This window comes from Sphingorhabdus sp. EL138 (assembly GCF_900258045.1).
GTDB lineage: Bacteria > Pseudomonadota > Alphaproteobacteria > Sphingomonadales > Sphingomonadaceae > Parasphingorhabdus.
Map to the genome: position 1 here is coordinate 516,349 of NZ_OGVD01000004.1, position 230,686 is coordinate 747,034.

General features: G+C 52.9%; 213 protein-coding genes, 3 tRNA genes and 2 pseudogenes (2 of these 218 running past the window's edge). 151 read left to right on the top strand and 67 right to left on the bottom strand.

Going from position 1 to position 230,686, the window contains the following annotated elements:
* The 4 genes from DK507_RS12370 to alaS all read left to right on the top strand — a co-directional run.
* Positions 1-1,586, top strand: partial view of a response regulator gene (locus tag DK507_RS12370; RefSeq protein WP_109357668.1) — the 3' portion only. The gene continues 781 nt to the left of window position 1, outside the view; only the last 1,586 of its 2,367 coding nucleotides appear in the window; its start codon lies beyond the left edge, outside the window; it ends in the stop codon at positions 1,584-1,586.
* A 152-nt stretch (positions 1,587-1,738) separates the two neighbouring features.
* On the top strand, positions 1,739-2,830 hold the full coding sequence (gene recA, locus DK507_RS12375) for a recombinase RecA (protein ID WP_109356670.1): 1,092 nt from the start codon (positions 1,739-1,741) through the stop codon (positions 2,828-2,830).
* A gap of 283 nt (positions 2,831-3,113) precedes the next feature.
* Positions 3,114-3,740 (top strand): glutathione S-transferase family protein, encoded by a 627-nt coding sequence (locus tag DK507_RS12380; protein WP_109356671.1) that lies wholly within the window; start codon positions 3,114-3,116, stop codon positions 3,738-3,740.
* 73 nt (positions 3,741-3,813) lie between these two features.
* Positions 3,814-6,462, top strand: coding sequence for an alanine--tRNA ligase (gene alaS / locus DK507_RS12385; protein WP_109356672.1), 2,649 nt, complete (start codon positions 3,814-3,816; stop codon positions 6,460-6,462).
* Here alaS and DK507_RS12390 read toward each other — a convergent pair.
* Positions 6,446-8,254, bottom strand: a complete 1,809-nt coding sequence (locus DK507_RS12390) for a cation:proton antiporter (RefSeq protein ID WP_109356673.1) — start codon at positions 8,252-8,254, stop codon at positions 6,446-6,448. The genes alaS and DK507_RS12390 overlap by 17 nt on opposite strands.
* Before the next feature lie 60 nt (positions 8,255-8,314).
* Here DK507_RS12390 and DK507_RS12395 point away from each other — a divergent pair, with 60 nt between their 5' ends.
* Positions 8,315-9,526 carry an FAD-dependent oxidoreductase gene (locus DK507_RS12395; RefSeq protein WP_109356674.1) on the top strand — a complete coding sequence of 404 codons (1,212 nt, stop codon included), beginning with the start codon at positions 8,315-8,317 and terminating at the stop codon, positions 9,524-9,526.
* On the opposite strand, the gene DK507_RS12400 is transcribed toward DK507_RS12395, so the two are convergent.
* A complete protein-coding gene (locus tag DK507_RS12400; RefSeq protein ID WP_109356675.1) occupies positions 9,527-10,747 on the bottom strand; it encodes an NADP-dependent isocitrate dehydrogenase in 1,221 nt (406 codons plus the stop codon).
* Between the two features lie 181 nt (positions 10,748-10,928).
* Here DK507_RS12400 and DK507_RS12405 point away from each other — a divergent pair, with 181 nt between their 5' ends.
* Positions 10,929-11,663, top strand: a complete 735-nt coding sequence (locus DK507_RS12405; RefSeq protein ID WP_109356676.1) for a phosphatidylserine decarboxylase — start codon at positions 10,929-10,931, stop codon at positions 11,661-11,663.
* Between the two features lie 35 nt (positions 11,664-11,698).
* On the top strand, positions 11,699-12,493 hold the full coding sequence (locus DK507_RS12410) for a phosphatidylcholine/phosphatidylserine synthase (protein WP_109356677.1): 795 nt from the start codon (positions 11,699-11,701) through the stop codon (positions 12,491-12,493).
* Here DK507_RS12410 and DK507_RS17865 read toward each other — a convergent pair.
* Complete coding sequence (locus DK507_RS17865; RefSeq protein WP_162559035.1) at positions 12,441-12,683, bottom strand: hypothetical protein; 243 nt, start codon at positions 12,681-12,683, stop codon at positions 12,441-12,443. The genes DK507_RS12410 and DK507_RS17865 overlap by 53 nt on opposite strands.
* 278 nt (positions 12,684-12,961) lie before the next feature.
* On the opposite strand from DK507_RS17865, the gene DK507_RS12415 reads away from it, so the two are divergent.
* From DK507_RS12415 to rpmE, 14 genes and pseudogenes are all read left to right on the top strand, one after another.
* Entirely contained in the window at positions 12,962-13,360 is a 399-nt protein-coding gene (locus DK507_RS12415) for an MAPEG family protein (protein ID WP_109356678.1), read from the top strand.
* Between the two features lie 11 nt (positions 13,361-13,371).
* Complete coding sequence (locus DK507_RS12420) at positions 13,372-15,078, top strand: amidohydrolase family protein (protein ID WP_216822389.1); 1,707 nt, start codon at positions 13,372-13,374, stop codon at positions 15,076-15,078.
* Positions 15,079-15,266: 188 nt separating this feature from the next.
* Positions 15,267-16,004, top strand: a pseudogene (gene rpsB / locus DK507_RS12425) (30S ribosomal protein S2); the annotation flags it as partial.
* Positions 16,005-16,426: 422 nt separating this feature from the next.
* The gene (gene tsf / locus DK507_RS12430; protein ID WP_109356680.1) at positions 16,427-17,350 is read left to right on the top strand and encodes a translation elongation factor Ts; all 924 of its coding nucleotides are present in this window, start codon (positions 16,427-16,429) and stop codon (positions 17,348-17,350) included.
* Between the two features lie 128 nt (positions 17,351-17,478).
* Positions 17,479-18,201, top strand: a complete 723-nt coding sequence (gene pyrH, locus DK507_RS12435; RefSeq protein WP_109356681.1) for a UMP kinase — start codon at positions 17,479-17,481, stop codon at positions 18,199-18,201.
* 19 nt (positions 18,202-18,220) lie between these two features.
* On the top strand, positions 18,221-18,778 hold the full coding sequence (gene frr, locus DK507_RS12440) for a ribosome recycling factor (RefSeq protein WP_109356682.1): 558 nt from the start codon (positions 18,221-18,223) through the stop codon (positions 18,776-18,778).
* A gap of 26 nt (positions 18,779-18,804) precedes the next feature.
* Complete coding sequence (locus DK507_RS12445) at positions 18,805-19,542, top strand: isoprenyl transferase (RefSeq protein WP_301950675.1); 738 nt, start codon at positions 18,805-18,807, stop codon at positions 19,540-19,542.
* 3 nt (positions 19,543-19,545) lie between these two features.
* A complete protein-coding gene (locus tag DK507_RS12450) occupies positions 19,546-20,352 on the top strand; it encodes a phosphatidate cytidylyltransferase (protein WP_109356684.1) in 807 nt (268 codons plus the stop codon).
* Entirely contained in the window at positions 20,349-21,521 is a 1,173-nt protein-coding gene (dxr, locus tag DK507_RS12455) for a 1-deoxy-D-xylulose-5-phosphate reductoisomerase (RefSeq protein WP_109356685.1), read from the top strand. The genes DK507_RS12450 and dxr overlap by 4 nt, the downstream gene beginning before the upstream one ends.
* Complete coding sequence (rseP, locus tag DK507_RS12460; protein WP_109356686.1) at positions 21,518-22,642, top strand: RIP metalloprotease RseP; 1,125 nt, start codon at positions 21,518-21,520, stop codon at positions 22,640-22,642. The genes dxr and rseP overlap by 4 nt, the downstream gene beginning before the upstream one ends.
* Positions 22,643-22,788: 146 nt before the next feature.
* Positions 22,789-25,509, top strand: coding sequence for an outer membrane protein assembly factor BamA (gene bamA, locus DK507_RS12465; RefSeq protein WP_109357670.1), 2,721 nt, complete (start codon positions 22,789-22,791; stop codon positions 25,507-25,509).
* Positions 25,509-26,150 (top strand): OmpH family outer membrane protein, encoded by a 642-nt coding sequence (locus tag DK507_RS12470; RefSeq protein WP_109356687.1) that lies wholly within the window; start codon positions 25,509-25,511, stop codon positions 26,148-26,150. Before bamA ends, DK507_RS12470 begins: the two co-directional genes overlap by 1 nt.
* Positions 26,151-26,158: 8 nt before the next feature.
* The gene (fabZ, locus tag DK507_RS12475) at positions 26,159-26,617 is read left to right on the top strand and encodes a 3-hydroxyacyl-ACP dehydratase FabZ (RefSeq protein ID WP_109356688.1); all 459 of its coding nucleotides are present in this window, start codon (positions 26,159-26,161) and stop codon (positions 26,615-26,617) included.
* Between the two features lie 120 nt (positions 26,618-26,737).
* The gene (gene rpmE, locus DK507_RS12480) at positions 26,738-26,968 is read left to right on the top strand and encodes a 50S ribosomal protein L31 (protein WP_108812696.1); all 231 of its coding nucleotides are present in this window, start codon (positions 26,738-26,740) and stop codon (positions 26,966-26,968) included.
* A 30-nt stretch (positions 26,969-26,998) separates the two neighbouring features.
* On the opposite strand, the gene DK507_RS12485 is transcribed toward rpmE, so the two are convergent.
* The 5 genes from DK507_RS12485 to DK507_RS12505 all read right to left on the bottom strand — a co-directional run bounded on the left by DK507_RS12485 (position 26,999) and on the right by DK507_RS12505 (position 31,270).
* Positions 26,999-27,868 (bottom strand): biotin-dependent carboxyltransferase family protein, encoded by an 870-nt coding sequence (locus tag DK507_RS12485; RefSeq protein ID WP_162559036.1) that lies wholly within the window; start codon positions 27,866-27,868, stop codon positions 26,999-27,001.
* Positions 27,869-27,942: 74 nt separating this feature from the next.
* Positions 27,943-28,623 carry an allophanate hydrolase subunit 1 gene (locus tag DK507_RS12490; RefSeq protein WP_162559037.1) on the bottom strand — a complete coding sequence of 227 codons (681 nt, stop codon included), beginning with the start codon at positions 28,621-28,623 and terminating at the stop codon, positions 27,943-27,945.
* Positions 28,620-29,378 carry a 5-oxoprolinase subunit PxpA gene (gene pxpA / locus DK507_RS12495; protein WP_162559038.1) on the bottom strand — a complete coding sequence of 253 codons (759 nt, stop codon included), beginning with the start codon at positions 29,376-29,378 and terminating at the stop codon, positions 28,620-28,622. The genes DK507_RS12490 and pxpA overlap by 4 nt, the downstream gene beginning before the upstream one ends.
* Positions 29,375-30,595: an Nramp family divalent metal transporter gene (locus DK507_RS12500; RefSeq protein WP_109356692.1), complete on the bottom strand. Its 1,221-nt coding sequence runs from the start codon at positions 30,593-30,595 to the stop codon at positions 29,375-29,377. Before DK507_RS12500 ends, pxpA begins: the two co-directional genes overlap by 4 nt.
* A 33-nt stretch (positions 30,596-30,628) precedes the next feature.
* Entirely contained in the window at positions 30,629-31,270 is a 642-nt protein-coding gene (locus DK507_RS12505; protein ID WP_109357671.1) for a 2OG-Fe(II) oxygenase, read from the bottom strand.
* A gap of 107 nt (positions 31,271-31,377) precedes the next feature.
* On the opposite strand from DK507_RS12505, the gene gspJ reads away from it, so the two are divergent.
* The 4 genes from gspJ to DK507_RS12525 all read left to right on the top strand — a co-directional run bounded on the left by gspJ (position 31,378) and on the right by DK507_RS12525 (position 34,352).
* Positions 31,378-32,004 carry a type II secretion system minor pseudopilin GspJ gene (gene gspJ / locus DK507_RS12510; RefSeq protein WP_162559039.1) on the top strand — a complete coding sequence of 209 codons (627 nt, stop codon included), beginning with the start codon at positions 31,378-31,380 and terminating at the stop codon, positions 32,002-32,004.
* Positions 32,001-32,990 (top strand): type II secretion system minor pseudopilin GspK, encoded by a 990-nt coding sequence (gene gspK, locus DK507_RS12515; RefSeq protein ID WP_109356694.1) that lies wholly within the window; start codon positions 32,001-32,003, stop codon positions 32,988-32,990. Before gspJ ends, gspK begins: the two co-directional genes overlap by 4 nt.
* A gap of 103 nt (positions 32,991-33,093) precedes the next feature.
* Positions 33,094-33,170: transfer RNA gene (locus tag DK507_RS12520), tRNA-His, on the top strand.
* Between the two features lie 132 nt (positions 33,171-33,302).
* Positions 33,303-34,352: a Glu/Leu/Phe/Val dehydrogenase gene (locus tag DK507_RS12525; RefSeq protein ID WP_109356695.1), complete on the top strand. Its 1,050-nt coding sequence runs from the start codon at positions 33,303-33,305 to the stop codon at positions 34,350-34,352.
* 52 nt (positions 34,353-34,404) lie between these two features.
* Here DK507_RS12525 and DK507_RS12530 read toward each other — a convergent pair whose 3' ends face one another.
* Positions 34,405-36,594 carry a bifunctional diguanylate cyclase/phosphodiesterase gene (locus DK507_RS12530; protein ID WP_109356696.1) on the bottom strand — a complete coding sequence of 730 codons (2,190 nt, stop codon included), beginning with the start codon at positions 36,592-36,594 and terminating at the stop codon, positions 34,405-34,407.
* Positions 36,595-36,841: 247 nt separating this feature from the next.
* Here DK507_RS12530 and ccmC point away from each other — a divergent pair, with 247 nt between their 5' ends.
* The 8 genes from ccmC (at position 36,842) to DK507_RS12570 (ending at position 43,758) form a co-directional block, all read left to right on the top strand.
* The gene (gene ccmC, locus DK507_RS12535) at positions 36,842-37,558 is read left to right on the top strand and encodes a heme ABC transporter permease CcmC (protein ID WP_109356697.1); all 717 of its coding nucleotides are present in this window, start codon (positions 36,842-36,844) and stop codon (positions 37,556-37,558) included.
* Complete coding sequence (locus DK507_RS12540) at positions 37,555-37,686, top strand: heme exporter protein CcmD (protein ID WP_109356698.1); 132 nt, start codon at positions 37,555-37,557, stop codon at positions 37,684-37,686. The genes ccmC and DK507_RS12540 overlap by 4 nt, the downstream gene beginning before the upstream one ends.
* Positions 37,683-38,132: a cytochrome c maturation protein CcmE gene (gene ccmE / locus DK507_RS12545; protein WP_109356699.1), complete on the top strand. Its 450-nt coding sequence runs from the start codon at positions 37,683-37,685 to the stop codon at positions 38,130-38,132. Before DK507_RS12540 ends, ccmE begins: the two co-directional genes overlap by 4 nt.
* The gene (locus DK507_RS12550; RefSeq protein ID WP_109356700.1) at positions 38,129-40,066 is read left to right on the top strand and encodes a heme lyase CcmF/NrfE family subunit; all 1,938 of its coding nucleotides are present in this window, start codon (positions 38,129-38,131) and stop codon (positions 40,064-40,066) included. The genes ccmE and DK507_RS12550 overlap by 4 nt, the downstream gene beginning before the upstream one ends.
* Complete coding sequence (locus tag DK507_RS12555) at positions 40,063-40,590, top strand: DsbE family thiol:disulfide interchange protein (RefSeq protein ID WP_109356701.1); 528 nt, start codon at positions 40,063-40,065, stop codon at positions 40,588-40,590. The genes DK507_RS12550 and DK507_RS12555 overlap by 4 nt, the downstream gene beginning before the upstream one ends.
* A complete protein-coding gene (locus tag DK507_RS12560; RefSeq protein WP_109356702.1) occupies positions 40,587-41,012 on the top strand; it encodes a cytochrome c-type biogenesis protein in 426 nt (141 codons plus the stop codon). Before DK507_RS12555 ends, DK507_RS12560 begins: the two co-directional genes overlap by 4 nt.
* The gene (locus DK507_RS12565; protein WP_109356703.1) at positions 41,012-41,665 is read left to right on the top strand and encodes a tetratricopeptide repeat protein; all 654 of its coding nucleotides are present in this window, start codon (positions 41,012-41,014) and stop codon (positions 41,663-41,665) included. Before DK507_RS12560 ends, DK507_RS12565 begins: the two co-directional genes overlap by 1 nt.
* A gap of 152 nt (positions 41,666-41,817) precedes the next feature.
* A complete protein-coding gene (locus DK507_RS12570; RefSeq protein WP_109356704.1) occupies positions 41,818-43,758 on the top strand; it encodes a potassium transporter Kup in 1,941 nt (646 codons plus the stop codon).
* A gap of 2 nt (positions 43,759-43,760) precedes the next feature.
* On the opposite strand, the gene DK507_RS12575 is transcribed toward DK507_RS12570, so the two are convergent.
* A complete protein-coding gene (locus DK507_RS12575; protein ID WP_109356705.1) occupies positions 43,761-44,381 on the bottom strand; it encodes a bifunctional 2-polyprenyl-6-hydroxyphenol methylase/3-demethylubiquinol 3-O-methyltransferase UbiG in 621 nt (206 codons plus the stop codon).
* 140 nt (positions 44,382-44,521) lie between these two features.
* On the opposite strand from DK507_RS12575, the gene rpiB reads away from it, so the two are divergent.
* From rpiB to DK507_RS12595, 4 genes are read left to right on the top strand one after another with little or no spacing between them, the layout of a single operon-like run.
* Positions 44,522-44,971 (top strand): ribose 5-phosphate isomerase B, encoded by a 450-nt coding sequence (gene rpiB, locus DK507_RS12580; RefSeq protein WP_109356706.1) that lies wholly within the window; start codon positions 44,522-44,524, stop codon positions 44,969-44,971.
* Complete coding sequence (gene glyA, locus DK507_RS12585) at positions 44,971-46,278, top strand: serine hydroxymethyltransferase (protein WP_109356707.1); 1,308 nt, start codon at positions 44,971-44,973, stop codon at positions 46,276-46,278. The genes rpiB and glyA overlap by 1 nt, the downstream gene beginning before the upstream one ends.
* A gap of 15 nt (positions 46,279-46,293) precedes the next feature.
* Positions 46,294-46,770: a transcriptional regulator NrdR gene (gene nrdR / locus DK507_RS12590; RefSeq protein WP_109356708.1), complete on the top strand. Its 477-nt coding sequence runs from the start codon at positions 46,294-46,296 to the stop codon at positions 46,768-46,770.
* Positions 46,767-47,498 (top strand): RNA methyltransferase, encoded by a 732-nt coding sequence (locus DK507_RS12595; RefSeq protein WP_109356709.1) that lies wholly within the window; start codon positions 46,767-46,769, stop codon positions 47,496-47,498. The genes nrdR and DK507_RS12595 overlap by 4 nt, the downstream gene beginning before the upstream one ends.
* Before the next feature lie 12 nt (positions 47,499-47,510).
* Here the strand turns inward: DK507_RS12595 and DK507_RS12600 are convergent, their stop codons facing one another.
* Complete coding sequence (locus DK507_RS12600) at positions 47,511-47,822, bottom strand: chorismate mutase (protein ID WP_109356710.1); 312 nt, start codon at positions 47,820-47,822, stop codon at positions 47,511-47,513.
* 219 nt (positions 47,823-48,041) lie between these two features.
* Between DK507_RS12600 and rpsD the strand changes: the two genes are divergently transcribed.
* The 8 genes from rpsD (at position 48,042) to aguB (ending at position 56,172) form a co-directional block, all read left to right on the top strand.
* A complete protein-coding gene (gene rpsD / locus DK507_RS12605; RefSeq protein ID WP_109356711.1) occupies positions 48,042-48,656 on the top strand; it encodes a 30S ribosomal protein S4 in 615 nt (204 codons plus the stop codon).
* Between the two features lie 147 nt (positions 48,657-48,803).
* Positions 48,804-50,483 (top strand): M28 family metallopeptidase, encoded by a 1,680-nt coding sequence (locus DK507_RS12610; RefSeq protein WP_109356712.1) that lies wholly within the window; start codon positions 48,804-48,806, stop codon positions 50,481-50,483.
* Positions 50,484-50,502: 19 nt separating this feature from the next.
* Positions 50,503-51,480 (top strand): agmatine deiminase family protein, encoded by a 978-nt coding sequence (locus DK507_RS12615; RefSeq protein ID WP_109356713.1) that lies wholly within the window; start codon positions 50,503-50,505, stop codon positions 51,478-51,480.
* 88 nt (positions 51,481-51,568) lie between these two features.
* Positions 51,569-53,089: an FMN-binding glutamate synthase family protein gene (locus DK507_RS12620; RefSeq protein ID WP_109356714.1), complete on the top strand. Its 1,521-nt coding sequence runs from the start codon at positions 51,569-51,571 to the stop codon at positions 53,087-53,089.
* Positions 53,090-53,164: 75 nt separating this feature from the next.
* Positions 53,165-54,025: a class I SAM-dependent methyltransferase gene (locus tag DK507_RS12625; RefSeq protein ID WP_109356715.1), complete on the top strand. Its 861-nt coding sequence runs from the start codon at positions 53,165-53,167 to the stop codon at positions 54,023-54,025.
* A 62-nt stretch (positions 54,026-54,087) separates the two neighbouring features.
* Positions 54,088-54,948 (top strand): class I SAM-dependent methyltransferase, encoded by an 861-nt coding sequence (locus DK507_RS12630; protein ID WP_254054374.1) that lies wholly within the window; start codon positions 54,088-54,090, stop codon positions 54,946-54,948.
* Between the two features lie 14 nt (positions 54,949-54,962).
* Positions 54,963-55,313, top strand: a complete 351-nt coding sequence (locus tag DK507_RS12635; RefSeq protein WP_109356717.1) for a DUF3147 family protein — start codon at positions 54,963-54,965, stop codon at positions 55,311-55,313.
* Between the two features lie 7 nt (positions 55,314-55,320).
* Positions 55,321-56,172: an N-carbamoylputrescine amidase gene (gene aguB, locus DK507_RS12640; protein WP_109356718.1), complete on the top strand. Its 852-nt coding sequence runs from the start codon at positions 55,321-55,323 to the stop codon at positions 56,170-56,172.
* Here the strand turns inward: aguB and DK507_RS12645 are convergent.
* Positions 56,145-56,648: a MarR family winged helix-turn-helix transcriptional regulator gene (locus tag DK507_RS12645; protein ID WP_254054375.1), complete on the bottom strand. Its 504-nt coding sequence runs from the start codon at positions 56,646-56,648 to the stop codon at positions 56,145-56,147. The two genes, aguB and DK507_RS12645, sit on opposite strands and share 28 nt — an antisense overlap.
* 71 nt (positions 56,649-56,719) lie before the next feature.
* Between DK507_RS12645 and DK507_RS12650 the strand changes: the two genes are divergently transcribed.
* On the top strand, positions 56,720-57,841 hold the full coding sequence (locus DK507_RS12650) for a dipeptidase (protein ID WP_109356719.1): 1,122 nt from the start codon (positions 56,720-56,722) through the stop codon (positions 57,839-57,841).
* On the opposite strand, the gene DK507_RS12655 is transcribed toward DK507_RS12650, so the two are convergent.
* Positions 57,822-58,484 carry a uracil-DNA glycosylase gene (locus DK507_RS12655; protein WP_109356720.1) on the bottom strand — a complete coding sequence of 221 codons (663 nt, stop codon included), beginning with the start codon at positions 58,482-58,484 and terminating at the stop codon, positions 57,822-57,824. The two genes, DK507_RS12650 and DK507_RS12655, sit on opposite strands and share 20 nt — an antisense overlap.
* 51 nt (positions 58,485-58,535) lie before the next feature.
* Positions 58,536-58,898: a DUF3597 domain-containing protein gene (locus tag DK507_RS12660; protein ID WP_109356721.1), complete on the bottom strand. Its 363-nt coding sequence runs from the start codon at positions 58,896-58,898 to the stop codon at positions 58,536-58,538.
* A 237-nt stretch (positions 58,899-59,135) separates the two neighbouring features.
* Between DK507_RS12660 and DK507_RS12665 the strand changes: the two genes are divergently transcribed.
* Both DK507_RS12665 and DK507_RS12670 read left to right on the top strand, forming a co-directional pair.
* The gene (locus tag DK507_RS12665) at positions 59,136-59,711 is read left to right on the top strand and encodes a DUF937 domain-containing protein (protein WP_109356722.1); all 576 of its coding nucleotides are present in this window, start codon (positions 59,136-59,138) and stop codon (positions 59,709-59,711) included.
* 21 nt (positions 59,712-59,732) lie between these two features.
* Positions 59,733-60,113, top strand: a complete 381-nt coding sequence (locus DK507_RS12670; protein ID WP_109356723.1) for a hypothetical protein — start codon at positions 59,733-59,735, stop codon at positions 60,111-60,113.
* Positions 60,114-60,136: 23 nt separating this feature from the next.
* Here DK507_RS12670 and DK507_RS12675 read toward each other — a convergent pair whose 3' ends face one another.
* Both DK507_RS12675 and DK507_RS12680 read right to left on the bottom strand, forming a co-directional pair.
* Complete coding sequence (locus DK507_RS12675; protein WP_109356724.1) at positions 60,137-60,595, bottom strand: NfeD family protein; 459 nt, start codon at positions 60,593-60,595, stop codon at positions 60,137-60,139.
* An 18-nt stretch (positions 60,596-60,613) separates the two neighbouring features.
* Positions 60,614-61,573: an SPFH domain-containing protein gene (locus DK507_RS12680; protein ID WP_109356725.1), complete on the bottom strand. Its 960-nt coding sequence runs from the start codon at positions 61,571-61,573 to the stop codon at positions 60,614-60,616.
* 101 nt (positions 61,574-61,674) lie between these two features.
* Here DK507_RS12680 and DK507_RS12685 point away from each other — a divergent pair, with 101 nt between their 5' ends.
* The 5 genes from DK507_RS12685 (at position 61,675) to DK507_RS12705 (ending at position 66,734) form a co-directional block, all read left to right on the top strand.
* On the top strand, positions 61,675-63,189 hold the full coding sequence (locus DK507_RS12685) for a M28 family peptidase (RefSeq protein ID WP_162559040.1): 1,515 nt from the start codon (positions 61,675-61,677) through the stop codon (positions 63,187-63,189).
* Positions 63,190-63,252: 63 nt separating this feature from the next.
* Complete coding sequence (guaB, locus tag DK507_RS12690; RefSeq protein ID WP_109356727.1) at positions 63,253-64,719, top strand: IMP dehydrogenase; 1,467 nt, start codon at positions 63,253-63,255, stop codon at positions 64,717-64,719.
* Positions 64,720-64,731: 12 nt separating this feature from the next.
* Positions 64,732-64,941: a hypothetical protein gene (locus tag DK507_RS12695; protein ID WP_109356728.1), complete on the top strand. Its 210-nt coding sequence runs from the start codon at positions 64,732-64,734 to the stop codon at positions 64,939-64,941.
* Complete coding sequence (locus DK507_RS12700) at positions 64,938-66,116, top strand: RsmB/NOP family class I SAM-dependent RNA methyltransferase (protein ID WP_109356729.1); 1,179 nt, start codon at positions 64,938-64,940, stop codon at positions 66,114-66,116. The genes DK507_RS12695 and DK507_RS12700 overlap by 4 nt, the downstream gene beginning before the upstream one ends.
* Before the next feature lie 84 nt (positions 66,117-66,200).
* Entirely contained in the window at positions 66,201-66,734 is a 534-nt protein-coding gene (locus tag DK507_RS12705; RefSeq protein WP_109357673.1) for a lipopolysaccharide assembly protein LapB, read from the top strand.
* Between the two features lie 6 nt (positions 66,735-66,740).
* Here DK507_RS12705 and DK507_RS12710 read toward each other — a convergent pair whose 3' ends face one another.
* Genes DK507_RS12710 through DK507_RS12720 form a run of 3 tightly spaced genes read right to left on the bottom strand, consistent with a single transcriptional unit; the run spans position 66,741 to position 69,152 of the window.
* On the bottom strand, positions 66,741-67,691 hold the full coding sequence (locus DK507_RS12710; protein ID WP_109356730.1) for a YdiY family protein: 951 nt from the start codon (positions 67,689-67,691) through the stop codon (positions 66,741-66,743).
* A gap of 31 nt (positions 67,692-67,722) precedes the next feature.
* Entirely contained in the window at positions 67,723-68,211 is a 489-nt protein-coding gene (locus tag DK507_RS12715) for an RNA pyrophosphohydrolase (RefSeq protein WP_109356731.1), read from the bottom strand.
* The gene (locus DK507_RS12720; RefSeq protein WP_109356732.1) at positions 68,208-69,152 is read right to left on the bottom strand and encodes an alpha/beta hydrolase; all 945 of its coding nucleotides are present in this window, start codon (positions 69,150-69,152) and stop codon (positions 68,208-68,210) included. Before DK507_RS12720 ends, DK507_RS12715 begins: the two co-directional genes overlap by 4 nt.
* 200 nt (positions 69,153-69,352) lie before the next feature.
* On the opposite strand from DK507_RS12720, the gene DK507_RS12725 reads away from it, so the two are divergent.
* The 7 genes from DK507_RS12725 (at position 69,353) to DK507_RS12755 (ending at position 78,408) form a co-directional block, all read left to right on the top strand.
* Positions 69,353-71,242 (top strand): 2-oxoacid:acceptor oxidoreductase subunit alpha, encoded by a 1,890-nt coding sequence (locus DK507_RS12725; protein WP_109356733.1) that lies wholly within the window; start codon positions 69,353-69,355, stop codon positions 71,240-71,242.
* Positions 71,239-72,267: a 2-oxoacid:ferredoxin oxidoreductase subunit beta gene (locus tag DK507_RS12730; protein WP_109356734.1), complete on the top strand. Its 1,029-nt coding sequence runs from the start codon at positions 71,239-71,241 to the stop codon at positions 72,265-72,267. The genes DK507_RS12725 and DK507_RS12730 overlap by 4 nt, the downstream gene beginning before the upstream one ends.
* A 208-nt stretch (positions 72,268-72,475) precedes the next feature.
* Positions 72,476-73,498 (top strand): metal-dependent hydrolase, encoded by a 1,023-nt coding sequence (locus tag DK507_RS12735; protein ID WP_109356735.1) that lies wholly within the window; start codon positions 72,476-72,478, stop codon positions 73,496-73,498.
* Positions 73,495-74,886, top strand: a complete 1,392-nt coding sequence (locus tag DK507_RS12740) for a deoxyribodipyrimidine photo-lyase (protein WP_109356736.1) — start codon at positions 73,495-73,497, stop codon at positions 74,884-74,886. Before DK507_RS12735 ends, DK507_RS12740 begins: the two co-directional genes overlap by 4 nt.
* 164 nt (positions 74,887-75,050) lie before the next feature.
* Entirely contained in the window at positions 75,051-75,833 is a 783-nt protein-coding gene (locus tag DK507_RS12745; RefSeq protein ID WP_109356737.1) for an SDR family oxidoreductase, read from the top strand.
* Between the two features lie 66 nt (positions 75,834-75,899).
* Positions 75,900-77,159, top strand: coding sequence for a cyclopropane-fatty-acyl-phospholipid synthase family protein (locus DK507_RS12750; protein ID WP_109356738.1), 1,260 nt, complete (start codon positions 75,900-75,902; stop codon positions 77,157-77,159).
* 16 nt (positions 77,160-77,175) lie between these two features.
* Entirely contained in the window at positions 77,176-78,408 is a 1,233-nt protein-coding gene (locus DK507_RS12755) for a serine hydrolase (RefSeq protein ID WP_254054376.1), read from the top strand.
* On the opposite strand, the gene DK507_RS12760 is transcribed toward DK507_RS12755, so the two are convergent.
* Both DK507_RS12760 and purF read right to left on the bottom strand, forming a co-directional pair.
* Positions 78,401-79,102 (bottom strand): SDR family NAD(P)-dependent oxidoreductase, encoded by a 702-nt coding sequence (locus DK507_RS12760; RefSeq protein ID WP_109356739.1) that lies wholly within the window; start codon positions 79,100-79,102, stop codon positions 78,401-78,403. The two genes, DK507_RS12755 and DK507_RS12760, sit on opposite strands and share 8 nt — an antisense overlap.
* A gap of 15 nt (positions 79,103-79,117) precedes the next feature.
* Positions 79,118-80,611 (bottom strand): amidophosphoribosyltransferase, encoded by a 1,494-nt coding sequence (gene purF / locus DK507_RS12765; RefSeq protein WP_109356740.1) that lies wholly within the window; start codon positions 80,609-80,611, stop codon positions 79,118-79,120.
* A gap of 196 nt (positions 80,612-80,807) precedes the next feature.
* Here purF and hisI point away from each other — a divergent pair, with 196 nt between their 5' ends.
* The 5 genes from hisI to DK507_RS12790 all read left to right on the top strand — a co-directional run bounded on the left by hisI (position 80,808) and on the right by DK507_RS12790 (position 84,491).
* Complete coding sequence (hisI, locus tag DK507_RS12770) at positions 80,808-81,182, top strand: phosphoribosyl-AMP cyclohydrolase (protein ID WP_109356741.1); 375 nt, start codon at positions 80,808-80,810, stop codon at positions 81,180-81,182.
* Positions 81,179-81,715 carry a hypothetical protein gene (locus DK507_RS12775; RefSeq protein WP_109356742.1) on the top strand — a complete coding sequence of 179 codons (537 nt, stop codon included), beginning with the start codon at positions 81,179-81,181 and terminating at the stop codon, positions 81,713-81,715. Before hisI ends, DK507_RS12775 begins: the two co-directional genes overlap by 4 nt.
* Positions 81,716-81,751: 36 nt before the next feature.
* Positions 81,752-82,189: a MerR family DNA-binding transcriptional regulator gene (locus DK507_RS12780; RefSeq protein ID WP_109356743.1), complete on the top strand. Its 438-nt coding sequence runs from the start codon at positions 81,752-81,754 to the stop codon at positions 82,187-82,189.
* Positions 82,190-82,244: 55 nt separating this feature from the next.
* The gene (locus tag DK507_RS12785) at positions 82,245-84,047 is read left to right on the top strand and encodes an acyl-CoA dehydrogenase C-terminal domain-containing protein (RefSeq protein WP_109356744.1); all 1,803 of its coding nucleotides are present in this window, start codon (positions 82,245-82,247) and stop codon (positions 84,045-84,047) included.
* Between the two features lie 165 nt (positions 84,048-84,212).
* Positions 84,213-84,491, top strand: a complete 279-nt coding sequence (locus DK507_RS12790) for a hypothetical protein (protein ID WP_109356745.1) — start codon at positions 84,213-84,215, stop codon at positions 84,489-84,491.
* A gap of 52 nt (positions 84,492-84,543) precedes the next feature.
* On the opposite strand, the gene DK507_RS12795 is transcribed toward DK507_RS12790, so the two are convergent.
* The 4 genes from DK507_RS12795 to DK507_RS12810 all read right to left on the bottom strand — a co-directional run bounded on the left by DK507_RS12795 (position 84,544) and on the right by DK507_RS12810 (position 88,917).
* Positions 84,544-85,257 (bottom strand): dienelactone hydrolase family protein, encoded by a 714-nt coding sequence (locus tag DK507_RS12795; protein ID WP_109356746.1) that lies wholly within the window; start codon positions 85,255-85,257, stop codon positions 84,544-84,546.
* Positions 85,254-86,174, bottom strand: coding sequence for a cysteine synthase A (gene cysK / locus DK507_RS12800; protein WP_109356747.1), 921 nt, complete (start codon positions 86,172-86,174; stop codon positions 85,254-85,256). Before cysK ends, DK507_RS12795 begins: the two co-directional genes overlap by 4 nt.
* A 22-nt stretch (positions 86,175-86,196) precedes the next feature.
* On the bottom strand, positions 86,197-87,408 hold the full coding sequence (locus tag DK507_RS12805; protein WP_254054377.1) for an MFS transporter: 1,212 nt from the start codon (positions 87,406-87,408) through the stop codon (positions 86,197-86,199).
* Between the two features lie 339 nt (positions 87,409-87,747).
* A complete protein-coding gene (locus DK507_RS12810) occupies positions 87,748-88,917 on the bottom strand; it encodes an aspartyl/asparaginyl beta-hydroxylase domain-containing protein (protein WP_254054378.1) in 1,170 nt (389 codons plus the stop codon).
* Positions 88,918-89,147: 230 nt separating this feature from the next.
* Here DK507_RS12810 and DK507_RS12815 point away from each other — a divergent pair, with 230 nt between their 5' ends.
* Positions 89,148-89,882, top strand: coding sequence for a L,D-transpeptidase family protein (locus DK507_RS12815; protein WP_254054379.1), 735 nt, complete (start codon positions 89,148-89,150; stop codon positions 89,880-89,882).
* A gap of 6 nt (positions 89,883-89,888) precedes the next feature.
* Here DK507_RS12815 and DK507_RS12820 read toward each other — a convergent pair whose 3' ends face one another.
* Positions 89,889-91,505, bottom strand: a complete 1,617-nt coding sequence (locus DK507_RS12820; RefSeq protein ID WP_109356749.1) for an FAD-dependent oxidoreductase — start codon at positions 91,503-91,505, stop codon at positions 89,889-89,891.
* Between the two features lie 194 nt (positions 91,506-91,699).
* Positions 91,700-92,857: a cupin domain-containing protein gene (locus tag DK507_RS12825; protein WP_109356750.1), complete on the bottom strand. Its 1,158-nt coding sequence runs from the start codon at positions 92,855-92,857 to the stop codon at positions 91,700-91,702.
* Positions 92,858-93,165: 308 nt separating this feature from the next.
* Here DK507_RS12825 and DK507_RS12835 point away from each other — a divergent pair, with 308 nt between their 5' ends.
* The 3 genes from DK507_RS12835 to DK507_RS12845 all read left to right on the top strand — a co-directional run bounded on the left by DK507_RS12835 (position 93,166) and on the right by DK507_RS12845 (position 97,026).
* A complete protein-coding gene (locus tag DK507_RS12835) occupies positions 93,166-95,571 on the top strand; it encodes an HAD family hydrolase (protein WP_109356752.1) in 2,406 nt (801 codons plus the stop codon).
* A gap of 26 nt (positions 95,572-95,597) precedes the next feature.
* Positions 95,598-96,389, top strand: coding sequence for a class I SAM-dependent methyltransferase (locus DK507_RS12840; protein WP_254054380.1), 792 nt, complete (start codon positions 95,598-95,600; stop codon positions 96,387-96,389).
* A gap of 88 nt (positions 96,390-96,477) precedes the next feature.
* Positions 96,478-97,026 (top strand): pseudouridine synthase, encoded by a 549-nt coding sequence (locus tag DK507_RS12845; protein WP_109356754.1) that lies wholly within the window; start codon positions 96,478-96,480, stop codon positions 97,024-97,026.
* A 34-nt stretch (positions 97,027-97,060) separates the two neighbouring features.
* Here DK507_RS12845 and DK507_RS12850 read toward each other — a convergent pair whose 3' ends face one another.
* From DK507_RS12850 to DK507_RS12860, 3 genes are all read right to left on the bottom strand, one after another.
* Complete coding sequence (locus tag DK507_RS12850) at positions 97,061-99,364, bottom strand: ATP-dependent helicase (protein ID WP_109357677.1); 2,304 nt, start codon at positions 99,362-99,364, stop codon at positions 97,061-97,063.
* A 266-nt stretch (positions 99,365-99,630) separates the two neighbouring features.
* Entirely contained in the window at positions 99,631-100,167 is a 537-nt protein-coding gene (gene rsmD, locus DK507_RS12855; protein ID WP_109356755.1) for a 16S rRNA (guanine(966)-N(2))-methyltransferase RsmD, read from the bottom strand.
* 13 nt (positions 100,168-100,180) lie between these two features.
* Complete coding sequence (locus DK507_RS12860) at positions 100,181-100,996, bottom strand: pseudouridine synthase (protein ID WP_254054381.1); 816 nt, start codon at positions 100,994-100,996, stop codon at positions 100,181-100,183.
* Positions 100,997-101,095: 99 nt separating this feature from the next.
* Between DK507_RS12860 and DK507_RS12865 the strand changes: the two genes are divergently transcribed.
* Positions 101,096-101,881 (top strand): thioredoxin family protein, encoded by a 786-nt coding sequence (locus DK507_RS12865; RefSeq protein WP_109356757.1) that lies wholly within the window; start codon positions 101,096-101,098, stop codon positions 101,879-101,881.
* 75 nt (positions 101,882-101,956) lie between these two features.
* On the top strand, positions 101,957-103,303 hold the full coding sequence (locus DK507_RS12870; RefSeq protein ID WP_109356758.1) for an MFS transporter: 1,347 nt from the start codon (positions 101,957-101,959) through the stop codon (positions 103,301-103,303).
* On the opposite strand, the gene DK507_RS12875 is transcribed toward DK507_RS12870, so the two are convergent.
* The 8 genes from DK507_RS12875 to purB all read right to left on the bottom strand — a co-directional run bounded on the left by DK507_RS12875 (position 103,300) and on the right by purB (position 110,649).
* Positions 103,300-104,622 carry a folylpolyglutamate synthase/dihydrofolate synthase family protein gene (locus tag DK507_RS12875; protein ID WP_109356759.1) on the bottom strand — a complete coding sequence of 441 codons (1,323 nt, stop codon included), beginning with the start codon at positions 104,620-104,622 and terminating at the stop codon, positions 103,300-103,302. The genes DK507_RS12870 and DK507_RS12875 overlap by 4 nt on opposite strands.
* A gap of 17 nt (positions 104,623-104,639) precedes the next feature.
* On the bottom strand, positions 104,640-105,494 hold the full coding sequence (gene accD, locus DK507_RS12880; RefSeq protein WP_109356760.1) for an acetyl-CoA carboxylase, carboxyltransferase subunit beta: 855 nt from the start codon (positions 105,492-105,494) through the stop codon (positions 104,640-104,642).
* 20 nt (positions 105,495-105,514) lie between these two features.
* Complete coding sequence (trpA, locus tag DK507_RS12885; protein WP_109356761.1) at positions 105,515-106,303, bottom strand: tryptophan synthase subunit alpha; 789 nt, start codon at positions 106,301-106,303, stop codon at positions 105,515-105,517.
* Entirely contained in the window at positions 106,300-107,541 is a 1,242-nt protein-coding gene (trpB, locus tag DK507_RS12890) for a tryptophan synthase subunit beta (RefSeq protein WP_109356762.1), read from the bottom strand. Before trpB ends, trpA begins: the two co-directional genes overlap by 4 nt.
* Positions 107,525-108,169, bottom strand: coding sequence for a phosphoribosylanthranilate isomerase (locus DK507_RS12895; RefSeq protein ID WP_109356763.1), 645 nt, complete (start codon positions 108,167-108,169; stop codon positions 107,525-107,527). The genes trpB and DK507_RS12895 overlap by 17 nt, the downstream gene beginning before the upstream one ends.
* A gap of 8 nt (positions 108,170-108,177) precedes the next feature.
* Positions 108,178-108,852: an orotidine-5'-phosphate decarboxylase gene (gene pyrF / locus DK507_RS12900; protein ID WP_109356764.1), complete on the bottom strand. Its 675-nt coding sequence runs from the start codon at positions 108,850-108,852 to the stop codon at positions 108,178-108,180.
* Complete coding sequence (locus tag DK507_RS12905) at positions 108,849-109,244, bottom strand: LapA family protein (RefSeq protein ID WP_109356765.1); 396 nt, start codon at positions 109,242-109,244, stop codon at positions 108,849-108,851. Before DK507_RS12905 ends, pyrF begins: the two co-directional genes overlap by 4 nt.
* 103 nt (positions 109,245-109,347) lie before the next feature.
* The gene (purB, locus tag DK507_RS12910) at positions 109,348-110,649 is read right to left on the bottom strand and encodes an adenylosuccinate lyase (RefSeq protein WP_109356766.1); all 1,302 of its coding nucleotides are present in this window, start codon (positions 110,647-110,649) and stop codon (positions 109,348-109,350) included.
* A gap of 119 nt (positions 110,650-110,768) precedes the next feature.
* Here purB and DK507_RS12915 point away from each other — a divergent pair, with 119 nt between their 5' ends.
* Entirely contained in the window at positions 110,769-111,869 is a 1,101-nt protein-coding gene (locus tag DK507_RS12915) for a 6-phosphofructokinase (RefSeq protein ID WP_109356767.1), read from the top strand.
* A 75-nt stretch (positions 111,870-111,944) separates the two neighbouring features.
* The gene (locus DK507_RS12920) at positions 111,945-114,107 is read left to right on the top strand and encodes an FAD-dependent oxidoreductase (RefSeq protein ID WP_109356768.1); all 2,163 of its coding nucleotides are present in this window, start codon (positions 111,945-111,947) and stop codon (positions 114,105-114,107) included.
* 8 nt (positions 114,108-114,115) lie between these two features.
* On the opposite strand, the gene radC is transcribed toward DK507_RS12920, so the two are convergent.
* The gene (gene radC, locus DK507_RS12925; RefSeq protein WP_109356769.1) at positions 114,116-114,832 is read right to left on the bottom strand and encodes a DNA repair protein RadC; all 717 of its coding nucleotides are present in this window, start codon (positions 114,830-114,832) and stop codon (positions 114,116-114,118) included.
* A gap of 159 nt (positions 114,833-114,991) precedes the next feature.
* Between radC and DK507_RS12930 the strand changes: the two genes are divergently transcribed.
* The 15 genes from DK507_RS12930 (at position 114,992) to DK507_RS13000 (ending at position 128,484) form a co-directional block, all read left to right on the top strand.
* Complete coding sequence (locus DK507_RS12930) at positions 114,992-118,177, top strand: YdbH domain-containing protein (protein WP_109356770.1); 3,186 nt, start codon at positions 114,992-114,994, stop codon at positions 118,175-118,177.
* 46 nt (positions 118,178-118,223) lie between these two features.
* Positions 118,224-118,421, top strand: a complete 198-nt coding sequence (locus DK507_RS12935; RefSeq protein WP_109357678.1) for a YnbE family lipoprotein — start codon at positions 118,224-118,226, stop codon at positions 118,419-118,421.
* Positions 118,421-118,816 (top strand): YdbL family protein, encoded by a 396-nt coding sequence (locus DK507_RS12940; RefSeq protein ID WP_109356771.1) that lies wholly within the window; start codon positions 118,421-118,423, stop codon positions 118,814-118,816. Before DK507_RS12935 ends, DK507_RS12940 begins: the two co-directional genes overlap by 1 nt.
* 237 nt (positions 118,817-119,053) lie before the next feature.
* Entirely contained in the window at positions 119,054-119,368 is a 315-nt protein-coding gene (locus tag DK507_RS12945) for an AtpZ/AtpI family protein (protein ID WP_254054382.1), read from the top strand.
* 36 nt (positions 119,369-119,404) lie between these two features.
* Complete coding sequence (locus DK507_RS12950) at positions 119,405-120,187, top strand: F0F1 ATP synthase subunit A (RefSeq protein WP_174209045.1); 783 nt, start codon at positions 119,405-119,407, stop codon at positions 120,185-120,187.
* A 52-nt stretch (positions 120,188-120,239) separates the two neighbouring features.
* Positions 120,240-120,467, top strand: a complete 228-nt coding sequence (locus DK507_RS12955) for a F0F1 ATP synthase subunit C (RefSeq protein ID WP_108809819.1) — start codon at positions 120,240-120,242, stop codon at positions 120,465-120,467.
* A gap of 72 nt (positions 120,468-120,539) precedes the next feature.
* Positions 120,540-121,034, top strand: a complete 495-nt coding sequence (locus tag DK507_RS12960; RefSeq protein WP_109356772.1) for an ATPase — start codon at positions 120,540-120,542, stop codon at positions 121,032-121,034.
* Positions 121,027-121,692: a F0F1 ATP synthase subunit B gene (locus tag DK507_RS12965; protein WP_109356773.1), complete on the top strand. Its 666-nt coding sequence runs from the start codon at positions 121,027-121,029 to the stop codon at positions 121,690-121,692. The genes DK507_RS12960 and DK507_RS12965 overlap by 8 nt, the downstream gene beginning before the upstream one ends.
* A gap of 65 nt (positions 121,693-121,757) precedes the next feature.
* Positions 121,758-123,674 carry an excinuclease ABC subunit UvrC gene (gene uvrC / locus DK507_RS12970; RefSeq protein ID WP_109356774.1) on the top strand — a complete coding sequence of 639 codons (1,917 nt, stop codon included), beginning with the start codon at positions 121,758-121,760 and terminating at the stop codon, positions 123,672-123,674.
* Entirely contained in the window at positions 123,667-124,401 is a 735-nt protein-coding gene (gene recO, locus DK507_RS12975) for a DNA repair protein RecO (RefSeq protein ID WP_109356775.1), read from the top strand. Before uvrC ends, recO begins: the two co-directional genes overlap by 8 nt.
* Before the next feature lie 47 nt (positions 124,402-124,448).
* Positions 124,449-125,498: a 3-isopropylmalate dehydrogenase gene (gene leuB, locus DK507_RS12980; RefSeq protein WP_109356776.1), complete on the top strand. Its 1,050-nt coding sequence runs from the start codon at positions 124,449-124,451 to the stop codon at positions 125,496-125,498.
* A 24-nt stretch (positions 125,499-125,522) separates the two neighbouring features.
* Entirely contained in the window at positions 125,523-126,731 is a 1,209-nt protein-coding gene (locus tag DK507_RS12985) for a PLP-dependent aspartate aminotransferase family protein (RefSeq protein ID WP_109356777.1), read from the top strand.
* An 18-nt stretch (positions 126,732-126,749) separates the two neighbouring features.
* Entirely contained in the window at positions 126,750-127,148 is a 399-nt protein-coding gene (apaG, locus tag DK507_RS12990; protein WP_109356778.1) for a Co2+/Mg2+ efflux protein ApaG, read from the top strand.
* Complete coding sequence (locus tag DK507_RS12995; protein ID WP_109356779.1) at positions 127,145-127,939, top strand: LysR family transcriptional regulator; 795 nt, start codon at positions 127,145-127,147, stop codon at positions 127,937-127,939. The genes apaG and DK507_RS12995 overlap by 4 nt, the downstream gene beginning before the upstream one ends.
* Positions 127,936-128,484: a GNAT family N-acetyltransferase gene (locus DK507_RS13000; protein ID WP_109356780.1), complete on the top strand. Its 549-nt coding sequence runs from the start codon at positions 127,936-127,938 to the stop codon at positions 128,482-128,484. The genes DK507_RS12995 and DK507_RS13000 overlap by 4 nt, the downstream gene beginning before the upstream one ends.
* On the opposite strand, the gene DK507_RS13005 is transcribed toward DK507_RS13000, so the two are convergent.
* The 3 genes from DK507_RS13005 to DK507_RS13015 all read right to left on the bottom strand — a co-directional run bounded on the left by DK507_RS13005 (position 128,481) and on the right by DK507_RS13015 (position 132,545).
* Positions 128,481-129,707 carry a serine hydrolase gene (locus DK507_RS13005; RefSeq protein WP_162559041.1) on the bottom strand — a complete coding sequence of 409 codons (1,227 nt, stop codon included), beginning with the start codon at positions 129,705-129,707 and terminating at the stop codon, positions 128,481-128,483. The two genes, DK507_RS13000 and DK507_RS13005, sit on opposite strands and share 4 nt — an antisense overlap.
* Positions 129,708-129,789: 82 nt before the next feature.
* The gene (parE, locus tag DK507_RS13010; protein WP_109356782.1) at positions 129,790-131,778 is read right to left on the bottom strand and encodes a DNA topoisomerase IV subunit B; all 1,989 of its coding nucleotides are present in this window, start codon (positions 131,776-131,778) and stop codon (positions 129,790-129,792) included.
* Between the two features lie 92 nt (positions 131,779-131,870).
* Entirely contained in the window at positions 131,871-132,545 is a 675-nt protein-coding gene (locus DK507_RS13015; protein ID WP_109356783.1) for a GcrA family cell cycle regulator, read from the bottom strand.
* Between the two features lie 126 nt (positions 132,546-132,671).
* Here DK507_RS13015 and DK507_RS13020 point away from each other — a divergent pair, with 126 nt between their 5' ends.
* Positions 132,672-133,529 (top strand): ABC transporter permease, encoded by an 858-nt coding sequence (locus DK507_RS13020; protein ID WP_109356784.1) that lies wholly within the window; start codon positions 132,672-132,674, stop codon positions 133,527-133,529.
* Between the two features lie 13 nt (positions 133,530-133,542).
* Here DK507_RS13020 and hspQ read toward each other — a convergent pair whose 3' ends face one another.
* Complete coding sequence (gene hspQ, locus DK507_RS13025) at positions 133,543-133,923, bottom strand: heat shock protein HspQ (protein ID WP_109356785.1); 381 nt, start codon at positions 133,921-133,923, stop codon at positions 133,543-133,545.
* Between the two features lie 151 nt (positions 133,924-134,074).
* Between hspQ and DK507_RS13030 the strand changes: the two genes are divergently transcribed.
* The 9 genes from DK507_RS13030 (at position 134,075) to DK507_RS13070 (ending at position 145,757) form a co-directional block, all read left to right on the top strand.
* Positions 134,075-134,164, top strand: a tRNA-Ser gene (locus DK507_RS13030).
* Positions 134,165-134,357: 193 nt separating this feature from the next.
* Entirely contained in the window at positions 134,358-136,145 is a 1,788-nt protein-coding gene (locus DK507_RS13035) for an HAD-IB family hydrolase (protein ID WP_109356786.1), read from the top strand.
* A gap of 9 nt (positions 136,146-136,154) precedes the next feature.
* A complete protein-coding gene (locus tag DK507_RS13040; protein WP_109356787.1) occupies positions 136,155-138,500 on the top strand; it encodes a glycerol-3-phosphate 1-O-acyltransferase in 2,346 nt (781 codons plus the stop codon).
* Positions 138,501-138,526: 26 nt separating this feature from the next.
* Entirely contained in the window at positions 138,527-140,065 is a 1,539-nt protein-coding gene (locus DK507_RS13045; RefSeq protein ID WP_109356788.1) for a wax ester/triacylglycerol synthase family O-acyltransferase, read from the top strand.
* A gap of 86 nt (positions 140,066-140,151) precedes the next feature.
* The gene (locus DK507_RS13050) at positions 140,152-141,630 is read left to right on the top strand and encodes a DUF3336 domain-containing protein (protein ID WP_109356789.1); all 1,479 of its coding nucleotides are present in this window, start codon (positions 140,152-140,154) and stop codon (positions 141,628-141,630) included.
* Positions 141,627-142,481 (top strand): alpha/beta hydrolase, encoded by an 855-nt coding sequence (locus DK507_RS13055; RefSeq protein ID WP_254054383.1) that lies wholly within the window; start codon positions 141,627-141,629, stop codon positions 142,479-142,481. The genes DK507_RS13050 and DK507_RS13055 overlap by 4 nt, the downstream gene beginning before the upstream one ends.
* Before the next feature lie 31 nt (positions 142,482-142,512).
* Entirely contained in the window at positions 142,513-143,442 is a 930-nt protein-coding gene (locus DK507_RS13060) for an alpha/beta fold hydrolase (RefSeq protein ID WP_109356790.1), read from the top strand.
* Between the two features lie 68 nt (positions 143,443-143,510).
* On the top strand, positions 143,511-144,512 hold the full coding sequence (locus tag DK507_RS13065) for an NAD(P)H-dependent glycerol-3-phosphate dehydrogenase (protein ID WP_109356791.1): 1,002 nt from the start codon (positions 143,511-143,513) through the stop codon (positions 144,510-144,512).
* A gap of 291 nt (positions 144,513-144,803) precedes the next feature.
* Entirely contained in the window at positions 144,804-145,757 is a 954-nt protein-coding gene (locus DK507_RS13070; RefSeq protein ID WP_162559042.1) for a crotonase/enoyl-CoA hydratase family protein, read from the top strand.
* Positions 145,758-145,765: 8 nt separating this feature from the next.
* Here the strand turns inward: DK507_RS13070 and DK507_RS13075 are convergent, their stop codons facing one another.
* Both DK507_RS13075 and DK507_RS13080 read right to left on the bottom strand, forming a co-directional pair.
* Positions 145,766-148,225: a hybrid sensor histidine kinase/response regulator gene (locus DK507_RS13075; RefSeq protein WP_162559043.1), complete on the bottom strand. Its 2,460-nt coding sequence runs from the start codon at positions 148,223-148,225 to the stop codon at positions 145,766-145,768.
* Positions 148,226-148,352: 127 nt separating this feature from the next.
* Entirely contained in the window at positions 148,353-150,509 is a 2,157-nt protein-coding gene (locus DK507_RS13080; RefSeq protein WP_109356794.1) for an EAL domain-containing protein, read from the bottom strand.
* Positions 150,510-150,964: 455 nt separating this feature from the next.
* Between DK507_RS13080 and DK507_RS13090 the strand changes: the two genes are divergently transcribed.
* The 6 genes from DK507_RS13090 (at position 150,965) to DK507_RS13115 (ending at position 159,882) form a co-directional block, all read left to right on the top strand.
* Positions 150,965-151,546: a hypothetical protein gene (locus DK507_RS13090; RefSeq protein WP_109356796.1), complete on the top strand. Its 582-nt coding sequence runs from the start codon at positions 150,965-150,967 to the stop codon at positions 151,544-151,546.
* A gap of 150 nt (positions 151,547-151,696) precedes the next feature.
* Positions 151,697-152,626: a thymidylate synthase gene (thyA, locus tag DK507_RS13095; RefSeq protein ID WP_109357682.1), complete on the top strand. Its 930-nt coding sequence runs from the start codon at positions 151,697-151,699 to the stop codon at positions 152,624-152,626.
* Between the two features lie 188 nt (positions 152,627-152,814).
* Positions 152,815-156,102, top strand: a complete 3,288-nt coding sequence (locus DK507_RS13100; protein WP_109356797.1) for an autotransporter outer membrane beta-barrel domain-containing protein — start codon at positions 152,815-152,817, stop codon at positions 156,100-156,102.
* A gap of 170 nt (positions 156,103-156,272) precedes the next feature.
* Positions 156,273-157,562, top strand: coding sequence for a 3-methyl-2-oxobutanoate dehydrogenase (2-methylpropanoyl-transferring) subunit alpha (locus DK507_RS13105; protein ID WP_109356798.1), 1,290 nt, complete (start codon positions 156,273-156,275; stop codon positions 157,560-157,562).
* Positions 157,563-157,570: 8 nt separating this feature from the next.
* A complete protein-coding gene (locus DK507_RS13110) occupies positions 157,571-158,584 on the top strand; it encodes an alpha-ketoacid dehydrogenase subunit beta (protein WP_109357683.1) in 1,014 nt (337 codons plus the stop codon).
* A complete protein-coding gene (locus DK507_RS13115; protein WP_109356799.1) occupies positions 158,581-159,882 on the top strand; it encodes a dihydrolipoamide acetyltransferase family protein in 1,302 nt (433 codons plus the stop codon). The genes DK507_RS13110 and DK507_RS13115 overlap by 4 nt, the downstream gene beginning before the upstream one ends.
* Before the next feature lie 242 nt (positions 159,883-160,124).
* On the opposite strand, the gene DK507_RS13120 is transcribed toward DK507_RS13115, so the two are convergent.
* From DK507_RS13120 to DK507_RS13135, 4 genes are all read right to left on the bottom strand, one after another.
* On the bottom strand, positions 160,125-165,167 hold the full coding sequence (locus DK507_RS13120) for a hypothetical protein (protein ID WP_254054384.1): 5,043 nt from the start codon (positions 165,165-165,167) through the stop codon (positions 160,125-160,127).
* A 117-nt stretch (positions 165,168-165,284) separates the two neighbouring features.
* Positions 165,285-166,385: a hypothetical protein gene (locus DK507_RS13125; protein WP_109356801.1), complete on the bottom strand. Its 1,101-nt coding sequence runs from the start codon at positions 166,383-166,385 to the stop codon at positions 165,285-165,287.
* A gap of 67 nt (positions 166,386-166,452) precedes the next feature.
* On the bottom strand, positions 166,453-166,941 hold the full coding sequence (locus DK507_RS13130; protein WP_109356802.1) for a hypothetical protein: 489 nt from the start codon (positions 166,939-166,941) through the stop codon (positions 166,453-166,455).
* Between the two features lie 10 nt (positions 166,942-166,951).
* Positions 166,952-167,971: a hypothetical protein gene (locus DK507_RS13135; protein ID WP_109356803.1), complete on the bottom strand. Its 1,020-nt coding sequence runs from the start codon at positions 167,969-167,971 to the stop codon at positions 166,952-166,954.
* 438 nt (positions 167,972-168,409) lie between these two features.
* Here DK507_RS13135 and DK507_RS13140 point away from each other — a divergent pair.
* Positions 168,410-168,486, top strand: a tRNA-Asp gene (locus tag DK507_RS13140).
* A gap of 27 nt (positions 168,487-168,513) precedes the next feature.
* Here DK507_RS13140 and DK507_RS13145 read toward each other — a convergent pair.
* From DK507_RS13145 to DK507_RS13160, 4 genes are all read right to left on the bottom strand, one after another.
* The gene (locus DK507_RS13145) at positions 168,514-168,765 is read right to left on the bottom strand and encodes a DUF2842 domain-containing protein (RefSeq protein ID WP_109356804.1); all 252 of its coding nucleotides are present in this window, start codon (positions 168,763-168,765) and stop codon (positions 168,514-168,516) included.
* The gene (locus tag DK507_RS13150; protein ID WP_162559044.1) at positions 168,762-169,346 is read right to left on the bottom strand and encodes a 5-formyltetrahydrofolate cyclo-ligase; all 585 of its coding nucleotides are present in this window, start codon (positions 169,344-169,346) and stop codon (positions 168,762-168,764) included. Before DK507_RS13150 ends, DK507_RS13145 begins: the two co-directional genes overlap by 4 nt.
* A gap of 211 nt (positions 169,347-169,557) precedes the next feature.
* Positions 169,558-169,923 carry a cell division protein ZapA gene (locus DK507_RS13155; protein ID WP_109356806.1) on the bottom strand — a complete coding sequence of 122 codons (366 nt, stop codon included), beginning with the start codon at positions 169,921-169,923 and terminating at the stop codon, positions 169,558-169,560.
* Position 169,924: 1 nt separating this feature from the next.
* Positions 169,925-170,116 (bottom strand): hypothetical protein, encoded by a 192-nt coding sequence (locus DK507_RS13160; RefSeq protein ID WP_109356807.1) that lies wholly within the window; start codon positions 170,114-170,116, stop codon positions 169,925-169,927.
* A 196-nt stretch (positions 170,117-170,312) separates the two neighbouring features.
* Between DK507_RS13160 and tkt the strand changes: the two genes are divergently transcribed.
* The 7 genes from tkt to thiE are packed head-to-tail and all read left to right on the top strand — an operon-like array spanning position 170,313 to position 177,280.
* Entirely contained in the window at positions 170,313-172,292 is a 1,980-nt protein-coding gene (gene tkt, locus DK507_RS13165; protein ID WP_109356808.1) for a transketolase, read from the top strand.
* A 37-nt stretch (positions 172,293-172,329) separates the two neighbouring features.
* A complete protein-coding gene (gap, locus tag DK507_RS13170) occupies positions 172,330-173,334 on the top strand; it encodes a type I glyceraldehyde-3-phosphate dehydrogenase (protein ID WP_109356809.1) in 1,005 nt (334 codons plus the stop codon).
* Positions 173,335-173,352: 18 nt separating this feature from the next.
* Positions 173,353-174,543: a phosphoglycerate kinase gene (pgk, locus tag DK507_RS13175; RefSeq protein WP_109356810.1), complete on the top strand. Its 1,191-nt coding sequence runs from the start codon at positions 173,353-173,355 to the stop codon at positions 174,541-174,543.
* Positions 174,540-175,043 (top strand): GNAT family N-acetyltransferase, encoded by a 504-nt coding sequence (locus DK507_RS13180; RefSeq protein WP_162559045.1) that lies wholly within the window; start codon positions 174,540-174,542, stop codon positions 175,041-175,043. The genes pgk and DK507_RS13180 overlap by 4 nt, the downstream gene beginning before the upstream one ends.
* A 15-nt stretch (positions 175,044-175,058) precedes the next feature.
* Positions 175,059-175,952: a fructose bisphosphate aldolase gene (locus DK507_RS13185; protein ID WP_109356811.1), complete on the top strand. Its 894-nt coding sequence runs from the start codon at positions 175,059-175,061 to the stop codon at positions 175,950-175,952.
* Positions 175,953-175,963: 11 nt separating this feature from the next.
* Positions 175,964-176,641 (top strand): O-methyltransferase, encoded by a 678-nt coding sequence (locus tag DK507_RS13190; RefSeq protein WP_109356812.1) that lies wholly within the window; start codon positions 175,964-175,966, stop codon positions 176,639-176,641.
* Positions 176,642-176,653: 12 nt separating this feature from the next.
* On the top strand, positions 176,654-177,280 hold the full coding sequence (gene thiE / locus DK507_RS13195; protein ID WP_109356813.1) for a thiamine phosphate synthase: 627 nt from the start codon (positions 176,654-176,656) through the stop codon (positions 177,278-177,280).
* 19 nt (positions 177,281-177,299) lie between these two features.
* On the opposite strand, the gene DK507_RS13200 is transcribed toward thiE, so the two are convergent.
* Entirely contained in the window at positions 177,300-177,545 is a 246-nt protein-coding gene (locus DK507_RS13200; RefSeq protein WP_109356814.1) for a hypothetical protein, read from the bottom strand.
* A gap of 125 nt (positions 177,546-177,670) precedes the next feature.
* Here DK507_RS13200 and DK507_RS13205 point away from each other — a divergent pair, with 125 nt between their 5' ends.
* From DK507_RS13205 to DK507_RS13320, 24 genes and pseudogenes are all read left to right on the top strand, one after another.
* Positions 177,671-177,868: a hypothetical protein gene (locus DK507_RS13205; protein ID WP_109356815.1), complete on the top strand. Its 198-nt coding sequence runs from the start codon at positions 177,671-177,673 to the stop codon at positions 177,866-177,868.
* A 108-nt stretch (positions 177,869-177,976) separates the two neighbouring features.
* Entirely contained in the window at positions 177,977-178,537 is a 561-nt protein-coding gene (efp, locus tag DK507_RS13210; RefSeq protein WP_109357685.1) for an elongation factor P, read from the top strand.
* A gap of 12 nt (positions 178,538-178,549) precedes the next feature.
* A complete protein-coding gene (locus DK507_RS13215) occupies positions 178,550-179,368 on the top strand; it encodes an inositol monophosphatase family protein (protein ID WP_109356816.1) in 819 nt (272 codons plus the stop codon).
* Positions 179,369-179,473: 105 nt separating this feature from the next.
* Entirely contained in the window at positions 179,474-179,848 is a 375-nt protein-coding gene (locus DK507_RS13220; RefSeq protein ID WP_109356817.1) for an NADH-quinone oxidoreductase subunit A, read from the top strand.
* 41 nt (positions 179,849-179,889) lie between these two features.
* Positions 179,890-180,405: an NADH-quinone oxidoreductase subunit B family protein gene (locus DK507_RS13225; RefSeq protein WP_108812719.1), complete on the top strand. Its 516-nt coding sequence runs from the start codon at positions 179,890-179,892 to the stop codon at positions 180,403-180,405.
* A 1-nt stretch (position 180,406) separates the two neighbouring features.
* Positions 180,407-181,012, top strand: a pseudogene (locus DK507_RS13230) (NADH-quinone oxidoreductase subunit C); the annotation flags it as partial.
* A 44-nt stretch (positions 181,013-181,056) separates the two neighbouring features.
* Positions 181,057-182,289 (top strand): NADH-quinone oxidoreductase subunit D, encoded by a 1,233-nt coding sequence (locus DK507_RS13235; RefSeq protein ID WP_109356819.1) that lies wholly within the window; start codon positions 181,057-181,059, stop codon positions 182,287-182,289.
* Complete coding sequence (locus tag DK507_RS13240; RefSeq protein ID WP_109356820.1) at positions 182,286-182,468, top strand: hypothetical protein; 183 nt, start codon at positions 182,286-182,288, stop codon at positions 182,466-182,468. The genes DK507_RS13235 and DK507_RS13240 overlap by 4 nt, the downstream gene beginning before the upstream one ends.
* The gene (locus DK507_RS13245; protein WP_109356821.1) at positions 182,461-182,712 is read left to right on the top strand and encodes a hypothetical protein; all 252 of its coding nucleotides are present in this window, start codon (positions 182,461-182,463) and stop codon (positions 182,710-182,712) included. The genes DK507_RS13240 and DK507_RS13245 overlap by 8 nt, the downstream gene beginning before the upstream one ends.
* Entirely contained in the window at positions 182,705-183,370 is a 666-nt protein-coding gene (locus DK507_RS13250) for an NAD(P)H-dependent oxidoreductase subunit E (RefSeq protein ID WP_109356822.1), read from the top strand. Before DK507_RS13245 ends, DK507_RS13250 begins: the two co-directional genes overlap by 8 nt.
* A 93-nt stretch (positions 183,371-183,463) precedes the next feature.
* Positions 183,464-184,774, top strand: coding sequence for an NADH-quinone oxidoreductase subunit NuoF (nuoF, locus tag DK507_RS13255; protein ID WP_109356823.1), 1,311 nt, complete (start codon positions 183,464-183,466; stop codon positions 184,772-184,774).
* Positions 184,771-185,478 (top strand): hypothetical protein, encoded by a 708-nt coding sequence (locus DK507_RS13260; protein WP_109356824.1) that lies wholly within the window; start codon positions 184,771-184,773, stop codon positions 185,476-185,478. Before nuoF ends, DK507_RS13260 begins: the two co-directional genes overlap by 4 nt.
* On the top strand, positions 185,478-187,490 hold the full coding sequence (gene nuoG, locus DK507_RS13265) for an NADH-quinone oxidoreductase subunit NuoG (protein WP_109356825.1): 2,013 nt from the start codon (positions 185,478-185,480) through the stop codon (positions 187,488-187,490). Before DK507_RS13260 ends, nuoG begins: the two co-directional genes overlap by 1 nt.
* Positions 187,487-188,539: an NADH-quinone oxidoreductase subunit NuoH gene (gene nuoH, locus DK507_RS13270; protein WP_109356826.1), complete on the top strand. Its 1,053-nt coding sequence runs from the start codon at positions 187,487-187,489 to the stop codon at positions 188,537-188,539. The genes nuoG and nuoH overlap by 4 nt, the downstream gene beginning before the upstream one ends.
* Positions 188,536-189,021 carry an NADH-quinone oxidoreductase subunit NuoI gene (nuoI, locus tag DK507_RS13275; protein ID WP_109356827.1) on the top strand — a complete coding sequence of 162 codons (486 nt, stop codon included), beginning with the start codon at positions 188,536-188,538 and terminating at the stop codon, positions 189,019-189,021. Before nuoH ends, nuoI begins: the two co-directional genes overlap by 4 nt.
* Before the next feature lie 38 nt (positions 189,022-189,059).
* Complete coding sequence (locus tag DK507_RS13280; RefSeq protein WP_109356828.1) at positions 189,060-189,674, top strand: NADH-quinone oxidoreductase subunit J; 615 nt, start codon at positions 189,060-189,062, stop codon at positions 189,672-189,674.
* Positions 189,671-189,976, top strand: a complete 306-nt coding sequence (gene nuoK / locus DK507_RS13285; RefSeq protein ID WP_108809875.1) for an NADH-quinone oxidoreductase subunit NuoK — start codon at positions 189,671-189,673, stop codon at positions 189,974-189,976. Before DK507_RS13280 ends, nuoK begins: the two co-directional genes overlap by 4 nt.
* Before the next feature lie 4 nt (positions 189,977-189,980).
* Positions 189,981-191,984, top strand: a complete 2,004-nt coding sequence (nuoL, locus tag DK507_RS13290; RefSeq protein WP_109356829.1) for an NADH-quinone oxidoreductase subunit L — start codon at positions 189,981-189,983, stop codon at positions 191,982-191,984.
* Positions 191,984-193,534, top strand: a complete 1,551-nt coding sequence (locus DK507_RS13295; protein WP_109356830.1) for an NADH-quinone oxidoreductase subunit M — start codon at positions 191,984-191,986, stop codon at positions 193,532-193,534. The genes nuoL and DK507_RS13295 overlap by 1 nt, the downstream gene beginning before the upstream one ends.
* On the top strand, positions 193,534-194,988 hold the full coding sequence (gene nuoN / locus DK507_RS13300; protein ID WP_109356831.1) for an NADH-quinone oxidoreductase subunit NuoN: 1,455 nt from the start codon (positions 193,534-193,536) through the stop codon (positions 194,986-194,988). Before DK507_RS13295 ends, nuoN begins: the two co-directional genes overlap by 1 nt.
* Positions 194,989-194,996: 8 nt before the next feature.
* Complete coding sequence (locus DK507_RS13305; RefSeq protein WP_301950676.1) at positions 194,997-195,701, top strand: biotin--[acetyl-CoA-carboxylase] ligase; 705 nt, start codon at positions 194,997-194,999, stop codon at positions 195,699-195,701.
* A 15-nt stretch (positions 195,702-195,716) separates the two neighbouring features.
* The gene (locus DK507_RS13310; RefSeq protein WP_109356833.1) at positions 195,717-196,496 is read left to right on the top strand and encodes a type III pantothenate kinase; all 780 of its coding nucleotides are present in this window, start codon (positions 195,717-195,719) and stop codon (positions 196,494-196,496) included.
* Positions 196,497-196,498: 2 nt separating this feature from the next.
* On the top strand, positions 196,499-198,136 hold the full coding sequence (locus tag DK507_RS13315; protein WP_109357686.1) for a ribonuclease J: 1,638 nt from the start codon (positions 196,499-196,501) through the stop codon (positions 198,134-198,136).
* A gap of 5 nt (positions 198,137-198,141) precedes the next feature.
* On the top strand, positions 198,142-198,426 hold the full coding sequence (locus DK507_RS13320; RefSeq protein ID WP_109356834.1) for a DUF1467 family protein: 285 nt from the start codon (positions 198,142-198,144) through the stop codon (positions 198,424-198,426).
* An 18-nt stretch (positions 198,427-198,444) separates the two neighbouring features.
* Here the strand turns inward: DK507_RS13320 and DK507_RS13325 are convergent, their stop codons facing one another.
* Positions 198,445-200,790 (bottom strand): hypothetical protein, encoded by a 2,346-nt coding sequence (locus DK507_RS13325; protein ID WP_162559046.1) that lies wholly within the window; start codon positions 200,788-200,790, stop codon positions 198,445-198,447.
* Positions 200,791-200,858: 68 nt separating this feature from the next.
* Here DK507_RS13325 and DK507_RS13330 point away from each other — a divergent pair, with 68 nt between their 5' ends.
* From DK507_RS13330 to DK507_RS13345, 4 genes are all read left to right on the top strand, one after another.
* Positions 200,859-201,167, top strand: a complete 309-nt coding sequence (locus tag DK507_RS13330; protein WP_109356836.1) for an Hpt domain-containing protein — start codon at positions 200,859-200,861, stop codon at positions 201,165-201,167.
* 105 nt (positions 201,168-201,272) lie between these two features.
* Positions 201,273-202,475, top strand: coding sequence for a hypothetical protein (locus tag DK507_RS13335; RefSeq protein WP_162559047.1), 1,203 nt, complete (start codon positions 201,273-201,275; stop codon positions 202,473-202,475).
* 72 nt (positions 202,476-202,547) lie between these two features.
* The gene (locus tag DK507_RS13340) at positions 202,548-203,582 is read left to right on the top strand and encodes a hypothetical protein (RefSeq protein ID WP_162559048.1); all 1,035 of its coding nucleotides are present in this window, start codon (positions 202,548-202,550) and stop codon (positions 203,580-203,582) included.
* Positions 203,582-204,982, top strand: coding sequence for a sensor histidine kinase KdpD (locus tag DK507_RS13345; protein ID WP_109356839.1), 1,401 nt, complete (start codon positions 203,582-203,584; stop codon positions 204,980-204,982). The genes DK507_RS13340 and DK507_RS13345 overlap by 1 nt, the downstream gene beginning before the upstream one ends.
* A gap of 49 nt (positions 204,983-205,031) precedes the next feature.
* Here DK507_RS13345 and DK507_RS13350 read toward each other — a convergent pair whose 3' ends face one another.
* Positions 205,032-206,318, bottom strand: a complete 1,287-nt coding sequence (locus DK507_RS13350) for a citrate synthase (RefSeq protein WP_109356840.1) — start codon at positions 206,316-206,318, stop codon at positions 205,032-205,034.
* A gap of 32 nt (positions 206,319-206,350) precedes the next feature.
* Positions 206,351-207,769, bottom strand: coding sequence for a glutamate--tRNA ligase (gene gltX, locus DK507_RS13355; RefSeq protein WP_109356841.1), 1,419 nt, complete (start codon positions 207,767-207,769; stop codon positions 206,351-206,353).
* Between the two features lie 31 nt (positions 207,770-207,800).
* Here gltX and DK507_RS13360 point away from each other — a divergent pair, with 31 nt between their 5' ends.
* Complete coding sequence (locus DK507_RS13360; protein ID WP_254054385.1) at positions 207,801-210,080, top strand: ComEC/Rec2 family competence protein; 2,280 nt, start codon at positions 207,801-207,803, stop codon at positions 210,078-210,080.
* Between the two features lie 18 nt (positions 210,081-210,098).
* On the opposite strand, the gene lexA is transcribed toward DK507_RS13360, so the two are convergent.
* The 7 genes from lexA to DK507_RS13395 form a co-directional block, all read right to left on the bottom strand.
* Positions 210,099-210,791: a transcriptional repressor LexA gene (gene lexA / locus DK507_RS13365; RefSeq protein WP_109356842.1), complete on the bottom strand. Its 693-nt coding sequence runs from the start codon at positions 210,789-210,791 to the stop codon at positions 210,099-210,101.
* A gap of 66 nt (positions 210,792-210,857) precedes the next feature.
* Positions 210,858-212,042 carry a gephyrin-like molybdotransferase Glp gene (glp, locus tag DK507_RS13370; protein ID WP_109356843.1) on the bottom strand — a complete coding sequence of 395 codons (1,185 nt, stop codon included), beginning with the start codon at positions 212,040-212,042 and terminating at the stop codon, positions 210,858-210,860.
* The gene (gene moaC / locus DK507_RS13375; protein ID WP_109356844.1) at positions 212,039-212,509 is read right to left on the bottom strand and encodes a cyclic pyranopterin monophosphate synthase MoaC; all 471 of its coding nucleotides are present in this window, start codon (positions 212,507-212,509) and stop codon (positions 212,039-212,041) included. The genes glp and moaC overlap by 4 nt, the downstream gene beginning before the upstream one ends.
* A 6-nt stretch (positions 212,510-212,515) precedes the next feature.
* Positions 212,516-213,316, bottom strand: a complete 801-nt coding sequence (gene trpC / locus DK507_RS13380) for an indole-3-glycerol phosphate synthase TrpC (protein ID WP_109356845.1) — start codon at positions 213,314-213,316, stop codon at positions 212,516-212,518.
* Positions 213,317-213,326: 10 nt separating this feature from the next.
* Entirely contained in the window at positions 213,327-214,316 is a 990-nt protein-coding gene (gene trpD, locus DK507_RS13385; protein ID WP_109356846.1) for an anthranilate phosphoribosyltransferase, read from the bottom strand.
* Positions 214,313-214,846, bottom strand: coding sequence for a YcxB family protein (locus DK507_RS13390; RefSeq protein ID WP_109356847.1), 534 nt, complete (start codon positions 214,844-214,846; stop codon positions 214,313-214,315). Before DK507_RS13390 ends, trpD begins: the two co-directional genes overlap by 4 nt.
* Positions 214,843-215,427: an aminodeoxychorismate/anthranilate synthase component II gene (locus tag DK507_RS13395; protein ID WP_109356848.1), complete on the bottom strand. Its 585-nt coding sequence runs from the start codon at positions 215,425-215,427 to the stop codon at positions 214,843-214,845. The genes DK507_RS13390 and DK507_RS13395 overlap by 4 nt, the downstream gene beginning before the upstream one ends.
* Positions 215,428-215,540: 113 nt before the next feature.
* Between DK507_RS13395 and DK507_RS13400 the strand changes: the two genes are divergently transcribed.
* The 4 genes from DK507_RS13400 (at position 215,541) to DK507_RS13415 (ending at position 220,291) form a co-directional block, all read left to right on the top strand.
* Positions 215,541-215,843 carry a polyhydroxyalkanoic acid system family protein gene (locus DK507_RS13400; protein WP_109356849.1) on the top strand — a complete coding sequence of 101 codons (303 nt, stop codon included), beginning with the start codon at positions 215,541-215,543 and terminating at the stop codon, positions 215,841-215,843.
* A gap of 227 nt (positions 215,844-216,070) precedes the next feature.
* Positions 216,071-218,221: a TonB-dependent siderophore receptor gene (locus tag DK507_RS13405; RefSeq protein ID WP_109356850.1), complete on the top strand. Its 2,151-nt coding sequence runs from the start codon at positions 216,071-216,073 to the stop codon at positions 218,219-218,221.
* A gap of 14 nt (positions 218,222-218,235) precedes the next feature.
* Positions 218,236-218,805 carry a hypothetical protein gene (locus DK507_RS13410; protein ID WP_216822390.1) on the top strand — a complete coding sequence of 190 codons (570 nt, stop codon included), beginning with the start codon at positions 218,236-218,238 and terminating at the stop codon, positions 218,803-218,805.
* Positions 218,806-218,812: 7 nt separating this feature from the next.
* Positions 218,813-220,291 carry a PepSY domain-containing protein gene (locus DK507_RS13415; protein ID WP_109356852.1) on the top strand — a complete coding sequence of 493 codons (1,479 nt, stop codon included), beginning with the start codon at positions 218,813-218,815 and terminating at the stop codon, positions 220,289-220,291.
* Between the two features lie 90 nt (positions 220,292-220,381).
* On the opposite strand, the gene trpE is transcribed toward DK507_RS13415, so the two are convergent.
* Both trpE and DK507_RS13425 read right to left on the bottom strand, forming a co-directional pair.
* Positions 220,382-221,899, bottom strand: coding sequence for an anthranilate synthase component I (gene trpE, locus DK507_RS13420; RefSeq protein WP_109356853.1), 1,518 nt, complete (start codon positions 221,897-221,899; stop codon positions 220,382-220,384).
* Positions 221,900-221,927: 28 nt separating this feature from the next.
* A complete protein-coding gene (locus DK507_RS13425; RefSeq protein ID WP_109356854.1) occupies positions 221,928-223,874 on the bottom strand; it encodes a peptidylprolyl isomerase in 1,947 nt (648 codons plus the stop codon).
* 191 nt (positions 223,875-224,065) lie between these two features.
* On the opposite strand from DK507_RS13425, the gene tpiA reads away from it, so the two are divergent.
* The 4 genes from tpiA (at position 224,066) to DK507_RS13445 (ending at position 227,900) form a co-directional block, all read left to right on the top strand.
* Complete coding sequence (tpiA, locus tag DK507_RS13430; protein ID WP_109356855.1) at positions 224,066-224,812, top strand: triose-phosphate isomerase; 747 nt, start codon at positions 224,066-224,068, stop codon at positions 224,810-224,812.
* 114 nt (positions 224,813-224,926) lie between these two features.
* Positions 224,927-225,322, top strand: coding sequence for a preprotein translocase subunit SecG (gene secG / locus DK507_RS13435; protein WP_109356856.1), 396 nt, complete (start codon positions 224,927-224,929; stop codon positions 225,320-225,322).
* A 154-nt stretch (positions 225,323-225,476) separates the two neighbouring features.
* On the top strand, positions 225,477-227,108 hold the full coding sequence (locus DK507_RS13440) for a CTP synthase (protein ID WP_109356857.1): 1,632 nt from the start codon (positions 225,477-225,479) through the stop codon (positions 227,106-227,108).
* Between the two features lie 105 nt (positions 227,109-227,213).
* Positions 227,214-227,900: a Crp/Fnr family transcriptional regulator gene (locus DK507_RS13445; protein WP_109356858.1), complete on the top strand. Its 687-nt coding sequence runs from the start codon at positions 227,214-227,216 to the stop codon at positions 227,898-227,900.
* Positions 227,901-228,071: 171 nt separating this feature from the next.
* Here the strand turns inward: DK507_RS13445 and DK507_RS13450 are convergent, their stop codons facing one another.
* Positions 228,072-228,551, bottom strand: coding sequence for an Hsp20 family protein (locus DK507_RS13450; RefSeq protein WP_109356859.1), 480 nt, complete (start codon positions 228,549-228,551; stop codon positions 228,072-228,074).
* A 478-nt stretch (positions 228,552-229,029) separates the two neighbouring features.
* On the opposite strand from DK507_RS13450, the gene DK507_RS13460 reads away from it, so the two are divergent.
* Together DK507_RS13460 and DK507_RS13465 are read left to right on the top strand one after the other, a co-directional pair.
* Positions 229,030-230,280, top strand: a complete 1,251-nt coding sequence (locus tag DK507_RS13460; RefSeq protein ID WP_109356861.1) for a lipoprotein-releasing ABC transporter permease subunit — start codon at positions 229,030-229,032, stop codon at positions 230,278-230,280.
* Positions 230,273-230,686, top strand: the 5' portion of a protein-coding gene (locus DK507_RS13465; RefSeq protein WP_109356862.1) for an ABC transporter ATP-binding protein. 270 nt of this gene lie beyond the right edge of the window; 414 of the gene's 684 nt are visible here — the first part of the coding sequence; it begins with the start codon at positions 230,273-230,275; the stop codon falls past the right edge of the window. The genes DK507_RS13460 and DK507_RS13465 overlap by 8 nt, the downstream gene beginning before the upstream one ends.

The window sequence follows — 230,686 nt, forward strand, 5'->3', positions numbered from 1 at the left end:
CGCTGATCCTGCTCATTGACGATGACGGCGGCGCAGTCGAGCGCGGTCAGGCACTGGAGCAAGTCGAATCGATGCTGTCCTTGCTCCCGCTAGGATTGGCTCTGACCGACCGTGATGGGCGTTTTTTGTTTTTCAACAATGCCTTTGGCAGAGTGGCTGGTGTCCAGGAGGGAGAGAAACCGCTCTATCCGGGGGATCTGATGATCCGGGATGACAAGTCGGCGGTGGCAGACGCGGTTCGGCGCTATGCCAGCGGTCCTTCCATGTCCGGTGATCTCGCGGTCCGGCTGCGCAATGGTGGGGAAGATCCGGTCGCTTTGGGCATGGCCGGGATTCGCGGGCTGGGTGATGCAGCAGTCCTGCTATCGATCAAGGATAATAGTGAAGAGACCAAATTGAAGAGTCAGGTAGCGCAGGCGACCAAGATGCAGGCGGTTGGTCAGCTGGCAGGCGGTGTGGCGCATGACTTCAATAATATCCTGACCGCGATTATTGGTCATTGTGATCTGATGCTGCTCCGCCACGCACCGGGCGATAGTGACTATGATGATATTCAGCAGGTCAAGAATAACAGCAATCGCGCCGCCGGTCTGACGCGGCAATTGCTCGCCTTTTCGCGGCAGCAGACATTGCGGCCTCAAATTCTGCAGTTGCCCGATGTGGTTGCTGACGTGTCCAATCTGTTGAAACGATTGCTGGACGACAGCATCGAACTGGAAGTGAAGCATGGCCGCAATCTTGGCCTGGTTCGCGCCGACCCGGGGCAGCTGGAACAGGTGATCATCAATCTCGGCGTTAATGCGCGCGATGCCATCAATGCCAGTGGTGCCAATGGCGGCAAGATATCGATCACGACACAAATGATCGCCCCGTCCGACGTCCGGGCAATGAAGCGCGATATCCTTCCGGTCGGTGACTATACGGCGCTTTTTGTTACGGATACGGGCAACGGTATTCCTCCAGCGGTGATCGGCAAGATTTTTGAACCGTTTTTTACAACCAAGGAAGTCGGTAAGGGCACCGGGCTCGGATTGTCCACCGTGTACGGGATCGTCAAACAGTCAGGCGGTTATATCTTTGCCGATTCCAAACCGGGCGAAGGTGCGACTTTCTCCATCTACTTCCCCGTACACCAGGTTTCTGACCAGGAAACATTGCCGTCGTCAGAGCCGCTGAAGGCCGTGGCGAAGAAAGAGCTATGGGGTAGCGGTCACATCCTGCTGGTTGAGGACGAAGATATGGTCCGTGCTGTCGCTGAACGGGCGTTGACCCGGCAAGGTTATACAGTTGTTACGGCCAGTGATGGAGAAGAGGGACTACAGCATATCGAAGCGCTGGGCGAGGGCGAGGAGATTTTCGATATGATCGTATCGGATGTGGTCATGCCAAACATGGATGGACCGGCCATGGCCAAAGAGGTGCGCACGCAATATCCCGATATGCCAATCCTGTTTATGTCGGGCTATGCCGAGGAGCAATTGCGCAAGTCCATTGATCTCGACAATGTTGCATTCCTGCCCAAGCCATTTTCCGTCGCCCAAATCGCCGAGGCCGTAGGAGAAGTTTTGGCCGAACATGCCAAATAGCATTTACTATTGCGCATAAGTGCTTAAAGAAATTGTGTTTTATACAATTTCAAAAAAATTCTGTTCCACTCTTGTTCTGGTAGAACAAATGCGGTACATCATATCCATCATTGATTGATAAGGTACAAGCATTTAGCGAAGGGGACAGGCAAATGGCCGGCAATTTAAAAGTCGTAGAATCGGATAATCAATTGAACTCATCAGACAGACAGAAGGCGCTTGACGCCGCGTTGGCGCAGATTGATCGCGCTTTTGGTAAAGGCTCGGCTATGAAGCTGGGTTCCCGCAAGGCGATGGAGGTCGAGTCGATCTCTACCGGTTCCTTGGGGCTGGATATCGCGCTTGGCATCGGGGGATTGCCAAAAGGTCGTGTAATCGAAATTTATGGTCCGGAAAGCTCTGGTAAAACTACTCTGGCGCTGCATGCTATTGCCGAAGCGCAAAAAGCCGGTGGTACCGCTGCTTTTGTTGATGCCGAGCATGCACTGGATCCTGTCTATGCCAATGCACTGGGCGTGAATATTGATGAGCTGATTGTTTCTCAGCCGGATACGGGTGAGCAGGCACTTGAAATCACCGATACGCTGGTGCGGTCCAATGCGATTGACGTACTGGTCGTGGACTCGGTTGCGGCGCTGGTCCCGCGGGCTGAAATTGAGGGCGAGATGGGTGATAGCCATGTTGGCCTCCAAGCTCGTTTGATGAGTCAGGCGCTACGCAAGCTGACCGGCTCAATCAATCGTTCCAAATGCATGGTGATCTTCATCAACCAGGTGCGCATGAAAATTGGTGTTATGTACGGTAACCCTGAAACGACATCTGGCGGTAATGCGCTGAAATTCTATGCGTCGGTTCGTCTTGACATTCGCCGCACCGGTCAGATCAAAGAACGCGATGAAATTGTCGGTAACTCGACGCGCGTCAAGGTGGTCAAGAACAAGGTGGCTCCGCCGTTCAAGCAGGTCGAGTTCGACATCATGTACGGGCAGGGTATTTCCAAGGTCGGTGAGATAATCGATCTCGGGGTCAAAGCCGGTGTGGTCGAAAAATCCGGGGCATGGTTCTCCTATGACTCAGTACGGATCGGCCAGGGGCGCGAAAATTCAAAGCGCTTCCTGCTGGAAAACCCGGAAATGATGGCCAAGCTGGAAAATCAAATTCGCGGCAATGAAGAAGAAATTGCCGATGAGATGATGACCGGGCCTGTCGGAGCCGATGGCGACGCTGAAGCCGAGACCGAATAAAATAGGTGCAGGGGCGGGCTAGGTCCGCCTCTACCCTTCTCTCCAAAATTCAAGTTTTGCCGGTCCGTTTTCCCCGAGACGGACCTTGGCATCCGGGCCGTCCTTCTGTCCCCCGATAGTCAGGACGGCCCTTTTCATTTGCTATCCAACAATTTCCTGTCAAAAGTTGGAAAAACCTGACGGGTTCATGTTTTTTGCGGTCTTCCTGGTGTGATTTGTGTGAACTTTGGGTGCAGTAGAGCACCGAGCTGGTAAATTTGCGATCACTTCAAAAGGGGAATTCATGACCATCATTGTCCATCATCTCGAAAACAGCCGGTCCCAACGCATCCTCTGGTTGCTGGAAGAATTGGCGCTTCCCTATGAAATCAAGCGCTATGAACGGCACCCAAAGACACAACGCGCACCGGACAGTTTGAAAGCCATCCATCCGCTGGGCAAATCACCGATGATCGAAGATGATGGTCAGGTGATTATCGAGACGGCCGCTATTGTCGAATATCTTGTCAGGAAAGCGGGTGGCACATTGGGGGCGCCGGAGGACAGGACCGGGGCGCAGCTTTACACCCAATATCTGCACTTTGCCGAAGGATCGATGATGCCGCCGCTATTCGGCACACTTGTTATTAACCGCCTAGGATTTCTGGGCTGGCCGGCAAAGAAACCGATAATGGGCATGGTAGAGGACTTGCTCTCATGGCTTGAGACCGAACTCGCATCGCGCCCTTACTTTGCGGGTAGTGAACTGACCGCGGCCGATGTGATGATGAGCTTTCCGCTGGAGGCGAGCCAGGCACGCGCTGGTCTGGATGACCGTTTCCCGAATTTGCAGGCATGGCTCAAACGCATTCATGAACGGCCGCAATATAAAACTGCGCTCGAAAAAGGCGGTCCTTATGCCTATGCGTGATCGTGCATCAGAATTTGCTGATCGATCGATTGACGGGATTGTAAACAGGCCGGGCCTCGCCTAAGTCGATTTCATGATTACCACCAACGATATAAGACGCTCTTTTCTGGAATATTTTGCGGCGCAGGGGCACGAAGTTGTTCCTTCGTCTCCGCTGATTCCGCACAATGACCCGACGTTGATGTTCATCAACGCCGGTATGGTGCCGTTCAAGAATATCTTCACGGGCGCTGAGAAGAGCAAATTCCCGACGGCGACATCAAGCCAGAAATGCGTTCGTGCCGGCGGCAAGCATAATGACCTTGATAATGTCGGCTACACTGCCCGCCACCATACGTTTTTTGAAATGCTCGGTAACTTCTCCTTTGGCGATTATTTCAAGGAACAGGCGATCCACAACGCTTGGGAATTAATTACCAAGACGTGGGGAATTTCCGCCGATCGACTAACGGTGACCGTCTATCATACTGATGACGAAGCCTTTGATTTGTGGCGTAAAATATCAAGACTACCGGAAGAACGGATCATCCGGATCGCGACCAATGATAACTTCTGGTCCATGGGTGACACTGGTCCCTGCGGTCCTTGCAGCGAGATATTTTACGATCATGGCGATCATATTTTGGGTGGCCCTCCCGGTAGCCCGGATGAGGACGGCGATCGCTTTGTGGAAATCTGGAATCTGGTGTTCATGCAATATGAACAGCATGTCGGTGGCGATCGTATCGATTTGCCAAAGCCATCAATTGATACCGGTATGGGGTTAGAGCGTGTTGCGGCCGTGATGCAGGGCACGCATGACAATTATGAAATTGACCTGTTCAAGGCACTGATTGCCCAATCCGGTTCTCTAACCGGTACCGAAACGACAGGGGATAACCAGGCCAGTCACCGCGTTATCGCTGATCATTTGCGCGCTTCATCTTTTCTGGTGGCAGATGGCGTGCTGCCGGCCAATGAAGGTCGCGGCTATGTACTGCGGCGGATCATGCGGCGGGCCATGCGCCATGCGCACTTGCTGGGTGCCCAGGACCCGCTGATGCATCGGATGGTCGGTGCGTTAACCGGTGAAATGGGCAATGCATTTCCAGAGCTGATCCGTGCGAAACCGCTTATCGAGGAGACCTTGTTGCGGGAAGAAACCAATTTCCGCCGGACGCTCGACAAGGGCCTCAAACTACTGGATGCCGAGATTGCCGATATGGGGGACGGCGATGTTTTGCCCGGCGCTACCGCTTTCAAACTCTACGACACATATGGTTTCCCCTATGATCTGACCGAGGACGCTTTGCGGGCCAAATCGTTGGGTGTCGACCGCGATGGTTTCGATGCTGCCATGGCAGAACAAAAGACCGCTGCCCGTGCCGCTTGGAAGGGATCTGGAGATCAGGCATCGGAGACCGTGTGGTTCAACATCGCTGAGCGCGACGGGAGCACGGAATTCACGGGCTATAGCGCGGAATCCGGTGATGGTGTTGTCATTGCGCTGGTCAAGGACGGCGAAGAAATTCAGTCTGCCAACACCGGTGATGAAGTCATGATGCTGACGAATCAGACACCGTTCTATGGTGAAAGCGGTGGTCAGATGGGTGACAGCGGTATGGTGTCTGGGCAGGACGGGTTCTCGGCCAGTGTTGCCGATACAAGCAAACCGCTTGGTCGCCTTCACGCACATCAGATGAAAATAGATAACGGAGCGGTTGCCGTCGGTGATACCGTCCATCTGGTGGTCGATTCAAAACGCCGGACGGAACTTCGCGCCAATCATAGCGCGACCCATTTGCTGCATAAGGCGCTGCGACACCATCTGGGCGATCATGTGACACAAAAGGGCAGTCTGGTGGCGCCAGACCGTCTGCGATTTGACTTCTCTCACCCCACTGCCTTGACCGATGCCGAAATCAAGGCTGTTGAAGCGGATGTGAATGCGCAGGTGAGGGGTAATAGCACGGTAGTGACCCGCTTGATGAGCCCGGACGATGCGGTTGCCGCTGGTGCGCTGGCCCTGTTTGGTGAGAAATATGGCGATGAAGTTCGCGTTCTTTCCATGGGTGTCGAAGATGATACCGACTATTCGGTTGAGCTTTGTGGCGGAACCCATGTCAATGCGCTGGGTGATATCGGTTTGATGGTGATCGTCTCTGAATCGGCAGTATCGAGCGGTGTTCGTCGCATCGAGGCATTGACCGGCGAAGCAGCCCGATTGTGGTTAGGCGAACGGGACAGCAAGCTGAAATTCATTGCCGCTGCCTTGAAAGCGTCTCCCGAGGAGGCGGCCGAGCGGGTGTCCGCGTTGGTGGAAGAGCGTAAGAAGCTCGACCGCGAGTTGACGGAAGCGAAAAAGGCTTTGGCACTGGCCGGAGATGGTGGCGGCTCCGCAAAGAACGAAGTGGAAGTCATTGGCGATGTTTCGTTTAGCGGCCAGGTGATAAATGGCCTAAACCCCAAAGAGCTTCGCGGCCTGATTGATGAAGAAAAAAAGAAAATGGGCAGCGGTATCAGCGCCCTGATCGCGGTCAACGATGGCCGCGCCACAGTGGCTGTCGGCGTCACGGATGATCTGACCGGCTCTCATAATGCAGTTGATCTGGTTCAGTCTGCTGTCGCAGCTGTCGGCGGAAAAGGTGGTGGTGGTCGCCCTGACATGGCGCAAGGCGGCGGACCTGAAGGGCCCAAAGCCGATGATGCTATTGCTGCGATAAAGGCTATTCTTGCGGGCTGAGTTTTGTCGCAGGAACGGCGCTATCGTCCAAAGCCGATGATTTAAGCTTTGGTCCAACTTCCAGATCACCGTCTTTTTGGATCTGGTGCCGAATCTGATCCCGTTTCTCATGGATGGACGCAATGACGGGGCCCATGGCGACGCCGTTTTCCACCAGTATCGCCTCTGATAATTGCAGTGACCCTTCCAGTGCCTCAGGTACCGCATTGGTGGCGCCGGCCTGATAAAGCTCGGCCGCGTGCTCTGTGTCCCGGGCGCGTACAATAATTGGCAAATTGGGAACCCATGCGCGAACCTTCTTCACAACCTGGACGGAGAGAACCGGTTCGTCCATCGTCAATACGAGCGCCTTAGCGTGCCCAAGCCGCAGCCGATCCAGCATTTCATTGCGCGCTACATTCCCAAAGATAATCGGATAACCGTCCCGCCGGGCGTCAGCCACTACATCAATATTCGACTCTATCGCCAGATAGTTCTGGTCATGTGCCCGCATCATGTCCGCCACCAAACGCCCAACTCTGCCAAAGCCAATGATTATCGTTTTCTCGGCATCGATGACCTGATCGTCGGTGGCTTCAATATTTTCGCCTCGCAGCTCAATGCGCCTGGCCATATCATGGCCAAACCTGGCCAATAGGGGCGTGATGGTAAGACCAATTGCTGTAACAATCTGCCAGAAGGCAGCGGTTTGTGGCTGAATAAGTTGTGCTTGGGTGGCGGCGGCAAGAACGATCAGGGTGGTTTCCGATGGACTGGACATCAATACGCCAGCCTCAGTGGCTGTGCCTGGCCGTGCACCGGCAAACCGCAGCAGACCGCCGGTTACGATTGCCTTGACCAGCACCACTCCGACAACAGCGGTAATAAGGCTGGCCCAGTTTTCGAGAATTACGCGAATGTCGATCTGCATCCCGACGGTGATCAGAAACACACCGAGCGCTAGCCCCTTAAAGGGAGCAGTGATAACCTCCACCTCTCCATGATATTCGGTCTCGGCGATAAGTAGCCCCGCCAAAAGCGCGCCCACTATCGGTGAGAGACCGGTCGCGGCCGTCGCAAGGCTGGCGAGGATGATGACCAACAGGCTGACGGATAAAAAGAGCTCAGGGCTTTTTGTCCGTGCCGCTTGAGCGAAAATCCGCGGGAGCAATAGTCGTCCGAGCACCAGCATTCCGATTATCACCGCACCGCCAATAATAAGGGTATTGACCAACTCTTCCCATGACGATCCGCTGGCATAGGAAGGAGCGAGGGCACCAAGCAGAAAAATGATGGGCACGATGGCAACATCTTCGAACAGGAGCATAGCCAGGGCAGCGCGACCAACCGGAGTTTTGGTGCCGGACATTGGCAACACGAGAGCCGTGGACGATAAGGCCAGAGCCAGGCCCAGGCCAAGTGCACCTGCGGGATTCTGTCCGATCAGATAAAGGACAAAGCCGATTATCAGGCCTGAAATGGTCAACTCTGCAGCGCCCACACCGAATACGAGTTGCCGCATGGACCAAAGCCGTTTGAATGAAAGTTCCAGGCCGATGGAAAATAGCAGCAGGATTATCCCGAACTCGGCAAAGGGCTCTATCGCCTCTCGATCATTGATGGTGACAAATTTGAGCCAGTCATATTGGCCTGACAGAGCGCCGAGTCCCGAAGGGCCAAGCAAGATTCCGACCAGAATGAAACCGATAATCGGCGTGATCCTGAAACGCGCGAAGGCGGGAATGACAAGCCCTGCCGCTCCCAATATGACTATAGCGTCAATAAATGCGGGATTGTCGAGTGGAGTGGACATGGCGCCATCTATACGCGAAAGATGGTATTTGTCAGCACTATCAATTGAGCAAATGCCATCATGAATGAAGCCAGCACTGATATATTGATCGTTGGTGGCGGTCCGGCGGGGATGATGGCGGGCTTGCTGTTCGCCAGGGCCGGTTTGACAGTGACAGTTCTAGAGAAGCATGCTGATTTCCTGAGAGATTTTCGCGGTGACACGGTACACCCTTCGACACTTGAACTGTTCCACCAATTGGGATTGCTCGATGAACTGCTGAAGATACCGCACAGCAGACTGGACAGTTTTTCTGTTCGGGTTGCTGGCAGGATCATGCGGATCGCTGATATGCAGCACCTTCCGGTTGCCGCGCCGTACATCGCGATGATGCCACAATGGGACTTGCTCAACTTTATTGCGACTCAGGCTTCCGTTTATCCGGGATTTGAACTTCGCATGAAAACCGAAGCCACCGACCTAGACTATGACAGTGAAGACCGGGTAAGCGGCGTGCTGACCTCTTCGGGCGAAATTCTGCGGTCGAAACTGGTGATTGCGGCTGATGGGCGACGCTCTGTTCTGCGCGAAAAAGCGGAGTTTCCAATAGAGAATATTGGAGCACCGATGGATGTATTTTGGTTCCGGGTCGACAAACCGCATGACTATGCTGGCGATCTGGCCGGAACCATCAGCGCTGGACGATTCATGGTAATGATTGACCGCGGTGAATATCTTCAATGCGCTTATCTGTTCGCAAAAGGAAAGGCTGATGCGGTACGTCAAGAAGGTATCGAGAAATTCCGAGCCAGCCTTAAGACCTTGGTACCCGATCTAGCCAACGCATTTGATCAGATTGAAGACTGGGCGCAGGTCAAGATATTGGAAGTTTCTCTTGATAGGCTGCTGAGGTGGCATAGACCTGGCTTGCTGGTCATTGGCGATGCAGCGCATGCTATGTCGCCTATTGGCGGTGTCGGAATTAATGTTGCTGTCCAAGACGCCGTCACGGCCGCAAATGTTCTTGCTGCACCCATGGCGCAAGGAAAGAATCCTGATATGTTATTGGAGCAGATCTATCGACGCCGGATAAAACCGGTCAAACGTATGCAGGCCGTTCAAAAACTTGCGCAAGACCGATTCATTGCCCCATTACTTGCGCGCAATGAAGCTATTGAAAAACCGTTTCTGCCGTTACGGATATTGAACCGTGTGCCTGTATTGCGACGGATTCCTGGCGCGGTCATTGGAATGGGACTGGGGCGAGAGGATATCCAGTCGCCGAAAGCCTGATTATTTCCAGTTTTGCATTTCCGTTTCGAGATTGGAGCGAACCGCTTCAAAGAATTGTTCGGTTGTCATCCAGCTCTGATCCGGACCGATGAGGATCGCCAAATCCTTTGTCATGCTGCCGCTCTCCACGGTCTGGATACAGACTTTCTCAAGCGTTTCGGCAAAGCGCGTGACTTCTGGCGTATCGTCGAACTTGCCACGATAAATAAGGCCGCGGGTCCATGCGAAGATGGAGGCGATAGGATTGGTAGAGGTCGCTTTGCCTTCCTGATGCTGGCGATAGTGGCGCGTAACCGTGCCATGGGCCGCTTCTGCTTCCACGGTATTGCCAGTTGGAGTCATCAACACTGACGTCATCAAACCAAGTGAACCAAAGCCCTGTGCAACCGTGTCGGACTGAACGTCACCATCATAATTTTTACAGGCCCAGACAAATTTGCCGCTCCATTTCATTGCGGCGGCGACCATGTCGTCGATCAGGCGATGTTCGTAGAGGATGTTCGCTTTTTCAAACTTATCCTTAAACTCGGTTTCGAACACTTCCTCGAACAGGTCTTTGAAGCGTCCGTCATAGGCTTTCATGATCGTGTTCTTGGTGGAGAGATAGACAGGCCAGTTGCGATTAAGGCCATAATTCATGGAAGCACGGGCAAAGTCGCGGATGGAATCATCCAGATTATACATAGCCATCGCAACGCCAGGAGATGGGAACTGGAACACTTCCTCATCGATCTTGGTGCCATCGTCACCGTCAAAAACCAGACGAAGCTTACCCGGGCCAGGGACTTTAAAGTCAGTTGCGCGATACTGGTCGCCAAAAGCGTGACGGCCAACCACGATTGGGTCAGTCCAGCCCGGTACGAGCCGGGGCACATTATCAATTACGATTGGCTCACGGAAAACAACACCGCCAAGAATATTACGGATGGTGCCATTTGGTGATTTCCACATCCGCTTGAGGTCGAATTCCTCGACCCGTGCTTCGTCTGGCGTGATGGTTGCACATTTTACGCCAACACCATGTTTGTTGATTGCATTGGCGGCATCAACCGTGATTTTGTCATTGGTATCATCGCGCACCTGTATGGCGAGATCATAATAATGCAGGTCAATGTCCAGATAAGGTTCGATCAGCTTTTCGCGAATCCATTGCCAGATGATCCGTGTCATCTCATCGCCATCAAGTTCGACGACCGGGTTTTTGACCTTAATTTTAGACATAGAAATTATTCTTTCCTGCAAGCAATGTTTATCGAAGCATTCGGTGGGAGGAATCCAAGATGACGATCTCTTAGCAAAGATCGCAATATGTTCAACCATCTGTTCAAAACTCTCGTCATTGATCCTGCAAAACTGCTGCAGGAGTATTGTCAGAGCAGGACACTGCTTCTAAGGAACATCCATGGCGATAGAAAAATATTCAAACAAAGGCCTTGGCGAAGCCAAATGGTCTTTTCCACCGGTCCACCCCGAAGGCCGCAAATTTGCGGTCATCTCGGCGGCCATTACTGCAGTCTTTGCTTTTTTCGCATGGGAAACGCTCGCATGGCCTATGGCCGGTGTTACCATCTGGGTGCTGGCCTTTTTCCGTGATCCGAAACGGGTCACGCCTCTGGATGATAAATATATTGTTGCACCGGCGGACGGGCTGGTCAATTTGATCATGCCGGTGGTACCACCGCTGGAATTACAGGGTGAGGGCGGTCTCGGGGACGAGGAACTGATCCGCGTCTCAATCTTCATGAGCGTTTTTGACGTGCACATCAATCGCACGCCCATTGAAGGTACTGTGAAACGGCAGGCCTATATATCAGGCAAGTTCCTGAACGCTGATCTTGATAAAGCTAGCGACGAAAACGAGCGCCAGCATTTCATGGTCGAACGCAATGATGGTCTGAAGGTTGGCTTTACCCAGATAGCTGGACTGGTCGCACGGCGGATCATGTCCTTCGTGAAAGAAGGCGATTTCGTTGCGGTCGGGCAGCGTATTGGCCTGATTCGTTTTGGTAGCCGCGTCGATGTTTACCTGCCCAAGGGCACAACACCCAATGTGGTTTTGGGACAGCGGACCATTGCCGGAGAAACGGTTATTGCTGAAATCGGGCAAGTGAAAGAAATTGAAGGCATTGGTCAATGACGACCAAGGCAACTGTTCAGGACCCGCTCTAGTTAATGGCAGATAATGAGCACACCAAACGACCGGAACGGGGTATATCGCTGCGAGCCTTTACACCGAACGCGGTGACTGCATTGGCGCTTTGCGTCGGTCTCAGCGGTGTGCGCTTTGCATTTCTGGAAAATTGGGTACTGGCTGCCGGCGCCGTTGTCCTGGCCGGCATATTGGACGGATTGGACGGGCGCATCGCCCGGTTATTGAATGCTCAAAGCCGTTTTGGTGCGGAACTCGATTCGCTTTCCGACGTGATTGCTTTTGGCGTAACGCCAGCGCTTGTCATGTTTTTCTGGTCACTGCAGCATATGCCGCAATTTGGCTGGGTGATATCCCTGACCATGGCCGTGGGTTGTGCGTTACGGCTGGCCCGGTTCAACGCCCATATTGATGACGAGGATCAGCCGCACAAGTCGGCCGGGTTTTTAACCGGCATTCCAGCTCCGGTCGCTGCCGGTCTCGCCATGCTGCCCTTATATCTCTGGGTGATTACTGATCAGGAGCTGTTTCGCCATTATTTTGTGGTCGGACCATGGATTGTGCTCATCGCCTTCCTCATGATCTCCAACACAGCCACATACAGTTGGTCCTCACTTCGGTTGCGTAAGAATATCCGTCTGGAGGCTCTTGCAGGCTTCGCTCTGCTCGGTGTCGCGCTTATTAACAATCCGTGGATAACATTAAGTGTGATCAGTATCGGCTATATCGTTCTGATTCCGTTCAGCATCCGTGGCTACGCAAAGGTCAAGCGGCAGCGCGCAAAGGAACTGTTCGAACAGTCCGGCGGCGCGGGCTAGTCCGGCAAGCCTTGTTCGCTGGCCCACGATTGCGCTGCGAGACAGCCAGCGCACCGACGTTCTTCTCACCAAGTTCCGCAACTATCACGGCCATTATCTTGTCCTGATAAGTATGAAACATCATCCCGATGGTCAGAACTGCGCCAATCAAGGCGAGGGCAAAAAAGGTGGCAATAGCGAATGTCAGCATGTCAAAATCCCGTATGTTCTTTCTATGAACCTTTAATGTTCTAAATATGTTCTCTTGTCAAATATTATCTGAAACGTGCTTGAAATACGCATCAAGTGGCGAAAAGGTTACATCCTGCTGCTGATGCGGAAGTCTCGGAGCCAGGGTAGCTCACGACCTTTCAAGTTGTACGATGGTCAGGCTTAGCCTGTTTTCAAAGGTCCGATCTTATCCAATTACATAATGGTCTTCCGTTTCATCCCCTCTATGATCGGCCGGTCGAAAGAGAGAGAGTGTGAATGCCGGTAGACCCTTATATCTATGTAGTTATCGTCAGCGCGCTCGCGCTGCTGGCTTACTATTTCACTCTGCTGATGGCTGGTTTGGCGCGGGGCAGGTTCAAAATTGAAGCGCCATCGCACAGCGGCCCTCCGGAATATGAACGCTATGTTCGTGCCCATCATAATACACTTGAGCATCTGGTTCTGTTCCTGCCCGGGTTGTGGCTCTTCGCTTACGCGGTCAACCCGGTCTGGGCTGCCGGGATTGGACTAGTCTGGCCCGTCATGCGCGTGGGCTATGCCTTGGGTTATCATAGGGCATCGGAAAAGCGGTTGCTGTGGATTTACCTCAGCATGCCGCCCATATACATTTTTGTTCTGGGCTCGCTTATCGGCGGCCTGATGCAGGCAATCTGAGGATGAGAGAGATGACTATGGAACATGATCTGGTGATCCGGGGAGGTACTATTGCCGATGGCAGTGGCGGCGCGCTTATTGAAGGTGACATAGCTGTTTCCGATGGTAAAATCTCTGCCATAGGAGAGGTAACCGGTAGTGGCCGCGAAGAAATTGATGCCACTGACCGGATTGTGACGCCGGGTTTTATCGATGTGCATACCCATTATGATGGCCAGTGCATCTGGGCGGAAGAATTAAGTCCTTCATCCTCGCACGGCGTAACAACCGCGGTAATGGGTAATTGCGGTGTCGGGTTCGCTCCTTGCCGAAAAGACGACCATGATCTGCTGATCAATGTCATGGAAGGGGTGGAGGATATACCCGGTGTCGTGATGGCGGATGGCTTGCCATGGAACTGGGAAACATTTCCGGAATATCTGGATACTGTGGCGAAGGGCAAACGCGATATTGATGTCGCCGCTTATCTGCCGCATTCGCCGCTCCGGGTTTATGCCATGGCCGAGCGCGGCGCTTCGCGAGAACCGGCCAATGACGACGATCTGGCGCTTATGCGCAAGCTGTCTAAGGAAGCAATTGAAGCCGGCGCGCTGGGTTTTGCCACTTCACGATTGTCGATACACAAAACGGCGGATGGCGGAAGTATTCCGACATTTGAAGCTGATGTTCAGGAGCTGGAAGCGATTTGTGGCGGAATGGCCGATGCCGGGGCAGGTACATTTCAGGTCGTGCTCGATGCCTTTGTTGGCTGGGACAAAGAGTATAAGGTGATCGAGCGGGTGGTCGAGGCGAGCGGCCGACCTGCCACCTTTACATTGGCCTCGGGGAATGATGGCCCGCCACGCTGGCGCAAGGTGCTCGACATGATCGATCAAACCAATGCCAGCGGCGGCAAAGCCACGGCGCAGATCATGCCCCGTCCGATTGGCTTGATCGCGGGCCTGGAACTGACGGTGCATCCGTTCGTGCTTTGCCCGAGTTGGTCCAAAATTGCCGACTTGTCTGTTGAGGAGCAGGTCGCTGCGATGCGCGATCCGGAGTTGCGGGAAGCCCTGATCACTGAAGACTTTGAAAAAGGCCACCCGTTTAACGAGCTCGCCCGGGACTGGAACTGGCTGTTCCCGCTGGACGATCCGCCAGATTATGCCCCGCCAAAGGAAATGAGCATGGCTGGGCAGGCAAAGGCGAAAGGCTGCTCGCCTCAGGAAATCGCCTATGACCGGCTGTTGGAAACCGAGGGCAAAGGGTTGTTTCTTGCTGCGCTGGGCAATTATGAGGATGCGACGCTCGATAGCGCGCATGAAATGCTCAGTCATCCGCATTGTATCCCAGGCCTTGGCGATGGCGGCGCGCATTATGGCGCAATCTGCGATGCGAGCTATTCAACCTTTTTGCTGACGCAATTTGTTCAAAATCCGGGAGATCTGCGTTTTGACCTTGCCGAGGCGGTACATATGCTGTCGCACAAAGCGGCCAAAGCGGTCGGGCTGCCGGAGCGTGGCTTGCTGAAGCCGGGGGCCAAGGCTGATATCAATGTCATCAACCTGGACGGCTTGAAACTACACCTGCCTGAAATCGTACGTGATCTGCCGGCGGGTGGTCAACGCCTTCATCAGCGCGCGACCGGTTATGATGCTACCATTGTTTCAGGGGAAGTGATCCGTCGATTTGATGAATCAACGGGCGCAAGGCCCGGACAGCTGATCAGGAACGCTTAACAGCGAAGATAGATCAATCTGTCCAGTCCTGCCGCGTTTCCGAAGTTTAGGCTTGCATTTCGCGCCGCATCGCTCTAACGGCACGCTCATTCCACATGGAAAGCGCTCATACCGGTGCTGATACCGGCCTTTCAGGTCGTTTGAGGTTCTCAGCTTTCCAGAGGCATAACCGGATAAGGAGAAATATTATGGCGGCCCCTGTCGTCACCCTACAGCAATTGATTGAAGCCGGATCGCATTTCGGCCACCAGACCCACCGCTGGAATCCAAAGATGAAACCGTACATCTTTGGAGCCCGTAACGGCGTCCACATTCTTGACCTTTCGCAGAGCGTTCCTTTGTTCGCTCGCGCGCTTGATTTCATTGCAAATGCAGTGTCTTCCGGCGGCAAGGTCCTTTTCGTTGGTACCAAGCGTCAGGCACAAGAGCCTATCGCAGAAGCAGCCCGTGCAAGCGGACAACATTTCGTCAACCATCGCTGGCTCGGCGGCATGCTGACCAACTGGAAAACCATTTCCAACTCGATCCGCCGGATGAAGACGCTCGAAGAGCAGCTTTCCGGTGACATGGCTGGCTTCACCAAGAAAGAAGCCCTGCAGATGACGCGTGAGCGCGACAAGCTGGAACTGTCTTTGGGCGGTATCCGCGACATGGGCGGTATTCCCGACGTGATGTTCGTGATTGACGCCAACAAGGAAGAGCTCGCGATTAAAGAAGCCAATGTTCTTGGTATTCCGGTTGTGGCGATCCTCGATTCTAACGTCGACCCCAGCAACATCGCTTTCCCGGTACCGGGCAATGATGACGCGGCGCGCGCCATTCGTCTTTACTGCGAATCCGTGGCTGCAGCTGCGACCAAAGGCGGCCAGGAAGCGGCTGTGGCATCTGGTAAGGATTTGGGCGCCGAAGTGGCTCCTCCGGTAGAAGCCATTGTTTCCAGCGAAGCCAATGCAAGTGCAATGGCCGCTGGTGAAGCGGCTGCAGTTGCAGAGATGGAAGCGGCACCGGCTGAAGCGCCTGCGGCTGAAGAAGCTCCTGCTGCAGCAGAAAAACCGGCAGAAGAAAAGCCTGCTGAAGAAGCAAAAGCTCCTGCCAAAAAACCAGCTGCCAAAAAGGCACCAGCCAAGAAAGCAGCTGCAAAAAAGGCACCAGCCAAGAAAGCGCCAGCTAAAAAAGCTGCCGCTAAAAAGGACGACGACAAGAAAGCCGACGAAAAGGCCTAAGCTTGAAGCGTCTTGGTGCGGTCATATATTGACCGCATAGGAAAATGGCGGGGCGGCATAGGTGCTGCCCCTTCATTTTATTAGAAGCATTACATTCTCACACACGAAATTGAGGAACTAGGAACATGGCTATTACAGCAGCAGCAGTGAAAGAACTGCGTGAGCGCACCGGCGCTGGCATGATGGATTGCAAAAAAGCATTGAACGAAACAAATGGTGACGTGGAAGCAGCGGTTGATTTGCTGCGCACCAAGGGCCTTGCTGCCGCTCAGAAGAAATCTAGCCGTACCGCGGCTGAAGGCCTTGTCGGCGTGGCCGTATCCGGTACCAAAGGCGTTGCTGTTGAAGTGAACAGTGAAACCGACTTTGTTGCCAAGAATGACCAGTTCCAAGCCTTTGTAACCGGCGTGACCGAAGTTGCATTGGGTCTGGGCAGCGATGATGTCGAAGCTCTGGCAGCAGCAGACTATCCTGCTGGCGGTACGGTTCAGGACACTCTGACCAACAATATCGCAACCATCGGTGAAAACCAGGCGATCCGCCGGATGAAAACCGTTGCGGTCAGCAGCGGTACCGTTGTGCCTTATGTCCATAATGCCGTGACGCCTACAATGGGCAAAATCGGCGTGCTGGTCGCGCTGGAAAGCACCGCCGGCGCTGACGTTCTGGAGCCGCTCGGTAAACAGATCGCCATGCATATTGCTGCGGCCTTCCCATTGGCGTTGAACGCTGATGGTCTGGATCAGGACATGCTGGAGCGCGAGCGCGCAATTGCCGCTGAAAAAGCCGCTGAATCCGGCAAGCCAGCGAATATCGTCGAGAAAATGGTCGACGGCGCGATGGCGAAATTTGCTAAAGAAAACGCGCTGCTCAGCCAGATTTTCGTCATGGACAATAAAACGCCAATCGCTCAGGTCGTCGAGCAAGCTGGCAAGGATGCTGGCGCTGAAATCAAGCTGATCGAATATGTTCGCTTCCAGCTTGGCGAAGGTATCGAGAAGAAAGAAGAAGATTTTGCAGCGGAAGTGGCTGCAACGCTCGGAAGCTAAACAACCAAATTTGCGTCCAAATATCAGTTGGACGCATTAACACTTGGCGCAATGGCGCGGACTATCTATGGTCTGCGCCATTGTCGTATTTGGTGCTGATACATGACAGTTAGCGGGATGGAGTTTGCATGAAAAGACCAGCGTTTAAGCGCATTTTGCTGAAGCTTTCTGGCGAGGCGTTGATGGGGTCCGGAGAATTCGGAATCGATCCGGAAACGGTGAATCGGATCGCGGCCGAAGTGAAGTCTGCGAAAGAAGCGGGTTATGAGTTATGTCTGGTCGTCGGCGGCGGGAACATATTCCGCGGACTGGCGGCAGCGGCTAAAGGTTTCGATAGGACCAGCGCGGACTATATGGGCATGCTGGCCACAGTAATGAATGCGCTTGCCGTGCAAAATGCGCTCGAACAAATGGGGTGTGACACACGGGTTTTGTCAGCCATTCCAATGGCAAGCGTTTGCGAGCCCTATATTCGCCGCAAAGCAGTCCGGCATCTCGAAAAAGGCCGAATCGTTATATTCGCGGCCGGCACCGGCAACCCGTATTTTACGACCGATACAGCCGCGGCCTTGCGCGCGGCGGAAATGGGCTGTGAAGCTCTGTTTAAAGGGACTAGCGTGGACGGTGTCTATGACGCTGATCCGAAAACCAATCCGGATGCGACGCGCTATGATGCGCTGAGCTTCGATCAGGTGCTGACCGATAATTTGAAGGTTATGGATGCCAGTGCTGTAGCGCTGTGCCGTGAAAATAATATTCCGATTGTTGTTTTTACCATCCGTGAGCAAGGCAATCTGGCGACTGTCCTTGGCGGTGGCGGTACGGCGACCATCGTCGGTGCAACAGAATAGATATTGGGAGAATTGAGCGATGGCACAATATGATAAAGGCAGCCTTGAAAAGCGGATGAGTGCTTCTCTTGAGGCTTTGAAGCATGATCTGAGCGGACTACGGACAGGGCGTGCCAACACGGCGTTGCTCGATAGCATAACGGTAGAAGTTTATGGCGCAAAGATGCCGCTCAACCAGGTGGCAACAGTGTCCGTGCCAGAGCCCCGCATGCTGTCTATTCAAGTCTGGGACAAGGGCAATATTCAGCCGGTGGAAAAAGCCGTACGGTCCGCGGGATTGGGTCTTAATCCTATGGTTGATGGTCCCAATATCCGGCTGCCCATTCCCGACCTGACCGAAGAGCGCCGTAAGGAGCTGGCCAAGATGACTGGTCAGTTTGCTGAAAAAGCACGGATTGCAATCCGCAATGTCCGGCGCGACGGCATGGATGACATCAAAGCCGATGAGAATAAGAAGGAAATCGGTGAAGATGACAAGAAACGGTTGGAGACAGAGGTTCAAAAACTGACCGACCAGATGATCGAAGAAGCAGACAAGCTGTCATCTGCCAAAGAACAGGAAATCCTCACGCAGTGAGGCTGGCGCCATCCAAGAAAGGATCGATCGATCCAGATACGCAGGGATCACACGTAGCTGACCTGACCTATGGCGCGCGTCACGTCGCGATCATTATGGACGGCAATGGTCGCTGGGCAAAAAAGAAACATTTGCCGCGGGCAATGGGCCATAAAAAGGGTGTCGAGACTGTTCGCAGCATTGTTCGGGTTGCAGGAGAAATGGGTATCGAGGCGCTGACCCTCTATGCTTTCTCTTCAGAAAACTGGAGCAGGCCAGCTGATGAAATCACTGATTTGATGGGTTTGCTCCGCCAATATATTCAGTCGGACATTGATGAATTTGACGAAAACGGCATTCGCCTGAAGGTCATTGGAAACTACAAGGCACTCGACAGTGATATTGTGCAATTGATCGACAATGCTCTGGAGCGGACGGCTGACAACAACAAGATGACGCTCGCCATTGCTTTGAACTACGGTGCACAGGACGAAATGCTGAGGGCGGTGCAGAATATTGCTGAGGCTGTGAAGCGTGGTGATGTAGAGCCAGATCAGATTAACATTAGCCATATGTCTGGAGCCCTGGATACCGCCGGACTGCCACCGCTTGATCTTTTGATCCGTACATCTGGCGAATTGCGTCTTTCCAATTTCCTGCTTTGGCAGGCGGCCTATTCCGAGCTCTATTTTACCGATGCCCTATGGCCAGACTTTGATAAAAGAGAGCTGCAGAGCGCTTTGAAATCATTTGGGGACCGGGAACGCCGTTTCGGCGGACGTTGAGTCATGAACGATCCCGCCAGTCCTGTAAAAAAGCCGCCGAATGAACTGTTGACCCGGATCATTGTCGGCGTTGCACTGGTGGCAGTAACGGTCGTTACGCTTGTAGTGGGCGACCATGAAATTGGCAGGCACGCTTTGTGGTTTTTGGTGATACTAATGTCACTGGGCATAATGTCTGAATGGGCTGAACTGACGGGGCGACTGGAGAATAAGCGCCTTGCCCTTTATGCCCTGTCAGTCCCACTTGCGATCATGTCATATCTGGCCGCCGGACCGTCGTTTCTTGCACTGGGACTATTACTCGGCGCGGCGATGTTCATCGCGGTTTTTGACCGCTCGATAAAATTGTCTCTGGGGATAATTTATGCTGGATTACCAGCGCTTTCCGTCCTGTATCTGCGAGGCACTGATAATGGGTTGCTTATTTTGTTCTGGACGCTGGCACTGGTCTGGGCGACGGATATCGGTGCCTATTTTTCAGGCCGTGCGATCGGCGGACCAAAGCTGGCACCGACCTATAGCCCAAACAAAACCTGGGCGGGATTGATCGGGGGCGTGATTGTGACAGCCTTGTTCAGTTTTGCCCTGCACGTTTACTTTCAACTGCCGTTCCGTCTGGTCCTGCTGAGCATTCCGCTGGCTGTGCTCGCTCAAATGGGCGACTTGTTTGAGAGCCAGATGAAACGGCAGGCAGGGGTCAAGGATAGCGGCACCATATTCCCCGGCCACGGCGGAGTCATGGACAGGCTGGATGGCCTGATTCCGGTCGCACCTGTTGTTGCGATCATCATATTATTTGGCGGCCAATGAACCACGCATCACCCAGAACTATTTCCATATTCGGGGCCACTGGTTCGGTAGGTACATCCACGCTCGACCTTGTTCGTCTGGAGCGTGACAAATATCGCATTCTTGCACTGACCGCGAATAGCAATGCTGAAGAACTGGCGAAGCTGGCCATTGAATTTGACGCTGAGATCGCCGTTATCGCTGATAGCAATCAATATGAAGCCCTCAAAAACCTGCTAACCGGCACAAAAACCGAAGTTGCCGCCGGGCCGGAACGGCTGGTTGACGCTGCCGCGCTGGGTGCTGACTGGACAATGGCTGCAATCGTTGGCTGTGCCGGTTTGCCGCCAACACTGGCGGCCTTGAAGTGCGGAAAGACAGTCGCGCTGGCTAATAAAGAGGCTCTGGTTTCCGCCGGCGCGCTGATGATGGCGCAGGCCAGGGCGGCCGGCGCAACGTTGCTACCGGTAGATTCAGAACATAATGCAATCTTCCAGTCCTTACAGGGCGGGCGCGTTGATCAGGTTCGCAAGATTACGCTGACGGCCAGCGGCGGACCCTTCCGAACATGGTCCAGAGAACAGATGGCGTCGGTCACACCAGAGCAGGCCGTGGCGCATCCCAATTGGGACATGGGTGCCAAGATATCTGTCGATAGTGCCACCATGATGAACAAGGGGCTTGAGCTGATTGAGGCCCATCATCTGTTTCCGGTTGGTTTGGAGAATATTGACATATTGGTCCATCCACAATCGGTTATTCATTCCATGGTGGAATATAAGGACCGGTCCACATTGGCGCAGTTGGGGTCGCCGGATATGCGCATTCCCATCGCCAGCGCGCTGGCCTGGCCAGAACGCATGACAACTGACTGTTTGCCGCTTGATCTGGCCAAAATCACTCGCTTGGACTTTGAAACGCCTGATCATGATCGCTTCCCGGCGATAAAGCTGTCGCGTGACGCCATAGAGGCTGGTGGTGCGGTTCCGGCCATATTGAATGCAGCCAACGAAATTGCGGTTGCAGCCTTCCTGAAGGAAGATGTTCAGTTTCTGGAAATCACTGAGATTGTATCGCGCATTATTGACAGCTATAGCCCGCCGGTACCCAATGATCTTGTGGATATTTTTGGGATTGATAGAGAAGTGCGGGAACGAACCGCAACCATGATTGAGGATGTTAGAGTTTGACTGAAAATCCAGGCATATTGCTGACTTTATTTGCTTTTTTGCTTACTATCGGTGTGCTCGTCTTCATCCATGAAATGGGGCACTATCTGGTTGGACGCTGGTGCGGTGTAAAGGCCGATACGTTCGCCATCGGTTTTGGCAAGGAACTGGTCGGCTGGAATGACAAGCGCGGCACCAGATGGAAAATCTGCGCATTGCCACTTGGCGGCTATGTCCAGTTTGCTGGAGATATGGATCCCGCCAGTACACCCGGCGACGATTGGCTGAAGTTGCCTCCGGAAGAACGCAATCAAACCTTTCAATCTAAATCCTTATGGCAAAGGGCTGCGATTGTTTTTGCAGGGCCAGCGATTAATTTCCTTTTCGCCATTTTGATTTTAGCGGGCTTCGCCCTGACTTTTGGAGAGAGCGTGACACCACCGGTGGTTGGAACGGTTGCAGAAAATTCGACCGCCGACGGTATCGGTTTGAAGGAAGGCGATAAAATCGTCTCTATTGATGGTGATTCTATTGGCCGTTTTACTGATTTATCGCGCGAAATTTCTATCATTCCTGATGAAACTGTGGAGATCGCCTTCGAGCGGGATGGTACGGTCATCGCAAAAGAAGCCAAAATCGGCGTGCGTATTGAGAAAGATCGGTTCGGAAATGAATACCGGATTGGCCTGCTGGGGATATCGCCGGGTAGCGTCGAACGACGGGATGTCCCGCTATGGGAGGCGCCTATTGTCGCAACGCGTCAGACCGGCGAGATTGTGGATCTCATCGTGACAACATTGGGACAGGTGATCAGCGGCCGAAGGTCGGTTACAGAATTAGGTGGACCGCTTAAAATTGCACAGGTTTCAGGTGAACAATTTGTTGCTGGGCTGAGCCAGTTCATATTCTTTGTAGCGTTAATCTCAATTAACTTAGGGTTCATCAACCTCCTGCCAATCCCCATGCTCGATGGTGGGCATTTGATGTTCTATGCCATAGAAGCGGTCCGGCGAAAGCCTGCTAATCCTATGGTTCAGGAATGGGCGTTTCGATCGGGTTTTGCACTGGTGGTAATGTTCATGTTGGTGGTGACGTTTAATGATTTGGCCTCTTTTGGATTATTCAGGGCAATCTCTGGTTAACAGCCTGTTGATTGACCATTGATTGATCGCTCCGGTTGGGGCAGGGGGTTTCGCAAAACTTGATGCATTTATGCACTGGTTAGTATTTTTGAGTTTTAGGCGTGAAAGCGAGTTTGTCTGTGAAGCATAAAAAACGGCTCCTGCCCATGTTGTTGAGTGGTACCATATTGGCAGGCATTTCGGTGCCAGCCTATGCACAGGAAGCGCCGGCGGTTGAGCCTGTCCTGCCTGTCGACAACACGATCAGATCTATCGTGGTAAATGGCTCTCAGCGGCTGGAATCAGGAACTGTCCTTTCTTACATGAAGCTGCGGGTTGGGCAGACCTACACGCAGGAAGCTGCCGACCAGGCCCTCAAGGACCTGTTCGAAACAGAATTGTTCAAGGATGTCAGCATCCGTAATAATGCCGGTGCGGTTGTTATCGAAGTTGTTGAAAATCCTGTGATCAACCGGATATTGCTGGAAGGCAATAAGCGGATCAAAGAGGACAAAATCCGTCCGGAAATCCGCTTGGCACCGCGACAGATTTTCACTCGTTCCAAAGTGCGCGCCGACGTGGCCCGGATCGTCGAGCTATACAAACGCAAGGGGCGGTTTGCGGCCAGTGTCGAGCCAAAAATGGTTCAACTTGACCAGAACCGTGTTGATATTGTTTTTGAAGTCAATGAAGGCCCGAAATCCAAGGTTCAGCAGATCAACATCATCGGAAATGAAGTGTTTTCGGATGGCAAGCTGCGCGGCGAAATGGCTACAAAACAGGCCCGTTTTTATCGTTTTTTCAGTTCGAGCGATACTTATGACCCGGACCGGTTAGCTTTTGACCAGCAGAAGTTACGTCAATTCTATTTGACCGAAGGCTATGCAGATTTTCGCGTGATTTCGGCTGTGGCGGAACTAACACCGGACAAAAAAGACTTCATCATCACCTATGTTGTGGAAGAGGGCGATCGCTACAAATTTGGCGACGTTACAGTTGAAAGCGAAATTCGAGATTTCACTTCAGAAACGTTGACCCCGCTTTTACCGATGAAAGAAGGCGACTTTTACAACGCGAAGCAAGTGGAGGACACAGTGGAAAGCCTGTCCGAGACTGCTGGTTTGTTTGGCTATGCCTTTGCCGATGTCCGCCCGGAATTTACGCGCGATAAAGAAACCCTGACCATGGGGATCAACTTTCAGGTTGCCGAGAGTGATCGTGTCTATGTCGAGCGTATTGATATCAATGGTAATACGCTGACCGTCGATAAAGTGGTACGGCGCGAATTCCGCTTGAATGAAGGCGATGCGTTTAACAGTTTTCAAGTCAAACGCTCGGCCAACCGGATCAAGTCTCTTGGCTTTTTCCAGGATGAACTGGAAATTGAACAGAAACAGGGCAGTGCACCCGACCGGATCATATTGGAAGCCAATGTAGAAGAACGAGCAACCGGTGAATTACAGCTGTCAGCCGGTTTCTCCAGTGTTGAGAACTTCATTCTTCAGGCCTCTGTCCGCCAACGTAACTTCCGCGGCAAAGGCCAGGAATTGCGTGCAAGTGTCAGCTATTCCAGCTTCTCTCAATCGATCGAATTCGGATTCACCGAACCATATCTGTTCGACCGGAATATTGCCGTTGGTGTCGATGTCTTCCGCCGTGATTTGAACAGCTTCAACTTTGTCGGCAATGACCGTGAGACGACATTTGAGCAGCTGACAACCGGTTTCCAGGTTCGTGCGGGCGTACCGATCACCGAATATCTATCTGCTTCACTACGCTACGGCCTGAGCTTTGATGACGTGACGCTGGACAGGGATTTGTTTTTCACTGACTCTAATAGTGATGGCGATCGTGGCAACAGCCCAGAAGATACCTGTGACCCTCTGGTTGCCGGCCGTTTTCTATGCGATGCGCTCGGTAAGCGTACCACCTCCTCAATCGGCGCGTCGCTGATCTATGATGATCGCGACAACCGGGTCCGCCCGACGCGCGGTCAAACTATCGTCGGCAGTCTCGATTTTGCCGGTTTGGGAGGCAGCGTCAAATATTTGAGGGGACGCCTTAATGCGGCGAAATATTGGCGTCCATTTGGTCAGTTCATTTTCTCGATAAGCGGCGAGGCCGGGTATATTCATCCGCTGGAAAATCGCGGCAGTGCCGCAGATGGCATTGATGATGTTCGATTGACCGACCGGTTCTTCCTAGGCGAACCGCAAATTCGTGGCTTTGGCATTCGTGGGGTTGGCCCTCGGGTTGTTCGGAACTTCACGCAGCCGGCGCTGGATGATGATGGCAATCCATTTAACCAGATCATCATCAACGAAAATCAACGCACGGATGACGCTATCGGCGGGCGGGCATACTATTTGGCGCGGGCTGAATTGGAGATTCCCCTTGGTTCTGGAGCCCGTGAGTTGGGTTTGAGGCCTTCGATCTTTGTTGATGCCGGTGCGGTGTTTAAGGTCACTACTCCGATTTTACAAAACCCTCAGTTTGTCGGAAGACTTCAGGAACGCGACGCGAATGGTGCTGGTGTAACAATCGGGCGTGTTGATGACGCCGGTATGCCGGTTCTCGATGAGAATGATGTGCAGATTCAGGATCCGGTCTTTGTTGATAATGCTCTGGGTTTCTTGAGAACAGATCCTAATGGCAACGCTATTATTACACCGCAAGCCACTGACGCCAACGGTAATCCATTTCCGGTCGCGACCACATTCACAGAAAGCTTCTTTGGCGATACTGCCAGTCCCCGTGTTTCCGTTGGCATAGGTGTCAACTGGAATTCCCCATTCGGTCCATTCAGGATTGATGTCGCCCGCGCTTTGCTGAAAGAGCCCGGCGATGATACTAAGCTATTTACTTTCAATGTAGGAACACAATTCTAATGACATTTTCAACTAAGACACTTTTGAAATCAGCGGCATTGGCCGTTGCAACCTTGTCTGTCCCAGCGGTTGTCGCCTCGCCGGCGGCTGCGCAATCCAGAACCAGCATCGGCGTCGCGAATTATGAAGCGGCAGTTGTTCGGTCACAAGCTTACCGGACGGCCGTGGAGCAGATGAAAACAACCTATAAGGCAGATATTGATGCGACCAACGCGCGTGCAACGGCTTTACAGACAGAACTGAAACCTCTGGTCGATGCCTACAACGCAGCGGTTCAGCAGCCAGGTGCTACAGCACAGACGGTGCAACCACAGGCACAGGCCTTGCAACAGAAGCGTCAATCCGGTCAGCAAGAACTTGCTCGCCTGCAACAGCGTGTCACATTGGCCACGGCTTATGTGGAAGAGCAGGTCGGCATGAAACTCAATGACGCGATCAAGGCGGCGATGAAAGCCAAAAATGTTGATCTTGTGCTGCAACCCCAAGCTGTTGTCGCACGTGAGCCTTATGTTGACATAACCGAATCCATCGTAGCGGAACTCAACAAGCTGGTTCCTTCCGCGACAATTACACCGCCAGCTGGATGGAAGCCTGGTCAGGCACAGCAGCCGGCCGCAACTGAACAACCTTCCGGTCGTTAATAACCGCTATGTCTGAATCGCTGGATTATGACGTAACAAAGGTGATGGCGGTGTTGCCGCACCGCTATCCCATGTTGCTGGTCGATCGTGTGGAAGAATTGGTCAAGGACGAGTCGATTCGTGCGGTGAAAGCCGTCACGATGAATGAAGGCTTCTTCCAGGGGCATTTCCCCGGACGACCGATCATGCCAGGCGTTATGATTGTCGAGGCTTTGGCCCAGGCTGCCGGCGTTTTGGCGATGGAAAGCTTTGGACTGGTTGGTTCTGGCAAGCTCGTTTATTTCATGGCCATTGACGGGGCAAAGTTCCGCAATCCCGTGGAGCCAGGCTGCTTGTTGTCGCTCAATGTTGAATTTGTGCAGAAACGTCCACGGGTCTGTAAATTTTCAGGGAAAGCGATGATTGGCGACAAATTGGCCGCTGAGGCCAGCTTTACAGCCATGATTGCTGATCCGCCCAGTTCATAATTGGCAGGATAGACGACAAAAGAATCTTGCACTTTGGAGCGGCGGCAGTTAATGCGCCGCTTCGCATTCTATTATACGCTTAGGGAACTGGTCGGAAACCAGCCCGCTTTGGAGCAAAAAATGAAAAAAGATACGCATCCCGACTATCACATGATCAAGGTCCAGATGACCGATGGCACTGTGTTTGAAACCCGCTCTACCTGGGGCAAAGAGGGCGAAACTTTGCAGCTTGATATTGATCCGACATCGCATCCAGCTTGGACTGGCGGCAACCAGCGCCTTATGGATGCTGGCGGTCAGGTTGCACGTTTCAACAAGCGTTTCGGCGGTTTGTCACTCAAGAAAAATTAAGCTGCGTTTGCAGAGGTTTAGGGCCTCTGCTCACCACAAGCTAACGGCACCAAGCCATGGCGTGAGAAGCGACAGCTTCTGGCGATAAATTTCCGCTGCCCGCAGACTTGAGATTTTTACGAATTGGATTTCCGAGCCTGGGCGCAGTTGCCCGATCAGGTGGCGATCGGCCCTTATCACTTGTGCTATTCGCGGATAGCCTCCGGTTGTTTGCGCATCTGGTCCGAGCAAAAAAGGTTCTCCGTCCGGTGGGCACTGGATTGTGCCTGGAAACACCGGTGCGCTTTGCATCTCTTCGTCATTCTCCATTTCGAGAATAATGCCATGCAAATTGAGCCCCATCCGATTAGCTCTTCGTCCGGCCTGAAACTTTTCTTCAAATAATTTACTTTGAGAATAGGAGGTTAAGGCCGAAATTTCGGGTCCTGTGGTCATCCGTATGATATATTTTCCGGACAGATTGGGGCGCAACCCAATGGGTGTTTCCGTATCCGTCGGATCAGGTTCAGAATTCCCTGTCCACTGGATTTCGTCACCGGCCTTCACGGCGCGACCATGAAAACCTCCCAATCCGGCACCGAGATAGGTGGATTGACCGCCCAAAAGAGACTGGGCGTCTATTTTTCCCGCAACAGCGAGATAGGATCGGCAACCTTGATCTGCCGGACCGATATGAATGTCGTCGCCGGGCTTCATATGGATCCGTTTGTGCAATGGCTGATCTTCGCCGTTGATGCGGAAAAATGAGGCGGCGCCTGTTAAAGCCATAGCACTATGTTTTTCGGCCACAAATTTGGCATCATCCAGAGTGATTTCGATCGCAATCGCGCCTGCAGCTTCGCCGACCAGATGATTGGCCAAGGCGAGGGACAGGTAATCTGCCGCTCCGGCTGCAGGCATACCTAAGTGCCTATGGCCGGAGAATGGGGAACCTTGCAAAGTCGTTTGCAAACCGGGTTTGACAACGGTGAGACTCATTCGCCCAGTTCTCTGGAATATTGTTCCTCGGCAATCTTTTCAAATTCGGCTTTATCAATCGATCGGAATGATACGACTTGATTGGCAGACAAGAGTGCGGGTTGGTTGTTCTCGGGACGAAAAAGGTGAACAGGTGTGCGGCCAATGATCGGCCAGCCACCAGGACTGCTGAAAGAATAGATACAGCTTTGGTCGCCAATGATACCGATCGAACCAGCCCCCACTTTCTGTCGGGGTTTTGGCAATCTGCCGATCTTGGCAATTTCCTCCTGGCATCGCAGATAAGCAAAACCGGGCATGAAACCGAGCATCGTCACAGTGAATGACAAATTGTTATGCCATGCAATCAATGTTGCAGGGGACATTCCCAATTTGTCGGCTATCCATTCCTGGTCGGGTGCGAATATTTTGTCGTAACAAACCGGAACTGTGATGGGCTCCATTTGCGGCACTGCAGCGGCCAGCGGTTGCAGCAGTTGTTCGCGAAGCAGGTCGGACGCTTTATCCGGTGTGATCTGAGCAGGGTCAAACTGTACGGCAACACTTTCTAGTCCGGGAACAATCTCCCGCCACATGGTTTGCTGCCTTAAGGCAGAGCTCGCGGCTTGAACGGCGTCGAGGTCGCCCAATTGGCAAAAAAGCGTGTCATCGCATATGTGAATGTCGACAATATTCACGCTTCCGGTGCCGCAATGGATATGCCTTCAAGCTCCAGTACGCGCCGCATTGCCTTTGCGGTTTCCAAGGCGCCGTCGCTGTCGGAATGAAGGCATAATGTTTCGGCAGGGATTATCTTTGATGCATTTCCGGCCGTCGTGATGGGTTGTCCTTTGACCAAAGCCAGTCCCTGTTTCACGCGCTCGGCATCATTGGCGATAATGGCTCCTTCTTCCGTGCGAGCAACGAGGCGAGAATGCTGCGTATATTGCCGGTCAATAAATGCCTCGGCAATAAAGCGAACGCCGTTTTTGACGGCTTTTTCATGTATTGCAGATTCTGCCATACTGACCAGCGCCAGTTTTTCCATGTGGGTGATCTCGACCAGGATGTCCGCTAGTATTTCATCGTCCTGCGCATCATTATAAAGTGCACCATGCGGTTTCAGATGCGTGATATCTGCCGCTACGTCTTTCGCTACAGCCTTGATTGCCTCTACCTGCTCCAGCAAACTGGCTTTCAATGTGGCAGGTTTAATAGTCATGCTCTGCCGACCGAAATTGGTTCGGTCGGGATAAGAGGGATGGGCACCAGCTGACACGCCTTTTTCTTTCGCGGCAACCAGCATGGCTCGCATCGTTTTTGCCGATCCGGCATGACCACCGCAGGCAATGTTGCAGCTGGAAACAACGTCCATAATGGCAATATCGCGCGCCATGGCTTCGACGCTGTCGTCCTCTCCCAGATCAGCATTGAGGTCGATTGAGAAAGTCATGGCCACCATCCCAAGGCCCGGGCGATGAGCCGGACGCCCAACATGGTCGTGACCACCAATATAATCGCTCCGGCAATATTGCCTTTCCAGCCATTAACGTGACCGCCCAGTAAGGCCCTGTCATTGGCCAGTTTGATAAGGAAAAACGCGATGATAGGGAGGAGCAATCCGTTGGCTATCTGCGCAACGAAGATGATCTCCACCGGTTTGTAGTTCAGCAATGCACCGAAAGTACCGGACAAGATGACAAGCAACGCGCCGATCCTGAACGGGATACGTGATGCACCAGTGCTGGATTTGCCAAAAATCTCCTGCACAATATATCCGGTAGCAAGTGGCGCCGTAATAGCGGAAGTCAATCCTGCGGCAAACAGTCCGGCACCTAGCGTAGCGCTGGCAAAACTGCCGAACAGCGGATTGAGCTGCTCAGCCATATCAACTGCGTTGGAAATCTCTTTGCCGCTTCCGAACAGGCTGGCCGCCGCTGTTGCCAATATTGTAATGGAAACAAGCCCGCCGAGACCGATGGAAAAAGCGCTGTCCGTCTGTGCTTCGGCTAGATCACCCTCCTGTTTCCAGCGTTCCCGTACACTCGCGGCATGGAGGAACAAATTATATGGGACGATTGTTGTGCCAATCAGCGCAATGGCTGTTAACAGCCCGCCTTGGGGAACGGAGGGAATGAAGCCGTTAAAAATTGCCACCATATCGGGGCGGGTGATCAGGAATGTCAGCAAGAAAGACAGGCACATGAACAGCACCATCGCTATCAATATCCGTTCTACCCAGCGCGGTTTGGAAAACAGGATGAGTGCCCCGGCAAGCAAGGCGATAGATCCAATTGCAAGGTTGCGGTTGTTAGAAAAGCTGCCGTTAAGCGCTTCGAGACCCAACAGTGCGCCAGATATATTGCCGGCCTCGTAAGCCGCATTGCCAAGAGCCAAGGCAGCGATAAGCAGCAAAGCCGCCAGCCACCGAAGGGGCGGTGAAGCGACCGTTTGCATCATTGCCTCCGCGAGACCCATACGAGAAACTAGCGCGACCCTAACGGCAATCGATTGTAAAATGATGGTGGTCACGGTGGCAAAGGCCAGCGCCCATATCAATGCAAAGCCGAAATTCGCGCCGGCCAGGGTGCAAGCGGTAACCGTACCAGGACCGATAAAGGCGGCGGAAACCAACATCCCCGGGCCAGGGCGATAACGGGTTATCTTCATGAAATATGCTGCAATCTAATCATTACTGATGACCTAATTCGCCCACGGCCAGGGCCGTTCCCTGAACCATTTTGTAATGACATATTTGGTGCCGCTACGCACTTTCATTCCGTGATGCAGGGTCAGATCATTGGCGCTGCCATCGGCGCCAATGTTGTTCCAGCACAATATGCTGCCAGTCTTTGGCACAAACTTCTTGTTCAGTTTGACGAAGCGCGTGGCCCCGCCGGCGCTCGGTTCATTCAAATAGATCATGAATGTCCAGGTGCGTTGTCCAGATTCAGCGCAGAATTTTTCGAAGTCCTGGCCATTGGGATCAAAATAGTCTGTATGGGCCTTGAATTCCTGTCCCTCCGCATAACGTTGTCCCTGCAACGGTTCACCAAAGGCAGGGTCAATATTGGCAAAGTTGCAGATTTTTTCATCCATTGCCGACACAAATGGGTCATCATGATCCAGATCGCAGGTCTCGCTGGTGCGAAAATAATCATCGCCGTTGGCATCGGCAATTGTTGACGGGCGGCGCTTTTCGTCAATGCGCTGGATAAGCTCCTCGCATTCGCTTCGACCGATAAAATTTTTCAGCATGCAAAGTTCAACGCTTTTGCTGGGATAGCGCTGTACCTTGCCCAACGCGACCAGATAGTCGGCAGAGGTGGTGTTTTGATCTGTCATCAAACGGTCCGAACTCATTCCTAATATGGTGCTCAGACTAAATGAAAATTCGCATGCTGCAACCGCTCTTTGCGGTCCGGCAGAATCGGGATATAGAAAAGCTAACCATGGCAGACACAAATCTCGATCACGGCGATAGTACTGGTGCAGAGCGCGGTTTCACGTTGGTGGAAATGATGGTGGCCCTGTTCATTTTTTCGCTGCTGTCTGTTGCCGGTGTCGTCCTTTTGCGCGGTGCAGTGAACAGTAATGAAGTTACCGACGCCAAGCTCAGCGACATGGCGCAGATGCAGCGGCTCGTATCGTTGATGGAGGCGGATTTGAGTCAGGCGCTCCCACGGCCGCATCGCAATGAAGAGGGGGATCGGGTTGCCGCCTTTGTGAGCGAAACCGGGTCGCAGGGCCGCAGGTTTTTATCCTTCTCCCGCGGCGGACAGAGCAATATCAACAATAAGCCGCGCTCCAATATGCAGCGTGTGTCCTATCAATTGAATGACGGCCGGCTGGAACGCCTGCAATATGAAACAACCGATGGCGGTGCAGTGAGCGAGCCTGCTGTCTTGCTGGATGGTATAAGCGCGCTTCAATTGCGTTTTCGCGACAAGAGAGGGCAGTGGGTTAGTCGTTGGCAGACGGAAAGGCTCAGCGATTTACCGCGCGCGGTCGAAATGCGATTTGATCAGAATGGGCGAAACTATCGTCATGTCTTTCTGATCGGGACCGGTTATTTATGAAGCCGGTTTACGTCGCCAAAAAAAGCGAACGCGGTGCCGCGCTGCTGACTGTTCTGCTTTTGGTTGCGGTCATTGCCGTACTGGCCGCCCATGGGATTGACCGGCTGGCGGGCGCGACCAAACTGGCGGCCAACGCGCGTGAGCTCAGTCAAGCCAAGGCCTATCTGATTGCGGCGGAATCCATCGGCATGCAATCGGCCGAACAAATCGTTAGCCTTTCACCCGGCCGGACGACCAACCTTGGCGGCTGGAACGGTCAGGAACGTAAGTTTCCGGTTCCTGGTGGATTGATCATCGCAGCGCTCACCGATGGCGGAAACTGTTTTAACATCAACAGTCTGGTGAGCCAGACTGACGCGGTGCTTTCGGCTCGACCGGAAGGACAAACGCAATTTGTCCGCTTGATGGAGTTACTGGAAATTCCGCAAGGGCAGGCGGCGGATATTGCAGAGTCTGTTACCGACTGGATTGATAGCGATACGGTTCCATTTCCGCGCGGTGCAGAGGATGAATATTATATCCAACTGGAAACACCCTATCGCACCGCTAATGCAATTATGGTTGATGTCAGCGAGCTGCGCACGGTAAAAGGCGTGACAAGTGATGTTTACGCTCGTCTGGCGCCCTGGCTCTGTGCGTTGCCGACGACTGACTTGTCGCCAATCAATATTAACACACTCCGCCCGGAACAGGCTGTCTTGCTGGCCATGCTGTCCAACAATCCTGATATTGTGCAAACCCGGCAGTTTCTTGGCCGGCGGCCGGAGACCGGTTATGGCAGTCTCAATGACTTTTGGGCAGAACCGTTGCCCGCGGGCTTCCTGGCGCCATCGCAGGTGCAGGGGCAAGTGAAATTGAAAACACGCTGGTTCAGGCTGGACATGGCTGTCGAAATGCAAAGCGCTCTGGTGGAGGAACGGGCTCTGGTCGATGCGGCCCGCCAGCCGGCGCGTCTGGTCCACCGTCAGCGGGGTGATGCACTATGATGATTGTTTCATGTCGTTTTGCTGCGCTAAATACTTGACGTCTGCCCCTATGCATCCCTATGCAGCCCGGCGCAGCAGCTAGTTTGCATGCATTGCGATTATGGCGATCGTAGCTCAGTTGGTTAGAGCGCCGGTTTGTGGTACCGGAGGTCGGGGGTTCGAGACCCCTCGGTCGCCCCATTTTCAAAATCACATATCCCATATATTCAAATGGTTAGGGGTTCCGAGGATATCTTGGGGTGACAAAAGTGTTTTGTAATATTATTACGTTTATACCAAATTATGTTGCTCATCAATTGAGGGGTTTTGCCAATGTCGGTAATGTGGGATTTGCCAGATTTTGACGGCCATGAAGCTGTCCATTTTTTTCACGATGTTGAAACTGGTCTCAGTGCGATTATTGCCCTTCATTCCACCCACTTGGGTCCCGGCGCTGGCGGCACACGCTTTTGGCATTATGAGAATCGCGAAACCGCTGTAACTGACGCTCTGCGCCTGTCGCGCGGGATGAGTTTCAAGAACGCGATGGCTGGACTGCCTCTTGGCGGCGGTAAAGCAGTCATATTAGCGGATCGCAATCGTACCAAATCGCCAGAAATGATGGCCGCTTTCGGGCGGATGATCGATTCTCTGAGTGGCCGTTACGTAACGGCGGAAGATGTTGGCATCAGTACCGCCGATATGGTCGAGGTTTCCAAGCAGACACAATATGTCTCTGGTCTGCCGGTGAGTGATCAAAGTGACGCTGGCGGAGATCCGGGACCGTTTACGGCTATGGGTGTTTACCTTGGTGTTAAGGCTGCGGTGAAGCACAAGTTGGGCCGCGACAGCATGGAAGATATCCATGTTGCGATTCAGGGGGTTGGCAGTGTCGGCGGGGGATTGGCGCGCTTGCTGGCCGAAGATGGTGCGCGGCTGAGCATTGCGGACATCAACAAGGATCATGCGGCCAGTTTAGCTGCGGAGATTGGTGCGACCGTCGTCGGTCTGAACGATGTGATGCGTCTTGAAGCAGATGTTTTCAGTCCCAATGCCTTGGGTGCAGTTCTAGACAAGGTCTCAATTGCCCAGCTTAACGTTCCAATCGTTGCTGGTGGTGCCAATAATCAGCTCGCGACACCGGAAGATGGACAGCGGATTTTTGATCGCGATATTCTTTTTGCACCCGATTACGTCATCAACTCCGGAGGCATCATCAGCGTTGGCCTTGAATATCTAGGCGATAGCGACGTTAATGAGGTCAATAGGCGGGTCGCCAAAATCCCTGCACGACTAACAGAAATCTGGAAAGAAAGCGCAACGAGTAAGCTGCCGTCAGCAGAAGTCGCCGACAATATGGCTCGGGCGCTTATAGGTCGTTAAGGCTTTTTTTACGAGGTTGATGCCTTTACAGCGACAGTAGGTAGCCTCGATCCTATACCGCGACTTGCATGAACTTGGGTTTGCTCGCCTGCTCTGACGCGCTTTGGGCGAGTGGATAATTGCCTGGTGGCAAAGCCGCCAGCGGCATTCCTGCTGCTGCAAGGTCATAGGGCGAGACCCGGTGACGGGTGCACAAGCCGCCCGCGCCATCGCTAACCAATGGTGTTTCAAACTCGGTCGCGACCGTTGCTTCTTTTACCCTTATGACGGTGCTGATAACCAATTGCCCGCCGCCTAGGTCAAGTACCAACTGGGTACCGATAGGAACGCCGAGCAAACCTTCAAACCGGGCACCGGTTTTGGAAAGATCGCGCATGACAACATCATATCTGTGATCTTCATGAATGGCGCCAATTCGGCGGAACACCGTGCGCCTGTCGGGCCGGTATAAGTCGGGACCATCGGGCTCAATTTTGAAAAGCCCGGTTCCCAGATTTTCCTCGATTTCTTCAAGCTTGAGAGCCTTGGAGTAGATCCAGCCTTGAATATAGCGAGCGCCCTTTGAGCATACGAGGTCAAACTGATCAAAAGCCTCGACACCTTCGACCGTGGTTTCCATGCCCAGCGCTTCGGACAGGCTGACAATGGCGGCAATGATCTTGGCGCTGTTCTTGTCCTTCTGGGTACAGGAATCGACGAAACTCTTGTCGACCTTGATTTTGTCAAATGGTGCCGATCGCAGATAGCTGAGCGATGAATAGCCAGTACCAAAATCGTCAAGCGCCAGCCGGACGCCCAGCTCCTTCAAAATTTTGAACGTATTGTCGATGGTTTCACTATCGCCCATGAACACGCTCTCGGTCAGTTCCAGTTCCAGACGTTCAGGCTCGAGCCCGCTGGATGCAAGGGCATTCATTACAATTTCCGGGAAGCCGCTATTGGCAAATTGAACAGCTGATACATTGACCGCAATGCGGACCGATTTGGGCCATTGCAGTGCATCTGTACAAGCTTTGCGCAGCGCCCATTCGCCCAGTTGATTGATAAGATTAAGTTCTTCCGCAATTGGAATGAAAACGCCTGGGCTAACTGCACCCCGCTCAGGATGGACCCAGCGCATCAACCCTTCGAATCCGACCACCATATGATCATCGGTGCGGACCACCGGTTGATAATGCAGTTCCAGTTGGTCATTATCGAGAGCATCGCGTAAGTCTTCAACCAGCAGCCGGCGTTCTTCCTCTTCATCCTTCAGATCTGCGGAGTAAAAGCGGAACTGGCCACGTCCTGAATTTTTCGCAGAATATAGCGCAAGATCCGAACTGCGGACCAGTTCGTCCTTTTCAACACCATCATAGGGGGCAACGGCGATCCCGATGGATGTACCGATAACTGCGCTTTTGTCTTCAATGGGATAGGGTTGCGAAACAATCTTCACTATCTTTTCAGCGATTTCACCGAGCTTCCCGCGATCATCCAGGTCCGGTAAAATGACCTGAAATTCATCACCGCCCAATCGTCCGATCTCACCGCGATCACCGATGATGGTACGCATCCTTTTGGCAACTTGCTTAAGCAACTCGTCACCGGCTGGATGACCCATTGTATCATTGACTTGTTTAAACCGGTCCAGATCAAGCATCATGATCGCGCAGCTGCGGTTGGCAGCCTTAAATGCGCCCAGGATTCCGGTGAGCTGAGTGTCCATGCGATGGCGATTGGCAAGGCCGGTCAGGGAGTCGAATTCTGCTAGCCGTGAATCTTCAAGCTTGCGCTGATACTCGACCGTAATATCCTTGGCGCTCCCGCGATATCCCTGAAACTCGCCTGAATCATCAAACTTTGGATGGGCTGATATCATCCACCAGGTTGGATGGTCGTCCTGACTCAATGTCGCTGGCACCCGCCGGACGACGAGGTCGCGAAGTTTGCTGCGCCTGCTGAGTTGGTAGTGAAGCGGACGATCTGATTTCTCATCTGGATTGTCCGGATCATTCTCGAAAAGCGCCGTTAAAGGCTGTGCCAATATCTCCTCAACCGGTTTGTTCAGGTTTTCCGCTGCTTTTTCGGAAAGATAGACAAAACGGCCCTCTGCATCGGTCGCCCACAGCCAGTTTATCCCTGCTTGTTCAAAGTCATCCAGGACTTCCAGGCGTCTGGAATGGTTTTTAGATGTAATGACGGATATTGATTCATCCGATGAACCATTGGAAAACGCCTTGAGTAAACCTTTGACTGCCATAGATATTCTTTAACCTCAGCCCCACTGATAAGTTAATTCCGGTTTTGAGGTTTCAGGTTTAATGGCACATGGTTACGATAGCGCTAACGGCAGTTATTTAACTTTTGTTTTCTGGATCATCAATTCGGAGGGAGTTGGTGGATCGCGAACTGACCAGAAAAACACTTGTCGCTTTGCTACAGTTCTGCCATCAAAAAATCAGATTCTACTGGTCGCACAGTAGCAAGAGGCAATGACCGTTTTTTAAATGCACGCTTACGCAAATCCTACCCGCTTTCTGTCGCTTGCCAGACCGCTGACGCTTTGGTTTTTGATCCTTGGCCTGGCATTGATTACTATTGGCTCAGCCTATGGCTTATTCTACGCTCCTGCCGACCGTTTGATGGGTGACAGCGTTCGTATTCTTTATATCCATGTTCCGACCGTGTGGCTGGCTATGGGCGGCTGGACTGCTATTGCGATCGCCAGTATTGTGCAAATCGCGTGGCGGCATCCACTGGCAGCAGTTGCAGCGCGTGCGGTGGCTGTTCCGGGTGCTTTGTTTACCGCCTTGGGGTTGATTACCGGATCAATCTGGGCGCGACCGACCTGGGGTACCTGGTGGGTCTGGGATGGCCGTGTGACATCAGTATTGGTGCTGTTTTTTCTGTATCTCGCCTATATTGCGCTGGCCTTTGCAAGTAGCGAAAAAGGCGGTGTATCACGGGTAACCGCAATTTTTGGTATCGTTGGCGCTATCAACATTCCCATAATCAACCGGTCGGTCGTCTGGTGGAACAGCCTGCATCAGCCAGCCAGTATTACCGTGGGAGGGTCTTCCATTGATAGTGCTTTTCTATGGCCACTACTTGTAAATGTTATTGGATTCAGCCTTTTGTTCGGGGCAATCGTATTGATGCGTATGCGCGGAATTTTGGCGGAAACCAAAGTCGAAGCGCGGCTGAAAAGGATGGCTGCAGAATGAACCACTGGCCTTTTGTAATCGCATCCTATGCGATAGTGCTGCTCGGCACGGCAATCGTCATTTGGGGCAGCTATGCAGCCATGCGCAGGGCAGAAGCAAAGGCGAAAAAATTGAGTAAACGTAAATGAAGGCAAAACATCAAAGACTTGCATTGGCGGTGCTTGCGCTGGTCGCTTTGGTCGGCGCGGGTCTGCTGGCGGCTTTCGCGCTTCAGGATCAGGCGAATTATTTTTATACGCCTTCAGATATCGTTCAAAAGCAACCTGAGGTGGGTCAGGCAATTCGTCTTGGCGGTATGGTTCAGAAAGGCTCCATCCAACGCGCCGATGATGGTGTAACCGTAACATTCACGGTTCACGACGGTGCTTCATTTCAGCCTGCAACCTATACTGGCATTACTCCAGATCTGTTTGTCGAAGGGTCCGGAGTCGTGGCGGACGGAAAGCTGACTGCCGATGGCTTATTTGTTGCCGATACATTGCTGGCCAAACATGATGAAAATTATATTCCACGAGAGCTGGAAGGCATTGATATGACAGGCAATATGACGAAAACGGATACGCTGGTCGAATGATTGCCGAGGCAGGTCTTATCGCGCTCTGGCTCGCCGCCAGCATGGCGTTTTTGCAATTTGCTTTGTGCACCATTGGCCTGGTGAAGGGGCAGGACGAGTTTTTTGCAGCAATCAGGCCCGTGGCCATCGCCCAGGGCGTGCTGGTTGCCCTGTCTTTTCTGCTGCTGGTCTGGCTGTTTGTGCGGTCCGACATGTCGGTGAAGCTCGTCGTCGCCAATAGCGTTGCGATCAAGCCGTTAATCTACAAGATTTCTGGCGCATGGGGTAATCACGAAGGATCGATGCTTCTCTGGGTCGCCATCATGGGACTTGCCGGCGCATGTATTGGTATTTTTGAACGCAATCTCAAAACAAAGACTTTGGTGACGACCTTGGGCGCGCAAGCGTTTATCAGCATTGGTTTTTATGCCTATCTGTTGATTGCTTCCAATCCGTTCGAACGGATATACCCGGTTCCGGCAGACGGGCAGGGGCTTAACCCGCTATTGCAAGACATTGGGCTCGCTCTGCATCCGCCGACGCTTTATATCGGTTATGTTGGTCTATCGATCGCGTTCTCTTTTGCTGTGGGAGCCATGATCACGCGAGATGTCGGGCCGGAATTTGCCAAGGCCATGCGGCCATGGGTGCTCGGCGCATGGGTATTCCTGACACTGGGCATTACAGCCGGCAGTTACTGGGCTTATTATGAGCTGGGCTGGGGCGGCTGGTGGTTCTGGGATCCGGTTGAAAACGCTTCGTTGATGCCTTGGCTCGCTGCCACAGCTTTGCTGCATTCGGTTACGGTATTGGCGACACGTGATGGTTTGCGCGCATGGACGCTGATGCTCGCAGTTGTCGCTTTCTCTATGTCGATGATCGGTACTTTCCTCGTACGTTCCGGTGTTCTTACCAGCGTTCACGCCTTTGCGGTTGATCCGGAACGTGGTAGCTTCATTCTCGCCCTGCTGGCCATTTATATTGGTGGAGCCATGGCTTTGTTTGCGCTGCGCGTTGGTACTGTCAAAGAAGGTTCCCAATTTGAACCCGTCAGCCGGGAGGGCGCTCTGGTGGCAAATAACCTTTTGCTATCGGCCATATTGGGCATTGTTTTTATCGGCACGCTCTATCCCCTGGTTGTTGAAGGATTTAGCGATGAGATGATCTCGGTCGGCCCGCCTTATTTTAATCTGGCAACAGGGCCACTGGCTCTCGTTCTGGTGGCGATAATGGCTGCCGGGCCGCTCCTGCGATGGCGTCGTGATCAGGCGAAAGCGTTGCTTAACCGGATTTCGATTCCAGTCTTTTTGACGGCAGCAGCGCTGTTTGCGCTGGTCATATTCACCTCATCAATGTCAGTTCTGCCCTTGCTAGGTCTCGCGTTGGCAGCAGGTATCGCCGTGGCGAGTTTTGCGCCGCTATGGAAACGTAACCTGCGCCGCACGCCGATGCATGTTTATGGCATGGTTCTGGCGCATTTTGGTGTGGCTGTTGCACTGGTCGGGATGGCGTCAGAAACCAGCTTCACTGAAGAAAAACTGGTGGCTGCGACGCCCGGTGACGAAATCATCGTCAACAACTGGAAGATCAAGTTCCAGGCTATTGAACCCGTGGCCGGTCCCAACTGGACTGCACTCGAAGCGCGCGTGACAGCGCAATATGAAGACGAAGCGATTCATGAGATCGCACCGCAAAACCGGATGTTTGCCTCTGCACAGATGCAGACTAGCGAGGCGGCTCTGCTGACCCGTTGGAACGGACAGCTTTATGTTGTTCTCGGTGACAGCGACGAGCAAGGGCGATGGCAGTTGCGTATCTGGTGGAAACCGTTTGTGACGCTAATCTGGTATGGCGGCGTGCTGATTGCTTTGGGCGGGTTGCTGGCGATGGTCGGCCGTTTGCGCCGCGCGGTCCGTCAGAAGCAGCAGAGAGCCTATGCTGAGGCCGTGATATGAACCGCTGGCTGCTCTGGATTCCGTTGGTGTTGTTCAGCCTGTTTTTTGCGATCGTCGCAGGCGGTTTAATGCGGCCCAAGGACAACATCATCGAATCGAAAATGATCGGTAAACCGATCCCGGAATTTGCGCTGCCTGCTGCGATTGCGCAGCGCCCGGCTTTGACCACTACTGATCTGGCTACCGGCAAACCGCAATTACTCAACATTTTCGCAAGCTGGTGTGTGCCCTGTATTGCAGAGGCACCGCAGCTGCTTGCGCTGGAGCAGGCAGGCGTATCGATCAACGGCATCGCCAGCCGCGATACGCCAGAGGATATCGCGAATTTCCTCAACCGATGGGGCAATCCTTATGTCCGGATTGGGACAGATGTGCGCAGCGCGGTGCAACTGGAACTCGGTTCATCGGGTGTTCCGGAGACATTCGTGATCGATGGCAATGGCGTGATTGTGCACCAGCATATCGGTGATATCCGCAAGGAAGATGTTCCGGAACTGCTTGAAATATTGGAGAAAGCGGGATGACCAGATTCCTTTGCCTGCTCGCCTTGCTGTTCACGGCACCTGTTATGGCTCAAAACGCGCTCCCGGCGTCCCCTTATGCCCATCGACAGCTGGATGACCCGGCACAGGAGGAAAAAGCGCGCTCGTTGATGGAAGAATTGCGCTGCCTGAAATGCCAGAGCCAGTCGATTGCGGACAGTGATGCCCCGATGGCGGGCGATATGCGCAGTCAGGTGAGAGAACGCATTGCTGCTGGTGCCACGCCAGAGGAGGTGCGCAGCTGGCTCATTGAGCGCTATGGTGATTGGGTAACCTACAATCCCCCGGTAAATGCGGTAACTTGGCCACTCTGGATTGCGCCAGGGGTATTATTGATACTTGCCATATGGCTCGCACGCGGGCTTTTTCGCCGGCGCAAAACTGATCAGAAGGATGCAGGCTGATGGGCTGGCTCATTCTACTCGCCATGATAATCGCACTTTTCGGTGCGCTTGTATTCTTGGGCAAACTACCGCGGACCGCTTTTGAATTGACCGGTGCTGCTCTCTTATTCGGCGTTGCGGGCTATGCTTGGCAGGCCAATCCAGGGATGGCCGGTGTATCGGTCGAACCAACCGAAAAGCCGAATAGCTTCGATGAAGCCAGTATTACATCGCGTGAGGAAATGGGTCAGCGTTTTGGCACAGCGAGAGAATGGCTGGTATTCTCAGATGCCTTGAACCGCAGTGGCCGGCATGGCGCAGCGGCCAACTATCTGCGCAACGGGGTTAAGGAACATCCCAATGATCCGGACCTGTGGGTCGGACTGGGCAACGCCATAGTCGTTCATGCAGATGGAGTGATTACTCCGGCGGCTCAATTTGCGTTTCAGAGAGCAGCCGATATCTCTCCCGAGCACCCCGGCCCGCCGTTCTTTCTCGGCATGGCCTATGCGCAATCTGGCAAGATTGACCAGGCACGTACGATATGGACAGAGTTGTTAGAACGTAGTGCCGAAGATGCGCCATGGCGCAAGGATCTCGAGTCGCGTTTGGCGGCTATGGAGAAAATGCAACCCGCGCTGCCGATGACTCAAAACCCGCCTGCTGGTAACTAAAATATAGTTATATCAGGAGGTTGATTGGCATATCTGCGGCTCTGGTTGCGTGCTATAGAGGCCCATGCTAGTCGCGCGCGCTTGTCGAAACAGATGTGCGGGGCTAGCGCAACCATTTCGACCCAATCAGGGGACCGCCAAAACGGCAATCAATGTCTGAATCGACGTCACAACCGAAACGGAAACGCAATCGCGTAATCCAGCCTCACGGGTCACGCCAAGAGGGCAGCGCAGTTGCAAAGCTGGCTGCTGGCGCGATCGGTATTGTGTTCGGCGATATCGGTACCAGTCCGCTCTATGCTTTTCGCGAAACATTTGTCGGTGCCCACCCGCTTGAGCTGGACAAGATCCACGTGTTGGGTGTGGTTAGCCTGATTTTCTGGTCGATGACGCTGGTCGTTGCGATACAATATGTAACCATATTGATGCGCGCAGACAACAAGGGGCAGGGCGGCAGTCTGGCTGTGGTTGCCTTGCTGTCCGGGGCGTTACGACGATCAAAATTCGGCTGGGTAGCGATACTGCTGGGCGTTTTCGCCACCTCGTTATTTTACGGCGACAGCATGATCACACCGGCGATTTCGGTTTTGTCAGCTGTTGAAGGGCTGACGGTGGTCAATAGCGGCCTGCAGCCCATGGTTATTCCGATTGCGGTGGGATTGCTGGTCTTCCTGTTTGTCATTCAGTCACGGGGAACCGCAAAAATCGGCGCTCTATTTGCACCCGTGATGTTCGTTTATTTCACCGTCATCGCGATTTTGGGACTGACGCAAATATTCCATACACCCGAAATACTGCTCGCGTTGAACCCTTGGTATGCTGTTCAATTCTTCTTGATCGATGGTTTCAAGGCTTTTCTGGCTTTGGGCTCGGTTGTGTTGGCCGTGACTGGTTCTGCGGCATTATTTGCGGATATGGGGCATTTCGGCCGCAAACCTATGCGTATTGCGTGGTTTGGCTTCGTGATGCCGGCCTTGTTGTGCAACTATTTCGGCCAAGGCGCGATGATTATCGGATTGGATCAGGCAGGCGCCGAGGCGGCAATCCAGAACCCGTTTTTTCTGCTTGCTCCTGAAATGCTGCGCTTGCCATTGGTCATATTGGCGACCATGGCGACTTTCATTGCCAGTCAGGCAGTGATTTCCGGAGCATTTTCGGTCACGCATCAAGCGATCCAACTGGGCTTCATCCCACGGCTTACAGTCAAGCATACCAGTGCTTCCGAAGCGGGGCAGATTTATATTCCAGTGATCAACTGGACTATCATGATCGCAGTTTTGATCTTGGTGCTTACGTTCCAGAGTTCAAGCAGTCTCGCGTCTGCCTACGGGATCGCGGTGACCGGCGCGATGCTTATTGATACCTGCTTGCTCGCTGTTCTGGTCTTCACCTTGTGGAAGTGGAAATGGTGGTATGCCGTTCCTCTGCTTGCCCTGTTCTTCCTTGTTGATGGTGCCTATTTTGCCGCAAACCTGACCAAGGTTCCGCAGGGCGGCTGGTTCCCGCTAATGGTCGGTGGTTTCGCCTTCCTGTTGCTGACGACCTGGGCCAAGGGACGCAAGATTATGCGGGAAAATATGGCAGAGGCGGCGATGCCGATTGAAATCTTCACCAAGTCTGCCAAGAACAGCGCAACCCGGGTTCCCGGAACGGCAATCTTCATGGCTTCGGCATCGGTCGGTGTTCCGTCCGCTTTGCTCCACAATATCAAACATAATAAAGTGGTTCACGAACGGGTGGTAATTTTGACCGTCAACATCAAAGATGTGCCCTATGTGGAATCGGAAAAACGCATAGAGGTTAAAGATCTCGGCGATGGTTTTTATCGACTCATTCTGAACTATGGTTTCATGCAGGAAACGGATGTCCCGGCGGCTCTTAAAAAGGTCAAGGAATGCGGTATGGACTTCGACATGATGACCACCAGTTTCTTCCTTTCGCGGCAGACATTGTTGCCTTCAGAGAGGCCAAAGATGATGATCTGGCGAGAAAAAATATTCGCATGGATGCTGCGCAATGCGGCAACCGCTATGGAATTTTTCAAGCTTCCCAGCAACCGAGTGGTAGAGCTGGGTAGTCAGATGGAAATCTGACTCTAGGCTCGAAGTTCGAAAATCAAATTTGTCCACCAGACACCTGCGGCTTTATTGGTTGCCTGAATGGATTCAGAGTGTTCGTTGTAAAGCGGAACAAGCTGATTATGTGCAGCTAGTCTAATTGTCTCTTCGGCCGAGACCGCAAACATTCTCCTGCCGTCGGGGACAGGGCCGTGCCTCACGGAAATAAAAAGGCGGGCATTTTTACTAAGTAGTGCAGCGACTGCTTTCATCGCCACTTCCCTCTGATCTTCATCCAAGTGCATCCACACGGCGTTGATCATTATGAAATTGAATGTCTCGCCCAGTTTCCTGACATTCTGGAGATCGGGCAAGCTGTCGTCCAACCATCGGATTGTCGGCGAGCGATGAAGTCTGATGGCTCCTTCTCGCATTTCTTTGGTTGGTTCGGCCGCTACGACGTCATGTCCCTTCTTATCAAACCAGGCTGCGTCTCGTCCGGTGCCCGAACCAATATCCAATATTTTACTGGGTATCCGAGGGAAGTGATCGATGGCCGTTGCATAACTCTCTTCAAACGAGAGTCTTTCATATTGCTCCAGGAGAAAAGGAGCCTGTTTGGCATAGCCTTCGGTGCCGCTAACAACACAGTTTTTCATATATGACAGTCTCTTGTGAACCGCCGCCCTTGTCCATCGTAAATTAATCGCCAGCAAGGGCAATATTTGGTGGCGCATAAGGATAACGTCTACTAGATAGCGGGCATTCGATTCTTGTCTGGATATTGAGGACAAAGCTTATGCGTATTGCCATTGCTTCTGATCATGCAGCTATCGACATGAAAGTCGCTTTGGTGGAGTGGCTTGCTGAGGCCGGGCATGAAGTTGACGATCTGGGTCCAATGACGACGGACAGCGTCGATTATCCTGATTATGGCTATAAACTCGCCGATGCCATTGCATCGGGAAGTGCGGAGCGCGGTGTTGCCTTGTGTGGTTCCGGGATCGGCATATCCATTGCCGTCAATCGTAATCCGGCTTGCCGCTGCGCTCTGGTCTCTGAAGGCCTCTCAGCGAAACTGTCTCGCGAGCATAATGACGCGAATGTTATCGCCATGGGTGCGCGTCTGGTTGGTATCGAGATGGCAAAAGACTGTCTAAGCAATTTCTTGAACACCGAATTTGGCGGAGACAGGCATCAACGCCGCGTCGACAAATTGTCCGCACCACAGACCGAAGGAGCAGCGTAATGAGTAATGTCGCAGATATACAGGATATCCGTCCGACCGGGTTTTTCGATTTTTCGGTGGATGAGAGTGATCCCGCGGTCGCCGGTGCAATCAATGCGGAATTGTCGCGCCAGCAAAATCAGATCGAGTTGATTGCTTCTGAGAACATCGTTTCCAAGGCCGTTTTGCAGGCACAAGGCTCCGTATTCACCAACAAATATGCAGAAGGCTATCCGGGACGCCGCTATTATCAGGGCTGTGCGCCATCTGATGATGTTGAAACACTTGCCATCGAGCGGGCGAAACAGCTGTTCAATTGTGGCTTTGCCAATGTTCAGCCGCATTCAGGGGCACAAGCAAACGGCGCTGTGATGCTCGCGTTGACCAAACCGGGCGATACCATTCTTGGTATGTCTCTCGATGCGGGTGGCCATTTGACGCATGGCGCGAAGCCCGCGCAATCGGGCAAATGGTTCAATGCTGTCCAATATGGCGTCAACGAGGACGATCATCTGATCAACTATGCGGAAGTCGAAGCGCTGGCCAAAGAGCATCAGCCGAAGCTGATTATCGCTGGTGGTTCTGCCTATCCGCGCCAAATCGATTTTGCCAGGTTCCGTGAGATTGCAGATGCGGTCGGCGCGATCTTCATGGTCGATATGGCCCATTTCGCTGGCTTGGTCGCAGCTGGCTATCATCCTAGCCCACTAGAATTTGCAGATGTGGTCACGACCACCACGCACAAGACTTTGCGTGGTCCACGTGGCGGTCTGGTACTCACCAATGATGAAGCCATTGCGAAGAAAATAAACTCGGCGGTTTTCCCGGGTCTGCAAGGTGGTCCGCTAATGCATGTCATCGCCGCCAAAGCGGTCGCATTTGGCGAAGCGTTGCGCCCTGAATTTGCCAGCTATTCTTCCGCTGTCATCGAAAATGCCAAAATATTGGCGGCGCGCTTAAAGGAACGCGGCGCCAATCTGGTTGCTGGCGGTACAGATACGCACCTTGCTCTTATTGATCTCTCACCGCTTGGTATCACCGGCCGCGATGCCGATGAAGCACTGGAGCGTTCTGGTATTACCTGCAATAAGAACAGCATTCCCAACGACCCGCAGCCGCCGATGAAAACCAGCGGCATTCGTGTTGGTTCACCGGCAGGTACAACCCGAGGCTTTGGCCCGGCGGAGTTCCAGATGATTGGTGACATGGTTGCTGACGTACTTGATAGCTTGCGTGAAAAAGGAGAAGGCGGTGATCCGGCTGTTGAAGCCGATGTCCGTCAGCGCGTTGAAGAGCTATGCTCTCGTTTTCCAATTTACCCTGAATAGGCGAAACGGACCGTTATGCGTTGTCCCTTTTGTGCCCATGATGACAGTCAGGTAAAAGATAGCCGGCCCACCGAAGATGGTACGACCATCCGGCGGCGGCGGCAATGCGAGGGGTGCGGCGCCCGTTTTACAACATTTGAACGGATACAGCTTCGCGAGATCACAGTGGTAAAAAGCGAAGACCGCCGCGAGACGTTTGACCGGTCCAAGATCGATTTGTCCGTGTCTCTGGCTTGCCGCAAGCGCGGGATTGCGCAGGAGCAGATGGATCAACTGGTGTCAGGTATTCAGCGACAGTTAGAAACTAGCGGAGAGAATGAAATCCCTTCCAAACGCATCGGCGAGATGGTCATGGAAGGCCTTAAGGGACTCGATAGCGTTGCCTATATCCGCTTTGCATCGGTCTATAAGGACTTTACCGAGGCCAAGGATTTTGAGGAATTCGCCGGCAGCGTGAAAGATGTGGGTATCGGCGATACCAGCGGCAAATGAGTACCGGCAAGCCGATCATCATTCTGGTGAAGCCACAGCTGGGTGAGAATATTGGCAAGGCGGCCCGGGCTATGCTGAATTTCGGGCTCACCGACATGCGGATCGTGGATCCTCGTGACGGCTGGCCCAATCCATCAGCTGGACCCACTGCTGCGGGCGCAGACAGTGTGTTGGAGGCCGCTCAGGTTTTCGAGACTACCGCCGAAGCGGTGGCGGATTGTTCGCATGTCTATGCCACTACGGTTCGTAAACGCGGTATGACCAAAGAAGTGCTGACCCCTGCAGCGGCGGCGGAAGACATAGCATTCGCCAGTGGTAAATGCGCGATATTATTCGGCCCGGAACGGTCCGGTCTGGAACTGGTCGATGTCGAACTCGCCCGCAAGATCATCACCGTGCCGATAAACCCGGAATTCGGATCGCTCAATCTGGCTCAAGCGGTTATTTTAGTCGCCTATGAGTTGTCGAAACTGGGTGACGGCGAAACCGTGCAGCCGACAATTGAGACAAAAAAGCGCGAACCGGCCCCGCAAATCGAACTGGACCGCTTTTACGAACATCTGGAACGGGCGCTGGAAGAGGCCGGGTATTTCTATCCGCCTGATCGTGCACCAGCGACGAAGGTGACGCTCCGCAATATGATCACCAAGCCGGCGTGGACCAATGAAGAAGTGCAAACCTGGCGCGGCGTTATCAGCTCTCTGGAAAAGCCATTTGTGAAAAAATGAGGTTTTGACTGATCAGCTGTCTCGCATCTGATCCCATTTTTCGAGCTCATAGCTGATCGACGTTTCTATCAGCATTTCCCAAATCGCGGCCATGGTCGGAACCGGAATGCCTGCGCTAATGGCAAGCTGTTTCACATTTTCCAGAACCTTTGCTTTTCGTCCCTCGTCACGCACAGCGGTGCGATCCTGTTTGATCCGCGCAGCGGCGTCCATGCAGGCAAAGCGCTGGGTCATCAGGGCGATAAGTTCGCCGTCAATTCGGTCCACTTGTTCGCGGACATCTGTCATGGTTTCCATTGGAGGAAGCGTCGTCGTTTCTGTCATGTCAGCGCCTTTAATCACTGCGACCACCCAAGTCGAGTAATGATGGGGATTTTGGAGCGATTTTTAGGGCTGCAGATGCTTGACAATCGCGCACTAGATCGTCATAGGCCGCGTCTTGCAATTGGCTCCGCACCCCGGTGAAGCGGTAGCCGCGTGAATCCAAGCGGATTTTCGGTGCATTCCGGGACGAATTGAAACAGCAAATTAGGAGTCAGTGAAATGACAAAGCGTACCAGCTCGAAATATAAACTTGATCGCCGTATGGGCGAAAATATTTGGGGTCGCCCCAAATCACCCGTCAATCGCCGCGACTACGGCCCTGGTCAGCATGGTCAGCGCCGCAAAGGCAAACTGTCTGACTACGGCATTCAACTGCGCGCCAAGCAAAAGCTGAAAGGCTATTATGGCGACGTAACCGAGAAACAGTTCAAGCGTGCTTATAAAGAAGCATCGAGCATGAAAGGCGATACCAGCCAGAACCTGATCGGCCTGCTGGAACAGCGTTTGGACATGGTTGTTTACCGCGCCAAATTCGCTCCAACCATCTTTGCTGCTCGCCAACTGGTTAGCCATGGCCACATTCGCGTCAACGACGTTAAATGTAATGTTGCTTCGCGCAAAGTGCAGCCAAATGATGTTGTTTCGCTGAGCGATAAAGCAAAAGAAATGCTGCTGGTTATCGAGGCACAGAGCCTGCCAGAGCGCGAAATTCCTGAATATGTCACGCCGGACGGCACTGACAAAGTAACCTATGTTCGCGTGCCAACGCTGGACGAAGTGCCTTATCCGGTGACGATGGAACCAAATCTGGTTGTCGAGTTTTACTCACGCTAACTGTTTCCAAGAGGTTTTCAAAAAAGGCGGTCTGAGAAGGCCGCCTTTTTTATTTAAGCGCCGGCAAAACCTTGCGCCAGATCAAGGACGCTGCCAGTAGTAACAATAGACATTAGTTTGATGATTAAATTTGGATGAGGATCTGAAATGCAAAAGAAATGGTTTGCCCTTGCGCTGATACCGGCGCTGGCTTTGGCGTCTTGCGTAATACAGGTAGATGACGCCGAAAACGCTGCCCCACTGCCAGAGGTCGCTGCACCGGAATTATCGGTCGATACGATGCGCGACATTACGCGGGAGCTTTCCTCTGATGCCTTTGAAGGACGTGCACCGGGCACTATTGGTGAAGAAAAAACGCTTGCTTTGTTGACCAAAGAATTTGCCGAAGCCGGTTTGAAGCCAGGCAACGGTGATAGCTGGTTTCAGGATGTTCCGTTGGTCGAGATAGAAGCGAAAAACGTATCCGACCTGACGATCAAGGGCGGCACTAGCGACATCAGCTTCAAATATGGTCCCGAGATGGTCATCACCTCCTATCAGGAACAGCCGAAAATTGAGTTGTCGGATAGCGAGATGGTTTTTGTCGGCTACGGCATTAACGCGCCTGAGCGCGAGTGGAATGACTATGAAGGCGTGGATGTAAAAGGGAAAACGGTCGTCATTTTGGTGAATGATCCCGACTTCGGTACCGAAAGCCTGGAAGGTGATTTTGGCGGCCGGGCGATGACCTATTATGGACGCTGGACCTATAAATATGAGGAAGCGGCGCGTCAGGGCGCGGCTGCAGCTTTGATCATTCATGACACGGCTCCGGCGGCTTATGGCTGGAATGTTGTGGAATCAAGTTGGAGTGGACCGCAATTTTATGCGCAGTCAGCCAATGGTGGCGCTGATCAGACAAAGGCCAATGGTTGGGTTCAGAAGGATGTAGCTGCAGAGATTTTTGCCAGTGCCGGACAGGATCTCGACGCGATGATGGCTGCCGCGAAGAACAAGGATTTCAAGGCCGTACCGTTGGGCGTGACCGCATCCATGTCTTTTGAAAACGATATCAGTAGAATGAACAGCAAGAATGTCATCGGCATGATCAAGGGTAAGACCCGACCTGATGAATATGTACTTTATACAGCGCATTGGGATCATCTGGGGCGCTGCAAACCCGCCCCGGACGGTGATGATATCTGCAACGGCGCAGTGGATAATGCGACGGGAACGGCTGCCCTGGTGGCTCTCGCCGAGGCGCATGTCAAAGCAGGCGCGCCGGATCGCAGCATATTGTTTCTGGCGGTGACGGCGGAAGAATCCGGCCTGCTCGGATCAAAATATTATGCCGAGAATCCAATCTATCCGCTCAACAAGACGGTTGGTGGTGTGAACATGGACGCCTTTGGCATGGCTGGCCCTGCAAAAAATGTCGTAGTGGTTGGCAAAGGCAAATCGCAACTCGATCGCTATCTGGAAGGTGCGTTGACCGTTGACGGGCGAACTGCCGAAGCTGAGCCAACGCCTGAAAAAGGCTTTTACTATCGTTCCGACCACTTCAGCTTCGCGAAACTCGGCGTGCCGATGATTTATTTCGAAGGCGGTGAAGACCTTGTTGAAGGTGGCCGGGCCGCTGGTGAAGCGATCAGCCAGGATTATACCGAGAACAAGTACCATGGACCGAAAGACGAATTTGATCCGAACTGGAACTGGGACGGCGTGATGGGTGATCTGAAGGTCTATTATACCGTTGCTAGAATGCTGGCGATGACCGAAGACTGGCCGAACTGGAATGAAGGCGACGAATTTCGTGATATCCGTGACAAGAGTCGCGCCGGGGTCTGATCTCTAACCGCTTGCATATATGATGAGATGGCCAGCCGAATGGGAGCCGCATGAAGCGGTCTGGATCGGCTTTCCGGGCAATCCGAATGAATGGGCTGAGCAATTGGCGGAGGCGCAGCATGAAGTTGCCGCCTTCGCCAATGCCGTTTGTGATAATGGCAATGGCGAGCAGGTCAGGCTTGTTTGCCGCGACTCCGGCGATGCCACACGAGCGTCCAAACTGGTTCATCATAATATCGAAATCATGCTCCAACCTTTTGGCGATATTTGGTTGCGTGATACCGGGCCGATAGTGACGGTTGGCATGGGTAGACAGGCCCATGACTTTGGCTTTAATGGCTGGGGTCGGAAGTTTGAAATGGCGGGCGATCAGGATATCGGGCAGCGCCTTGCGACCGCTGCAGGACTGTCCGTTTGCCAGCATGATTGGATATTGGAAGGCGGTGCCATTGATGGAGATGGTGCTGGCCAGCTCATCACCACCGAACAGTGCCTGCTCAATCCCAATCGCAATCATAATATGAACAAGGATGAGGCGCGCCAGAAGTTACGGCAAGCGTTGAATATTGAGCATATTTTCTGGCTTGGTGATGGGTTGATCGCTGATCATACCGATGGCCATGTCGATAATCTGGCGCGCTTTGTAGCACCGGGGAAAGTCGCGATTCCGCAAACCAGTGACGCTGATGATCCCAATGCTGATATTTTTGACGAAGCGGCCAGTCGTGCAACTGCGGCTGGTCTTGACGTGATCCGCATCCCTTCGGTTGGCATGTATGAAATCAACGGTGACATTGCGCCTGCCAGCTACATGAATTTCTATATCGGAAACACCGTTGTTGTGGTGCCGCAATATGGAGCCGATTCTGACGCGGCTGCTGTCGACTCTATTGCGGATTTATTTCCTGATCGCAAAGCCATCGGCCTTTCCAGCAAAGCGTTGCTGCATGGCGGCGGGAGCTTTCACTGTATCTCGCAGCAAATCCCCCAGACCTGATTTTCTGTAACCTCAACCCGATTCAAACGAACTATGTTTGAGGGGAGCAAAATGCTAACCTCTTTCTGTATGATTGAGGGGATCGCCGATGGCTGATGGAATTTTGAGTGTTTTGAGCACGCTCACATATATACTGGTTTTTTTGCTCGGCCTTGGTCTGGCCGGTGTGATCGTCCTGTTCGTCATCGACATAACCCAAAAACAGGATGCCGTGCGCCGCAACTATCCTGTCATCGGCCGGTTCCGTCATCTGTTCAGCAGCCTGGGCGAATTTTTCCGGCAGTATTTCTTTGCCATGGATCGAGAGGAAATGCCCTTTAACCGGGCGGAACGGGAATGGGTTGGTCGCGCGGCAAAGGGTACGGGCAATACGATTGCTTTTGGCTCTACAAAAAACCTTGATCCGGCCGGCACCCCGATTTTCGTCAATTGCCCGTTTCCGACGCTAGAGAAAGATGCTGCGGAAACCGCGACATGTACATTGGGACCCTATTGCGAGAAACCCTTTGAAGCCAAATCACTGTTCAACATCTCCGCGATGAGTTTCGGTGCGCTGTCTGTACCGGCGGTAAGAGCTCTGTCCCATGGAGCCAAAATGGCGGGATGCTGGATGAACACCGGTGAGGGCGGTTTGTCTCCTTATCATCTTGAGGGAGGTTGTGACATCGTTTTTCAGATTGGTACCGCCAAATATGGCGTGCGCAATGATGACGGCAGTTTGAACGACGATAAACTGCGAGCGATAGCGGATCACGAGCAAGTCCGTATGTTCGAGATTAAAATGTCGCAAGGTGCGAAACCAGGAAAGGGCGGTATCCTGCCCGCCGCGAAGGTCACCGAGACAATTGCAAAAGTACGCGGCATCCCGGAAGGCGAGGCCTCCATTTCTCCCAATCGCCATCCAGAAATCAACAGCGTGGAAGACATGCTCGATTTTGTTGATCACGTCCGCAAAGTCACTGGCAAGCCGACCGGCATTAAAGCGGTGGTCGGCGCCTATGGCTGGATAGAGAGCCTTTGCGAGGAAATTCATCGTCGCGGTATAGAGAGTGCACCGGATTTCTTCACGCTTGATGGCGGTGATGGCGGGACCGGTGCCGCGCCGATGCCGTTGATGGACAATGTCGGTCTGCAGCTGGATGAGAGTCTACCGATGCTTTCTGATATCCTGCACAAGTATGATTTGCGGCAGCGCGTCCGGATTATCGCATCGGGCAAAAGGATTACGCCCAGCGAGGTGGCCTGGGCTATATGTGCGGGCGCGGATTTCGTGAACAGCGCGCGCGGTTTCATGTTTTCGCTAGGATGTATTCAGGCGATGAAATGCAACAAGAATACATGCCCTACCGGCATCACAACCCATGATCCTAGGTTGCAGCGAGGGCTTGATCCGTCGGACAAAAAGGTCAAGGTCGCCAATTATTGCAAAAGTCTTGTTCACGAAGTTGAAGTGCTGGCCCATAGCTGCGGCGTTGATGAGCCACGTCAATTGGGCCGCAAACATGTCCGTATCGTACAGGACACGGGCAAGTCCATTGCGCTGGATGAGCTATATCCGCGGCCAGAGGTTGCAAAGAAATTCAAGATGATAGAAGACGTCTCTGGATAAACTGCTTTGCATGTCTGTGCAGCTGATTTATGTCGTCTATCAGAGAGATAATCCCCAACTGAAAGGCCGGAAAGAATGACAAATAAGCTCTTATTCGCTGGTGTAGCAACCGCATTATTGGCAGCTGCAGGAGTGCCTGCGCTGGCGGAAGATGATGCCAAAGCTGGCACGACGCAAAGTGATGCTAACCTGATGGCGGTGATCAACCATGATCGGCGTAAGGATGACAAAGCCCGCGATATTTATCGTAATCCGGCTAAGACTCTCGCTTTCTTTCAGGTAAAACCGACACATACCGTTGCGGAATATGGCCCGGGAGGGGGGTGGTACACACGGATATTATTGCCCTATCTCAGCGCCAATGGAAAATATGTCGCGGTGAATGGCAACAGCGACAGTATTAACTTCACCAGCCGTGCACGCGAAGGTCGCTCTAAAAGCTGGCCGGAGCGTTTCCCTGACGCTGCATCAGGATGGACCGGCATTCCTGCCGATCAAATTGCCGCTTTTGAAAGCGACGAAGTTCCGGATGAGATGAAAGGCAAGATTGACCGGGTGGTGATCTTTCGCTCACTGCACGGAATGCTCAACGGCAAGCGTGCCGATTCCGAATTACGCGCTTTGCGAGACATTCTTGCTGATGATGGTATGATCGGCGTTGTCCAGCATCGTGCAAATGCTGATGCATCTTATGCAATGTCCAACGGAACAAAGGGGTATCTCAAGCAGGATTCGGTTATCGCGCTGTTCGAACTGAATGGCTTTGAATTGGTGGCCTCGTCCGAGATTAATGCCAATCCGAAAGATACAAAAGACTATGAGAAAGGCGTGTGGACATTGCCGCCGGTCCTTACGAACAAGGATCAAGACAGAGCGAAATATCAGGCCATTGGCGAATCCGACCGAATGACCTTGCTATTCAAGAAACGATCTTAATCTTTGGGAGAGGCGATAATCTGTATCGCCTCAACTCATTGAATGATTGCCGAAGGAGAGGAATGATGACCAAAAAGAAATGGATTATGATAGGCGCAGTTACAGCGCTTGGAGCACTGACCCTTGCTCCGGCTTCCGCAAAAAATCATGCAAAAGATGGTGCGTCAGGTGAAACCAATTTGCGTACTGTCATCACGCATGAACGCCGTGCAGAGGACAAGGCTCGTGACAAGTATCGGAACCCGGCCCAGACCATCAGTTTCTTTGATATCCAACCCGACCACACGGTCGTCGAATATGTTCCCGGTGGAGGCTGGTACTCCAGGATATTGGCACCTTATGTCGCAGAAAAGGGCAAATTTATCGGACTGACCTTTGCGCCGGGTCCCCTGCCATTTGGAGACGAGGCAAAAGAACGTATTCGCGGCTTCCCAACTAAATTTCCCAATGATGTAGCCGAATGGACCGGCATGCCGGCCGCGAAATTTTCTGCCTACACAACCGACAAGGTTCCTGAAGAGGCCAATGGCACCGCAGACTACGTTATCATTCCGCGGATGATGCACAATCTGATGCGCTGGAACCTGGCGGACAGCGAAATCAAGGTGATGCGCAATATGCTGAAAGATGGCGGCATGGTTGGTATTGTTCAGCATCGCGCGAAGGACGGCACACCGTTTAGCTATGCCGATGGCAATAAAGGCTATTTGCGCACTGATACCGTGGTGAAATTCATGGAGGCGCATGGCTTTGAACTGGTCAAGCAGTCCGAAGTCAACGCGAACCCCAAAGATACGGCGGACTATCCCAAAGGCGTCTGGACTCTGCCGCCACGCTATGCCGAAGGCGATACGGACAAAGCCAAATATACTGAAATTGGCGAGTCTGATCGTATGACGCTGCTGTTCAAAAAGCTGCCATGACGTCATGTTGAAATATGGGTGAATTTGCGGTCCGGGCGATAGTTTCGGGCGTGATTGTGGCTATCGTCGCGATCATCGCCCGCCGCTATCCCGCCATGGGCGCGCTGATCGCGTCGCTGCCGCTTATTTCCATATTGGCGATGATCTGGCTGTGGCGGGATACTGGCAATACCGAATTGCTTGCTGGTCATGTGCAGGCGACTTTTTTTTACGTCATTCCCAGCCTCCCCATGTTTCTCATTATCCCCGTCATGTTGCGTCAGGGGATAAATTTCTGGGCTTCTCTGTCTGCCGGCATATTGGTGACGATAATCCTCTATCTCGCGACAATTCCGATTGCGGCTCGTTTCGGCATCAAGCTATGAGCACACAATGACACAGAATATCACTGTTGCCGCTTTGCAGCTGTCCTTGAACGGCAGCGAAGCGGAAAATATCGAGGCTGTCAGCGCGCACGTAGCTGAAGCAGCAGAGCAGGGCGCACAGATCATATTGCCGCCGGAACTTTTTTCCGGTCCCTATTTCTGCAAGACCGAAGATGAAGCGCAGTTCGCGCTAGCCAAGTCGGCGCAAGACAGCGCGCCGGTGCAGGCCATGCAAAAACTGGCAAAGCGTTTGGGCGCAGCGATCCCGGCGAGCTTCTTCGAACGGGATGGTCAGCATTATTATAACAGCATCGCGATGATCGATCCTGATGGTGAGATCATAGGCGTCTATCGCAAAAGCCATATTCCCGACGGCCCAGGCTATGAAGAGAAATTCTATTTCCGCCCTGGCAATAGCGGTTTCAAGGTCTGGGACGTGTTCGGTACTACAATCGGCGTCGGGATATGTTGGGATCAATGGTACCCTGAAACCGCGCGGGCGATGGCACTCATGGGAGCGGAGATACTGTTTTATCCGACCGCCATTGGTTCAGAGCCCTATGATGCCGACCTCGATACCAGCCGGATGTGGCGGCGCGCGATGCAGGGGCATGCGGTCAGTAATTGTTTGCCCGTGGTCGCGAGCAATCGCATTGGTGAGGAAGAGGGGCAAAGCTTTTATGGCCACAGCTTCATCGCCAATGAATGGGGTGATCTGGTGCTGGAATATGGCGCAGACGAGAGCGGTGTGCTTGTAGCGACATTTGATCTGGAACAGGCACGTAAGCATCGTGCAGGCATGGGGTTCTTCCGAGATCGTCGGCCGGAACTTTACGGGCGGCTGGTAGAGGATAAATAATCTTGGACCCGCTCGTAGATGGTTCTGTTTTCAAGCGCCGCTTCCGCTTTGTTGATTAAGGTAACGAGATCACCTGCTTGCTCGTTAAGTTCGGCAGCAGCCTTTTCCAGTGCATGCCAGAGTGGTTTGAGCTTTTCTGTCAGATCGCGTCCTTTCTTGGTCAGGATTATTTCCCTGCGGCGACCGTCATTCCTGTCCTGGCGAGAGGTGACATAGCCTGCTTTCTGAAGCGCCTGGCGGGACTGGCTCACCGACACATGCGTGATACCAAGAGCACCGGCAATTTCGTTGACCGACATCGGCCCGTTTAAGATGATCTGATTTAGAACGCCAAACCAGCGTTGCTCAAACTCGATACCGACAAGCCGATACGTCGAGCTGGCATCGCGGTCCATCGCTTCGGACAGTCGGCGCAACCGTGCACCCAATGCTGCACCATGCAAACTACCTGTATAATCGCTGGAATTCTTTTTCACCAAATTCTCACTTGACTTATCAGTAGGTGCCTACCTATTTGACTCCGTCGGTTATAGCAATAGGAAAACTTATGCAATTTTGTTCCACCCGTCGATCTTTTCTTGCCACCAGTTCGGTCATCGCAGCCACCGCCACCGCTCCGGTCTTTGCAGCCGGGCAGGGAAGCGTGAAAGAACGAGCAAACCGGCTTGTTGAAGGGTCTATGGTCATCAATGGCAATATGCTGCCTCGTTTCTCTGACCCGGTCGATGACCCCAAATTCGTCGCCAATGTGAAAGCAACCGGGATTACGGCAGTAAAGCTGAGCGTCGGAGGCGGTAAGGCACAGTTTGCCGATACTGTAAATCATATCGGCCATCTCAATAAAGCAATCTCCGAACATCATGATGTCTATATGTGGGTCAGGAACCTGGACGATCTGATCGCTGCCAAACGAACCGGAAAAGTAGGAATATTTTACGCCTTTGAAGATGCGGGAATGCTGGAAGGAAAGGTAGAACGGATCAATTATTTTCGTGATTTGGGCGTCCGTTCAATGCAGCTATCTTATAACGGTGTCTCGCCCTTTGCATCCGGGGTAATGTCGCCCCGACCATCACAGGGGTTAACCGATATCGGGCGACATGCGGTTGTGACGATGAACGCAGCCGGAGTTACGGTTGATGTCAGTCATTCGGATGACAAATCGACGCTGAGCATCATTGATCAATCCAGCAGACCTGTGATGATTTCCCATGGTGGTTGTGACAAGATAAACCCCCATCCGCGCAATAAAAGTGATGCGATATTGAAGGCTGTTGCCGATCAGGGCGGGGTATTCGGGCTATATGAGTTAGCCTATCTTACACCTGGCCTAGAGCAGCAAAATTTGAACAATTATATGCAGCATCTGATACATGCTCTGAACGTTTGTGGTGAGGATCATGTTGGTATCGGAAGTGACGCCTTCATGCTGCAATTTGATACGTCTTCGAAAGCAATGAAGTCCTGGAACCAGAGCATAGTGGAAAGGAAAGAAGTCGGCATTGCTGCACCGGGCGAAGGGCCGCCACCATTTGTTGAGGAATTGAATGTGCCGGAGCGCACTTATCTGATTGCCGAAAAATTGCTTAAAAATGGCTATTCGGAGATGACCGTTGAAAAGATCTTGGGTGGTAACTTTTTGCGGGTATTTAAAGAGACTTGGGTTTAACGCGCAAAGTCTGTTCAAAAACCTCTTGGAACATGTTCTCGGTCAACCGCCTGGTGTTCACATTATACCGGCTGCAATGATAGCTGTCGATCAGGATGCGATTGCCGGGCAAGCTATGCACCGCACCGTGTGCGAATTTATGGTCTGTCAGTCTGCCGCCGGTCATTCTTATCACGCTGTCATGGGCGATTTTGCCGAGGGCGAGGATGACTTTTAAGTTGGGTAAGCCATCCAGAGCCTTAATCAGATAGGGGCGGCAGTTGTTAATCTCTGCACCATTGGGTTTGTTTTCCGGCGGCAGGCATTTGACGGCGTTTAGGATCATTGTGCCGCTTAAAGTCACACCGTCATCGGCGCGGGATTGAAACTCGCCGTCGGACAGGCCGACCTTGTCCAACGTAGCGAACAACAGATCACCGGATGCATCACCGGTAAAGGCTCTACCGGTCCGGTTTGCGCCCTCCTTACCTGGCGCGAGACCAACAATCGCTAGCCACGCGTTGGGATCACCAAAGGCCGGGACAGGTGCATTCCACCATTCCGGTTGATCTTTTCGGAGGGATTTGCGCAGACCCACAAGCCTTGGACAGCGACGGCAGTTTTTGGGTGCCTCGGCAAAAGGAAGGGGGCTATGATCACTCATAGCCCCCGCCTAAAATCATTTGGACATCACGTCCAGCAAACTACTGAATAATCAGTCTTTCAATTCAGCCGGAACAATGCCGCCATTGGCTGCAATTTCGGACATGACGCGCTTGTGCAGCGCGATATTGTCTTCTGCCGATCCACTATAGCCCGCATTGCCGAGTTCCTGTGCCAGCGCCTTACGGTTTTCATAGCTCGCGTCAATCTGGACGAGCTTCATCAGGTCCACAATCGATGTGCGCCAGTTCAGCTTGTCTGATCCTGGAATATTGTCGAGCCTTGCAGTAACATCCACTTCGGTAATGGCTGCGCGAGCCGCTGGCGCTGCTTCTGCCGCCGGGGCAGCTTCTGGCTCAGCGGCTTTTGCTTCACCACCGAAAATTGCGTTTTTGATTTTTCCAAATATGCTCATGATGTGCTCCTCTTTGGTTTCCTTGGGTCTTGTCATTCGCCCCTTCGATGGTTTCTTCGGTGTTACAGCCCGCAGAGTCAAATACCGGAAGCCGAATTTCGGCCGATTTATAGGTTTCCCGAGTGTAAACACTGGTAAAGCTTTCCCGTTGCGCGTTTAGGCGGGGAAAAATCTGGTACAAAGGGCCCCTGAGAACAGAATCAAAGCAGAAATTTTTGGGATTAAAGGAGACCGGTGATGAATATTTTGGATGTTTTGCAGCAATCTGGTGGCATCGAAACAATGGCGCGCGAACTGGGTGTCAATGAAAGTGTCGCTCAAGCGGGGGCTGCGGCACTGCTTCCATCTATTTTGGGGGGATTCAAGAAAACAACGCAGGCACAACCCACGGGTTTGGATGGACTGGGCGGTCTGCTGGGACAGCTAGGCGGTGGCGGACTGCTCGACAGTGTGCTAGGCAGCCAGCCTACACCGGTGAGCCAGGGCAATGAAATTCTCGGTCAGATTTTTGGATCGAAAGAAGTCAGCCGTACAGTTGCTGCCGGTGCAGAACAGCAAACCGGTATTAGTAGTGATTTGCTCAAGAAAATGCTTCCCATCGTTGCGATGATGGTTGCCGGCTATATGGCAAAGCAAAGCGGAGACAGTTCCGGTAATGGAGGCGGCTTGGGCGGCCTTATTGGGGGGCTTTTGCGTGGTGGTTCCAAAGCCTCTTCCGGCGGACTTGGCGGGTTGGGATCATTGCTTGATCTGGACGGAGACGGAAACCCTCTCGACGACATTATCGGCATGGCCGGTAAGCTGACCCGCTAATATCAACGAAGGAGACGATCAATGGGACTTTTGGACAATGCACTGGGCATGTTGCCCGACAATGTGAATTTGGACAGCTTGGCCGAGAAAGTTGGCATGTCGGCCGATGAATTAAAATCCAGCGGAGAAGCGCTTTTCACGAAACTGCAAGATGGCAGCGTTGATAAAGCAACTGCGATCAAGGAAGCTGCGGCAGAAGCCGGTGTCGATGCAGAGAAGTTAAAAGGCCTGATGCCCGCCATGGCTGAAAAAGCGGGTCTGGATGGCGAAGGTGGTCTGATGGAAAAACTCGGAGGAGAAGACGGCATCCTTGGTAAAGTCAGCGGTTTCCTCGACCGGGATGGCGATGGCAATCCGCTGAATGACATCACGGACATGGCCAAGGGTTTCTTTAAGAAATAAAGCCCAACCGGGATGTGCGGCGTTCAAGTGATCTGATCGGGCATTTCTTCCAGGATCAAGACGCCGTTTTCGACATCAACAATGCGCGCGGTCTCGCCCTTTTTCAGGGCAGGGCCGCGGGCAGACCATATACCGTCAGCCACTTTGACACGCCCAGATGTTGCGTTAACCGGCTTAACGACTGTTACTGTCGTACCAATAAGTCGCGCGGCGCGGTCATTGAGCAACGGGTCCTCGCTTTTCACGACATTGGTCAGATACCAGCGGCGACCCAGTAACACACTGGCGATAGTAGAAAGACCAAATAACGTGAGTTGACCGGCGACGGTCAGTTCAATGAATGTGCTGGCAATGCCGGTCACTGCCGCTGCCGCCGCAACCCAGATCAGGAAAACACCGGGCACGAAAATCTCGGCCAGCGCAAGCAAAGCTGCCAGTGCCAGCCAGACATAAGCGGGGTCAGTAGATAGCAAGTCGGTCATATCGTGCCTGTACTTTGATTACTGCTCAAACGGGCCCTTGCGTTTTGGCTTCGCTGGCGGTGTTGATGGAGCCTGGTCGCCCAGTGCTTCCTTGGCAAGTTCGCCAATACCGCCCAATGCGCCGATCAGCTGTGTAGCCTCAACCGGGAACAGGATGGTTTTCGCATTGGGTGAAGTGGCGAATTTCTCAACCGCCTTGACATAGTCTTGTGCCACAAAATAGTTGACCGCCTGCGCATTGCCGGACGCGATAGCCTCGGAAACCATTTGCGTTGCTTTGGCCTCGGCTTCTGCTTCGCGTTCACGTGCCTCGGCATCCCGGAAAGCAGATTCACGGCGGCCTTCTGCTTGTAGGATTTGGGCCTGTTTTTCACCTTCGGAGCGCAGGATTTCAGAAGCGCGCGCGCCTTCGGCATCGAGGATATTCGCTCGTTTTTCACGTTCGGCTTTCATCTGTGTGGCCATAGCATTGACTATATCTTGGGGCGGACGAATATCTTTAATTTCCACTCGAGTGATTTTGATCCCCCACGGTGTGGTTGCATCATCAATCACGGTCAGCAGGCGGGCGTTAATCTCGTCGCGTTTGGACAGCGTCTCATCAAGATCCATGGACCCCATCACGGTCCGTAGATTGGTCGTTACCAAGTTGAGGATCGCGTTATACAGGTCATTCACTTCATAAGCCGCTTTCGCCGCTTCGAGCACCTGGAAAAACACCACACCGTCAGTGGAGATCATCGCGTTGTCTTTAGTAATGATTTCCTGTCCAGGTATATCCAGAACCTGTTCCATCATATTGACTTTGCGGCCAACGCGATAAAGAAACGCAGGAAAGAAGTTAAAGCCCGGCTTGGCGATAGTCGTGAAGCGGCCAAAATATTCAATCGTATATTCATAGCCTTGTCGGACGATCTTTATGCTTGCAAAAAGATAGACGATCACGACGATCAGAACGAGCAATAAAAGAAATTCCATGTCTTGCTGGCCTCCAAAAATTTACAACATCATTGATTATTCTCTCCATAATGCCAAGGAAAAAGCGAATATTCCCCTCAAGAACAAGGTTACCATATTCCATGCGTTTTTGTTTTGCCGTCGCCGCTCTGATTTCTTCGTTCTCAATGACGGCCCATGCGGAAGATATTTCAGAAACGGATTTGCGCGCTCATATCGAGATATTGGCGAGCGATGATTTCGGTGGCCGGAAGCCGGGGACCGAAGGGGAAAACAAGACCCTTCAATATATCGCGACGCAGTGGCAGCAGGCCGGACTGGTACCCGCAGCCGGATCGTCATCCTGGTACGCGCCGGTAGCTCTGGTGGACAGGACGCCATTGGAACAGACCGTGCGTTTCTCGCGGTTTAAGGGCGAGCGGGAAAAGACTATTCGGATTGATGACGATCAGATCATGCTGCGCTCTGCCATGCAGTCGGGCCGATCGACCAATGTTCCTGTCGTACATGTCGGTTATGGCAACCAAAGCGCTGATGCGCTGGCAAAAGCCGTGTCGACCAAATTGGCTTTCATCTTCGTGAGTTCGCCAATTGGAGCCGAGGATTTTCCGAGCTATCGTGAACGCAAAGCCAAAGTCCTGGCCGCTGGTGCATGGGGAGTCATCTCAATTGCGGGTAGTGAAGCACGCTATCCCCGCCTGGCCAGACGCTTTCGCCGCGCCAGCACCAATATCAACGCTGATGGATATCATGCCGGTATGGAAGGCATTATCACCGAGGCGGCGGCGGAAAAGCTGCTGCGCAAAGCTGGTATCGACTACAAACAACTGGCCAAGGATGCGGCCTCGGGCGCGTTTAGTCCGGTGGAAACAGGTGTCTATGCAGATCTGACGTCCAGTACCCGGGTGCGATCTTATCAATCCCACAATGTCATTGGAAAAATTCCCGGACGCAAACTAGGCAGCGGTGCCGTGCTGTTTCTTGGTCATTGGGATCATCTTGGTGAATGTCGCCGGGAGCCCGCCGTAGACCGAATCTGCAATGGCGCGGTCGATAATGCCAGCGGTATCTCGCTGTTGATCGAAACTGCTAAGCGGCTGGTGAAGGATCGCCCGGATCGGGATATCTATTTTCTCGCGACCACGGCGGAGGAAAGCGGATTGCTTGGCGCCCGGGCCTTTGCCGCTGATCCTAGCTTCCCATTGGAAGATCTCGTCGCTGTGTTCAATGTGGACACCGTGGCTTTGGCACCAGATGGCAAGCTGCTGGCGGTTGTTGGGCGCGGTAAAACAGATTTGGATAAGGATCTTGAAAAAGTCGCTGCTGCTGAAGATCGGGAAATAGACAAAACGGACAAAGCTAATGCTTTTCTGAAGCGTCAGGACGGTTATGTTTTCCTGGAGAAAGACATTCCGGCCTTTATGATCACCAGCGCTTTTTCAGATCAGGAGCGTCTCGATAGCTTTTTGAACGGTCGCTATCACGGTGTTGATGACGAAGTGGATGAAACACTTTTGTTAGGCGGTGCCGCAGACGATGCGAACTTCCATGTTGCGTTGGGTCGCTATTTCGGCAGTGTCGACACCTATCCTTTGAAAGATGGCGGGAATCTTGGGACGAATAGTGCTGGCGAATAGTTTCAGAACTGATTACATGGGCCGCCACAGAATCGAATTCAGCATATCAGAAAGTGGCCTTCCATGAGCAGCAGAGAAATCCGAACCGGACTAACATTTGACGATGTTCTGTTGCAGCCCGGTGCGTCCGATATCGTTCCGAGCCAGGCCAATACCCACACTTGGCTGACCAAGGAAATCGGGCTTAATATTCCGGTTCTGTCTTCGGCGATGGATACCGTGACAGAGGCTGACATGGCGATTGTCATGGCTCAGATGGGCGGCATTGGTGTGCTTCACCGCAATTTGACGCTGGAGCAACAAATTGCTGCGGTACGGCAGGTAAAACGATTTGAATCCGGTATGGTTGTCAATCCGATCACCACAGCCCCGGATGCGACCTTGGCAGACGCCGAAGCCACCATGTCGCAAAACAAGATATCAGGTATTCCTGTGGTGGAAGCGAGCGGGAAACTGGTTGGCATATTGACCAACCGTGATGTCCGCTTTGCAGAAAATCCGCGGCAGCCTGTCTCCGAACTGATGACGAAGGATGACCTGGTCACGGTTCCGGTCGGAGTCAGTCAGGAAGAAGCCCGTAGAATGCTCCACCAGAGGCGCATTGAAAAACTGTTGGTGGTTGATGACGGCTATCGGTGTGTGGGACTAATCACCGTCAAGGACATTGAAAAAGCGGTGACCTATCCCGATGCTACCAAAGATAGTTCGGGGCGTTTGCGGGTCGCCGCCGCTTCAACGGTTGGCGATGCCGGTCTGGAGCGGACCGAAGCGCTAATTGATGCGGAATGTGATCTGGTCGTTATCGATACAGCGCACGGCCATAGCAAAATGGTTTCGAAAGCGGTGGAAGAGGTCAAGAAGCGCTCCAACCAGACGCAGGTTATTGCCGGAAACGTTGCCACCGCTGCTGCAACACGGGCGCTGATTGACGCTGGCGCAGATGGCATTAAGGTGGGTATCGGTCCGGGGTCCATTTGTACGACCCGTGTGGTTGCTGGAGTGGGCGTGCCGCAATTGACCGCGATTATGGATTGCGCCGAAGAAGCGGCCAAATCCGGTGTACCCATTGTCGCAGATGGCGGCCTCAGAACATCGGGCGATGTCGCCAAAGCGCTGGCTGCTGGCGCATCATCGGTCATGGTCGGTTCGCTGCTGGCCGGTACCGAAGAGGCACCGGGCGAGACGTTCCTTTATCAGGGGCGTGCCTACAAGAGTTATCGCGGCATGGGGTCCGTTGGGGCGATGGCGCGCGGATCTGCGGATCGCTATTTCCAACAAGATATCAAAGACCATATGAAACTGGTACCTGAGGGGATTGAAGGTCAGGTGCCATTCAAGGGGCCTGCCGGCGATGTGGTACATCAACTGGTCGGCGGTGTGAAAGCAGCCATGGGCTATACTGGCTCCGAAACATTGCAGCATTTGCGGGAAAATGCCGAGTTTGTGCGGATTACCAATGCTGGTCTGCAAGAAAGCCATGTGCATGATGTCTCTATTACTCGGGAAGCACCCAATTATCCGACGCGTTAAAAGGGCCGGTTGATGGTCGAACTGAAAGTCTTTTTTTTGTTACTGGTTTGGCCCGATGGGCAGGATCAGGCCGAACCCTTATGGACTATGGAAACCTTCGAGAACGTGGCCGCCTGTAAGGACTATGCCGCTATAGCCATAGAGGATGCGACGAAGAAATACGGCGCTGATATTCAAACGCAGTATCATTGCTTGAACAAAGACAGCCGTATCGCCGAATGACCCCTTCGGCACGCCTGCAAGCCGCTATTGAACTGCTCGACGAGATCATCGTTGCAGCACGGGATAGTGGTGCATCAGCCGACAATATTACCAAGAAATTCTTCAAAGCACGCCGATATGCGGGCTCAAAAGATCGTCGAGCTGTCCGTGAGCATATCTACGCGGTTATTAGACGCTTTGGCGATCGACCGGAGAGTGGGCGGGCCGCTATGGCTGGATTGGCGGAGGAACAATCCGAATTGCGGGATTTGTTCGATGGCTCAGCTTATGGACCGGCTGCGCTTACGGAAAATGAAGCACGAGCCGGTGGAGTTTCTATAGCAAATTGGCTTTCGGATCGGTTTGCTGCGTTGATCGACGATAAAGAGAAGGCCGTGTTGTTTGACCGCGCGCCACTCGATATCCGGCTGAATCCCAAAAAGGGCGATGCTAAGGCGATTAAGGGCGCATGGCCGGAAATCGAAACATTGCCTTTGCCTAACGCCTATCGCTTGCCGACCGGGACAAGCGTCGAGAATAGCAAGGCTTATAACAGCGGCCAGATCGAAATTCAGGATTTGGGCAGTCAGGCAATAGTAGCAGCCTGCCTGCTAGAGGAACCCAAGCTGGTTTTGGATATGTGTGCGGGGGCAGGGGGTAAAACTCTGGGGTTGGCGGCGCAGTTGCCGGATCAGACCCGCATCATTGCGGCCGATACGGATCGCGGGCGTCTGAGCCGCATTGAGCCGCGCTTGCGCCGGTCCGGCGCCAATAATATCGAAACTCTGCTGCTGTCGCCGAACAAAGAGGGTGAAATGCTGGCTCCGTTCAAGGGTAAATGCGATCTCGTACTTGTTGACGCGCCCTGCACGGGAACTGGTACGTGGCGGCGGAATCCTGAACTGCGCTGGCGGATGACGCCAAAGAGACTTGATCAAACGGTAAAATTGCAAGCGCGATTGCTGGAACTGGCTGGTGCAATGGTCGCTCCGGGCGGCCAGCTGGTCTATGCGGTTTGTTCGCTTCTGGATGCTGAAGGCGGCGACCAAACGGAGAATTTCGTCAAAAACCATCCAGAATGGCGGGATATAGAGGTTGATTTGCCGATAGGGCGGCCATATCGTAAAGGAACTCTACTCACCCCGTATCAAGACGGAACGGATGGCTTTTATTTTACCTGCCTCGAAAAATTGTGATAGCAGATCATGACAGGCACCGGCATGTTCACCGAACGTGCAGGTGGCTCTGTTAGAAAGCCTGAGTCTTTATTGGAGCTAATTATGCGTTTTTCACCCGCCGCCCTTGCGATGTCCCTGGTTTTAGCCACTGTTTCCAGTGCCAGTTTTGGCCAGTCAGCAGATGTGGAGATCAAGGCTCGTTCGGTAGCCTATATGCAGCAGGGAGAAGCCGCGCAGAAAAAAGGTAATCTGGAGCTGGCCACAGACCTCTATGAGACCGCCTTGGCTGTTGATCCACGAAACGGGTCTGCCTTTATCGCTATGGCCCAGATCGCACGAGCTCAAAAACTGCCGGGTAAAGCCATAAGATTCTACCGTGAGGCACTGATTCTCGATCCAAACAATCTGGATGCATTGGCTGGACAGGGCGAAGCGCTGGTTCAGCGCGGTGCGGTTGAGAAAGCGAAAATCAATCTGTCACGGATCGAAACATTGTGTCGGACCCGTTGCCCGCAAACAGCGCAATTGTCTTCTGCTATTACCGCCTCTCAAAAGACCCCGGTTCTCTCTGCTCAGGCGGTGACACCGAAACCGAAAGTCGGCGATGAGAAAGCCGATGACGTTAAACCTAACTGATCTGTTTCAAAAATCGTAAACTAAGGTAGCGCGGCTAAGCGTGTCCGTTTTTTCGCGTCCGTCTGGCGGATTTGTCTCGTGTTCAATCGCATAGGAAAGGCGCGCGGACAGCTTTCCATTAATCTTGGCATCCAGTCCCGTCGTGGCTGTCAGCGTATTTGTACCGGAGGAAAATATCACATTGGCGCTCGTCAGGCTTTGCGCATCCGAAGCTAATGTTGCGCCTGCGCCCTGAGTCAGTTTCAGATTTTTGGCGATTTGCCAGCCCAGATCAAGACCGATCAAGCCGGCGATACTGCTATCCGACCCGCCTTCGGTAAATTCGGTGAGCCGCCAGGCAGGTCCGGCTTTCACATCTAGGAAAATGTCTTTCTCTTTGATCACGGTATAGCCGATCCCGCCAGAGACCGTGTAGCGTGAAGAAAAGCCCTGAAACCGGTCTCGATCATACTGTGCCAATCCATAGATGAAGAGGCGGTCATCAATCTTATACTCTGGTTCCAGCGCGGCTGCATATTGCTCTCTACTGGTCACGCCGTTGCTGCGTTGATAATCGGCGCGTGCACGAAATTTCAGGCGCCAATCGACGGCATCCTTCGCCAGTTTGATTCCGCCACTTATGCCAACATTGCTGGAGTTACCGGTGTTGCGAAAGCCGCCGAGCTCTCCTTCACCCGTCCAGTTTTCGAAAAAGGGCGCTTCCATTTTTGCCTTTTTTTCGGCTGCTGCGAGCTGTGTTTTCTTTGCGGTATATGCTGCGAACATTGCATCAATTTCGGCAACATCATCGGGATTCGCGACTTTGGCAAACTTAACAACGGATCTTACCTCCGCGTCTTTGCCGGACGCAATGGCTGCCTCAATCATGGCCTTTACCGGTTCAGGAAGAGCTGCTTGCGCTGGCGATACCATGCCAGCAGCCGCTAGTGAAAACGGCCAAACTATCTTCTGCAACATACTATATTCCCGTAACTATTCCAGTTTACACTCAGATCAGCGGTCCAAATTCCTTTAATATTGCGCGATAAAGATCTCGTTTAAATGGCACGATCATTTCGGGCAAATCTGATGGATCGGCCCACCGCCAATCCGAGAATTCCGCATGGTCCGTAGCGATATTGACATGCTTGTCTTCGCCTGTAAACCGCATCAGGAACCAGTATTGACGCTGGCCCCGGTATTTTCCCTTCCAGATTTTTCCCAACAATTCGTCGGGCAGATCATATAGATATTCCTCTGCACTGCGGGCTATGATCTGAACAAGATTGGCAGAGATGCCGGTTTCTTCTTCAAGCTCGCGTATTGCAGCCGCCTCGCTTTCCTCACCCTTGTCAATTCCACCCTGCGGCATTTGCCAGGCATCAGGATATTTGCTGTCCTGCGCATCCAGTCGCTGCCCGACAAAGACTTTGCCATCTGTGTTGGCAAGCATGATGCCGGCGCAAAGCCGATAAGGAAGGTGGCTGAAATCGATCATAGAGCGGCCAGTGTCGCTTTCAGAGCGTTGCAGATGTCATCAACATCTTGTTGCGAGGAGGGAATGCCCTTGCGCAGGCAAATTAGCCCATGAATATTGCCTTTGGCTTCCATGAAGGTCACCGGAACACCGGCTTCAATCAGCTTGGCAGCATAGGCGCGGCCTTGATCCCGGAGCTGGTCTAGACCGCCGGTGATCAGCACCGTAGGCGGACTGCTTGCCAGATCTCCATGGATAGGATCGCAGCGCACGTCGCCGGTGACCCCGGCATAATGACCCATGAAATAGTCCATTGAATCCTTGGTCAATAAAAAGCCTTCCGCAAATTCCTGCATTGAGCCTTCGGATGCCGTGCTATCAACAACAGGATAGATCGGAACCTGTGCAATAACCGGCACTGCGGCCGGTTTTTTGGCCAAGTCTTGTGCCACCACAATCGCCAGATTACCCCCCGCGCTGTCGCCGCAGGGGATCAGGCCGTCTATTTCGATGCCAAGAGCGCTACTGGCATTTTCGACTATCCATCGGGTAGCCGCTTCACAATCATCCGGAGCAGCTGGAAAGGGAGCTTCCGGGGCTAGCCGATAGTCTACTGCAATCAAGGGCAAATCCATTTGTGCCGCCATTTCGGTGCAATAGGGATGATGGCTTTCCAGATCGCCAATCACAAAACCGCCGCCATGGTAGAAGATGATTGCCGGCCCTTTTTCCCGCGTTGCCCGTTTGTCATAGTAGCGCAGCTTGATATCGCCAGCGGGCCCCGGACAGGTCAGGTCTTTGATGACCGCGAGTTCCGTGGGTTCTGCGTCGACCAGAAAACGCATGCCGACATAGGCTTCGCGCGCGGCAACCGGTTCCATCTGGTCCATCGGAACCTCCATGGCCGTTTCCAGCATCGCCAGCATTGCCTGGGCATCGGGTCGCACAAAAGCCGTTGTCATCCTCTTATCTCCGTATTGTTGCATATTGATTTGCTACTGATCCTGTGGCGAGTAGATCAGCCGGGGTTCACTACGCAAGATGTAATCTATGTCTCCCGTTTCAAACAAAAACTTTATCCCTAGTAGTTTTTATGGTTTGAAGCAGAGGGGAGAAGTGCTTTACCGCAACTTCTAAAGAGTTTTGGGTACGGAAATTATATATGGCTACGGCGCTTAAACAGGACGATTCAGACAATAACCAGCCGGCGAATGCGGAGAATGTCGTCGTTCGCTTTGCTGGTGATAGCGGCGATGGCATGCAGCTTACCGGCGGGCAGTTTACCTTGTCGACGGCATTGGCAGGCAGCGACCTCGCGACTTTCCCAGATTTTCCGGCTGAAATCCGGGCACCACAGGGAACGCTTTTCGGTGTTTCCGCTTTCCAGATTAACTTTGGCAGCCGAGCCATTGAGACCGCGGGCGACCAGCCTGATGTCCTGATTGCAATGAACCCCGCTGCATTGAAAACCAATGTTGATGCGCTGCGCAAGGGCGGTTTGATCATTGCTGACGAAGGCGAATTCGGGAAACGTAATCTCGACAAAGCCAAATATGAGAATAATCCGCTGGAAGATGGCTCGCTGGCTAAATGGCAGCTACTTAAACTGGATATTTCCGCGCTGACGCTGGAAGCGGTGAAACCTTTTGGGCTCGGCAATAAGGAAGCCCTGCGCTGTAAAAACATGTGGACGCTGGGTCTGGCGCTCTGGATGTTCGAGCGCGAGCGGGGGCCAATTATTGACTGGCTCAAGACCAAGTTTGCGAAATTGCCCGATGTGGCTGATTCCAACATTGCTGCGTTGAATGCGGGTCATGCTTACGGCGAAACCGCCGAGCTTTCCGGTGACGGTCTGGGCAGCGGTCATCTGACCACGCGGAAAGTGGGTGCGGCGCCATCTGCACCTGGTGAATATCGCACGGTGACCGGTGCGGAAGCGCTGTCGCTCGGTTTGGTTGCTGGTGCGCAGCTCGCTGACTTACCGATGTTCTTTGGCGGTTATCCGATCACACCGGCCTCCGCCATTCTGCATCACTTATCGCGCTTGAAAGAATTTGGCGTCACGACTTTTCAGGCTGAAGATGAGATTGCCGCGATCGCGGCCGCTATCGGCGCAAGCTACGCTGGCAAATTGGGTATCACATCCTCATCCGGCCCGGGTATCGCGCTGAAGGGCGAGGCCATGGGACTTGCGATCATGACCGAACTTCCGCTGGTGATTGTCAATTCACAGCGCGGCGGACCTTCTACCGGGCTGCCAACCAAGACCGAGCAATCGGATCTTTATCAAGCCATTTATGGCCGCAATGGTGATGCGCCAATGCCGGTCATCGCGGCGCGTTCGCCGGGCGATGCATTTGAATGTGCGATTGAAGCGGTACGGATAGCAGTGCAATATATGACACCAGTCATGCTACTCACAGACGGCTATATCGCCAACGCGGCAGAGCCGTGGAAAATTCCAGATGTTGATGGCCTGGAACCTTTCCCGACCACGTTCCTCGACACGATGCCGGAAGACGGCTTGAAACCCTATGCGCGGGATGAAAAACTCGCACGACCATGGATTAAACCGGGTACGCCGGAGCTGATGCACCGGATTGGCGGCATCGAAAAAGGCATTGATACCGGCCATATTGACTATGGTGCGGCCAATCACCAGCAGATGACTGAAATCCGCCGCGACAAGGTTTTGGGTGTTGCCGATAGCATCCCCGATCAGGATGTTGCGCTGGGCAAAGCAGGCGGCAAGCTGGCTGTTGTAGGTTGGGGGTCAACCTTTGGACCGATCCATCAGGCGGTGCGCCGCGCTGTGGAGGCTGGAAAAGACGTCAGTCATATTCACATCAGGAACGTTTGGCCGATGCCGAAGAATATGGGTGAATTACTGAAAAGCTATGACCGGGTGATCGTACCGGAAATGAATACCGGGCAGCTGAAAACGGTCTTGCGCGATCAATATCTGATCGATGCAAAGCCTGTAAACAAAGTATCGGGCCAGCCCTTTACCATTGCCGAAATTGAAGCGGCAATTGAGGAGAATCTGTCATGAACGAGATGACGAAAATCACGACGCTGAAAGACTGGGAAACCGATCAGGAGGTACGCTGGTGCCCGGGTTGCGGTGACTATGCGATCCTGAAAGCGGTGCAGCGGACGATGCCGGATCTCGGCGTGCGTCCGGAAGATACGTTGTTTATCAGTGGGATCGGCTGTTCTTCTCGCTTTCCTTATTATATGGAAACTTACGGTTTTCACACGATCCACGGCCGCGCACCTGCAGTGGCGACGGGTGCAAAGTTGGCCAATCCGGAACTTGATGTCTGGATCATCACTGGTGATGGCGATGCGTTGTCCATCGGCGGCAATCATACGATGCATCTGTTACGGCGAAATCTGGATTGCCAGATCATGCTGTTCAACAATGAAATTTATGGCCTGACCAAGGGGCAATATTCTCCGACATCTCGGGTGGGAACCAATACGCCGTCCACACCTTATGGTTCCGTCGATCGTCCTGCCAGTCCCTGCGCCTTTGCGCTGGGTTCCGGTGCACGGTTCATTGCGCGTGGTATCGATGTCCACAAGGATTTGACCAATGTTCTGAAAGCCGCCCATGCGCACAAGGGTGCCGCTTTTATCGAGATTTTTCAAAACTGTATCGTCTACAACAAAGACGTATTCGAGGAATTTGCGGCTAAGAAAACCGCCGCTTCTACCCAACTCCTGCTCGCCGATGGTGAGCCGATGCTGTTTGAAAAAGGCGAAAAGGGCATTACGCTGGATCGTGAAACCCTGTCGTTGAAAGTGGTTGATGTGGTCGATGGTGACTGGCAGGCCGCCAATGTGATTGTCCATGATGTTACCAATCGTTCGGTCGCACATATGCTCATTGAAATGCCGTTCGGGGAATTCCCGATGGCTATCGGTGTGCTCTATGATGATCCGCGTCCGACATTCGAAACAGCTGTCGTTGAGCAAAATGCGCAGGCGGCAGAAGGCAAGAAGGCGGATCTGCAGGCGCTGCTTAACAAAGGGCAAACCTGGACTGTGACCGAGGACGGGCCGGAACTTTAGCGGCCTTTTCCAGCACTTGATGCTTGCAAAGTAAGATTTGCTTTGCCAGCATGCTGCCAGGGTTGCGGTCCTTTTCGCCACACTATGGGGTGGGGCGATTCTGCACGGAAATTACGTCACTCATATGAAACAGCTTAACCGAAGATGACGGCCGTTTTGCGTATAAAATGTATAATTTGTCGATCCGGTTTAGGCGGCTTTCGGTTACATGGATAATCTGACCCATAGTCTTGCCGGCGCCGTTCTCGGTCAACTCGGCTTGAAAAAGAAAACCGGTCTGGGCATGGCCACATTGATAATTGCGGCTAATATTCCCGATATTGACGCGTTTGCGACACTGCTCGGCGGCCATCAACATCTCGCCATTCGTCGCGGTATTACGCACGGGCCGATTGCAATGGTGATATTGCCGTTACTGCTGACCGGCTTCATGCTGTGGTTCGATCGCTGGCAAACGAGGCGCGGCAAACGGCCTGCCGATCGCTTGCCGATTCACAAGGGCTGGCTGTTGGCTTTGGCCTATATTGGCTGCCTCAGCCATCCTGCGCTGGATTGGCTCAACAGCTATGGTGTCCGCCTGCTCGAACCTTTTTCCTCGCAATGGTATTATGGCGACAGCATCTTCATCATCGATATCTGGATCTGGGCTGCGCTGATTGCCGGCGTCTGGATATCACGGCGACGCGAGAAAAAGGGCAGGGATGACTGGCAACGGCCGGCATGGGTGAGTTTTACCGTGATCTGCGCGTATATTTTTGCCAATGGGTTGATTACCGGCAAGGCCGAAACAGATACTGAACTGGCGGTTACCCAGCATGTAGGACAAAAACCGGATCAGGTAGTTGCGAATCCCGTACCGGTCACTTTCTGGCGGCGTGAAATGCTTTGGCAAATGGGCACAGGTGTTAATGCCAGATATGGTGAAGCGATGTTTGATCTTATCAATCCGGAGCCTTTTTATTGGAAAGGTGAATGGATAGAGAATGATGCAACCCAAGCGATGGTTGAGAAAGCCAAAAGATCAGATCCAGATGTAGACGCATTTCTGTTTTGGTCGAGAATGCCAGTTTTGCAGAAGGACAAGGATGGTACATCTGAAGAAGGGGTGACCTTGAACATTTCCGACATGCGGTTTCGCAACCCTCTGGTTCAGGATCGTTTTGCAGTTAGCACTGTAACATCGAATGATGAAAATCCCAGTGCAGGAGAAACCGCTATAGGTGGTCAATGACCTCGCCTACGATCCTCTGGTTGCGCCGGGACCTCCGCCTTTCGGACCAGGCCGCGGTTGCAGCAGCCTCTGCCAAAGGCTCCGTCATCCCGGTTTATGTCCTCGACGACGAAACACCCAAGCACCGAATTATGGGCGGAGCTTCGCGCTGGTGGTTGTATCATAGCCTGACATCTCTCGACACGGATCTGCGGGCTAGAGGATCGCGGCTGATCTTACGTCGCGGTAGTGCGGCCAACATATTGGCTCAACTGGCTCAGGAGAGCGGCGCCCAAGAAATTCATGCACTGCATCATTATGAACCTTGGTGGCTTAATGCGCAGAAGGACTTGCGAGCAAAATTGAACGGCAATGTCGAACTCGTCCTGCACCATGGCAATTATCTACTGCCGCCCGGAACACTGAAAACCGGTAGTGGTGGTCCTTACAAAATCTATACGCCATTCTGGAAGTCCCTGCGCGAGCGCATGCCGCCAGCGGCAGCGATTGCCCCTCCAAATGCCCTGAACGCGCCTGACGCCTGGCCGGACAGCGAAGCTTTGGATGACTGGAACCTGCTGCCTACCAAGCCTGATTGGGCAAAGGGGTTTTCAGACCATTGGACGCCCGGTGAAGAAGGTGCGCAGGACAATCTTGAATCTTTTGTCGATAAAGCCGAGGAGTATAATGAAGGGCGTAACCTGCCGTCGGAGCTACTGGTATCGCGCCTCTCTCCGTATCTGCATTTTGGGGAAATCAGTCCCGCAACCATCTGGAACAGGGTTGCCGGGCAGGGGACGAAAGTCGAGACTTATCTTAAAGAGTTGGTCTGGCGCGACTATGCGCAAAATGTCATTCAGCAATTCCCGCAATATGGCGGGGAAAGCTATCGTGAAAAATTCCGCGGGTTCCCGTGGCGCGACATGTCTGAGCCCAAGGTCCGCAAGGACTATGACGCCTGGTGTCGCGGTCAGACCGGCTATCCGATTGTCGATGCCGGTATGCGGGAATTGTGGGCGACCGGATGGATGCACAACCGCGTGCGCATGATCACGGCCAGCTTCTTGATCAAGCATTTGCTGATCGACTGGCGCGAAGGCGAGAAATGGTTTTGGGACACTTTGGTCGATGCCGATTTTGCGTCGAATAGCGTCAATTGGCAGTGGACGTCCGGAACCGGTGTCGACAGCAATATGTTTGTTCGCATCATGGCACCGCTTACCCAATCGGAAAAATTCAATGCAGGAGACTATATTCGCAAATGGGTGCCGGAACTGGCGGATATCAGCGATCCCTATATCCATGATCCCGAGGAAAGCGGGGCTAAACCGCCGAGCTATCGTTCAAAAATCATTGCGCACAAAGAGGCGCGCGAACGGGCGCTGGATGCCTATGCGCAAGTGAAGTGAGGGAAAGGATTGAAATGGCTGAGATATATGCTTATTCATCCGAACAATCGAAAAGAGGATATCAGGTCGATGAATAAGTAGGTTGCCTTCGGGCAAATCAAAATGAAACCCTTCAGTCCGCTGGGCTGGACTGGATATTTTGACACCTTCATTCAGGATCTTTTATGCACAGACTATCAGGAAAATTTTGCGTTATCACCGGTGCTGCTCGCGGCATTGGTAAAGCCATTGCCAAGGCCTTTATCGACGAGGGGGCAACGGTCCTTTTGACCGATAAGGACGCCGAAACATTGGCGCAGACTGGACAAGAATTGGGAAGTCCCACCCTTGCCCTCGATGTCGAAAAGGAAGCGGATTGGGAGCATCTGGCCGAGCTGCATCCCACGGCGGACGTCGTCGTCAACAATGCTGGCATTACCGGATTTGAAGCGGGCGTAGCGCCCCATGATCCGGAAGATGCGTCGCTGGAAGACTGGCGGGCGGTACACCGAGTCAATCTCGATGGCACATTCATGGGATGTCGCTATGCTATTCGCGCGATGAAGGAAAAGGGAGCGGGCTCGATCATCAATATCTCTTCCCGTTCCGGCATGGTTGGCATACCAAGCGCTGCTGCCTATGCGTCATCCAAGGCGGCGATCCGCAACCACAGTAAATCGGTCGCCCTCTATTGTGCACAATTAGGATTAAATGTTCGCTGCAACTCCATCCATCCGGCAGCGATCATGAGCCCGATGTGGGAACCCATGTTAGGAGAGGGTGAGTATCGCGAGGTCGCGATGGCCGCGATGGTAAAAGATACGCCGATGCAGCGTTTTGGTGAGGCTGAAGAGGTGGCGGCGGTTGCTGTGCTGTTGGCTTCGGACGAGGCGAGCTACATCACTGGTACCGAGATGACGATCGATGGCGGCATTTTAGCTGGCTCCGCTGCCGCACCCGGTTCTTGAGGTGATGGCCATAGATAGGGATAGTAACGCATTGCCAAGCAGTTACCACTGGTCCATATTTGCATCATGAATGCGGAGGCACCAAAACGAGGCAAGCACCTGCTTGACGCGCGTAAGCGCTTCGGGACAGGGGGCGGATTGTTCGCGCGCCTGACCGCGCCGGGCTTTCACCGGATATTGGACCGGATCGACGCCGGCATGGATCATGGCACGTTTGAAGGCAAATTGCCCGATGGCACCACTCGCATTGTTGGTGGACGTGGCGAAGGGCCAATGGCGGAAATCACGCTCCATAGCTGGACAGCTTTGTTGCGTCTGGTGAATAGCGGTTCAGTTGGCTGGTATCGCGCCTGGGAACTCGGCGAGTGGGAAAGTCCGGACTTGGTGCCGGTGTTTGATCTATTCACGCGGAACCGTGCTGGATTGAAAGACACCGGGCGGGCTGCCGGTATATTTCGATTTATTGCCAAAATGCGCCATTCGCGGCGGCATAACGACAAAACACGCGCTCGGCAGAATATCCAATATCACTATGATCTGGGCAATGACTTCTACCGCCTGTGGCTCGACGAAAGCATGAGCTATTCCAGCGCATTGTTCGAAGATGCGGAAGGAAAAGCAGAAGCGCTAGACGAAGCGCAGGCGAAGAAGGTTGCGGCGATAGCCAGCCGTCTCGATACCAAGCCCGGTCAGAAGGTCTTAGAGATCGGATGCGGTTGGGGATATTTGTCGGGAACACTGGCGCGAGACCACGGGCTGGACGTAACCGGTATTTCTTTATCCGACGAGCAAACCGAATGGGCGCGCAAGCAATATCCGGAGGCCAATTTCCTGATTCAGGATTATCGTGACGTAGATGGACAATATGACGCGATTGCCAGCGTTGAGATGGTCGAAGCGGTCGGGCAGAAATACTGGCCGGACTTTCTGGATTGCGTGGCGCGCAATCTGAAACCCGGCGGACACGCTGCCATTCAATATATCAGCATCGCCGATGATATTTTCGAACAATATGCCGCCAGTGCTGACTTTATTCAGACCTATATATTTCCCGGCGGAATGTTGCTTTCGGAAAGGCGGTTTCGAGCGCTTGCAGAAGAGCGCGGACTGGCATGGTCGGATCACCGCGACTTTGGTCCTGACTACGCGGAAACGCTGAAAATCTGGCGCGAGCGTTTCGATAAGGTCGTCGATCAAGGCAACTTACCAGCCGGATTTGATGAGCATTTTGTTCGGCTTTGGCGCTATTATCTTACATATTGTGAAGGCGGCTTCAGGGGCGGCGGTATCAATGTCTCGCAAGTTACTTTAACAAAAGAAAAATGAAAAACAGGAGTGGACCATGAGTTTGGGGAAAAAACTGACATTGGCAATGACGGGTGTTGGACTATGTCTGGCGCTGCCGGGTTGTGAGAAGGTCAAGGAAGTAGCTGCTGATGCAGCTGGACTGCCTACAGACAAGAACATTCTGTTCTGGACAGACGATCAGCGCAACAAAGCCTTTCGTATGATGGATACGCTCGTTCCATCAAACACGATCGCGGCTGGCGATGCACCGAAAGTGCTGGAGCAGGGCGAAGCGTTCCCGAAAGAATTTGAGGTGGATGGGAAGATGCTATCTGTAGATCAGTATATGGCTGATCAGCGTTCGGCTGGCATTGTGATATTGCAGGATGGTAAAATCCGGTTGGAAGAATATCGGATGGAATTCGGCAAGGATGATCGCTGGACATCTTTTTCTGTAGCGAAATCCTTGGTGTCAACAATGGTCGGCGCGGCCATCAAAGACGGCTTCATCAAGTCAATCGATGATCCGCTGACAGATTATATCCCGGAGCTAAAAGGTAGCGGCTATGACGGGGTGACTGTCGAGCAGCTTTTGACCATGACTTCCGGCGTCAAATGGAACGAGGATTATGCCGATCCCAAATCCGATGTAGCGCTGTTCAATAATACCAAGCCGGTTGACGGTGTTGATCCGATTATCGTGTATATGAAGACGCTGGAAAGCGAAGCAGAACCCGGCACACGTTGGCAATATAATACAGGTGAAACCAATCTCATTGGAGTGCTGGTAGCCAAAGCGACGGGCAAGACGATATCTGAATATCTCTCCGAAAAGGTCTGGGCGCCTTATGGCATGTCACAGGACGGGGAATGGCTGCTCAATGAAGGAGGCAAGGAAATCGGCGGTTGTTGTATTTCCGCGACCGTGAGGGACTATGCGCTCTTTGGTCAACTCGCAATGAATGGCGGTATGATTGGTGACGAGTCGATCGTACCTGAAGGGTGGTTTGCCAAGGCTGGAACCAAACAGGCCGATATCGATATTCCCGGCCGCGGTTATGGCTATCAATGGTGGACTTTTGATGACGGCAGCTTTGCCGGTCAGGGTATTTTCGGGCAGGGGATATTCATCGATCCGGCTCGTAAATTGGTTGTCGCCAGTAACAGCAATTGGCCAAGTGCAACCCCGGAAGAGCAGGGCGCTCAACGCATCGCCTTTTTCAATGCGGTGAAAGCCTATCTGGATTCAGAGAATGGAGAAGCAACCGAAACGGCTGCTGTTAACTGATATCGAAACGCTCGCCGGTTTCAAAATCGCTGGCGAGAATTTCAACCATGCGATCTGCCACGACCTCAGGCGGTTTGACCGATTGCGGGTCTTCGCCGGGATAGGCGCTTGCTCGCATATTGGTTCGAGTGCGGCCCGGGTTGATTATAGCGGTGCGTAATTTTCCAAGGTTACGCATCTCTTCGCCATAGCTGATGACCAGCGTTTCGAGCGCGGCTTTGGAGGCTCCATACGCGCCCCAAAAGGCACGGGGAGATCGGCCGACGCCGCTGGTTATGGCGAGTAGGCGGGCATCTTCGCTTTTGCGCATCATCGGATCGAACGCAGCGATCAATGCTTGTTGCGCGATCAGGTTGAGTGTCAAAAGACTATTGAATTCCTTCCCGTCAATGGCTGGAACGGGTGTTAACGTCCCAAGCATGGCGGCATTGAGGACCATAATATCAAGCGCTTCCCAGCGATCCGAGATGGCGTGAGCAAGGCGACCGATGCTATCGCCATCGGTCAGATCAAGAGGCGCGATAGTAGCATGTCCGCCGGCCTGGTGAATCTTCTCTTCTACCTCTTCCAGGTCTTTTGCAGTGCGAGCCGTCAATATGACATGGGCACCTTTCGCCGCTAACGCGATCGCAGTAGCAGCGCCAATACCACGGCTTGCGCCGGTGACCAGCGCCAGTTGATTTTCAAAACTCATTGTTAAATTTCAAACCTATCCAACTTGCTCGACCAATATAGGTGCTTCTTTTGCCGCCACCTTCTCATTTAACAAGGTAAGCTGATCAGGCTGCTGCCCACCCTCCTGATCTGTGAGCGGTGTTGGGTACGCGCCAGTGAAGCAGGCATCACAATATTGTGGCTCCACTTCCTGACGTGATTCCTCACCAACGGCTTTGTAAAGTCCATCTATGGAAATGAAGGAGAGGCTGTCTGCTTGAATATACTCGCACATTTGGTCGACCGATTTCATTGCGGCCAGCAATTTTTCCCGTGTTGGCGTGTTCACACCATAAAAGCAGCTATGCATGGTCGGGGGGCTGGCGATACGCATATGCACTTCTGCGGCACCAGCTTCGCGCATCATCTGGACGATTTTCAGACTGGTGGTTCCACGCACGATACTGTCATCGATCAAGACAATTTTTTTGCCGTTTACCAATGGTCTGTTGGCATTGTGCTTAAGTTTTACGCCAAGATGGCGGACACCGTCACCGGGTTGAATGAAAGTGCGGCCGACATAGTGGGACCGAATGATGCCCAGTTCAAATGGGATGCCTGACTGTTCTGCGTAACCGATGGCAGCGGGTGTTCCGCTGTCTGGAACGGGTATGACATAATCTGCGTCGACCGGATTTTCAATGGCCAGTTGGGCACCGATTTCTTTTCGTACGCTATAAACTGATGAGCCATCGACGATGGAATCCGGACGCGAGAAATAGACATGCTCGAAAATGCAGGGGCGAGCGTTTGTTTGCCCAAATGGTCGATGCGAACGCATTTCTCCATTGGAGACTACGATCAGCTCGCCGGCATCAACGCTTCGGACATAGTCTGCACCGACAAGGTCGAGAGCCACTGTCTCTGATGCGAAAACATAAGCATCGCCAATTTTGCCAATGACCAGGGGGCGGATACCGAGAGGATCACGGCAAGCAATCATACCTTCAGGTGTCATGCAAATTAGCGAATAGGCGCCCTCCACTTTTCTGAGGGCATCGATAAACTTGTCCAGAAGTGTCCGGTATTTTGATGTCGCCAGCAGGTGAATAATCACTTCGGTATCGCTGGTTGACTGAAATATCGATCCATTCTGCACTAACTCGTGCCGTAATTTCAGTGCATTGGAAATATTTCCGTTATGAGCGATAGCAAAACCGCCAGAAGCAAGATCTGCTTCCAGCGGCTGAATGTTACGCAATGTCCCAGCACCGGTAGTGGAATAGCGGACATGGCCGCAAGCATAGTCGCCGCGCAGCTTGTCCATGACTTCCTGGCTATCGAAATTGCCTGCCACGGGGCCAAGGGCACGATGACTATAGAATTCGCGGCCATTGCGGCATGTGATTCCGGCTGCCTCCTGTCCGCGATGTTGTAAGGCGTGAAGGCCCAGAGCAACCATCGCGGCGGCGTCTTCAACTCCGGCGACACCAAATACACCGCATTCTTCACGTAGTTTGTCATCTTCAAACGGGTGGGTTGTAAGCATATCGCACCTTGTTTGCTGCCCAAAATATATGCGTCTTTATGACGCCAGCAGGGGATGGCAGGGATATAGATTTGATTCCCGGGTTTGTCTTCCCCCTTGGTCATAAAAATATCATATTTGTCGCGTTTCGTTGACTTGATAGCGGAAAGAGCGGTTTTGCGTTGCGTGTTGTGCTCCGCAACCCTAGTTCAAACGAATGACCGATGATCAAAATAACGACCGCGAGTCCGGTTTGCAGCTCAATCCCAAATATGATTCGAACGGTTTGATAACCGCTGTAGTCACCGATGATTCGTCGGGCGATGTTCTGATGGTGGCATTTATGGATGCTGAGGCGCTAGACCTGACTTTAGAAACTGGCATCGCGCATTTTTATTCGCGCAGTCGGCAGAAGCTTTGGAAGAAAGGTGAAACGTCGGGGAATATTTTGAACTTGGTCGAGATGCGCATCGACTGTGATCAAGATGCTATATGGATCAAGGCTAGGCCAGCTGGGCCGACCTGCCATACCGGAGCCACAAGTTGCTTTTATCGCATAGTGGGGAAGGATCGATTGGAGAATATCGAATGAAACCGCGGATTATTGCACTGACAGCCTGCTTGTTAGCTGCTTGCAATCAGTCCGGTACACAATCAGACGAATCTCTAGCAGTTTCAAAAGAGCAGCCTTCTGGACTGGAAAAGGCGGCGATCGAAGCAGGTGTAATTCCAGATGTTCGCAATGTCAGTCTTTCGGGAGCCTTTGAGAGACAAAGTGATCTGGGAGAAGATCGATTTTGCGCAGTTGGTAATGATGAAGCCGGTTATCAGATTGGCCTACTCGCGGTTTTTGGCCCAGACAGCAAATGCGAAGGGTTGGGGGCTGCTAGACGGTTGGGCGAAGACATTGAGATAATTTTGGACAGCGAACAAAGATGTGGTTTTACCGCAAGTTTTGATGGCGTTTCCCTTCGCTTTCCGGGCAATTTGCCAGAAACTTGTGCGAGCTATTGCACGCCACGGGCAGTTCTCGACGGCGTTAGTTTCTACTTGGTGGGAGAAGGGGATGCGGTAGCACGATCAACCCGCGGTCGTGAAATCGATAGCTTATGTCCCAGCGGTTAGTATTGACGTTTACGTTAGCGTAAGCTACAAGGAGGCATGTCGAAATCGCTTAACCATGCCGAGATTGATACGCCTGACTTAAAGAATCGCGAAACCTTTACGATTTCCGATCTGTCCGAGGAATTTGGAGTCACGGCTCGTGCGCTCCGTTTTTATGAAGACGAAGGCCTTATCGCACCACATCGCAAAGGTCTGACTCGTATCTACACAAAACGTGATCGGGCACGTCTTGCATGGATCATGCGCGCTAAAAACGTCGGCTTTAGCCTGACCGAGATTCGTGAGATGATTGATCTTTATGATCTTGGTGACGGGCGAATTACGCAAATGAAGGTGACGATTGATCGATGCCAGGAAAAAGTAGACCTGCTCAAGCAACAGCGAAGCGACATAGACAGTTCGATTAAAGAACTGACCGAGTTTATAAAGATTGTGCAAGAGGCTGTGAAAGACGCCAAAGTACAACAAAGTTAGAGGACAATTTGCCAGCGTTATCTGGCTATTCCCATTTAAGAGAAAGTCATAAAAAGTGCCAAATTATCAAGCGCCCGTCCGGGATACGCAATTCATCATCAACAACGTTCTTGGAATTGAACGCTTTTCAAACCTTCCGGGTTTCGAAAATGCCACGCCTGAAATGATTGATGCCATTTTGACTGAAGGCAGCAAGTTTATTGAAAACGTGCTGTTCCCGCTCAATCAGGTCGGTGACCAAGAAGGTTGTACGCGGCACGAAGATGGCAGTGTGACGACACCCACCGGTTTCAAGGATGCCTACAAGCAATATCGCGAGGCAGGCTGGGGTACTTTGTCCGGGCCAGAAGAATTTGGTGGCCAAGGCCTGCCACATATCGTTTCGATGGCATTTGAAGAATATATGGCCAGCGGCAATATGGCTTTTGCAATGTATCCTGGGCTCACTCACGGCGCGATCTCGTCCATTTTGGCCAAAGGCAGTGACGAACAGAAAGCAAAGTTTGTTCCCAAAATGCTGTCGGGTGAATGGACTGGCACAATGAACCTGACCGAACCGCATTGTGGTACAGATCTGGGGCTGATCCGAACCAAGGCCGAGCCGAATGCCGACGGTTCTCATGCAATCACCGGGACCAAGATATTTATCTCGTCTGGTGAACATGACATGTCTGATAATATCATTCATCTGGTGCTCGCAAAGACACCGGACGCACCGGACAGTGTTAAGGGTATTTCTCTGTTTATCGTGCCGAAGTTCATCGTCAACGAAGATGGTTCGCTTGGTGACAGGAATGCGGTGTCCTGCGGATCTATTGAACATAAAATGGGCATTCACGGAAACTCGACCTGTGTGATGAACTATGACGGCGCGACCGGATATCTGGTTGGTGAAGAGAATAAAGGTCTTGCGGCCATGTTCATCATGATGAATGTCGCGCGTCTGGGCGTAGGTCAGCAAGGCTTGGGTATTGCGGAGGTCGCTTATCAAAATGCCGTTCATTATGCCAACGACCGGCGTCAGGGACGGGCGTTAACCGGGCCAGAAGATCTCGACGAAAAAGCGGACACTTTGTTTGTTCATCCCGATGTGCGCCGGATGCTGCTGGATGGAAAAGCCTTTACCGAAGGCATGCGGGCCTTGTGCTTGTGGGGTGCACTTCAGGCGGATCTGATTCACAAGGCACAGACCGAAGAAGAACGCCAGTCGGCGGATGACCTGTTGTCGTTGCTGACGCCTGTCATCAAAGGCTATGGCACCGACAAGGGCTATGAGGTCGCGACCAATGCTCAACAAGTCTATGGCGGGCATGGCTATATTGGCGAATGGGGTATGGAACAATATGTCCGTGATGCCCGTATTGCCATGATCTATGAAGGCACCAACGGTATTCAGGCGATGGACCTGGTTGGCCGCAAGCTGGCGCAAAATGGTGGCCGCGGTGTGCAGGCATTATTTGCTGTGATCGCCAAAGAGGTCGAAGAAGCCAAGGGTGACGACAAACTGAAAAGCTTTGCCGAAGGTCTCGAAAAAGCCAATGGCGAGCTTCAGAAAGCGACGATGTGGTTTATGCAAAATGCTATGGCCAACCCGAATAATGCCGGGGCAGGCGCCCATCACTACATGCATATCATGGGCATTGTTGCTCTGGGTCTGATGTGGCTCAGAATGGCAAAAGCAGCTTCGGAAGCGTTGGCTTCGGGTGAAGACAATGCACAGTTTTATGAAAGCAAGCTGGTGACCGCTCAATATTTCTCCGAACGCTTTTTCCCTGACACTGGTTCGCTGCGCCGCAAAATCGAAGGTGGAAGCGAAGCAATAATGGGCCTCGAACCTGAGATGTTCGCAGTCGCCTAGGCCTGTTTTGCTTAGCGGCAGATAGTGCTGGATATCGGGCAGTTTTCAAAAACCGCCGCAAAGTCTTGTTTTTGTCTCGTCTAGCCGCTGCCCGCTTGTTTTGCGGGTGGCGGCGGGACATTACTGCGCGAGACAGGGGAATGATCTGCATTAGGAGTAGATGCAATGACTTCCAAAAAGACTTTGAAGCCAGTGCGAAGGATGACACCTTACTTGATAACTGTTGGTGTCGGTTTCTCCATGGCCACTGGCGCGATTGCCGCCCAGGATACGCAAGAAGAGCCAATGGAATCCGAAATTCCTGCGCCAACAATTGATACCGATGGTGATGGCACGATGGATGCATGGGACCGCAGCGGCGACGGCAAGCCAGACGCCTGGGATACTGATGGTGACGGTAAACCCGATCTGTTGGATGACGATGGCGACGGCAAACCCGATTAATATCAGTCTACCTTAAAACGTCGGGCTGGGTCGCACTTTGCCCGGCGTTTTTTTAAAAAAGCTCTTCGAACATACTCAACATTGCAGCCTTGCTTTGCTGATCTGCCGACTTGTTATAGGCAACCGCATCGAGTGGCTTGCTGTCACTTAAGGGGTCGGTAAAGCCATGCACTACTCCCGTATATGTGTGCATGTGACAGTCGGCACCGGCGATATCCATTTCTTCCAGGAAAGCCCTTACCTGTTTTGGCGGAACAAGAGGGTCCGCTCTGCCATGGCAGACCAGTATCCGTGCCTTGATCGCTCCCCTTTTTGCCGGAAGCGGCGTCGCCAGTAACCCGTGAAAGCTGACCACCAGAGCCAAGTCTTCGCCGCCGCGTGCCATCTCCAGGACGATTTCTCCACCCATACAATAGCCGATCGCAGCGATGCGATGGTTCGCAAGCTTGGACCGTGTGCGGAGTTCGTCCAGTGCGCAGCGAAATCGTTCCCGATAATTTTCGGGATCCGCCCGAAGCGCATTGGCCATGGACGAAGCCGCGCGGTGGTCGGTGATTTCACCCTGACCATAAAGGTCGCAGACCATCGCGGCATAGCCTTGTGAGGCAAGCCAGCGTGCGCGTTCGAACATGATCTTGTTCGGACCGGCGATGGTCGGAACAATCAATATGCCGGCGCGCGGATAGCGGCTCGGCTGGGCCATATAGCCCGCGAGTTCCAGATCACCATGATGATAGGTGAATGTGTTGACTTCGATGGAGCTCATTCTTCGGGCAGAAACTCTGGCACAGACAGATAGCGCTCACCGGTATCGTAGTTGAAGCCCAGTATATTGGCCCCGTCACCAAGTTCCGGCAGCTTCTGAGCAATGGCAGCCATTGTCGCGCCGGAACTTATGCCGACCAGCATGCCTTCTTCTTTTGCGGCGCGAAGCGCCATGGCTTTTGCATCTGCCGGTTCCACCTGAATGGCCCCGTCAATGCTCTGTGTATGCAGGTTGCCCGGAATGAAACCGGCACCAATGCCCTGAATGGGGTGGGGGCCGGGCTGGCCGCCGCTGATGACGGGTGAACCGGCTGGTTCGACGGCATAGACTTTCAATCCGCTCCATTCCTGTTTCAGCACTTCGGCTACACCGGTAATATGACCTCCGGTGCCAACACCGGTAATAATCGCATCTAGCGGGTCATCTTTGAAATCCGCCAGTATTTCCTGCGCTGTGGTCTGTTTGTGAATCTCGAAATTCGCAGGATTCTCAAATTGCTGTGGCATCCAGGCTCCGGGCGTGGATTCGATCAATTCCTGTGCGCGTTCGATAGCACCTTTCATGCCCTTTTCTTTTGGGCTGAGATCAAAGCTGGCACCATAAGCCAGCATCAGGCGGCGCCGTTCAAGCGACATTGATTCCGGCATTACCAGAACCAGTTTATACCCTTTCACTGCGGCGACCATGGCCAGGCCGACCCCGGTATTACCGGATGTCGGTTCGATAATCGTGCCGCCAGCTTTCAATGCTCCGGACTTTTCGGCATCCTCGATCATCGCCAGCGCAATCCGGTCCTTGATCGATCCGCCCGGATTGGATCGCTCTGACTTGATCCAGACATTGGCATCACCAAACAGGCGCTGCATCTTGATATGCGGCGTATTTCCGATGGTTTCGAGAATATTATCGGCGATCATTGGTATGTTCTCCTAGACATGTTCATGTGGCACTAGCCGTCTGGTTTTGGTCTTTCTCCAAATCCTCCGGGGGATCAAAAGTCTTAGCCGCACCCAGTTGTGGAAACAGGCGCGACCAAATTCCTGTCACTACTATAGCACCTGCGCCGCCTGCGACAATGGCTGCAATAGGGCCAAATAAAACAGCGAGCCCGCCAGACAAGGCATCACCCAGTTCATTGGATGCGCTGATTGTCATCTGGCTGACGGCATTGACCCGGCCCCGCCGATCATCGGGCGTGTGCAGTTGTATCAGGGAACTGCGTACATAAACGCCGAACATATCAGCCGCTCCGCACAGAGCGAGGCAGGCCATCGAAAGGGGCAGGGACGTGCTGAGCCCGAAACCGATCGTTCCAATGCCAAAGACCGCCATGGCTATCAACATCATGTTGCCGACATTGCGTGACAGCGGAGCAAAGGAAAATATGCCGGCGACAATAACCGCGCCAACTGCGGGAGACGCCGCCAGGAGTGACAGGCCAATCTCGCCAGCCCCCAATATGTCTTTGGCAAAAACCGGTATCATTGCTGTCGCACCGGCGAGAAACATCACCAGCAGGTCGAGTGTAATTGCCCCCAGAACCAGCTTGTTGGTCCAGACATAGGACATGCCGTCCATCACCTGACGGAGCGGGCCTTTGGTGCGGTCGATTGCGCTACGCGTAACCGGACCGATCATGAAGATCGCCAGCGTCGCCAGCGCATAAAGCGCAGCGCAGACAAAATAGGGCAGGGCGGGCGCAATTTTGTAGAGCGGCCCTGCCATGCCCGGACCGGCGATAACGCCAACCTGCCATGCGATGGTCGAAAGGGCGATAGCGCGGGGCAAAGACTCCTTTGGTACCAGGTTAGGCGCAAGCGACGTGACCGCTGGTCCAAGGAAAGCTCTGCATACTCCCAGCAAAACGGCGATGATATAAATCGACCAGAGAGTAATCTGTTCGGAAACTGTAAGCAATCCGAGGACAAACGCAATGGCGGCCTGAGCGCCCAGCACAATTCGTGCAATCCAGCGCCGATCCATATGGTCAGCGACCCATCCGACTACAGGAGTAAGAATGAACAGAGGCACAAATTGTAGCAAACCGAGCAGGCCCAATATGCCAGCCGATGCGCCTATGCCCATATCTTCTCGGGCCAGATTATAGGCTTGCCAGCCGAGGATCAGCATCATCGCATAGAGCGCGAACATGGATGCCAGTCGTGAGAACCACAAATAGCGGTAATTGGTTATTGCAAAGGGATGGGGTGCGGTTTGGGCGATGGTACTGAATTTCTTTGAAGATCAATTGCTTTGGATGACTTTACGCAGCGTAAGCATGCGAGAACAGCAAATTTTTATTTGATCACACAAATTAGCTGTTGTTTCTTTGCAAAGATGACAATTTGTATGCAAATCGGGTGTGGAATTCGGCTGAACCGTTTGCATGGAGTGACAAACCGAAGGTTTATTTGGATCGCGAAGCAAGCACAGCCGGCAACAACCGCTCATTGTATCCAGATGATCGTTACCGCTACTGTTCGAAGTGGATCAGATATTCACTGGTTTTTGATATTCATTGATCGCTTCGAATATGGTGGTTAGCGCGGACCGTTCGGCTTCGGAAGTTTCCGGCCGCCAGACTTCGAACAGCAATATTACACGCCGCTCTTTGCTATGATTCCAGGCTTCATGCTCGAAAGAATCATCGAAGATAAGTGCCTCACCGTCTTTCCATGGCCGTGTTTCTCCGCCCACACGCAGTGCACAATCCGCGGGAAGAATCAGCGGTATGTGACAGATTAAACGCGTATTGAGCAGACCATAATGTGGCGCGATATGGGTGTCTGCTTCCAGCACTGAATAGAGTGCCATTGGGGAACGCTCTTTTATGATCGGGATAGGCGCAGCGCCCAGCGCTGATACGGTTTTTGGGCATTGCGCGGTATTTTCGGTAATCTCTTCACCGCTTTTCCAGAAATAAAAAGCTCCCCAATTTGAATCATCCAGCAAAGGATTGTTGGGGCGAGGGCGATTGGCAATCGACTCGACATAGGGCGAGAATTTTTGTGTCTTTGCGAGTACAGCAGCCAGTTCGTCTTTCATATCGGGAATGGCCGCTTCCAGATGTTCCAGCCAAGGAAACTCACGTCGTTCATAGAATTCGCGCTGCGGCATTCCGGGATAATGGAACATTGATGGTTTCTGGTGAAAAATCTCCCGTCTGCCCATCAACATGTCAATGGCATTACTCACCGGCTTTGGCGTATCATCACCCTGAAGACCAGCTTCACCGAGTTTTCGCAGGAGAAAATCCTCAAAGCGGCCATGTGCGCCAGCGAGAAAATCTTCAGCCTGTTTTAGTTTGGGTCGGAGGTCATCGGTTACTTTGGCACCAACGCTGACCATATTCAGAGCGGCTTTATAAAAACCATTAGCCGCACGGTCATCATTTTGACGGGCTTTTAGTTCGCCCATCAAAAGCAAAGCCGCCAGATGGCGTTTGTCTATCGCGAGTAATTTTTGGAGAGCCGCTTCTTCCGCCTCGTCATCGTCCATCATGCGGCATGCATGGGCCATCAACAACCACTGCGGATTTATTGCATCGCCAGCCTGCTGCAATTCTTCCAATAGCGAGCGCGCTTTTGCAGCGTTTCCGGCTCGCAAGGCGGTCACGCTATCCTGTAAAAGCGTCTGGGCATCTGCTGCTGATAAGGTCATGGTTTTGCTATATCGGATCAAAAGTCTTGTGCAACTGCTTCTGTCAGGTGTTTCCCACAGGCGAATTCAGCATGCGCTTTGGTTAGGTCGCTATCCCGTCGGCGCTGCTTTAACGATGCTTTTTAATCTTTGTCATTTCTCCGTCTCCCAGCGGTACAGGCCGAATTCCGTGATGGTTGCGTGTTTTTGGTTTTGGTAAACAGCTTCTTAACGTTTGAGGGGCTTTGGACATGACTCATGATATCGCAATGCGGATCAGCAAGACGATACTGTTTTTGGCAGGAATTGGACTTGCTGCACTCCTGACTCTGGGAGCTACCCGGGCTATTATCGTTGAGACTCCGGCTACTCAGTCTACAAGCGAACTGTCCAGCAAGTCGCCCGAGAAACCGCTTGATACCTCTATAGCCGCAACTGTTCCGCCTACGGATGTTGCAATAGATATTCCACCGGTGGCAAATGCTGTGGATACGGTTTCTGCGATACAGTCGAAACCGGCATCGCCTTTTGTCGTCAAGCGTATCCTGCAGATTGATGAGCCATTTGTGCATGGGTATTACAAATGGGACGATGAAGGTGTGCCAGACGGTGAGATTGTGATCACCGTCGATCTAAAGGCCGAATCGCTCTCTGTTTTCAGGGACGGCTATGAAATTGGGGCGACCGTAATAAAATTCGGCGATGCTCTGAAACCGACGCCAACCGGTGTTTTTCCGATTACCCAAAAAAGCAAGGATCATGTCTCCAACATCTATCATGTCCCGATGCCCTATATGCTGCGCCTAACCAATGACGGTATCGCCATTCATGCCGCTGAGGTGAAATGGGGATATGGGACACGCGGCTGCATTGGCGTGCCCCATGAATTTGCTCGGTTGCTGTTTGAGCAGGTCAAGCTCGGTGACCGGGTGATCGTCACCAATGGCAAGATGCTGGATCTTGGCGAGCCAATTGTTGCGGGTTGATCCGGTTCACACGTTTGCCATCGAAATGCTTGAGCTTGCCTTTGCCTCTCGATGAATCAAGTGGTCTGCCAATCTGAGGCTAAGCGCCATGATACCCAGTGTCGGATTGGCCCATCCTGACGTTGCAAAAACCGAGCTGCCAGCGACATAAAGGTTATGCAAACCATGCACACGGCAATCCGCATCGACAACACCGGTGCGCGGTGATCCTGACATCCGGGTCGTTCCCATATGATGATAACCGCCATGGGCATGAGTAGAGATAAGCCGGTCGGTGGTCCAAAGTGTTTCGGTATCTTCCAGCCAAGGGGCCGGATCAAATTTTCCGATACCAAGCCGTTCGAGCTCTTTGGCAAATTCCTGCATCATGACTTTGATACTATGCTTGTCGATATCGCTAAAACGCCAGTCAAGTTCTGCCAGCGGCATGCCCAGCGCGTCGCGCTCCGTGGCCAGTTTTACCCGACTTGCGGGATTAGGGGCCTGCTCCGCCCGGACCACGGCGCTGAGACGCCAGCCAAAACCCAAAAGCATCCACGGACGAAGCGGATCCACAACTTCATGGGCGCGCATGGCGGCTCTTTTGATATTGAGCCACAGCGTCCGGTTCGACTGGGTAGGGGAGAGGGAATGTTTCAGGCCATGATAAGCTTTCATCGTCGCGATCATGTCCGCCTTTGCCTGCTGTCTGACGGCAAGTGAGAAGGCGCTGTTAAGTATTCCTTCGCGCCGCTGCATGGCGTCGGAGGGACGTATCAGCGCTGCATGAACATCTCCGCCGGAGTCGCGCATCCGTCCGTTGAGTAGTTTCAGCAGCTGCCAAAACTGCCCCTTTTTGACTTGACCGCCGCGCGCATGGGGATGTTCCATGAAATAGCGACCGACCTGATCATAACCATTGCCGATATCGGCGTTAAGAAGCAGCCGCGCATTGTCTATCCCGCCTGCCGCGAGCACATATTGCTGTGCGCAGACGGCGGCGGTTTTCCCGGAAATGTCAGTAACGGACAGTCCGTTGACCTGTTGACCGTCGTTGCCCGTTTCAATGGCCGTGACGGTCGCGTGTAACAGGATGTGCACATTTTGACTGTCCACCAGATCTTGACATTTGCGCAATGTAAAGCGTTCAGTTTGCGGTGTAAATTGCCAGAAATCCGTTGTCAGGCCCTCTTTTTCGAAAGCAGGGGGCTGTTGTCCGAACTGCTCCCAAAGATCCTCAGGCGATTGATTCGCCGGCAAATCAAGTAGTGCCCGCGCGCTATCATAATAAGGTTTGAGGTCATCAAACGAGATCGGCCAACCGCTATGGGGTATCCAGTCCCGGCGTTCGAGATCAATCGGGTTAAACTCCGCACAGCGCCCACCCCATATGGCAGTGGTTCCGCCAAAAAACCGCAGCCGTGAATCCACCAAAGGATAATAGTCATGGCCGGTTGATGGTCCCTCAGCCAACGCCTGAACATCAGGTTCAAAATCAATGCCGCCGCTTTCCAGCAGCAAAACTTTCTTGCCCAACTTATCCAGTCGGCGCGCCAGCGTGATGCCCGCTGCGCCTGCTCCAACAATACAAACATCCGTTTCGAACCGCGTCGAGGGATCGGACTTCCTCAGGTCAATAATCACTAGGCTGCCTCAAACAAACAGTTTCCGTGCTCCGCAACACGGAAGATGACCCTACCACGGCCATTTATAGCGCTTTCCGTGAGCTCGGCAAAAAAAAATATGTATTGGCCGATAATGTTAAGCTTTCATCTGCTACTCTGCTGTGACCTAAATCACTGTTTGAACAGGAAAACGCCTTTCAAAAAATGGGCTTCTTAACGGTTATTATCAAAGATCAGGCTGCCTCGGTCGTATAGTTCCGAAATCAGGGTTATGACGTCATCCGATCCGACAAATTTCTCATCCAGTTCTACACGATCCTGCACACATAATTGTTCCGCGAAAGCGCTGGTTTGATCGGCACAGGTGTAGCATGCACCATCGACAAAGAGCAGAACCGAGCCGGCCGATTGCCGGATATAGGAAAAGCGGCTGGCGGGATTGCGGTAGAGGGGCAAACCACTGGCGAGGTTTTTCCTGATCTGCAGCACGCCAATGGCCTCTTCGGTGCGCCAGTCGACATCGGGATATTTTGGTGTGCTGCTATATTGGCCAAACCAGCGTGCGAATGCTTCTCGGTCACCGATTTTTTCCATGATCATATTGTGGAGACGTTGGATTGCTTCCGGTTGTATCTCGCCGGGATTTTCCTGTGGCTTCATGACGGGGTCGCCGTAACGGTCATCGTCCTTCATATCCGCTAGCAGGTCATCGATCCAATAGCCGATAAGTTCGCTGCGCGACGGCGCGCGAAAGCCGATCGAATAGGTCATGCAGTGCTGGTCAACGGCAACGCCATTATGCGCCACACCGGGTGGGATATAAACTATGTCGCCGGGCTCGCAAATCCATTCATCAGTTGCGTCGAAATTTGCGAGGAGCCGCAAATCATCATGCGGCATTAAATTGGTGTCCTCGTCACAGGAAACGCCTACTTGCCACCTGCGTTGGCCCAAGCCCTGGATCAGAAAAACATCATATTGATCAAAATGCGGGCCAACGCCACCGCCTTCGGTTGCGTAGCTGACCATTACGTCATCGATGCGCCAGTTGGGGATGAAGCGAAACGGTTCGATCAGCGCGGCTACTTCCGGTACATAGTGATCGACGGCCTGAACCAGCAGCGTCCACTGTTCTTCACCAAGTTCTCCGAACCGAGTTTCAGGGAACGGGCCTTGTTCAAGTGCCCAACCACCCGCTGCATCTGTCTGTGTGATCAAGCGCGATTCGACACCTTCTTCGCATGCCAATCCGGCCAGATCATCAGGCTCCAGCGGGTCTTCCCAGGACCGCCATGGATTTTTGATCAGCAAAGGTTTCTTTTGCCAATAGTCCTGCAGAAAAGTGTCGGGATTGAAATCGGTCAATTGCATATCTGCCCTATACAAAAGCGGGGAGAATAATCACCAACAATTAGAGGTCGATGCCGACCGCGCCCGTCACATGAAAGCGGCAAATATTTTCCGGTGGGTGGCAATTTTTTGCCGAAACAGATGCCTTGTCGACCTTTGAACCGGGCGAAAGCTGGCAAATGGCCCATTCCGATACCTGCAGCCAAAACTGGCACAGGCTTTGCTCTGTTCGGCTCAAGATATCGAAATATAGCGCTTCCGCCGGTGTTTGCATCGCGGCGGCGCAGGATTGCCGTGATGGTCAGATCCGCAAAAGAGGACCGAAACCTATGAAGAAAACCGTTGCTGCCTGGGAAATCGAAACACTTCTGGACGATCTCGATGAAGACATAGAAATATTGTCACTGGACTGTTTTGATACGCTGATCTGGCGAGACGTGAACCGGCCGACGGACGTTTTTCATGACCTGGATATCCCGGATTGTAACATGGAATTGCGTGTTCTGGCGGAGAAGCGTGCGCGCAAGGCGCTCATTCTCAATAAGAACAAAAATGACGTCACGATCGACGAAATTTATCAGAAGATGTTTCTCGATGCCGATGACGCGCGTATCTCGCAATGTATCGAAGCAGAGCTGTTGGCGGAAGCCCGGCATTGCTTTGCCTTTCAGCCAGTCAGCGCTTTGATAGAGCGTGCCAAGAGTCGCGGCCTGAAAGTCATCATTGTCTCGGATACATATTTACCGGAACCGCTGCTTCGCCGGCTGATAACAGACGCAGCCGGTTCAGAAATCGCTGATAAAATCGACCGGATTTTCTGTTCCTGCGAGTATGGTATGGGCAAGGCAGGCGGCCTTTTCAAACCTGTGTTGGTAGACCTTGGAATATCGCCGGGCAAAGTTCTTCATTTGGGTGATAATCTCGAAGCTGATTTCAAGGCACCTGGAAAGCTGGGAATTCATGGTGTCCACTTTGAGCAGTTTGATGATGAAGCTTTCGAACGCCTGCGGCTGGAAGCAGTGGCTGCGACCATAATGGATAAAGATATCCGTAAGGTCTCTCCGGCTTTACAGCCGCATCGCGCACAGATTTCCTTGCGACAAGAAGATGACCCAACCTTTCAATTTGGTCATGATGTATTGGGCCCGATATCTCAGGGTTTTTCTCGCTGGATCGCAGAAGAAGCCGACGAAATTGAAGCTAAAACCGGGAAGAAACCCAAGCTCCTTTTCCTGTTGAGAGATGGCTATCTGCCGGCACAGGCTTTCACGAAAATCTATCCGGAATATGCTGACCAGGTTGCGATGGTCGAACTTAGTCGCTTCACCGCCAATGCAGCAAGTTTCTCGAACAAGGATGCGATCAAATCCTTTTTAATGGCGGAAGCAACGAGCAACAAGAAAGATGCCTATTCAAACCAGCGGCAAGCAGCTTATTGTCGGCAGCTGCTTTTCGGCAAAGATGAAATACCGAAGCTGGCTGGTATTAGAACACCCGAGGCCTTTATCCGTGAAGTTCTAAAGCAGAAAAACGTCAAAAAGATCGTTGCCCGTTCCAGAAAGTTCAGGGCCGGACTGGTCGCGCATCTTAAAAATAATGGCGTGGAAAACGGAGATTCCGTTGTTTTTGTTGATCTGGGATATAACGGGTCGGTCCAGAATGTGATTGAACCGGTGCTCAATTCTGAAATGGGCCTTGATATATCGGGTCGTTATCTGCTCCTTCGTGAGTTGATGATCACTGATCTCGACAAAAAAGGTCTCATTGATATCCGTCACTATGACAATAGTGCACTCAACGCTCTATGCGAGTCTATTGCAGTTCTGGAGCAGCTCAGCACGCAATCCAATGGTTCCGTTCTTGGATATAGTGAGGCAGGAGAGCCAAAGCGCGACACGGCCGATATCAAGGGCAAGCAGAGTGAAGAGCGCGATCAGGCGCAAGCGGCTTGTTTAAGCTATATTGAGAAAATCGGCCATGGTTGGGCAACAACGCCGCGCTCATGGGACAGCGATTGCGCCCGTCAAATGGCGACTGCTTGTCTTTCACGACTCTTGTTCTTGCCTGTTGAACGGGAGATCGGGATCTTTGAAAATTTCAATCATGACGTAAACCTGGGCACGAAAGACATGCTCAAATTTATCGATCCGGAATCGGCGGAACAGGGAATAAGACGGCGCGGATTATTCTATACCAAAAACATCTCCCGGATTTATTTGCCTGGAGAGTTAAAGCAGAGAGGGATGGAAGCTTTGCTACCCCTGTTTACCGGCAATCGTTTCGGGCTTGATTTGCGGCAAAACGATTTCCAGAGCGGGGGCATGAAAATCCCGGTTATGCTCGCCGACGACCAAGAGCATATTCAGGTAGAAATTGATGCCTACCCGACGGGTGATGGCTACTATCAAGCCCTGATTCCGGCCGGCAATGGCCGGTTCAATATTGCGATCATGCTAGGACAAGTCTGTGAATGGTTGCAGGTGGAAGAAGTGAATTTCCAAGAAATCGAAAATTTCATGGCCAAGAAAATCGATGATGACGCGATTGCGGCTCACCCGGTCTATGAAGGAATGACGGAAAATGCACCCGGCCTCCACCGTTGCGGCAGGAAGGATGCATTCATGTTCGTCCCAGCCCCAACTATCACCACTGGTGAAGCACTCATGCTGAATCTGGTTTTCCGGCCAACGATATTGAGTAGTTCCCCCCAAATTGCTGCGCGAAAGGTCGCCTGAACATGCCTGATCTTCTGATTCATTCAATGTCCGAATTTTCCGACATCATTGTCAATGCGATGAACATCGCCAACGTTTCGGAAATTGCCGAAATCGGAGCGGAATATGGCGGAATGACAAGCATATTGGCTGATTATGTCGAGGCGAATGATGGTCATCTTTACAGCATAGACCCGGCGCCAAAGCGGGAATTTCTGGATTGGGTTGCTGCTCATAAAAAGGTGACTCATATTGCAAAACCAAGTCTGGACGCTTTTGCTAAACTCAAGAATATCGATCTCTGGCTGGTGGATGGAGACCATAACTGGTTTACGGTCTATCACGAACTGAAAGCCATTGAGGAGGCAAGCACGCGGGACAAGAAACCCTTCTTTGCAATTATGCACGATGTCTGCTGGCCCGCCGCCCATCGCGACATGTATTATGCCCCGGATGCCATTCCGGACGAATATCGCCACAACTACTGCATGGATAGCGGCGCGAAACCCGGACAGTCGGGATTGCTCCGCGAACAAGGCATGCGGGGAATGGGTCATTTTGGCTGGGCCCTGCACGAAGGCGGAGAGCGCAATGGCGTGAAATGCGCTGTTGTTGACTTTATCAACGAAGCGGAAGCCAATGGACGTGCCATGGCCTATGCCGAAATTCCGGCAGTCTTTGGTTTGGGCATATTATTTGACGTTGATGCACCCTGGGCCGGTCAGTTGAGTGATTTGCTCGTCCCGTTTCACGACAATCCCCTCATCGCGAAACTGGAACAAAACCGGCTGGCCAATTATCTGACTGTATTGGATTGGCAGGATGGTGCCATTGGCTAGTAAGCCGTGATGTTCGTGTTGATATAAAGAGTCACGGACAAACATCTATTCATTTGCCGATGGGCGCGCTCAGTGCCAAAGACGTGCCATGTCGCAACTGATCCTGTTCAACAAACCTTTTGGAGTGCTGTCGCAATTCACTGACCGCGGCACGCAAACGACCCGGCCGACCCTATCTACTTATATAGATGTACCTGGCGTTTATCCCGCCGGGCGGCTGGACCGGGATAGTGAGGGGTTGTTGTTGCTTACGGATGACGGGAAGCTGCAATCGCGGATTGCCGATCCCAAATATAAGATGCCGAAAACCTATCTGGTGCAGATTGAGGGGGAAGCTGATGTAGGAAGCCTTGATCAGTTGCGACAAGGTGTGCGCTTGAAAGATGGTTTGACGCGGCCTGCTGACGTACAGCGCATTGATCCGCCGGACCTCTGGCCGCGCGATCCGCCGGTCCGTTATCGCAAAACCGTCCCCGATTGCTGGCTTCAACTCACGATCCGCGAAGGGCGAAACCGGCAGGTGCGCCGAATGACGGCCGCTGTGGGACTTCCGACGTTGCGGTTGGTGCGCTGGCGTATCGGGGAGTGGATTCTGGATGATTTGTCATCCGGTGAATGGCGAAAAGCGCCAGTCTAGTCCGCCGGGCGATCAGCGCTTGCACGGACGGCCTTCAGGCGACTTCTACAAAGCTATCAAGCACACGTTTTTGACCACTCTTTTCAAATTCGATTTCCAGCTTGTTGCCTTCTTTTTCCATCACTTCGCCATAGCCGAATTTGGAGTGGAAAACGCGCATGCCAACGGTAACATCATCGCGGCCCTTATTGCCCAGAGAGACCGCGCTTCGCCTGGCTTCCTTGATATTTTGCGGCTTGCTGTCAAAGCTGCCGGTATTGCGTGCCCGTTTCCAACCGGGTCCTCGTGTTGATCCGCGCGCGGCATCGGCGAAGGGATCGGCACGTTCCGACCAGTTGGCGCGCCACAGGCTTTCGCCGCCCATCATACTGGTTTCTTCTTCGACATGTTCCGGTGGCAGTTCACCGATGAAGCGGGAAGGGATGGAGCTGGTCCACTGCCCATAGATCCGCCGGTTAGCTGCATGGAAAATGGTGCATTTTTTCTTCGCTCGCGTGATCGCGACATAGGCGAGACGACGTTCTTCTTCGAGGCTGGCAATCCCGCCTTCGTCCAGGCTGCGCTGGGACGGAAACACGCCTTCTTCCCAGCCGGCACAAAAGACATGGTCATATTCCAGGCCCTTGGCGCCGTGCATGGTCATGATCGTGACCTTGGCTTCATGATCGGTTGCATCATTGTCCATGACCAGGCTGACATGTTCCAGAAAATCGCCGAGAGTTTCATATTCTTCCATCGCGCGAGTCAGCTCGGTGAGGTTTTCCAACCGCCCGGCTGCTTCCGGTGTGCGATCAGCTTGCAGCATGGTGGTATAGCCACACTCATCCAGAACAATCCGTGCCAATTCTGCATGCGGCACTTCATCGGCATTGGTGCGCCATCTGGCGAAACTGCGCATTAATTCCTGAAGCGTGGTTCTCGCCCGCGCTGGCAATTCGTCCGTATCGCAAATGCTGAGAGCTGCTGCTGCCAGCGGAATCCCTTGCGCTCGGGCTAACCGATGGACTTTTTCCACAGTTTTATCCCCAAGCCCGCGTTTGGGCACATTGACGATCCGTTCAAAGGCCAGATCATCTGCCGGCTGGGCTATTACACGCAGATAGGCGAGGGCATCGCGAATTTCGGCGCGTTCGTAAAAGCGAAAACCACCGATGATCTTGTACGGCATACCGATGGAGATAAACCGGTCCTCAAATTCCCGTGTCTGGAATTGTGCACGGACCAGAATCGCCATGTCGTTGAGGGAAACGCCCTTGTTCTGTAGGCTTTCCATTTCCTCACCGGTGCGCCTTGCTTCTTCAGGACCATCCCAAACGCCGGTGACCTGCACCTTGTCACCGTCCTCTTCCTCGGTCCACAGGGTCTTACCAAGGCGTCCGCTATTGTTAGCGATCAGCGCAGAGGCAGCAGCCAATATGTGCGGCGTAGAGCGATAATTTTGCTCCAGCTTGACGACCTTGGCGTCGGGGAAATCCTTTTCGAAGCGCAGGATATTGGCCACTTCCGCGCCGCGCCATGAATATATGCTTTGATCATCATCGCCAACACAGCAGATATTCTTGCGTTCCTGCGCGAGCAGCCTAAGCCAGAGATATTGACTGCTATTCGTGTCCTGATACTCATCGACCAGAATATATTTGAAGCGTTCTTGGTAGAGCTTCAATATTTCCCGATCGGTTTTAAGTAGGTTGAGAATATGGAGCAACAAGTCACCAAAATCGCAGGCATTGAGAGCTTTTAGCCGCGCCTGATAGGCGGCATAAAATTCCTGACCGCGGCCATTGGCATAGCGTTCATTTTCATTGGCATCGAGATCAGCGGGGTTTAGTCCGCGATTTTTCCATTGATCGATCAGTCCGGCAAGTGCGCGTGCAGGCCAGCGTTTCTCGTCCAGTTCTTCGGCTTGAATCAACTGTTTGAGCAGGCGCAACTGATCATCTGTGTCGAGAATCGTAAAATTGCTCTGCAGTCCGACCAGTTCGGCATGGCGGCGCAGCATTTTGGCGCCGATGCTGTGGAAGGTTCCCAGCCACGGCATGCCTTCGACGGCATCGCCGACGATGGTGCCAATCCGCTCCTTCATTTCCCGTGCCGCTTTATTGGTAAAGGTCACCGCCAGAATTTCGGACGGCCAGGCCTTGCGAGAATAAACCAGATGCGCCAGCCGCCGCGTGAGAGCAGCAGTCTTTCCTGTGCCCGCACCAGCCAGTACCAGAACCGGTCCCTCGGTTGTCAGTACAGCATCGCGCTGCGGCGCATTCAAGCCCCTGACATAGGGTGGATCGCTCTCGGCGGGTATATTCGAAGCATCGGTCACAGGTGAACAGTTAGGGAACATCGTAAGCGGCGGCAAGGCCAATATCACTTTTGACATGACCCAAGGTGCAGGTTGTAATTCATGTTGCGGCGCACCAAATAGCGATCAACAGAAAATCCTCCCAAGAATTGGAATCGATAATGAGTAAAAGACTGATGTTTAGTGCGATCCTCGCGACCGCTTTGATGGCGACGACGACCTTTTATACCCACGCACAAAATCAAGAGCAGGAAACTGCATCTGCTTTTGAGGCAGCGAATAGCTTACCTCTTGAGGCGGCAAGGCAACTAGGTGGGTCGCAAAATATGGAGCCTAGCCTTGCCGCTATCGCGTTGACTTTCCAACGTGAAACCTTTGACGTCGACCTCTTCCTTGCGAGACGTTTCAATAGCAATCCAGCTTGATGGGGCGAACCATCCATGGCGACTAAGCTTGTCGAGTGCCACTGCACCGGCCCCCGTTTCATAAGGCGGGTCCATCAGGACAAGATCATAAGGCTTTCGCGCCGGACCAAGCGCAAGGACGGAGCCTATGCGAACGTCGGCCTTTGCACCAAGCGTCTCGATGTTCTTCTCTAACGCTTTCAGAGTTTCACGGTCTTGCTCGACAAATGTGCAATAGGCTGCACCGCGTGACAAAGCCTCTAGCCCAAGCGCACCAGACCCGGAAAACAGATCCAGCACTTGCAGGTCGGCAAAATCGCCCAAGCGACTGGTAAGCATGGAAAATAGCCGCTCGCGCGTGCGGTCGGCGGTGGGACGGGTGGTATCACCCTTGGGTGCTACAAGTTTGCGCCCGCGCCACTCGCCTGCGATAATTCGCATTACTTCCCAATCCTCATTTTAAAGTCCGTCGAAACTTGACCAGATCATGGCGACGCACGGCCTCAATTTCGCCTTTGGCCAGATTGCCAAGAATGAATGGGCCGTAGCGGGTGCGGATCAGACGCGATACTTTGAGACCGAGATGTTCAAGCACCCGCCGGACTTCGCGGTTTTTTCCCTCGGTCAGTGTCATTTCAATCCATTGATTACGACCGGTGCGGCGCTCCAGATTGGCTTCGATCGGGCCATAATGCATGCCTTCAATGGTGATGCCGCGATATAATTCCTCAAGCTGATTTTGCGTGATGTCGCCAAATGTCCGTGCGCGATAGGTTCGTTCAACGCCGGTTTTGGGGAGCTCCATCTCACGCTTGAACTCGCCATCTGTAGTCATCAGCAGCAAGCCTTCGGTGTTGAGGTCGAGTCGGCCGATTGGCATGATCCGTTCCATATCCTTGGGCAGCACATCATAAATGGTTTTCTTGCCCGAGGCATCGCGTTCGGCGGTGATATATCCATTGGGTTTATGAAAACGGAACAGCTTGGCAGGCGCAGGTTCCGCCACGGGATTGCCGTCGACGGTAATCCCGGTCAGGTTTTTGAGCAGCAGGGAAGGGTGCTCGACAGTCACGCCGTTGAGGGCAATCCGTTCGTCACCAATCATCCGTTCGATTTCCCTGCGCGATGCAACACCGGCACGAGCCAGCAATTTGGCTATGCGCTGTCCCTCACGCACGGGTGCTTCGACAGGCTTGGCCTTTGCTGGCTGCTGCTTTTCGCCGCGCGTTGGTTTGGCCTTATAGATTTTACCTGATTCTTTATCGGTCATGATTTTGCGCATGGCGGAAAAAAAACTTTGTCGCAATCTGTAACCTGCAGGATGGTGGGCGCGAATGACAGAATAGTTACTTGTTAGGAAGGTCTCTCGATGCGTAAAGTAATATTGCCAGCAATGATTGCAGCTGCTGCTTTTGCGGGCTTTATGGGTGCCCAAATCGCCCAGTCGTCAAGTGAGGCATCTGCGCAGGCAACTACACCCGCGAAAACTTTTGACGACGAAACGGTTCCCCCTACCCCGGTCGTCGTCGAACTCTTCACCAGTCAGGGATGTTCATCCTGTCCTCCTGCGGACATGTTAGCATCCCGACTAGCAAAAGATGACTCCCTGCTGGTGATTTCGCGGCCTGTAACCTATTGGGATCGCCTTGGTTGGAAAGATACGCTGGCGCGGGAAGAAAACACCCGGCTGCAGCGAACCTATGCCGCCAAAGGTAAGGCTGGTTCCGGTGTTTATACACCTCAGATGGTTGTCAATGGCGGTGGCGGAGCCGTCGGCTCCCGTGAAGGCGATGTACGATCGCTGGTCCGTTTGGCGAAAAACAGCGCCGGTCCTGTGATCGTGACCAATCGCGATGACAATGGTGATGTGACCGTTACCATCAGAGGGCAATCTCGCTACATGGCTGGGGTTTCTTTGATCGCGCTCAGCTCCTCTGAAACCGTACAAGTCGGTCGCGGCGAAAATGGCGGACGCAAGCTGCATTACACAAATGTAGTAAAAAGTGAGCGTAGCCTGGGCAGCTGGGACGGCACCTCGATGCAGGTCAAGCTGTCAAATGCGGATCTGAATGTCACCGGGGCCGATAAATATGCGATCATCGTTCAGCGCCCCGGCGCAGGTACGATTGTGGGCGCCAAGTTGCTCGATATTTAAGCTGTCTCAAAAAATCTGACTGGCATTCGAAGCATTTGCCGCTAGTGTTTCTCTCAGTTCGAGGGAGAGTATGGCGTGAGTGAACAAACAGCAGACATCGGATGGCGTAAAATATTACCCGCTGGTGTCAGACCCTATAGTGAAGCGGCACCGTTATCGGCCTTCTTCCTCGGCATTTCTTCGGCGCTGCCGCTGACGATGATAGCAGCAACTCTTACAACACGCCTGGCGCAGGCGGGGATCGAGAAATCCACTGTTACGGCCTTTGCCCTGACGTTTCTTGCCTATAATTTCAAATGGCTCTGGGCTCCGATTATCGACGTAGTGAAACTTCCGATCATCGGCCGAATGGGCCAGCGCTTGTCCTGGCTGATCCTGACTGCGGCTCTGGCAATGGCCGCGATCATCTATCTTGGATCACTGGATCCCAAAGCCGATATAATCGCGGTCGCCGTGGCCGCGACTTTGGTTGGTGTTGCGGGGGCAACCTTTGACGTCGTGATTGATGCCTATCGCATCGAATTGCTGGAGCCCGAACAATTGGGTGTCGGCTCAGGGATGTCGCAATATGGCTGGCGCATTGGCGCAGCCACGGCGGGTGCGGTTGCGCTTGTCATTGCAGCGCGCAGCAACTGGTCGATCGCATATTATGTCTGTTCGTTGTTCGCGCTGTTTGCTGTGTTTGTCGGGCTGATCATGCGCGAACCTGCTCGGCGTCAGGAACCGCAGCCACTCAAAGGACCGATACAAGCGGCGATTGCGTATGTCAGTCCGCTGGTAGAATTTTTCAAACGCTCCGGCGCGCCTGTCGTTTTGCTGTTCGTACTGGTCCATAAAATTGGCGACACTTTAGCAAACTTGACTTTCCGGCTGTTGTTTGAGGACCTCGGTTTCACCAATGACGAGATTGCCTTTTATGATGTCAGTCTTGGTTTCATCGCCTTTCTGATCGGTATATTCGTAGGCGGTATCGTCTATTCCCGGCTGGGTATGAAAAAGGCGGTTATGCTGAGTCTCATTTTAATGGCCGTCAGCAACCTCTCGTTCGCCGGACTGGCGGCAAGCGGCCACAACAACTGGGCTATGGCAGCGGCCATTGGTTTTGAGAATTTTGCCAGTGGTATCGGCGGCGTCGCCGTGGTCGCCTATCTGTCTGCACTTTGCAATTTGAGCTTTACGGCAACCCAGTTCGCTTTGCTTTCGGCGGCTGCCAGTATTCTGGGACGATTCCTAACCGGAACGACGGCTGGGTCGTTGATTGAGTGGATGGGCTATGTCAACTTCTACCTTTTGACGACGCTTGCCGCCTTACCCGGGGTTATCATGTTCTGGCTGATGATCCGGTCGGGATTGGTGGACCGGTCCTTAGGTACTGCGGGTACCGAACATGCGATTGAGGAGGAAGCTCCGAAGACAACTTAATCCGGCAATTGCCGATTAGCCTCCAAAACCGTGCCAGCGAGATAGAGAGATCCCGCAATCATAACGGTTTCGGGCTTCTGCGTAGCGATGACCTTCAATGCTTCCATAGCATTGGGAGCATCTGAAACAGGCACTTCAGAGCCCACGAAATCCGCCATCTCATGCGCTTCGTGGCCCTCGACAGGCACAACGGTGATACTGGCGATTTTGGGTTTTAACGGTCCGACAATCGCGGCAGGGTCTTTGTTAGCGAGCATGCCGAGAACCAGGTGGATGGAACCGTCGGCGCAGCTGTCGAAATGAGCCGCCAAAGCCTCGCCGGCATTTACATTATGCCCTCCATCGAGCCACGTTTCGGTGTCCCTTGGCAGAATGTCCCGCAACGGGCCCGATGATAGCTTTTGCAAGCGCGCAGGCCATTGCGCCCAGCCCATCGCGGCGCGAAAGGCTGCTTCGGAAACCTCTATTTCGTGTTGATGGCGCAACATGGCGATCGCAAGAGCTGCATTGTCCGCCTGATGAGGGCCGGGCAAGGCCGGTAAGGGCAGGGTCAGTTTGCCCCTCTCATCGCGATAATGCAGCTGGTCATCATAGACCGCAGCGTCCCAATTTTCGCCTCGCGGCAGATATTTTGCGTGGGTGGCCGCGGCATGTTCCGCCACGACTTTCGCCATATCATCACGGTATTTTTGAGTGAGCAGCGGGACATCGGATTTGGCAATGCCTGCCTTCTCCCATGCAATGCGCACCATCGGATCGGCTGGGGTTCCGCCTTCGGGAGAAAGAAGAAAAGCCTCATGATCGATGCCAAGTGCTGCCATGCCCGTCGCTGCAGGTGCAGGCACAATATTTGTTGCATCGAGCCGCCCGCCCAGGCCGACTTCCAAAATGCAGGCATCAGCCGATGTTTCGGCAAACGCAAGCATAGCCGCCGCCGTGGTCGCTTCAAAAAAACTAGGATTAATGTCCTCGCTGGCGTCGAGGACATGCGCCAGCAACGCCGCAAGATATTCGTCTTCGATCAATGCTCCGGCAAGCCTGATCCGTTCATTGAAACGCACCAGATGCGGACTGGAATAGACATGCGCTTTCAGGCCTTCGGCCTCTATCGCTGCGCGCAAAAAGGCGCAGGTAGAGCCTTTGCCGTTGGTCCCCGCAACATGAAAAACCGGCGGCAGACTCAGATGCGGATTGCCCACGCGCTCCATGACCGCTCTGATCCGCTCCAGCCCCAGTACATCGCGTCCGGGTGACAGCAGCGAAAGCCGGTCGAGTTGTTTCTGAACCGCCGGATGGTCGGATCTTGCGCCGTCTGCCATGAATGGGTGCGGCTGAGTTAAGCCGCTGTTTTCCATGCCATGAGATAGCTCATAACGCGGGCCAGTTCGGCGCGCAGTTCCTTGCGGTGAACAACCATGTCCAACATACCGTGATCGAAATAATATTCCGAAGTTTGGAAATCGTCAGGTAATTTTTCACGGATAGTATTCTCAATCACGCGTCGCCCCGTAAATGCTAACGTAGCGTCAGGTTCTGCAATCTGAACATCTCCAAGCATTGCATAAGCTGCCATAACGCCGCCCGAAGTTGGATCTGTCAAAACAACAATATAAGGGATGCCGGCTTCTTTCATCATTGAAATAGCGACTGTTGTTTTAGGCATCTGCATCAAAGACAGGGTGCCTTCCTGCATCCGCGCACCACCTGAAGCGGTAAAACAGATAAGTGGGCATTGATCTTCAATGGCACGATTGGCTGCATCGACAAAAGCCTGTCCAACGGCGAGCCCCATGGAGCCGCCTAGAAAAGCAAAATCCTGAACACCAACTACGCACTTATGTCCTTCGATTGTACCAGTAACATTCACCCAAGCGTCCTGTTCCTCGGTTTTGGCGCGCGCGGCTTTCAGGCGTTCGGTATATTTTTTCTGATCCTTGAATTTCAGCGGATCTTCCGGGACCGCTGAAAAGGGTATTATCTTCCAGCTATTCTCATCCATGATCTGCTCAAAACGGGTCATCGGCCCGATCCGGCCATGATGCTCGCATTTCGGACAGATATGCATATTGTCCTCATATTCCTTGAGGAACACCATCGCATCGCATTTCTTGCATTTGTGCCAGAGGTTATCCGGTGATTCTTTTTTGGTGATCGAAGCGATCTTGTTACGGACATTGCTAAGCCAAGACATGCGTCAATTCCTCAGATTTTTTAGCGCGCGCTTCTGATAGCATCAGAAAGCGATTTTACATAGTCTTTGACATGCGGCGCAGCGTCGGCTCCATGTTCGGCGATAATCTCGACAATCGCCGAGCCAACGACAACGCCATCGGCAACGCGAGCGATATCGGCGGCCTGTTCCGGTGTGCGAACGCCGAAACCCACGGCGACGGGTAGATCTGTACCCGCTTTTAGGCGTGTAATCGCTTCCTCGATGCTGGCCTGTGCCGCCTGTTGTAATCCCGTGATGCCTGCGACCGAGACGTAATAGAGGAAGCCTGAAGCGTTGTTCAATATCTCCGGCAAGCGTTCGGCATCGGTCGTCGGTGTAGCGAGACGGATCACGGCAACATCCTTGGCGCGCAGCGCGTCGCCCAAGCTGTCATCTTCCTCTACCGGAATATCAACGCAGATCACGCCATCAACCCCCGCATCAACACAAGCATCGGCAAACCAGTCGGCCCCACGGATGGTCATCGGATTGGCATAGCCCATCAGGACTAGCGGAACCGTGGGATGGCGTTGGCGAAAGGCTGTCGCGATATTCAATATGTCCGCGGTTTTTGTACCTGCGCCGAGGCTGCGGATATTCGCGGCCTGAATAGAAGGGCCGTCAGCCATAGGGTCGGTGAACGGCATGCCAAGTTCGATAATGTCGGCACCGCCTTCGACAAGTGCGTCAAGAACAGCGCCAGTGTCGGCAGCGCTTGGGTCACCGCCGGTGACGAAGGTGACGAGGGCCGCGCGGTTGGTTGGGAAGACTGAGGAAAGGCGGGTCATATCTCCGTCCCCAAAGCCTCGGCGACTGTGAAAATATCCTTGTCGCCGCGCCCGCAGAGATTGGCGAGAATGATCTGGTCCTTGTCCATCTTCACGGCTTCGCGCGCCACGGCTGCAATTGCATGGCTCGGCTCCAGCGCCGGGATAATCCCTTCGGTGCCGCAGAGCAGCTGGAACGCTTCCAGCGCTTCCGTATCGGTCACGCTGTCATAACGCACCCGGCCGGATTCCTTCAGCCAGCTATGTTCTGGTCCAATGCCAGGATAGTCGAGGCCAGCGCTGATCGAATGTGCTTCGTCAATCTGGCCGTCTTCGTCCTGCAGCAGATAGGTCTTGTTGCCGTGCAAAATGCCGGGCTTGCCGCCCGCCAGCGATGCGGCATGTTCTTTTTCCAATCCATGGCCCGCCGCTTCAATACCCAGCATTTCGACGTCGGGATCATCAAGGAACGGATGAAACAGACCAATGGCATTAGAACCGCCACCAATAGCCGCCACCAAAAGATCGGGCAGGCGACCGGTGCGCTCGAGCAGCTGTGCCCGTGCTTCGCGACCGATCACGCTTTGGAAATCGCGCACCAGCTCGGGATAGGGATGCGGGCCAGCGGCGGTGCCGATGATGTAGAACGTGTCATGCACATTGGCGACCCAGTCGCGCAAAGCGTCATTCATTGCGTCCTTGAGCGTCGCTGAACCACTGGTTACGGGCACAACTTCTGCACCCAGTAACCGCATCCGGAAGATATTCGGCTTCTGCCGCTCAATATCGGTGGCGCCCATATAGATGACACATGGCAGACCAAAGCGGGCGCAGACGGTGGCCGTGGCCACGCCATGCTGACCCGCGCCGGTTTCAGCGATGATCCGGGTCTTAACCATGCGCTTGGCGAGCAAAATCTGGCCAATGCAATTGTTGATCTTATGCGCGCCGGTATGGTTGAGCTCATCACGCTTGAACCAGATTTGTGCGCCTTTACCCTCTGGTGCGTCTTTCCGGACATGCTCGGTCAGGCGCTCGGCAAAATAGAGCGGGCTCGGACGACCGACATAATGTTCCAGCAGGTCATCAAATTCTTCGGCAAAAGTCGGATCAGCCTGCGCCGCGCGATAATGCTTTTCCAGATCAAGGACCAGCGGCATCAGCGTCTCGGCTACATAACGCCCGCCAAATTGGCCAAAATGACCGCGTTCATCGGGCTGATTGCGGAAGCTGTTCGAGAGTTTATCGTGTTTGGTCATATGTGCGAACCGCTTGGCAAAAGGCAGCGATTCTGTCCACATCTTTGACGCCCGGCGCGGATTCAACGCCAGAGGAAACATCGACGAGTGGAGGACTCGTCGCTTCCATCGCACTCACGACATTATCGGCATCCAAACCGCCGGCAAGACCCCATGGCAATTTGTGATCATGCCCCTTCAGGACAGACCAGTCAAAGCTCGTTCCCGTGCCGCCTGGTAGGGCCTTTGCCGGAGCATCGAACAACAGACGATTAGCGGCATCATCGAACCGAGCGCTCTTGGCGAGTGTCGCCTTGTCGCGCAGGCCGAGTGCTTTCCAGACCTCGACATTGCTTTGATCGCGCACCAGTTTGATCCATTCGGGGGTTTCACTGCCATGAAACTGAATCACATCGGGGCGGACAAAGTTGATCACATGCCCGGTCAGTTTCGGGTCTGCGTTGACCAGCAACAATACTATTTTTAACGACTCCGGAGCAGCTTCACGCAGTTCGGCTGCGCGCTCCAGCGACACATGACGCGGGCTTTTCTCGAAGTGCACAAGGCCGATATAGTCAGCACCGGCGTCAGCGGCGGCGTTGATCGTCGTGATGTCGGACAAGCCGCAAATTTTAATCTGGGTTTTCATGGGTTCGCTTAGAGCGTGGCTTCAATCGATCGCGCCGCGGCATTTGGATTTTCCGCCGCTGTGATCGGGCGGCCAATGACCAGGACACTGGCGCCACTATCGCGTGCAGCGCGCGGCGTTACCGTGCGTTTTTGATCGCCAGCCTTACCGTTGGCAGGGCGCAGACCGGGTACAACAAAATAGCCCTCTTTCCAGATTTTATGCGCTGCACCCACTTCATTGCCGGAACAGACAATGCCGTCCAGCCCGGCCTCGGCGGCGAGGTTGGCCAGGCGCTCAACCTGATCATGCGGGGTGCCGCTATAACCGATCTTGCCCATGTCATTTTGGTCAAGAGAGGTTAGCAAGGTAACGCCGACAACCTTGGTGTTGCTGCCTGCCGCTGCTTTGGCATCTTCCATCATCGCCCGTCCGCCGGATGCATGCACCGTCACTATCGCGGGCTCGAGGACATTAATCGCCTGCATCGCTTTTGCGACCGTGTTCGGGATATCATGGAGTTTCAGATCGAGAAAAATCGGCAATCCGATTTTCTGGATCTCATGTACTCCGTGATGGCCATTGGCGCAGAAAAACTCGAGGCCGAGTTTCAATCCGCCGACATGACCGTTGATCGATTTGGCGAGTGCAACCGCATTGTCCAATATGGGCGTATCGAGCGCAACATATATGGGATTACTCATGTGCCGGCAGCCTTGTCGTCGCCTGTGATCGGTGAAACTGCAGCAGGCTCAGAGATTTGTTCCTTGCCCAAGTCCAGCGGAGTCGCTGCTGGCTTTGTTGGTGCCGGCGAGGGTTTGGTTGCATTACTTGCCGCCGTACTGGACACCGGTACCGGTCGAGCAGCCGCTTCAAGCGTCTTGATACGGCGATTGAGGCGCCATTTTGATGTACGGTGAAGTATCCACATAGGGACGAAACCCAACAGGAACGCGCCGATAACGAGAACAGGCAGTTTCGTGTCTATGCGGATATCTTGCCAAATCAGCACCGACGTTGGCGACCAGTTATTAACAGCAAACACCACCAAAATGACGGCCAATATAACCCAGAAAAGTGTTTTTATGAATTGCATTCGGAACCCTCAATTACCCATTTCATGCACATTACCCGTAATTTCGACCAGTGACCAGAGTGTTGCCGTTCTGGATCACATGGCGGATTTTTTGTCTCGGACTTCAGTCGCCAAAAACTCGATCGAAAATCGTGTCGATATGCTTGAAATGATAATCTAGATTAAAGCTCTCTTCCAATTCCTCATGCGACAGTTTTGCCGTTACGTCGGGATCAGCTTTCAGCAGGTCAAGCAAAGCCACTTCGCCATCTGATTCCCAGACCTTCATAGCGTTACGCTGAACGATGCGGTAGCTGTCTTCCCGGCTGATACCTGCTTGTGTAAGCGCCAGCAGTACGCGCTGGGAGTGCACAAGCCCGCCCATCCGGTCGAGATTTTTCTGCATGCGCTCCGGATAGATGAGGAGTTTTTCGACCACACCGGTTAAACGCGCGAGGGCGAAGTCCAAAGTGATTGTGGCGTCAGGACCAATCATCCGTTCGACTGAGCTGTGGGAGATATCCCGCTCATGCCATAGAGCAACATTCTCCATCGCGGGCAGGGCATAGCTCCGTACCATCCGTGCAAGTCCGGTCAGGTTTTCGGTTAGGATCGGGTTGCGTTTGTGTGGCATCGCGCTCGAACCTTTTTGTCCGGGTGAGAAATACTCTTCCGCTTCCAGAACCTCGGTCCGCTGCAAGTGGCGAATTTCAACGGCAAGGCGTTCCACAGATGACGCGACAACAGCCAAAGTCGCAAAATATTGGGCATGGCGATCGCGCGGAATAACCTGTGTAGAAACGGGCTCTATTTCTAACCCCATTTTTTCCGCGACATGCGCTTCGACTTTCGGGTCGATATTGGCGAAGGTACCCACCGCGCCTGATATTGCACAGGTCGCAATTTCCTTGCGCGCCAAAACCAGTCGTTCACGGTTCCGTTCAAACTCGGCATAAGCTTGCGCCAATTTCATACCGAAAGTCACCGGCTCGCCATGAATCCCGTGGCTGCGGCCAATGGTCGGGGTCAGCTTATGCCCGTAAGCACGGGTTTTGATCGCCGCGAGCAACTTGTCCATATCATCGAGCAATATGTCCGTCGCGCGGGTCAGTTGGACGGCCACACAGGTGTCGAGTACATCGCTTGATGTCATGCCCTGGTGCATGAAGCGGGCCTCTTCACCGACATTTTCAGCAACATTGGTCAGGAAGGCGATGACGTCATGTTTTACTTCGCGTTCAATCTCGTCAATTCGCGCGACATCAAATTTACCTTTGGCCCAAATCGCAGCCGCCGCTTCCTTCGGCACAACGCCCAGTTCGGCAAGAGCATCGGTCGCGTGCGCCTCTATCTCGAACCATATCTGGAATTTGGATTCAGGTTCCCAAATGGCAACCATATCGGGGCGAGAATAGCGCGGGATCATTTTTTCTTTCCTTGAAACTGAAAAAGCTGGTTTAATCCAATCATAGCATGACCAGAGATTTGCGGACCCGCTAGCAGCTACATTATGAGTCGGCAACGTGGTTCATTGGGGAGAAAAATATGCGTCTGGCAGTATTAACCGGCGGCGGCGATGTTCCTGGCCTTAACCCGTGTATCCGATCGATTGCCATGGCTGCCTGGCAGCGCGGTTGGGATGTCATTGGACTGCGCCGCGGCTGGGAAGGGGTACTGGAAACCGATCCAACCGATCCCTGGTCGCTGGAAAACTCAGCGATGGTGCTGGATAGAGACGCAGTGCGGGGTATTGATCGGCAAGGTGGAACCATTTTACACAGCTCGCGCTGCGACCCTCGAAACACCAGTGAGGGTGACCAAACACAAAAAGTACTTGATATACTGGATGCGCTGAAGGTGGATGCGCTGATCACCATGGGCGGCGATGGAACATTGCGTTTCTCAGCGCATCTCGCCAGTCTAGGGCGCGATGTCATTTCTATCCCCAAGACGATGGACAATGATGTGTTCGGTACCGATTATTGTATCGGTTTTTCAACCGCTGTCACCCGGTCCGTCGCTGCGATAAATGCACTCAGAACAACGGTGGCCAGCCACGAACGGATCGCGGTGATCGAACTGTTTGGCCGGCGTTCTGGCGAAACTGCTCTGCTGTCCGGCTTTTTGTCTCAGGCTGATCGCACCGTGATCGCCGAAGTGCCTGCGGATATTGATGTGCTCTTGCCCTTGTTGCTGAAAGACAAGGCGAATAATCCGGAAAGCTATGCCATCTGCCTTGTGTCCGAAGGAGCTCAATTGGCAGGTAGTGATACGGATGATGGTGAGATAAGCAAATCCAACACCAACCGGATCGGCGTGAATATAGGCACCCGATTGGCGAGAGAAATTGAGGCACGGTCGCCCGAGCGGACAATTGTTCAGGAACTCGCCTACCTGATGCGGGCTGGTGAGCCGGATGCAATGGATCGGATGGTTGGATTCGCATTTGGCGCCTTGGCGGTGCAACTGATCGAGGAAGGTCGCACATCGAACATGGTTTGCCTTGAAGATGGCAACTACGGTGTCGTGCCTATTGGGACGCTGCTGGGCGGAACCAAAGGTGTTAACGTATCTGGTCTTTACGATGCGCGCGAATATCGGGCCAATCTCGTGCAGATAGAAGGTATGCCGATGTTTCTATATTAAGACGATATTTGAGCGTGTTGAGGTGGTGTAACTTAAACAGGCATCGCGCGAATAAGGTGATGAGGGGATCATGAAATGACTGTCGATCAATCCATGCTGCAAGAAGAACGCCTGTCACCTTTTTTGCGGGTAACGCTCCGTATATGGGTGAAGACCTATCGTTCCATAATCGGCTTGATCAGCCCGGTCTTCGATCTGCTTGTCCGGTTTTTTGTCGCGCAGGCGATATTTCGTTCTGGTGTCGTGAAACTATCGGACTGGGATACGGCGCTGAGCCTTGCACGGTTCGAATATCCCGTTTCGTGGATGGCGCCAGAGACTGCAGCGGTGATTGGCGTGACCATCGAAATCGTAGCGCCGATATTGCTCCTGATCGGCCTGTTAACACGGGAAGCCGCGCTCGCCATATTGATGCTGCTCGTGGTGAGTCAGGTTGAGTATGTTCCGACCGATCTCAATTTGTGGCTGATCGCTATTTTGGGTTGGTTTGTGTTGCGCGGGGCAAAAGGTTTTTCCTTCGATCGCGCCGTGGCCGGAGGATTGAGCGGCAGCGCTCTGCCATTTGCTGATCCCATCATGCGCTTTTTTGAATATTTGACGGACAAGGCTGCGTTGGCCTGGCTGCTGATCATTCGGATATGGCTGGCGGTAACCTTGCTCGTTGTTGCCGGTATGACAAGCATGACAGAGGCGGAGCTTTTCCTGCCCGTGAAGAGCTTTGCTGGCATTGATCCAATCATAGTCATTGGATTGGCTCTGCTGCTGGTTCTCGGAATGGTTATTCCGCTAACTGGCCTTGCGTTGATAGTCGCCCTCAGCACATTGGCCGTAATGGGTCTGCATCCGGATTTGACGCTTTATCCCATGTTGCTCTTTGGATTGATGATCATATTTGGTGCTGGCTATCTATCTGTCGACCGGATGACCTCAAACTGGCTGGAACATAATATTTTGTTTGATCGCAAATATGAGGATGTACCCGAACATTGGCCGCATATTGTCGTTGTGGGTGCCGGTTTTGGTGGCTTGGCCTGCGTAGCCAAATTAAAAAACCTGCCTGTGCGGATCACGCTTATTGATCGACATAACTATCATTTGTTCCAGCCACTGCTTTATCAAATTGCAACAGCCGCGCTGTCACCTGCCGATGTTGCTACACCGATCCGGGGATTGTTCCGCAATGACGGTAACGTGCGGGTGCTATTGGGTGAGGTTAGCAACGTCGACAGCAAGACGAAGACGTTGACTTATGGGCGGAACAGCCTGGACTATGACCATCTCGTTCTGGCCACCGGTGCATCCCATAGCTATTTCGGCAAAGATGAGTGGGCCCCCTATGCACCTGGCCTGAAAACCATCGAAGATGGCGTATCGGTCCGTGCTCACGTGCTACGCGCTTTTGAAAGGGCAGAATCGTCCAATGATCCTGAACGGGTGAAACGACTGCTGACCTTCGTCATTGTGGGAGCTGGGCCTACTGGTGTGGAACTGGCCGGCGCGATTGCCGAACTGGCCCATCAGGGGTTGAAGGATGAGTTTAGCAGAATTGACCCAGCTCAAGCACAGATCATATTGGTGCAATCAGGCGATCGGATATTACCAGCCTTTCCTGAAGATTTGTCGGCGCACGCAGCAGCTTCGCTTGGCAACCTGGGTGTGGACATCCACCTGAAGTCGCGCGTGACAGATATTGCCGCTGATCGTGTGAAAATCGGCGATGATATGGAAATTGCGACCGAAACGGTGCTCTGGGCCGCAGGAGTGATTGCCTCTCCTGCCGGTAAATGGCTGGATGCCGAAACCGATCGGGCAGGGCGGGTCGCTGTGGATGACTATTTGCGAATTACAGGCCACGAGAATGTCTTCGCGATTGGCGATACGGCAGGTAGCAATGCGTGGGACGGCAATCCGGTTCCGGGACTGGCTCCTGCCGCCAAGCAAGCGGGGGTCTATGTGGCCGACTATATCCAAAAACAGCTTCTGGACGACAAGCAGATTGCGCCCTTCCAGTACAAGCACCAAGGCAGCCTTGCGACCATCGGTCGCAAAAGCGCCGTTGCAGATTTCGGCTTTATGAAACTGCATGGCGCTTTGGCCTGGTGGTTGTGGGGCGCGGTGCATGTCGGTTTTCTCTCCGGGATGCGAAACCGGATAGCGGTACTAGTGAACTGGATATGGTCCTATTTCACGCTGCAACTCGGCATTCGCCTAATCACCGGCAAGGATAGCGGTGCTTAAAGCGGTACTTAGATCAAACCTTTTGATCGAAAGGATGTGTGGCCGTCCATGCCGATAATGATATGGTCATGCACCGCGATGCCTAGTTTTCTGCCGGCGTCGCATATATCCTTGGTAACGGCGATGTCCTGACGGCTGGGCGTGCTATCACCACTTGGATGATTGTGAACCAATATTATCGCCGCAGACCCGAGTTCCAGCGCTCGTTTGATGACTTCTCGTGTATAGATCGCCGCCTGATCGATTGAGCCTTCGCTGATCAGTTCGTCACGGATCAGCCGGTTTTTGCTGTTAAGATGCAATACCCGGACCCTTTCGTGGACAAGATGCGCCATATCCGCGCGAAGATAGTCAAGTAGCGCTTGCCAGCTCGTCAGAACCGGTTGCTCACGGACGGGCTCGGAAACCATGCGTAGCGCGGCCGCCTGTACAATCTTGATCGCCGCCGTGCTGTTTTCGCCCATTCCCGTTACCTTCCTGATCGATTCCCCATCGGCTGTCAGTAGTGCTGACAGACTACCAAATGTATCGATAAGGTCCTTTGCCAACGGTTTCGTGTCTTGTCGCCTGATGGCTAGAGCAAGCAGATACTCGACGAGCTCGTGGTCCAGAAGTGCTTCGCTGCCACCGTTTAGCAAGCGTTCACGCAGTCGGGCGCGATGGCCTTCGCCGTGATGGCCTTTTGTGTTTCGTTTGGATTTTTGGGCGTTATCCAGAGCGGGCATGGCCGAACTATAGATTGTTTGTCGGGAAATGAGATAAGAAAGCCCATTAACCTGCTGAATTGGCCGAATATGTCCAATTCCAAAAAAATGACGTAAAAACTATTCGTCCTGCGCACTTGTACATTGCAACTTAAGCTAGACTTCTGCATTTCAATCGCCATGGAGGAAGAAACCGACCAAGGTCCGATAGGGCGCCGATTGGGGCGACGGCTATTTGTCTATCTGGTCCTGTTTCTGTTGCTGGTCGGCTTTCTCATCTTGTGGTTCAGTCGGATCACTATTGCCGATAATTTCGTCCGCTCGCAGCTCAATGATCTGGACATAGAGGCGAGTTACGAGATTGAAGATATCGGTTTGCGGAAGCAGGTCATCCGCAATTTGGTAATTGGCGATCCCCAGCAGCCTGATTTGACAGCGGACCTGGTGGAAATCGGAAATAGTGTGGGGACAGGCGGGGCCGGAATAAACTGGGTCCGAGCAACAGGGGTCAAGGCATTTGGTCGTTTACAAGACGGCAAACTGTCCCTTGGAGCACTCGACAAGTTTTCGGATCCGGAAGATGATAGTCCTCTGGCTCTGCCCGATATTGCACTGACCGTTGAAACGGCCCAATTGCGGATCGATAGTGACTTTGGCGCGGTTGGGTTGGCCCTAAACGGCGCTGGCAACTTGCATGACGGCTTTGAAGGTGAGCTCGCCGCATTGAGTAAAAGCCTGAATTTGGGCGGCTGTTCTATTTCTGATCCCAGTTATTTTGGGGAGATTGCGATCAGCCAGCGCAAACCCCGTTTGAATGGTCCACTGCGCCTTCCCGATGTGCAATGTCCCGACCTGGAATTGTCAGCGAAAGATATAGGCGTTCAGATTGCATTGGAACTGGGTCAGGATTTTACAAGCTGGTCAGGCGATGCAGGTATATCGGGCGGGCCACTGGTTTACGCCGACTATAGTGCCAAGGCAGTAAAATCGACAATTGGCTTTAACGGTGATCTAGACCGCAGCAGTGGCAATATCGATCTGACAACAAATAAAGTGGCTTCACCTTATGGTCGCGCGGACATTGCGCGGGTTAGTGGACCTTTTCAAATTGGCTATGGCGATGATCCGATAACAGCGCGGTTTGAGGGCGCGCCTGAAATTCGGTCAGCAAAAATATCCACCAGCATGCTCGGACAAACGGCAGGGTTGGCAACGTCGACGGATGGGACGCCGATCGGACCCATTGCGGCAAAGCTGGCTACAGCGATTCGTAACGCGGGCAATTCTCTCAATCTAACCGGTGATATCCGATTTGATACAGGAGCGGCGGGAACCAAATTGGCGATTAATGCGCTAAATGCAACTTCCCGGTCCGGTGGAGAGATGGCGTTGGATGACGCGATCTTGCTTACTTTTGTCGGCGATGATGTGAGGATGCTCGCGCAAGGCGATCTCCTGCTCAATGGCGGCGGTTTCCCCGACGCCAGAATAGATTTGAATGACGGCAGCCTCTCACGCGGTTTTGCCGGCAGCGTAAATATGGCCGCTTATCAGGCCGGAACAGCGAAACTCAATATTCCAAGCCTCAGCTTTGCGCCTGCGCCCGGCGGCGGAACGAATTTCGATGGTCGCTTGATCCTGTCCGGCCCACTACCAGACGGCCGGATTACAGGTCTTCAGGTACCGGTTAACGGCAGTTTTGGTGGGCGAGGGGGCTTTTCCCTGTTCCGCGAATGTGTCGATTTGCAATTTGCCAGTTTGCGCTCAGCGTCTTTTGTCGCTGGGCCGACCCGCACACGGCTTTGTCCTGAGAACAGTCGCGGCATCGTGTCCAGCCAGGGCGGCGACCTCAATGTCGCGGCCCGCGCGCCGTCTTTTGACCTTACCGGTAATGTTGGTGGAACAGCACTTGTCCTGTCCAGCGGTGCGCTTGGTTTTTCAATGACCAAGGGTGTTACAGCACAGGATGTTTCCCTTCGCATGGGCACAGCCGACAGCATGACGAAATTTGATATGGCGCGCCTCAGTGCCGCTTTCGGGCAGACGATCACCGGCAAAATCACCGGCGCAGAGGGGCAGATCGCGAACGTTCCCTTGCTATTAAATGATGTAGAGGGTGACTGGAGCTATCTCGATGGCGCGTTCCTGGCTGACGCACAGCTGCGTGTGCGGGACGAAGAGCAGGTTGAACGCTTTCGCCCGCTGATCAGCAAAAATGTCCAGATCAAATTTGCTGATGGACAAATTATCGCTGAAGGCTTGTTGCGGGAACCAACTACAGAGCGTGCGGTAGCGACAGTCAACATCCTTCATGTGCTGGAAAACAGTACGGGCGAAGCTGTGATCGAGGTTTCCGGGTTAACCTTTGACGACCGGTTGCAGCCAGAATTGCTGACGCCTTTAACGCTTGGTGTAGTTGCCAATGTCGACGGTACCGTGACGGGTAAGGGAAGAATCAATTGGGATGCAGCCGGTGACGGCGTCCGCAGTACGGGCAGTTTTCGGACGGATTCTATCAATCTGGCTGCAGCCTTTGGACCGGTTACCGGGCTGTCCGGGGTAATAGAATTCTCAGATTTGCTTGGTCTCGAAACCACGGAAGGTCAACTCGTTCGCATGGCTGAGGTCAATCCCGGTGTTGCGGCCTTTAATGGCCAGCTTTTCTATCGGCTGTTGCCTGACTATAAAATGCAGGTGGAAGGCGGCCAATGGCCATTTGCCGGCGGGATGCTTTATCTTGAACCGACCATCCTTGATTTGGGCGAGGACGCGGAACGGCGGTTGGAATTCACCGTTGTTGGTGTTGATGCTGCACAGTTTCTCACACAATTTGATTTTGAGAATATCACGGCTTCGGGTGTTTTTGATGGGAAATTGCCAATGGTCTTTGATCAGGATGGCGGCCGGATTGCCGGTGGGTACCTGGTTGCGCGCAAAGGCGGTGGCTCGCTATCCTATATTGGCGAATTGACCTATGAAGATATGGGAACCTTCGCAAACTTCGCCTTTAACGCCTTGAAATCTCTCAAATATGAGCAGCTAACGATCGGCATGGACGGCGCTATTGATGGAGAGATCATCACCGAAGTGAAATTTGCCGGGCTGCAACAAGGTGATAGTGCGAGCAAAAATTTCTTTACGAAACAGATCGCCAAGGTGCCCCTTGAATTCAACGTCCGCATCCAGGCACCTTTCATGCAGCTATTGAGCAGTGCGAAAGCTTTTTACGAGCCGGAAATACTGGTCGGCCAGAACTTGCCAGCGCTGTTAAGGGCACAGGAAGAGCGGGCTGCAGAGGCCGCAAAAGCGTTAGAAAGTAATTCTGAATCAACTGTTCAGCCACGGGAAAGCGATAATGAGCCATAAGATATGCCAATTGACGGATCGGTCTGGAAATGCGATTCGATCAATTATGAGGAATAGGAAGACAACCGGCCTGATATCTGGTGTCGCCTTGGGGCTAAGTGCCGTTCTGGCAGGATGTGTGCAGGTTTCTGCACCGGACAAACCCATAGTGATCAACCTGAATATCAATATTAAGCAAGAGGTCGTGTATCGTCTGGATGGCGATGCGAAGGATTTGATTAACAGTGAAGCGGAGATTTTCTGATGTTTGAGTTTATACGGAAAAATAAGGCGGCTGCCATCGTTGGCGGCTTGGCTTTGACCGCAATTGTTGCGACGCCGGTCATGGCACAGCGTGATCCAGCCTATGCAGCGGCGCGTGCTTCGGGCGCGATTGGTGAGAAGCCTGATGGCTATCTCGGCTATGTGAACTCTCCATCGGCATCGGTGAAAGCCATGGTCGAAGATTTGAACATCAAGCGCAAGGCGGCCTATACCCGCAAGGCTCAGGAAACCAACTCGACGGTGGAGCAGTTTGCTTTTACCTCGGGATGCAATCTGATCATGCGCACGGTGGCTGGTGAGAAATATCAGGCACCCAATGGCAGCTGGCAGACCAGAACTTCGGCCGCGCCAACGCGTGACTCGCGCTGCCCGTAAGGTCATTTGGAGATATTATTATTACAAAGGGCGCGCCGCCAAAATCGGCGTGCCCTTTTTCGTTTCAAATCACTGATTTTTTATCGAATTTTCTGCAGTGCAGCATCGCTGTTGACTTGGCGCACCCGCTTTTCTAAACGGGCGCGGTTAGCGGGGCTGCTCGCTGTCGTGAGTAGAACCAGATTAATCGGCTTTTCCGCTGATTTTCAATAGTTTTACAAAGAATCACGGCAGAGAATGGACCTGGTAAATCTGATGGACGATGATGCAAAGATAGAGGCGCTGAAAAAGCGGATCGATCAGGCAACATCAGAAGAGGCGGTCAGATCAGGCAAAACCCAAAAAGGGGTCGATGATAATTATCGGCTCGGAAATCGGGTTTTGGCGGATTTGATTGCAGGCATTGGTGGCGGTGCATTGGTCGGGTGGGTGCTCGATCATTTTATCGGGACCTCGCCATGGCTTCTTTTGGTTTTCCTGTTTCTGGGGATCATCGTGGCATTCAGGAATATTATTAAACTCTCAAACGAGAGCGCAAAGAAGCATAAATGACTTTTGCGCACCGTTTAGAAAACAGGGGTCCCTTGCGTGGCGACTGAAGAAGGTAAAATCGATCCAATGTACCAATTTGAGGTACAGACGATTTTGGAAGGCTTTTCACTAGGCGGACAGCAGATTGCGTTTACCAATAGCGCAGTCTGGATGCTGGTTGCGGTTGCTGGTCTGTGGATATTCATGCTGGGCGGTATGAAGCGAGAATTGGTTCCCGGTCGCTGGCAGATGATGGTTGAGGACTTTACAGGCTTTATCGACAATATGATGGAGGCCAATATCGGTCCCGCTGGCCGCAAATATGCGCCTTATGTGTTTTCCCTATTCATGTTTATCCTGTTTTCGAACGTTTTCGGCCTGCTCCCGGTAGGCGTCTTGGGATTGCATCCCTTTACCGTTACAAGCCATCTGACCGTGACCGGCGTATTGGCGATCATGAGTTTCTCAATCGTGCTGATTGTTGGCTTCGCCAAACATAAGCTCCATTTCTTTTCGCTGTTCATCCCGCACGGGACGCCGCTTCCGATGATACCTTTCATCTTCATCGTTGAGCTATTGTCCTTTCTGGTTCGTCCTTTCAGCCTCGCACTGCGTCTTTTTGTCGCAATGACCGCGGGTCATATCTTGCTAAAGGTTCTAGCTGGTTTCGTGATCAACAGTACCAACGCTGGTGCAGGTTATGGCGTGCTGGTTGGTATCCCAAGCTTTGCGCTGATGATTGGTATCAGCGCTCTCGAATTGCTGGTGGCGGTTGTGCAGGCCTATGTTTTTGCATTGCTGACATCGCTTTACATAAATGATGCAGAAAACCTGCATTGATTTGAAACAAGACTTTATTTCCAAACGATATTTTTGAACAGGAGTAACTATCATGGACGCAGAAGCAGCAAAATTATTGGGCGCAGGTCTGGCAGCAATTGGTGCCGGTGTAGCCGCCGTAGGTGTGGGTAACGTATTCGGAAGCTTCTTGGAAAGCGCACTGCGCAATCCATCCGCTGCTGACGGCCAACAGGGCCGTTTGTTCATCGGCTTTGCGGCTGCTGAGCTTTTGGGTCTGCTGGCATTTGTTGTCGCAATGATCCTGATTTTCGTTGCCTAACATATGATATGAAACCGGCGGGGTGGCAGAAACGCCGCTCCGCTGTTTCAAACTATTGGAGCCTCTGGTTCGATGCCACAAATTGATCAAATTGCCGCAACCTATGGATCTCAGATTTTCTGGCTTTTGCTGACTTTCGGGTTCACCTTCCTTGTTATCGGTTTAGGCATGTTTCCGAAAATCCAGGGCACGGTTGATGCTCGGGATAAGCGGATTGCAGACGATCTGGAAGCGGCACGCACGGCCAATTCCAAGGCTGACGAGCTTGAAGAAAGCTATCGGGTCAAAATGGAAAAAGACCGTAGCGAGGCCCAAGCTGTGGTGGAAGCCAGCAAGGCGAAAGCCAATGCAGCTGCCGAGAAGCGCAAAACCAAGGCTAATGCCGATATTGCCGCGAAACTGGCAGCGGCAGAATCGGATATCAAGGCACGCTCCGACGAAGCCCTGAAAGAAATTGAAGGCGTTTCAGCGGAAGTTGCACAAGATATGGTTGCCAAAATCTCTGGCGCGAAAGTGACCAAAGCGGCAGCTTTGAAGGAAACAAAGGCGGCTTTGAAACATGGCTAACGAACAAAACCAGCAGGCTGCTGCATCTAATTCAGAAGAATTGCCCGCCGCTTCAGAGGCTGTCAGAGAGCGTTTGGAATCGCCCTTGGATAATGAGGGCCTCCCCGTCACCGGTGTCGAAGCGCTGGAGATCCAGCCTGTAGAAGGTGGCCACGAGAACCCTTCTGTCTTGGGTGTGTTTGACGCAACGGTATTTGTGTCACTATCAATGTTGGTTGTTGTTGCGCTGGTGCTTTGGAAGAAAGTGCCAGCTCTCATTGGCGCATCGTTGGACAAGAAAATCGCCGATATTCGCGAACAGCTCGATGAAGCCAAGAAGCTGCGTGAAGAATCCGAAAAGCTCCGTGCGAAATACGAGTCTCGTTTGCGGGCGGCCGATGACGAAGCAGCTGAAATTTTGGCACAAGCCGAAAGCGAAGCAGAACTGGTTGTCGCAGACGCGAAGAAAGCGACTACAGACCTGATTGCACGTCGGAAGAAGATGGCGGAAGACAAGATCGCTGCTGCAGAACGTTCGGCGATTGCCGACGTTCGTGCCAAGGCTGCTGGAGCGGCAACAATCGCAGCCCGGAACCTGATCGCTGCTAAACATGATGCGGCAGCAGACAAGTCAATGATCGATAAAACGATCAGTGATCTCGGTACGAAACTCAACTAAACTAAGGTAATTTTGGTTTGGACTGGGTGCTGGTAATCATCAGCGCCAGCGCCTAGATATATTCTATGTCCGGCCCGCAATCTCCCGACCGTTTTAACGAAGAAAAAGCCACCTACTCAGTGCGCGGTAACGAGACACCGGATCTCGAAACCGGCATGGAAGCCATACGTGAAACGCTGAATACATTGCCAACGCGGCCCGGTGTTTACCGGATGCAGGACAGTCGCGGCGACGTGCTGTATGTCGGCAAAGCGCGATCACTGAAAAACCGGGTTGGTTCCTACGTCCAGATGAATCGCTTGCCGCATCGATTGTTACGGATGGTTGCGCAGACCCGGTCGATGACGATTGTGACGACGGGCAGTGAAGCCGAAGCGCTGCTTCTTGAAGCGCAGCTGATCAAGAAATTTCGACCAGCTTACAACGTTCTGTTGCGCGACGATAAGAGCTTTCCGTTCATCCTGTTGCGCGAAGATCATGATTTTCCGCGTATCCAGAAACATCGCGGGGCACAGAAAACCAAGGGCAAGTATTTTGGTCCCTTTGCCAGTGCCGGTTCGGTAAACCAAACGCTGAACGCCCTGCAAAAGCTATTCCTGCTTCGATCCTGTACAGACAGCTTTTTCAACAACCGCTCGCGGCCCTGTTTGCTCTATCAGATCAAGCGCTGTTCGGCGCCATGTGTCGATCGGATCACCAAGGAAGATTATGCCGAATTGGTTGAGGATTCTCGGAATTTTCTCTCTGGCAAATCGACTGAGGTGCAACAAAAGCTCGGCGCCCAGATGGAACAGGCCTCTGAGCAACTCGATTTCGAGATGGCGGCTCTATATCGTGACCGATTAAAGGCGCTCACCTTCATTCAGGGCAATCAAGCGGTGAATGCAGCTGGTCTTCCAGATGCTGATATATTCGCGCTGGCGGCCAAAGGATCGACGGTTTGCATACAGGCTTTCTTCATTCGTGGGGGTCAGAATTGGGGGCACCGCAGTTTCTTCCCGGCGCACACCAATAATGTTGAGATTGGGGAAGTTCTCTCCAGTTTTCTGATGCAATTTTATGATCGTATGCCACCGCCGAAGCTCGTGTTGCTAGACCGGGATTTGCCCGATGAGGGGTTACTGGCAGAGGCTTTGGGAACACGAGCTGACTATAAAGTCAGCGTATCCCGACCCCAGCGCGGGGATCGTTTAAAGCTGCTCAAACAAGCAAGTCGCAATGCAGAAGAAGCGCTCGATCGGCGGCTTGCAGAATCATCGACACAGGCGAAGATTATGCGCGAGATGGTCGATTTGCTTGAGCTTGATACAGTACCGGATCGCATCGAAATCTACGATAACAGTCATATTCAAGGCACGAATATGGTCGGTGGCATGGTGGTCGCTGGCCCGGAAGGTTTTCGCAAGAGTGCCTATCGCAAGTTCAACATTAAAAACCCCGATACCAAACCAGGTGACGATTTTGCGATGATGCGCGAAGTACTGGAGCGCCGCTTCGCTCGGGCACAGAAAGAGGATCCTGATCGCGAAAAGGGCGAATGGCCGGATCTCGTGCTGATCGACGGCGGCAAGGGGCAGATGAGCGCTGCCAAGGATGCACTTGCAGAAATCGGTGTTGAAGACGTCAACATGATTGGCGTGTCCAAGGGACCGGATCGCAACGCTGGGCGCGAAACGTTCCACTTCATGGATGGGCGCGAGTTGAACCTACCAATAAACAGCCCCGTTCTATTCTATCTTCAGCGGCTGCGGGATGAAGCACATCGCTATGCGATCGGCGCCCATCGCCAGAAGCGCGCGAAGTCCATTGGCCATAGTTCTCTGGATGACGTTCCAGGTATTGGTCCTGCGCGAAAGCGCGCGATGTTGCTGCATTTCGGCACGGCACGAGCGGTGAAAAACGCGTCGCTGGAAGATCTGCAAGGCGCGCCTGGGGTTTCGGCGACTGTGGCGCAGAAAGTGTATGACTATTTCCATGGCTAGTCTGCGCACTTCTGCGATCATCTGTTCAGTCCGCCAGCATGGCGAGCATGGCGCGGTCGTGCGGTCTTTGACGCCCGAAAACGGCTTGATGGCGGGATATGTCAGGGGCGCGAGGTCGCGGACAATGCGGCCCATTCTCATTCCGTCGAACATCGTTCAGGCCGACTATCGTGCACGAACAGAGGATCAACTGGCGTCGATGACTGCTGAACTGCAGCAAAGCCGTGGCGCTTATCTTGGTGAGCCGCTCGCTAGCGCTGCGCTCGAATGGGTTACGGCGTTAACAGCGGCAATCCTTCCTGAAGAGCATAGTTACCCGCAGCTGCACAGTGCGCTTTCAGCGTTGCTGGACGCTATATGCGGTGCGCCATCTGCTAAGGGATGGGTAGTAGCTCTTGTGCGTTATGAGTTACTTCTGCTGTCCGAACTGGGATTTGGGCTGTCACTGGAAAAATGTACCGTGACGGAGCGTACAGATGACCTGGTGTTCATCAGTCCCAAAAGTGCGACGGCGGTTAGTCTGGGGGCGGGACAAGTTTACAAGGACAAGCTTCTGCCACTGCCCACTTTTTTGAAGGAACCCGCTACCCCGGACTGGAACGATATTTTTGACGGTTTGAAAGTCACAGGATTTTTCCTCAAGCGCCATTTTTTCGAGGATCGTCGCAATGACGTCATGGCGTCCCGCACGGTTTTGGTGGATCGCTTAAAAAGGGTGGTTGCCTAATCTCTTCAGGCGCGGCAGGGATGCGCGCAAAGAGTTGAGGAAAAAGCATGCATATTGCGGTACTCGCCGGCGACGGCATAGGTCAGGAAATCATGACGGAAGCCTTGCGCGTGTTAGAAGCGATGGGGCTGCCCGATCTGCAGCTGGATCAAGCCGATGTCGGCGGAGTGGCTTACAAAAACCACGGTCATCCATTGCCGCCGGCGACACTCGAATTGGTGATGGCCACCGATGCCGTCTTGTTCGGGGCTGTTGGTGATCCCGACTGTGACGATCTGGACCGTCACCTGCGTCCTGAGCAAGCGGTGCTGGGGTTGCGCAAGGAAATGCAGACATTTGCGAACCTGCGCCCGGCCAAGGCCTTTGCCGGTCTTGAAAACCTGTCAGCATTGAAACCGGATATTGCCGGCGCGATCGATCTGCTGATCTTGCGGGAATTGACCGGTGATATTTACTTTGGTGAGAAGGGCCGGCGGACGACAGATGCCGGCTTGCGGGAAGGCTATGATATCATGGCCTATGACGAGGAAGAGATTAGCCGCATCGCTCATGTCGCTTTCAAGGCGGCTCAAGGACGCCGCAAAAAACTATGCTCCGTAGACAAAGCCAACGTACTGCAAACATCGGTGCTCTGGCGCGAAGTTGTCAACGAAGTCAGTGCCGATTATCCCGATGTTGAACTTAGTCATATGTATGTCGACAATGCCGCAATGCAGCTTGTGCGAAATCCAGGGCAGTTTGATGTAATGCTCACAGGCAATATTTTTGGTGACATCCTGTCTGACCAGGCGAGTATGTGTGTCGGTTCGATCGGTCTGCTGGCATCAGCCTCCCTGGGTACTGGAACGAAAGGCCTTTATGAACCGATTCATGGCAGCGCGCCTGATATTGCGGGGCAGGGCTTTGCCAATCCCTCTGCCATGATATTGTCCGCTGCGATGATGCTGCGCCACAGCTTCGGGATGGAGGAAGACGCGGTACGGATCGAGCAGGCTGTCGCTGACGTATTGCAGCAGGGAATATTGGGGCATGATCTGGGCGGCAGTGCTTCTACGAGGGAAATTGGCGATGCCGTCGTCGCGCAGCTTGCCAGTTAAGCGTCAACAGGCTTAGGAAAAGACATGAAAAGAGATACCGGCCAAAATAGAGAGATTACGAAGAACTGGCGCCCCGCGACCAAAGCCATCCGCAGCGGCACCATGCGCAGCGAATTTGGGGAGACGTCGGAGGCGATGTTCCTGACCTCTGGCTATACTTATGATTGTGCCGAAGACGCCGCTGCACGGTTCAACGGTGAACAATCAGGCATGACCTACAGCCGCCTGCAAAACCCGACTGTGCAGATGTTGGAAGAACGCATCGCATTGATGGAAGGCGCAGAGGCCTGTCGGGCCACGGCTTCTGGCATGGCGGCAATGACGGCCGCCTTGCTATGTCAGTTACAGGCTGGCGATCATGTAGTGGCCAGTCGCGCGCTTTTTGGTTCCTGTCGCTGGTTAACGGACTCGCTACTTCCGAAATTCGGTATCGACACCACCGTCATCGATGGCCGCGAAATCGAAAATTGGGAAAAGGCGATCACGCCCAAGACCAAGGTTTTCTTCTTTGAGACGCCAGCCAATCCGACCATGGATGTTATTGATTTACGGACAGTCTGTGATTTGGCGCGCGCCAAAGGCATTACCAGCGTTGTCGACAATGCTTTTGCCACCAATGTGCTGCAACGACCGATGGAATTCGGCGCTGACGTTGTTGCCTATAGCGCCACCAAGATGATGGATGGGCAGGGGCGTGTGCTGGCCGGTGCGATATGTGGCAGCGAAGAGTTTATCGAGGAAACCTTGCTCGCGTTTACCCGAAATACGGGCCCCACACTCAGTGCCTTCAATGCCTGGGTCGTGCTGAAGGGACTCGAGACGCTCGACTTGAGGATTCGCAAACAAAGCAATAACGCCATTGAGGTGGGCAAGTTTTTGGAGCAGCGGATAGAGAAAATATTGCATCCCGGTCTGCCCAGCCACCCGCAGCATAATCTGGCGATGAGCCAGATGGAAGCGACAGGACCGATCTTCTCGCTGTACGTGGGTGGTGGTCGAAAACAGGCCCATGGGCTTCTTAATGCATTGAATTTGATAGATATTTCGAACAATATTGGGGACAGTCGATCGCTAATGTGTCACCCGGCATCCACCACCCATCATGGCTTGGGTGAAGACGCGAGATTGGAAATCGGGATTAGCGAAGACATGCTGCGGATCAATGTCGGTCTGGAAGATCCCGCCGATTTGGTTGAAGATTTGGATCAGGCCCTTTCGTCTATTGGTCTTTGACGCTATTGTAAGAAGATGATGCAGGCGTTCTTCCCATTTTCAGAAACTACCGACGGTGTGACCGTTCGGGTGTCGGTGACATTTTTACCGGAACAATCGGACATTGACGGTTTGCGCTGGTTCTGGGCCTATCATATTCGCATAGAGAATGAACGCGATAGCGCGGTTCAATTGATGACCAGACATTGGCGAATTTCCGATGCCCGGGGTGCCCTGCACCGGGTCGATGGCGATGGTGTTATTGGCGAGCAGCCGATTATCCAGCCCGGCAAGTCGCACGATTATGTATCAGGTTGTCCGCTCAACACGCCAAGCGGCGCGATGGCGGGACACTTCATGTTCGTAGGAGAAGAACCAGAAGCTTTTGAAGTTCGCATTCCTCATTTCCCTCTTACTGCACCTACTGTAGAGCAATGAAGCGTACGCATTTGCCGCTCAACGGGCTTCGCGTGCTCGATGCCGCAGCTCGGCATCTCAGCTTTACACGGGCAGCCGACGAATTGGCAGTCACACCTGCCGCTGTCGGGCAACAAATCAGGGCGCTTGAGGATATGCTTGGGGTTGTCATGTTTCGGCGCACTCCAAAGGGGTTGGAACTGACAGATGAAGCTGCCGCCGGTCTGGATGCGCTGCGATCCGGTTTTCTGGAATTTGAAGATGCCGTGCGGGCTATGCAGGCCGGTCAATCTTCCCATAAGCTAACTATTGCTGCTCCACGTGATTTGACCGCTAAGTGGTTGAATGAACGGCTTGCAAGCTTTTCACAGGATAACAAAGATGTCAGCTTCGCACTGGTTGCATCAGAAGGCGGCGCGGATTTTACCGAAGCCAATCTGGATGTGGCGATCGGATTGACAGATGGTCCAGGTGATAACGAGGGTGTTATCATCGGCGACACGATGTTTGTCAAAGTGGCTGCTCCCGGCGGGAAGGCTGGCCAGAAAATTGACTGGCCCGGCTGCCCTATCTCGGAAGGTGAAGAAACCTTGATGCGCGTGGCAGATGGTGGTTTGGCAATAGAGGCCGCTGCCAACGGATTTGGCCACGCCTGGGTCCCCAAGATGCTGGTGCAACAGGATATTGCGGCGGGACGGGTAGAAGTTATCGGAGAGGACAGCAAATCCTCTCGCGGCTATTGGCTGGTGGCCCCGCTTCCCCAATGGCGGCAGAAAAAGGTCAAGGCACTGGTCGCTGCGCTAACAGCATGACCTTCCCTACTTTGCCGACGGAGCGGCTGCGTTTGCGTCCTTTGCGTGTCGATGATGCTGAGGTCCTTCATCCCGTTTTTGCGGATGAAGAACTGATGCGCTGGTGGTCTAGCGGACCGCATGAAACAGTCGCGGAAACGCGGGACTATGTGGCCCAGAATTGCGAAGGCACGCGCTGGCGAACTTGGGCGATCACTACAGTCCAAGACGATACGGCGCTGGGTTGGGTTGTCCTTGTAAGATCGGAAGACCGACCGAATGTTAGAGAAATTGGTTATATTCTGAACCGTTCTGCTTGGGGAACGGGAATAGCGCGAGAAGCTGTTAACAGGGTAATCCAATATGGCTTTGAAGAACTTGGCCTCCGACGTATCTGCGCCGATGTCGATCCTGACAATCTGCCTTCAATCAAACTGCTGAAGGCTCTGGGCTTTCAAAAGGAAGCTCATTTGCGGCAGGAATGGGAAACGCATATCGGCATCCGAGACAGTTTGATTTTTGGATTGCTGCGTGATGATTGGCTAAACGTCGATCCGAAAATCTAACGAGCGGCGACGAGATTCAACAATCGGTTCATCATCAGAGTGAATTGGTCATTGTCGACAGGCGCTTCACTGTTGTTCCAGCTTCCTGAAACCGCATAGGTCTTGCCCGATTTCGACTTGGTCAAAAAGGCGAAGGATATGACGCCCGGCTCCGAACCGCCTTTGCCGCCAATGTAGTCCCAGCGCAAAGCATCTCCCGGTGGAATCAGAGGGTTGATTTTGAGGATTTTCTTCACGACCGGATCCTCGATATTATCGATCTTTTCCAATAGGCCTGTTGTATCGGAAGGCGACGCAAACCATTCAATCGTATCGATATGCTGTGGTTTATTGGCAAGGTTGCTGATTTCAATCGATTCCGGTGAAAGGCCGATATTATATCTGTTCAGCAGGTCCCGTTGCTCACCATCGCTTGCGCCAATATAGAGCTTACGAACATCGGCATTACCGGGCATCTTGAGATCAAAAAATTCGGCCGTGCTCAACATCGGAAGCATTTTTTCCGGCGCGCTGTGACCGCTTTTATAGACCAGATCATCGATCGCCTTACTACCCAGTTCGGTCATCAATATATCCGTTGCTGTATTGTCGCTCACGGAAATCATCAGTGTCGCCAGGGCTTGCAGTGTCATCGGTGTTCGATCCGGCCAATCTTGCAAAATTCCGGACGGTAGAGATTTTCTATAAAGAGGAACAACGTCGCTCCAACTCCGGTCGCTATCGGCTATTTTGGTCGAGAGTGCGGCAAGGACATAGAGTTTAAATGCGGAGCCGATAGCAAATTGCCGATCCGCGTTCATAGATTCTATGATGCTTGCTTGATCTGCACCGATCTCGGCGATCTCGAACCCAGCAGTGCCTGGGAGTGTTTCCATCTCGCGCTTGATCTTGTCGATGCTGTCGCCTGTCATATTGGCACCGGTTACTTGCAGCCCGATTACCGGGTAAGGCGCGGCACTGTCCAAAACCATGCGCAGTGCCAAAGTGGCTTTGGCATAAGCAATCTCGACGGTACCATCCTGTTTACTCGCCGGGATTATGCGGGCGATGGACAATGGCTCGCCATATTGATTTTGGAGCTGTGTCACCAGGGCGCGAAACTGCGTTACAGGTATCGTGTCCAGAAACGAACTTGCGAAAAAGCTGTCTTCTTTCTGTGATCCTTTAAGAATTTCGAGGAGTTCGGATGCGCGGTCCTGATATTCAGAAGAAACAACTGTCATTTGCTCCGCCCTTGCTGGAGAGGGGACCCCTGTAGAAAAAATAACGACAAGTGCTGCGAAAAGCCAGAACCGGACAAACCGGTCAGGCATCAATGGCTTCCTCATCAAGGCTGGCTGCATTTTGCTGGATGAAGTTGAACCTGTGTTCCGGGTTTTTGCCCATCAGGCGGTCGACAAGATCCTTAACTACCGCCCGGTTTTCATATTCTTGCGGTAAAGTCACGCGATATAAAGAACGCGTATCAGGATCCATGGTGGTCTCTTTAAGCTGACCCGGGTTCATTTCTCCAAGCCCCTTGAACCGGCTCACTTCAACCTTTTTGCCCTTGAATGGACCATTCTCGATTTCGGTTCGCGCTTCGTCATCTTGCGCATAGAGGCTCTTGCCACCAGCGGTCAGGCGATAGAGCGGCGGTCGGGCAAGAAACAAGTGCCCTTGGCGTACGAGCTCTGGCATCTCTTGAAAGAAGTAAGTCATCAAAAGCGTTGCGATATGCGCGCCATCGACATCGGCGTCGGTCATGATGATCACGCGCTCATAGCGTAAATTGTCCGGATCACAGTCTTTGCGGGTGCCGCAGCCCAATGCCAGCGTCAGGTCGGCAATTTCCGAGTTGGCAAAAATCTTGGCACTAGCGGCAGAAGCAACGTTGAGGATTTTGCCGCGTATCGGCAGGATCGCCTGCGTTTTTCGGTTGCGTGCCTGTTTGGCAGAACCGCCAGCACTGTCGCCCTCGACGATAAACAATTCGGTTCCGGCCGGGTCATTGCCAGAGCAATCGGTAAGCTTGCCGGGCAGGCGGACTTTGCGCCCGCTGGTAGCGGTCTTGCGCTTAACTTCGCGCTCGGCCTTGCGTTTCAAACGCTCTTCCATGCGCTCCATGACGAAGCCGAGCAGCGCCTTGCCGCGGTCCATATTGTCCGTCAGGAAATGATCGAAATGATCACGTACTGCATTTTCGACATATTTTGCCGCTTCGGGAGAGGTGAGCCGGTCTTTGGTCTGACTCTGGAATTGTGGTTCGCGGATAAATACAGATAACATCATCTCGCCACCTGAAATGATATCATCGGCCGTGAGTTGCGCAGCTTTCTTAACCTGCACCAGTTCACCAAAGGCACGCATACCCTTGACCAACGCGTTGCGCAGCCCGGTTTCATGGGTGCCGCCATTGGGTGTCGGAATGGTGTTGCAATACCAGCTATAGCTGCCATCGGTCCAGATCGGCCAAGTGATCGCCCATTCGACCCGACCAGCGCTGTCCGGAAATTCCTGATTGCCGGCAAAGAAATCTGTCGTGACGCACTCCCGCCCGCTCAGTTGCTCGCGCAAGTGGTCGGAAAGCCCCCCGGGGAACTGGAATACGGCTTCTGCGGGAATCTCTTCGCTGGCCTGTTCTGGATTACATTTCCAGCGGATTTCCACACCCGCGTAGAGATAGGCTTTGGACCTAGCCATCTTGAACAGGCGGGACGGCTTGAATTTATTGCCTTCCCCAAAAATTTCGGTGTCTGGAACAAAGGAAATACTGGTGCCGCGCCGATTTGGTGTGCTGCCGACTTTTTCCAGCTTTGAAACAGCATTGCCTTGTGAAAAGGATTGGCGATAAATGGTTTTGTTGCGCGCCACTTCTACGACAGTGTCAGAGGACAGGGCGTTGACAACGGATACACCAACGCCATGCAGGCCACCTGACGTGGCATAGGCTTTATCCGAAAACTTACCACCTGAGTGCAAGGTAGTCATAATGACTTCCAGCGCTGACTTATCCGGAAATTTGGGATGGGGATCAACCGGGATACCGCGGCCATTGTCAGTGACAGTCAAACGGTTGTCGCTATCAAGTGTGATCTCGATGCGGCTAGCATGACCAGCCACCGCTTCGTCCATGCTGTTGTCGATGACTTCTGCTGCCAGGTGATGCAGCGCGCGCTCATCAACGCCTCCGATATACATGCCAGGACGTTTGCGGACAGGCTCTAGCCCTTCCAGTACCTCGATCGCAGAGGCGTCATAGTCACCGGACTTTGAAGTGGTTGGCGGGTCACCGCCAAAAAGATCATCAGACATAATGATCCTATAAGAGTGTGAGAGTCAGACTGGCAAGAGGCTTGTTGAGCCTCTTGCCAAATGGTCTGTAAAATAACGTCTTATTGCCTGATTCAGCGAACTCTGGGGCCACCAAAGGGCAGTGGCGGCGGTGCACGCCGTGCGCCGCGTGGCAACTGTGCCTGAAATGCTCTGCCGCAATGCTCCACACAATATGGGAAGCCCGGATTGACCTCTTCACCGCAGAAATGAAAGTCCGGTTCACCAGGATGGTTCATCGGCCAGCGGCAAATTTTATCGTTCAAGTCCAACAGACTGGTTTTGTCAGCAATCTCCTCACTGGGTTTGGCAGGAACCAGACGCCGCGGCGGTGCGGGTGGAATGGGTGCCTGCTGATCACCAGGGCCCTGACGCAAAAAGCCGCCAGGTCCAACGGAAACGATTTTGGGTCCGTCAGGCTTCGGCATTTTGGATTGTTGCGCAGCATGTGTGCGAGCAGCGGGCGTTGGTGGCGGCATCGCGCGGCGAGCGACATGTTCTTCTTTCTGCTTGGGTTTCTTTGTCGCTTTGACCGCTGCCTTTTTCGGCTTGGGCGCCGGTTTATCGCCCTTTGCCGTCTTCGCTTTGGCTTTTACTGGTGATGGGCGGGATTTCAGGCCGAGGCGATGCGCCTTGCCGATTACTGCATTCCTGCTAACGCCGCCCAATTCTTCGGCGATCTGGCTCGCTGTCAGGCCTTTTTCCCACATTTGTTTCAAATGATCGATACGTTCGTCGGTCCAAGCCATGCAAAATCCTAATCTGTTCCACTACTGCGCCCAATATAAGTCTTGTCGCCGCATATTCAATCATACGCGAATGGCCAAGATAATATGGGTTGTGATTGCTGCCCGGAGCAGATAGGCGAAAAGCCTATGTTAGACCAGCCTAAAAATAACAATTCTGACCAATCCGAGTTTATTCCACAAACTTATGCCGAGCCCGGTGTGCCGGCCATACGTGGCGTCAACTGGGGAGGTTTCCTGGCGCTTTACTGGAAGGAAGTACGCCGCTTTTTTAAGGTACAGCTTCAAACTGTCTGGGCGCCGTCGATTACTACCTTGCTATTTTTAGTGATTTTTACCGTAGCATTGGGCAGGGGCGATCGCACTGTCCTGGGGGTACCGTTTGCTGATTTCATTGCACCGGGCCTGATCTGCATGGGGATGATTCAGAACGCCTTCGCTAACAGCAGTTTTTCGCTTTTGGTCGGGAAAATTCAAGGTACAATTGTAGATTATCTTATGCCGCCATTGTCTGTCGGCGAATTGCTCGCAGGCCTCGTCGGAGCTGCAATAACCCGGGCAGCACTGGTTGGGTTCGCTGTCTGGCTGGCCATGGCACTTTGGCCGGGCGTTAATGTCAGCGTAAATCATTGGTGGGCCGTGCTCTGGTTCGGTTTTATGGGCTCAGCAATGCTAGCGCTGCTTGGTGTTCTCACATCGATTTGGGCGGAAAAATTCGATCATGCGGCGGCTGTGACCAATTTTGTTGTGGCTCCCGCAGCCTTACTATCAGGGACATTCTATTCGATTGACAGGCTGGCCCCCACATTTCAGGCAGTCAGTCACTTCAATCCGTTTTTCTACGCGATTTCCGGTTTTCGCTATGGATTTCTGGGTGCAGCCGATTCTCCGATAATTGTCGGTTCTTTTGTTCTGTTGGGGATTAATGTCGGGCTGACCGCACTTTGCTACGTTCTGCTCTCAAAAGGCTGGAAGATTAAATCCTAGTGGCTCGACAGCGTTAGTGCCGGTGAATCCGGTGTAGCTTGTACTTGCCATCATCTTCGGCTTTGAACATCCTTCCGACTTCGGGATGCATAACGGGCTCCCCGCTATCGTCTTCGAGCAGATTTTGTTGACTGACATAGGCTACATAACTGCTATCCGCGTTTTCGGCCAGAAGATGGTAAAAAGGTTGATCCTTTGACGGCTGCAGATCTTTGGGAATAGCATCATACCATTCATCGCTGTTAGCGAAGACCGGATCAATGTCATAAATCACGCCGCGAAAATCAAACAAGCGATGCTTTACCACGTCACCTATCGTGAAATTCGCATTTAACACGGGTGGTGTGCCTTTTGGCAGCGGATTGGTGGACGCAAGATATTTGGTTTGAGCCATAGCTCTAATCTAGTCAGTTCCGGTACAGATGCAAGCACCGGTCATTTGCTTATCATCGCGGTTTCTCGCTTGGCAAATCACAAATCATGGTCTAAGCGCGCCGCAGATTCGACGCTTATGGCTGCTCAGGCCATGGTTTCCAACCAAGTGCGGAGAGGTGCCAGAGTGGTCGAATGGGGCGGTCTCGAAAACCGTTGTGCGAGCGATCGTACCCAGGGTTCGAATCCCTGTCTCTCCGCCAAACTGGATCACTAAAAGCGCGAGAGCCTAGCATTCGACGTCGGTGTGTGGATTCTGCTAGTTGCCTCATATCCGGACAAAGTGGTCTGCTCTGTCGTCTAATATCCATTTTGACCAATAAAGACTGGGAAACGCAGTATTTTTTTGGCAGGATGATTTAAGGCCGGGTGGGTCTGGATTATTTGAGGGTTAATATGGCTGATCGGGATTCCCATTTGCAGGACGTGCTAAAGGCGCCTGACGGGCCGCATATTGGTGCGTTGTTTGATTTTGATGGCACAATTATCGCCGGCTACTCTGCCACAGCCATGTTATGGGAAAAGATCAAGCGCCGGGAGATGACCGCGGAAGAGCTGGTCGAAACTGCTAATGTAATGGCCCAATACAGCATGGGGAGCATGGGCTTTTCAGGTTTGATGTCAGCTGCTTCGAAATTCATGAAAGGCGTAACCGAAGACAGCTATTTCGAATTTGGCGAAGAGCTCTATGAAAAACACATCGCGCGCAAAGTTTATCCGGAATCCCGTGAACTTATTGAAGCGCATATTGCGAAGGGCCATACCGTTGCTATCGTTTCTTCTGCCACCATTTACCAGATTGAACCCACTGCGCGTGATCTGAATATCGAGCATGTCTTATGCTCGCAATATGAAGTCGAAAATGGAGAATTTACCGGGAATATAGTTCGCCCACTTTGTTTTGGTGAAGGCAAGGTCATCGCTGCGGAAAGGCTTGCGAAAGAGCACAAGCTGGATTTGAGCAAGAGTTATTTCTATTCAGATAGTGATGATGATCTGGAGTTATTGGAGCGGGTCGGTAAACCACGGCCGTTGAATCCCAACGGCAAGCTTACTGAAATTTCCAAGGAACGTGGTTGGCCTCTGCAGAAATTTGACAGCCGCGGGCAAGGCAAGCCGGTTGATTATCTCAGAACGATATATGCCACAGGTTCGCTAGTTACGTCTTTTGTTGCTGGACTGCCGATTTGGGCCTTAACCGGATCTCAGCGGGAGGCGACCAATTTTTCGACCGGATTATTTGGTGACATCGCCACGGCACTGACCGGCGTGGAACTGGATATCACTGGCGAAGAAAATCTCTGGGTCAATCGGCCGTGCATCTTTGTCTTTAACCACCAGAGCAAGGCCGATGTGATGATCATGGCAAAGCTGGTGCGTAAAGATGTTGGCGGCATTGCCAAGAAAGAGGTGAAGGATACGCCAATTATCGGCAAGGTCATGGAAATGGCCGGAACCGTGTTTGTGGACCGGGCCGATGGTCGCAATGCGATCAAAGCGATGGAGCCATTGATCGATGCGATCAAAATTGACGGTAAATCAATTTGTATTGCTCCCGAGGGGACCCGGACATTATCGCCGAAAGTGGGGCCATTCAAGAAAGGTGCTTTCCACTTGGCGATGCAGGCGGGTGTTCCGATGGTACCGATTGTTATCCACAATGCCGGCGATGTGGCTCCCAAAAATGAATTTGTAATGCGGCCGGCCACGGTGAAGGTCGATATCTTACCGCCTGTCGACACCAGTAAGTGGAAAAAATCAACGCTTGATGCTCATGTTGCCGAGGTGCGAGGCATGTTCCTGGAAGCCTTGGGGCAAGATGATGATGAGTCTGTGCACGCGCCCGTCAAAACGAGGGCCGCACCCGTCAAGACAGCGTCGAAGCGAACATCCACTGCAAAGACGGTTGGTCGCGGCAAGTCAAAAGCAAAGGCTGTTCCCAAGAAAGCGGCTTCGGCTGCGAAGAAGGTTGGATCGACCCGAAAGCCGACGGTCGGAAAAGCAGCGACTGCCGCAAAAGCAGCTCCTCGACCTGCTGCTAGAAAAACAGCACCGAAATCTGCAACGCGCAAGCCTGTGGTCAAAAAGCCATCTGTTAAAAAAGCAACGGCCGGCGGCACATCAGCGAGAAAACCTACACCCAAAAAGACACCCGCCAAAAAGCCGACAAAAACGAAAAAATAGGGAGCCGGAATGGATGAATCGAAGGCAATAGCAAAGGCGGTACCTCTACTCACACAGGGGCCCAAACTATTTGTCATTGATGCCCGTAACCGGGTGGAGCGACGTCATCTGCTGGATTGGCTTCATACGTCGCTGGCTGAAGGCGGTCCGGACCGGGAGATAAACTGGGTCAGCCTTCCAATATCCGATGAGCGCGCCCGATTGCGGTTGAAGGAGTTGGACCGAAAACTGGATGCTGATCCTGATACAATGGTGATACCTGTCCGTATTGCCTGGCGCATACCGAATTTCGAGAAGAGCCGGGCTCTCAAAAAACGGCATGCTCTTTTTGGCGATCCCCGGACGCCCGGCAGCTTTCGGGCTCGCATGATACTGGTCCGCAACAAGCGCCGCGCCCATTGCTTGACTGGGCAACCGGCCACTATCGGCGAATTACGAGAGCGATTTGAACATCAAAATGCGCTGCATGCCGAGGGCGACGATGAGAATGAGTTTGCCGGATTTGTGGCGCGTCAGGCTGGTTTGGTTCTCGACATAGAAGAACGCGGCCTTCGTGGGCGACGGTATAAAGTACCCCGTTTTGTGGCTGATGGATTGCGCACCAGCTCAAAATTTCGTGCGGCTATGACAGAGCTCGCCACCGATCTGGATAAGCCGGAATCGGCTCTTTACGAAGAAGCCGGTAAGTATATGAAGGAGCTCATAGCCCGGCCCAGCGCCTTTTTCATCGATATGAAGGCCCGGCTGGATCGCTTCATGCTGTCGCAGGGCTATGAAGATGAAATCGTGTTTGACAAAAATGAGCTTGCGCGCCTGCGCAAGACGATGCGCGACCATCCCACCTTGCTGCTCTTCACACACAAAACCTATATTGATGGCGTGACGCCCACTGATCTGGCGTACCAAAATGACTTGCCGATGGTGCATGTTTTTGGCGGGATTAATCTTGATTTCTTTGGGCTTGGGTTTGTCTTGCGACGCGCCGGCACGATTTTTATTCGCCGCAGCTTTGAAAATAACCCGGTCTACAAGCTCGTCCTCCGCCACTATGTCAGCTATTTATTGGAAAAGCGCTTCCCGATGACCTGGGCTTTTGAAGGTACGCGCTCGCGGCTCGGAAAGCTGATGCCGCCACGCTACGGCTTGCTCAAATATGTCATGGACAGCGCCAATCTGAATGACATTGAAAATGTCCATATCATCCCGGTCGTGACCAGTTTCGACTTGATTCGTGATGTCGAGGAATATGCGACCGAGCAAACAGGGCGGGTCAAAAAGGCAGAGTCGCTGAGCTGGTTTGTGGGTTATCTACGTAGCCTGCGAGAACCTATGGGCAAGGTCTATGTGGATTTTGGCAAGCCGGTTGTTGTTGGCAATGCCCCGGAGCCTGATGATCGTATTGGGTTATCCAAAATTGCCTTTGAAGTGGCAGTGGAGGCCAACCGGGCCACGCCGCTAACGCTGACTTCACTCATGTGCCTCAGTCTGCTGGGTACTGCCCCCCGCGCTATGACGGCCGATGAATTGCGCGCCGTGATTAACTTCTTCGTGGAATGGGCACAGGAACGCAATATCCGGTTCAGCGATGATCTGACCAGGCAAAATCTGGAAGGCATTCAAAGGGTTGTCGATACCTTGGTCAATAGTGGCCTGTTTGTGCGTTACGATCAGGGTTCGAGTACCGTCTACGCTATCCAGCCCGAAAAACATCCACTGGCAAGCTATTATCGCAATTCAATCGTCCATCATTTCCTGGACAAGGCAATTATCGAAATGTCTTTGCTTAAGGCTAGGGAAGATAAGGATAAAGTTGCTGCGGACGTTTTTTGGGATGAAACAGACAGGTTACGAGACCTGTTTAAGTTTGAGTTTTTCTATCCACCGAAGGACGAATATCGCGAAAACCTCAAAGCAGAATTGACCCGTGCTTGCCCGGATTGGAAGATGAAGCTCGATCAGGGCGGCGTTATGCTCAAGAGTCTGACGAACCGGTTTCAACCGCTTATTGGTCACGCAGTGTTCTTGCCATTCGTGGAATCTTACACAGTAGTGCTAGATATATTGTCCCGGTTGGAGCCAGGGCAGGTCATTGACAAGAAGCATTGTGTCGAAGAGGCTCTGAAAGAGGGGCGGCAGGCATATTTGCTGCGGCGCATCACCAGCGAAGCGTCCATTGGCAAGATTCTGTTTGAAAATGGTTTTAAGATGGCTGCCAGTCAGGATTTAACCGGCGAAACAACCGAAGAAACCATAGCGAAACGAAAGGCTTTGCTCCGCAAATTCCGAGCATTGTCGCGCCGAATGGAAAAATCGAGGCTTGAGGTGCTTAGCCTGGCTGACAAGATTTTTGACTAAGATATTTAGGTTTAGAGGAACGATATATGTTGCATCAGCTTAGTGCCCAAGACGCCCAGTTCCTTTATATCCAGACACCGGAAAATTTGACTCATGTTATGGCGGTCTACGTCTATGATCCATCGACTGTGCCTACCAAAAAGGTGCGATTTAAGGACATTATCGATCATGTCCGCAGTCGGCTTCATATATCCCCGGTATTCAAACGTAAGCTTTACCGGCTGCCTTTTGATATTGATCATCCCTATTGGGTAGAAGACCAGCATTTCGATATCGAAGCGCATATTTCCCATGGTCGATTGCCGGAGCCAGGCGATTGGCGGCAGTTTTGCATTCATGTGGCTCGCCATTTTAGCAAGCCGATGGATATGAACCGACCCCTGTGGGATATGTATGTCGTGGAAGGGCTCGATCGGGTCAAAGGCTATGGCAAGGGTAGCTATGCAATTTTGACACGGGTGCACCATGCCGCGATTGACGGTGCCTCGGCTGCTTATTTTTTTACGGCGCTCAGCGACATGGATACAAAGGGGACACCGGCGATAGAAGTACCGGCTTCGGATTGGGACTATGGTGATGTGCCGTCTTCGTCGGATGTCATGAACCGTGCCCTTTCCAGCAATCTGTCGTCACCCGTTAAGCTGGCCAACGCTGTATTAAAGCTAACTCCTACCCTTTGGGATGCAGCGCAGAAAAATATGTCCAGTGATGGGGGGGTGGGTGGACTCACTGTTCCCGAGACCCGGTTCAACGGTGCAGTTTCACCGCACAAAATGTTCGATGCTGTCAGTTTCGATTTGAACGAGCTAAAGGCGATGCGGACCAAAGTGGAGGGTGCGACAATTAACGATGTCGTACTGACCATTTGTAGCGGCGCACTGCGTAAATATCTGATGAAACATAAGGAACTGCCAAAAGAAACGCTGGTGGGTGTAGCCCCGGTCAATGCACGAAAGCGGGATGGTCAGGAAAATACACCCGGTAACAAGATTACCGCGATGACAGTCAATCTGTGGACCAATATTGCCAATCCGCTGGAACGACTGGAAGCAGTGCGCAATACGACAAGGGAAACAAAAGCCGCCAAATCTGGTTTGAGTGCACGGATCATGACGGACCTTACCCAGCATATTCCCGGTGCGACTATGGCTGGCGTCGCCAAAATCCTAACCAGTGAGCGTTTCGCTCCCAAGATGAGCAACGTCTTCATTTCCAATGTGCCTGGACCGCAAATGCCGATGTATATGAACGGTGCGAAACTTACGCATCAATATGGCATGGCGCCGCTTGGTAATGGAATGGGCTTGTTTATCGCGACACCCAGCTACAATGGAACGATGTCCTTTGCGGTTACAACCGACAGAAAAATCATGCCTGACATTGAATTTTTTCGCGAATGCGTTGAGGCCGCCTTTGTCCAACTGAGGGATGCAAAGCCAGCGGCGGGCAGACGGAAGGCAAGGACCACGCCTGCCAAAAAGGCACCGCAACCCAAAGATGCTTCGGTCATGTATCGCCGGGTATCCAAGACGCCGAGACGAGCACCAAAGAATAAGGTCAAATAAGTAGTGGATAACTACCTAATTTTCCCGTTAACGGGTGTTTTTCCTCAGCAATGCGTGTATTCGGTCTGACAGTAAGCGAGTAAATTATGATTTTGAATACAACTTTGAAGATGGAAAAGGCGATGGCCCAAGCGGAAAATTATTCCGACTGGTCTGATGCCGCAGCCGCCCACGATCGCTCCACTGGCGTCGACAAGTGGAAGGCCTCTGACGATAGCAAGCATTTTGATAATGCCTCTATTCGCAGACGTTTGAAACGCCTGTCAAAGCTTTGGAAAGCCCAGGATAATGCGGGCCTGCTTTATGCACTGAATGAAGGTATCCACGGCAATATGGATGGTATGGGCAATGACCGCCTGCACCAAAAAGCCAAATTTGGCACCAAGCAACTGATTCAGGATTATGTGGATGCCATTGTCAATTCGCTGGAATATCTGGCGAGTGATAAGGTTGATGATATTCCCTTTGAAGAGAAACTCGATTTCTTTCGTCGGGCGCAACATTGCTACGGTCGCTCTGCCTTTTTAATGAGCGGCTCAGGCGCCTTTCTGTATTTCCATATGGGCGTGGTGAAAGCTTTGTGGTCGGAAGGGCTATTGCCGCACATCATGTCGGGTTCCAGTGGCGGTTCTATCGTTGGCGCTTTGATCAGCACGCATGTGGATCATGAGATTCCCCCATTTTTTGAACCCGAAAACCTAGTCACTGAAGGCAGTGATGAAATAGCCTCGCAGACCGGGTTGAGCATATTCGGTGGCACAAGGCGCCTGAAAATAGATGAGATCCGAGAGCGTATCAGCAATATGATCCCGGATCTGACGTTTCAGGAGGCTTATGAACTGACCGGGCGGCATTTGAATGTTTCGATCGCTCCAGCGGAGAAGCACCAAACATCACGCCTTTTGAACGCTATTGCGTCACCCAATGTCTATATACGGGAAGCAGTTATGGCTTCTTGCGCCGTACCGGGCGTTTATCCTCCTGTGACATTGGCAGCCAAGGATCACAAAGGAGAACGTAAACCTTATCTGCCCAATCGCAAATGGGTTGACGGTTCTGTAACCCATGACTTGCCGGCAAAACGGTTGGGGCGGCTTTATGGGGTTAATCACCATATTGTCAGTCAAGCAAATCCGCTAATCACGCCCTTTGCGACTGATGTGAAGCAGCAGAGGACTCCGATTTCCGCGATCCGGAACGCAACGACTTCGACGATGAAGGCTTGGCTCAACGCCAATGTCGAAATTATGCAGAAGCCGCTATCCTATTTTCCGCGACTGAACAGCATGGCCAATATGACACTATCCGTCATTAATCAGGACTATACAGGCGATATCAACATCATCCGTCCGACGATGTTCTGGAGCCCGGCAAAAATACTAAGCGATTTGTCGGTGGAAGAAATTAGTGAGCTGATACAACTTGGCGAGCGGACGACTTGGCCGAAAATTGAAATGGTGCGAACCCAGACCAAAATCAGCCAGACATTGGACCGCATATTGTTTGAATATGAAAATGAACTGGCCCATGATCACGAACTTGTGATGAAAAGGAAAATCGCTTGAGGCATGAAGAGGCGAGTTTGACCCTGGTCGCGCCATCGGCGGCCGCGGGTGCATCGCTTTATTGCCAAAGCTGGACGCCGGAAACTGCTACGAAAGCGGTCATTATATTGGTTCATGGCTATGATGAACATAGCGGGCGATACGGATATTTCGCGGATCATTGCACTAAACACGGATTTGCCGTTCAAACCCTTGATCATTGGGGACATGGAAGGTCAGACGGAGCAAATGGTTTCGTCCCTGACTTTTCAGTTTATCATGATGGTTTGGATAGCCTGATCAAACAATTGCCTGCGGAACAAAAAGGCCTTCCACTGATATTGGTTGGACATAGTTTGGGCGGTTTAATTGGTGCGACCTACCTGCTCAAAAATCCGTCTCGTTTCACGGCAGCGGTGTTGTCTGGTCCAGCGATTAAAGCGACGGAAGAGCCTTCTGCAGTCATGAAAGGGCTCAGCAAACTTCTCTCGAAATTGGCGCCCACAATGGGCGTTTTGGCATTGGATGCGAATGGAGTCAGCCGCGATCCGAAGGTTGTCGCGGATTATTTGGCCGATCCGTTGGTCTCCGGTACCAAGATCAGTGCCCGGCTGGCAGCTGAAATGATGGCTAATATGGAATTGGTGCAAAGCCACGCTGCCAAAATAACATTACCGATCTTGCTGTTGCACGGTGGAAAAGACAGCCTGACAGCACCCGAAGGGTCGATGTTTCTCAATGAGAATATTGGCTCCGGCGAAAAAATGTTGAAAATCTATCCGGAACTTTTTCACGAGATTTTTAATGAACCGGAAAAAGATGCGGTGCTGACGGATATGACTGACTGGATGGATCGCATATTGACAAAATAGCGACCAGAAGTGCGAACGGGGGAATTTCGCAATGATGATCATTCTATATATTTTATGCACCATAATAATGGCGGTGTTGATCGCCTATTTCGTGTTTCCGAAGGCGCTTTATGATCTCATGACCGCTTCGCTGCGCCTCCGGGGAGGAATGCGCCAAAAATTCATCAAAGTCGGTGACAATGTCTGGCCGTATCTGGAAGGTGGACGAGGGGAGGGTGTGCCACTCGTTTTGTTGCATGGTTTTGGTGGTGACAAGGATAACTGGTCAATTTACGCACCGCATATCACCAAGGATCATCGTTTGATTGCACCGGACCTGCCAGGCTTTGGTGAGAACAACCGATCTCTGGATCGTGACTATGATATCGTCTCACAGGTCCATCGATTGAGTGCGTTCCTGGACGCTATCAATGTCCCCAAATGTCATATCGGCGGCAATAGCATGGGCGGATTTATCGCTTTGCAATTTGCAATGGAATATCCGGACAAAGTTGCATCATTGACCTTGTTTAACAATGCTGGCGTCATGGGCGACGTGAAGAGCGAATTGGCAATTGCGGCAGAAAAAGGTGAAAATTCCCTGGCGCTGAGCGACGTCTCCGATGTTGATCGGCTAATGGCTTTTGTTTCTTATAAACCAGTGCCGATGCCAAAGAACTTCAAGAAAATATTCTTTGCAGAGGCCGAAGCCCATAGAGAAGTTCTCGACAAAGTATTCTGGCAAATTGCCGGTGCCGGTATCAATCATCCTCTCAATGATCGCCTCGGCGAGGTAGTGGCGCCAAGCCTGATCATCTGGGGGCGCCATGATCGGTTGATTGATGTTAGCTGTGTTGCGGTGCTGGATGCAGGTATCAAGGATAGTGAAGCGGTTATTTTCGAAGAGACCGGGCATATTCCGATGATCGAGAGACCCAAAGAGACTGCTACTGTGCACCGGGCATTTCTTGCAAAACACTAAATTTCCAGCCAGTTTAGCGACATAGAACTCCTCAAGAGGGGAGTCGCAGTAAAATTTGGGGAAAAGCTATGAAATTGCGCGTCGGGCTATTGGGTGGAGGGTCCTGGGGGACAACCGTGGCATCACTGGTTTCGCGCAATGCCCCGATCAAGATATGGGCCCGAGACAGCGACACTGTCGACGATATTAATAACAATCACCGAAACAGCAAATATTTGCCTGATGCCGCGTTGCCGGAAGCACTGGAAGCCACGGGCGATATCGGTGAGGCTGTCTCTGACGCTGACGTACTCGTTATGGGAATTCCGTCCAGCAATTTCCGCAATGTGCTAGAAGAAGCCAAATCCTATTTGCGACCATGGGTTCCTGTCATCAGCCTGACAAAGGGTTTGGAGCTCTCCACTGGCAAACGTATGACTGAAGTCATCGAAGATGTTTTACCTGGCCATCCTGTTGGGGTCCTGACCGGACCCAATCTGGCGCGGGAAATCATGGCCGGGCAGGCGGCCGCCAGCGTGATCTCAATGGAAGACGAGATTATCGTCAAGCAACTCCAGCAGCTTTTCCACTCCGGAATGTTTCGTGTCTATACCAATACCGATTTGCTGGGCTGCGAGTTGGGCGGAGTCCTGAAGAATATCATCGCCATTGCCGTTGGCATGGGGGATGGATTAGGGGCAGGGGACAATACTCGATCCGCTCTGATCACTCGCGGTTTGGCAGAGATTACGCGATTAGGAGTGGCTATGGGTGGCCGACCCGAGACTTTTGCCGGCCTGACGGGAATGGGGGATATGATCGCCACGTGCACGAGCCCGTTGAGCCGAAACCGGCATGTCGGTGTCGAGCTGGGCAAGGGGCGCAAAATTGATGATATTATCGAAGAAATGCTGATGGTTGCTGAAGGTGTCAAAAGTGCGCCGACGGTCATGGCTTTGGCCAAAAAGTATAGTGTTGCAATGCCGATTGCAGAAGACGTGTTTGAAGTAACAAAAGGAACGCGTTCGGCTGTCCGTGCTTATCGCGGTCTGATCAGTGCATCTGCAGGCTCAGAGGCTGATGCCGGATAGATAGTATCGAAAGAAACTGTAATTTATCCAGAAAGAATTGGCCGAAAACGTCAAGCCGTTTTGTCAAAACCGGTCATTTCAAGTTGAAAATTTACTAGATTTTACAAAAGCTTATTTACCACTAAGCGTCACCAAAGACTGGTATTTTTTTTGGTCCATTAAGGATGAAGTTTAAGCTAAGGACTTTTGCTTGCTTCTTTTTGGGGCGTGCCATAAAAATATCTCTCAAGCACTTCGGAAATTGTTACGTCAGAGTTTCGACGTAGCCCCGATTATGTGGAGAGTATGTATATGGATTTACGAAGCCAAGCCGTAAACGATGCTGAGACTGATCTCGTATTCGACGCGACAGAAACACTGATCACACCGCACCGTGGTCTTGGCTATGATATATTCAAACAGAACTTCAATGAAATTGATTTGCGGTTCGACAAAACGGATGAAATTTTCTGGTGCTATATGAACCAGAAATCTCGCCCCAGCTACACATATGAATTGGGCGATGAAATCCAGATGGTCCAAGACTGGATTCATACAAATTATGCCATGGATGGAACCCATACCGAGGACCCAATGCGCTATTTTGTTTGTGGATCGCGTACCCCTGGCATTTACAATCTCGGCGGCGACCTGAAACATTTTGCGGACTGTATTCGGCGTCGCGACTTGGGTGCTTTAAAGAAATACGCCCGTACCTGCGTGCATATGCAATATGCGAACAGCACAGGTTTTGGCGCCCCAATTATTACCATGGCTTTGGTGCAGGGTGATGCGTTGGGCGGCGGTTTTGAACATGCTTTGGCTTTTGACATTCTGGTGGCCGAGAGAAGTGCAAGGCTGGGCCTGCCCGAAATTTTATTCAATCTCTTCCCCGGTATGGGTGCCTACAGTTATTTACGTCAGCGTCTCGGCCGCAAAGAGACAGAACAGTTTATTCTCGAAGGAAAATTATTCACAGCCGAACAGCTCTATGAGATGGGCGTGATTGATATCCTCGCGGAGGACGGTAAGGGCGAGCAAGCCATTATTGAATATACCAAGCAAAACCGGAAGCGGTTCCACGCTGAACGTGCTGTCTACAAAGCGCGTCGCCTCGCCAATCCCGTAACGATCGATGAATTGCTCGAAATTACGGAGATGTGGGCAGAAACGGCACTTTACCTTGATGAAGTCGATGTAAGAAAAATGGAGCGCCTTGCGAATGCGCAAGAGCGTCGAATTGCCCGCTCGCTCAAGACTGTTTAGCTACAAGCTTAGCCTGCTGCGCTATACCCATTATCGGTCTTGCCGTCTTCAGCCATTTCCGGACCGTTCAAGAAAGCTTTGATGAGTGACACTTCTAGTTCGACTTGTACGAGATATTCAAATCGCTTTTGCGTGAACTCTGATTCCGTTATGATTTCCAGGTGGCTGCAGATTTGAGATAATTTTTTTGCGCCGACATTGTTGGCACCGCTCTTAAAAGCGTGAGCATGGAAACGAAAATCTTCTACCTTGCCGTCTTCAACCGACTTTTTGAAGGCTCTCATAATGTCCGACGCGTCTTCAACATATGCATCTATGATTGACTGAACGAACGCCTCGTCGCCTATGGATTTCAAATAATCCATCTGCCCCGCGTCAATTGGTGGTTGAGGGTCATCTGTCAACTCTGATCCGATGACTTGAACAACATTAAATGGATCATGACGCAGCGATTCTTGCACTTCATTTGCCTTATGGAAATTGCCTGTCTGTTCTGCAACGGTGTCAAGCAAAACGCTTGCTTCTATTGGTTTTGTGAGCCGTAAATCCATGCCGGCATCAAGGCATTTTTTCTCTGTTTCTGACGTGGAATCCGCTGTCAGGCCAATAATCGGAATATGGTGGCGAGGCCCTTCGATCTGACGCCATAGCTTGCAGCATTCTATGCCACCAATATTTGGCATGTTGACGTCGAGAAATACTATGTCGAAAGAATATTGCTCAAGTTCATCAAGAGCTTGCTCACCGTCGGAAACAACAACTACTTCATGGCCAGCATTTATAAGGATCGTTTGCAAGACCATCTGGTTGGTACGATTATCATCAGCAACCAATATTTTGAGCGAAGCAGATGTTCGAATGATACGGTTAGGATTGTCTTCCAGTTTCTTGCCGGTGCGATTGAAAGAACAGCCAATTTGAACAACGCTGCGCACAGTATCAAAGTCCGCAGATGCTGGTAGCACTGATGCGAAAGCGGCCCGTAATTTGATCTCGTCTAGGCTCTTGCTGCCACTTTTAGAGAGCAGGACAGGTGGCAGTTTGGCCTCACGAAAATGACTCCAGAATATGGAGTCATCTCTGTGTTGCTCTGCGATTTCTTCATCGAGAAGAGCCATGTCGTATGAAGAAAGCGGGCGGTTTTTGAGGATCGATTCCAAGCGGTCATTTGGGGCACATTGAATATGCTCAATGACAACAGATCCTTCGTCCTCTTGCTCAATGTCCGGGCCGTTCAGACCAAATCCCAACGACAATATTCGATAGCTTTCGGGATTGGGAACAACCTCGACGTCGACGACCGGTTCAACTGGGCAAGCAAGGGTAAACGTGCTGCCCTTTCCCACAGTACTCTCCAACGCAATATCGCCGCCCATCTGGATCGCCAGTTGCTTACAGATAGCAAGGCCCAAACCCGTGCCGCCAAAGTTATCAATAATACTGTCATCTGCTTGCTGGAAAACGCCAAATATTTTCTCATGTGCTTCGGCTGGTATGCCCGGCCCAGTATCGGTTACAGAGCACCATAACACTGGAGCTTCGGAGACATCATCATCTATTCCGCACTTCAATGTTATTGTACCCGTTTCGGTGAACTTCACAGCGTTGCTGGTCAGGTTGATCAGGATATTGCGGATATGATCGAGTTGCCCCGTAACAGCTTGATCGCTCAGAGCTTCGGCTTCGAGGTGAATTTTCAAACCTTTTTCGGCCGCCGCCAACTGCAAGATGTCACGCACATCTGTGAGCACATCGACGATACTGAATTCCTTCGGTTCCGGCAGTTCTTCCTGTGTATCCGATCTTGCAAAGGTCAATAGCTGGTTGATCAGATGTAACAGATGCTGACCGGCGGATACGCTGGTACTCACCATCTGTTGTTGTGCTTCAGGCAGTTTCATGTCGAGCAGATGTGTGCCGTACCCGATAATGGCATTTAGCGGTGTACGCAATTCATGGCTTATGCTCGCTAAAAACAGGCTCTTCGCCTTGTTTGCGCTTTCAGCTTCTTTCGTTGCCTTGGATATTTTGATAATCAGGGTCGAACAATATGCAGGAACGACGATCAAACCACCCAAGAGGCCTAAAGACAGGGATAAATTGTGATGCCAATAGGGCACGGAATATATGGTCCAACCGAATGACATTGTTCCTAGCGCAGCCGCGATACCGAGCCATTTGATACCAAAGCGGAAGCCATAGCCTAATATCACCCACAGATATAATGGGTAGAGCGCAGCAACTGCTCCGCCGCCAATTTCAAACAAATAGGTCGACACACCGAAGTCAACCACCAAGCCCGCCAATCGTCGACTGTTGCTTGGCCCAGGCTTTAAGCGATAAGCGATAAAGATCGCCAGGCTGCCTAAAAGGTGCAGTTGAAAGCCAAGCATCAGGTCTGCATTCCCGTCAAGGAAATAGGTGACGGTTAGCGCGATCACGATCAAAACCAGTCGGTTTATGATCATCTCTCTCTCGCGATCACGACCCCGCTCGGTAGCGTCGCTGTGATGTGAGTGACGATGATGATGAGCGTGTCTGTGCGTATTATGCTGCTTCGTGGAGCGCTTGCTTTGCAAGAAAGGTAGCATGCCGCTATCCTTCCGCCGAACCGGTAACTTGTTGCCGTTGTACTCCGAACAATTTCGACAAGTCTGTCGCACGCTGTGGACGCGCTATTTTGAAGCCTTGAATCTCGTCACATCCTGACGCTTGGAGGAGTTCAAGCTGGGCATCATTTTCGACGCCCTCAGCTATAACCCGCATATCCAACGCGTGAGCGAGATGGGAAATTGTACCGATAATCGCACGGTCTGCTGCAGAATGTTCAATCCGCGATATGAAAGTACGGTCAATCTTCAAACAATTGGCTGGCAAATCTCTTAGATATTGTAGCGAGGAATAGCCGGTTCCAAAGTCATCTATCGAAATTCCGACCCCAACCTCACGCAATCTGATTAAAGAATCGCTGACATGATCATTATTATTCAGCAGCAATTCTTCGGTAATCTCAATCACAATCTTCGAAGGATCAATCTGGTTCAACTCAATGTTCTTCAACACTTCTTCGCAGATTTTCTGATTCTGAAACTGACGCGGGGATACATTGATAGCAACACGCGGAAGATCAACACCTTCATCCGCTGATCGCCTTATTTGGCTGCATACTTCGGCTATTACCCATTTGCCGACGGAGTCCATTATTCCCGTATCGTCTGCAACGCGAATAAACTGCACCGGCAGCAGGCGTCCACGCGTTGGATGATCCCAGCGGAGTAGTGCTTCCAAACCTACATATTCTAATGTTTTGGCATCGACTATTGGTTGATATTCAAGTGCGAACTGATCCTGACTTAAGGCATCACGCAATTCAATCTCGAGCGATGCATCTGCCTGGGCAATCTGGTTCATGCCCTCAGAGAAGAAACGATGACAGTTGCGGCCATTCGCTTTCGCATCGTACATCGCGAGGTCAGCGAGCCTCAGCAATTCTTCATATTCGTCGCCATCATTCGGAATCAAGCTAACGCCGATACTGGCTCCGATGACCTGCTCGATTCCGCTGATGGAGTACGGCTCATTAATTGCTTTCAGTATTTTTGTGCAGCGGGAGTTGATCGCATCAGGTCCGCTGACTTTACCAAGAATAATGGCGAATTCATCACCGCCAATACGTGCCGCGAAATCGTCCGGTCCGATAATATCGAGCAACCGTTCTGCAACTTCCCGCAGCAATGTATCACCGCTGTGGTGGCCGCGTGTATCATTGATGACTTTGAACCGGTCGAGATCCAGCAGCAGTAGAGCTGATTCCTGACCGGTCTTTTGACAGGTGTCGATTGTTTTGCGTACTTTTTCCGCCAGCAGCGCACGATTGGGCAGCCCGGTCAGCATGTCGTGCAAGGCCAGATGCGTGCGATGTTCTTCGGCAAACTTGCGAGCCGTGATGTCGACCGCAGTGGTCAATACACCGATTGTCTCACCCTTATGATTCAGCAGCGGAGACTTGTTGCAGTGAAAAATAAGCTCAACGCCATCGCTGGAGAATTTTTCCTCATAATGTGGGATCGGTTGTTCCGACTTCAGCACTATCTCGTTTCTGCGATTTGAATTTGTTGCTAGGCCAGGGCCCAGTATTTCGCCAAAATCTCGGCCGACCATCTCGTCAGGTGTTTTGTCAAAAAGTGCCGATTGATAGGCATTAGTGAACAAGCAGCGACCGGCCCGATCGGTGGCATTGATCATGATGGGTATTGTATCGATGATCTGTTCCAGCATACTCTTGTTTGCTGGTGCGTTACTATCCGGTAAATCGGAAAGTGCGGCATGTTTCCTTTCGATTTCAGACGCCCGTTTTCTAAGATTATCGCTTTTTTGGCTTTTTGTCAGAAGCGATGTCGCGCGCCGGCAAAATTCCACATGCGATACCGGGCTCTGCAGAAAATCAGTGGCACCGGCATCCAGCGCGGAAAGTCGGCATTCGCGGTCCTGATGAGCGGTTATCACGATTGCTGGCACATCACCACATTTAGACATTTTGCGGACTTTTTTGATGAACTCTGCGCCGTTCATCTGAGGCATTCTGTAGTCAACAACCAACAGCTCTGCGTTGTTGCTATTTAGCCATTCAAGCGCTTCCAATGGATCAGCAAATGTGACGGAGGAATATTCTTCCCCCATCATGGTCACAAACTGGGCATAAATCCTGAGATTTGTAGGCCGGTCATCGACGATTAGAACGCGCGTGGTCATATAGTCGCAATAAGAGGCGATAATCAAAATAAGGTTAACGCGTCATTGGTATTGTATCGGGTTGTATCTTTGTTGGCCAACCTTTGGAAATCGGCCAAAAATTGTGTTTTTTGAGTACAGAGTCGAGTTTACCCTCGGCTCGCGCAGTGGTTCTGCGAATGATCATCTTTGTCCAGAGGGAGTAAAGAATGAAGAAAATCACCCTTAAGTCCGGCAAATCACGTTTTTTTTTGGGAGATATTGCTTTTAAGCGACCAGATGCGAATATTTTGTCCCCAATTCTATCTTACCTGATTTCAAAGCAGGTTGCGCCTGACATTGGATTGAACCATTTTGGTTGTGATGCTTCTTGCCACCGGAACTCCAATTCAGCATTGCGATCACAAGGTTAAAACAAGAACAATGATGTTCATCATTGTAAGATATATCCGCAGCTGTTGTTCAAGGGGGAAATAGTGGAATTTACCTATGCCGAGATACTGGATATCTTATCCACCAAACATAATGTTGCCAGCGCCAAAAAAGTGGCCTTTCGTGGGCGATTGCAACATTTTCAACGACTTGGATTTCCTGCAGGTGCTAATACCGGAAAAGGTAAGGGGGTTGCCTATTCATGGCGTGAGCTTTTCTTGATTGGTTTGGCATTGGATTGCCTGGAAATCGGATCCACACCAGATCGAAGTGTAAACGAAATTGTGAAATTTGAAGACGTTTTCTTGTCGGCAATTGCCGGTGTTGGGCTGGGTGCTCAGGAAGAGGATAGCCGGGACTTTAAATGTTTCCTGATTGTTGAATTGTCTAACCTTATGTCTTTAAAAGAAGAAGCCGACTGGAGCCAGATCGTAAAACTGCTGTCTCATCAGGATATGATGCAAATCCTGTCCAGCGACGGCTTGGATGCCCATCGTTCTCCTTATGCGTTGATTGATTTGCGTCAGTTCCTCGCCGCCATTCTAAACGGTGTGTTTAACTGCCTTGAGGCGCCCAAAAAAGAGATTATCGGTGATTTTAAAGCTTGGGCGAGGCAGCAACTATAACAATTTTAAAGATTATGAGATGTGCGATGGGCGGCATGCTGGTTGAAGCCTATGGTCATGGAAGTGTTCCAATTTATTATGATTTGTCCGGTTGAGGATAACCGTGGAGCTGTATAGCATCGATCGCTACTGACATGGAGTAAGCGTGTGATTCCCAGCGAGCATTATGAACAGCAATATCTCGATCTGATGCGGCATATCTGGACGCACGGCGATGAACGAGTGGACCGTACCGGTGTGGGAACAAAGGCAATTTTTGGTGCGACAATGCGTTTTGATCTGGCTGACGATGCGATTCCGCTGCTGACTACCAAGCGGGTGTTCTGGAAAACCGCAGCTAGAGAAATGCTCTGGTTCCTGACCGGAGATACGAACATCCGTTCGCTGGTAGAACAAAAAGTTCATATCTGGACCGACTGGCCGCTGGACAAGTACCGGAGAGAAACCGGTGAAAAAATCGACCGAGATGCATTTGAACAGCGGATCATCGAGGATGATGCGTTTGCTAAGCAATGGGGTGACTTGGGCCCGGTCTACGGCAAACAATGGGTTGATTGGCCGCGCTACACACCGGCCGGTGAGGGGCTCTATCGTCTTGAAGAAAAAGGTATCAACCAGATAAAATTGCTCGTTGACGGGCTGAAAAACAATCCCGGTTCTCGTCGCCATATATTTACTGGCTGGAACGTCGCTGAATTGGATCAAATGGCTTTGCCGCCTTGCCATAAAACGTATCAGTTCTACGTATCGGGAGGCAGATTGTCAGCGATACTGTATCAACGCAGTTGTGACCTTGGACTGGGATTTGCATTTAATGTGTTCTCTGCGGCGTTGCTGGTCCGCATGATCGCCCAGCAGTGTGATCTGGAACCAGGGCAACTGGTTTGGAATGGCGGCGATGTGCATATTTACTTGAACCATTCAGAGCTTGTGGAAGAACAATTGTCGCGCGAGCCGGTTGGCTCTCCCAAATTTAAAATATTGCGGAAACCAGAATCTGTTTTCGACTATATGATTACTGACTTTGATGTCCTGGATTATGCCCCGCAACCTCATATTCCTGCGCCTGTTGCCGTTTAGGCGGCAATCCCAAACTACAGTGCAATATTGCTGCAGCTGGTTACTGCGGCATAACGCCGCGCAACTTTATTGCATCGCTGCAATTCAATTTTACAATAAAATATGATATTCGTACTGTCTTAGCGAGTCGTAGGGGTTCCTAAAACAGTAGTTTCGATTAGTTCAACCAACTCTTAGGGAGAGCTTGAATGTCGTTTTCTGTCTTTAGCCGTTCTTTATTTGTAACTGCATCTTCAACAGCGTGTCTCGCCGGATTGGCCGTGCCGGCCCAGGCGCAGACGGGACCAAGTATCGCGGACACTTCCGCTCAATCTCGTCCCATAATGGTTGAGAATGCTCCCAGTATCGTCATTCGGGATGATCTCACGTTGGACGACCCGCCCCCGGTAGGTGTTTTTGACAATATTGTTGATGTGACAGGCGTGGGACAGATGACGGTACGGCCTGATCAAAATACAACTGGCTTAGGTTTATGCACCGGCACTTTGATTAACCCTCGCACCGTTATATTCGCGGCACACTGTGTGAACGATCAGTCTGCCGAGAGCTATGGCTTTGCCTCAGGTGGAACGGCAATTGCATTTGGTTTTAGCGCGGACAATCGTCCTGCCGTACGCCGCTGGGTTGGACTTGATGGTGGCACCGCAAATCAGACGGACGTGGATTTCAACATCTATAATGTTGAGCAGGTCTGGTATGATGAGCGTTCCATACCCACCGGATTTTTAGAGGCAGATGTAGCGCTTGCCACGCTTGATACACATGCAGATGGTGTCCCAACCTGGACACTGCTTTTCTCACCATTGAGAGAAGAGACACACGGTGTTATCAACGGTTACGGGGCAAGAGGATTGGGTCCCGATGGATCCAATCTCGGCATTGATTTCCGGCGCCGTATTGCGGAGAACATGATCTCATCCGCCAGCTCGCTCGATGACAGGAATAACTTCCTCTTTGGTCCCGATGATCCGGCATTGCCACAGACCCTTTATAATACGGATTTTGATAGTCCGGCGGGAGAAGCGGTTTTTGATCCGGAAAATGGCTTGTTCGATTTCGATCTATATGACGGAGCTGCCTTGCCGCGCGAAGGAACAACAGCAGGCGGGGATTCTGGGAGCGCATTGGTTGCTGACGAGCTTTTCGACAAACCGGTCATTACATCCGTGTTGTCTGGTGGTTCGAGGTTTTTCGGAAGCGAGGATGACCCCAATCCGGAACTGACATTCCAACCATTCTCATCCTATGGCACGCAAAGCTTCTATCAGCCACTTTATCTGTTCTGGGATCAGATCGTTGCGAACAACAGTTATGTTTATGCCTCCAGCCGCGCTGGAACACGCAACTGGATGAACCCGCGCCATTGGGTGCAGGATATGGATCCGAACTATGGCATTAATGTCGATGGTGAATTGGTCAATGCACTACCTGGCTTCGAAGCGCCGGGCGTTACAGGCGACACACCGAAATTCGGTAATGTTTGTTTCCTGGATGATTGCCTGGACCTCTCAACCTTAAGCGTCGAGTTTGATGAAGGCACTCCGAATAGTGTCTTTATTGAAGGTGGTCCGGGAAGTCGTAACTTCGTCCCGAACAACGTGGTCGCTGATCCATCAGCCGGCGTTCGTGCACGTTATTATGAAGTTACATTGGCCGCCAGCGGTGCAACAAGGCTACGTGATGACGTAACAATTGATCGTCTGAATATAGAGGGCGCAGCGCGGCTTGATATCCGCAGGCGAGGGAGCCTGAAAGTCTGGGGAGATTATACACAGACAGGCGGTTGGCTTGATCTTCGTGGTACTCTTACCACGGGTGAGGCTTTTCTTGGTGTAGGGCTATTAACCGGGAACGGGCTTTTTGATCCAACATTTCTGACTTCTGTCAATGGTTCGATAGCACCTGGCCGTAACTTTGGTGATACCGGCACGCTGACGATAGCTGGCGATGTCATCCTGGCATCCGGCACCTTGTCAATTTTTGATGTTAACCGGTCAGGCAATGACAAGCTGGCTGTACTTGGTGATGCCGACAATCTTGGTATCATTTCCTTGGGAGGTACCGCCGCGGTAGTCAATGCCTTCGGCCGCAACAGTGCGAGGTTTGGTCAAACCTTTGAAATTGTCACAGCCGAAGGTGGTGTCGAAAACACCTTTGACGACGTTGTTGGAAGGATTGGTGTACTTTATCCGGAGCTGATTTATGGCCCCAATAACGTAACCGCGAGAATGCGGGCTATCCGTTTCTCTGATTTCTTCAGCGGAAATGGCATTATCAACCCATTTTCATTGGCATTTGCCAGTGCGCTAGACGGCGCTCGAAGCAGCTCTTACAACGATCTGTCCGACGTCTTCGGTTTGATTGATGTTATGGAAGCCAGTCAGTTAAGTGCGACCTTCCAAAATCTCTCGGCATCTCAAGCCGGGCGGACGACGACACTCGATCAGCAACAAGGCACCGCCATGCGTAATCTGGTATCCGATCGTCTGTCGTTGCTTGGTGCCAAAGAAGGTGTGAAAGGCAAGATCAGGATCATCGGTGCTCCGGGAGTCCTGAACAGTCGCGAACTCACCAATAGCTCGGCTTCACAGCTAAGCTTTGCCGGAAACTACCAGTCTTCCGACTGGAATGCAGTGCAACTACCTGAGAACATGAGTGGCTTTATGTCGGCTGGATATGATCAGTCTGCATTGGCATTTGGTGGTAATGGTGCGCAAGACAAACAAGGAAGCTGGCATATTGCCATGGGCCTGGAATTTGGCTTGGACGACCGCACTACTCTTGGCACTGCCTTTGGCTATGCTGATGGTGCCCAGCAAGTTAGCGGAAGTCTGGCGAATGTTGAGACCAATCAGGCGTCGGTCTATGGCAACTATCGTCTTGGCGGTAACTTCTATATCGGTGGACAAGCGTCCATGTCTCATTCCCGTATCGGTTCCGACAGTAGGATATCCGGCGGAACAGCGCTCAACAGGCTGGACACTAACTCCTTGGCATTTGCCAGTGAGATTGAAGCTGGTTACAATGTCGATGTAGATGGCTTGCTGCTGACACCACGTGCCAGCATCGGCTATTCATCCTATAATGTTGATGGGTTCCGCGACAGTGCCGGTAGTCTCGCAATGGCTGTTGATGAAATTAGTCGTGCCGGCTTGGAAGCCAAGATAGGTTTGAAAATATCTGGCATCACCAAAATGGGTTTTGCCTCGGGATGGTCATTTCAGCCTGAGATGAAGCTGGACTTTGTTAACCGGATTTCCGGAAATGACACCAACTTTAGTGTGCGTTTCCTGGATGCAGAAAATCTACCGTTCGCATTGCCTATCGGATTGCAGGATGCGTCTTATGGGGAGATGAAAGGTGGGTTTAACTTCACCAATGGCCCCTTGAGCTTTGGTGCGGCGATTGAAACCCGGTTAGGTGAACAGGTCTTCCGGGATGATCGGGCAGTCGTAAACATGGCTGTGCGCTTCTGAATATAGACATCGCCGAGGATAACGTGGAAAAGGGGAGCAGATATCTGCTCCCCTTTTTTGTCGAACGGTATAGGACAGATATATTGACCTTTTTGGGAAGATGAAATAATATAACAATCAATTGAAACAAATATTGCGCTGCAACAATGTGGCAAAGCAGGAGATTTTGGATGGCTGACGACAATAGCAAAACCAATTTACCGCCATTATCCCTGCATGTTCCTGAACCGAAATATCGCCCGGGTGATACAGTTGATTATAGCGATGTAGACATACCAAGCGCAGGTGATCAACCGCGTCCCGATGTCAGTAGTGATCCGGCAATCATGCGTGAAATGGTGTATGATATGGTCCGGGTGCTGGATGAAGACTATAAAGCAGTTGGGCCATGGGATCCGAAGCTTTCTGATGACACGCTGCTCAAGATGCTGAAAACCATGGCACAAGTTCGAGCGTTTGACGACCGGCTGCACCGCATGCAGCGACAGGGCAAGACCAGCTTCTATATGAAATCCACGGGTGAAGAGGCGACTTCAGTTGCGGCAGCCATGGCGCTGCACAGCGATGATATGTGTTTTCCTAGTTACAGGCAGCAGGGGATACTTTTTGTCCGCGGCTATCCGATGGTGGACATGATCAACCAGATTTTCTCCAATCGAGAAGACAAGTTGAAGGGCCGTCAGCTACCGATCATGTATTGTTCGCGCCGACTGGGATTCTTTTCCATTTCCGGCAATCTCGCGACCCAATATCCGCAAGCTGTTGGTTGGGCGATGGCAAGTGCGGCCAAAGGGGATACGCGTATCGCGGCGACTTGGTGTGGGGAGGGGTCCACCGCGGAAGGCGACTTCCACAGCGCGATGACCTTTGCGACGGTGTATAACGCGCCAATCATTATGAATGTCGTGAACAACCAATGGGCGATCTCATCATTTTCTGGCTTCGCCGGCGGAGAGCGGACGACCTTTGCGGCGCGGGCAGCTGGCTATGGCATTGCCGGGTTGCGGGTGGATGGCAATGATCCGTTGGCCGTTTATGCGGCAACGCAATGGGCAGCGGAAAGGGCGCGTACCAATAACGGCCCTACATTGATCGAGCATTTCACCTATCGCGCCGAGGCACATAGTACTTCTGACGATCCTAGTGCTTATCGCAGCGCGCAGGAGCGGGAAGAATGGCCATTGGGCGATCCGATTACCCGATTGAAGCGCCATTTGATCCATCGCGGTGTTTGGAGCAAGGAGCAGCATGAAGCGCTCGACAAAGAATGTATTGAAGCCGTGAAAGTGGCGACCAAGGAAGCCGAGAAAAACGGCATTTTGGGTCATGGTCTGCACCAGCCGTTTGAAACCATGTTCCAGGATGTCTTTGAAGAAATGCCCTGGCATTTGAGAGAACAGAGTGAGCAAGCGAACAAAGAACGGGAAATCAAATGGCCTGATGCGGAGGCATCTAGATAATGACAACTATGAACATGATAGAAGCCATTAACAGTGGCCTGGACAATATGATGGCGCGCGATGATGATGTTGTCATCATGGGCGAAGATGTCGGCTATTTTGGTGGCGTTTTCCGGGCCACAGCAGGACTTCAGGAAAAGCATGGCAAGACGCGGTGCTTCGATACGCCTATCAGCGAATGCGGTATTATCGGTGTGGCCGTCGGCATGGCAGCTTATGGGATGCGGCCTGTGCCAGAGATCCAGTTTGCAGACTATATCTATCCCGGGCTGGACCAGCTTGTGTCCGAAGCGGCCCGTTTGCGTTATCGGTCTGCGGCTGAGTTCACCAGCGCGATTACGGTGCGCTCGCCCTTTGGTGGCGGCATTTTTGGGGGACAGACGCATAGTCAGTCGCCGGAGAGCATGTTTACGCATGTTTGTGGCTTGAAGACGGTGATTCCGTCTACCCCTTACGATGCCAAGGGGCTGCTGATTTCGGCTATTGAAGACAATGATCCGGTGATGTTCTTTGAGCCCAAGCGGATATATAATGGCCCATTCACCGGCTATTATGACAAGCCGGTCGAGCCTTGGTCGAAATTTGAATCTTCAGAGGTTCCCGAGGACTACTACAAGATTCCGATTGGCAAGGCGAACATCGTGCGGGAAGGCGATGCTGTTACGGTTCTGGCTTATGGTACGATGGTGCATGTCGCCAATGCAGTGGTTGAAGAACATGGCATCGACGCAGAGGTCATCGATTTGCGCACGCTCGTCCCGCTGGATATCGAGACGATTGAAGCGTCAGTGAAGAAAACAGGGCGCTGCCTGATCGTTCATGAGGCGACCCGCACCAGCGGATTTGGGGCTGAACTGTCGGCTTTGGTGCAGGAACGATGTTTCTATCACCTTGAGGCGCCGATTGAGCGGGTTACGGGATTTGATACGCCTTACCCCCATTCACTGGAATGGGCTTACTTCCCGGGACCGGTCCGGATCGGGGAAGCTTTGGATAAGATAGTCGGGGAGCTGACATCATGAGCATTTACACTTTTAACCTGCCGGATATCGGCGAGGGCATTGCCGAGGCGGAGATCGTTGCGTGGCATGTGAAGGTTGGGGATCGGGTCGAGGAAGATGACCAGATTGCCGATATGATGACTGACAAGGCAACCGTTGAAATGGAAGCGCCTGTATCGGGAACGATTGTGGCTGTTGCCGGGGATGAGGGTGATATCATTGCGATTGGTTCGATGCTGGTTGAGATCGAAGCGGAAGGTGACGGAAGTGCCGCGGATGCGGTGCCTTCCGAAAGTAACGCGGAGGCCGAAAGCGACGCTATGACGCCGCCTCAAGAGATTGAAATAAAAGAAGAAAGTGAGCCCGAGGCCGAAGTTCCCGCGCCAACACCCGCAGTTGACAAAACCGTTGCGGAACCAACCAAAAGTGACGCCATGACAGCAGAAAATGCACCATCGGCAAAGGTTCTTGCAACCCCCGCCGTGCGCAAACGCGCTGCGGATCTGGGCGTCGATCTGAGCCTTGTGAAGGCGCAGGGTGAGCATATCCGCCACAGCGATCTCGATGCCTATCTCAGCTATGGCAGTGGGCAGGGCTATCGTCCTGCAGGCGCTTCCCAGAAGCGTGATAACGAGACGATCAAGGTCATCGGCATGCGCCGCAAGATCGCGCAGAACATGGCGGAATCAAAACGCCATATTCCGCATTTCTCCTATGTCGATGAAATTGATATGACGGCGCTGGAAGACATGCGCGCGGACCTCAATGCCAATCGCGGCGACCGGCCAAAGCTGACCATGTTGCCCCTGATGATCGTCGCCATTTGCAAATCATTGCCGCAATTTCCGATGCTCAATGCCACTTATGACGACGAGGCAGGCCTTGTGACGCGTCATGGCGCTGTGCATCTGGGCATGGCCACACAGACCGAACAAGGCCTCATGGTGCCCGTTATACGGGACGCGCAGGATAAGAATATCTGGCAATTGGCGGCAGAAATCGGCCGTTTATCGGCTGCTGCGCGCGATGGCAGCGCAAAGGCTGACGAATTGTCGGGATCGACGCTAACATTGACGTCTCTGGGGCCTTTGGGCGGTATTGCGACCACACCGGTGATTCAGCGCCCGCAGGTCGCGATTATCGGTCCTAACAAGATCGTTGAGCGCCCCATGATCATTGACGGCGAGATTCAGGCGCGCAAGCTGATGAATCTGTCGATCTCGTGTGATCACAGGGTCGTGGACGGCTATGATGCCGCCAGTTATGTGCAAGCGCTCAAGCATTTGCTCGAAACACCTGTATTGTTGTTCGCTGATTGATTGTCGCGGTTTCCGGCACTCCCCAAAAGTGCTGGTTTTGCGATAATCGGCCAACAAAACGGACACAGAGCAACGTGCTCCGCACTTGATGCGGAGCCTAGGTTGACAGGGCGCAACAGCTAACCCTAGGCTCCGCATCAAGTGCGGAGCACAATACCAATCGCCTCCGCATCAAGTGCGGAGCACAACTCTATAATAATCCGCCGACTGAAAGGCAGCGGATTTTAGACGCAACTCACCCCTTAAAGCCCCAAACTTCCTAAGGTTTGCTGGTCAAATTTCAGGCGGAAGGTGATGAAAGGCCCATCTCTGGTATAGCGGCTTTCTTCAAAGTCGCGGTCTTCAAAACCCACCACATTATAGCCGAGCGAGATATAGCCGTTCTTAAACGGCGTTATCCCGATACTCGGTCCCCCGCTATAGGCAATCGTGTCGAAATCCGTGCCTATTCGCGCAGTCGCCTGTCCGCCGATGTCAATGGTGTCGGAAAGGTCGAACTTGACGTCCGCCCCGACCACATTGCTCCAGCCTTTGACATCATCTTCACCAAATTTATCGAAAACATAGCGGCTTCCCCAAAAGAAACTATATTCTCCGGCTTCGGTAAAGATGCCGTCATCCGCGTCAATCGGCGTATAATTGACGCTTAAACTATTGATAATTCTACGAGAAGTTACGTCCCCGTTGACCAGAAGCGGCGCGCCGCCAATCGGTCCGGCCGTGCCTGCCGTCGCATTGCGCACCCGGTCTTCGCGAAACTCGAGTTTTTCGAGCCACGACCAGCGGCTATCTGCCGGGCGATGGGCCCAGCTGGCTTCCGCTTCTATCACCCTTGTACTGGTGCCGGTTTCATCTTCGGCAACAAAGATGCTGCCCAATGCCCCCAGAGCACTGCCTTCACCGATCTGTTTCAATACCGCAGAGGTGAAGCCATAGCGTTCCGAAATATCGCCATCACGATATTCGGCGCGCGATACCCAGCTCCAATCGTCGGTTCGGAAGGTCGCGCCGGCGGTGACGGCGACGAAATCCTCTGTCAACGAGCCATCATTGCCCAGGAAACCACCGGAAGCGACAGGCTGTTCGTCGTTAATCACATCGCTGCGGTCAAAACCCCCCAAGGTTTCGTTGCCATCGAGTGAGAAATCGATCGTCCACTTGTCGTCGAGCGGAATAGACTGAGTCAGGCCGTAGGCGGCAAAGGTGCGCGGGCCAAATTCGGTAATTTCCTGTTGATTGGCGCTAACGACCGCTCGCGCTCCGTCCCATGGTGCAACATCGACACCAATGCGTGCCGTGCGCGCATCGATATTTTCGCCATCGGCAATTTCATAAGTACCGACCAGCTTGATATCGTTGGTGATCGCGTAGCGCGCGGTGACAGAATGACGGGCCGGGAAGTCGATACTTTCATCCTGTCCGCCAAGCGCGAATTCGGTTTGCGCATCCAGCTCCAGCTTGCCGTCAAACAGTCTTTGCGTCGCACCAAGCCGTGCAAGTGTAGAGCGATTGACGCTGCCGTCCGACAATCTGTCTTCGGCGTGGACCACACCGGCGCGCAGGGCCGTATCATCGCTTCGATATTCGATTTCTGCTGTGCCAGAGCGCCGACGGGCATCGGTGGTCAGGAAGTTTTCCTGATACCCGCTGGCCGCGAGCGAAAGCTTGTCACTCAAGCGCACCCGCGTGTCGATACCGAATTTGCGTGTACCGCTCTCGGCCGCATTGAGCTGACCCAGACCAAAGCCTGCGGATTGCTGACGCACATAGGCGAGTACATCGAAATTGGAGCCATGATGCTCGGCCTCGACCAGCCACGCGACGGCGCTATCCGCACCGCGCGGCTCACCGTTCAGCACATCGGCGGTTTTGTCTTCGCTGTCACTGGAAGCCACCTCAGCGCGGAATTCCGTTTTCAGATTGGGCCGGTAGCGGACATCCACGCCGACAAGATCGCTTTTGACGCTTTCATTCTCGTCATGGATCGCGGTTGCGCCGATTTTGAATTTCTTGTCCTTGGACTCGTAAGTCAGACGGCCACCAGCGTTGAGATCGCGGCCACCGACACCAAGCACCTCATATTCGGCGATGATGAATTGCGGATCGAGACCGCTGCTGCGGCTGAGAACAGGTTCACGGAAACGCAAGGTGCCAGCGAGATAGTCGATATCATAATCGATATGACGCGTTAGTTCTTTCCGCTCGACGATACGGTCAGAGCGCAGTCGATCGCGGGTTTCCAGCGTGATACGCTCGCTGTTCGCGATGATATCACGGGTGGAGAGGGCATAAGGGCCAGACAGGCCATTGCCCTGAATTTCCTCACGGCGGAAACGATTGGCGGCGTCCGCGCCAAAGGCCAGCGCGCTGACCTGATCGCTGCGATATTCGGCTTTTACGCCGTTAAACGCGCGTTGGTAACGGGCCAGTTCCGGTTCGTTGATGCCGGTTTCATAATCACCGAACAGTGCATAAAATTGCGGCCGTTCAAGTTTTAGATAGAGTCGGCGCACCGATGCGGCGTCGTAGCGTTGCTCGGACCGATCGGCATAAACGGTGTAATAACGGCGCGGATCAATGACGCCCGCAAAGCGTGTTTCATCTTCCTCTTTGTCGGTGTCATAAGACAGCGTCATCAGCCATTTGCCTGTAACCCGGCCTTTGGCGTAGAGCGCGACACGGCCATCGAGATTGATATTGTCATCATCCTCGGTCAGATCTTCCAGACGCTCGTCGAGGGTGTTGAAACCCACGGTTCCTGCGGCAAAGCCGACCACGGTCCACGGACGATCACCGGGATCAAGCCAGGTTTCAATGCGTTGTTCGCGCGATACTTCGCCATCGCGGAACGGGAATGTGACGCTGACAGAGCCAGAAGCGGTCGTTGGAGCCAATTCGATATAGGCAATGCCCTCATCGCCTTCCACGCGCCACACCGGGGCACCGCGTTCCAGGCCGGAAAGCTGGTTTGCCTGCTGCGCATCCACCTCAATGGCGGGGGCGTAAGGGGCAGGGACGCTGAAGTCGCCGGTTGCGCCGTGATGGGCAGGGCGGCCGTCACGGTCGGTCAGGCGCACGGCCAGAATGGGCCGGGTTACGCCGTCTGCGATCAGAACGGATTTATCTTTCAGCAGTTCAGCATTGAGAGGGCTCGCCGAATAATGGACTTCGCGGGTCAATAACTCGACCAGCTTGCCGTTTTTGTCCAAAACCCGCGCAACGAGCGTGTTTTTGCGGTTTTTGATATCCAGGCCGCGCCAAATGCTGATCTGTACCGATCCATTGGCGCTTTTCTCTTTGCCCTCATATGATAGCGGATTGACCTTTTCGCCGTTCAAAGAGAGTTCGACTCGTTGGCCCTTGCGATGCTTTACTGCTGCTCGCAGGGACTTAACCCGCGGATTATAGCCGGTTTCAGGGAAAACAAAGCCGATGCCCGGTGCCTGTCCGGCTAGCCAGTTACGCTCGGCACCCGCAGCTTCCTGATCGGAGAGTATTTTAGGTTTTTCGTATTTTTTGGCAGTCGTTACTTCGCGTGCAGCTACCTTTTTAGCCCGGAAATCTGCGCGTTTCAGCGCGCCGCCACGACCTTCGACAAAGCGAGAAATGTCGCTGCCGGCGGCGCGCGTGTTTTGCGCGCAGTTAATCGGAGCCATATCAGCCGGGAAAGTCGATGGATCGACCTGAACAACGTGCAATCCGGGTCTGATGCCCTCAAAATGATAGCGCCCGTCTTCATCGGTGACGGTATAGGTTCCGTCCTGCAGCATGACACGAATACCGCCAATTCCTGCGGCTTTGCGCGGGTCAACGCTGCATCCGCCGTCGGTAATACGGCCGATAATCGTGAATCTTTCGGAGATGCCGTCCCTTTCAATACGCACGGGCACACTGGCGACAGGGCTTTCGGCGCCGCGATTGTCGCGCGCCTGGGCCGTGTTGATCGCATCTCCGGGGCTGGCATCCTGACGGATTTCAGCCAAATAGGTGAGTAATCCGCTGCCTGCTGGGGGCAAAGCAGGGACAATGACAGAGAAATTCTGTCCGTTGGGCTGCACAATGGGCGTTACAAGAGCGCCGTTATAGCGAACAGTATCGATGCGCAGGCGCATCGCGTTCGGCAACTGGTCCTCAATCGTAACTGCGCCGGTTGTGCGCACCGGATCGCTGTTTTGCACGGTCACCCGGTACTGGAGGGCATCACCCGGGACGGCAATCGCGGTGGATACCTCCTTGGTGAGGGTAATCGGCACGCCCGGTCTGTCGAGCGGGACGTCGACGCGCACCGGCGCCGGGTCATCCAGCGTGATGATCCCGCCATAAGAGCCATCCACAATGGTGAAGGGCAGGCCGTCCGTTCGCCGGAAGCCGTCAAGCTCCTCAGGCGTGGCCGACGAGGGCGCCGTATAGGGCGCTGGCGGCTCGATCAGCAGCCTGTACTGGCCGGGACGGGCAAACGGGAAGCGATAGAAGCCCTCGGTAAAATTATACACGTTGCCGCCGCTATCGGTCACGGATCCGCCGGAAATCACTGTGCTGGGGAACACAGAAACGCCGTCATCACCGAAAACTTCAGCTGGCAGGCCCGTGGCAACGTCTATGAGCGTTACCCGTGTGCCATCGACAGGGGCACCATCGCCGCTGTCAAAGGTTTCACCAAAGGGATCAATCAATATCCCGACTTCGACTGTGCCAATGGCACTACCGCTGACCTCGTCAATACCAACGTTGAGCATATCGCCGGGCTGCACAGACAGAACGCAATCGCTCTGTACCGGCGCGGGCGGTATCGCTGCGGTATTGATCATGCCAACGAAACGACCGCTATTAATCTCGGTTTCGATGATGTTGATCGTCTCACGGTCGCCAGAAGGCGTCGTGAGGACAACATCGAAACTATCGATAGCGGCACTGTTCAGATTCTTGTTTGGGGCAAGAACTGAAACAATCAGGGGCTCTCCAGCGCGGATGCTGCTCGTTGGGGCGATAGCAGCCGGACTGGTATTGGTTCCAGCGAACGCGCCGCGTAGCTCAACCGGGACATTGCCGCCAGAGCCTCTGCAGATTGTTCCCGGAAGATTAAGCTGTTCCGCGCCTGGCGGATCATCAAAACGATATAAAGTGATCTCAGGCGGCACAGTTGGGGGTGCGACAACCTGAATATCGACGCGATTGGACGGGGTTTGCAAGCGCGTACTGCCAACGTCCCATTCGGCCTCTGCGACATTGGTAATAAGGGGAAAGCTTTGGGCGTGCGCAGGAATCATAGAGGCAGGTGCGATCATCGCCCCTGCAGCAAATGCCAGGCTGACTGGCTTAATAAGATTGGTTAACCAACGCATCCAAAAAGGGGGAGGCGGCGGCTTCCCGAATGACCGGAAAGCCGCCGCAATCCTTGACCTTTAGTCGACCGTTGCCCGGAAGAGCAGCGTTTCGGTAACGCCGGCAGCGACATCGCCGAGATCACCGGTGATGACACCGGATGATTCTGACAAAGTACCCGCATCGGCATTTGTACCCGTGCCATCGCAGGCAAGGGCAGAACGAACACCGTTAGCCGCCGGAATGGTGGCTGGTCCGGATACCGGCGCCGTTGCATAGAATGACAGATCCAGAGCGGAAATATCATCCGAAATGCTGACGCTGGTAGCGGTTGCACTGCCCGTCGCGTTGGTCACGGCGATACAATATTCGATCACCGCACCCGGAATGGATTTCGGGTTAGTGCTACCGTTTACCGGATCCCACAATACGGAACTGGATTTCACAACGCTGACATTAGCGGCGGAAATCACGAAGTTATCCGTGTCCGATGCCGATGCATTGACATAGACGTTGTCGATATTCGCTGCGTTAACAGTACCATCTTCGGTATTTGCGCCCGCGTTGACGGTGTAGTCTCCACCAAGGCTTCCGCCTGTAGCACCCTCTTTGATGGTCGCGGTTAGCGTAATACCTGCGGCGTCACCGGTTGCAAGACCAAGCGGGATATCACCGACAATATAGACGGTTGCGTTGGCGTCTTCAGCCAGCTCGTCAATGAATGTCGCGGTATCTTCCGCTGGCTGATAGCCAGGAGTTGCGCCGGATTCGACGAAGATGAGAAGCCCGGTCACATCAAAGTCGTCGGTGCCGCTAAATGGCGTCGCGGCTCCGGTTGTTTGCTGTGTAGCGCTCAGTTCAAAGTCGACGACATCGTTTGAATCGTTGGTCACCGTGTAGGTCAGGAAGGCCGGATTAGGCGCGCCTGCCGTCTGGCCTGGCGTAACCGATTGGGCAGCACCATTGGCTTCCGAAACGGTCAGGTCGAGCTTACGGTCGACTGTGAACGTGTCTGAATCGGTTTCAGCCGTCTGGGATACGCCACCAACCTGATAGTTTACGGTGACGTTGTTGGTAATCGCGTCGCCTGCGGTCGTTCCTGCAGCAAATGCCGGGTTTGCACCCAGCATTGCGGCAGTAACAGTGCCTGTGGCAACGAGAAGTTTCAGTTTACTGGTCATTACTGTACTCCTGTTTCACTCTATTGTGGATCGCCTTACCCCCGCGGCGATCCGATACGGTTTGCGGTCATTTTACTGTCCCGCGAAATACAAGTTTTCCTTCCGAACCCACTGAAAGAGAACGATTAAATTTCCACTTGATATGCGTTACGTCGCTCATCAGGGCAGGGCGAACCTCCCCGTTTGCGCGCGTATAGGTAAGAGCCGAAAGCGGCCCCCAGTTTTTGCCTCCGTCAACGGAGACAATTTCGGTGCCATCAGACGTTCCGTTGAACGCGACCGCTTTGGGGAGCGGGTTGGTGACAGAGAAATCGGTAGCTGGCGTGCTGCCAACATTCTTATATTTGACAACGAAGACGAGATTATCGCCTGGAATGACCGTTTTGGGCTCTTCCAACATGACGGCGGTTTGTCCGTCCGCGTTCTCGATCTTGCGTTCGACAAAAACATCGCTGGAAAGTGCGACATTGTTGGCAGCCATGGCCGCTCCGGGTGTGATCCCCGGGATTGCTAAGGCTGCAAGCATTGCTAAACGTTTCAAAAGATTGATTTTCATCCGATTTTCCTCAATCTATCGTTACTTGGAAAGTGATGGTGCGGGTCTGGCCGCCGGGAACCGTGCCCAGGCTGACTGCAATCTCGCTGCCGTCAAATGACCCGGCGTCAGCATCGGCATCGCTGTCTGTCAGGTTTGCGCCTTCCAGAGTGATGCTTTCTGCCGTGTAGGTGGTGTCAGTGGGTATATCGTCGGTGATATTCAGGTTGGTCAGGCTGCCTGATCCCGTGATTGTAGCAACGAGCTGATAGGTAATAGTCGCACCTGGAACCGGCTGATTTCCGCCAAATTGATCGGTCACAGTCGCACTTTTTACCAGCGCGACCTGCGCCGCCTGTATCAAGAAGAAGCTGCTTGCTTCGCCGTCGGCGCCGGTTGAACCGACAACAGCGTCACCGCCGCCATCACCTTGACCGGCAAAGCTGGTACCAGGCGTGCCGCTTCCTGTAATAGCCACGGCGGACAATTCGACTTCTGCGCGTTGCCCGTCTGTTGCGGACACCGGGATATCCGACAATATAAAGACGTTTACGCTAGCATCTGGTGCCAATACCGGATCATTTGAGCCGGGCGAATAAATCGTATCAACACCGGGATCAAAAACACCATTGTCGTCGGTATCCAGATAGATAACGGCGTTGCTGGTATCGAAATCGTCGCCGCCCTTGGCTGTATCGGCTGTGAGCGTAAAGGCTTCATTGCCGTTGCCAGTGTTGGTGACTTGATAGGTTGTAACTTGCTGTGTGGCACCGCTATCTACAGCAATGTCACCCGGGTCGGCTGATGCGACTGTTACATCAAGCAGTTCGTCCACGGTAATGGTTACGGTATTTGAATCGATCACGACAGGACCGCCGGGGCCATCGTAGGACGCTTGGGCGGTGTTGAGAATATCCGTGCCGGCTATCGTGCCAGCGGCGTTGGCCGCAGACATGCCCACTGTCCCCAGCGTCATGACGGACAGCGTGGCGGCCAGCGTCATGGCACCGCGTTTTGCTATCGCGCCAACAGGCTGAAGACAGCCCGTCAAACATGATTTTCCTACATAATTCATGAACTTGATATGCAGGAGAAAGGCAAATATTTCGTAAAGATGACGTCAAAAAGTCGTTGCCGTCATTTCAAATAAAATCCATAAAAAACAGATATTTAATATATGTTTCAGCAAGGAATGTAACGTTTGCTTAATGCCATTTTAACTGTAACGATTTGTAACATATGTTAAACTGTGTAACACTTTCATCCGAAATGGGGGCTTCGCAAAACCGTGGTTTTAAATTGGCCTATTGGGTCAAGTTGACGCCAGATCGGTCTTCGGGCTTGCCGGAATTTCGCAATCAAATCAGCGACCCAATAAGCGGGAAGCAAATTTTCTTTGAATCTTTGCAAGAGTGTTGTTGACAGTCAGGCAGAGCTCTTATACTTGCGCTTCTCCACTGCATATCCCGGCGAACATGCCGGTGCATAAGCGGGTGTAGCTCAGTTGGTTAGAGCGCCGGCCTGTCACGCCGGAGGTCGCGAGTTCAAGTCTCGTCACTCGCGCCATTGCCTCAAAAAGAGGTTATTGGCGGTTCAGGAACGGAATTTCCCGGTATTTATCCATAGCAGTAGCGGTTTGATGGGATATATCCAGATTATCCCGGCGATCACGTAGATCGGCAGCTGCAACCAGAAATTCAGATCGCTGATCCAGTCGATCAGGCTAACAACAATACCGCTCCAGATCAAAATGAAGACCAGCATCAAAATCACACCAACAGGAGCGCGCCAATTGGGTGCATCTGGCGGATTGTAAGGCGGTTTCTTGTCCGGATTTGTCGTCATGACGTCATATTAACTCGTTGAATTATCTCAGATTCTGTCACGATCATCTCCAAAGTGACGTCATGAGGCTGCATCGGGATATTATCAGCTTCCTGTACCGACCAAGCAAGGCCAATTCGAGTTGCGTCAGGGTGTTTTGCGAAGGTCCGGTCATAGTGCCCTTTGCCTTGACCGAGTCGGCCCATTGATCGATCAAAAGCAATCATCGGGGTTATTATGAGATCCGGTACCACGACTGGACAATCGGCCTTGGGCTCCGCAATATTCTGATATCCGGCTTCTAGCAGTTCCATGGTGTCGACTTGCCGGAACTCCAAGGGGGAATCTCCTGTAACTGCCGGAAACGCGATGATTTTTCCTATCTCGATACAATATTCAGCGAGCCTGGCGGTAGGAGCTTCAGGGCCCATTGCGCTGTACATGGCGACGATATTGCTCTGTTCAATCAGTTTGGCCAAAGGCGAGGGAGGGCGTCGGAACGCCAGACCTTTTGTCGCAGCATCCAACTGGCTGTAAAAAGCATCGCGTCGCCGCCGATACTCTTCACGTAATTTCTTCTTTTCATCTGATAAATTATTCAAAGATAAATCTTTCTTGGAGAAAGGTGACGGGACCACCAGGGTCGTTTGCCGGAAAATCCTCTGACGCCAATTACGTCAGGTGGGCGCCATATGCTTCGAACCCGACTTCCGAAAAGTCCGCAATCCGAGCAGGGACAGCTCCCTTGGATGTTATATCGCCTCAGGGATGTTCGCTTCTGGCTCGTGCCAGGCAGTACCCGTCAACAGCTATCTAGGGAACATTGGCGGTCTGCTCAAGGCTGTTCGCAAAGGCTTCTGCGCGATCTGCCAGTTTTTCCAGCGCAAGGAGCACGCGTTCATCTTCGGCATCGTTGGTTTTCTGCGGCTTACCAGCGGGCGGAATTGCAGGTTGTGGTGCCGGTTCATTGCGGTCGGCATTTTTTGTGGCATGAAGTTCGTCCGCCAGCAAAAGGGATGTGAACAACAGCATCCGGCTTTCTGTCAGACCAGCAGGATCGCCAGCTTCTCCTGCTTTCGCGTCAACCATGGCTCCTAATTTGCCAAGATGCTCTTCCTCGCCATCCTGGCAGGTGACCATGAACGAACGACCGCCGATTTCCAGCTTTACCTGTGCCATATTAGCGCTCCTGCCGGGCAATCAGCCCGTCAATCGTATGAATGGCCTGTTTCATTTCTTCTTTCAGGGCCGCGTGCCGTTTTTCCAGCTCTGGATCGACCTGTGGGGCTGTTGTGGCTGCCTTGACCGTTTCTATGCGACTGAGCGCCCGCTCTATGCGGCCGATCGCGAGGATCACTCGTTCGTTTTCCATGACTTGGTTCCGACTTATAAGTTATTGTGTTTCATTGGTAACAATCTCGGGCCGCTGCGTAAACACTAGATCGGTGAAGCGCAGCCTTGACGATATGAGCGCAGGCCATCAAAGGGTGTGTCAAAATGGCGAATCGGTAGATTTCCAATATTCCATCGTTGCCATAATTTGATCACTGCTGGGGGATCCGAAAAACATGGCCGTTTCTGATAAAATTTCCGAAAAAACCATGGCAAATGCCATTCGCGCATTGTCGATGGATGCAGTGCAAGCGGCCAATAGCGGTCATCCGGGCATGCCTATGGGCATGGCAGACGTAGCGACCGTATTGTTCAGCGATTTCCTGAAATTCGACCCGAAAGCGCCAAAATGGGCGGATCGCGACCGGTTTGTCCTGTCTGCGGGTCATGGGTCCATGCTGATCTATTCGCTTCTACACCTGACCGGTTACGAGCGTCCCACATTACAGGATATCAAGGATTTCAGGCAATTATCGTCACCTTGTGCGGGCCATCCTGAAAATTTCAAACTGGAAGGCGTTGAGGCAACCACCGGACCTTTGGGGCAGGGCTTTGCCATGGCGGTCGGCATGGCAATTGCCGAACGGCATTTGAACGCTCATTTCAGCGATGACCTGGTGGATCACAAAACCTGGGTTATCGCGGGTGATGGCTGTCTGATGGAGGCAATCAACCATGAAGCGGTTGGTTTGGCCGGACATCTACAGCTCGGCCGCCTCAACGTTTTGTGGGACGATAATGGTATAACCATTGATGGCGGCACGGATTTGTCCACCAGCGAAGATATTCCGGCGCGTTACCGGGCTTCAGGCTGGCATGTGGTGTCCTGTGACGGGCATGATTTTGACGATATCCGCAAAGCACTGAAAGAAGCCGAAGCCGATCCGCGGCCTTCGCTTATCGCTTGTAAAACCGTGATTGGCTATGGCTCTCCCAACAAGCAGGGAACCTCCGCTACCCATGGAGCAGCACTTGGTGAAGACGAAGTTGCAGCAACCCGGCAATATTTGGGCTGGAATGATAAACCCTTTGAAATTCAAGATGATATATTGGCGTCATGGCGTAAGATTGGCGAAAAAGGAGCCGGGAAACGCGCTGAATGGGAAGCGCGTCTAAAAGCTCACAGTCTTTCTGAAGAATTTGAGCGGCGCATGTCGGGTGCTTTGCCCGATAATGGTGCGATGCAAGACTATCTTGAAGGCCTGGCCCAAGACCCACCGAAGGTAGCAACGCGCAAGGCGTCGGAAATGGCATTGGGCGCGATTACCGCTGCTTTGCCGGAAATGGTGGGCGGTAGCGCCGATTTGACCGGTTCAAACAATACCAAGACAGATTCGACCAAGCCTTTGACCAAGGATGATTATTCTGGGCGTTATATCTATTACGGCATCCGCGAATTTGGCATGGCGGCGGCCATGAACGGTATGGCGCTGCATGGCGGTATCATCCCTTATGGCGGCACATTTCTGGTCTTTACCGACTATTGCCGTGGTGCAATGCGGCTTTCCGCCATTCAAAATACACGCGCGATCTATGTGATGACCCATGACAGTATTGGTTTGGGTGAAGATGGGCCCACCCACCAACCGATTGAGCATATTCAAAGCCTGCGGGCCATGCCGAATATGCAAGTGTTCCGCCCAGCAGATGCAATCGAGACAGCGGAATGCTGGGCCCTGGCGATCAAGCGGTCGGAAGGGCCTTCGACGCTGGCTTTGACCCGTCAGGGGCTGCCGCCGTTACGCCATGACGTCAGCGTAAACCATTGTGAAAAAGGCGCTTATTTAATGAAACCGGCGGAGAACGCTAAACGCGTTGTGCTGATCGCCACGGGGTCTGAAGTATCGCTAGCGATGGATGTTGCGGCCAAACTGGAGGCAAATGGCGTTGGTGCAGATGTCGTGTCGATGCCTTGTACCGAATTGTTCGATGCGCAATCCGATGATTATAAAGCGGAGCTGCTCGGCGGGTCCGGAACATTACGGGTTTCCATTGAAGCCGGAACGACTTTTGGATGGGAGCGTTACACCGGACTGGACGGCCTGCGCTTCGGCATAGACAGTTTTGGCGCATCCGCACCGATTAATGACCTGTTCGAACATTTTGGTCTCACCGCAGAGGCGATTACACCACAAATAATGGCAAAACTGGGCTGAAAACAGCAAGAAACTGGAATTCAAAGGAGCAACATTTATGACAAAAGTAGCAATTAACGGATTTGGCCGCATCGGCCGTTTGGTCGCTCGTGCTATATTGGAGCGCCCGGACTGCGGCCTTGAACTGGTTGCGATTAATGACCTTGCTGATGCGAACGCCAACGCGCTTTTGTTCGGATATGACAGCGTCCACGGCCGTTTTCCGGGCGAAGTGACCGCCGACGGCGACAGCATTTCAGTGAATGGTAAGAAAATCGCTGTCACGTCGGAACGCGAGCCGGGCAAGCTGCCCCATGGCGAAATGGGTATTGATATCGTTCTGGAGTGCACAGGCTTCTTCCAGTCGGTGGAAGCGGCGCAGCCTCATATTGATGCAGGCGCCAAACGCGTTTTGATCTCTGCACCGGCTAAAGGTGACCTGAAAACAGTCGTCTATGGCGTGAACCATGACGTATTGACGTCATCGGATGTCATTGTTTCCAATGCCTCTTGTACGACAAACTGCCTTGCGCCCGTTGCCAAGGTGCTGAACGACGCGATCGGCATTGAGCGCGGTTTCATGACCACGATTCACAGCTACACGAATGACCAGCGCATGCTCGATCAGATGCACAGCGACATGCGCCGGGCCCGCGCTGGTGCGGTTAACATGATCCCGACGACAACAGGCGCTGCTCGTGCGGTGGGTCTGGTATTGCCGGAACTCAACGGCAAGCTCGATGGTTCCTCGGTTCGTGTACCAACGCCCAATGTAAGTCTGGTCGATCTGGTCTTCACGCCAGGTCGCGACACCAGCGTTGAGGAAATCAACGGAGCGCTGAAAGCCGCAGCTGACGGTCCTATGAACGGTGTTCTCGTCTTTGAGGACAAGCCGCTGGTTTCCAGCGATTTCAACCATCAGCCGGCCAGTTCCTCGGTCGACAGCCTGGAAACCTCGGTCATGGACGGCAAGCTGGCCCGCGTGGTGAGCTGGTATGACAATGAGTGGGGTTTCTCCAACCGGATGATCGATACCGCAACCGTTATGGCAAAGTTGCTCTAAACAGAAAGGTTCTGAGCAATGGCTGGTAATAGCTTTAAAACACTCGATGATCTTGGTGACGTGTCTGGGCAACCCGGACTGGTCCGGGTGGATCTGAACGTCCCGATGGCGGACGGCAAGGTTACGGATGATACGCGGCTGAAAGCCGTTGTGCCGACCGTGACAGAGCTGGCCGATCGCGGTGCCAAAGTGTTGTTGCTGGCCCATTTCGGGCGACCCAAGGGCAAGGCGGATATGAAATATTCGCTGGAACCCGTGGTCGCGCCTCTGGCCAAGGTGCTGGGCCGCGACGTCGGCTTCATGCAAATGCCAGATCGCGATACCATTGATGCGTTGCCCAATGGCAGCATTGTGGTGGTCGAAAACAGCCGTTTCGCGCCGGGTGAAGAGAAAAATGACCCGGGCATGGCCAAGGCAATTGCTTCTTTTGGCACATTTTACGTCAATGATGCTTTTTCTGCTGCCCACCGGGCACATGTGACAACCGCCGGTCTGGCCGAACATCTACCAGCTTATGCAGGACGCTCGATGGAACGGGAGTTAAGCGCGCTTGATAAGGCGCTCGGCGATCCCGAGCATCCGGTGGTCGCTGTTGTTGGCGGGGCGAAGGTTTCCAGCAAGCTCGATGTTTTGCGGCAAATGGTTGAGAAAGTGGACCATCTGATCATCGGCGGCGGCATGGCCAACACATTTTTGGCGGCGCGCGGGGTCAATGTCGGCAAATCGCTGTGCGAGCATGATCTTACCGACACAGCCAATGAGATACTGGAAGCGGCGGACGAGGCCGATTGCACGGTCCATCTGCCCTATGATGTGGTTGTCGCAAAGGAATTTGCTCCCAATCCGCCCACCCGCACCGTCAATGTGCATGAGGTTGCCGAGGATGAAATGATCCTTGATGTCGGGCCAGCAGCTGTCGAAGCCCTGTCCGATGTCCTGAAAACCTGTAAAACCCTGGTCTGGAACGGACCAATGGGCGCGTTTGAAACACCGCCTTTTGACATGGCAACCGTTGCGCTGGCGCAAACGGCCGCGGCACTGACCAAGGAAGGCTCCTTGCTTTCCGTTGCCGGTGGGGGCGATACGGTTGCTGCGCTTAATCATGCTGGCGTTGCCGATGATTTCAGTTTTGTATCCACCGCTGGCGGCGCATTCCTGGAATGGATGGAAGGCAAGGAATTGCCGGGCGTAAAGGCCCTGCAACGATGAATATCCGGCCTGCAGAAGATAGAGACAGGCCGGTAATCGCGGAAATCCATGCGCGCAGCTGGCAGGAAAATTATCGGGATTATTTGTGTGAAGACCTGCTGGACAATCAACTTTCCGGAATGATGGCAGAGCGTTGGCGCAATGCCGAGATTGGTCGACAGGACATCGTTCTGGTAGCCGAAGATGATCGGGTCCAAGGCTTTGTTGCGGTCTGGGATGACGAGATGCCCTATATCGATAATCTCCATGTTCGCAGCGAGGGTCGGTCCAAGGGCATTGGTCGCAAACTGCTTGCCGCAGCTGCCCGTGCAGCCAAGGCAAATGGCCGCAAAGCAATATGGTTGCATGTGGTAGTCGGCAATGACCGTGCCCGCAGCCTGTATACCCGTTTGGGCGGGGCTCCGGACGGAATTGAAGACAAAGACCTTTATGGGACCATGGTTCCCAATGAACGTATAATATGGCGGGATATCGATATCCTCGTCGAACAATCTAACTGAACGAGGACGAATTTCATGCATGATCCGAAGATGATGGACAAAATCGAAAATGGCGCAGGATTTATTGCGGCTTTGGACCAGAGCGGAGGGTCTACGCCAAAAGCGCTGAAAGGCTATGGCGTCAGCGAAGATGCTTATTCCAACGATGATGAGATGTTTGCTCTGATCCATGGCATGCGCAGCCGTATCGTGACTGCACCAAGCTTTGGTGGCGGAAAAGTTATCGGCGCGATCCTGTTTGAAAAAACCATGGACGGCCAGGCGGATGGAAAACCGGTGCCCACTTTGCTCTGGGAACGCGGCGTCGTACCGTTCCTGAAAGTGGACAAAGGTCTGGAAGATGAGGCCGACGGTGTTCAAATGATGAAACCTAATCCCGGTCTTGGCGAATTGCTCGAACGTGCCAAAACAAAAGATGTGTTTGGTACAAAGATGCGTTCGGTTATCAATCTCGCTTCACCAACCGGAATCGCAGCGATTGTAAAACAGCAGTTTGACGTCGCCAGCCAGATTCTGGATCACGGCCTGATGCCGATGATTGAGCCTGAGGTGAACATACAGAGCGCCGAGCGCGCCCAATGCGACGCCATCTTGCTGGAAGAGATCACGAAGCAGCTTGATGCGCTGCCAGAAGATCGCAAAGTCATGCTGAAACTGTCGATCCCGACCGAAGCCAATCTCTATGCGCCGCTTGTCGACCATCCCCGGGTGGCCCGTGTAGTTGCCCTTTCTGGCGGGTTTTCACGCGATGAGGCCTGCACCGAACTGGCCAAAAACCGCGGTATGATAGCAAGTTTCTCTCGTGCTTTGCTGCAGGATCTGCGTCATTCCATGACCGACGAAGAATTTGACCAGTCGCTGGGCAGCGCCATTGATCAGATTCACAAGGCTTCGACCGTCAAAGTATAAGGGAACAGCATTTGGCAAAGTCCGATCCAAGTTGGTCAGATGTGGATGACTATATCGTCGAGCATTTGATCGGTAACGATCCGGCGCTCGACGCCTGTCTGGCTGCCAATGCACGTGAAGGCCTTCCTGCCATAGATGTTTCGACCACTCAGGGGCGGATGCTGGAGCTGCTTGCGCGCGGCGTAGGCGCAAAGCGCATATTGGAAATCGGAACCCTGGGCGGATATTCAGCCATCTCGCTGGCACGTGCGTTGCCGGAGGATGGTCATCTTGTTTCGCTGGAACTGGAGCCTGAATATGCCGCGCTGGCCAGAAGCAATATCGAGAAAGCCGGGCTGGCGCCCAAGGTCGAAATAATAGCCGGTGAGGCGGTGAAATCACTCGCAGCGTTGGAGGCGAGTGATGCATCCCGGTTCGACTTTGTTTTTGTTGACGCGGACAAAGAAAATTATGCGACCTATCTGGAACATGCAATTCGTCTTTCCCGCCCCGGAGCCATGCTGGTTTTTGACAATGTCGTTCGAGAGGGTGAGGTTATCAATGCCGATAGTTCTGATCCCAAAGTGCCCGGCACACGGGCGTTGTACAGCGCTTTGCAAAACCACCCTCTCGTCGATGCCACGGCTATCCAAACGGTCGGTTCAAAAAAATGGGACGGGTTTCTACTCGGCATTGTTCGGGATAATTGAGGGGTAACAACCATGACTATACCATCCTGCCAACTGTACCTGATTTCACCGCTTGATGTCGGTGGTGACTTTCCGGAGCGGTTGCAACAGGCGTTGGAAGCGGGGCCTGTGGCTGCTTTCCAGTTTCGCGTGAAGGATGTCGAGCAGGGCGAAGCGGAACGTTTGGCCGAACCACTTAAAGAGATCTGCGATGCGCATGATGTCGCTTTCATTGTGAATGACGATGTTGATTTGGCCAAGCGTCTCGCAGCCGATGGTGTCCATTTGGGGCAGGGCGATGGCGACCTGAAAGATGCTCGGGTTGAATTGGGCGATCAGATGCAAATCGGCATAACCTGCCACGACAGCCGGCATCTGGCGATGGAGGCCGGGGAGGGCGGTGCCAATTATGTTGCTTTTGGTGCGTTTTTTCCCACCACGACTAAGGAAACCCGTCATCGACCAGAAGTCGATATACTAGAATGGTGGTCGACGATAATGGAGATACCGTGCGTTGCCATTGGGGGGATTACACCGGATAACTGTCAGCCGCTGGTTGATGCAGGTGCCGATTTTCTGGCGGTAAGCGGTTCGGTATGGAATGATCCGGAGGGTCCGACATACGCGGTCAAACGTTTCAATGAAATATTGGCAGGCTAAGCCATCGAACGGACAGCGCTCAGGAAGAGCTTTCGTTCACCCCGATATTCGATTCAACATATTGTTCCAAAAACTGGTCTTTGGAAGGTGGTGCAAAATTTGGCAGTTGTTCCAGATCTCTAACATATTCAGGGAGCGGTACAGTGGAACGCACCATGCCATCACTAATGGAATAGCCGAAAAGGCCAGACGCAACCGGATCGCATGGGTCCGTTTCTTCTGCGGGTTTGTTTCGATCGGGTTTCAGGATTTCTGCTTGCGCCATATCCGTTAGTTACATTGATGTCAGTGCGCGGTATTGTATGAAAAAGACATGCTGGCAGATATCAAGCCGCAATCGTTCAGGGTCTGATGACAAAAAGTCCCTTACGTCCTCTCAGGAAATTTCTCATGAAACTCTCTTCCGAAGGAATTCCGAAATGCGGCATGCGTTCGATTTCGCTCAAAAAGCCGTCATGGCATGCCGGTGACGAAGTGGGCACAGGTGCTTCGGTCCCGCTGAATAAACCAGCAGCAGGAGCAGTTGTTTCTTCGGGCGACACCGGATCCGGGACATTTTCCATTAACTGGCGCGTAGATTGTGCTTAGGGGAATGTATTGTATGAAATCGCCATATCCGGTCTTCGCTATGCTTGCCTATCTTCGTTCGCCGTTATAGAGGGCCGCAACACAAGATTTCCGAAAGCGAGACGTTCCATGAAGATCAGCGGTGTAGATATCCGTCCCGGCAATATATTGGACTATGAAAACGGCCTGTGGAAGGTCGCGAAGATTCAGCACACCCAGCCCGGCAAAGGCGGTGCATATATGCAGGTGGAAATGAAGAACCTGGTGGATGGCCGCAAGACCAATGTCCGTTTTCGCAGCGCTGATACAGTCGAGAAGGTTCGGCTGGATACCAAGACGTTTCAGTATCTTTTTGCCGATGATGATATGCTGACTTTCATGGACAAGGAAAATTACGAGCAGATTACATTACCTGCAGATTTGCTTGGTGATGCGGTTGAGTTTTTGCAGGACGGTATGGATGTTCAGCTTGAGCTTTACGAAGAGAAACCGATTTCCGTGCAGTTGCCGGACCAGATTGAAGCCGAAATTGTGGAGGCCGATGCGGTGGTCAAAGGCCAGACCGCTTCGTCGAGCTACAAACCTGCGGTTCTCGACAATGGCGTACGTGTCATGGTTCCGCCATTTATCTCGGCCGGGACGCGGATCATTGTTGATGTCTATGCCCGCGAATATGTCGGCAAGGCATAGCAAGAGGATTACATGCCAGCACATTCCGCCCTTATAACCGTCATGGAACGCGCCGCGCGCAAGGCGGGATCACGCCTGCGCCGCGATTTTGGTGAAGTAGAGCATCTTCAGGTGTCCAAAAAAGGCCCGGCTGATTTTGTATCCAAAGCCGATATGCGATCCGAACGCATTCTCTATGATGAGCTGATGAAGGTGCGCCCGGGCTGGGGCTTTGTGCTTGAAGAAGGCGGCATGATTGAAGCTGAAGAAGGCAAACCGCGCTGGATTGTTGATCCACTCGACGGCACCAGCAACTTCCTTCACGGCATACCGCATTTTGCGATTTCCATCGCTGTGCAAGAACGGTCCTATGATGGACAGGGCTGGGGCAAGATTACCAGCGGTCTGATTTACGAGCCGGTTTCCGACCAGACATGGTGGGCGGAAATGGACAAGGGGGCCTATCTCGGTGACAAGCGCTTGCGGGTTTCGGCTCGGCGTGACCTGTCCGAGGCGCTGATCGCCACGGGCATTCCTTTCAAGGGGCATGGCGACTTGGCCGAATGGTCGCGCATTTTCGGTTCCATTGCACCGCAAGTGGCGGGTATCCGCCGCAATGGTGCAGCTTCGCTCGATCTCGCCTGGTTGGCTGCTGGCCGTTATGACGGTTTCTGGGAAGCCGACCTGCAGGTTTGGGATGTCGCGGCGGGCATATTGATGGTCCGTGAAGCCGGCGGTTTCGTGAGCGATTATACCGGCGGCGACCAACCGATCGGGCAGCGTGAAATATTGGCCGCGAACGAGGCACTGCACAGCAAGTTGCACAAAATTCTGGCGAGGTCGCTGCTGTAACAATGTAAACAGCAATAGATAGCGCCAATTCGAGCCATTTGGCCCTTGCAGCTTGGTGAGCCTATCCCTAAAAGCGGCCCTGAATTTTAGAGAAACGAGTCTTTTGTGGTCGATCTAACCGAATATGCGCCAATACTGCTTTTTCTTGCAGTGGCTCTTGGCCTTTCTGCCCTGTTTGTTTTTCTGCCCATGGGGGTGTCCCGACTAACGGGCACGCATAGTCCGGATCCTGAAAAACTGTCCGAATATGAATGCGGTTTTCCTGCCTTTGAAGATTCACGCAGCCAGTTTGATGTGCGCTTTTATCTCGTCGCCATCCTGTTTATCATTTTTGATCTGGAAGCAGCATTCCTGTTCCCCTGGGCGGTATCACTCGACCAGATTGGCTGGACCGGCTGGTCATCGATGATGATCTTCCTGTTCATCCTGACGGTCGGCTTTATTTACGAATGGAAAATGGGAGCGCTCGATTGGGAGTAGAAACTGGCAGCAACGTTATTCTGAATGCTGATGGTACGCCAATGGCCCCAAATACGCAGCCGGATGAGGCATTTTTCAAAGACCTGAATTCAGAGGTGAATGACAAGGGTTTTCTTGTCACGTCCACTGAAGACCTGTTCCAATGGGCGCGCACCGGTTCGCTCTGGTGGATGACCTTTGGTCTCGCCTGTTGTGCGGTAGAGATGATCCACGTCAACATGCCGCGTTATGACATGGAACGTTTTGGCGCCGCACCGCGTGCCAGTCCGCGCCAGTCTGATGTGATGATCGTGGCCGGTACACTTTGCAACAAGATGGCACCGGCGCTGCGCAAGGTTTATGACCAGATGTCGGAGCCCAAATATGTGATTTCCATGGGCAGCTGTGCCAATGGCGGCGGCTATTATCATTACAGCTATTCTGTGGTGCGCGGCTGTGACCGGATCGTGCCGGTTGATATTTACGTGCCGGGATGCCCGCCAACGGCGGAAGCGCTGCTTTACGGCGTGATGCAATTGCAGCGGAAAATTCGCCGCATCGGGACATTAGAGCGTTAATATGGCAAACGGGGCCCCAACCATGTCCAGCAACGAAGGCGTTGCTGCCGCTCTCGCGAAATCCTTGGGCGCGGCTGTGCTTGATACGGTCGAAGCCTATGATGAAATCAGCTTCACCGTTGACCGCAAGAAGCTGCCCGATGTGATGGAAAAATTGCGGACCAAGCATGAATATCAACAGCTTGTCGAAATTGCCGGTGTTGACTATCCGGATCGCCCCGAGCGTTTCGAGGTCTGCTATCATCTGCTCAGCCTGACCAAGAACCATCGTGTCCGGGTGAAAGTTACAACCGACGAAGACATGCCAGTGCCAACAGTAACCCATATCTGGGAAGTGGCTGGCTGGCTCGAACGTGAAGTGTTTGACCTTTACGGCGTGCTGTTCGACGGTAATACGGACCTGCGTCGGATCCTGACCGACTATGGCTTTCAGGGCCATCCGTTCCGCAAGGATTTCCCGCTGACTGGCTATGTCGAGATGCGCTATTCCGAAGAAGCCAAGCGTGTGGTTTACGAGCCGGTAAAGCTGGCACAGGATTTCCGCAGCTTCGACTTCATGTCGCCCTGGGAAGGTGCGGATTACATCCTGCCCGGTGATGAAAAAAGCGATGAAAAGTCTGAAGATGGTGATGATAAGGGGGCCAAGGAATAATGGCTGACTATCTCGACGAAATGGATGGTATTGCAGACGAGGCTGATCCCACGGTTGGTGATCTGGAAATCCAGAATTACACGATCAACTTTGGTCCTCAGCATCCCGCGGCGCACGGCGTTTTGCGGCTGGTGATGGAGCTTGACGGCGAGGTTGTCGAACGGGTCGATCCCCATGTCGGCCTGCTCCACCGCGGCACCGAAAAGCTGATCGAGCATAAAACCTATTTGCAGGCTTTGCCTTATTTTGACCGGCTGGATTACTGCTCTCCGCTGGCGATGGAATATAGCTATGTGCTGGCGATCGAGAAGCTGCTCGACATCGAAGTGCCTTTGCGCGGTCAATATCTGAGAGTTTTGTTCGCGGAACTGACACGCATCTGTAACCATATGCTCAACATCGGTGCGCATGTGATGGATGTAGGGGCGATGACACCCAATATCTGGGTATTCGAAATTCGTGAGCAATGTCTCGCCTTTTTTGAACGTGCCAGCGGCGCGCGTATGCACAGTGCCTGGTTCCGGCCCGGCGGCGTGCATCAGGATGTACCGCTGAAACTGCTCACCGACATTGCCGACTGGCTGGACGAGTTCCCGTCTTTCTTTGAAGACGCGATGAGCCTCGTCATCGACAACCGTATTTTTAAACAGCGCAATGTCGATATTGCCACCGTGTCCAAGGACGACGCGGTGCGCTGGGGCTTTTCCGGCCCGATGATCCGCGGCAGCGGCATCGCCTGGGATCTCCGCAAGTCGCAGCCTTATGACGTTTATGACCGCATGGAATTTGACGTACCGGTGGGAACGCGTGGCGATTGCTATGACCGGTTCATGGTCCGGGTTGAGGAAGTACGCCAGTCTGCACGGATCATGCGCCAGTGCCTGAATGAAATGCCGGACGGTCCTGTCGCAAGCAGCGACCGCAAGGTGGTCCCGCCCAAACGCGGCGAGATGAAGCAATCGATGGAAGCCTTGATCCATCACTTCAAGCTTTATACCGAAGGCTTCCACGTTCCTGCTGGCGAGGTCTATGTCGCGACCGAAAGCCCGAAGGGCGAGTTTGGTGTCTATCTGGTCAGCGATGGCAGCAACAAGCCCTATCGCTGCAAGATCAGGCCAACCGCCTTCTCGCATTTGCAGGCAATGGATTTCATGACCAAGGGCCATATGCTGCCTGACGCCACCGCTATATTGGGCGCGATGGATGTCGTGTTCGGGGAGTGTGACCGGTGATCGGTCGCGAGATCATCATTTTTATTGCCGCTTTCGCTGGCTTCGCTTCGCTGGTGGCGGGTTATCTTATGGCGTTTCACGGAGAGGTGAGCCTTAAGGAAACGCTTTCGACCGCCTTCGCGGCGGTTGTTGGACTATATGCCGGGCGTTATCTCGAACGGAGATTGCACCATGGCTGACGCTCCCGACACATCGAAAAGATGGCGGCTCGGCGGCGGTGCAACGGTCTTTGTGATTGTGGCGATCATGCTGCTTTGGGAATTGTGGCGGCCTGAAAATATGATCTGGAACATCATCTTGCTGACCATGATGGTGGGTCTGGTTGTCGGTGGTTTCTGGCTCAACATATATTTCTCAAAGCATTGGGACGAAATCGGGGAAGCGCGTTTTGATACGCGAAACAAAAGTGATGTAGATGGCTGAAGCTCCAAACATACCTGATGAACTTGAAGTGCGCGCCAAGTGGGGCGATTTCAAATTCACGCCGGCGAATGAAAAACTCGCCAAATGGCAGATCGCGAAATATCCGGAAGGTCGCCAGAAATCTGCGGTTATGGCCTTGCTCGATCTGGCCCAGCGTCAGGTTGGCGCGGATACCGAAACACAGGGCTGGCTACCGGTTCCGGTGATCGAATATGTCGCAGCTTATTTGGACATGCCCTATATGCGCGCTTATGAAGTCGCGACCTTCTACACCATGTATAATTTGGCACCTGTCGGCCGTTTCCATGTGCAGGTCTGTGGCACGACACCATGTATGCTGCGGGGCAGTGACGACGTTATGGCGGCCTGCAAGAATAAAGGCATGGCCAAGGGCAAGACGACACCGGATGGCCTGTTCACGCTGACCGAAGTCGAGTGCATGGGCAATTGCTCCAACGCGCCGATGGTCCAGATTAACGACGATAATTACGAAGATCTCGACTACGATATCATGACGCGTATTTTGGAAGATCTGGCCGACGGCAAAGAAATTTCGGTCGGTTCACAAATTGGTCGCAAGACCAGTGAACCAAAAGGCGGTCCGGTTATTCTGAAAGATATGGTCAAGGCCAATCACGATTACCGGAAGGAGTGGTAGGATGCTGCTCGACGGATATGCAGGATGGGTTGCGCTGGCGGTTGTGGCGATTGCGGTTGCAGGTGGCCTCTGGGGCCGCAGGAGTAAGAAATAATGGCTTTTGACTTTCTCCAGGACAAGGACCGGATATTCACCAACGTCTATGGCTTTCAGTCATGGGATTTGAAAGCTGCGCAGAAGCGCGGCGATTGGGACAATACGGCCGATATTATCAAGCGCGGTAATGACAAGATTATCGAAGAGATGAAGGCAAGCGGCCTGCGCGGTCGCGGCGGTGCGGGTTTTCCGACCGGTCTGAAATGGTCCTTCATGCCGAAAGAGTCACCCGACGGTCGGCCAAGCTTTCTGGTCATCAATGCCGATGAGTCCGAACCCGGCAGCTGCAAAGACCGCGAAATCCTGCGCAATGATCCGCACAAGCTGATCGAAGGCGCACTGATTGCCGGTTTCGCCATGCGCGCGCGGGCGGCGTACATATATATACGCGGCGAATATATTGCCGAAGCCAAGGTCATGGAAGCGGCCGTCAAGGAAGCCTATGACGCTGGGCTGATTGGCAAGAACGCGGCCAAATCCGGCTATGACTTCGACGTCTTCGTCCATCGCGGCGCGGGCGCCTATATTTGCGGTGAAGAAACCGCAATGATCGAAAGCCTCGAGGGCAAAAAAGGCCAGCCGCGCCTGAAGCCGCCATTTCCTGCCGGGGCAGGGCTTTATGGCTGCCCGACAACGGTGAATAATGTGGAATCCATCGCGGTTGTTCCGACTATCTTGAGACGCGGAGCGAGCTGGTTTGCGAGCTTCGGACGCGAAAATAACCACGGCACGAAACTGTTTCAGGTTTCCGGCCATGTCGAAAAGCCCGCTGTCTTCGAAGAAGCCATGTCGATCCCGTTCAAGGATATGATCGAGAAGCATTGCGGCGGCATTACTGGCGGGTGGGACAATCTGCTGGCGGTGATTCCCGGCGGGTCATCGGTGCCACTGGTGCCGGCCCACGAGATAATGGATGCGCCGATGGATTTTGACGGCTTGAGCGCGCTCAAATCCGGTCTGGGCACCGCAGCGGTCATCGTGATGGACAAGAGCACCGATATCGTCCGCGCGATTTCACGGCTGAGCTATTTCTACAAACATGAAAGTTGCGGCCAGTGCACGCCGTGCCGCGAAGGCACGGGCTGGATGTGGCGCGTTATGGAACGCCTGCGCGACGGCGATGCGACGATCGAGGAAATCGATACGCTGCACGAAGTCACGAAACAGGTCGAAGGCCATACCATTTGCGCGCTCGGTGATGCGGCGGCCTGGCCAATTCAGGGCCTGATCCGCCATTTCCGACCAGAGCTGGAGCGGCGTATTCGCGAAAATGCCGGTGCAGAACCGGTGATGGAGGCGGCGGAGTGAAGTCCTTTGTTGCCATAGTATTGGTTACACCTTTGCTTGCCGCGTTACCAGCGCAAGCCAAGACTGGGTCGCACCTCCCGGATGATCGTACATCTGTTTCGCCAGAAGCAGCGGCACGCGAGTTTTGGCGCTTTTCCAACTGTTCTGCGAAGCGAAGCATGGACGGCGCACGCGTGTTGTTGGAGAATCGCGAGTGGGACGAAAAAATGGATGAGCACGTCACCGCTTTCACAAAGAAATATCGCAGTTGTCTGCCTAATGGATCACAGATGCGTTTTCAGGCGGAGTTATTTCGCGGATCGTTAGCAGCAGCATATCTGAATCAAAAATATAAGAAGCAACCAGTGCCGGCTTATGGCTCAATGCCGACGACATATACCAAAACGGCATTTGATGCGTTGGGAACGAAATCGGAGCGGGCGCAATTTATGATTCGCGCCTTTGCGGAATGCGTGGTGCGCACGCAAACGGCTTTGGCATTTAATCTGTTTGCGAGCAAACCCACTGGCAAACAGGAAACGGCGATTTTTGGTCAACTTCAACCATATATGGGGGCATGCTTGCCGGTCGAAAACGGTGACCAGGTCAAGTTCACGGCCATGTCGTTGCGCGGGCTTATGGCGGAAGCTGCTTATGACATAGAAATGCGGTATGTTGCTGCCCAAGCCGTTCCAATTAAAGAAGAAACAGGGGCTGAAAGCTAATGCCTAAAGTCACCGTAGATGGCGTCGAACTCGAGGTTCCACAGGGCGCAACCGTGCTGCAGGCCGCCGAGCTTGCCGGTAAGGAAATTCCGCGCTTCTGCTATCATGAGCGCCTGAGCATCGCAGGCAATTGTCGAATGTGTCTGGTTGAGGTGAAGCCTGGACCACCCAAACCGCAGGCGAGTTGCGCACTGCCCGCTGCTGATGGTCAGGAAATCCGTACCGACAGCGAAATGGTCAAAAAAGCGCGTGAAGGGGTGATGGAATTTCTGCTCATCAACCATCCGCTGGATTGCCCGATTTGCGATCAGGGCGGCGAGTGCGATCTGCAGGATCAGGCCATGGCTTATGGCAAGGGCGGCTCGCGCTATGACGAGAATAAGCGCGCCGTTACCGAGAAATATATGGGGCCGGTGGTCAAGACGATCATGACCCGCTGTATCCATTGCACCCGCTGTGTCCGCTTTGCCGAAGAAGTAGCTGGCGTAGAAGAAATCGGTGCGATTGGACGCGGCGAGGGGATGGAGATCACATCCTATCTTGAAGGCGCCGTGCATAGCGAATTGAGCGGCAATGTCGTTGACCTATGTCCGGTTGGTGCGCTTACCAGCAAGCCTTATGCGTTTGAGGCTCGCCCTTGGGAGCTGACCAAGACCATGGGCATTGACGTCATGGACGGCGTCGGCACCAATATCCGCATCGATAGCCGCGGCCGCGAAGTGCTGCGCGCTCTGCCTCGCGTCAATGATGATGTGAATGAGGAATGGGCAACCGACAAGACCCGTCATGCGATTGATGGCCTGATGAAACGCCGTCTCGACCAGCCTTATATTCGGCAGAATGGCAAATTGGTTCCGGCCAGCTGGAACGAAGCCTTTGAAGCCATTGCGGCAGTAAAAGCAGGCAGTTCGGTTGCGGCCATCGCCGGTGATCTGGTTGATTGCGAAACGATGTATGCGACCAAGCGGCTGCTGAAATCCATGCGGTCCGATATGCTCGAAGGGCGTCAGACCGGCTTGTCTTATGATGTGTCCAATCTGGCGTCAGTCAATTTCAACACGACCATAACTGGCATTGAAGAAGCCGATGTGATCGTGCTGGTCTCGACCAACCCGCGCTGGGAAGCATCGCTGGTCAACACGCGTATCCGCAAGGCTGTCCGTAAAGGCGGCGCGAAAGTCTTTGGTATCGGTCCGGAAGCGGATCAAACCTATCCGGTTGAGTGGCTGGGTGATGATATGAGCTTGCTGGCCAAGCTTCCCAAAGCAGCGGCTGATGCCTTGAAAAATGCCGAAAAACCAGCGCTTATACTGGGTGGCGGTGCATTGAGCGTCGAAGGTGCACATGGCGCAGCATTGAAACTGGCAGCAAAATACAAGCTGGTCCGGGATGACTGGAATGGTTTCAATGTGCTGCATATCGGTGCTTCGCGCACGGGCGGGTTGATGCTCGGCTATGCCTATGATGGCGGGATCAAGGCCATTGCAGGGAAGAAGCCCAAACTGCTCTTTTCGCTCGGCGCGGACGAGATGGATTATGCGGCGTTTGATAAGAGCTTTAAAGTCTATATCGGACATCATGGTGACGCGGGTGCGCATGCGGCAGACGTGATCCTGCCAGCGGCTGCCTATACCGAGAAAAATGGAACTTACGTGAATCTCGAAGGTCGCGTGCAGCGCTCCAACAAAGCGATTTTCGCTCCCGGCGACGCACGCGAAGACTGGAGCATTTTGCGGGCTCTGTCCGACGTGATGGGCAAGACGCTGCCGTTTGACAGCTTTGAAGAGCTGCGCGGCAAGATGTTCAAGGATCATCCGGAAATGGCGGAAGAAGGCCTGGTGTCCTTTGATTGGGCACCGCCATCCGGATTGCCCGATAAACCGACAGGGCAGGGCGTCCATCCGATCAAGGATTTCTACCTGACCAACAGCATCGCCCGGGCCAGCGCGACGATGCAGCGTTGTTCGGCAGAATTGCTTCATGGTGACGATATGCTGGAGGCTGCGGAATGACCGAATATCTCCAATCGACTTTCCTTGGCCCTGAGCTTGGCTGGCTTGTTGCCACACTCGCGCTGATCCTGCTGATCGCGCTGCCGCTGATGCTGGCCGTGGCGATGATCATCTATGTTGATCGCAAGATTATTGCGGCCGTGGCTTTGCGCCGCGGCCCCAATGTGGTCGGGCCATTCGGTCTGTTGCAGAGTTTTGCCGATGGTTTGAAGGTATTCCTTCAGGAAACGATCATTCCGTCTGGAGCCAATAAAGGCCTGTTCCTGCTGGCGCCGATTATTACCTTTACCGTGGCTTTGCTGGCCTGGGCGGTCATTCCATTCAGCGAGGAAATGGTCCTCGCGAACATCAATATCGGTGTGCTTTACATTCTCGCGATCAGTTCGCTTGGTGTCTATGGTGTAGTGATCTCCGGTTGGGCGAGTAACTCCAAATATCCGTTTTTCTCGGCCATGCGTGCGGCGGCGCAGATGATTTCTTATGAAGTCTCCATCGGGTTCATCCTGATTTCGGTCGTGCTGTTTGCCGGCACATTCAATCTCAACGAGATTATCAAAGCGCAGGAAGGCCATATCTTTGGCGCCGTCAGCGCATATGGCCTCAATCCGTTGCTCTTTCCGATGGCGGTGATGTTCCTGATCAGTTCAATGGCAGAGACGGCGCGCGCGCCTTTCGACCTTACCGAAGCGGAGAGTGAGCTGGTCGCCGGCTATCAGACCGAATATTCGTCCATGTCTTTCGCGCTGTTCTGGCTCGGGGAATATGCCAATATCTTGCTGATGTGTGCGCTCAACGTCATTCTTTTCTGGGGCGGATGGCTGCCACCAGTTGACTGGGAACCGCTTTATGCTGTGCCGGGGATCATCTGGCTGTTCTTGAAGATGTTCATGATCTTCTTCATCTTCAGCTGGGCCTGGGCCACGGTTCCGCGCTATCGCTATGATCAACTCATGCGTCTGGGTTGGAAAGTGTTCCTGCCGATCAGCATATTCTGGGTATTCTTGGTCAGCGGATATGTAATGATTGATAAATTTGGATGGCCGCTATGAGAATATCACAAGTCATAAAAGCCTTCTCTCTGTACGAGATCGTTTTGGCGCATGCTTTGACGCTGAAATATTTCTTCAAAAAGAAAAAGACGATCAACTATCCCTACGAGAAGAACCCGATTTCGCCGCGGTTCCGGGGCGAGCATGTGCTGCGCCGCTATCCCAATGGGGAAGAGCGCTGCATTGCCTGCAAGCTGTGCGAAGCGGTTTGTCCGGCACAGGCGATTACCATCGAGGCGGAACCGCGCGAGGATGGCAGCCGCCGCACAACGCGCTATGATATCGATATGACCAAGTGTATTTACTGCGGCTTCTGTCAGGAGGCCTGTCCGGTTGATGCCGTGGTTGAAGGACCGAATTTCGAATATTCGACCGAGACACGTGAAGAACTTATCTACGACAAGGCAAAACTGCTTGAAAATGGTGACAAATGGGAGCGAGCCATCGCATCCAACCTTGCCGCCGACGCGCCCTATCGTTAAGGCGCTGACAGGATTCTAAGGGGGTTACGGAAACCGTTATAATGCAAATATTTGCTTTCTATCTATTCGCATCCATCGTCATCGCCAGTGGTGCGTTCTGCATCTTTGCGCGTAATCCCGTGCATAGCGTTTTGTGGCTGATTTTGGCGTTTTTCAATGCTGCCGGCCTGATGCTGCTGGTAGGTGCCGAGTTTATCGCGGCCCTGCTGGTCATTGTATATGTCGGCGCGGTGGCGGTTTTGTTCCTGTTTGTCGTGATGATGCTCGATATTGATTTTGCCGAGTTGCGAGCCGGTTTCATGAAAAACCTGCCTTTAGGGCTGTTGCTGGCTCTCGTATTACTGGCAGAAATCATATTTGGTATCGGAGCATGGAGTGCTGGCGGGATGGGCGAAGCAACGGCTGTTGTTGGACCTCCGGCAGGCGGACCTTCCAATATCGAAGCTTTGGGCACGCTGCTTTACACCAAATATGTGTTTATATTTGAAGCTGCGGGTCTTGTTCTGCTGGTCGCTATGGTCGGTGCGATTGTTCTGACCAACCGCAAACGCGGCGGTGTCAGGATCCAGAATATTCAGGAGCAGGTCGCAAGGCGTCCGCAAGACGCAACACGCAACGAGCAGCCAGAAGTCGGCAAGGGGGTCGAACTATGATCGGCATTGAACATTATCTGGTGGTCAGTTCCATCCTGTTTGTGATGGGCATGCTGGGCATCTTTCTGAACCGCAAGAATATCATCATCATCCTGATGGCGATCGAATTGATTTTGCTCTCGGTCAACCTGAACCTGGTCGCGTTCAGCGCCTTTCTGGGTGACATGACCGGGCAGATATTTGCGATGTTTGTGCTTACGGTCGCTGCGGGTGAAGCGGCTATCGGTCTTGCGATATTGGTTATTTACTTCCGTCAGCGCGGCACGATTGCCGTTGATGATGTCAACCGGATGAAGGGTTAAGGACTTGACGATCCAGCTTATCGTTTTCCTGCCCTTGCTGGCAGCAATCGTCGCAGGCTTTGGCAATCGGGTGATTGGCAATGTTCCGGCGAAATTCGTGACCACCGCCGCTCTGTTCGTGTCTTGCGCGCTGAGCTGGCCGATCTTTATCGACTATGTCCTTCTGTCCCGGGCCGCCGAAGTTGTGCCCGTGCTGACTTGGGTGCAGTCGGGCGATCTCAATTTTGAATGGTCTTTGCGGGTTGATGCGCTGACCGCCGTCATGCTGGTTGTTGTGACCACGGTTTCGGCTCTCGTTCACCTCTATAGCTGGGGCTATATGGACGAAGACCCCGATCAACCGCGCTTTTTCGCTTATTTGTCGCTGTTTACTTTCGCCATGTTGATGCTGGTTACGGCCGACAATCTGGTGCAGATGTTCTTTGGCTGGGAAGGTGTGGGGCTAGCCTCTTACTTGCTGATCGGTTTCTGGTTCAAGAAACCGACAGCCAGTGCCGCCGCGATCAAAGCCTTTGTTGTCAACCGGGTCGGTGACCTTGGTTTCATGCTGGGTATCTTCGGTACCTTCCTCGTATTTGGCACTGTATCGATTCCGGAAATTCTGGAAGCGGCGCCTGCGATGGCAGGATCGACAATTACATTTGCGGGCATGCGACTTGATACGATGACCATATTGTGTCTGTTGCTGTTTATCGGTGCGATGGGCAAGTCTGCGCAATTGGGACTGCACACCTGGCTCCCCGACGCGATGGAAGGGCCGACACCAGTGTCCGCGCTTATCCACGCGGCAACGATGGTTACTGCGGGTGTGTTCATGGTCTGCCGTCTTTCGCCCATGTTTGAAACCAGCGAAGTGGCTTTGGCGGTTGTAACGGTGGTTGGTGCGTGCACGGCGATTTTTGCGGCGACGGTCGGTTTGGTCCAGCATGATATCAAGCGTGTGATTGCCTATTCGACCTGTTCACAGCTCGGTTATATGTTCTTTGCTGCCGGTGTTGGTGCCTATAGTGCGGCGATGTTCCACCTGTTTACGCACGCTTTCTTTAAGGCACTGTTGTTCCTTGGTGCCGGTTCGGTAATCCATGCAATGCACCACGAACAGGACATGCGTTATTATGGCGGCTTGCGGAAAGAAATCCCGATTACATTCTGGGCGATGATGGCCGGGACGCTGGCGATTACCGGTGTTGGTATTGTCGGTCTCGGCGGTTTTGCCGGTTTCTATTCGAAAGACGCGATTATCGAGGCTGCTTTTGCGAGTGGTTCAAGTACCGGCCAGTTTGCCTTTGCTATTGGCGTTCTCGCGGCGTTGCTGACCAGTTTTTACAGCTGGCGCCTGATGTTCCTGACCTTCTGGGGCACGCCGCGCTGGATCCAGTCCGAGCATATTCAGCATAGCGTTCACAAGACACCTGAAACGGCAGAAGACTCCACCGGCGGTTATCATCCGCATGAAAGCCCATTCTCTATGTTGATCCCATTGGGTGTTCTCGGCTTTGGTGCGATTGCGGCAGGCTTTCTGTTCCACAATCAGTTTATCGATGCGACCGAGGGCTTCCGCTTCTGGGCAGGTAGTCTGGCGTTTGATCGCCATTTGATGCATGAAATTCACGAGGTACCGCTGTGGGTAAAACTCGCTTCGACAGTCGCGATGCTCATCGGTCTGACGACGGCCTATCTGATGTATTTCCGCGGCAAAGATCGTCCAGCGCGTCTGGCCGCGACCTTTCAGCCGGTCTATAATTTCTTCTTCAACAAATGGTATTTTGACGAATTGTATGACCTGCTCTTTGTACGTCCTGCTTTCTGGTTTGGACGGCTGTTCTGGAAAACCGGCGACGAAGGTACGATTGATCGCTTTGGCCCGAATGGCGTCGCGGCAGTAGTGGCTAGCGGTGCGGGAGTCGCGAAGAAATTCCAGACCGGATATCTCTATAGCTATGCGCTGGTCATGCTGCTTGGATTGGCGGCTGCGGTGACGTGGCTTATCGTGCGGGGAGCAAACTGATGAACCAGCTTGATTTCCCGATCCTGTCGCTGATGTTGGGCTTGCCGATGCTGGCGGCGATCATCTGTCTGTTCCTGAATGCGCAAGCGGCGCGGTTGCTGGCGCTTGTCACGACCCTGACGCTATTTGCGCTTGGTATCGTCCTGTGGGTCAATTATGATATTGGCGGTCCGCAATGGCAATATGTCGAGCGGGTTGAGCTGTTTGGCAATTTCGCCTGGGCATTGGGCATAGACGGCATTTCGATGATGCTGATCATGCTGACCGTGTTCCTGATGCCGATATGTATCGGCGCGAGCTGGGAGTCGATCAAGGAACGCGTTGGCGAATATATGGCGGCCTTCCTGTTCATGGAAGTGCTGATGATAGGCGTGTTTGCGGCGCAGGATATCTTCCTGTTCTACATCCTGTTCGAGGCTGGCCTGATCCCGATGTATCTGATCATCGGAATCTGGGGCGGCGCAAACCGGATTTACGCGAGTTACAAATTTTTCCTTTACACGTTGCTTGGCTCCGTTGTGATGCTGATCGCCATGCTGTGGATGGTTCAGGATGCCGGTACCAGCGATATTCCGACGCTGCTGAATTATGACTTTGCGCCTGAGGCCCAGACATGGCTCTGGCTGGCCTTCTTTGCCAGCTTTGCGGTGAAGATGCCGATGTGGCCGGTTCATACCTGGCTGCCCGATGCGCACGTTCAGGCGCCGACTGCAGGCTCTGTGATATTGGCGGGCGTGTTGCTGAAAATGGGTGGTTATGGCTTCCTGCGTTTCTCACTACCGATGTTCCCGGAAGCATCAGAGCAATTTATCTGGTTGGTCTTCGCGCTGTCTATGGTGGCAGTCGTCTACACCTCGCTCGTCGCTTTGGTGCAGCAGGACATGAAGAAGCTGATCGCCTATTCATCAGTGGCCCATATGGCGATCGTGACACTGGGGCTTTTCGCTTTCAACCGTCAGGGTATTGAAGGCGCAATCATCGTTATGCTGAGCCATGGTCTGGTGTCCGGCGCGCTCTTCCTGTGTGTTGGCGTGATCTATGATCGTCTGCACACGAGGGAAATCGACCGCTATGGCGGCCTTTCGATCAACATGCCGAAATATGCGCTATTGTTCATGCTGTTCACAATGGCATCCATCGGTCTGCCCGGAACCAGCGGGTTTGTAGGTGAATTCCTGTCGCTTGTAGGGCTCTATAAAGTGAATAGCTGGGTCACGTTGGTGGCAACAACGGGCATCATTCTAGGCGCCGGTTATATGCTGTATCTTTATCGCCGCGTGGCCTTTGGCGAACTCGTTCATGAGGACGTCAAGGCGATGCCGGACCTGTCCGCTCGTGAGATGGCCTTACTCGCACCGATCGCTGCGGTGGTTATGTGGATGGGCGTTTATCCGGAGAGCTTCATGGCGCCAATTCGCGGGGATGTCGGGACGCTTGTCGCCCGTATTGACCGCGCAGCGCCAGAAGGGGATGCGCATTTGAAAATGGGGCAAGCAACCGCGGTACCCAAGGGCCATGAAGCCGAAGCCGGCCACGGGGAGTCGCACTGATGGATCACAAACTTTCACTGATTTTCACGCTGCCCGAGATCATTTTGTCGGTGAGCGGCATGATATTGCTGCTTGTCGCTGCGTGGGGCGGCGTCAAGTCGGCGCGGCTCATCAGCATATTGGCGGTTGCCGCGCTATTTGGTTCTTCGGCCTACGCGCTCGAATTCCTGACCAATCCATCCTTTGAATTTGGCGGTGATGCGTTTTACGGGCTCTATCGGATGGACGGGTTTGGCAGTTTTTCGAAGTTATTGATCTACTTTGCAGCGATTGTCTCGCTGATCATCGCGCCGCGTTTCTTTAAAGATAGCGGTATCTATCGGCCCGAATATCCGGTTCTGATCCTGTTCGCGACCGTCGGGATGGGCATGATGGTATCGGCCGTGGATATGTTGACACTCTACATCGGACTCGAGCTTAACAGCCTGTCCGCTTATGTTTTGGCAAGTATCATCCGCAATGACGTCCGGTCCTCTGAAGCCGGTTTGAAATATTTCGTACTGGGATCACTGGCCAGCGGCATGCTGCTGTTCGGCATTTCACTGGTTTACGGTTTTGCCGGATCGACCAATTTTTCGGTTATCGCGGATACGTTGACTGGCGATCTGTCGACCGGACCGCTCATCGGCGTCGTTCTGGTGCTGGCGGGTCTGGCGTTCAAGATCAGTGCCGTCCCGTTCCATATGTGGACGCCGGATGTTTACGAGGGCGCTCCGACACCGGTAACCGCCTTTTTCGCCAGCGCACCCAAAGTAGCGGCCATCGCACTGACGGTTCGGGTGATTATTGACGCCTTTGGCAGCCAGACATCGACGTGGCAGCAGATCATTGTCTTTGTCGCACTCGCGTCCATTGTGCTCGGCGCAGTCGCGGCCATTGGTCAGCAGAATATCAAACGCCTGCTTGCCTATAGCTCGATCAATAATGTCGGTTTCCTGCTTATTGGTCTGGCTGCAGGTACGGCTCAGGGTATCTCTGCGATGCTCTTCTATCTGATCATCTACGTCGCGATGACACTTGGTAGCTTCATCTGCGTCATGGAAATGCGTGACGCGGAAGGCAAACCATTGGAATCATTATCCAGCCTTGCCGGCCTGTCACAAACACGACCGGGACTGGCCGCTGCTTTTGCCGTGTTCATGTTCTCGCTAGCCGGCATTCCGCCACTATTCGGCTTCTGGGGCAAGTTCCTGGTCTTTGATGCAGCCGTTGCAGCGGGCATGTTGCCGCTGGCGGTAATCGGTATTGCGGCATCGGTGATCGGTGCTTTCTACTACATCAAGGTCGTCAAAATCATCTATTTCGATGATCCAGCCGGTCAGATTGCCAAAACAGGCCACAAGACCGAGAATGGATTGATCGGATTGATGGCTCTGGCTGTGTCGCCTTTGGGATATCTCACCATTCCGCTGCTGGCACCGGTTACAGCAACGGCGGCTCAGGCTTTATTCTGACCTTTCATATAGAAACAGTAGCCGAGACCGCATCGACCAATGCGGATATGAAGGCACGCGCCTTGAATGGTGCTGATGAAGGTTTCTGGCTTCGCGCGGAAAAACAAAGTGGCGGAATTGGACGTCTCGGCCGCAAATGGGAAAGCCCGGAAGGCAATCTCTATTGCAGCACCATGGTTGTGTGCCGTGCCGAAGATCCTCAACCATCAACCTTGTCGTTTGTCGCCGCTGTGGCGGTGCACAAGGCGATCAGCGCTCACGTACCGCACGACGATATCAGGCTGAAATGGCCCAACGACATACTGGTGTCTGGTCATAAGATATGCGGTATTTTGCTGGAACGGTCGGGTGAGGCTGTCGTTGTTGGCATAGGCGTGAACATCGCAGTCGCTCCACAGGTCGAAGGGCGTATTGTTACGAGCCTCCACAAAGAAGGAGCCGAGGCTGGTCTGACGGCCGCAAGCTTTCTGGAGACGCTGGCGCAATATTTTGCTGATGCTGTGAACGAATGGAGACAATCAGGTTTGCCCGCAATTCTTACAGCATGGCAAGAACGAGCGCATCCTTTGGGAACGCGCTTCTCAACAAGTGATGAAAAGGGCGGGCGTGTGGAAGGCGAATATGCAGGCTTGTCCGATCAGGGAGCGCTGCGCTTGAGAAAGGCCGACGGAGCGCTTATCGAGATACATGCCGGTGATGTTGATGTCGGCTAAAAGGAAGGATCAATCATGCTGCTCGCGATAGATGCCGGCAACACCAATGTCGTATTTGCGCTTTTTGACGGAGACGAGGTTAAGGCGCGCTGGCGTATTGCAACCGATCCGCGGCGCACTGCGGATGAATATGTTGTATGGCTTCGGCAATTGCTGGATCTTGAAGGGTTGGGTATCGACGCCATTGATGCCGTCATAATTGGCACTGTTGTACCAAGAGCGCTGCATAACCTGACCGTATTATCGGAAAAATATTTCGGTGTAACACCGTTGGTGGCCGGGCGTGGTGATGCTGGATGGGGTGTGGCGCTGGATGTGGCACAGCCCGACACGGTTGGCGCAGACCGGGTTCTCAATATCATTGCGGCTCATGAAAAGTACAAGCAGGACGTAATAATCATTGATTTCGGCACCGCCACCACTTTTGATGTCGCAGATTATGACGGAGCGTATAAAGGCGGCGTCATCGCGCCGGGTATAAACCTGTCACTGGATGCTCTTGTCGGGAAAACCGCTCAGCTTCCGCGTATCGCTCTTGAAGCACCGGAAGATGACAATGTTATCGGGCGGACGACCGAAAGCCAGATGCTGATCGGCATTTTCTGGGGTTATGTCGCAATGATTGAAGGTCTCGTCGAACGGACCAAGGCACAGATCGGCCGTCCTACCACAGTTATCGCCACTGGCGGATTGTCTGTTTTATTTGATGCACATACAGACGTATTTGACCATCTGGAGTCCGACCTTACCTTGCGCGGACTCTTAATCCTCTATCAGAGAGCAACCAGCACCTAATGATAAAACCAAAAAACGAACTTCTCTTCCTGGCTCTCGGCGGGTCAGCGGAGATTGGCATGAACGTCAACCTTTATGGCTGTGACGGGAAATGGGTGATGGTCGATCTGGGCATGACTTTCGCTGATCCCGGCTATCCGGGCATCGACCTCGTCTTGCCCGATCTTGAATTTATTGAAAAGCAATCCAAGAACCTGCTGGGCATTGTCTTGACGCATGGCCATGAGGATCATATCGGCGCCATTCCCTATTTTGCTGGAGAGCTGGATGTTCCGCTCTATGCGACACCGTTTACCGCGGGTTTGATCCGCCGGAAACTAGCAGAAGCTGGCCTAGAGGATGATGTAGAGCTGAACATCATTCCCAATGAAGGCAGCTTTGATCTGGGGCCCTTCGGTTTCCGCTATCTGCCAATTGCGCACAGCATCGCAGAAGGCAATGCGCTGCTGATTGACACGCCATATGGCAAGGTTTTCCATACCGGCGACTGGAAGCTGGATGATGAACCAATGCTTGGCGTCCCCTCGACAACGGAGCAGTTAAAAGCGGTCGGTGATGAGGGTATATTGGCAATGGTGTGCGATTCCACCAATGTCTTTAACGATGCACCGTCCGGGTCGGAGGGCGATGTTTATCGCAACCTGATGCGGGTCGTTGAAGGCCTGGAAAACCGGGTATTGGTAACGACCTTTGCATCGAATGCAGCACGCCTCCAGACGCTTGGCGAAGTTGCAAAACATAGCGGTCGCCAGCTGTGCGTCGCCGGGCGCTCGCTCGACCGGATGATCGAAAACTCTCGCGAGAACGGTTATCTAAAGGATTTTCCGCCAACGGTGGATTTCGATGAAGCCATGAACATTCCGCGCGATGAAATCATGATCATCGCGACGGGCGGGCAGGGTGAAGCGAGAGCGGCATTGGGGCGGATTGCTGGCGACAGTCATAAGATCAAACTGACCGAAGGCGACCATGTCCTGTTTTCCTCCAAGCAAATTCCCGGCAACGAGATTGCTATCGGCCGCATCCAGAACCAGCTTGCCGCCAAGGGCGTTGTGATGATCACGGACCGGCAGGAGCATATTCATGTCTCGGGGCATCCCGGGCGTCCCGAACTGGCCAGCATGTATGAATGGATCCGGCCAGAGATACTGGTTCCGGTGCACGGCGAAATCCGCCACATGAAAGAACAGGCACGCTTTGCACAAGAGCAGGGCGTTCCGCAGAACATCTTTCAGCAAAATGGCGACGTCGTACGGCTTGCACCAGAAGGTCCGAAAATCATAAGTCAGGAGAGGACAGGGCGTCTGGTTCTTGATGGCGATGTGATCATACCGGCCGATGGCAAGACACTTAACGAACGTCGGAAAATTGCTTATAATGGTAGCATATCGGTGGCCGTCGGTCTGGATGAACGGGGCAAGATCATGGGCCAACCCATGCTGCGTTTACATGGTGTCCCGCTGGAAGAAGATGAGGAAGATTTTCTCGACGAGATGTATGAGACGATAATGAAGAAATTCAAAAAACCTGTAGGTGATATCGACAGATTTTCAGAAGAGTTACGTTTGTTGGTCAGACGCAGCGCAACTGAATGGACTGGCAAAAAACCGGTTGTTTCGGTTCTGGTTATTGAGGCGTAACGTCAATGGACTGGACTTCGATTCTCGCCATTTATGTGCTGTTCTGGGTGCTATCGGCTTTTATTATATTGCCCTTTGGCATACGCAGCCATTCGGAAACGGGCACAGAAATGGTGAAGGGGCAGGCAGATGGAGCGCCGGTCAATTTCAGACCGGGCCGGACATTGGCCTTTACAACATTACTGGCGACGTTTGCCTTTATCCTGTTTTATTTCAACTACACCAATCAATGGATCACCGTTGATGACATAGATTTTTTCGGCAGCCGTGACAGACTGGAACAGCAGTAACCCGAAAGTGATGAACTTTTAGTTGCGAAGCCGTTCGATAGCTTGAGCCAAGGCAACATAGAGTTTGCCGATATCCGATGACAACAGCGTCACGCTGATTGCGCTACCATCGCGGGTCGCAAGTACGCCGCGCAGCATTGTTTCGAAATCATGGATATAGCGGTTCACATGCTCACGGAATTCTGAATTATTGTCATATTCCACCAGAATTTCGCGCACTTCTCCGGTATCAAGCAGGCGCACGGCGCGGCGGGTAAATATACCGCGGTCACCTTTCAGGTAAGCCGCCCATTCCGTATCGGTTACTTCATTGGATAGCAATTTCGTGACGTCGATCGCCGTGGAATTGAGGGATTCGGTGAGCAAAGCGACACGGCGCGTGAAATTCTCGTCGCTGCTTTGCTCCGCCTTTTCCTTGGCAAACAATATGCGCTGTTCCAATTTCGTGGTCATGTCTTCGATGGCGGCAAGTTGCTCCGTCAAATGGCCAGCGGTAGACTCCGTGGTCGCCACTGCCTTGGACACTGCCGATTCCAGTTTCGGCGCGATGGAAGAGATTTTTTCATCCACAATCTTGGTGAGCGCTTCTTCGCTGACTTTTTCAAAGGTCTCGGCAGATCCTGAAATAGATTTTTCCAATGCCTCGCGCGAATGTTCCGATGCCTGGCGAGCAGTCTCTTTTACGCGCAGCAGGGCGCTGACCAGCTTCTCGCCAGCGCTTTCGGCCAGAGCTTCGTTCTGGTCACGGACTTCCTGCAATTCTTTCGCGAGTCCTTCGATCTTGCCGAGAACATTGTCGGTCGCAATAATGCCATCATCGCTGAGCTTGGCAAGTTTCGCGCGCTGCTCCTCAATGGCCTCATCCGATTTTTCAATTTTGGCGGTCACTTCATCGGTTACCGTACCGACCTTTTCGGCTTCTTCAGTCATGCGGCTGAACAGGGCAGAACTGGCTTCGGATTTTTCGTTCATCCGGTCAAACGCGGCGGGTAATGTTTCGTCCAGCTCCCGCGCGCCGCTATCAAGAGCGACAAGCAGCTGTTCGACGCGCTCGATCATCTGATCAGCAGTACCATGGCCCTCTTCGATGGATTTCTTGAGTGCATCACTATTCTGCTCGAGCGCAGTCATCGCAAAGGCCAGCTTGGCGGTTTTTTCGCCGCTTTCATTGTCGAGCGTTTCCACTTTGGTCGAGATTTCCGCAACGCTTTGATGGAGTTCGGCCACGAGTTCCTTTAACCGCGCTTCTTCATCATCAGCCGTTTTGCCTACCAGGGTCAGGGTTTCTTCTATGCTCGCCAGATCGGTCCTGATTGCCTCAGAGCTTTCAGATGTTTCCGCTGCCAGTTCGGATCGGGTCTTATGCAAAGCGGCGATCACGTCTGCGGAAGTATTTTTCAAAATGTCAGCAATCCGGGTCGACCCTGTTTCCGTTTCCGTTAGTTGCTTGGTCAATTTGTCTTTTATTGCCTCAGCGGTTGTTTCGAGATTGGACAGCGAATCTTCCGAACGTTTGGTCAGTTCATCAAGACTGGCTTTCGCCGCCGTTCCAACATCGCCAACCCGGCTCAATGTATTGACCATGGCAGCCATCTCCGCCTGAGCGGCCCGACCGGAATTCCCAATTTGATTGGTCACATCTTTTGCTGTGTTGATAACGAAGGGGAGATGCACGCGCAATTGTTCGAGATTCTTGTAAGCGGTATCGCCCACCGTATCCAATTTCTTCATCTTGGACAGGCCATCGCTCAAGGCCGATTTGATATTGCTGGCCGCTTCGTTGAGTTTTGTCGACGATTGAGAGCCCAGCGTTTCCAGTTCTTTCGTTTCACCGGCAAGGAATTCACGCGCCATCGCCAGCTCGTTGTTCACCGTCTTCAAACGGAATTCCAGCTGCTCGGATTCCATTCGTAAAGATGATGCAACGTCATCAAATCGCTTGGCTTCCCGGGTGCTGTTGCGCATGTAGAGCAGATAGAGAATAGCGAAGGTCGCAATTGGCAGGCAATATTGAGACAATAGGTCAATTCCGCCCTTCATCGTCGGGATTGTGGTAAATATGTCGCGATTGGCCCACGCGAAGAAGGCGGTCCATAATGCTATGGATAGACCCAACAGTACCGGCGCAATGTAATGAGATCGTGATGGCCGAACGACATCGTCATCGGCATAGTGACTCCATTCTTCATCGCTGCTGACCTCGTCAAGCTCCTGATCCGCTTCGCTTTCAACGGCATCGCTGCCATCGTCTTCGCTCAGCTCAAGGGCATCACTGCCATCTGTTTCGTCAAACTCGACATGCTCCATATGAGGTTCTTCACCCCGGTCACGCCTGATTCCGATAATTTTCGATCCACCTGTCATGAGTCGGTTTTACCATAAAAATCGGCCAGAGAAACTATAAGTTAACCATGGCACCGTAAGAAATGCCCATGTCATTCGATTATGGAGCGCTCGACGCGGCTTTAACCGCCGCAGTTGGTGACGATCAGTCACTCATCGCGGAATTGCGTACCGCTTTTCTGGACAGTGCAAAACGGCAGGTCGACTTGCTTCACCGCGCACGTTGTGATGCCAATTGGGAATATGCTGCTTTGCGCCTGAAGGGGTTGGCGGCCAGTTTCGGTGCGACTCATGTACTGGATCTGGCGGAAGAAGCGGTTATGTCTGCTCCGGGTGAACCGACGGTGCTGAAAAAGCTCGAACGGGCTATCGCCGCAATCGAAGATCATCGCGACTAACCACCCCGTTTATCCGCATTAAAAGATGAAGATATCGCTTTGATGCAATAGCGGTAAATCCTATATGATGCTCACGTCTGTTGACTGGCAAATTGGGATTTATTTTTGAGACTGGCCCTTATCTCCGTATCGACCGAGCATGAAGTGGGGCATGGGCCTGCTGGCATGCTGCCGCTGTTCGATGGTAATGTCATTGAACAACAAGTAAGAGCTGTCCGAAATATGGGTGCAGAGAAGATTATATTGCTGAGCCCAACTATGCCCGGGGCTTTGCTGCAATATGTTGATGCCTTGAAGCGTCAGAATATTGATGCCGAGATTATCCGCGATACCAGCGATCTGGGGCAACATGCGTCAGAAAATGACGACCTTATTTTTCTTGGAGATGGTATTCTCCCCGCAAAGCCGATTGAAGATAAATTGAGCGGGAAATCCGTTGAATCAATCTATGTCGTAACAAATGCAGATAATTACGACAGTTTTGAGCGGATTGATCTCAGCCACCGATGGCTCGGCATAGCTCTTTTAAAAGCCACACGCCTCGGGGAGATATCGAATATCCCCGATGATTGGGACGTTGGCTCCGCGTTGCTTCGTACCGCAGTGCAATCGGAATGTGAGCGAGAGTTGGTTTCTGACGAGGATATACAGTCCGATGCAGTGTCCCAGCTGATCGATGCCGAGAGGAGTTTGGCTTATGCCGACCGGCGGCTCGGTGCGGTGCGAATTCCCAAACAGAATTTCCTCGATCGATATGTCGTTTGGCCGTTGATGCGCAAACTGATGCCGGTACTTTGGCAGGCCCCCGATGCGAAGAAATATTTTGGGATGGCCAGTATTGCCTGCTCGATTATCGCCCTCGGACTTGGTCTTATCATATGGCCCGCGGCTTCGCTGGGCTTTCTGTTTCTTGGTTCTCTGGTTTTGGTACTCCACAAACGGATTTCCATGTTTTCGACCGAATTGAACAAGCCTGACTGGACCGCACCAATATTCTATTTGATGGCCGCAATCGTTTTGACAATTACGGTCCTGCGGACGGTGTCTTCGGCAACCTTGTTCGCTGACATATCAATATTGCTGCTACTAATTGGTAATTTGTGGCTCGTTCACGCGGCGGAGGATGATATCGGATTGAACTGGATAAGGCCTGATACCCCTTTGATTCTATTGATTTTATTGATCGCTGCTGCTCTTGGCGCATTCTCCCTTGGTCTCTACACCGCTGCCTTGTTCTGTTTGGTTTATCTGGTTGCAGAACGACGCGACTATTTTTCTTCGGAATCTGGCGCTGCGTCTCAAAAATAGAAAATATTGCACTTAGCCAGATATTAACCACATTGGCCTACGGCTAAACCCATGGTGAAGCGAGATTTTTTGATGGACCAGAATACGGGCCCTGGCCTTGTTCAGCAGGCTGCCGCAATCAGCGGTTCAAGCGCCGCTGTGTCTGACGACCTTGCTGCCGCGCTCTTTCCGAAATCGGACATCATATTGTCTGATCGCATGCTGTCCAACGGCCGCCAATATTTGCAGTCTATAGTCCAGGATATCGAGACCGAAATCTGCATGATTGCTGTCGAAGATTTTGGCCTGACACATGACACGATTATCGAGATCGGCAACAGCGACAGAGGACATAGTTTTCCGTTGCTTCAAAATGCGGGTTTGCTGGAAACCAAAACACTGCTCGGCCATATTTTTATCAGCGTGCAGCGTGTAGAGCTTGGCGCACGGCTTTTGCAGAAAATTTCACAGGCCGATCTGGAAGCTGTTTTGACGCGTTATCTCGATAATGAAGATGCTGCGATTGCGGATGCCGCTATGGCATCGCTGGTGGCGCAAAGCCGCGACAATGCGGCGCCGGGTTCCATTCATGCTCATATCGCCAGTCTTCCTGCAGAAATATTGTTTGCACTTGTGTGGCCTGTGGTTGCTGCGATTCAAAAGCTTTCCGGCTATGATGGACCGGACCTGAAAAAAGCAGCAGAGAAACTGCTGGGCGGACATGATGAGAGCGTTGGCACGCAAAGCCGCGCACGCCGTCTGGCGCAACTTGTCGATCAGTTGGCAGAGGATGAACATCATCTTCATCCACTTTATGACGGGCTGGATCTTTTTCTTGCCCGCCTGGCAAAGCGCTCCGGACTGTCAGTTGATCAACTCATATTGTTTACCGCTGAACCCAATATGGTTCGACTGGTTCTGACCATGCGTGCAGTTGATTTGCCGACAGACCATGCCATATCGATTTTCGGTGTGCTGGACGGTAGCGGTCAATTACTGACCCCCGCTTCCTATAACGAGATTGATGGTGAGAAGGCCGCAGAACTGGTCAGTAAATGGGCTGGCAATAAACTTCTCCAGGACGCACAACGCCAGCTAAATGCTGGCCTTCCGGGGTTTTCTGACTAATGCCGGTTACCGGCAATCTGGCTGAGCCGGTTCGCGGACAACTGGATGGCGATGGCCGTCTGGTTTCGGCGGACCCGCCATTGCTGCGCCTTCACCTGCACTGTGGCGGTTATGAGGGCGGGCCGCTTGCTGTGCCACAATTGTCAAATCTCTGCCGTCTGAGCAGGCAGTTGAACATGAACCTGTCGCGCCCAGTGCAGGCGGCTGATGAAGACAACCTGATCAACATGTGGGTTGAGATTCGTCTTCAACCCGGTGACCAGTATGGCAATGTCGGGATCAGTATAGTTGACTGGAAAGAAACGCCTGCGCCTTCGACAAGCAGTCAGGCATCTGGGCGGCAGCGTGATTTTGACCGGCTCAATGGGCGAGGGTCGATCCGGACCGATGCATCCCTGCGTATCATGGCCTTGTCTATGCCCGGTGATCTGGACGCGGTTGAGAAATATATCGGTCAATCCCTGCTGGATATTTTCGACTTTGTAGAGCCATCCAAACAGAGTGTGTTGGTGGAATCAATATCTGAACGCCAGCCGGTGCGCGGTCAGCACGTTCGCCAGAGAAACGGAAAAAGGTCCTTCTACAACCTGTCCGGGCAGCCATTGATTGACAATGATGGCCTGTTTTCCGGCTATCGCTTCGCGCTGGAACTGGATGAGGAACGGGAAGCCAAAGCGAATGAAGACGAGGCAAGTCTGCCAATCAAAAAAAGCGAACTGATCAGCGATTCCCTTTTCGGTTCCCAATTGGGCCCGGCTTTGCGTCAGCCACTGGGCAAGATTATCGCCAATGCCGAGACTATTGGCAGCCGGTTGGAAGGGCCATTGCGTGGAGATTACTCCGATTATGCCAAGGATATCGCCTCCGCCGGTCGCCACTTGATGGATCTGGTCAATGACCTGTCCGATCTCGAAGCAATACAGCGAACCAGTTTTTCAGTTGCCGCAGATGATATTGATCTTGTTGATCTGGCACACCGGGCTGCTGGCCTGCTCGCGGTTAAGGCAGCCGATCACCAGATCCGAATTGACTTGCCTGACAAAGACCTGGAAATGCCGGTAAAGGGCGAGTTTCGTAGGGTTTTACAGATATTGGTCAACCTGATCGGGAATGCAATCCGTTACTCTCCCGATGGTTCGGTCATTAAGTTGCAGGTTGTTTCAGAGGGCGAGTTCTCAGTGATTACCGTGCGTGACCAGGGTGATGGTATTGCCGAAGATGATCAGCAGCGCATATTTGAAAAGTTCGAAAGACTAGGGCGCTCTGGCGACGGCGGCAGCGGATTGGGCCTTTTCATCTCCCGTCGTCTGGCCAATGCCATGGACGGCAGCCTGACAGTCGAGAGCGCCGTTGGCAAAGGTTCTACCTTTAAACTCAGCCTGCCATCACGCGCCGCTTAGGCACAAAAAAGGGAGCTATGAAGCCCCCTTTTTTCCATATTTTCCCAGATTACCGTTTGCCAATTTCCACATAATCGCGCTGTGTGGGGCCGGTATAAAGCTGGCGCGGACGCCCGATAACCTGACCGGGGTCAGAAATCATCTCGTTCCACTGAGCAACCCAGCCGACGGTCCGTGCGAGCGCGAAGAGCGCGGTAAACATGGAGGTCGGGAAACCAATGGCGGAAAGGATGATGCCGGAATAGAAATCTACGTTCGGGAAGAGCTTCTTCTCTTTGAAATAGTCATCGTTCAGAGCCATTTCCTCTAGTTGCAGAGCAACCTCAAAGACAGGATCGGTGACTTTCAATGCGTCAAAGACTTCACGGACGGTTTTCTGCATGACCGTCGCACGCGGGTCATGATTTTTATAAACCCGGTGACCAAAGCCCATAAGGCGGAATGGATCATTTTTATCTTTCGCACGTTCAATATATTCCGGAATCCGGTCAGGGTGACCGATTTCATGGAGCATGTTGAGTGCCGCTTCATTGGCGCCGCCATGGGCAGGGCCCCAGAGGCAAGCAATGCCGGCAGCAATACAGGCAAAAGGATTGGCTCCCGAAGAACCGGCGAGCCGCACGGTTGAGGTGGAAGCATTTTGCTCATGGTCAGCATGAAGGATGAAAATCCGGTCCATTGCCTTTTCAACTGCTGGGACAACTTCATAGGGCTCGGCGGGAACGCCAAAGGTCATACGCAGGAAATTACCTGTATAAGACAAGCTGTTATCCGGATGCATGAAAGGCTGGCCGACGGCATATTTATACGCCATCGCAGCAATGGTCGGCATTTTGGCGATCAACCGGTGACTTGCGATCATCCGCTGTTCGGGATCACTGATATCCGTGCTGTCGTGATAGAAAGCAGACAGGGCACCTACGACGCCGCACATGATCGCCATCGGGTGAGCATCGCGGCGGAAACCATTGTAAAAGGTCGAAAACTGATCATGCAGCATCGTGTGGCGCGTGATCGTGTTGGTGAACTGCGCATATTCGTCTGCTGTTGGAAGCTCTCCGCGCAAGAGCAGGTGGGCCACTTCCATGAAGCTGCTATGCTCGGCCAATTGACCGATGGGGTAACCGCGGTGGAGCAATATGCCTTCGCCGCCATCAATGAAGGTCAATTCGGATTCACAGCTTGCAGTTGATTTAAATCCGGGATCGTAGGTGAAGGCACCAGTTTGTCCGTAAAGTTTCCGAATATCCACGACATCCGGTCCTTCGGTACCCTTCATGACGGGGAATTCGTAATTTTCGCCGTCTAGGTTAAATGATGCGCTATTGTTGCCCACAATATTGTCCTTTCTGCTCCTGAGAATTCAGGTTATTTTATTTGATCTGCAAGACGATCCAATGACTCTTCCTTGCCCAAGAGTATCAGCACGTCAAAAATTCCGGGTGAACTGGTACTTCCCGTTAAGGCGGCCCGCATAGGTTGTGCAAGCTTTCCTAACCCCAATTCGGCGGCTTCTGCTATGGCCTTTACCCGGTCCTCGGTTGCCTGGATCGTCCAGTCGTCAAGGTCGGTCAAAGTCGAATGAATCGATTCAAGCAGCTGCCGTGCGTCAGCACCTAGCAGAGATTGTGCCTTCTCGTCGAGGTCAAGTGGTCGTTTTTTATAGAGAAAAAGGCTATTATTAGCCAATTCGATAAGGTTTTTGGCGCGGCTTTTCAAAACCGGCATGGCCTGGGCCAGCAAATCGCTTTCAGCCGCTGTCAATTTTGCTCCCAGTTCTTCTTCAATCCATGGTGTTGTCAGTGCTACCAGCACCTTGTCATCGGCTTCGCGAATATATTGACCATTCAGGTTCTGCAGTTTTTTGGCATCAAAGCGCGAAGGCGATTTGCCAACCCCTGACAGGTCAAACCATTTAATGGCCTGTTCGCGTGAAATAATCTCGTTATCGCCGTGCCCCCAGCCCAGACGAAGCAGATAATTGAACATCGCGTCGGACATGACTCCCATATCCCGATAGGCTTCCACACCCAATGCGCCATGCCGTTTGGAGAGCTTAGCGCCATCATTGCCGTGGATGAGCGGAATGTGGGCATAGGTCGGTTCGGCCCAGCCCATCGCGCGGATCATCGCCATCTGACGGAATGCATTGTTGAGATGGTCATCGCCACGAATCAGATGCGTTAGACCCATGTCATGGTCATCGACCACGACTGCCAGCATATAAGTCGGCGTACCATCGGAGCGCAAAAGGATGAAATCATCAATTTCGCTATTCTGCACAGACACTTCACCTTGAACAGCGTCCTCGATTGTCATCTTGCCGCCGGTTTCGGTCTTCAGACGGATCACATAAGGCGCGTCTGCGGCAGCTTCGGACGGATCGCGGTCCCGCCAGCGGCCGTCATAGCGCATCGGCTTCTTTTCCGCCTTTTGCTGCTCTCGCATGGCGGCCAGTTCTTCTGGCGTTGCAAAGCATTTGTAGGCATTGCCAGCAGCGAGCAGTTCATGCGCGACTTCTGCATGACGCGCGGCGCGTTCGGATTGGAAGACCGGTTCATCGTCCCAGTCGAGACCCAGCCAGTCGAGACCTTCCAGAATTGCGTCAATCGCTTCCTGTGTGGATCGCGCCTTGTCGGTATCTTCAATTCTGAGCAGCGCCTTGCCGCCATGATGCCGGGCGAATAGCCAGTTGAACATCGCCGTACGTGCGCCGCCAATATGCAAAAACCCGGTGGGGGAGGGCGCGAAACGCGTGACGACTTGTTCTGATTTATTAAGATTCACGCTTGGTGTTTCCCTGTGTTAGGCAAAAATAATGCAGAGTGGCTTTGATCCGAATAGCCCTGGCGTAACGCCCGATGATATCGGTATGGCCGCCATTTCCGGTTCGAATGGCAAGGCCCTTAGCATGCCGTTTCGCGCACGACAATTGCCTGAATATCTTGGAAATTTGGAAATTTTCAAACGTCTGGAAACGCAGCTTGAAAAAGAGCGCGACCGGTTAGCCTTATGGGTGCCTGTTGGTGTGGGCGCGGGAATCGCTATTTGGTTTCAGCTGGCAAATGCGGCGCTCTGGATAAGCTTTATCGCGCTTTCTTGTGGTTTGGCCTTAAGTGTCAAAGCCCTGAACATGGGCGGGCGGGTCAGCAATGCGTTTTTCTGGTTCGCGGCTTTACTGGCTCTTGGCTGTGCGATCATGTGGTTTCGCTCATGGGCTGTCGCGTCGCCGGTACTCGAACGGCCGATGGTCTCTTCCTTCTATGCTGAAATTGAAAAAACCGAGACAATCAGTGCGCGAGACATCGTGCGGTTGACGCTGGATACGCATGAGAAACAAAATCTACCGCCTCGAGTGCGCGTGAATGTACGAACGGAGAAGGCCGTCGCCGACCTGCAGCCGGGTACCATCATTCAGCTTCGCGCCCGGTTAATGCCACCCGCGATGTCCAGTCTGCCGGGCGCTTATGATTTTTCCCGCCGTGCATGGTTCATGGGGTTGGGGGCCACTGGTCAGCTGTTGGGAGAAATTGAGGTTGTTCGATCAGCGGAGCCGTCATGGGGACCATTATCGGCAATGCCGGAATATCGCCAGGCACTATCCAGCCACGTCCAGTCCCGCATGGCGGGCGGGGCAGCGGCGATAGGGGCGACCCTTGCCACTGGTGATCGCGGGGCGATCAGCGATGAAGATGCAGAAGCGATGCGGCGCAGCGGTCTGGCCCATCTTTTGTCGATCAGCGGGCTGCATGTGACAGCGGTTGTCGGTGCGGTCTATCTGCTGGTTTTGCGTATTTTGGCGCTATTTCCACCATTGGCACTGCGTTTCCGATTGCCCTTGGTGGCTGCGGGTTGCGCAGCAGTGGCGGCGCTCGCCTATACCTTAATGACCGGCGCGCAGGTGCCAACGATAAGAGCATGTGTCGCAGCATTGCTGGTTCTCATCGCTCTCGTCATGGGGCGCAGTGCCATCACCCTGCGCATGGTCGCGGCAGGGGCCCTGTTTGTGCTCATCATCTGGCCGGAATCTCTTGTCGGTCCGAGCTTTCAGCTTAGCTTCGCTGCTGTCACTGCGATCATTGCGATGCACGAACATCCCAAAATACAGACACTTTTTGCCCGGCGGGAAGAAGGCATTGTCCGTCGATCAGGTCGCATTATATTGGCGCTCTTCCTCACCGGTCTGGTCGTCGAGCTGGCATTGATGCCCATTGCTCTGTTCCATTTCCACAAAGCGGGAATCTACGGAGCGCTGGCCAATATCATCGCTATTCCGCTGACCACATTTGTGATTATGCCGCTGGAGGCATTGGCATTGCTACTTGATACGGTTGGTTTGGGTGCACCGTTCTGGTGGTTATGTGAAAAGGCGCTGAGCAGTCTGCTGGTGTTGGCGCACTATGTATCCAGTCGACCGGGATCAGTAACCATGCTGCCGACCATGCCGCTGGCCGCGTTTGGGTTAGTGATTGCGGGTGGCTTGTGGATGGCCCTGTGGAGTCAGTCTTGGCGTATCTGCGGTCTTGCACCTATAGCAATCGGTGTCCTGATGATAGCCACGACCCGCGCTCCTGATCTCTACATTACCGGAGATGGTCGTCATGTCGGTATCCGCAATGACGCGGGGGAGCTGGCGATGCTTCGCACGCGCAGCGGTGACTTCATTCGCGACATGTTGCTGGAAAATGCTGGGATTGATGGGGAAGCCACGGCCCTAGAGGACTGGCCCAATGCGCAGTGTAATGCGGACAGTTGCACCGTCATCATGGAAGTCGACGAAAGGGACTGGGTCATCGTTGCGACGCGCAGCTCTTACTATATTCCGGCCATGGCGCTGTCAGCGGCCTGCCGGCGTGCCGATATTGTGATCAGCGAACGGCGCCTCCCTGCCAGTTGTCAGCCACGCTGGCTTAAGGCAGACCGCACTTTATTGGGTCAGGTTGGCGGCATGACTATAGATTTAGAGAACCAAAAGATTGCAACCGTTTTGGGCCGTTCCGGGCGTCATCAATGGACGCGCTTCACTGAGCCCAAAAGTGCACAGCCGATAGAGAAAACTTCCAAAATAGCGACAGAAATCAGAGGCAGCCCTGAATAAAACTGCGCCCAGCTATCGTTAGTTATAGCGTCGCAATAATCCGGCCATCTTGCCTTGTATCCGCACCTCACCTGCGCCAAATATCTGTGGCTCATAGGCTGGATTTGCGGGATCAAGGCGAACCTGCCCATTATCCTTGAACAGATATTTCAGTGTAGCATCTTCATCATGGACCAGCGCAACGACGATTTCGCCGTTACGTGCTGTTTCCGTGCGTTGGATAAGCGCATAGTCGCCGTCCAATATACCCGCTTCGATCATCGAATCGCCGGAAACTTCCAACGCATAATGCTCGCCGGAGCCCAGCAACGCCGCTGGAACACTGAGTGCAGACTGACCTTCAAGGGCTTCGATCGGGACGCCTGCTGCAATCTTGCCATGAAGGGGAATTTCGATCACGTCATTGGCAGCAACCGGAATTTCTTTCATCGGTGCGGATGGGGCCTGCTCAGACGCAATATTGACCACGTTGGAAGCAGCCGGTTTCAAATTTCCACCTTCGGGCAGCTTGGTCACTTCCAAGGCCCGTGCCCGGTTGGGAAGGCGGCGCAAAAAGCCGCGTTCTTCCAGCGCGCTGATCAACCGATGAACGCCTGATTTTGACTTCAGGCCCAATGCATCCTTCATCTCTTCAAAAGATGGGGATACGCCTGATTCCTCCAGACTGTTATGAATGAAGCAAAGCAGTTCATGTTGTTTCGGTGTGAGCATGTTTCATGTCCTTATCGGGAACGAATACGGAACAATTATGAAACAAACCGTGCCAAGTCAAGCATTTTAGATGGCGATATACGAAACCTCTGCGCCGACAGGTTGTTCCGGGCTGTGCGCGGAGCGATAGAGCAGGGCGTTGGCGGCAGCCAGTATCGACAGCTTGGCGCTATCCTGGCTGTCAAAGGCGGTGATTCCGTCGTGATTAATGCGCGCGCGGAGAAATTCGGCGCGCTGGCTGGTGGAGGGGAGCACCGTACTCGTCTCCGCAGTTTGCATCACAGGCATATATTCCTGCGCGCCCGCCAGATAGCGGATCAGTGGCAACAGAAACAATGTGGCGGTGACAAAAGCAGAACCGGGATTGCCGGGCAGAGCGAGAACAAGGCTGTTACCCAGTTTTCCCGCCATGAGAGGCTTGCCCGGTTTCATCGCGATTTTCCAGAAATCGGTTTGTCCGCCAAGCCGTTGAAAGGCGGGAGCTACCAGATCATGATCGCCAACCGATGCCCCGCCGATGGTAACGATGACATCGCGGTCGCTGGCGCTTTCCAGCGCTTCACACAGGCTATCCAGATCATCCTTTATCCGGCTGATCGAACGGGTTTTTGCCGGCAGCTGCGACAGCATGGCGGCAACCATGACATCATTGCTCGCCGGTATCTGATGCGGCTGTGCATCCGTGCCGGGGGCGACCAGTTCGTCGCCGGTTGAGAGGATCGCGACTTTGGGACAGCGGCCCACGCTGATGCTGCCGGAACCGGCGATGACGGCATGACCCAGAGCGGCAGCATTAAGCTGAATGCCAGCTTTTAGCGCCACATCCCCCGCCTTGAAGTCGCCGCCTTGAAAACGAACATGGCGGCCTTTGACCGGGGAAGGATCGCTGGTGAGCACAATATTGTCGCCTTCCGGATGGACATTCTCCTGCATGACAACCGTATCGGCGCCCTCCGGCATCAGAGCGCCTGTGAATATGCGTGCCGCTTGACCCGCTTGAATGCGCGGGCAGGGCGGGCTTCCAGCCTTGCACTCACCAACCAGTTGCCAAGGGCCATCACGATCCTCAAAACGGATGGCATAGCCGTCCATTGCCGACATATCGGCCGCCGGTTGATTGCGCTTGGCGATGACATCTTCCGCAAGATAGCGCCCCAGCGCATCGCCGATGGCAATGGTTTCAGAAGGCAGAGGCTGTGCCATGGCAATCAAACGCTCTTGCGCTTCTTCCAGGGGCAGCAGCGGCTTCATTCTGCGGTCCAGTCTCCTGATTTTCCGCCTGACTTGGAGAGCAGGCGAATATCGCTAATCACCATGTCTTTCTGCATCGCTTTGGACATGTCATACACTGTTAAAAGTGCGGTTGAAGCAGCTGTTAAAGCCTCCATTTCAACCCCTGTCTTGCCGGTTAAGCGCGCCATTGCCCGAACCTTTATACCATCATCCTGATATTCAAAATCAACCGCGACTTTGCTGAGCGCCAGCGGGTGACAGAGCGGGATAAGGTCGCTGGTCTTCTTTGCCGCCATGATCCCGGCAATACGGGCCGTGGCCAGCACATCGCCCTTTTTCATGCCGTTGGCCCTGATGGCCTCCAGCACATCCGGATTCATGCTGATAAAACCTTCGGCATGGGCCTCGCGCACCGTTTCGTTCTTGGTCGAGATATCGACCATATGCGCTGCGCCGTCGCCATCAATATGAGTAAGCTTGCTCATTGTGCCTTATCTCTTTTCCGGGCTGCCAGTCAGGAGCAACCGTGTCGCCGCTTCCACATCATCCTGCCGCATCAGTGATTCCCCGACCAGAAAGGCCCACGCGCCTGATTGCGACAGGCGCTGGCAATCCTCATGCGTAAAAATGCCGCTTTCCGATACCATGATCCGGTCATCGGGAACCAGTTTTGATAGACGCTCGGTTTGTTCCAGGCTGGTTTCGAAGGTCTTGAGGTTGCGGTTGTTGATACCCAAAAGCCTTGATTTCAGTTTAAGCGCGCGTTCCAGCTCCGCCTCGTCATGCACCTCAATCAGGGCGTCCATATCATATTCCAGTGCCGCCGCTTCGATTTCACTGGCAAGAGCATCGTCCAGAGCGGCCATGATAATCAGAATCGCATCGGCGCCCAGCGCACGGGATTCTTCCACCTGCCATGGATCAATCATGAAATCCTTGCGCAAGCAGGGCAGGGCGCATGCCGCCTGGGCGGCCACAAGATATTCGTCTGCGCCCTGAAAATAGGGCATGTCGGTCAGCACCGAAAGACAGGCGGCGCCACCGGCCTCATAGGCGCGTGCGTGGGTCGGTGGATCAAAATCCTCACGGATCAGGCCTTTCGAGGGACTGGCTTTCTTGATCTCGGCAATCAGCGCGAAGCCGGTTGCCGACTTTTCTTCAATGGCGCGGACAAAACCGCGCGGTGCCGCTTGATTCCTGACCTGGTCGTGCATGGATGACGAGGAGATGTCAGTCCGCCTCTTGCGCACATGCAGGCGTTTGGCTGCGCATATTTCGGTCAGTTTATTCATTGCCCGCACCTCATTGATTGGCGATCCAGCAATTGAGCAAGGCATTGGCCAGACCCTTGTCGAGTGCTTCAGCTGCCTCTTCGACTCCCGCCTCCCAGCTATCGACTTCACCCGCGACCATCAAAGCGGCGGCGCTGTTCAGCAATACGGCATCGCGATAAGCGGAAGGTTCGCCCTGCAACAGCGCTCTCAGCGCTTTGGCGTTATATTCGGCGTCACCGCCCTTGATAGCATCGGCATCGTGACGGGACAGGCCAATATCCTCCGGCGTAATCCGGCTGTGGGTGATCGATTGCCCTTCGACTATGGCCAGCCTGGACGGTCCGGAAATGCTAAGCTCGTCCAGACCCTCTTCGCCGGATACGATCATCACCTTTTCGTAACCGAGCTGCGCAGCAGCCTCGGCATAGGTCTCCACCAGATCGGGAGATGCGACGCCGATAAGCTGTCGTTTGACTCGCGCCGGATTGCAGAGTGGACCTAGCAGATTGAAAATCGTTCGCCGCCCGATAGCCTTGCGAATGGGGGCCAGCGGCCCCAATGCGGGATGGTGATTGGGGGCGAAGAAAAAGGCGATACCGATCTCGCGCAGGGATTGCTCGCCGCCGGTTGCCGCTTTGGCCAGATCGAGGCCCAGAGCTTCCAGCGTGTCTGCCGCTCCCGATTTGCTTGATGCAGCGCGGTTCCCGTGTTTGGCCATCGGTATGTCGCAGGCGGCAACCACCAGAGCCGTGGCGGTGGAAATATTCAGGCTGTGACTGCCATCTCCGCCCGTGCCGCAAACGTCGATTGCATTTGCAGGCGCGTCAACAATAATCATGCGAGCCCGCATTTCCTGCGCCGCCGCCGCAATTTCCGTGGCCGTCTCTCCGCGGTCAGCCAGTTGGACCAGGAAACTACTAATCGCTTCGCCATCTACTTTGCCGTCCAGTATCGCCGCAAAAGCGGTCCGGGCGTCTGCACTGGATAGCGCGATGGCTGGATCAGGTAAGGTCGTCATGATTGCTCCTCCCCCGGTACACCGGCATCCTGCAGCCGCCGGATCAGGCCGTTCCTGTGCGCCTCATCCTTGAATATGCGGGCGGGCAGGAAATTGAACATATGATCGGAACGATAGAGCAGAACGGTTTTGTCGTCCGCCCGCCATTTGACCATGTCGGCAAAGGTCAGGTTGGCATGGCCCTGTTCGTTGCCGGAATAGAGTTTTTCATCATCCCACCAGCTGGTCGTTTCCAGACGCAAGTCTTTCTGCTGTTTATAAATTTTCCTGGACAGGCGCGGCACCCACCATATCGGGATCAGGATGGTCATCGCTAGCGCAACAATCCCGGCCCATATCGTCATGCCGACGATCAAACCGAGTGCTGCCGGCAGATTTTCGAAGCCATCATATGCCGCCATGGCCAAGCCAATCGCCAAACCGAAGAGCAGCAGATAGCCAAGGCGCTTCCAGCCCATCTGCTTCAGGTGCAGGCCATAGGCAGCGCGCAGGTCGTCCTCTGTGGGTGTGAAGATAATCTTTTCGGTCATGCGATCTGTTTTGGTGTCAGCCCCGCCAATGTCATGAAATTGGCGAGCAGGTCATGGCCATATTCGGTGGCGATGCTTTCAGGGTGAAACTGAACACCATGAATGGGCAGGCTTTCATGGCGAAAACCCATGACGGATCCGTCTTCGGCGGTGGCGTTTACCGGCAGGCAAGTCGGAATATCCTCGACAATTAGCGAGTGATAGCGGGTGGCCGTATAAGGGGAGGGTAATCCTGCGAACACGCCGCTATTGTCATGCTTTACCGGTGAAGTCTTGCCGTGCATCAGTCCGCCGCGGATCACTTTCCCGCCGAAATGCTGACCAATGCTTTGATGACCAAGACAGACCCCGAGCAACGGTTTTTCCGCATCGGCACAGGCTGCGACCAGATCAAGCGAGATGCCGGCTTCATTGGGTGTACATGGGCCGGGCGAAATCAGAAACGCATCAGCCCCGGTTGCAAGAGCCCCGGTGGCGCTCAGCGCATCGTTTCGTTCGACCTGAACCTCGGCCCCCAGTTCCATGAGATAATGGACAAGGTTGAAGGTGAAGCTGTCATAATTGTCGATAACCAAAATCATGGATGCTGCCTAATGCCAAAAACCTCGCAGGCCAAGTTTTTCTGGCACTTATCAAGCAGATCGTTTGACGGTCAAAATCGGCGTGATAAGGTCAAGGCTCGGGAGACAAGAATATGGGCCAACCGGTAACCGTCAACATTCCACATAAATTGGGGCTAGCCGAAGCGCGCAGCCGCATTGGTGCAGGCGTGCACACGCTGGGCGAGAGCGTGCCAGGTGCGACGGTCACGGACCATCATTGGGAAGAGGACACGATGCACTGTACACTGGCAGTGATGGGGCAGCGCATTGGCGGCGAGATGCAGGTCCGCGAAGACGAGGTTTACGCCATTTTTGATTTGCCGCCCTTGCTTGCCATGTTCGCCAACAAGTTAAAGGAAAAACTTCAGAAAGAAGCACCAAAGATGCTGGAATAGGGGGCATTCGCTCGCGTTTGAGCAGAGTTTATGAGAGTTTTCTGGTAAAAATACTGGCGTCTCGTCAAATCCTGAAGACAAGCATCAGCATTCCTCTCCTAGCTACAGAAAGTCAGATTCTAAGGTAGTTTTGTCTTTATTGATAATGAGAATGATTCTTATTTACATTAATAAGCACGTCAGCTAGCAGGCCCTCGATTGATGGATATTTAACGAGGGTATCAATAATGATTCGTAAGCTTTTGCTCGCCACCACCTTTCTGGCGGCCCCCACTCTTGCTGCGGCCCAAGATGTGCAAAACGAAAATGAAGACCCGAATACCATTATTGTCACAGGGCAGTTGGCCGCGTTTGGTGCAACAAAATCGGAAACACCCATTCTGGAAACGGCCCGCTCTGTGTCCGTTATTACGTCTGACGAATTTATCGAAAAAGGCGCACTGACGCTCGATGACACATTGAACTACACTGCCGGTGTTGTTGGTGATACTTTTGGTTTTTCCACTCGTGGCGATTTTCCGCGTGTGCGAGGACTGAATGTCCCTGAATATCTGGATAATATCCAGGTGCTGTTTGGTTCCTACAACAATGCCCGATCAGATATCTACACATTGGAGCAGGTTGAGGTTCTCAAAGGCCCTGCATCAGTCCTTTATGGTCAAGGTTCACCGGGCGGTATCCTGAATACGGTCAGCAAACGGGCGGGCCCTGATAATCTGAAGCGAGAGATTATCGTTGAGTACGGAACCCACGATCGCAAACAGGTGTCGACCGATTTGGGTGTTGATCTTTCAGGCGACGGCAAGTTCACCGGACGATTGGTCGCGCTTTATCGCGACAGCGGCACCCAGTTGGATTTTGTTGATGACGACGCCATTGTCATAGCGCCCTCTCTTACATTCGACACTGGTGATACTACGATCACACTCTTGGCCAATTATACCGACCGGAATAGTGACACTGCCCATCAATTCTTGCCTCTGGCCGTTTCCGGATGTCCGAGCGGCAATGTGACCATATCGGAAGCCAATGTATGTGCCGGGATGATCAATCAGGAAGTCGATCCTTCTCTTTATGTCGGAGATCCAGGTTTCAACCGATATGATACAGAATCATTATCTTTCACGTTATTCGGGCAGCATCAGTTTAACGACACACTGGCATTCGAAACGACGGCTCGATACCGGGAGAACGAAGCAGACTATAAACAAACTTGGGTGTCTTTCCTCGGCGATGGAACGCCTCGCACCTTGCCGGATGGTACCGCGATTGGCCGCAGCTGGTATGATGCACCAGCGACTTCTGACCAGATCGCAGTAGACACCCGTTTCAGGGCAAATTTCAACACCGGTGGCATCAGACATGAAGTGCTTGCAGGAATGAATTTCCAAGACGTGAATACGACTTTGGATGCTGCGTTTCTCTATGCCCTTCCAACGACATTTAATCTGTTCAATCCAGATTATTCCGGTGGCGAAATACCTGCACAAGCCATTTTCGATGCGGCCCGCTCTTTTAGCGAGAGCGAAACTGAAACACTGGGATTCTACATCAATGATCAGATCACAGTCGGCAATCTTGTTTTGAACGCCGGTGTTCGCTTTGATGATATCAAATCCGGGAATGGACTGACAACGCAGGATGACAGCGCGACCAGTCTCAGCTTCGGTGCTCTCTACAAGACTGGAATTGGGCTCAATATATATGCCAGCTATGCTGAATCAATTCAGGCAGTGGTTGGCGTTGATCCAACAACCAACCAGCCGCTCAAACCGCAACGGGGCAAGCAGTATGAAGCTGGTTTGAAATATCAGCCGCCCGGCACGCGAACTTATATCACTGCCTCCTATTTTGATATCGAGCAATCCAATCTGGCAAACCCTGCGGGATTGCCAAATGCAGCCTCTCAGCAGGAAGGCGTGGCAAAGATCAACGGTTTTGAAATTGAGGCGCAAGCGGCTTTCGGCGATTTTCATTTTGATGCAGCATTCAGCTATCTGGATACCGAAGACCCGGACGGCGTTCGTTTCCCTAGCGTCCCAAAAACGCAAGCATCAGCCTGGGGAGCGTGGAAACCATCATCGGGCTCGCTTGAGGGACTGCTTATGGGCGGCGGCGTAAGATATGCCGGGGGTAATCAAAGCGCCGGAACCGCGTTTTTGGCAGTCAATGGTTTCGCGCCAACACCAAATCTGGTGGAAACAGATGGCTATTTCGTTTTTGATGGTGTCATAGGTTACGACTTCGATCCGTTTTCAATCACTCTCAACGCCAGAAATATTTTTGATACGGAATATTATGGCACCTGTCTCTCTCGCGGCGATTGTTTCCCGGGCGAAGGGCGTACAGTCGTTCTGAGATTGGGATTTAATTTCTAATCGCCATGATCGAGATGATCTGGACTTTGCTGGGAGTAGTGACCGCCATTGGCAGTGTGGGTTTGCTTTATGCGGCCTGGAGCAAACGCTCCAGATCACGGCAGCTTATTCTTGGTGGCTGGTTTTTAGCGACAGTTTCGCTTGTCAGCTGGTCACAGACTAGCGGAGTCGACAAAGGACCGGCTAAGGCCATTGTCGCGTTCATTCTGATCGTTTTAACGGTGCTGGCGGTGCTTGCTTATCGCAGTCCCGTTAAACAACGACGGAACATAGAGCGAGAACCAGCGCAAGCGATTGAAGTTCGCTCCGGGTTAAAAATCTGGGCAATGAGAAGCTATAATTTCATCTTGCTGTTATTGGTTTCTGGCCTCGCAGCAATGTCGATTTCAACTGCGGCATTCATGGTGGGGCGAGCATTTGGCGCGGAACATACGGCCAATCTTACCGTCTCGATGTTCCTGTTTCCGATTTTGTGGGCAATTTTCTCGGTAGTGACTGGCTATGCTAGTCGGCCGCTTGTCAAATCAGCGGTACTGTGCGCGTTGGCTCTCGTTCCAGCATTGCTCATTCCGGCGCTGCAATAGGTGAACCATGGACGCTGAACCAAAAAGAACCAAATCCTCGGCAAAGCGCGTAGCAAAATCGCTCGAAGTCCATAGCTTGATTGCAGTGATTTTTGGTGCGCTGATCTATATATTAGCAGTCACTGGCACATTGTCTGTATTCAATCACGATCTGCAAAGGTGGGAACAGCCAGATGCACCGGAAATGCAGTCTGTTTCGCCAGAGGCGGCGGAGAAAGCTGCCTTGGCAGTCTTTAGCAGCGAAGCAAAACCTACGACACATCTCTATGTCAACTTTCCCAAACCTGATGTGCCACGGACAGTCATCACCACTGACACTCAGGCTTTCTTTGCAAACCAAGACGGAACAATAGCGGGTAAAGAATCATTTCCTTGGACACAGTTTCTGCTCGATCTTCATTATTATCTGCACATGCCGCAGATTTTGGGATTGACCGTTGTCGGCGCACTGGGCGTCATGCTTCTTGGGCTCTCGATATCCGGTCTACTCGCGCATCCGAGGATATTTCGCGATGCATTCACGTTTCGAAAAGGTGCCGGCCGGTTGACCAAGGTCGATCTGCATAACCGTTTGAGTGTATGGACATTGCCCTTCCATTTTTCCAATGCGCTAACCGGCGCGATATTGGGGTTGGCCAGTATATTGGCATTCGCCATTGCAGCGGCTGGTTTTGACAATGATACAGAGGCGGTCTTCAGTCCGGTATTCGGGGGGGAACCGGTGATCAACGAAGCAGTCGCACCGGTTGCCGCAATTGCCAAACCCCTGCGCTACATGGCGGATAATTTTCCGCACTTGAATGTCGCTTATTTCATCTTGCACGACCCCGGAACTGCCGGTCAGCATGTGCAGGTCATTGCCGAACATCCGGACCGTTTGATTTTTGGTGACTATTATAATTTTGATGCAGCGGGGAACTATCAAGGCAACACCGGAATTTCCGATGGTACGGCTGGCCAGCAGATTACCGGAGCTGTTTACAACGTCCATTTTGGGAATTGGGGCGGCTTGCCAGTTAAGCTCGCATATCTCATCTTCGGAATAGCCCTGTGTACAATTATCGCCAGCGGACTGAGTATTTATTTTGCCAAACGCCGGTCCAGCGGCAAGCCAGCTCCAAGATTAGAGGCAGCATGGTCAGCAGTTATCTGGGGGACGCCAGTCATGCTGATTGTTACACTTGCTGCCGCATTGACCGGTCAGATTACCGGTATCGGTCTGGTCGCCATGTTCTGGATTGGTTTGTTGCTATCCATCGCAACCGCGCTTTCGTTGGGTAAAGAGCTCGTAGTAACTGGGGGACAACTCTCAATTCTTACCGGCCTAACTGCAGTTCTGGTCATTTATGTTGGGCGATACGGATATGATGGCATTAAGGGGGCGGGATGGCCGTTGGTGGTTCTATTGACTTTAGGCTCTGTATTGATGGCGGCGTACCTTTTCAGGAAATGGAAAGCCAAACGGATGGCGGTAATTCATAGTTAGCCTGACAAAACGGCGTTCGGTTTTGCGCCGGAAGTTTTGTTTACGGCGCCAGTATGACGGATTTTCTTGCGATACCGTCAGCAGCTCGCGCTACTGCCCGAATCCGATATCCTGCGAGCGGCGAACCGCTTCTTTTGCGGCTGCCAGCAAAGCGCCCGACTTCGCTTCGCATTCGCGTTGTTCATAGGCGGGATCGCTGTCTGCTACGATACCAGCGCCGGCCTGTACGTGCAGTATGCCGTCTTTTACGATGCCGGTGCGCAGGACAATACAGCTGTCCATGCTGCCATCGGGAGAGAAATAACCGACGCCGCCTGCGTATGCGCCGCGGGTTTCAGGCTCCAGTTCCGCGATAATCTGGCAGGCACGGACTTTCGGGGCACCGCTGACCGTGCCGGCCGGGAAACCAGCGAACAGCGCGTCGAGCGCGTCCTTGTCCGGTGCCAGTTCACCGACGACGTTAGAAACGATATGCATGACATGGCTGTAAAATTCGACCGTATAGCTGTCAGTGACTTCTACGCTATTGGCCGTACTGACGCGTCCGACATCATTGCGACCAAGATCGAGCAGCATCAGATGTTCCGCCCGTTCCTTGGGATCGGCAAGCAGGCTGTCACGATTGGCTTTGTCTTCTGCCGCGTTGCTGCCGCGCGGCCGGGTTCCGGCAATCGGGCGGATGGTAACTTCACCGTCCCGGGCACGCACCAATATTTCAGGGCTGGATCCGATCAGCGCAAAGCCTGGCAGGTCGAGGAAGAACAGGAAAGGCGAGGGGTTTATCCGCCGCAATGCACGGTAAAGCTCAACCGGTGGCAGGGAAAAGGGCGCGGTGAAACGTTGCGCCAATACCACCTGGAATATGTCTCCGGCCTCGATATAGTCTTTGGCGCTGAGTACCATGTCTTCATACTGCCGAGGTTGCAGCTTCGGTTCGAAGGCCATGTCTTCCGGATCTAGATTTGGGGTTTCGGAGGCCAGCGGCGGCACCTTTGCGGCCATTTGCCGTTCCACTTCATCCAGCCGTTCTTCGGCAGCGGATATCTTGTCCCCCGCATCTCCCGCTGTTTCCGGCCATACGGGAGCGACCAGGAACATCTCGTCTGCCAACCGGTCAAAAATCACGATCACGGTCGGGCGCACAAATAGCATGTCGGGCAGGTTCAGTTCGGACTGCGGGGCCCTGGGAAGCTTTTCCACCAAGCCGATCGTTTCATAGCCAAAATAGCCGACAAGGCAGGCCAGTGCCCGGGGCAACCCTTCCGGCACGTCCATCTGGCAGCGTTTGACCAATGTCCGCAAGGCATCAAGGCTGGAGGTTTTTTCCGGTTCAAAGGCTTCGCGATCAGTCAGCCAGTTTGGGTTGATCGCCGCCTTTTCGCCATCCGCGCGAAAGACAAGGTCAGGGGCAAGCCCGATAAGGCTATGACGCCCACGGGTTTCACCGCCTTCCACAGATTCGAGCAGGAAATCACCGCGCTCGGCTTCCATCAGCTTCAATGCAGCGGATACCGGTGTTTCTGTATCCGCAACCTGCTTGCGCCAGATGAGGGCAGGCTTTGCGGCGTCCAAGGCATTTTGGGCGGCGGCGATGTTTAAGCTGCGCATGATCAGTCCGGAAAAGGCTGGGAACGGATCATCTAGTCCGGCCGGTCAGCTGGTTTCTGAGGGCCGTCAGAGCATCCTCATTCTTTTCCACACCGACATCGGCTTTCATCGCGTTGATGAACTGTTCGGTATATTCATTTCCGAATACCTGCTTGAACTGCCCGCTTGTTGCGCTCAGTAGATCTGCTCGCTCGGACGCATCGCCGCGGTCAATATTGTTCAGGTTAACAACAAACCAGCCCTGGTTCTGAGGAGCTTTCAAACTCTTGGCGGTACCTTCCGCCATGCTGAACATCAATGTCAGGGGCGGTGGAACGTTACCTTGCTGGCTCTGCCGGGCCAGCTCAGCGCGTGTACTTTTCACAGTCTCGATCGCTGGCAATCTCACTTTTGCATCCGCCATAGCCTTGGACAGCGAAGTGCCATCACTGACCTGTTTTACGATATTGTCAGCAACCACTTTGGCTTTCTGCGATCCCTGTTCCAATATGTAGTCACGCGCTACCAGATCCTTGATGGAATTGAGAGGTGGCGGAGCTGCAACGGCAATCTCACTCACGGCCATGATTGCATATTGTTGGCCCGGTATGATTTCCACGACCTGTGGGTCGGAATCATCATCCAATTGGAACGCGACCGGCAATATGCGCTGCATCTCCGGTATCGGCCTGTAATTGGGGTCTTGAGGATTTTGCCCATTGGCAAGCAGCATTGGAGTTGATTCAATCTTCAGCTCTTCCGCTTCGGCAACATCAGCTAATGATGAACCTGCGGCAAGCTCATCTTCCATTTTAACGGTCAGTTCAGCCAGCGCTTCATCAATCTTGTCACGGCTGAGTTCAGCGACAATTTGCGCACGGACTTGTTCCAGGCTTTGAGCCGGCACCGTCCGGATGTCGTTAATCTTGGCAATGTGCCAACCCAAGGCGCTTTGTGCTGGTTCGGTAACATCACCTGAAGGCGCTGAAAAAACCGCATTGGCAACGGCTTGCGACGTTGTTCCCGCCAATTCGGTTTTGCTGACAGATCCCATTTCAGCGGAGGACAGTCCAACAGATTCAGCAGCGGCGCTAATCGACATGCCGCCGCCAACCTTGTCGGCAAGCGCTTTGGCTGCTGCCTCGGTCGGCAAGATCACCTGATCTATGTTGCGGGTTTCGCTGGCCGCATATTTGGCTTTGTCGAGATTATATTGCCCCTCGATTTCCTTGTCGGTCGGTTTTACTGTTTCGTTAAACCGCTCTTTGGAAAACAAGGCATAGCTGATCGACCGGCGTTCGGGGATGGTGTAGCGCGATCCGTTCTTGCTGTAAAAAGCGGCAAGGGCAGCATCTGCAGGCTTCACATTTTCTACAAAAGCCGCTGAGGGAATGATGGCAACCTGACCCTGGCGAGCTTCCAGCAGCAAAGAGGCGTAGGGTGTTACCAGTTTTTGGGGTACCGACGCACCAAAACCCGCAACCGGAAGCAGCTGGTCCGCCAGCAAGTTACGGGTAAAGTCATCGCGAAGCTGCTGCTCTTTGATCCCTTGTTGTTGCAGTGCACGGCGGAAATTTTCTTCGCTAAACTGACCATCGGCACCTTGAAAAGAAGGTATACTCGCAATTTCACCATCGACCAGTCGTTTGCCTGCGGTCATGCCATATTTGTTGCCGAAATCGGCAATAACAAAGCTGTTGACTAACCGGTCCAGGATGCTGTCAAATCCGCCGCCTTCAACATAGGTTTTTAGGTCCAATCCCGTATTTTCGCGTTGTTCTGCACGAAAGGCATTGTTTACCGACTGGTTGAGCTCCGAGGTTGTCAGTTTGGAATCGCCGACTGTCGCTGCGGTGCCAGAGCCGGTGACGCCTCCAAAGGCGCCTGAGCCGGTGACATCGGCCGATGCAAAAGCAATCGCGATCAGGGCGACGAAGCACATGGTGAGGAACAGGCCGATTTTCGACGAGAAAATATTGCGGAAAAATGTGATCATGAAAATGCTGCAATTCTGTTAGGGCAAATATATTTGTTGATGCTTTAGGCGGCTTGTGTTTTTCGTTCAAGCAAAAGGGCATGGGGCAAGTCGAAAGGCAGCTGGGCAAACGATATTTCGCTTAAACGCGTTTGGCAGGCCGATCAGAATTTGTTAGCGCAGCAGCAGAATTGAAAAGGAGCGGAGAGAATATGGCAAATCGCAAATATATCGTTGGCAATTGGAAGATGAATGGCCTGCGTGAACAATTGTCGGACGTTGCAGATATTGCCAGCATTGCCGAAAACCATAAAGATGTTGATGTCGCGATTTGCCCCCCCGTAACCTTGATTGCGTTGGCGACAGAGACTGTTCCTGGATTTGCGATTGGTGCACAGGACTGCCATTTTGCCAGTAATGGTGCACATACCGGTTGCCTGTCAGCAGCAATGATCCGCGAGGCCGGTGCCACCATGACGATATTGGGCCATAGCGAGCGCCGCGCCGACCAACATGAAATCGATGCCGATGTTAAAGCTAAAGCCGAAGCGGTTCATGCTGCCGGACTGGGCGCCATCATCTGTGTCGGTGAAACTGAAGAAGAGCGCGATGCAGGGCAGGCGATTGACGTTGTTTGCGGTCAGTTAGAAGGATCATTTCCCGATGATGCAGACGCCGGATGGCTGACTATTGCCTATGAACCAGTCTGGGCAATTGGCACGGGCCGGGTACCGGAAGCCTCCGATGTCGAAGAAATGCACGCGGCCATTCGAAGCAAGCTGAGTGCGCTGATGGGCGATGGTGCGGATGCGGTTCGCATTCTTTATGGCGGATCCATGAACGGCGGCAATGCATCGGAATTGCTCGCTGTTCCGAACGTAGATGGCGGCCTGGTTGGAGGGGCGAGCCTGACGGGCGAGAAATTCGGACCGATCATTGAAGCCGCTGCCGCAGCCTGACGGATCAAGCAGTCCAGGCAAGTACCGAGACAAGCTGTTTCACGGCTTGAACTCGCACCATCCAATCGCTATGTGCGCTGCACAAAGATAAATCACTACGTTCGGATTTGATTCATGTTTCTATTTCTCACCGTTGTTCAGGCCATTGTCGCAGCTGCTCTTGTTGGCGTTATATTGATGCAGCGCTCAGAAGGCGGCGGCTTGGGCGTTGGCGGCAGTCCGTCAGGCATGATGTCCGCACGCGGCGCAGCTGACTTGTTGACTAGGACGACCACGGTATTGGCGGTTCTGTTTGTGGCTTTGTCCATCTTGTTAGCTTTTCTTGCTGCGTCTGAAGGACAGCCTTCGACGATTGACCAGACTCTGGAGCGTGATACCAGCATACCGGTTGCTCCGGCTGCACCTGCTGATGCGGTACCTCTGGTCGGTGATGACCCGCTGGCGGCCGCGGCAGCACAGGCGGCGGAAGAAGAAGCGCCTGCGGAGAGTTCGGTTCCTCTGGACCAGTAAACCCTGTTCTTCAAAAAAATGTGGTTTGCCATCAGATAGTCTTATGATGGCGCGTGTCGGGACGTAAATTTTAGTACCGATTGAAAATAAATATCATTTTTTCGGATTCGCACGCTTGCCATTTCGGTTCGTTACGCCTTAAGCCTTTCCTCCCATGGCGCGATATATTTTTATTACCGGCGGTGTGGTTTCCTCACTAGGCAAAGGTCTCATGGCAGCGAGCCTCGGCACGCTTCTTCAAGCACGCGGATATTCGGTGCGAATTCGCAAACTGGACCCGTATCTGAACGTCGATCCCGGAACGATGTCGCCCTATCAGCATGGCGAAGTTTATGTGACCGATGACGGTGCCGAGACCGATCTGGACCTGGGGCACTATGAGCGGTTCACCGGCGTACCTTCGCTGCAATCGGACAATGTGACCTCTGGGCGAATCTATCAGTCGATCATTACCAAGGAACGCCGCGGCGATTATCTGGGCGCTACCGTACAGGTCATTCCGCATGTTACCGATGCTATTCAGGAATTTGCCCAGGATAAGCTCGACGGCATCGACTTCGTGCTGTGCGAGATTGGCGGCACGGTCGGCGATATTGAAAGCCTACCGTTTATTGAGGCGATTCGGCAACTGCGCAACAAGGTGGGACGGGCCAATGCGATTTCAGTCCATGTAACGCTGGTCCCCTATATCGCGGCCGCCGGAGAGCTTAAGACCAAGCCAACGCAGCACAGCGTGCGTGAGCTGACGTCTCTGGGCATTCAGCCGGATATATTGCTTTGCCGCTGTGAACATGATTTGCCGGACGGTGAACGCGCTAAAATTGCGCAATTCTGTAACGTCCGAAAAGAAGCTGTGATCCCGGCGCTTGATGCCAGCAGTATTTATAACGTGCCGCTGCAATATCATGAAGAAGGCCTCGACCGGGAAGTCCTGAACGCATTCGGGATCATTAATGCACCGGAGCCGGATCTGACCCGCTGGACCGATGTAATGGAGCGGATCGAGAATCCCGAAGGTGAAGTCATCGTTGGCGTCGTCGGCAAATATGTGGGACTTCAGGATGCCTATAAGTCACTGCAAGAGGCGCTATTCCATGGTGGATTGGCAAACCGGGTCAAAGTGCAGGTGCGCTGGCTTGATGCCGAGCTTTTTGAAGATGAGAGTGATCTGGCTGCCAATCTGGAGCCTTTGCATGCGATTTTGGTGCCCGGCGGGTTTGGTGAACGGGGCAGCGAAGGTAAAATTGGCTCCGTGCGATTCGCGCGTGAGCATGATGTGCCATTTTTTGGTATTTGCCTTGGGATGCAAATGGCCTGTGTCGAAGCAGCACGCAATCAGGCCGGCATAGATGAGGCCTCGACAACAGAATTCGGCGAAACGGCTGAACCGATTGTAGGTCTGATTACCGAGTGGATGACGGAAGAAGGCCTGCAAAAACGCGAGTCGGGTGGTGATCTTGGTGGCACCATGCGGCTAGGTGCTTATGAGGCCCGTTTGCAACAAGGTTCTAAAGTCAGCGAGATTTATGGATCTAATGTGATTAGCGAGCGGCATCGCCACCGCTATGAGGTCAACAAGGGCTATGTTGAGCGGTTGGAAAAGACCGGATTGATATTCTCTGGAATGTCGCCAGATGGCGAGCTTCCCGAGATTGTGGAGCGTCCTGACCATAGCTGGTTTGTCGGCGTGCAATATCATCCGGAACTAAAGAGCAAACCCTTTGATCCGCATCCACTTTTTGCGTCCTTTATCGCAGCGGCGGTAAAACAAAGCCGACTTGTCTAATTTATCCAATCCTTTTTACACCAAGTGACTATTGTCACATTCAAGCCATGATAATTGGTTATCAAACAGTTAACAGACGCAAGACACTGGGATGGAGCGAATTTAGTGAAGGCCGAAGACCTTGCAGAAATACTGGCTGAACATAGTCTATTCGCTGATTGTGATGAAGCGGAATTGGCGGATTTGATATTGCGCGGGCATTTCGTGCAATATGAAAAAGGGGATGAATTGATCATGCAGGGTGATCCTGGAAACTCATTACTGATATTATTATCGGGCAATGCGCGGACCAGCATGATCGCCAGCAACGGCCATGAAATTGTCCTGGATTATGCCGAGCCAGGTCAGGTTCTGGGCGAAATCGCCTTGCTTGATGGCGGTGAAAGAACTGCCAGTGTAACTGCTATTCAGCCGACAACGGCTTTGACCATTACGCGGGCGGCTTTTGAAGAAATTTTGAAAAACCATAAAAATATGGCATTACGGTTACTTAAGGTAATGGCAAACCGCATCAGGACCGCCAATACAATGATAGAGGGCGACCGTGCCTACACATCAGGACCGCGGTTGGCGCGTTACCTATTGAGATTGTCAGTCGTCGGCGCAGAAGAGGGGCGTTTAAAGCTGGATTTGAGTCAAAGCGAGTTGGGCAATTTTGCCGGGATGTCGCGGGAACATATTAATCGGCAACTTTCAACCTGGTCAGAAGATGACATTGTTTCGGTTGAAAGCGGAAAGGTGCGAATATTGAATCACGCCGTCCTTTCCAACATTGCCAATGCGGATTCTTGAATGAAGTTGGCCATTTGCGACCCGGGCTAATTTCGTCAAGAGTGACACCACGCGGGTGTCAGGGGCAGTCGGATCCTCATCCGGCTGCCCCATTTTCATAAGTTTCTGATCCAAAATAAAAAAGGCAGCCAAAGATAATTGGCTGCCTTCGATACTGTTTGGAACGCCGGTTTACGCAGCCTTATCCTCTGATTTTTCAGGTTTGTGATCAATCTTGGTAACATTGTCACCGGTGTTGATAGCGATTTTCTGCGGCTTCATTGCATCCGGAATTTCGCGCACCAGATCAATGACCAGCAAGCCATCGCTCAATACGGCGTTATCGACACGGACGAAATCGGCAAGTTCAAAGCGGCGCTCGAAGTTGCGGTTGGCAATTCCCATATGCAGAAACTGCTTTCCTTCATTTTCGTCGCTGCCTTTATTACCAGCTACGAGCAAAAGATTCTGCTGCGCGGTAATTTCAATTTCATCATCTTTGAAACCAGCAACGGCCAGCGTGATTCGATAATGATCATCGCCGTTACGTTCGATATTAAAAGGGGGATAGTTTTCAGATTGCTGGGCTCGAGCATTATTCTCGAGCAGATCAAACAACCGGTCAAAACCAACGGTTGAGCGGCGATAGGGGGTAAAATCAAAACGGTTCATATCTTTATCCTCTTGTGAGCAATTAAAATGGTGGACCCAAAATGGCGTCCGGTTCTGTAGTGCGAAATCCGTAAAGGCATCTCGCCTGACCAAGATATTGTCATATTTTTCGATTTCAAGAGGTTGAAGATGCTTGCAAGCAGACCGGAATCAAAAACGCCCGGAGCCATTTCTGACTCCGGGCGAAAATGGTGACGATAATATCGTCCCCCTGTTTTCCTGTCTTATTCAACGCCGTTTGTCCCCCAACATGCGGCGGAACCAGAAAGGATCCCTGAACCATGACCATTAAGCGGTGATTGATTCTGTAACTAACTCTGATCGCGATGGCCGCTATTGTCATGCAAATTTTCACAAATGTGCAATATTGGTTCAGGCTTGTGTCATAATAGCAACAGCATTTTAGCCAGCATCACTCTTGCCTGCGCCGCTCCACAACCGTAAAGCCACAATAGTTTTTCAGGAAGATCAAACTCCTATGCTTCTATCCCGTTATGAATGGGTCATCGCAAAACGCTATCTTCTGCCCGGCAAGGGCGAGGGCTTTATTTTTCTCGTGGCGAGCATCAGTCTTGTCGCGGTGATGCTGGGCGTCGCCGCTTTGATTGTCGTGATGAGCGTAATGAACGGTTTTCGCGCGGAATTGTTCGACAAGATTGTAGGTTTAAATGGTCATGCCGTGATTCAAGGCTATGGGGGGCGACTTCCAGATTGGCGTGACTTGTTAGAGGATGTGCGCGAAACGGAAGGGGTGGTTTCGGCTTCTCCACTAATAGAGATGCCGTTGGCAGGCATACACAATGGCCGGGTAGAGGCCGTGTTGGTCCGCGGGATGCTGGTCGACGATATTTTGAACAACGACACGCTTGACGGAAAAACGGTTGCAGGTGACCTAGCTGCTTTGGCTCCAGATAGCGGGCGGGTGGCAATCGGCAGTAGATTGGCCCAAACTCTTGGGGCCCAACTCGGAAGCCGTGTAACACTGATGAACCCTCAAGGAAGATCAACCCCGTTTGGTACCGTGCCTCGGGAAATATCATATGAAGTAGCCGCGATATTTGAAGTGGGCGTCTACGACTATGACAAGGCTTTCGTGATCATGCCTATGGAGGACGCTCAGACGTTGATGTTGTTGGGCGATCAAGTAGGCATGATTGAAATACAAACCAATGATGCGCAAAATGTACAAAAGATAATAGCTCCTTTATATCCAAAAATAGATGGGCGCGCGCAGATAACAGATTGGCAATCCATGAACGCCTCTCTGTTCGAAACTTTGCAGGTCGAACGCGTTGTCATGTTCGTAATCCTCTCGATCATTATCTTGGTAGCGGTTTTCAATATCCTGTCATCATTGATCATGCTGGTCCGCGCCAAAACGCGTGATATCGCGATATTGCGAACGATGGGGGCATCACGGGCATCTTTGACAAGAATATTCGTGACTGTTGGTACATCCATTGGGGCGCTTGGCATTGCAGCGGGGATAATATTGGGCTTTATCGCCATATATTTCCGGCAAAGTGTCATTAATTTTGTCCAGACGATAACCGGTCAGAACCTGTGGGATCCATCGATACGGTTTTTGACAGAACTACCGGCGAGGACGGATCCCATGGAGGTGTTCGGTATCGCGATGCTGGCGCTCCTCTTCAGTTTCCTGGCGACATTATATCCAGCTTACAAAGCAGCAAGCACTGATCCTGTACAGGTGCTTCGCTATGAATGATATGGGAGCCAAGGTCGTTGAACTGCGCAACGTGAAACGCAGCTTCAAGCAGGGCGATGTGCAGATTGACGTGCTCAAGGGCGTTGATCTCGATATCCGATCTAACGAAATAGTCGCGCTGCTGGGGCCGTCTGGCTCAGGCAAATCAACTTTGTTGCAGGCTGTTGGTTTGCTTGAAGGCGGATTTGAAGGGTCGATCAAGCTGGATGGCGAAGAAACGGCACAGATGTCGGCCAGCGGCCATACGCGGATCCGCCGGGAGTTGCTTGGCTTTGTCTATCAGTTTCACCATTTGCTGCCTGATTTTTCTGCTCAAGAAAATGTGGTCATGCCACAACTTATTGCCGGGACTTCGCAAGCAGCCGCTGAAGAGCGGGCAGAATCTCTACTTCGCAGTTTAGGACTT

What these genes read in the sequence shown, in the direction of transcription:
- ccmE (WP_109356699.1), top strand. Translation starts at nt 37,683, where the DNA reads ATGAAGGCAAAACATCAAAGACTTGCATTGGCGGTGCTTGCGCTGGTC.
- DK507_RS12955 (WP_108809819.1), top strand. Translation starts at nt 120,240, where the DNA reads ATGGACGCAGAAGCAGCAAAATTATTGGGCGCAGGTCTGGCAGCAATT.
- DK507_RS13215 (WP_109356816.1), top strand. Translation starts at nt 178,550, where the DNA reads ATGCCAGCACATTCCGCCCTTATAACCGTCATGGAACGCGCCGCGCGC.
- DK507_RS12705 (WP_109357673.1), top strand. Translation starts at nt 66,201, where the DNA reads ATGCGTTTTTCACCCGCCGCCCTTGCGATGTCCCTGGTTTTAGCCACT.
- DK507_RS12795 (WP_109356746.1), bottom strand. Translation starts at nt 85,257, where the DNA reads ATGAGCTCCATCGAAGTCAACACATTCACCTATCATCATGGTGATCTG.
- DK507_RS12920 (WP_109356768.1), top strand. Translation starts at nt 111,945, where the DNA reads ATGACTGTCGATCAATCCATGCTGCAAGAAGAACGCCTGTCACCTTTT.
- DK507_RS13120 (WP_254054384.1), bottom strand. Translation starts at nt 165,167, where the DNA reads ATGATCGCACCTGCCTCTATGATTCCTGCGCACGCCCAAAGCTTTCCC.
- DK507_RS13440 (WP_109356857.1), top strand. Translation starts at nt 225,477, where the DNA reads ATGGCGCGATATATTTTTATTACCGGCGGTGTGGTTTCCTCACTAGGC.
- DK507_RS12935 (WP_109357678.1), top strand. Translation starts at nt 118,224, where the DNA reads ATGAGGAATAGGAAGACAACCGGCCTGATATCTGGTGTCGCCTTGGGG.
- DK507_RS12845 (WP_109356754.1), top strand. Translation starts at nt 96,478, where the DNA reads ATGTCGCAACTGATCCTGTTCAACAAACCTTTTGGAGTGCTGTCGCAA.
- recO (WP_109356775.1), top strand. Translation starts at nt 123,667, where the DNA reads ATGGCTAGTCTGCGCACTTCTGCGATCATCTGTTCAGTCCGCCAGCAT.
- DK507_RS12410 (WP_109356677.1), top strand. Translation starts at nt 11,699, where the DNA reads ATGGCAGATAATGAGCACACCAAACGACCGGAACGGGGTATATCGCTG.
- DK507_RS12655 (WP_109356720.1), bottom strand. Translation starts at nt 58,484, where the DNA reads ATGAGTGATCATAGCCCCCTTCCTTTTGCCGAGGCACCCAAAAACTGC.
- DK507_RS12540 (WP_109356698.1), top strand. Translation starts at nt 37,555, where the DNA reads ATGAACCACTGGCCTTTTGTAATCGCATCCTATGCGATAGTGCTGCTC.
- DK507_RS13245 (WP_109356821.1), top strand. Translation starts at nt 182,461, where the DNA reads ATGGCTGACGCTCCCGACACATCGAAAAGATGGCGGCTCGGCGGCGGT.
- DK507_RS13330 (WP_109356836.1), top strand. Translation starts at nt 200,859, where the DNA reads ATGTCATTCGATTATGGAGCGCTCGACGCGGCTTTAACCGCCGCAGTT.
- DK507_RS12670 (WP_109356723.1), top strand. Translation starts at nt 59,733, where the DNA reads ATGGGACTTTTGGACAATGCACTGGGCATGTTGCCCGACAATGTGAAT.
- DK507_RS12570 (WP_109356704.1), top strand. Translation starts at nt 41,818, where the DNA reads ATGTCTGAATCGACGTCACAACCGAAACGGAAACGCAATCGCGTAATC.
- secG (WP_109356856.1), top strand. Translation starts at nt 224,927, where the DNA reads ATGTTTCTATTTCTCACCGTTGTTCAGGCCATTGTCGCAGCTGCTCTT.
- ccmC (WP_109356697.1), top strand. Translation starts at nt 36,842, where the DNA reads ATGCACGCTTACGCAAATCCTACCCGCTTTCTGTCGCTTGCCAGACCG.
- DK507_RS13180 (WP_162559045.1), top strand. Translation starts at nt 174,540, where the DNA reads ATGAATATCCGGCCTGCAGAAGATAGAGACAGGCCGGTAATCGCGGAA.
- trpE (WP_109356853.1), bottom strand. Translation starts at nt 221,899, where the DNA reads ATGCGCAGCTTAAACATCGCCGCCGCCCAAAATGCCTTGGACGCCGCA.
- DK507_RS12610 (WP_109356712.1), top strand. Translation starts at nt 48,804, where the DNA reads ATGCAAAAGAAATGGTTTGCCCTTGCGCTGATACCGGCGCTGGCTTTG.
- DK507_RS12650 (WP_109356719.1), top strand. Translation starts at nt 56,720, where the DNA reads ATGCAATTTTGTTCCACCCGTCGATCTTTTCTTGCCACCAGTTCGGTC.
- DK507_RS13015 (WP_109356783.1), bottom strand. Translation starts at nt 132,545, where the DNA reads ATGGCTTGGACCGACGAACGTATCGATCATTTGAAACAAATGTGGGAA.
- pxpA (WP_162559038.1), bottom strand. Translation starts at nt 29,378, where the DNA reads ATGACTTTCTCAATCGACCTCAATGCTGATCTGGGAGAGGACGACAGC.
- DK507_RS12695 (WP_109356728.1), top strand. Translation starts at nt 64,732, where the DNA reads ATGGTCGAACTGAAAGTCTTTTTTTTGTTACTGGTTTGGCCCGATGGG.
- DK507_RS12960 (WP_109356772.1), top strand. Translation starts at nt 120,540, where the DNA reads ATGCCACAAATTGATCAAATTGCCGCAACCTATGGATCTCAGATTTTC.
- nuoH (WP_109356826.1), top strand. Translation starts at nt 187,487, where the DNA reads ATGACCGAATATCTCCAATCGACTTTCCTTGGCCCTGAGCTTGGCTGG.
- moaC (WP_109356844.1), bottom strand. Translation starts at nt 212,509, where the DNA reads ATGAGCAAGCTTACTCATATTGATGGCGACGGCGCAGCGCATATGGTC.
- DK507_RS12860 (WP_254054381.1), bottom strand. Translation starts at nt 100,996, where the DNA reads ATGACCGATAAAGAATCAGGTAAAATCTATAAGGCCAAACCAACGCGC.
- DK507_RS12390 (WP_109356673.1), bottom strand. Translation starts at nt 8,254, where the DNA reads ATGTCCACTCCACTCGACAATCCCGCATTTATTGACGCTATAGTCATA.
- DK507_RS12560 (WP_109356702.1), top strand. Translation starts at nt 40,587, where the DNA reads ATGACCAGATTCCTTTGCCTGCTCGCCTTGCTGTTCACGGCACCTGTT.
- pyrF (WP_109356764.1), bottom strand. Translation starts at nt 108,852, where the DNA reads ATGAGTAATCCCATATATGTTGCGCTCGATACGCCCATATTGGACAAT.
- DK507_RS12595 (WP_109356709.1), top strand. Translation starts at nt 46,767, where the DNA reads ATGAGTACCGGCAAGCCGATCATCATTCTGGTGAAGCCACAGCTGGGT.
- accD (WP_109356760.1), bottom strand. Translation starts at nt 105,494, where the DNA reads ATGTCTTGGCTTAGCAATGTCCGTAACAAGATCGCTTCGATCACCAAA.
- DK507_RS12825 (WP_109356750.1), bottom strand. Translation starts at nt 92,857, where the DNA reads ATGCAATTGACCGATTTCAATCCCGACACTTTTCTGCAGGACTATTGG.
- DK507_RS13235 (WP_109356819.1), top strand. Translation starts at nt 181,057, where the DNA reads ATGGCTGACTATCTCGACGAAATGGATGGTATTGCAGACGAGGCTGAT.
- DK507_RS12575 (WP_109356705.1), bottom strand. Translation starts at nt 44,381, where the DNA reads ATGAAAAACTGTGTTGTTAGCGGCACCGAAGGCTATGCCAAACAGGCT.
- rpmE (WP_108812696.1), top strand. Translation starts at nt 26,738, where the DNA reads ATGAAAAAAGATACGCATCCCGACTATCACATGATCAAGGTCCAGATG.
- DK507_RS12665 (WP_109356722.1), top strand. Translation starts at nt 59,136, where the DNA reads ATGAATATTTTGGATGTTTTGCAGCAATCTGGTGGCATCGAAACAATG.
- DK507_RS13105 (WP_109356798.1), top strand. Translation starts at nt 156,273, where the DNA reads ATGGCTGACGACAATAGCAAAACCAATTTACCGCCATTATCCCTGCAT.
- DK507_RS13045 (WP_109356788.1), top strand. Translation starts at nt 138,527, where the DNA reads ATGTTGCATCAGCTTAGTGCCCAAGACGCCCAGTTCCTTTATATCCAG.
- DK507_RS13450 (WP_109356859.1), bottom strand. Translation starts at nt 228,551, where the DNA reads ATGAACCGTTTTGATTTTACCCCCTATCGCCGCTCAACCGTTGGTTTT.
- DK507_RS12405 (WP_109356676.1), top strand. Translation starts at nt 10,929, where the DNA reads ATGGCGATAGAAAAATATTCAAACAAAGGCCTTGGCGAAGCCAAATGG.
- recA (WP_109356670.1), top strand. Translation starts at nt 1,739, where the DNA reads ATGGCCGGCAATTTAAAAGTCGTAGAATCGGATAATCAATTGAACTCA.
- DK507_RS12760 (WP_109356739.1), bottom strand. Translation starts at nt 79,102, where the DNA reads ATGAGTTTTGAAAATCAACTGGCGCTGGTCACCGGCGCAAGCCGTGGT.
- DK507_RS12615 (WP_109356713.1), top strand. Translation starts at nt 50,503, where the DNA reads ATGATGAGATGGCCAGCCGAATGGGAGCCGCATGAAGCGGTCTGGATC.
- DK507_RS13040 (WP_109356787.1), top strand. Translation starts at nt 136,155, where the DNA reads ATGGATGAATCGAAGGCAATAGCAAAGGCGGTACCTCTACTCACACAG.
- DK507_RS12985 (WP_109356777.1), top strand. Translation starts at nt 125,523, where the DNA reads ATGAAAAGAGATACCGGCCAAAATAGAGAGATTACGAAGAACTGGCGC.
- DK507_RS12840 (WP_254054380.1), top strand. Translation starts at nt 95,598, where the DNA reads ATGTCCGAATTTTCCGACATCATTGTCAATGCGATGAACATCGCCAAC.
- DK507_RS13250 (WP_109356822.1), top strand. Translation starts at nt 182,705, where the DNA reads ATGGCTGAAGCTCCAAACATACCTGATGAACTTGAAGTGCGCGCCAAG.
- DK507_RS13205 (WP_109356815.1), top strand. Translation starts at nt 177,671, where the DNA reads ATGAAACTCTCTTCCGAAGGAATTCCGAAATGCGGCATGCGTTCGATT.
- DK507_RS12905 (WP_109356765.1), bottom strand. Translation starts at nt 109,244, where the DNA reads ATGCAATTCATAAAAACACTTTTCTGGGTTATATTGGCCGTCATTTTG.
- rpsD (WP_109356711.1), top strand. Translation starts at nt 48,042, where the DNA reads ATGACAAAGCGTACCAGCTCGAAATATAAACTTGATCGCCGTATGGGC.
- DK507_RS13295 (WP_109356830.1), top strand. Translation starts at nt 191,984, where the DNA reads ATGAACCAGCTTGATTTCCCGATCCTGTCGCTGATGTTGGGCTTGCCG.
- DK507_RS12550 (WP_109356700.1), top strand. Translation starts at nt 38,129, where the DNA reads ATGATTGCCGAGGCAGGTCTTATCGCGCTCTGGCTCGCCGCCAGCATG.
- DK507_RS13415 (WP_109356852.1), top strand. Translation starts at nt 218,813, where the DNA reads ATGGACGCTGAACCAAAAAGAACCAAATCCTCGGCAAAGCGCGTAGCA.
- DK507_RS12730 (WP_109356734.1), top strand. Translation starts at nt 71,239, where the DNA reads ATGAACGAGATGACGAAAATCACGACGCTGAAAGACTGGGAAACCGAT.
- pgk (WP_109356810.1), top strand. Translation starts at nt 173,353, where the DNA reads ATGGCTGGTAATAGCTTTAAAACACTCGATGATCTTGGTGACGTGTCT.
- lexA (WP_109356842.1), bottom strand. Translation starts at nt 210,791, where the DNA reads ATGCTCACACCGAAACAACATGAACTGCTTTGCTTCATTCATAACAGT.
- DK507_RS12420 (WP_216822389.1), top strand. Translation starts at nt 13,372, where the DNA reads ATGACTATGGAACATGATCTGGTGATCCGGGGAGGTACTATTGCCGAT.
- dxr (WP_109356685.1), top strand. Translation starts at nt 20,349, where the DNA reads ATGAACCACGCATCACCCAGAACTATTTCCATATTCGGGGCCACTGGT.
- DK507_RS12875 (WP_109356759.1), bottom strand. Translation starts at nt 104,622, where the DNA reads ATGGCAGACGGCGCAAGATCCGACCATCCGGCGGTTCAGAAACAACTC.
- tsf (WP_109356680.1), top strand. Translation starts at nt 16,427, where the DNA reads ATGGCTATTACAGCAGCAGCAGTGAAAGAACTGCGTGAGCGCACCGGC.
- DK507_RS12720 (WP_109356732.1), bottom strand. Translation starts at nt 69,152, where the DNA reads ATGACAACGGCTTTTGTGCGACCCGATGCCCAGGCAATGCTGGCGATG.
- DK507_RS13060 (WP_109356790.1), top strand. Translation starts at nt 142,513, where the DNA reads ATGATGATCATTCTATATATTTTATGCACCATAATAATGGCGGTGTTG.
- DK507_RS12685 (WP_162559040.1), top strand. Translation starts at nt 61,675, where the DNA reads ATGCGTTTTTGTTTTGCCGTCGCCGCTCTGATTTCTTCGTTCTCAATG.
- DK507_RS12395 (WP_109356674.1), top strand. Translation starts at nt 8,315, where the DNA reads ATGAATGAAGCCAGCACTGATATATTGATCGTTGGTGGCGGTCCGGCG.
- DK507_RS13145 (WP_109356804.1), bottom strand. Translation starts at nt 168,765, where the DNA reads ATGACGACAAATCCGGACAAGAAACCGCCTTACAATCCGCCAGATGCA.
- DK507_RS12505 (WP_109357671.1), bottom strand. Translation starts at nt 31,270, where the DNA reads ATGACAGATCAAAACACCACCTCTGCCGACTATCTGGTCGCGTTGGGC.
- purB (WP_109356766.1), bottom strand. Translation starts at nt 110,649, where the DNA reads ATGATCCCGCGCTATTCTCGCCCCGATATGGTTGCCATTTGGGAACCT.
- DK507_RS12780 (WP_109356743.1), top strand. Translation starts at nt 81,752, where the DNA reads ATGTCGAAATCGCTTAACCATGCCGAGATTGATACGCCTGACTTAAAG.
- efp (WP_109357685.1), top strand. Translation starts at nt 177,977, where the DNA reads ATGAAGATCAGCGGTGTAGATATCCGTCCCGGCAATATATTGGACTAT.
- DK507_RS13020 (WP_109356784.1), top strand. Translation starts at nt 132,672, where the DNA reads ATGTTAGACCAGCCTAAAAATAACAATTCTGACCAATCCGAGTTTATT.
- DK507_RS12380 (WP_109356671.1), top strand. Translation starts at nt 3,114, where the DNA reads ATGACCATCATTGTCCATCATCTCGAAAACAGCCGGTCCCAACGCATC.
- DK507_RS13080 (WP_109356794.1), bottom strand. Translation starts at nt 150,509, where the DNA reads ATGACCACGCGCGTTCTAATCGTCGATGACCGGCCTACAAATCTCAGG.
- DK507_RS12415 (WP_109356678.1), top strand. Translation starts at nt 12,962, where the DNA reads ATGCCGGTAGACCCTTATATCTATGTAGTTATCGTCAGCGCGCTCGCG.
- DK507_RS13185 (WP_109356811.1), top strand. Translation starts at nt 175,059, where the DNA reads ATGCATGATCCGAAGATGATGGACAAAATCGAAAATGGCGCAGGATTT.
- DK507_RS13410 (WP_216822390.1), top strand. Translation starts at nt 218,236, where the DNA reads ATGATCTGGACTTTGCTGGGAGTAGTGACCGCCATTGGCAGTGTGGGT.
- gspK (WP_109356694.1), top strand. Translation starts at nt 32,001, where the DNA reads ATGAAGCCGGTTTACGTCGCCAAAAAAAGCGAACGCGGTGCCGCGCTG.
- DK507_RS12940 (WP_109356771.1), top strand. Translation starts at nt 118,421, where the DNA reads ATGTTTGAGTTTATACGGAAAAATAAGGCGGCTGCCATCGTTGGCGGC.
- DK507_RS12625 (WP_109356715.1), top strand. Translation starts at nt 53,165, where the DNA reads ATGACAAATAAGCTCTTATTCGCTGGTGTAGCAACCGCATTATTGGCA.
- DK507_RS12930 (WP_109356770.1), top strand. Translation starts at nt 114,992, where the DNA reads ATGGAGGAAGAAACCGACCAAGGTCCGATAGGGCGCCGATTGGGGCGA.
- DK507_RS12630 (WP_254054374.1), top strand. Translation starts at nt 54,088, where the DNA reads ATGATGACCAAAAAGAAATGGATTATGATAGGCGCAGTTACAGCGCTT.
- DK507_RS12810 (WP_254054378.1), bottom strand. Translation starts at nt 88,917, where the DNA reads ATGACCTTATCAGCAGCAGATGCCCAGACGCTTTTACAGGATAGCGTG.
- hisI (WP_109356741.1), top strand. Translation starts at nt 80,808, where the DNA reads ATGACCGATGATCAAAATAACGACCGCGAGTCCGGTTTGCAGCTCAAT.
- DK507_RS12620 (WP_109356714.1), top strand. Translation starts at nt 51,569, where the DNA reads ATGGCTGATGGAATTTTGAGTGTTTTGAGCACGCTCACATATATACTG.
- DK507_RS13320 (WP_109356834.1), top strand. Translation starts at nt 198,142, where the DNA reads ATGGACTGGACTTCGATTCTCGCCATTTATGTGCTGTTCTGGGTGCTA.
- DK507_RS12895 (WP_109356763.1), bottom strand. Translation starts at nt 108,169, where the DNA reads ATGAAAACCCAGATTAAAATTTGCGGCTTGTCCGACATCACGACGATC.
- DK507_RS13340 (WP_162559048.1), top strand. Translation starts at nt 202,548, where the DNA reads ATGGACCAGAATACGGGCCCTGGCCTTGTTCAGCAGGCTGCCGCAATC.
- nuoN (WP_109356831.1), top strand. Translation starts at nt 193,534, where the DNA reads ATGGATCACAAACTTTCACTGATTTTCACGCTGCCCGAGATCATTTTG.
- DK507_RS13460 (WP_109356861.1), top strand. Translation starts at nt 229,030, where the DNA reads ATGCTTCTATCCCGTTATGAATGGGTCATCGCAAAACGCTATCTTCTG.
- DK507_RS13005 (WP_162559041.1), bottom strand. Translation starts at nt 129,707, where the DNA reads ATGACAGTTGTTTCTTCTGAATATCAGGACCGCGCATCCGAACTCCTC.
- DK507_RS13110 (WP_109357683.1), top strand. Translation starts at nt 157,571, where the DNA reads ATGAACATGATAGAAGCCATTAACAGTGGCCTGGACAATATGATGGCG.
- nuoI (WP_109356827.1), top strand. Translation starts at nt 188,536, where the DNA reads ATGAGAATATCACAAGTCATAAAAGCCTTCTCTCTGTACGAGATCGTT.
- DK507_RS13125 (WP_109356801.1), bottom strand. Translation starts at nt 166,385, where the DNA reads ATGACCAGTAAACTGAAACTTCTCGTTGCCACAGGCACTGTTACTGCC.
- leuB (WP_109356776.1), top strand. Translation starts at nt 124,449, where the DNA reads ATGCATATTGCGGTACTCGCCGGCGACGGCATAGGTCAGGAAATCATG.
- trpD (WP_109356846.1), bottom strand. Translation starts at nt 214,316, where the DNA reads ATGACGACCTTACCTGATCCAGCCATCGCGCTATCCAGTGCAGACGCC.
- DK507_RS12725 (WP_109356733.1), top strand. Translation starts at nt 69,353, where the DNA reads ATGGCTACGGCGCTTAAACAGGACGATTCAGACAATAACCAGCCGGCG.
- apaG (WP_109356778.1), top strand. Translation starts at nt 126,750, where the DNA reads ATGCAGGCGTTCTTCCCATTTTCAGAAACTACCGACGGTGTGACCGTT.
- DK507_RS12915 (WP_109356767.1), top strand. Translation starts at nt 110,769, where the DNA reads ATGCGTCTGGCAGTATTAACCGGCGGCGGCGATGTTCCTGGCCTTAAC.
- rsmD (WP_109356755.1), bottom strand. Translation starts at nt 100,167, where the DNA reads ATGCGAATTATCGCAGGCGAGTGGCGCGGGCGCAAACTTGTAGCACCC.
- DK507_RS12500 (WP_109356692.1), bottom strand. Translation starts at nt 30,595, where the DNA reads ATGAAGATAACCCGTTATCGCCCTGGCCCGGGGATGTTGGTTTCCGCC.
- DK507_RS12740 (WP_109356736.1), top strand. Translation starts at nt 73,495, where the DNA reads ATGACCTCGCCTACGATCCTCTGGTTGCGCCGGGACCTCCGCCTTTCG.
- DK507_RS12790 (WP_109356745.1), top strand. Translation starts at nt 84,213, where the DNA reads ATGACTTCCAAAAAGACTTTGAAGCCAGTGCGAAGGATGACACCTTAC.
- DK507_RS13325 (WP_162559046.1), bottom strand. Translation starts at nt 200,790, where the DNA reads ATGACAGGTGGATCGAAAATTATCGGAATCAGGCGTGACCGGGGTGAA.
- DK507_RS12965 (WP_109356773.1), top strand. Translation starts at nt 121,027, where the DNA reads ATGGCTAACGAACAAAACCAGCAGGCTGCTGCATCTAATTCAGAAGAA.
- DK507_RS12815 (WP_254054379.1), top strand. Translation starts at nt 89,148, where the DNA reads ATGACTCATGATATCGCAATGCGGATCAGCAAGACGATACTGTTTTTG.
- DK507_RS12600 (WP_109356710.1), bottom strand. Translation starts at nt 47,822, where the DNA reads ATGACAGAAACGACGACGCTTCCTCCAATGGAAACCATGACAGATGTC.
- glyA (WP_109356707.1), top strand. Translation starts at nt 44,971, where the DNA reads ATGAGTAATGTCGCAGATATACAGGATATCCGTCCGACCGGGTTTTTC.
- DK507_RS13390 (WP_109356847.1), bottom strand. Translation starts at nt 214,846, where the DNA reads ATGACCGAAAAGATTATCTTCACACCCACAGAGGACGACCTGCGCGCT.
- alaS (WP_109356672.1), top strand. Translation starts at nt 3,814, where the DNA reads ATGATTACCACCAACGATATAAGACGCTCTTTTCTGGAATATTTTGCG.
- DK507_RS17865 (WP_162559035.1), bottom strand. Translation starts at nt 12,683, where the DNA reads ATGCTGACATTCGCTATTGCCACCTTTTTTGCCCTCGCCTTGATTGGC.
- DK507_RS13000 (WP_109356780.1), top strand. Translation starts at nt 127,936, where the DNA reads ATGACCTTCCCTACTTTGCCGACGGAGCGGCTGCGTTTGCGTCCTTTG.
- nuoG (WP_109356825.1), top strand. Translation starts at nt 185,478, where the DNA reads ATGCCTAAAGTCACCGTAGATGGCGTCGAACTCGAGGTTCCACAGGGC.
- DK507_RS12865 (WP_109356757.1), top strand. Translation starts at nt 101,096, where the DNA reads ATGCGTAAAGTAATATTGCCAGCAATGATTGCAGCTGCTGCTTTTGCG.
- nrdR (WP_109356708.1), top strand. Translation starts at nt 46,294, where the DNA reads ATGCGTTGTCCCTTTTGTGCCCATGATGACAGTCAGGTAAAAGATAGC.
- gap (WP_109356809.1), top strand. Translation starts at nt 172,330, where the DNA reads ATGACAAAAGTAGCAATTAACGGATTTGGCCGCATCGGCCGTTTGGTC.
- DK507_RS12400 (WP_109356675.1), bottom strand. Translation starts at nt 10,747, where the DNA reads ATGTCTAAAATTAAGGTCAAAAACCCGGTCGTCGAACTTGATGGCGAT.
- nuoF (WP_109356823.1), top strand. Translation starts at nt 183,464, where the DNA reads ATGGCTTTTGACTTTCTCCAGGACAAGGACCGGATATTCACCAACGTC.
- radC (WP_109356769.1), bottom strand. Translation starts at nt 114,832, where the DNA reads ATGCCCGCTCTGGATAACGCCCAAAAATCCAAACGAAACACAAAAGGC.
- trpC (WP_109356845.1), bottom strand. Translation starts at nt 213,316, where the DNA reads ATGAATAAACTGACCGAAATATGCGCAGCCAAACGCCTGCATGTGCGC.
- DK507_RS13075 (WP_162559043.1), bottom strand. Translation starts at nt 148,225, where the DNA reads ATGATCATAAACCGACTGGTTTTGATCGTGATCGCGCTAACCGTCACC.
- DK507_RS13425 (WP_109356854.1), bottom strand. Translation starts at nt 223,874, where the DNA reads ATGATCACATTTTTCCGCAATATTTTCTCGTCGAAAATCGGCCTGTTC.
- fabZ (WP_109356688.1), top strand. Translation starts at nt 26,159, where the DNA reads ATGTCTGAATCGCTGGATTATGACGTAACAAAGGTGATGGCGGTGTTG.
- DK507_RS12735 (WP_109356735.1), top strand. Translation starts at nt 72,476, where the DNA reads ATGGATAATCTGACCCATAGTCTTGCCGGCGCCGTTCTCGGTCAACTC.
- tkt (WP_109356808.1), top strand. Translation starts at nt 170,313, where the DNA reads ATGGCCGTTTCTGATAAAATTTCCGAAAAAACCATGGCAAATGCCATT.
- DK507_RS12530 (WP_109356696.1), bottom strand. Translation starts at nt 36,594, where the DNA reads ATGGCAGTCAAAGGTTTACTCAAGGCGTTTTCCAATGGTTCATCGGAT.
- DK507_RS12565 (WP_109356703.1), top strand. Translation starts at nt 41,012, where the DNA reads ATGGGCTGGCTCATTCTACTCGCCATGATAATCGCACTTTTCGGTGCG.
- bamA (WP_109357670.1), top strand. Translation starts at nt 22,789, where the DNA reads ATGTTGTTGAGTGGTACCATATTGGCAGGCATTTCGGTGCCAGCCTAT.
- DK507_RS13050 (WP_109356789.1), top strand. Translation starts at nt 140,152, where the DNA reads ATGATTTTGAATACAACTTTGAAGATGGAAAAGGCGATGGCCCAAGCG.
- DK507_RS13345 (WP_109356839.1), top strand. Translation starts at nt 203,582, where the DNA reads ATGCCGGTTACCGGCAATCTGGCTGAGCCGGTTCGCGGACAACTGGAT.
- DK507_RS12675 (WP_109356724.1), bottom strand. Translation starts at nt 60,595, where the DNA reads ATGACCGACTTGCTATCTACTGACCCCGCTTATGTCTGGCTGGCACTG.
- DK507_RS12755 (WP_254054376.1), top strand. Translation starts at nt 77,176, where the DNA reads ATGAGTTTGGGGAAAAAACTGACATTGGCAATGACGGGTGTTGGACTA.
- hspQ (WP_109356785.1), bottom strand. Translation starts at nt 133,923, where the DNA reads ATGGCTCAAACCAAATATCTTGCGTCCACCAATCCGCTGCCAAAAGGC.
- DK507_RS13070 (WP_162559042.1), top strand. Translation starts at nt 144,804, where the DNA reads ATGGATTTACGAAGCCAAGCCGTAAACGATGCTGAGACTGATCTCGTA.
- DK507_RS12470 (WP_109356687.1), top strand. Translation starts at nt 25,509, where the DNA reads ATGACATTTTCAACTAAGACACTTTTGAAATCAGCGGCATTGGCCGTT.
- DK507_RS12715 (WP_109356731.1), bottom strand. Translation starts at nt 68,211, where the DNA reads ATGATCGATTTCAGCCACCTTCCTTATCGGCTTTGCGCCGGCATCATG.
- DK507_RS12660 (WP_109356721.1), bottom strand. Translation starts at nt 58,898, where the DNA reads ATGAGCATATTTGGAAAAATCAAAAACGCAATTTTCGGTGGTGAAGCA.
- aguB (WP_109356718.1), top strand. Translation starts at nt 55,321, where the DNA reads ATGACACAGAATATCACTGTTGCCGCTTTGCAGCTGTCCTTGAACGGC.
- purF (WP_109356740.1), bottom strand. Translation starts at nt 80,611, where the DNA reads ATGCTTACAACCCACCCGTTTGAAGATGACAAACTACGTGAAGAATGC.
- DK507_RS13310 (WP_109356833.1), top strand. Translation starts at nt 195,717, where the DNA reads ATGCTGCTCGCGATAGATGCCGGCAACACCAATGTCGTATTTGCGCTT.
- DK507_RS12995 (WP_109356779.1), top strand. Translation starts at nt 127,145, where the DNA reads ATGAAGCGTACGCATTTGCCGCTCAACGGGCTTCGCGTGCTCGATGCC.
- DK507_RS12805 (WP_254054377.1), bottom strand. Translation starts at nt 87,408, where the DNA reads ATGTTCGCGCTCTATGCGATGATGCTGATCCTCGGCTGGCAAGCCTAT.
- DK507_RS13395 (WP_109356848.1), bottom strand. Translation starts at nt 215,427, where the DNA reads ATGATTTTGGTTATCGACAATTATGACAGCTTCACCTTCAACCTTGTC.
- DK507_RS12700 (WP_109356729.1), top strand. Translation starts at nt 64,938, where the DNA reads ATGACCCCTTCGGCACGCCTGCAAGCCGCTATTGAACTGCTCGACGAG.
- DK507_RS13155 (WP_109356806.1), bottom strand. Translation starts at nt 169,923, where the DNA reads ATGGCACAGGTAAAGCTGGAAATCGGCGGTCGTTCGTTCATGGTCACC.
- DK507_RS13200 (WP_109356814.1), bottom strand. Translation starts at nt 177,545, where the DNA reads ATGGCGCAAGCAGAAATCCTGAAACCCGATCGAAACAAACCCGCAGAA.
- pyrH (WP_109356681.1), top strand. Translation starts at nt 17,479, where the DNA reads ATGAAAAGACCAGCGTTTAAGCGCATTTTGCTGAAGCTTTCTGGCGAG.
- DK507_RS12835 (WP_109356752.1), top strand. Translation starts at nt 93,166, where the DNA reads ATGAAGAAAACCGTTGCTGCCTGGGAAATCGAAACACTTCTGGACGAT.
- frr (WP_109356682.1), top strand. Translation starts at nt 18,221, where the DNA reads ATGGCACAATATGATAAAGGCAGCCTTGAAAAGCGGATGAGTGCTTCT.
- DK507_RS12450 (WP_109356684.1), top strand. Translation starts at nt 19,546, where the DNA reads ATGAACGATCCCGCCAGTCCTGTAAAAAAGCCGCCGAATGAACTGTTG.
- guaB (WP_109356727.1), top strand. Translation starts at nt 63,253, where the DNA reads ATGAGCAGCAGAGAAATCCGAACCGGACTAACATTTGACGATGTTCTG.
- tpiA (WP_109356855.1), top strand. Translation starts at nt 224,066, where the DNA reads ATGGCAAATCGCAAATATATCGTTGGCAATTGGAAGATGAATGGCCTG.
- DK507_RS13065 (WP_109356791.1), top strand. Translation starts at nt 143,511, where the DNA reads ATGAAATTGCGCGTCGGGCTATTGGGTGGAGGGTCCTGGGGGACAACC.
- parE (WP_109356782.1), bottom strand. Translation starts at nt 131,778, where the DNA reads ATGTCTGATGATCTTTTTGGCGGTGACCCGCCAACCACTTCAAAGTCC.
- trpA (WP_109356761.1), bottom strand. Translation starts at nt 106,303, where the DNA reads ATGACCCGCCTTTCCTCAGTCTTCCCAACCAACCGCGCGGCCCTCGTC.
- DK507_RS13115 (WP_109356799.1), top strand. Translation starts at nt 158,581, where the DNA reads ATGAGCATTTACACTTTTAACCTGCCGGATATCGGCGAGGGCATTGCC.
- DK507_RS12850 (WP_109357677.1), bottom strand. Translation starts at nt 99,364, where the DNA reads ATGTTCCCTAACTGTTCACCTGTGACCGATGCTTCGAATATACCCGCC.
- DK507_RS12485 (WP_162559036.1), bottom strand. Translation starts at nt 27,868, where the DNA reads ATGCCTGCAGCCGGAGCGGCAGATTACCTGTCCCTCGCCTTGGCCAAT.
- DK507_RS12750 (WP_109356738.1), top strand. Translation starts at nt 75,900, where the DNA reads ATGAATGCGGAGGCACCAAAACGAGGCAAGCACCTGCTTGACGCGCGT.
- cysK (WP_109356747.1), bottom strand. Translation starts at nt 86,174, where the DNA reads ATGATCGCCGATAATATTCTCGAAACCATCGGAAATACGCCGCATATC.
- rpiB (WP_109356706.1), top strand. Translation starts at nt 44,522, where the DNA reads ATGCGTATTGCCATTGCTTCTGATCATGCAGCTATCGACATGAAAGTC.
- DK507_RS13225 (WP_108812719.1), top strand. Translation starts at nt 179,890, where the DNA reads ATGGCCCCAAATACGCAGCCGGATGAGGCATTTTTCAAAGACCTGAAT.
- DK507_RS12945 (WP_254054382.1), top strand. Translation starts at nt 119,054, where the DNA reads ATGGACCTGGTAAATCTGATGGACGATGATGCAAAGATAGAGGCGCTG.
- DK507_RS12635 (WP_109356717.1), top strand. Translation starts at nt 54,963, where the DNA reads ATGGGTGAATTTGCGGTCCGGGCGATAGTTTCGGGCGTGATTGTGGCT.
- trpB (WP_109356762.1), bottom strand. Translation starts at nt 107,541, where the DNA reads ATGACCAAACACGATAAACTCTCGAACAGCTTCCGCAATCAGCCCGAT.
- DK507_RS13035 (WP_109356786.1), top strand. Translation starts at nt 134,358, where the DNA reads ATGGCTGATCGGGATTCCCATTTGCAGGACGTGCTAAAGGCGCCTGAC.
- DK507_RS13100 (WP_109356797.1), top strand. Translation starts at nt 152,815, where the DNA reads ATGTCGTTTTCTGTCTTTAGCCGTTCTTTATTTGTAACTGCATCTTCA.
- gspJ (WP_162559039.1), top strand. Translation starts at nt 31,378, where the DNA reads ATGGCAGACACAAATCTCGATCACGGCGATAGTACTGGTGCAGAGCGC.
- uvrC (WP_109356774.1), top strand. Translation starts at nt 121,758, where the DNA reads ATGTCCGGCCCGCAATCTCCCGACCGTTTTAACGAAGAAAAAGCCACC.
- glp (WP_109356843.1), bottom strand. Translation starts at nt 212,042, where the DNA reads ATGAAGCCGCTGCTGCCCCTGGAAGAAGCGCAAGAGCGTTTGATTGCC.
- DK507_RS12680 (WP_109356725.1), bottom strand. Translation starts at nt 61,573, where the DNA reads ATGGAATTTCTTTTATTGCTCGTTCTGATCGTCGTGATCGTCTATCTT.
- thiE (WP_109356813.1), top strand. Translation starts at nt 176,654, where the DNA reads ATGACTATACCATCCTGCCAACTGTACCTGATTTCACCGCTTGATGTC.
- DK507_RS13405 (WP_109356850.1), top strand. Translation starts at nt 216,071, where the DNA reads ATGATTCGTAAGCTTTTGCTCGCCACCACCTTTCTGGCGGCCCCCACT.
- DK507_RS12555 (WP_109356701.1), top strand. Translation starts at nt 40,063, where the DNA reads ATGAACCGCTGGCTGCTCTGGATTCCGTTGGTGTTGTTCAGCCTGTTT.
- DK507_RS12710 (WP_109356730.1), bottom strand. Translation starts at nt 67,691, where the DNA reads ATGTTGCAGAAGATAGTTTGGCCGTTTTCACTAGCGGCTGCTGGCATG.
- DK507_RS13360 (WP_254054385.1), top strand. Translation starts at nt 207,801, where the DNA reads ATGCAGAGTGGCTTTGATCCGAATAGCCCTGGCGTAACGCCCGATGAT.
- DK507_RS13400 (WP_109356849.1), top strand. Translation starts at nt 215,541, where the DNA reads ATGGGCCAACCGGTAACCGTCAACATTCCACATAAATTGGGGCTAGCC.
- DK507_RS13130 (WP_109356802.1), bottom strand. Translation starts at nt 166,941, where the DNA reads ATGAAAATCAATCTTTTGAAACGTTTAGCAATGCTTGCAGCCTTAGCA.
- nuoK (WP_108809875.1), top strand. Translation starts at nt 189,671, where the DNA reads ATGATCGGCATTGAACATTATCTGGTGGTCAGTTCCATCCTGTTTGTG.
- DK507_RS12745 (WP_109356737.1), top strand. Translation starts at nt 75,051, where the DNA reads ATGCACAGACTATCAGGAAAATTTTGCGTTATCACCGGTGCTGCTCGC.
- DK507_RS13160 (WP_109356807.1), bottom strand. Translation starts at nt 170,116, where the DNA reads ATGGAAAACGAACGAGTGATCCTCGCGATCGGCCGCATAGAGCGGGCG.
- DK507_RS12525 (WP_109356695.1), top strand. Translation starts at nt 33,303, where the DNA reads ATGTCGGTAATGTGGGATTTGCCAGATTTTGACGGCCATGAAGCTGTC.
- DK507_RS12775 (WP_109356742.1), top strand. Translation starts at nt 81,179, where the DNA reads ATGAAACCGCGGATTATTGCACTGACAGCCTGCTTGTTAGCTGCTTGC.